This window comes from Paenibacillus sp. FSL K6-1122 (assembly GCF_037977015.1).
Classification (GTDB): Bacteria; Bacillota; Bacilli; order Paenibacillales; family Paenibacillaceae; genus Paenibacillus; species Paenibacillus amylolyticus.
Genome location: NZ_CP150272.1, coordinates 5354807 through 5585492 on the forward strand (window position 1 = coordinate 5354807; position 230686 = coordinate 5585492).

Annotated in this window: 200 protein-coding genes, 9 tRNA genes, 3 rRNA genes, 1 pseudogene, 1 riboswitch and 1 other annotated feature (2 of these 215 cut by a window edge); of the genes and pseudogenes, 32 read left to right on the forward strand and 181 right to left on the reverse strand. The window is 46.1% G+C overall.

Annotation, left to right across the window (positions count from 1 at the left end):
* The 5 genes from NSQ20_RS23995 to NSQ20_RS24015 form a co-directional block, all read right to left on the reverse strand.
* Positions 1 to 22, reverse strand: the beginning of a protein-coding gene (locus NSQ20_RS23995) for a hypothetical protein (RefSeq protein WP_340031025.1). 719 nt of this gene lie to the left of the window's left edge; only the first 22 of its 741 coding nucleotides appear in the window; it begins with the start codon at positions 20 to 22; its stop codon lies off the left edge, out of view.
* Positions 23 to 791: 769 nt separating this feature from the next.
* On the reverse strand, positions 792 to 1268 hold the full coding sequence (locus NSQ20_RS24000) for an EVE domain-containing protein (RefSeq protein ID WP_340031026.1): 477 nt from the start codon (positions 1266 to 1268) through the stop codon (positions 792 to 794).
* A gap of 26 nt (positions 1269 to 1294) precedes the next feature.
* Complete coding sequence (locus NSQ20_RS24005; protein WP_340031027.1) at positions 1295 to 1831, reverse strand: DinB family protein; 537 nt, start codon at positions 1829 to 1831, stop codon at positions 1295 to 1297.
* 67 nt (positions 1832 to 1898) lie between these two features.
* Positions 1899 to 2846 carry a YafY family protein gene (locus tag NSQ20_RS24010; RefSeq protein ID WP_340031028.1) on the reverse strand — a complete coding sequence of 316 codons (948 nt, stop codon included), beginning with the start codon at positions 2844 to 2846 and terminating at the stop codon, positions 1899 to 1901.
* A gap of 216 nt (positions 2847 to 3062) precedes the next feature.
* Positions 3063 to 6593, reverse strand: a complete 3531-nt coding sequence (locus tag NSQ20_RS24015; RefSeq protein ID WP_340031029.1) for an S-layer homology domain-containing protein — start codon at positions 6591 to 6593, stop codon at positions 3063 to 3065.
* Positions 6594 to 7202: 609 nt separating this feature from the next.
* Here NSQ20_RS24015 and NSQ20_RS24020 point away from each other — a divergent pair.
* Both NSQ20_RS24020 and NSQ20_RS24025 read left to right on the forward strand, forming a co-directional pair.
* On the forward strand, positions 7203 to 8162 hold the full coding sequence (locus tag NSQ20_RS24020) for a hypothetical protein (RefSeq protein WP_340031030.1): 960 nt from the start codon (positions 7203 to 7205) through the stop codon (positions 8160 to 8162).
* A 12-nt stretch (positions 8163 to 8174) separates the two neighbouring features.
* Positions 8175 to 8519: a hypothetical protein gene (locus tag NSQ20_RS24025; protein ID WP_076319925.1), complete on the forward strand. Its 345-nt coding sequence runs from the start codon at positions 8175 to 8177 to the stop codon at positions 8517 to 8519.
* A gap of 131 nt (positions 8520 to 8650) precedes the next feature.
* Here the strand turns inward: NSQ20_RS24025 and NSQ20_RS24030 are convergent, their stop codons facing one another.
* On the reverse strand, positions 8651 to 9112 hold the full coding sequence (locus NSQ20_RS24030; protein ID WP_076319924.1) for a MarR family transcriptional regulator: 462 nt from the start codon (positions 9110 to 9112) through the stop codon (positions 8651 to 8653).
* Positions 9113 to 9247: 135 nt separating this feature from the next.
* On the opposite strand from NSQ20_RS24030, the gene NSQ20_RS24035 reads away from it, so the two are divergent.
* Positions 9248 to 10126, forward strand: a complete 879-nt coding sequence (locus NSQ20_RS24035; RefSeq protein ID WP_076252855.1) for an SDR family NAD(P)-dependent oxidoreductase — start codon at positions 9248 to 9250, stop codon at positions 10124 to 10126.
* A 70-nt stretch (positions 10127 to 10196) separates the two neighbouring features.
* Here NSQ20_RS24035 and NSQ20_RS24040 read toward each other — a convergent pair whose 3' ends face one another.
* The 9 genes from NSQ20_RS24040 to NSQ20_RS24080 form a co-directional block, all read right to left on the reverse strand.
* On the reverse strand, positions 10197 to 11024 hold the full coding sequence (locus NSQ20_RS24040) for a sugar phosphate isomerase/epimerase family protein (RefSeq protein WP_076319923.1): 828 nt from the start codon (positions 11022 to 11024) through the stop codon (positions 10197 to 10199).
* A gap of 145 nt (positions 11025 to 11169) precedes the next feature.
* Entirely contained in the window at positions 11170 to 12492 is a 1323-nt protein-coding gene (locus NSQ20_RS24045; protein ID WP_076319922.1) for an LLM class flavin-dependent oxidoreductase, read from the reverse strand.
* Positions 12474 to 13670, reverse strand: a complete 1197-nt coding sequence (locus NSQ20_RS24050; RefSeq protein WP_076319956.1) for an MFS transporter — start codon at positions 13668 to 13670, stop codon at positions 12474 to 12476. Before NSQ20_RS24050 ends, NSQ20_RS24045 begins: the two co-directional genes overlap by 19 nt.
* Positions 13671 to 13816: 146 nt before the next feature.
* The gene (locus NSQ20_RS24055) at positions 13817 to 14260 is read right to left on the reverse strand and encodes a GNAT family N-acetyltransferase (RefSeq protein ID WP_076319921.1); all 444 of its coding nucleotides are present in this window, start codon (positions 14258 to 14260) and stop codon (positions 13817 to 13819) included.
* A 246-nt stretch (positions 14261 to 14506) separates the two neighbouring features.
* Positions 14507 to 15406 (reverse strand): ROK family protein, encoded by a 900-nt coding sequence (locus NSQ20_RS24060; RefSeq protein WP_076329104.1) that lies wholly within the window; start codon positions 15404 to 15406, stop codon positions 14507 to 14509.
* A gap of 27 nt (positions 15407 to 15433) precedes the next feature.
* Entirely contained in the window at positions 15434 to 16906 is a 1473-nt protein-coding gene (locus NSQ20_RS24065; protein WP_076329105.1) for a glycoside hydrolase family 32 protein, read from the reverse strand.
* Positions 16907 to 16931: 25 nt separating this feature from the next.
* The gene (locus NSQ20_RS24070) at positions 16932 to 18539 is read right to left on the reverse strand and encodes an ABC transporter substrate-binding protein (RefSeq protein ID WP_143781475.1); all 1608 of its coding nucleotides are present in this window, start codon (positions 18537 to 18539) and stop codon (positions 16932 to 16934) included.
* Between the two features lie 55 nt (positions 18540 to 18594).
* Positions 18595 to 19476 carry a carbohydrate ABC transporter permease gene (locus NSQ20_RS24075; RefSeq protein ID WP_036617174.1) on the reverse strand — a complete coding sequence of 294 codons (882 nt, stop codon included), beginning with the start codon at positions 19474 to 19476 and terminating at the stop codon, positions 18595 to 18597.
* Between the two features lie 16 nt (positions 19477 to 19492).
* Positions 19493 to 20353, reverse strand: coding sequence for an ABC transporter permease subunit (locus tag NSQ20_RS24080; protein WP_223200008.1), 861 nt, complete (start codon positions 20351 to 20353; stop codon positions 19493 to 19495).
* 540 nt (positions 20354 to 20893) lie between these two features.
* Between NSQ20_RS24080 and NSQ20_RS24085 the strand changes: the two genes are divergently transcribed.
* Positions 20894 to 21970, forward strand: a complete 1077-nt coding sequence (locus tag NSQ20_RS24085) for a LacI family DNA-binding transcriptional regulator (RefSeq protein WP_076329107.1) — start codon at positions 20894 to 20896, stop codon at positions 21968 to 21970.
* A gap of 119 nt (positions 21971 to 22089) precedes the next feature.
* On the opposite strand, the gene NSQ20_RS24090 is transcribed toward NSQ20_RS24085, so the two are convergent.
* The 13 genes from NSQ20_RS24090 to NSQ20_RS24150 all read right to left on the reverse strand — a co-directional run bounded on the left by NSQ20_RS24090 (position 22090) and on the right by NSQ20_RS24150 (position 31899).
* A complete protein-coding gene (locus NSQ20_RS24090) occupies positions 22090 to 22908 on the reverse strand; it encodes a purine-nucleoside phosphorylase (RefSeq protein WP_036617166.1) in 819 nt (272 codons plus the stop codon).
* A gap of 165 nt (positions 22909 to 23073) precedes the next feature.
* Positions 23074 to 23244 (reverse strand): hypothetical protein, encoded by a 171-nt coding sequence (locus NSQ20_RS24095; RefSeq protein ID WP_179086556.1) that lies wholly within the window; start codon positions 23242 to 23244, stop codon positions 23074 to 23076.
* 200 nt (positions 23245 to 23444) lie between these two features.
* Complete coding sequence (locus NSQ20_RS24100) at positions 23445 to 24446, reverse strand: endo-1,4-beta-xylanase (protein WP_076329108.1); 1002 nt, start codon at positions 24444 to 24446, stop codon at positions 23445 to 23447.
* 238 nt (positions 24447 to 24684) lie between these two features.
* Positions 24685 to 25032 (reverse strand): hypothetical protein, encoded by a 348-nt coding sequence (locus tag NSQ20_RS24105; RefSeq protein ID WP_083677505.1) that lies wholly within the window; start codon positions 25030 to 25032, stop codon positions 24685 to 24687.
* Positions 25033 to 25167: 135 nt separating this feature from the next.
* Positions 25168 to 26040 (reverse strand): aminoglycoside phosphotransferase family protein, encoded by an 873-nt coding sequence (locus tag NSQ20_RS24110; RefSeq protein ID WP_076329109.1) that lies wholly within the window; start codon positions 26038 to 26040, stop codon positions 25168 to 25170.
* A gap of 33 nt (positions 26041 to 26073) precedes the next feature.
* Entirely contained in the window at positions 26074 to 26502 is a 429-nt protein-coding gene (locus tag NSQ20_RS24115) for a GNAT family N-acetyltransferase (RefSeq protein WP_179086557.1), read from the reverse strand.
* Between the two features lie 42 nt (positions 26503 to 26544).
* Positions 26545 to 27024: a DinB family protein gene (locus NSQ20_RS24120; RefSeq protein ID WP_076329111.1), complete on the reverse strand. Its 480-nt coding sequence runs from the start codon at positions 27022 to 27024 to the stop codon at positions 26545 to 26547.
* 569 nt (positions 27025 to 27593) lie between these two features.
* Positions 27594 to 28076 carry a hypothetical protein gene (locus tag NSQ20_RS24125; protein ID WP_076329113.1) on the reverse strand — a complete coding sequence of 161 codons (483 nt, stop codon included), beginning with the start codon at positions 28074 to 28076 and terminating at the stop codon, positions 27594 to 27596.
* Positions 28076 to 28597, reverse strand: coding sequence for a cysteine hydrolase family protein (locus NSQ20_RS24130; RefSeq protein WP_076329114.1), 522 nt, complete (start codon positions 28595 to 28597; stop codon positions 28076 to 28078). Before NSQ20_RS24130 ends, NSQ20_RS24125 begins: the two co-directional genes overlap by 1 nt.
* A gap of 30 nt (positions 28598 to 28627) precedes the next feature.
* Positions 28628 to 28786, reverse strand: coding sequence for a hypothetical protein (locus NSQ20_RS24135; protein ID WP_218641006.1), 159 nt, complete (start codon positions 28784 to 28786; stop codon positions 28628 to 28630).
* Between the two features lie 305 nt (positions 28787 to 29091).
* Positions 29092 to 29637 carry a GrpB family protein gene (locus NSQ20_RS24140; protein ID WP_340031033.1) on the reverse strand — a complete coding sequence of 182 codons (546 nt, stop codon included), beginning with the start codon at positions 29635 to 29637 and terminating at the stop codon, positions 29092 to 29094.
* Between the two features lie 100 nt (positions 29638 to 29737).
* On the reverse strand, positions 29738 to 30337 hold the full coding sequence (locus NSQ20_RS24145) for a hypothetical protein (protein WP_143760333.1): 600 nt from the start codon (positions 30335 to 30337) through the stop codon (positions 29738 to 29740).
* A gap of 71 nt (positions 30338 to 30408) precedes the next feature.
* A complete protein-coding gene (locus tag NSQ20_RS24150; RefSeq protein WP_076329117.1) occupies positions 30409 to 31899 on the reverse strand; it encodes a glycoside hydrolase family 43 protein in 1491 nt (496 codons plus the stop codon).
* Between the two features lie 180 nt (positions 31900 to 32079).
* On the opposite strand from NSQ20_RS24150, the gene NSQ20_RS24155 reads away from it, so the two are divergent.
* A complete protein-coding gene (locus NSQ20_RS24155) occupies positions 32080 to 32985 on the forward strand; it encodes an ArsR family transcriptional regulator (RefSeq protein ID WP_076329118.1) in 906 nt (301 codons plus the stop codon).
* A gap of 67 nt (positions 32986 to 33052) precedes the next feature.
* Here the strand turns inward: NSQ20_RS24155 and NSQ20_RS24160 are convergent, their stop codons facing one another.
* The 14 genes from NSQ20_RS24160 to NSQ20_RS24225 form a co-directional block, all read right to left on the reverse strand.
* Complete coding sequence (locus tag NSQ20_RS24160) at positions 33053 to 33580, reverse strand: DinB family protein (protein ID WP_076329119.1); 528 nt, start codon at positions 33578 to 33580, stop codon at positions 33053 to 33055.
* A gap of 27 nt (positions 33581 to 33607) precedes the next feature.
* Positions 33608 to 34066 carry an NUDIX pyrophosphatase gene (locus tag NSQ20_RS24165; RefSeq protein ID WP_076329120.1) on the reverse strand — a complete coding sequence of 153 codons (459 nt, stop codon included), beginning with the start codon at positions 34064 to 34066 and terminating at the stop codon, positions 33608 to 33610.
* Between the two features lie 17 nt (positions 34067 to 34083).
* Complete coding sequence (locus tag NSQ20_RS24170) at positions 34084 to 34233, reverse strand: hypothetical protein (RefSeq protein WP_164783341.1); 150 nt, start codon at positions 34231 to 34233, stop codon at positions 34084 to 34086.
* Positions 34234 to 34267: 34 nt separating this feature from the next.
* Positions 34268 to 35008, reverse strand: coding sequence for a metallophosphoesterase family protein (locus tag NSQ20_RS24175; protein ID WP_340031034.1), 741 nt, complete (start codon positions 35006 to 35008; stop codon positions 34268 to 34270).
* Positions 35005 to 35949: a GNAT family N-acetyltransferase gene (locus NSQ20_RS24180; RefSeq protein WP_076329121.1), complete on the reverse strand. Its 945-nt coding sequence runs from the start codon at positions 35947 to 35949 to the stop codon at positions 35005 to 35007. Before NSQ20_RS24180 ends, NSQ20_RS24175 begins: the two co-directional genes overlap by 4 nt.
* A gap of 76 nt (positions 35950 to 36025) precedes the next feature.
* Complete coding sequence (locus NSQ20_RS24185; protein ID WP_245838411.1) at positions 36026 to 36373, reverse strand: hypothetical protein; 348 nt, start codon at positions 36371 to 36373, stop codon at positions 36026 to 36028.
* Positions 36370 to 36999: a hypothetical protein gene (locus NSQ20_RS24190; protein ID WP_340031035.1), complete on the reverse strand. Its 630-nt coding sequence runs from the start codon at positions 36997 to 36999 to the stop codon at positions 36370 to 36372. Before NSQ20_RS24190 ends, NSQ20_RS24185 begins: the two co-directional genes overlap by 4 nt.
* Before the next feature lie 38 nt (positions 37000 to 37037).
* Positions 37038 to 37739 (reverse strand): DUF1361 domain-containing protein, encoded by a 702-nt coding sequence (locus NSQ20_RS24195; RefSeq protein ID WP_340031036.1) that lies wholly within the window; start codon positions 37737 to 37739, stop codon positions 37038 to 37040.
* 41 nt (positions 37740 to 37780) lie between these two features.
* Positions 37781 to 38209, reverse strand: coding sequence for a GNAT family N-acetyltransferase (locus tag NSQ20_RS24200; RefSeq protein WP_076319905.1), 429 nt, complete (start codon positions 38207 to 38209; stop codon positions 37781 to 37783).
* A gap of 16 nt (positions 38210 to 38225) precedes the next feature.
* Positions 38226 to 38675: a GNAT family N-acetyltransferase gene (locus NSQ20_RS24205; RefSeq protein WP_076319955.1), complete on the reverse strand. Its 450-nt coding sequence runs from the start codon at positions 38673 to 38675 to the stop codon at positions 38226 to 38228.
* Between the two features lie 32 nt (positions 38676 to 38707).
* Entirely contained in the window at positions 38708 to 39118 is a 411-nt protein-coding gene (locus NSQ20_RS24210) for a GNAT family N-acetyltransferase (protein WP_047843998.1), read from the reverse strand.
* A gap of 128 nt (positions 39119 to 39246) precedes the next feature.
* Positions 39247 to 40473, reverse strand: a complete 1227-nt coding sequence (locus NSQ20_RS24215; protein WP_340033055.1) for an amidohydrolase — start codon at positions 40471 to 40473, stop codon at positions 39247 to 39249.
* A gap of 218 nt (positions 40474 to 40691) precedes the next feature.
* Positions 40692 to 41246 carry a methylated-DNA--[protein]-cysteine S-methyltransferase gene (locus NSQ20_RS24220; RefSeq protein WP_340031037.1) on the reverse strand — a complete coding sequence of 185 codons (555 nt, stop codon included), beginning with the start codon at positions 41244 to 41246 and terminating at the stop codon, positions 40692 to 40694.
* Positions 41247 to 41288: 42 nt separating this feature from the next.
* A complete protein-coding gene (locus tag NSQ20_RS24225) occupies positions 41289 to 41993 on the reverse strand; it encodes a DNA alkylation repair protein (RefSeq protein WP_340031038.1) in 705 nt (234 codons plus the stop codon).
* A 190-nt stretch (positions 41994 to 42183) separates the two neighbouring features.
* Between NSQ20_RS24225 and mgtE the strand changes: the two genes are divergently transcribed.
* On the forward strand, positions 42184 to 43554 hold the full coding sequence (mgtE, locus tag NSQ20_RS24230) for a magnesium transporter (RefSeq protein ID WP_051447459.1): 1371 nt from the start codon (positions 42184 to 42186) through the stop codon (positions 43552 to 43554).
* Between the two features lie 69 nt (positions 43555 to 43623).
* Here the strand turns inward: mgtE and mmsB are convergent, their stop codons facing one another.
* From mmsB to NSQ20_RS24260, 6 genes are all read right to left on the reverse strand, one after another.
* Positions 43624 to 44787: a multiple monosaccharide ABC transporter permease gene (gene mmsB, locus NSQ20_RS24235; protein WP_036674453.1), complete on the reverse strand. Its 1164-nt coding sequence runs from the start codon at positions 44785 to 44787 to the stop codon at positions 43624 to 43626.
* Positions 44756 to 46321 (reverse strand): multiple monosaccharide ABC transporter ATP-binding protein, encoded by a 1566-nt coding sequence (mmsA, locus tag NSQ20_RS24240; RefSeq protein WP_340031039.1) that lies wholly within the window; start codon positions 46319 to 46321, stop codon positions 44756 to 44758. Before mmsA ends, mmsB begins: the two co-directional genes overlap by 32 nt.
* A 21-nt stretch (positions 46322 to 46342) precedes the next feature.
* Positions 46343 to 47428, reverse strand: a complete 1086-nt coding sequence (gene chvE / locus NSQ20_RS24245; protein ID WP_340031040.1) for a multiple monosaccharide ABC transporter substrate-binding protein — start codon at positions 47426 to 47428, stop codon at positions 46343 to 46345.
* Between the two features lie 320 nt (positions 47429 to 47748).
* Positions 47749 to 48999 (reverse strand): response regulator, encoded by a 1251-nt coding sequence (locus tag NSQ20_RS24250; RefSeq protein ID WP_340033056.1) that lies wholly within the window; start codon positions 48997 to 48999, stop codon positions 47749 to 47751.
* A 56-nt stretch (positions 49000 to 49055) separates the two neighbouring features.
* A complete protein-coding gene (locus tag NSQ20_RS24255) occupies positions 49056 to 50924 on the reverse strand; it encodes a sensor histidine kinase (RefSeq protein ID WP_340033057.1) in 1869 nt (622 codons plus the stop codon).
* Positions 50925 to 51015: 91 nt separating this feature from the next.
* Positions 51016 to 52023 (reverse strand): substrate-binding domain-containing protein, encoded by a 1008-nt coding sequence (locus NSQ20_RS24260; protein ID WP_340031041.1) that lies wholly within the window; start codon positions 52021 to 52023, stop codon positions 51016 to 51018.
* A gap of 206 nt (positions 52024 to 52229) precedes the next feature.
* Between NSQ20_RS24260 and NSQ20_RS24265 the strand changes: the two genes are divergently transcribed.
* Together NSQ20_RS24265 and NSQ20_RS24270 are read left to right on the forward strand one after the other, a co-directional pair.
* Positions 52230 to 52811, forward strand: a complete 582-nt coding sequence (locus NSQ20_RS24265; protein ID WP_340031042.1) for a LysE family transporter — start codon at positions 52230 to 52232, stop codon at positions 52809 to 52811.
* Positions 52812 to 52830: 19 nt separating this feature from the next.
* Positions 52831 to 53607 carry an AraC family transcriptional regulator gene (locus NSQ20_RS24270; protein WP_036674467.1) on the forward strand — a complete coding sequence of 259 codons (777 nt, stop codon included), beginning with the start codon at positions 52831 to 52833 and terminating at the stop codon, positions 53605 to 53607.
* A 173-nt stretch (positions 53608 to 53780) separates the two neighbouring features.
* Here the strand turns inward: NSQ20_RS24270 and NSQ20_RS24275 are convergent, their stop codons facing one another.
* On the reverse strand, positions 53781 to 54353 hold the full coding sequence (locus tag NSQ20_RS24275; RefSeq protein WP_036674473.1) for a hypothetical protein: 573 nt from the start codon (positions 54351 to 54353) through the stop codon (positions 53781 to 53783).
* Positions 54354 to 54525: 172 nt separating this feature from the next.
* Between NSQ20_RS24275 and NSQ20_RS24280 the strand changes: the two genes are divergently transcribed.
* Complete coding sequence (locus tag NSQ20_RS24280) at positions 54526 to 55191, forward strand: phosphatase PAP2 family protein (protein WP_036674475.1); 666 nt, start codon at positions 54526 to 54528, stop codon at positions 55189 to 55191.
* Positions 55192 to 55360: 169 nt separating this feature from the next.
* On the opposite strand, the gene NSQ20_RS24285 is transcribed toward NSQ20_RS24280, so the two are convergent.
* Positions 55361 to 56794 (reverse strand): glycoside hydrolase family 1 protein, encoded by a 1434-nt coding sequence (locus NSQ20_RS24285; RefSeq protein WP_036674478.1) that lies wholly within the window; start codon positions 56792 to 56794, stop codon positions 55361 to 55363.
* A 345-nt stretch (positions 56795 to 57139) separates the two neighbouring features.
* Between NSQ20_RS24285 and NSQ20_RS24290 the strand changes: the two genes are divergently transcribed.
* Both NSQ20_RS24290 and NSQ20_RS24295 read left to right on the forward strand, forming a co-directional pair.
* On the forward strand, positions 57140 to 58081 hold the full coding sequence (locus NSQ20_RS24290; RefSeq protein ID WP_036674480.1) for a YafY family protein: 942 nt from the start codon (positions 57140 to 57142) through the stop codon (positions 58079 to 58081).
* A gap of 73 nt (positions 58082 to 58154) precedes the next feature.
* The gene (locus NSQ20_RS24295) at positions 58155 to 58970 is read left to right on the forward strand and encodes a class I SAM-dependent methyltransferase (RefSeq protein WP_036674482.1); all 816 of its coding nucleotides are present in this window, start codon (positions 58155 to 58157) and stop codon (positions 58968 to 58970) included.
* A 99-nt stretch (positions 58971 to 59069) separates the two neighbouring features.
* Here NSQ20_RS24295 and NSQ20_RS24300 read toward each other — a convergent pair whose 3' ends face one another.
* The 3 genes from NSQ20_RS24300 to NSQ20_RS24310 all read right to left on the reverse strand — a co-directional run bounded on the left by NSQ20_RS24300 (position 59070) and on the right by NSQ20_RS24310 (position 62182).
* Positions 59070 to 59864, reverse strand: coding sequence for a hypothetical protein (locus NSQ20_RS24300; protein ID WP_036674600.1), 795 nt, complete (start codon positions 59862 to 59864; stop codon positions 59070 to 59072).
* 125 nt (positions 59865 to 59989) lie between these two features.
* Complete coding sequence (locus NSQ20_RS24305) at positions 59990 to 60406, reverse strand: hypothetical protein (protein ID WP_074096159.1); 417 nt, start codon at positions 60404 to 60406, stop codon at positions 59990 to 59992.
* A gap of 495 nt (positions 60407 to 60901) precedes the next feature.
* A complete protein-coding gene (locus NSQ20_RS24310) occupies positions 60902 to 62182 on the reverse strand; it encodes an XRE family transcriptional regulator (protein ID WP_338706855.1) in 1281 nt (426 codons plus the stop codon).
* 203 nt (positions 62183 to 62385) lie between these two features.
* Between NSQ20_RS24310 and fabV the strand changes: the two genes are divergently transcribed.
* A complete protein-coding gene (gene fabV / locus NSQ20_RS24315; RefSeq protein ID WP_338706856.1) occupies positions 62386 to 63579 on the forward strand; it encodes an enoyl-ACP reductase FabV in 1194 nt (397 codons plus the stop codon).
* A gap of 194 nt (positions 63580 to 63773) precedes the next feature.
* Here fabV and NSQ20_RS24320 read toward each other — a convergent pair whose 3' ends face one another.
* The 3 genes from NSQ20_RS24320 to NSQ20_RS24330 form a co-directional block, all read right to left on the reverse strand.
* Entirely contained in the window at positions 63774 to 65021 is a 1248-nt protein-coding gene (locus NSQ20_RS24320) for a crosslink repair DNA glycosylase YcaQ family protein (protein WP_339195061.1), read from the reverse strand.
* Between the two features lie 120 nt (positions 65022 to 65141).
* On the reverse strand, positions 65142 to 65369 hold the full coding sequence (locus NSQ20_RS24325; protein WP_036617079.1) for a hypothetical protein: 228 nt from the start codon (positions 65367 to 65369) through the stop codon (positions 65142 to 65144).
* Positions 65370 to 65488: 119 nt separating this feature from the next.
* Positions 65489 to 66085 carry a restriction endonuclease gene (locus NSQ20_RS24330; RefSeq protein WP_036617077.1) on the reverse strand — a complete coding sequence of 199 codons (597 nt, stop codon included), beginning with the start codon at positions 66083 to 66085 and terminating at the stop codon, positions 65489 to 65491.
* A gap of 261 nt (positions 66086 to 66346) precedes the next feature.
* Between NSQ20_RS24330 and NSQ20_RS24335 the strand changes: the two genes are divergently transcribed.
* On the forward strand, positions 66347 to 67618 hold the full coding sequence (locus NSQ20_RS24335; RefSeq protein WP_339195063.1) for a hypothetical protein: 1272 nt from the start codon (positions 66347 to 66349) through the stop codon (positions 67616 to 67618).
* An 80-nt stretch (positions 67619 to 67698) separates the two neighbouring features.
* Here the strand turns inward: NSQ20_RS24335 and msrA are convergent, their stop codons facing one another.
* The 6 genes from msrA to NSQ20_RS24365 all read right to left on the reverse strand — a co-directional run bounded on the left by msrA (position 67699) and on the right by NSQ20_RS24365 (position 73636).
* Complete coding sequence (gene msrA / locus NSQ20_RS24340; RefSeq protein WP_127551385.1) at positions 67699 to 68214, reverse strand: peptide-methionine (S)-S-oxide reductase MsrA; 516 nt, start codon at positions 68212 to 68214, stop codon at positions 67699 to 67701.
* Positions 68215 to 68392: 178 nt separating this feature from the next.
* Positions 68393 to 68650: a GlsB/YeaQ/YmgE family stress response membrane protein gene (locus NSQ20_RS24345; protein ID WP_062835823.1), complete on the reverse strand. Its 258-nt coding sequence runs from the start codon at positions 68648 to 68650 to the stop codon at positions 68393 to 68395.
* Between the two features lie 308 nt (positions 68651 to 68958).
* Positions 68959 to 70263: an AAA family ATPase gene (locus tag NSQ20_RS24350; RefSeq protein ID WP_339195067.1), complete on the reverse strand. Its 1305-nt coding sequence runs from the start codon at positions 70261 to 70263 to the stop codon at positions 68959 to 68961.
* Complete coding sequence (locus NSQ20_RS24355; RefSeq protein WP_340031044.1) at positions 70263 to 71726, reverse strand: RtcB family protein; 1464 nt, start codon at positions 71724 to 71726, stop codon at positions 70263 to 70265. The genes NSQ20_RS24350 and NSQ20_RS24355 overlap by 1 nt, the downstream gene beginning before the upstream one ends.
* 502 nt (positions 71727 to 72228) lie before the next feature.
* Positions 72229 to 73047, reverse strand: a complete 819-nt coding sequence (locus tag NSQ20_RS24360; RefSeq protein ID WP_036617064.1) for a TerC family protein — start codon at positions 73045 to 73047, stop codon at positions 72229 to 72231.
* Between the two features lie 277 nt (positions 73048 to 73324).
* Complete coding sequence (locus NSQ20_RS24365) at positions 73325 to 73636, reverse strand: DUF3817 domain-containing protein (RefSeq protein ID WP_036617062.1); 312 nt, start codon at positions 73634 to 73636, stop codon at positions 73325 to 73327.
* A 215-nt stretch (positions 73637 to 73851) separates the two neighbouring features.
* Here NSQ20_RS24365 and NSQ20_RS24370 point away from each other — a divergent pair, with 215 nt between their 5' ends.
* Entirely contained in the window at positions 73852 to 74955 is a 1104-nt protein-coding gene (locus NSQ20_RS24370) for a glycosyltransferase family 4 protein (protein WP_339195070.1), read from the forward strand.
* Positions 74956 to 74975: 20 nt separating this feature from the next.
* On the opposite strand, the gene NSQ20_RS24375 is transcribed toward NSQ20_RS24370, so the two are convergent.
* The 14 genes from NSQ20_RS24375 to NSQ20_RS24440 form a co-directional block, all read right to left on the reverse strand.
* Complete coding sequence (locus NSQ20_RS24375; protein ID WP_339195073.1) at positions 74976 to 75338, reverse strand: HIRAN domain-containing protein; 363 nt, start codon at positions 75336 to 75338, stop codon at positions 74976 to 74978.
* Positions 75339 to 75380: 42 nt separating this feature from the next.
* A complete protein-coding gene (locus tag NSQ20_RS24380) occupies positions 75381 to 76352 on the reverse strand; it encodes a transcriptional regulator (RefSeq protein ID WP_076212352.1) in 972 nt (323 codons plus the stop codon).
* 271 nt (positions 76353 to 76623) lie between these two features.
* Positions 76624 to 77145, reverse strand: coding sequence for a hypothetical protein (locus NSQ20_RS24385; RefSeq protein ID WP_339195077.1), 522 nt, complete (start codon positions 77143 to 77145; stop codon positions 76624 to 76626).
* Positions 77146 to 77308: 163 nt separating this feature from the next.
* Positions 77309 to 77938, reverse strand: a complete 630-nt coding sequence (locus tag NSQ20_RS24390) for a 50S ribosomal protein L25 (protein ID WP_036674494.1) — start codon at positions 77936 to 77938, stop codon at positions 77309 to 77311.
* Between the two features lie 280 nt (positions 77939 to 78218).
* Complete coding sequence (pulA, locus tag NSQ20_RS24395; RefSeq protein WP_340031045.1) at positions 78219 to 81095, reverse strand: type I pullulanase; 2877 nt, start codon at positions 81093 to 81095, stop codon at positions 78219 to 78221.
* A 488-nt stretch (positions 81096 to 81583) separates the two neighbouring features.
* On the reverse strand, positions 81584 to 83632 hold the full coding sequence (gene pulA, locus NSQ20_RS24400; protein WP_340031047.1) for a type I pullulanase: 2049 nt from the start codon (positions 83630 to 83632) through the stop codon (positions 81584 to 81586).
* A 171-nt stretch (positions 83633 to 83803) separates the two neighbouring features.
* A complete protein-coding gene (locus tag NSQ20_RS24405) occupies positions 83804 to 87163 on the reverse strand; it encodes a DUF5704 domain-containing protein (RefSeq protein ID WP_340031048.1) in 3360 nt (1119 codons plus the stop codon).
* A gap of 330 nt (positions 87164 to 87493) precedes the next feature.
* Complete coding sequence (locus tag NSQ20_RS24410) at positions 87494 to 88762, reverse strand: S-layer homology domain-containing protein (protein ID WP_340031049.1); 1269 nt, start codon at positions 88760 to 88762, stop codon at positions 87494 to 87496.
* Positions 88763 to 89108: 346 nt separating this feature from the next.
* On the reverse strand, positions 89109 to 90620 hold the full coding sequence (locus tag NSQ20_RS24415; RefSeq protein WP_340031050.1) for an extracellular solute-binding protein: 1512 nt from the start codon (positions 90618 to 90620) through the stop codon (positions 89109 to 89111).
* Positions 90621 to 90728: 108 nt separating this feature from the next.
* The gene (locus NSQ20_RS24420; RefSeq protein ID WP_340031051.1) at positions 90729 to 91832 is read right to left on the reverse strand and encodes a glycoside hydrolase family 88 protein; all 1104 of its coding nucleotides are present in this window, start codon (positions 91830 to 91832) and stop codon (positions 90729 to 90731) included.
* Between the two features lie 24 nt (positions 91833 to 91856).
* Positions 91857 to 93356 (reverse strand): extracellular solute-binding protein, encoded by a 1500-nt coding sequence (locus tag NSQ20_RS24425; RefSeq protein WP_340031052.1) that lies wholly within the window; start codon positions 93354 to 93356, stop codon positions 91857 to 91859.
* A 62-nt stretch (positions 93357 to 93418) separates the two neighbouring features.
* Entirely contained in the window at positions 93419 to 94291 is an 873-nt protein-coding gene (locus NSQ20_RS24430; protein WP_017686862.1) for a carbohydrate ABC transporter permease, read from the reverse strand.
* Between the two features lie 45 nt (positions 94292 to 94336).
* On the reverse strand, positions 94337 to 95290 hold the full coding sequence (locus tag NSQ20_RS24435; protein ID WP_017686861.1) for a sugar ABC transporter permease: 954 nt from the start codon (positions 95288 to 95290) through the stop codon (positions 94337 to 94339).
* Between the two features lie 282 nt (positions 95291 to 95572).
* A complete protein-coding gene (locus NSQ20_RS24440; protein WP_340031053.1) occupies positions 95573 to 97909 on the reverse strand; it encodes a helix-turn-helix domain-containing protein in 2337 nt (778 codons plus the stop codon).
* Positions 97910 to 98430: 521 nt separating this feature from the next.
* Here NSQ20_RS24440 and NSQ20_RS24445 point away from each other — a divergent pair.
* Entirely contained in the window at positions 98431 to 100434 is a 2004-nt protein-coding gene (locus NSQ20_RS24445) for a DNA mismatch repair protein MutS (protein WP_340031054.1), read from the forward strand.
* Between the two features lie 451 nt (positions 100435 to 100885).
* Here NSQ20_RS24445 and NSQ20_RS24450 read toward each other — a convergent pair whose 3' ends face one another.
* The 5 genes from NSQ20_RS24450 to gcvH form a co-directional block, all read right to left on the reverse strand.
* Positions 100886 to 102031, reverse strand: a complete 1146-nt coding sequence (locus NSQ20_RS24450; protein WP_340031055.1) for a mannitol-1-phosphate 5-dehydrogenase — start codon at positions 102029 to 102031, stop codon at positions 100886 to 100888.
* A complete protein-coding gene (locus NSQ20_RS24455; RefSeq protein WP_340031056.1) occupies positions 102028 to 102462 on the reverse strand; it encodes a PTS sugar transporter subunit IIA in 435 nt (144 codons plus the stop codon). Before NSQ20_RS24455 ends, NSQ20_RS24450 begins: the two co-directional genes overlap by 4 nt.
* A complete protein-coding gene (locus tag NSQ20_RS24460; protein WP_340031057.1) occupies positions 102459 to 104561 on the reverse strand; it encodes a BglG family transcription antiterminator in 2103 nt (700 codons plus the stop codon). The genes NSQ20_RS24455 and NSQ20_RS24460 overlap by 4 nt, the downstream gene beginning before the upstream one ends.
* Before the next feature lie 38 nt (positions 104562 to 104599).
* A complete protein-coding gene (locus NSQ20_RS24465) occupies positions 104600 to 106054 on the reverse strand; it encodes a PTS mannitol transporter subunit IICB (RefSeq protein WP_076319876.1) in 1455 nt (484 codons plus the stop codon).
* Positions 106055 to 106473: 419 nt separating this feature from the next.
* Positions 106474 to 106866 carry a glycine cleavage system protein GcvH gene (gene gcvH / locus NSQ20_RS24470; RefSeq protein ID WP_047844042.1) on the reverse strand — a complete coding sequence of 131 codons (393 nt, stop codon included), beginning with the start codon at positions 106864 to 106866 and terminating at the stop codon, positions 106474 to 106476.
* Positions 106867 to 107210: 344 nt separating this feature from the next.
* Positions 107211 to 107333, forward strand: a riboswitch (glycine riboswitch).
* Between the two features lie 320 nt (positions 107334 to 107653).
* Between gcvH and gcvT the strand changes: the two genes are divergently transcribed.
* The 3 genes from gcvT to gcvPB all read left to right on the forward strand — a co-directional run bounded on the left by gcvT (position 107654) and on the right by gcvPB (position 111719).
* A complete protein-coding gene (gene gcvT / locus NSQ20_RS24475) occupies positions 107654 to 108790 on the forward strand; it encodes a glycine cleavage system aminomethyltransferase GcvT (RefSeq protein WP_340031058.1) in 1137 nt (378 codons plus the stop codon).
* Positions 108787 to 110142: an aminomethyl-transferring glycine dehydrogenase subunit GcvPA gene (gcvPA, locus tag NSQ20_RS24480; RefSeq protein ID WP_340031059.1), complete on the forward strand. Its 1356-nt coding sequence runs from the start codon at positions 108787 to 108789 to the stop codon at positions 110140 to 110142. The genes gcvT and gcvPA overlap by 4 nt, the downstream gene beginning before the upstream one ends.
* A gap of 137 nt (positions 110143 to 110279) precedes the next feature.
* Positions 110280 to 111719: an aminomethyl-transferring glycine dehydrogenase subunit GcvPB gene (gene gcvPB, locus NSQ20_RS24485; protein ID WP_340033058.1), complete on the forward strand. Its 1440-nt coding sequence runs from the start codon at positions 110280 to 110282 to the stop codon at positions 111717 to 111719.
* A 246-nt stretch (positions 111720 to 111965) separates the two neighbouring features.
* Here gcvPB and ptsP read toward each other — a convergent pair whose 3' ends face one another.
* The 8 genes from ptsP to NSQ20_RS24525 form a co-directional block, all read right to left on the reverse strand.
* The gene (gene ptsP, locus NSQ20_RS24490; protein WP_047844045.1) at positions 111966 to 113678 is read right to left on the reverse strand and encodes a phosphoenolpyruvate--protein phosphotransferase; all 1713 of its coding nucleotides are present in this window, start codon (positions 113676 to 113678) and stop codon (positions 111966 to 111968) included.
* Positions 113671 to 113946, reverse strand: coding sequence for an HPr family phosphocarrier protein (locus NSQ20_RS24495; RefSeq protein WP_036617010.1), 276 nt, complete (start codon positions 113944 to 113946; stop codon positions 113671 to 113673). Before NSQ20_RS24495 ends, ptsP begins: the two co-directional genes overlap by 8 nt.
* A gap of 77 nt (positions 113947 to 114023) precedes the next feature.
* Entirely contained in the window at positions 114024 to 116075 is a 2052-nt protein-coding gene (ptsG, locus tag NSQ20_RS24500) for a glucose-specific PTS transporter subunit IIBC (protein ID WP_340031060.1), read from the reverse strand.
* Positions 116076 to 116362: 287 nt separating this feature from the next.
* Entirely contained in the window at positions 116363 to 117217 is an 855-nt protein-coding gene (locus NSQ20_RS24505; RefSeq protein WP_047844046.1) for a PRD domain-containing protein, read from the reverse strand.
* A 165-nt stretch (positions 117218 to 117382) separates the two neighbouring features.
* Positions 117383 to 118939 (reverse strand): flotillin family protein, encoded by a 1557-nt coding sequence (locus tag NSQ20_RS24510; protein WP_339186013.1) that lies wholly within the window; start codon positions 118937 to 118939, stop codon positions 117383 to 117385.
* A 63-nt stretch (positions 118940 to 119002) separates the two neighbouring features.
* Positions 119003 to 119539, reverse strand: coding sequence for a protease (locus tag NSQ20_RS24515; protein WP_340028570.1), 537 nt, complete (start codon positions 119537 to 119539; stop codon positions 119003 to 119005).
* A gap of 278 nt (positions 119540 to 119817) precedes the next feature.
* On the reverse strand, positions 119818 to 120981 hold the full coding sequence (locus NSQ20_RS24520; RefSeq protein WP_047844049.1) for an iron-containing alcohol dehydrogenase: 1164 nt from the start codon (positions 120979 to 120981) through the stop codon (positions 119818 to 119820).
* Between the two features lie 92 nt (positions 120982 to 121073).
* Positions 121074 to 121661 carry an MSMEG_1061 family FMN-dependent PPOX-type flavoprotein gene (locus NSQ20_RS24525; RefSeq protein ID WP_340028569.1) on the reverse strand — a complete coding sequence of 196 codons (588 nt, stop codon included), beginning with the start codon at positions 121659 to 121661 and terminating at the stop codon, positions 121074 to 121076.
* A gap of 239 nt (positions 121662 to 121900) precedes the next feature.
* On the opposite strand from NSQ20_RS24525, the gene NSQ20_RS24530 reads away from it, so the two are divergent.
* Both NSQ20_RS24530 and NSQ20_RS24535 read left to right on the forward strand, forming a co-directional pair.
* Positions 121901 to 122890: a leucine-rich repeat protein gene (locus NSQ20_RS24530; protein WP_340031061.1), complete on the forward strand. Its 990-nt coding sequence runs from the start codon at positions 121901 to 121903 to the stop codon at positions 122888 to 122890.
* Between the two features lie 486 nt (positions 122891 to 123376).
* Positions 123377 to 123931, forward strand: coding sequence for an S-layer homology domain-containing protein (locus tag NSQ20_RS24535; protein ID WP_340033059.1), 555 nt, complete (start codon positions 123377 to 123379; stop codon positions 123929 to 123931).
* A gap of 61 nt (positions 123932 to 123992) precedes the next feature.
* Here NSQ20_RS24535 and NSQ20_RS24540 read toward each other — a convergent pair whose 3' ends face one another.
* Genes NSQ20_RS24540 through NSQ20_RS24550 form a run of 3 tightly spaced genes read right to left on the reverse strand, consistent with a single transcriptional unit; the run spans position 123993 to position 127778 of the window.
* Entirely contained in the window at positions 123993 to 125591 is a 1599-nt protein-coding gene (locus NSQ20_RS24540) for a UDP-glucose--hexose-1-phosphate uridylyltransferase (protein ID WP_340031062.1), read from the reverse strand.
* Positions 125592 to 125605: 14 nt separating this feature from the next.
* The gene (galE, locus tag NSQ20_RS24545) at positions 125606 to 126595 is read right to left on the reverse strand and encodes a UDP-glucose 4-epimerase GalE (protein ID WP_017686840.1); all 990 of its coding nucleotides are present in this window, start codon (positions 126593 to 126595) and stop codon (positions 125606 to 125608) included.
* Position 126596: 1 nt separating this feature from the next.
* Entirely contained in the window at positions 126597 to 127778 is a 1182-nt protein-coding gene (locus NSQ20_RS24550) for a galactokinase (protein WP_036674508.1), read from the reverse strand.
* 153 nt (positions 127779 to 127931) lie between these two features.
* Here NSQ20_RS24550 and NSQ20_RS24555 point away from each other — a divergent pair, with 153 nt between their 5' ends.
* Positions 127932 to 128906 (forward strand): AraC family transcriptional regulator, encoded by a 975-nt coding sequence (locus tag NSQ20_RS24555; protein WP_235193973.1) that lies wholly within the window; start codon positions 127932 to 127934, stop codon positions 128904 to 128906.
* Between the two features lie 84 nt (positions 128907 to 128990).
* Here the strand turns inward: NSQ20_RS24555 and mgrA are convergent, their stop codons facing one another.
* From mgrA to NSQ20_RS24585, 6 genes are all read right to left on the reverse strand, one after another.
* Positions 128991 to 129998, reverse strand: a complete 1008-nt coding sequence (gene mgrA, locus NSQ20_RS24560; protein WP_036674510.1) for an L-glyceraldehyde 3-phosphate reductase — start codon at positions 129996 to 129998, stop codon at positions 128991 to 128993.
* Between the two features lie 78 nt (positions 129999 to 130076).
* Positions 130077 to 130817 carry an NAD-dependent protein deacylase gene (locus NSQ20_RS24565; protein WP_338706879.1) on the reverse strand — a complete coding sequence of 247 codons (741 nt, stop codon included), beginning with the start codon at positions 130815 to 130817 and terminating at the stop codon, positions 130077 to 130079.
* Positions 130818 to 130859: 42 nt separating this feature from the next.
* On the reverse strand, positions 130860 to 131627 hold the full coding sequence (locus NSQ20_RS24570) for an HAD family hydrolase (RefSeq protein ID WP_036616986.1): 768 nt from the start codon (positions 131625 to 131627) through the stop codon (positions 130860 to 130862).
* A gap of 69 nt (positions 131628 to 131696) precedes the next feature.
* The gene (locus NSQ20_RS24575; protein WP_338706881.1) at positions 131697 to 132461 is read right to left on the reverse strand and encodes an alpha/beta fold hydrolase; all 765 of its coding nucleotides are present in this window, start codon (positions 132459 to 132461) and stop codon (positions 131697 to 131699) included.
* 94 nt (positions 132462 to 132555) lie between these two features.
* Complete coding sequence (locus NSQ20_RS24580) at positions 132556 to 133221, reverse strand: bifunctional 2-keto-4-hydroxyglutarate aldolase/2-keto-3-deoxy-6-phosphogluconate aldolase (RefSeq protein ID WP_017686833.1); 666 nt, start codon at positions 133219 to 133221, stop codon at positions 132556 to 132558.
* A gap of 86 nt (positions 133222 to 133307) precedes the next feature.
* The gene (locus NSQ20_RS24585; RefSeq protein ID WP_340031063.1) at positions 133308 to 134273 is read right to left on the reverse strand and encodes a sugar kinase; all 966 of its coding nucleotides are present in this window, start codon (positions 134271 to 134273) and stop codon (positions 133308 to 133310) included.
* Between the two features lie 222 nt (positions 134274 to 134495).
* Here NSQ20_RS24585 and NSQ20_RS24590 point away from each other — a divergent pair, with 222 nt between their 5' ends.
* From NSQ20_RS24590 to ilvD, 3 genes and pseudogenes are all read left to right on the forward strand, one after another.
* The gene (locus tag NSQ20_RS24590; RefSeq protein ID WP_076319865.1) at positions 134496 to 135536 is read left to right on the forward strand and encodes a fucose 4-O-acetylase; all 1041 of its coding nucleotides are present in this window, start codon (positions 134496 to 134498) and stop codon (positions 135534 to 135536) included.
* A 123-nt stretch (positions 135537 to 135659) separates the two neighbouring features.
* A pseudogene (locus NSQ20_RS24595) lies at positions 135660 to 135902 on the forward strand (general stress protein); the annotation flags it as partial.
* Positions 135903 to 136218: 316 nt separating this feature from the next.
* A complete protein-coding gene (gene ilvD, locus NSQ20_RS24600) occupies positions 136219 to 137904 on the forward strand; it encodes a dihydroxy-acid dehydratase (protein WP_036616973.1) in 1686 nt (561 codons plus the stop codon).
* A gap of 85 nt (positions 137905 to 137989) precedes the next feature.
* On the opposite strand, the gene NSQ20_RS24605 is transcribed toward ilvD, so the two are convergent.
* On the reverse strand, positions 137990 to 139393 hold the full coding sequence (locus tag NSQ20_RS24605; RefSeq protein ID WP_074096201.1) for a polysaccharide deacetylase family protein: 1404 nt from the start codon (positions 139391 to 139393) through the stop codon (positions 137990 to 137992).
* A gap of 174 nt (positions 139394 to 139567) precedes the next feature.
* Between NSQ20_RS24605 and NSQ20_RS24610 the strand changes: the two genes are divergently transcribed.
* Positions 139568 to 140764, forward strand: coding sequence for an AI-2E family transporter (locus NSQ20_RS24610; protein ID WP_047844061.1), 1197 nt, complete (start codon positions 139568 to 139570; stop codon positions 140762 to 140764).
* Here NSQ20_RS24610 and NSQ20_RS24615 read toward each other — a convergent pair.
* The 14 genes from NSQ20_RS24615 to NSQ20_RS24680 all read right to left on the reverse strand — a co-directional run bounded on the left by NSQ20_RS24615 (position 140743) and on the right by NSQ20_RS24680 (position 156768).
* A complete protein-coding gene (locus NSQ20_RS24615; protein ID WP_340031064.1) occupies positions 140743 to 142554 on the reverse strand; it encodes a penicillin-binding protein 2 in 1812 nt (603 codons plus the stop codon). The two genes, NSQ20_RS24610 and NSQ20_RS24615, sit on opposite strands and share 22 nt — an antisense overlap.
* Before the next feature lie 122 nt (positions 142555 to 142676).
* Positions 142677 to 144959, reverse strand: coding sequence for a methyl-accepting chemotaxis protein (locus NSQ20_RS24620; protein ID WP_338706885.1), 2283 nt, complete (start codon positions 144957 to 144959; stop codon positions 142677 to 142679).
* Between the two features lie 240 nt (positions 144960 to 145199).
* Complete coding sequence (locus tag NSQ20_RS24625) at positions 145200 to 146528, reverse strand: U32 family peptidase (protein WP_100529071.1); 1329 nt, start codon at positions 146526 to 146528, stop codon at positions 145200 to 145202.
* A 17-nt stretch (positions 146529 to 146545) separates the two neighbouring features.
* The gene (locus NSQ20_RS24630) at positions 146546 to 147475 is read right to left on the reverse strand and encodes a peptidase U32 family protein (RefSeq protein ID WP_222215759.1); all 930 of its coding nucleotides are present in this window, start codon (positions 147473 to 147475) and stop codon (positions 146546 to 146548) included.
* Between the two features lie 14 nt (positions 147476 to 147489).
* On the reverse strand, positions 147490 to 148530 hold the full coding sequence (gene mltG, locus NSQ20_RS24635) for an endolytic transglycosylase MltG (protein WP_338706886.1): 1041 nt from the start codon (positions 148528 to 148530) through the stop codon (positions 147490 to 147492).
* Between the two features lie 76 nt (positions 148531 to 148606).
* Complete coding sequence (locus NSQ20_RS24640) at positions 148607 to 148921, reverse strand: DUF1292 domain-containing protein (RefSeq protein WP_047844066.1); 315 nt, start codon at positions 148919 to 148921, stop codon at positions 148607 to 148609.
* Positions 148922 to 149221: a DUF1292 domain-containing protein gene (locus tag NSQ20_RS24645; RefSeq protein ID WP_017686820.1), complete on the reverse strand. Its 300-nt coding sequence runs from the start codon at positions 149219 to 149221 to the stop codon at positions 148922 to 148924.
* 12 nt (positions 149222 to 149233) lie between these two features.
* A complete protein-coding gene (gene ruvX, locus NSQ20_RS24650) occupies positions 149234 to 149650 on the reverse strand; it encodes a Holliday junction resolvase RuvX (protein ID WP_062835871.1) in 417 nt (138 codons plus the stop codon).
* Positions 149651 to 149778: 128 nt separating this feature from the next.
* Positions 149779 to 150039, reverse strand: coding sequence for an IreB family regulatory phosphoprotein (locus tag NSQ20_RS24655; RefSeq protein ID WP_036616950.1), 261 nt, complete (start codon positions 150037 to 150039; stop codon positions 149779 to 149781).
* 242 nt (positions 150040 to 150281) lie between these two features.
* On the reverse strand, positions 150282 to 152912 hold the full coding sequence (alaS, locus tag NSQ20_RS24660; RefSeq protein ID WP_105601814.1) for an alanine--tRNA ligase: 2631 nt from the start codon (positions 152910 to 152912) through the stop codon (positions 150282 to 150284).
* A 435-nt stretch (positions 152913 to 153347) separates the two neighbouring features.
* The gene (locus tag NSQ20_RS24665) at positions 153348 to 154415 is read right to left on the reverse strand and encodes an AI-2E family transporter (protein WP_076212453.1); all 1068 of its coding nucleotides are present in this window, start codon (positions 154413 to 154415) and stop codon (positions 153348 to 153350) included.
* A 295-nt stretch (positions 154416 to 154710) separates the two neighbouring features.
* Positions 154711 to 154920 carry a hypothetical protein gene (locus NSQ20_RS24670; RefSeq protein WP_017686815.1) on the reverse strand — a complete coding sequence of 70 codons (210 nt, stop codon included), beginning with the start codon at positions 154918 to 154920 and terminating at the stop codon, positions 154711 to 154713.
* Positions 154921 to 154930: 10 nt separating this feature from the next.
* Entirely contained in the window at positions 154931 to 155452 is a 522-nt protein-coding gene (locus NSQ20_RS24675; protein ID WP_340031065.1) for a PRC-barrel domain-containing protein, read from the reverse strand.
* 164 nt (positions 155453 to 155616) lie between these two features.
* On the reverse strand, positions 155617 to 156768 hold the full coding sequence (locus NSQ20_RS24680) for a cysteine desulfurase family protein (RefSeq protein WP_127551076.1): 1152 nt from the start codon (positions 156766 to 156768) through the stop codon (positions 155617 to 155619).
* A 132-nt stretch (positions 156769 to 156900) separates the two neighbouring features.
* Between NSQ20_RS24680 and NSQ20_RS24685 the strand changes: the two genes are divergently transcribed.
* Positions 156901 to 157296 (forward strand): hypothetical protein, encoded by a 396-nt coding sequence (locus NSQ20_RS24685; RefSeq protein ID WP_127551074.1) that lies wholly within the window; start codon positions 156901 to 156903, stop codon positions 157294 to 157296.
* Positions 157297 to 157478: 182 nt separating this feature from the next.
* Here the strand turns inward: NSQ20_RS24685 and NSQ20_RS24690 are convergent, their stop codons facing one another.
* A complete protein-coding gene (locus tag NSQ20_RS24690; RefSeq protein ID WP_017686811.1) occupies positions 157479 to 157898 on the reverse strand; it encodes an Rrf2 family transcriptional regulator in 420 nt (139 codons plus the stop codon).
* A 321-nt stretch (positions 157899 to 158219) separates the two neighbouring features.
* Here NSQ20_RS24690 and mnmA point away from each other — a divergent pair, with 321 nt between their 5' ends.
* A complete protein-coding gene (gene mnmA / locus NSQ20_RS24695; RefSeq protein ID WP_036616942.1) occupies positions 158220 to 159344 on the forward strand; it encodes a tRNA 2-thiouridine(34) synthase MnmA in 1125 nt (374 codons plus the stop codon).
* A 131-nt stretch (positions 159345 to 159475) separates the two neighbouring features.
* Here the strand turns inward: mnmA and crcB are convergent, their stop codons facing one another.
* From crcB to NSQ20_RS24715, 4 genes are read right to left on the reverse strand one after another with little or no spacing between them, the layout of a single operon-like run.
* Positions 159476 to 159835 carry a fluoride efflux transporter CrcB gene (crcB, locus tag NSQ20_RS24700; protein ID WP_340018314.1) on the reverse strand — a complete coding sequence of 120 codons (360 nt, stop codon included), beginning with the start codon at positions 159833 to 159835 and terminating at the stop codon, positions 159476 to 159478.
* Complete coding sequence (locus NSQ20_RS24705) at positions 159832 to 160233, reverse strand: CrcB family protein (RefSeq protein WP_036674530.1); 402 nt, start codon at positions 160231 to 160233, stop codon at positions 159832 to 159834. Before NSQ20_RS24705 ends, crcB begins: the two co-directional genes overlap by 4 nt.
* 33 nt (positions 160234 to 160266) lie before the next feature.
* The gene (locus tag NSQ20_RS24710; RefSeq protein ID WP_036674532.1) at positions 160267 to 161574 is read right to left on the reverse strand and encodes a replication-associated recombination protein A; all 1308 of its coding nucleotides are present in this window, start codon (positions 161572 to 161574) and stop codon (positions 160267 to 160269) included.
* Positions 161575 to 161616: 42 nt separating this feature from the next.
* Positions 161617 to 162507, reverse strand: a complete 891-nt coding sequence (locus NSQ20_RS24715) for a LysR family transcriptional regulator (protein WP_036674534.1) — start codon at positions 162505 to 162507, stop codon at positions 161617 to 161619.
* 136 nt (positions 162508 to 162643) lie between these two features.
* On the opposite strand from NSQ20_RS24715, the gene NSQ20_RS24720 reads away from it, so the two are divergent.
* Together NSQ20_RS24720 and NSQ20_RS24725 are read left to right on the forward strand one after the other, a co-directional pair.
* Positions 162644 to 163387 (forward strand): SDR family NAD(P)-dependent oxidoreductase, encoded by a 744-nt coding sequence (locus tag NSQ20_RS24720; RefSeq protein WP_036674536.1) that lies wholly within the window; start codon positions 162644 to 162646, stop codon positions 163385 to 163387.
* Positions 163384 to 164286 (forward strand): EamA family transporter, encoded by a 903-nt coding sequence (locus tag NSQ20_RS24725; protein WP_051450017.1) that lies wholly within the window; start codon positions 163384 to 163386, stop codon positions 164284 to 164286. The genes NSQ20_RS24720 and NSQ20_RS24725 overlap by 4 nt, the downstream gene beginning before the upstream one ends.
* Before the next feature lie 117 nt (positions 164287 to 164403).
* On the opposite strand, the gene NSQ20_RS24730 is transcribed toward NSQ20_RS24725, so the two are convergent.
* From NSQ20_RS24730 to NSQ20_RS24805, 16 genes are all read right to left on the reverse strand, one after another.
* Positions 164404 to 167763 carry an SIR2 family protein gene (locus NSQ20_RS24730; RefSeq protein WP_036674538.1) on the reverse strand — a complete coding sequence of 1120 codons (3360 nt, stop codon included), beginning with the start codon at positions 167761 to 167763 and terminating at the stop codon, positions 164404 to 164406.
* Positions 167764 to 168010: 247 nt separating this feature from the next.
* Complete coding sequence (locus NSQ20_RS24735) at positions 168011 to 170191, reverse strand: UvrD-helicase domain-containing protein (protein WP_036616927.1); 2181 nt, start codon at positions 170189 to 170191, stop codon at positions 168011 to 168013.
* A gap of 137 nt (positions 170192 to 170328) precedes the next feature.
* A complete protein-coding gene (locus NSQ20_RS24740; protein WP_164783408.1) occupies positions 170329 to 170499 on the reverse strand; it encodes a hypothetical protein in 171 nt (56 codons plus the stop codon).
* 45 nt (positions 170500 to 170544) lie between these two features.
* Positions 170545 to 171336, reverse strand: a complete 792-nt coding sequence (locus NSQ20_RS24745; protein ID WP_162158996.1) for a DUF4097 family beta strand repeat-containing protein — start codon at positions 171334 to 171336, stop codon at positions 170545 to 170547.
* A gap of 36 nt (positions 171337 to 171372) precedes the next feature.
* Positions 171373 to 172038 carry a TetR/AcrR family transcriptional regulator gene (locus NSQ20_RS24750; protein ID WP_036616921.1) on the reverse strand — a complete coding sequence of 222 codons (666 nt, stop codon included), beginning with the start codon at positions 172036 to 172038 and terminating at the stop codon, positions 171373 to 171375.
* A gap of 146 nt (positions 172039 to 172184) precedes the next feature.
* Positions 172185 to 173984 (reverse strand): ABC transporter ATP-binding protein, encoded by a 1800-nt coding sequence (locus NSQ20_RS24755; RefSeq protein WP_036616918.1) that lies wholly within the window; start codon positions 173982 to 173984, stop codon positions 172185 to 172187.
* 73 nt (positions 173985 to 174057) lie between these two features.
* The gene (locus NSQ20_RS24760; protein ID WP_036616916.1) at positions 174058 to 175356 is read right to left on the reverse strand and encodes an NCS2 family permease; all 1299 of its coding nucleotides are present in this window, start codon (positions 175354 to 175356) and stop codon (positions 174058 to 174060) included.
* Between the two features lie 244 nt (positions 175357 to 175600).
* Positions 175601 to 176359 (reverse strand): tRNA threonylcarbamoyladenosine dehydratase, encoded by a 759-nt coding sequence (locus NSQ20_RS24765; RefSeq protein ID WP_076320351.1) that lies wholly within the window; start codon positions 176357 to 176359, stop codon positions 175601 to 175603.
* Between the two features lie 18 nt (positions 176360 to 176377).
* Positions 176378 to 178156 carry an aspartate--tRNA ligase gene (aspS, locus tag NSQ20_RS24770; protein WP_340031066.1) on the reverse strand — a complete coding sequence of 593 codons (1779 nt, stop codon included), beginning with the start codon at positions 178154 to 178156 and terminating at the stop codon, positions 176378 to 176380.
* Between the two features lie 213 nt (positions 178157 to 178369).
* A complete protein-coding gene (gene hisS, locus NSQ20_RS24775; RefSeq protein ID WP_340031067.1) occupies positions 178370 to 179623 on the reverse strand; it encodes a histidine--tRNA ligase in 1254 nt (417 codons plus the stop codon).
* Between the two features lie 821 nt (positions 179624 to 180444).
* The gene (locus tag NSQ20_RS24780) at positions 180445 to 181713 is read right to left on the reverse strand and encodes an SEC-C metal-binding domain-containing protein (RefSeq protein ID WP_340031068.1); all 1269 of its coding nucleotides are present in this window, start codon (positions 181711 to 181713) and stop codon (positions 180445 to 180447) included.
* Between the two features lie 631 nt (positions 181714 to 182344).
* Entirely contained in the window at positions 182345 to 182791 is a 447-nt protein-coding gene (locus tag NSQ20_RS24785) for a hypothetical protein (protein ID WP_036616903.1), read from the reverse strand.
* 104 nt (positions 182792 to 182895) lie between these two features.
* Complete coding sequence (locus NSQ20_RS24790; protein ID WP_036616900.1) at positions 182896 to 183402, reverse strand: type 1 glutamine amidotransferase domain-containing protein; 507 nt, start codon at positions 183400 to 183402, stop codon at positions 182896 to 182898.
* Positions 183403 to 183667: 265 nt separating this feature from the next.
* On the reverse strand, positions 183668 to 183835 hold the full coding sequence (locus NSQ20_RS24795) for a hypothetical protein (protein WP_338706895.1): 168 nt from the start codon (positions 183833 to 183835) through the stop codon (positions 183668 to 183670).
* Between the two features lie 76 nt (positions 183836 to 183911).
* Positions 183912 to 184373, reverse strand: a complete 462-nt coding sequence (dtd, locus tag NSQ20_RS24800; protein WP_100529057.1) for a D-aminoacyl-tRNA deacylase — start codon at positions 184371 to 184373, stop codon at positions 183912 to 183914.
* A 12-nt stretch (positions 184374 to 184385) separates the two neighbouring features.
* Positions 184386 to 186563, reverse strand: coding sequence for a bifunctional (p)ppGpp synthetase/guanosine-3',5'-bis(diphosphate) 3'-pyrophosphohydrolase (locus NSQ20_RS24805; RefSeq protein ID WP_036616894.1), 2178 nt, complete (start codon positions 186561 to 186563; stop codon positions 184386 to 184388).
* Positions 186564 to 186936: 373 nt separating this feature from the next.
* Here NSQ20_RS24805 and uraA point away from each other — a divergent pair, with 373 nt between their 5' ends.
* On the forward strand, positions 186937 to 188253 hold the full coding sequence (gene uraA, locus NSQ20_RS24810) for a uracil permease (RefSeq protein WP_036674549.1): 1317 nt from the start codon (positions 186937 to 186939) through the stop codon (positions 188251 to 188253).
* Between the two features lie 153 nt (positions 188254 to 188406).
* On the opposite strand, the gene NSQ20_RS24815 is transcribed toward uraA, so the two are convergent.
* The 6 genes from NSQ20_RS24815 to NSQ20_RS24840 form a co-directional block, all read right to left on the reverse strand.
* Positions 188407 to 188919: an adenine phosphoribosyltransferase gene (locus NSQ20_RS24815; protein WP_340031069.1), complete on the reverse strand. Its 513-nt coding sequence runs from the start codon at positions 188917 to 188919 to the stop codon at positions 188407 to 188409.
* Between the two features lie 37 nt (positions 188920 to 188956).
* Entirely contained in the window at positions 188957 to 191365 is a 2409-nt protein-coding gene (recJ, locus tag NSQ20_RS24820; protein WP_036616889.1) for a single-stranded-DNA-specific exonuclease RecJ, read from the reverse strand.
* 40 nt (positions 191366 to 191405) lie between these two features.
* Complete coding sequence (locus NSQ20_RS24825; protein WP_340031071.1) at positions 191406 to 192365, reverse strand: cation diffusion facilitator family transporter; 960 nt, start codon at positions 192363 to 192365, stop codon at positions 191406 to 191408.
* A 73-nt stretch (positions 192366 to 192438) separates the two neighbouring features.
* Positions 192439 to 193347, reverse strand: coding sequence for a protein translocase subunit SecF (gene secF, locus NSQ20_RS24830; protein ID WP_340031072.1), 909 nt, complete (start codon positions 193345 to 193347; stop codon positions 192439 to 192441).
* Positions 193337 to 194587 (reverse strand): protein translocase subunit SecD, encoded by a 1251-nt coding sequence (secD, locus tag NSQ20_RS24835; RefSeq protein ID WP_076252966.1) that lies wholly within the window; start codon positions 194585 to 194587, stop codon positions 193337 to 193339. The genes secF and secD overlap by 11 nt, the downstream gene beginning before the upstream one ends.
* A gap of 91 nt (positions 194588 to 194678) precedes the next feature.
* Entirely contained in the window at positions 194679 to 194918 is a 240-nt protein-coding gene (locus NSQ20_RS24840; protein ID WP_036617497.1) for a post-transcriptional regulator, read from the reverse strand.
* Between the two features lie 227 nt (positions 194919 to 195145).
* Between NSQ20_RS24840 and spoVB the strand changes: the two genes are divergently transcribed.
* On the forward strand, positions 195146 to 196780 hold the full coding sequence (gene spoVB / locus NSQ20_RS24845) for a stage V sporulation protein B (protein ID WP_340031073.1): 1635 nt from the start codon (positions 195146 to 195148) through the stop codon (positions 196778 to 196780).
* A 3-nt stretch (positions 196781 to 196783) separates the two neighbouring features.
* Here spoVB and NSQ20_RS24850 read toward each other — a convergent pair whose 3' ends face one another.
* On the reverse strand, positions 196784 to 197542 hold the full coding sequence (locus NSQ20_RS24850; RefSeq protein ID WP_340031074.1) for a DUF421 domain-containing protein: 759 nt from the start codon (positions 197540 to 197542) through the stop codon (positions 196784 to 196786).
* A 183-nt stretch (positions 197543 to 197725) separates the two neighbouring features.
* On the opposite strand from NSQ20_RS24850, the gene NSQ20_RS24855 reads away from it, so the two are divergent.
* The gene (locus NSQ20_RS24855) at positions 197726 to 198118 is read left to right on the forward strand and encodes a TIGR04086 family membrane protein (protein ID WP_340031075.1); all 393 of its coding nucleotides are present in this window, start codon (positions 197726 to 197728) and stop codon (positions 198116 to 198118) included.
* Positions 198119 to 198243: 125 nt separating this feature from the next.
* Here NSQ20_RS24855 and yajC read toward each other — a convergent pair whose 3' ends face one another.
* The 40 genes from yajC to NSQ20_RS25055 all read right to left on the reverse strand — a co-directional run.
* Positions 198244 to 198555 carry a preprotein translocase subunit YajC gene (gene yajC, locus NSQ20_RS24860; protein WP_074096232.1) on the reverse strand — a complete coding sequence of 104 codons (312 nt, stop codon included), beginning with the start codon at positions 198553 to 198555 and terminating at the stop codon, positions 198244 to 198246.
* 67 nt (positions 198556 to 198622) lie between these two features.
* A complete protein-coding gene (gene tgt, locus NSQ20_RS24865) occupies positions 198623 to 199759 on the reverse strand; it encodes a tRNA guanosine(34) transglycosylase Tgt (RefSeq protein ID WP_036616872.1) in 1137 nt (378 codons plus the stop codon).
* Positions 199760 to 199794: 35 nt separating this feature from the next.
* Positions 199795 to 200823: a tRNA preQ1(34) S-adenosylmethionine ribosyltransferase-isomerase QueA gene (queA, locus tag NSQ20_RS24870; protein ID WP_340031077.1), complete on the reverse strand. Its 1029-nt coding sequence runs from the start codon at positions 200821 to 200823 to the stop codon at positions 199795 to 199797.
* A gap of 6 nt (positions 200824 to 200829) precedes the next feature.
* Positions 200830 to 202917 carry a SpoIID/LytB domain-containing protein gene (locus NSQ20_RS24875; RefSeq protein WP_340031078.1) on the reverse strand — a complete coding sequence of 696 codons (2088 nt, stop codon included), beginning with the start codon at positions 202915 to 202917 and terminating at the stop codon, positions 200830 to 200832.
* Positions 202918 to 203022: 105 nt separating this feature from the next.
* Positions 203023 to 204033: a Holliday junction branch migration DNA helicase RuvB gene (gene ruvB / locus NSQ20_RS24880; RefSeq protein ID WP_036616868.1), complete on the reverse strand. Its 1011-nt coding sequence runs from the start codon at positions 204031 to 204033 to the stop codon at positions 203023 to 203025.
* A 55-nt stretch (positions 204034 to 204088) separates the two neighbouring features.
* On the reverse strand, positions 204089 to 204703 hold the full coding sequence (gene ruvA, locus NSQ20_RS24885) for a Holliday junction branch migration protein RuvA (protein WP_036616866.1): 615 nt from the start codon (positions 204701 to 204703) through the stop codon (positions 204089 to 204091).
* The gene (ruvC, locus tag NSQ20_RS24890) at positions 204700 to 205203 is read right to left on the reverse strand and encodes a crossover junction endodeoxyribonuclease RuvC (protein ID WP_017686765.1); all 504 of its coding nucleotides are present in this window, start codon (positions 205201 to 205203) and stop codon (positions 204700 to 204702) included. Before ruvC ends, ruvA begins: the two co-directional genes overlap by 4 nt.
* 306 nt (positions 205204 to 205509) lie before the next feature.
* The gene (locus tag NSQ20_RS24895; protein WP_340031079.1) at positions 205510 to 206202 is read right to left on the reverse strand and encodes a BofC C-terminal domain-containing protein; all 693 of its coding nucleotides are present in this window, start codon (positions 206200 to 206202) and stop codon (positions 205510 to 205512) included.
* 201 nt (positions 206203 to 206403) lie between these two features.
* Positions 206404 to 206477, reverse strand: a tRNA-Pro gene (locus NSQ20_RS24900).
* 7 nt (positions 206478 to 206484) lie between these two features.
* Positions 206485 to 206563, reverse strand: a tRNA-Leu gene (locus NSQ20_RS24905).
* A gap of 16 nt (positions 206564 to 206579) precedes the next feature.
* Positions 206580 to 206656, reverse strand: a tRNA-Arg gene (locus NSQ20_RS24910).
* A 6-nt stretch (positions 206657 to 206662) separates the two neighbouring features.
* A tRNA-Gly gene (locus NSQ20_RS24915) sits at positions 206663 to 206737 on the reverse strand.
* Between the two features lie 23 nt (positions 206738 to 206760).
* A tRNA-Asp gene (locus NSQ20_RS24920) sits at positions 206761 to 206838 on the reverse strand.
* Positions 206839 to 206865: 27 nt separating this feature from the next.
* Positions 206866 to 206939 (reverse strand) — tRNA-Met (locus NSQ20_RS24925).
* A gap of 17 nt (positions 206940 to 206956) precedes the next feature.
* A tRNA-Val gene (locus NSQ20_RS24930) sits at positions 206957 to 207032 on the reverse strand.
* Positions 207033 to 207038: 6 nt separating this feature from the next.
* Positions 207039 to 207110: transfer RNA gene (locus NSQ20_RS24935), tRNA-Glu, on the reverse strand.
* Positions 207111 to 207114: 4 nt separating this feature from the next.
* A tRNA-Asn gene (locus tag NSQ20_RS24940) sits at positions 207115 to 207190 on the reverse strand.
* Positions 207191 to 207273: 83 nt separating this feature from the next.
* Positions 207274 to 207390, reverse strand: a 5S ribosomal RNA gene (gene rrf, locus NSQ20_RS24945).
* A gap of 79 nt (positions 207391 to 207469) precedes the next feature.
* Positions 207470 to 210395: ribosomal RNA gene (locus NSQ20_RS24950) — 23S ribosomal RNA — on the reverse strand.
* Between the two features lie 309 nt (positions 210396 to 210704).
* Positions 210705 to 212257 (reverse strand): 16S ribosomal RNA (locus NSQ20_RS24955).
* The 16S, 23S and 5S rRNA genes sit together here with 9 tRNA genes alongside, the layout of an rRNA operon.
* 546 nt (positions 212258 to 212803) lie before the next feature.
* Positions 212804 to 214432 (reverse strand): LysM domain-containing protein, encoded by a 1629-nt coding sequence (locus tag NSQ20_RS24960; RefSeq protein ID WP_340031080.1) that lies wholly within the window; start codon positions 214430 to 214432, stop codon positions 212804 to 212806.
* A 195-nt stretch (positions 214433 to 214627) separates the two neighbouring features.
* A complete protein-coding gene (gene ilvE / locus NSQ20_RS24965; protein WP_017692630.1) occupies positions 214628 to 215512 on the reverse strand; it encodes a branched-chain-amino-acid transaminase in 885 nt (294 codons plus the stop codon).
* Between the two features lie 144 nt (positions 215513 to 215656).
* Positions 215657 to 216532: a prephenate dehydratase gene (gene pheA / locus NSQ20_RS24970; protein WP_340031082.1), complete on the reverse strand. Its 876-nt coding sequence runs from the start codon at positions 216530 to 216532 to the stop codon at positions 215657 to 215659.
* Complete coding sequence (gene thrB / locus NSQ20_RS24975; protein WP_340031083.1) at positions 216529 to 217497, reverse strand: homoserine kinase; 969 nt, start codon at positions 217495 to 217497, stop codon at positions 216529 to 216531. The genes pheA and thrB overlap by 4 nt, the downstream gene beginning before the upstream one ends.
* Positions 217494 to 218564, reverse strand: coding sequence for a threonine synthase (thrC, locus tag NSQ20_RS24980; protein ID WP_036673546.1), 1071 nt, complete (start codon positions 218562 to 218564; stop codon positions 217494 to 217496). The genes thrB and thrC overlap by 4 nt, the downstream gene beginning before the upstream one ends.
* Positions 218565 to 218679: 115 nt before the next feature.
* On the reverse strand, positions 218680 to 219966 hold the full coding sequence (locus tag NSQ20_RS24985) for a homoserine dehydrogenase (RefSeq protein WP_017692626.1): 1287 nt from the start codon (positions 219964 to 219966) through the stop codon (positions 218680 to 218682).
* 58 nt (positions 219967 to 220024) lie between these two features.
* Positions 220025 to 220462, reverse strand: coding sequence for an ACT domain-containing protein (locus tag NSQ20_RS24990; RefSeq protein ID WP_211084557.1), 438 nt, complete (start codon positions 220460 to 220462; stop codon positions 220025 to 220027).
* Positions 220463 to 220691: 229 nt separating this feature from the next.
* Entirely contained in the window at positions 220692 to 222002 is a 1311-nt protein-coding gene (gene obgE / locus NSQ20_RS24995) for a GTPase ObgE (RefSeq protein ID WP_036673545.1), read from the reverse strand.
* Between the two features lie 17 nt (positions 222003 to 222019).
* Entirely contained in the window at positions 222020 to 222817 is a 798-nt protein-coding gene (locus NSQ20_RS25000) for a Spo0B domain-containing protein (RefSeq protein WP_235193928.1), read from the reverse strand.
* Positions 222818 to 222907: 90 nt separating this feature from the next.
* Positions 222908 to 223219, reverse strand: a complete 312-nt coding sequence (gene rpmA / locus NSQ20_RS25005) for a 50S ribosomal protein L27 (protein WP_017692622.1) — start codon at positions 223217 to 223219, stop codon at positions 222908 to 222910.
* 23 nt (positions 223220 to 223242) lie between these two features.
* Positions 223243 to 223572: a ribosomal-processing cysteine protease Prp gene (locus tag NSQ20_RS25010; RefSeq protein WP_036605912.1), complete on the reverse strand. Its 330-nt coding sequence runs from the start codon at positions 223570 to 223572 to the stop codon at positions 223243 to 223245.
* Positions 223573 to 223586: 14 nt separating this feature from the next.
* The gene (rplU, locus tag NSQ20_RS25015) at positions 223587 to 223898 is read right to left on the reverse strand and encodes a 50S ribosomal protein L21 (RefSeq protein WP_017692620.1); all 312 of its coding nucleotides are present in this window, start codon (positions 223896 to 223898) and stop codon (positions 223587 to 223589) included.
* A 14-nt stretch (positions 223899 to 223912) separates the two neighbouring features.
* Positions 223913 to 223997 (reverse strand) — a sequence feature (ribosomal protein L21 leader region).
* A gap of 56 nt (positions 223998 to 224053) precedes the next feature.
* On the reverse strand, positions 224054 to 225304 hold the full coding sequence (locus NSQ20_RS25020; RefSeq protein ID WP_036605911.1) for an Rne/Rng family ribonuclease: 1251 nt from the start codon (positions 225302 to 225304) through the stop codon (positions 224054 to 224056).
* A 106-nt stretch (positions 225305 to 225410) separates the two neighbouring features.
* Positions 225411 to 226271 (reverse strand): M50 family metallopeptidase, encoded by an 861-nt coding sequence (locus NSQ20_RS25025; RefSeq protein WP_076329937.1) that lies wholly within the window; start codon positions 226269 to 226271, stop codon positions 225411 to 225413.
* Entirely contained in the window at positions 226264 to 227115 is an 852-nt protein-coding gene (locus NSQ20_RS25030) for a M23 family metallopeptidase (protein ID WP_076320302.1), read from the reverse strand. The genes NSQ20_RS25025 and NSQ20_RS25030 overlap by 8 nt, the downstream gene beginning before the upstream one ends.
* A 149-nt stretch (positions 227116 to 227264) precedes the next feature.
* Positions 227265 to 228059, reverse strand: coding sequence for a septum site-determining protein MinD (gene minD, locus NSQ20_RS25035; protein WP_036605908.1), 795 nt, complete (start codon positions 228057 to 228059; stop codon positions 227265 to 227267).
* A gap of 3 nt (positions 228060 to 228062) precedes the next feature.
* Positions 228063 to 228725 carry a septum site-determining protein MinC gene (minC, locus tag NSQ20_RS25040; protein WP_017692615.1) on the reverse strand — a complete coding sequence of 221 codons (663 nt, stop codon included), beginning with the start codon at positions 228723 to 228725 and terminating at the stop codon, positions 228063 to 228065.
* Between the two features lie 74 nt (positions 228726 to 228799).
* Complete coding sequence (gene mreD / locus NSQ20_RS25045; protein ID WP_036673543.1) at positions 228800 to 229333, reverse strand: rod shape-determining protein MreD; 534 nt, start codon at positions 229331 to 229333, stop codon at positions 228800 to 228802.
* Positions 229333 to 230205, reverse strand: a complete 873-nt coding sequence (gene mreC / locus NSQ20_RS25050) for a rod shape-determining protein MreC (protein ID WP_076253325.1) — start codon at positions 230203 to 230205, stop codon at positions 229333 to 229335. The genes mreD and mreC overlap by 1 nt, the downstream gene beginning before the upstream one ends.
* A 185-nt stretch (positions 230206 to 230390) precedes the next feature.
* Positions 230391 to 230686, reverse strand: the final stretch of a protein-coding gene (locus NSQ20_RS25055) for a rod shape-determining protein (protein WP_017692612.1). Its footprint extends 739 nt past the window's final position; only the last 296 of its 1035 coding nucleotides appear in the window; the start codon falls outside the window, past its right edge — the gene reads right to left on this strand; the stop codon is at positions 230391 to 230393.

Sequence of the window (230686 nt, forward strand, 5' to 3'; positions counted from 1 at the left end):
AAACCAATGTTTTTTTCTTCACAGGTAGACCCTCCTCTTATTTAGTGGGTATATATTCCTAACGCTTTATTCTGCTTTTTAGGTCCAGCCATTTACATATCCACTATCAAAATATCCTGTTGAGTTAGATCATGCTTGGTGATCCTGCAACCTACACGCATTTGGATACATGTAGAAGCCTTCAATTCAGCATCAAAAGATTGCATATAATAGTCAGACTGTAGCCCTTTCATTACACCAGACAAATTATTACAAGAGCTAGAATACATTGGAGTCGCTCTACTTGTTTTAAGCAACCGATGTGTAATAATAATTAAAGATCTTCCTGTCGGGATATAGAATAATACGATCGCAAATACGAATAAGACAAAATACTTACTAATTACACTGCTCAATTTTACTACAAATATTATCCAAATCCATATTTTATTCAAAACTATCTACCATATCCAACCAAAAAAATGTTACATTTTGTAATGAAATATTAAATAATATGTTCTTACGTAGATAATTCCCATAAGAAGCCCGATATGGTTTTAGTTTCATCTTTAGAGTTATGGTTCTTCAATTGAAAATCGAAAAAAAGCCGCATGATTAGCGGCTCGTCGTGCACTCTTAAATTCTCCTACGCTCACTCACTATTGGTCTGTTGATGTCAAACCGACCATTTATAACATGTACACAACGGTTACTCATGGATGTCTCACACACCCGTAATGATCGTCAGAGCTTTTTATGATTATGCATAAAGCAAAAAGGTCCATAGACAATCTATGGGCCTTTTGCTTTGGTTAACATTTATGGCTTAAGCTAATATCCAGTAGTGACTGTGTCTCATCTTCCAACATGGATGAAGCTATCATCATGAAGTCTTCAGCCCCAATCTCAAAGTGACCTTTACGAAATGGAAACCCCCAATTGCGATTCTCGCGTGTAAAACTAAGCTGGTCTAACAACGTTGCGATCTTTACTTCTCGACACGGAAGATAACGAAGATCTCGGCGAAAGGGTACAAAGGATTCCGACATCTGATATTGGTATATCCTGTCGTCGGTAATTTGACCAATAGCGGTAAAAGCCTGAAGTGGCTTGCCTGTTGATATGTCTGTGCGTGGAGAATAGTATATCAGCCAATCACCCGCGGACATCTGTCGCAACAGCGCTGACTTGCCATGGCACAGCTGCGCAAACCCTCCCTCTACGGCTACATTCACATGAGAAGCAGATACAACGCCAATCCAATATCTGCTGTCCTGATTTGGTTTCATGGATCCACCCCATTCCCTTCTCTCATTTACATTTCTAGATTCGATTTTAATCGATCCAATTGTAAAAAATGATGTCTGTAGTGCATCTCTATTAACAAAAACCACTCCTGAGCATTTAGAGCGCCAAGCCTTGGATGACGTATTTTGTTGTTTACGGACGCTTGGTGTAAAACAGATGCCGTGCTTCTCATCCGGTCCACGACCATGTGAAGCCCATCAATCAAGGACTCCATGCTCTCGGGTGGTTGCGGGGTGTACTGCGGGGAAGCAGGAACCTTAATTGGAACGGGAGGGAATTGTCCTAATTCAAACACTTGCCTACCCAGTTCTGTTTTTTCCTCCCCCGAGTTTAATGTTGAATCCCCGCTGCTCAAACACTGCTCAATATTATGCAAATGCATGAAAAGCGCTGATTGAATCAAATGTACATACATCTGTCCAATGGACCATTCCTCTTCACTTTGTTTTTTAAGTAAGCTCCCCATATCCAATTTGTTCAGTTCTGCCAAATATCGTTCTACTGCCGTTTCAAATGATGTCAATACTTCCGTTGTACTTCTCATCCTTCAACCCACTCCTCTTGATCTGTGATATATCAAAGTATAAAAAAACACTACTGACAGGTGTATGTCAGTAGTGTTTTAAGATGTTTTTGGCTACTTCCTTCATTCGGAAGCGTAAAGACTCTGGCTCCAAGACCTCGATATCTCCACCCCAACCAAGTAAATAATGCAATATTTCCTCCGGATAGCGAACACGAAAATGAAAAACAACACCCTCCTCTTGCTCCTCAAATGCATCCATATAAAAATGCAGAGCCTCCATAACTTTGTCAGTGATTTCAAGTTTAGCCCTGATTAATACTTGTTCGTTACGGTCGTCAGGAGGTCGATAACTGTTAAGATCAAAATCCGGTGGCAAAAGGAATTGATCCTCCATCACGGAAAGTTCAGTCATGCGTGACAAACGAAAATGACGGATGTCTTGTCGCATATCACAACGTGCAATTAACATCCAATTCTCCTGAACCAGTGAGAGTCCGTAGGGTGAAACCTCACGCATATTATACCGATTGCCATCCGTTCCTGGCATTTTTTTCAGATACATAAAGCTGATTTTACGTTGATCCAGAATGGCATTACGTATCTGGTTAAGGTATGTTTTCACCCGTGCTCGGGTTAAAGGTTCAACCGTATGAAGCAGTCGCATCGTTTCCCGTACACGTGTGGATTCATTACGAACGGATTCTGGTAAGATTGCTTCAATTTTTCGTTGAGCCGACTTAGCCTCCATCGCGTATTCTGTATCCATTCTCTGTTCGATAAAATCAGCTCCCATGAGCAGGGATACGGCTTCCTCTGCGGTGAAGCTTACCGGGGGCAGAAAATATCCTTCCATGAGGGAATACCCATGACCCGGAGCACCCATAATCGGAACACCAGCCTCACTTAATGCCTGAATATCTCGATATATCGTACGTACACTTGTCTCAAATTGAGCAGCTAAATCTTCTGCTCTTAACATCTTTCTTCGCTGCAATTCAAGCGTAATCGCAAGCTGCCGCTCCGTTTTGTTCATTTTCTAGCCCCCACCGTTTCATCATCCAAACCTAACTCATTCTATCACAGTAACTTGCCCTTTCGTCTCGTGAATTACAGCAATGGACCTTCTTACATGCCACCCCCGAAGAGATGAGCAACTCTTAATCCCAAAAAAACTGATACCCCAAAAGGATATCAGTTTTTCATCTACTTTATATCTGCTTTATATACGGTTAATTCTCTTCGTTACCTCTTACACGTACATGGCCAGCAACAAATTATAGATCATCGTCGCAGCTTCAGCTCGATTCGTTTCACTTCCTGCACGTACCGTATGGTCTGTATATCCGCTCACAATCTTGGCCTGCACCGCTGCATCCAGTGCTTCTTGTGCCCAAGATGGCGTCTGTGATGCATCGGTGAAGTTTGGTTTAACGGATGTATTACCAGACATTCCGGCTTGTGCATCTGAACTTACTTTCAGCGCATTCGCCATCATGACAGCCATCTCGGCACGGGTAATGGTCCGATCAGGCTTAAATGTGTTATCACCATAGCCTTTCACGATTCCGGCTTGCACGGCTGCGGCAATATCACCTTTTGCCCAGTCTGGCAGACTACCTTGATCTGCAAATGTCAGATCCGAATTCACGGACTTCAATGCCAGCGCCTTACTGAGCAACGTAACAAACTCTGCCCGTGTGATCTTCTTCGAGGGTTGGAACGTACCATCTGTGTAACCTTGAATCACGTTCATGCCCAACAAACGATCTGCGTAGTCGGAAGCCCAGTGTCCATTCAGGTCAGACAGATTCACCGGTGTGTAACTGGACACAACGAATGTACCCAGATGATTAACATTGGCCGTTATGCTTCCTGCTGCATTCATCTTGCCACCGATAAATACCCAGCTCTGACGAGCTTCATTATAATAGTAGATCGCAGGCTGGGTGCCGTTAGGCAGATCTGCCGAATCTACATTCAGGCTCAATGCCGCCTGATCATTCAACGTTCTTCCGCCACTGCGGCTGATCTGAACAGCTTGTCCAAGTAAATTCAGGGAAGCTTTATTCTGCAACTTGTCCTTGGCAACCACAGACACTTTCAGTGCATCCTTGGAACCGATAGCCCCCGATGGAACATTGAATTGCACGATGTCTTTCAAACCCGTTTGGACCGGCTGATTCGCTTCCACCTCTACCTTCACTTCAGTGGATGAATCTGACCCCGTTTCCGGGTTGGTTGGAACGGTAGGCGTTGTTGGCACACTTGGTGTACTTCCTCCAGAATTCCCACCAGAGTTGCCTCCATTACCTCCACCTGAACCCCCGCCACCATTGCCTGAGCGGGCTTGTACAGTCACGGTACGGATAACTTCCTGTGCCGCATTACCAGCGATATCCTTCACGTTATACCGAAGGGTGTAGATTCCTGCTGCTTGTGTGTTCACCGTGCCATCCACCTGCACGGAACCACGGATGCCGACATTATCAGAAGCCTGTGCTCCAGGCTCGTTGTACGTATCTCCCACGATCAGCGTCATCTGGCTGCTACCTTGCAGGGTGATGACGGGAATCTCCCGGTCTATTTTAATGACCAGAGGTAAAGTATACGTTTGTTCCAGATCGTCTGTTGCTCGGAATAAAAGGTTGTGTTCTCCAGGCTCCGTTACCTCCAAAGGTGTATTCTCTGTATAAAGTTCATAAGTCTGCCCTCCATCACGGGACAACTCGATGATCGCGGAAGTAGAAGGTGCGTATACTGCGCTGGTTACACTAACCGTTACGGAATGGTTCGTCCATGTATCCGTGTGATACGGCTGGCCGTCAGCGGTAGTCATGTTGCTTTTTAATACCAGTGCCTGATTATTCTTGCCTTCCACAATGACAGTGAACGTTTTGGGTTGTGACTCCGTGCCACGTTGCACGGTTGCCGTCAGTTCCAATCGCTCATTATTGTCCGGTTGCGTTAGCAGCTTGCCCTCGTTATTCATTAGTTCCGGGTTGGAGCTGGACCAGCTAATCGTTGCACCATGCTTCCCTTCAACAGGAAGGGTAAGATCGGAATGGACCGCGTTCAGATCGCCCAGATCGATTGCTTGAAGCGTATCGGTTACCGCCTGTGCATCACTGTAAGGTGTGGCACTCATGAAGATTGGGTTGGAGTAGAACCACAGATCGCGATAGTTGCTATCGTTAATTTGATTAAAACGGGTCGTTGCATCAGCTGTCGTATTTTTTGGATCAAGTTGTGGTTCACCGTCTACAGTCTCACCTGTCACGTTCATGCCCAGATTCGTACCGCGCAGGCGGAAATACTTGTCCTGGTCTGTGGCTTTGATCTTGTACGTGATGACATTATAACCTTCGGCATCTGTCGTCCAATCGTTGGATGTGAAGGTAGCCAGTACTTTGGTAGAATCGTTGGTGTCTTTGGTATATGCGACTGTACCCTTCTGGGCCTTGGCTGTCACATCCCCAGCGATGAGATCAACGTGATCCACCACGGGTACTTGTCCAGCGGACGTACCACTGTTGATTGGATTTTCATAGTTGTTGCTCGTCGTTGGACTCTTGAAGCGAATCTTCAGCTCTACTTCATCGCCTTGAGTCACATTAAGGTCTCCGCCCATCTCAACCTGAGCACCCGCCCCGGAAGCTGTAAAGTCCAGTGCGTTGATCAGATCGCCGAATACGGAAAATGATTTCCCCGAACGCAGTCCATCCAGAACAGCCTGCATACCTGTACCCTCAACCCAGGAATACGTCTTGGCATATTCGCCCGGAAAATAACCACTGGAATTCGTGCCAATCGTCTTGAAGTGGTAATCCGAATTGCCATAGTTCCAGAAGTGACGTCCTTCTCCAAGCATTGCATCCCATAGTCCGCCAACCTTGGCGACCATATAGTCTACACCGCCGTATGTGCGGTATTTGTATCCATCATCTGCGGTCGGATTAGCTACATTGTAGCTTGTGTTGTACCCTCCACGATCCGGTTCCATCTGGTTACCCAGCATGCCTTCGATACCAAATACCACTTGTGGAGCCAGATCGTTGAACTCACGGAAGTCCGCGACGGTATATTTGTTTTTGCCGCGTGAAGGGTGGTTGATCATCGCATAACTTGTCGTTGGATAGTTCGTTGCGAGCCAATTGATGGCGGCTAAGGCATCCTGATGAGTCGTGTAAGCACGCCCTCCGTTCTGATCCCATTTTGTTACGTCAGCCGCATTAAACAGGTTCGCTGCGCGATTCGTGAAACGGTATTCGAATTCCTTGGCAGCGTTCAGCGCTTCGGTTGAGTTTGGCTCATCCGTAAGAATCCCCACCCCAACGTGTTCATGTGTCGGCATGTCCCATTCGAAACCGGAAAAGATCGTTTTACCTGCGTATTTGCCTGCATCCTGAAGTGCCTTGATCTGTGGTACTTGATACTCATTCATTCCTTGGGACATCGGTATTGGTCCACCCGAAATGTCGTTCCCGTTGTGATCTCGCTTGGATAACCGCAAATGATCCGTAAGTGCGATCCAGTCCAGACCATATTTGGTTAAACCCGCATCGAGCACGTTCTCCAGTGAAACCTGTGCATCATCGGACTCAAACGTATGTACATGCAAATCTCCCGTTTGCCAAGAACCTGTTGCCGAGCTGTTGATCGATGTGTTGTCCCCAGCATCTGCATACGTTATCGCAGCAGGGAAAGCCCCCATGACCATCCCTGTAGCCAAGGGTATAAGTGTAAGCATAGCGAGCACTTTCTTGCCTTTATTAATAAACAAAATCATCCCACCACCCGTTCTGAGTTGTTGTGTCGGGAGTAAATATAAGAGACTTTTGGGGGCAGGGTCAACGGCCTGGAAGCATGTATTTAAAATTTTACATATACCTGCATTCTTTCATATTCCGTTAAAGGTTACTCAAGCTTTTTCTAACAGAGTCATGCTCTGTACTGCTCCAAATTAGGATATTGAATCTAGGGATAATGCTGCAAATAGGAGGTGATACAAAATTCAGAGATTGTTCACGATTCAGGAAAGTTCCCCCACTGCTGTGGATCATTAGGAGGAGAATTGGTGTAGGCGAAATGATGAAGCGGAGTACATAGTGGATTTTGTAAAAAGATCAGGGTTACGTATACGCTGAGTATAGAAAAAAAGTACCCACGAATCATAGGCATAATATGCCCTGAAGCCGCAGGTACTTTGGGTTGAGCGGGATTTTGTATCAGCCTTCACATCTTTACTTTTGTGAAATGGGGGCGAGTTGTTTGTGAAATCCGACCTATCTCCACTTTATATTCATACTGGAAAAATACGACACATAAACCGATAATGTTGGAGATGGCTAACAACGCAAGGATCATTATTCATTGAGGGAGTTGTACACTTTTGAAAAGATTCTATCTAGGTTTTGGATTAACAATCACCATTATCATTGGACTATTATCAATCTCTACTCCAACAGAAGCAGCATCGAAGAAAGTAACCTTAAAATTATCAGATGGAGGGACGTACTATGGTGAAGTTTCAAACGGGAAACCTCATGGTAAAGGAACCGCGAGATGGGGAAAAACCGAAGTTTACTCTGGAGATTGGGTGAGTGGTACACGGCAAGGAAAAGGCAAGTATACATATACATTAGTTGAAGGTGGAGGTGTCCCCTTTGAGGATTACAATGAATCTAATATGGGCCATGGAACAGGTGAATTCACTACAAAAACCTACACCGGATCATGGATTAATGATACATATCATGGTAAAGGAAAAGAAATTACGCAATGGTTAGAAGTACAGTATCTTACTTCTGATGGCAAGGTTTACCCTGTAAATGACCGTTACAACAACACCATTAACGATGGAACATTCAATCAGGGCAAGATGTCTCAGGGATATTACGCAATCCACTCTTCAGATACTGTCTCACTAGGATATACTGATCATACAACTACGATTACTCTCAAAAATGATTATTTCAACGAAAAGTTAACCGGAGATAAGGACTTTTTTGACACGATTATCAATTATAAAAAGAAACACGGTTCTTCTGAAAAATATATTGGGATTAAACCATCCGAATTCTCCAAAGGTACATTAACTAGTGGCAAATTCACGGGGGTTACGCATCTAATCGATTATAGTGATTCAGTTAGTTATTCTAAACAAGTCATAATGAACGATAACGTATTAAAGGAGCATCACATCACATCTACAGCCTTTCATAAAGATCGGAAGAATACCATTAATGAATTCCTGCAAGCTATTAAGCCCTATTCAGTCAAAATCAATACCATCTCTGACGAGATTATGTCATTAAAAGACATTAACTATGAGGGAATGATTCCTAGGTAGGGGGGTCACAAAATGAGAAAAAAGCGATGGATTGTGAGCATAGTCATTTTGATTATCATACTTTTCATGAGCGAATTGATGATATTGTCCTCAGGAAAGGTTGGAGTTCTCAACATAACGCAGAGAGTTATTTCAGGTGCACCTCATGTTATCGTTCAAGGGCAAACACTGTCTTACCAAGGTAAGGTTCATTGGGAGGATATCCAAAGTAGTATCGAAGAATATTCCGTAAGCGATGAAGGAACGGTCTTGTATAAAGCACTAGGCACCCCCGTCCCCCCACCTTGGATATATGTGAGAAAAGAAAACCATCAGGGTTTCCGATATAAAATCCCGCAGCTTCCCTGGAAACTATAAAATGATCCGGGAACTTCACGAGCGGACATCACCAGATGTCCGCTTTTGCTATGAATTTTATAGTCTCACTCGCTGAAGGGTGACATGTCCTATGGTTCAGGTATCAAATACAATCCACACTATTGTTCCTCTCACTTTTCTTCCAATCCGTTAAACTGCCTGAGCATGGCGGTGAAACGTTCCAGTTCCTTATCATCCCATCTGGATATACGGTCATAAAAAACGGACTCCTTCTCCTTGAGCGCACCAACCGTCGATTGTTGACCAAGTTCCGTAAGAGATAGTAATACCCCGCGGCGATCCTTGGGGTCTTGCTCTTTGCTAACATATCCCGACTTTTCGAGTTGTTTGATTAATCGGCTGACCGAGCTGCGGTCCATTGCATTCGCTTCTGCCAAAGCCGCGGCACTTGTTGGGCCATAGGAGTAGAGCCACCGTACCAGTTGAAAAGCGGCAGGTTGCAGGTTCGCATCAAAACGCTCGGCAGATCGAACGTTAAGCGCATGCGATGCACTGATCAGTGCATGAATCTGCTCACCCAGCGCTAGCTCGAGGGTTGCTCTATCTTTGGTTTTGACTGGATTTTCACTCATTATTGTAAACTCCCTCTCCCTGAAACATGAAAGTAGACTCCTGAAATATAGTTGACAAATATCAATTAATATTTATAGTTGATTTATGTCCATTATATAATTCCGAATCTATTCGTGTCAAAAGGAGATCTTCTCATGAAAACTAAACATCCCATTATTGTAATTACCGGAGCAACAAGCGGTTTAGGGCAGCTTGCAGCCATGGAACTCGCCAAACGCGGGGCATATCTTATACTCACAACCCGAAGTAAGGAACGTGCAGAGACTACCAGGTACAAAATCAAGGAAATCATGCCTTCTGCCAAAATCGAATTTTTCTATGGAGACTTGTCCTTACTGAGTGATGTAAAACGTGTTGGGCTGGAGATTGCAGCCGCTTATCCGCGTATAGACGTACTTTTGAATAATGCCGGACTTCATGCTTTTGAACAGCGAGTCACGTCCGAAGGATATGCCGAGATGATAGCCGTCAACTATTTGGCGCCTTGGCTATTAACGCACACCTTGCAATCTTCCCTGATTCAATCCGGCCATGCCCGAGTCGTCAATGTTGCATCTGAAGCTTCGCGGAATCATGGCACACTGGTGTTGCCAGATGACTTAACGGATATCACTCCTTTTACTGCACGCGGTTCCTCTCCAATCTATGGCAAAACCAAACTGCTCAATATTATGTTTACTGGGGAACTAGCCAGACAATGGCGTGGAACCGGAATTCGCGTAAATGCCTTGAATCCTGGCTTTAATGTTACGGGTCTAGGACGAGAACTATGGTTTGCAAGTGTGCTTGAACGCATGTTAACCTTTTTGCACATCGGCGACCCGCGCCGGGGTGCGGATATCATTACTCGGTTGGCTGTGGATTCGAAGTATGGCGAGGTATCAGGAGGATATTTCAATGTGGGAACTGGAGCATCTATTGTTCCTATACATCCTGGCGGAGATGAGGCCATGCAAAACAGACTGTGGATCGTTACGAAACAACTGATGAAAGATCACGGCGTGCTGGATTAATCAAAAAAGAACAGGGGTGTTCCATAAGCCATTAACATAGCTAGGAACAACCCTTCCTTTTTTCAGTAACTTAGATTGCCGCAAATACCTTGTCAAAACCTGCTTTCGTCTTAGCGAACAGTTCACTCGTACTTAGGGTCGGCGCCGGTGCCAGTACTTCCTGAGCCACCACACCATTGTAACCAATCGCCTGCAGGTTTCTCAGAAAACCACTCAGATCAATGACCCCTTCGCCGGGGTACAAACGCTCATAATCCAGCAATTCTTCAACGGGCATATCATAGGCATCATTAATGTGAACATGAACAATCTGCTCTTTCTTCAGCTTCAGCAGATCTTCCATCGGTAAACCATTCGTATGCCAGTGATAGGAATCTACCAATAAACCTACGTTAGGCGCATGGATCGTCTCAATCCAGTCCAGCGTATCTTCCACACGCCAGATAAACGGATTCTTCCATTGCGTCCGCAAGTGATGGCATCCCACAAACTCCAGACCCAACTTAATTCCGTAAGCGTCCAAGATATCTGCGCAGAGTCTCAAACGTTTCGTAGCCGCTGCCATAAATTGCGCTGCCGGTTGATCCGTTGAGGGTAAAATATACGTGCAACAGCTGTAACAGTCCAGCGAAGCAGAAGCTTCTGCCATAGCGACCAACGATTGCAATCCCTCACGGAATTGCTCATCTGTCGTCCGCCACTCTACCGTCAGACCCGATGAACCGATGATCACCTGATTGCTTTCCAGCAGATGTTGCGCCTGTTCCTTGCCATACGTTTCAATCAATGAGAGCGGATTCAAATCTACAGATCCGAATCCGTGCTTGGCCGCTTCTGTGATATATTGTTCATCAGACTCGATATTGCCCAGTCCCGCATTCGTTAACCCTCTAATCATCCCAATCTCCTCCTGTGACTCGTCTGGAATTGCAGCTTGTGTATCATTTTCTTTATCATTTTATAATAGCAGTACTCTCCGAAAAAGAAACCATCAAAAAGAGCCGCAACAACGTTATATTAACGTCATTACCGCTCTAACATCTCTATCTCACACTCTCCAACGTATACCGATTACGCGGAATCTCAAGACCCAGATTCTCCCGAAGCGTCTCATGTTCATACTCCGTACGGAACAGCCCTCGTTCTTGCAGAACCGGAACAACTAGCTCCACGAAATCTTCCAATCCATTGGGCACCACGGTACGAACATTGAATCCGTCTGCCGCTTCACCTTCAAACCATTCCTGAATCTGATCTGCGATCTGATCCGGTGTACCAATGAACGATGTACGTGGGGTAGATGCCAGCAATGCCACTTGGCGCAGGGTCAGCCCTTGTTCTCGCGCCTTCTGCTTGATCTTGTCTGTTGTACTACGGAAGCTATTGCTGCCAATCTCCCCAATCTCGGGGAAAGGTTCGTCCAGCGCGTGCTGGGAGAAGTCATAATGATCGAAGTACCTCCCCAGATAGTTCAACGCCTGATCAATACTCACCAGTTCGGCAATTTCCTGATACTTCTGCTCCGCCTCTTCCTCCGTCCTGCCCACAATGGGGCCGATGCCCGGGAAGATCAGGATATCCTCTGCCTTGCGTCCATAAGCCACCGCTCTTGCTTTCACATCGTAGTAGAACTCCTTTGCTTCCTCCAGTGTCTCATGTCCCGTGTAGACGGCATCTGCCGATCGGGCGGCCAGATCTTTACCAGATTCAGATGAGCCCGCTTGGAAAATGACCGGATGACCCTGCTTCGAACGCCCCACATTAAGCGGACCCTGTACCGAGAAGTGCGCTCCCTTGTGATTCAGCGTATGTAACTTGGCAGGATCGAAGAATACGCCCTGCTCTTTGTCTCCGACAAAGGCATCGTCCTCCCAGGAATCCCAAAGTCCTTTGACCACATTCAGATGTTCTTCCGCAATCTCGTAGCGCAGCGCATGGTTGGGATGTTCACCTTTGCCAAAGTTAAGGGCCGATCCTTCCAGAGGTGAAGTAACCACATTCCATCCGGCTCTCCCACCGCTTAATTGATCCAACGAGGCAAATTGCCGCGCAACCGTGAAGGGTTCACTATAGGAAGTAGATAATGTAGCAACCAGCCCGATGTGGGAAGTTACCCCGGCGAGTGCGGACAGAAGCGTCAAAGGTTCGAAGCGATTGAGAAAATGAGGATTGGACTTCTCGTTGATGAAGAGGCCATCTGCAATAAAGAGCAGATCAAACTTCCCTTTTTCCGCGATACGCACCTGCTTCTTGTAGAATTCCAGGCTAAAGCTCGCGTTAATGGGAATATCCGGGTGACGCCAAAAGGAAATGCTGTTACCCACTCCGTTCAGATTAGCTCCCAACTTCAATTGTCGTTGCGACATATATATTCCTCCCTATGTTGTGGTGATGACACTGCCCAAGCCGCTCCAAGCAATACAATGCCTGTGAAGAGAAAAATAAACGGAATGCCGAACCATCCACCGAGAAAACCACCGATTAACGGTCCAAGTACAATACCGAACTGACTCGCCGTCTGACTCAGACTGACAGCCCTCCCACGAAAATCGTGATCAGCATACTTGATGATCAGCGCATTAAGCGCGGGATAGACTGCGGCAAAGAACAAACCATAAACAAATCGCAGGCTGCCAAAATAAATCAGATTATTTGCTGTCATTTGCAGCAGACTGCCAATTCCGCCGCCAATCAGACCAATAAACAGGGTTTTCTCGTATCCGATCCTTCCACCAATCTTCCCCCATCGCGGCCCCATAATGACCGTTGCCACACCAATCGCCGAGAAAACAATCCCTGCACTAAGTGTTGCACTGCCAACATCTCCACCAATCTGGACCACATAGAGCGTCAGCACCGGTTCGATGATGAGCACGGAGGTCGAGACTAGGAGAATCAAACTGTAGATTCGAATCAAACCCGGCGTGGAAGCCGCTCTTTTCAAATCCCCTATGATCCTTGTTGGTACTATCGTACGAGCTTGTCGTGACTCCTTAACACCGAGGACCATCAGTGCCGCGAGTAACGTAATGACAGCGGATGCAATGAAACATCCCCGCAGTCCGATCCAGTGACTCAACACACCACCGGCAAGAGGACCAAGAATCCCACCCGCAGCGCTGGCCGTGGAGATCACGCCAAGTGCATAACCCACCTGTTTCTCCGGAGTATTGGTGCCAATCAGTGTAATCGAGGCGGGATGAAAACCAGCCATGAGTCCCTGAAAGACCCTCACCGCGATAAACGTATACGGATCATACACAAAGAAGTTAGCCAGATGTGCAATGCCTAGCCCCACTCCGGAACGGACTAGCATCAGTTTGCTACCATATTTATCAGCCAGTGATCCCCAGAAGGGTGCGCATAATCCGCTGATCAGAAAGCTGATCGAGATCGAAATACCGGACCAAGCTTCCAGACCGCTCTGTATACCAAGATCATTTTGCAGGAATATAGGAAAGAACGGAACGGACAGCGAGTACGCCATATGATTAAAAAACAGGCCGAACCACAGAATATACAGATTTCTCTTCCATTGTGGCATCTTGGCATTCTCCATACTATATAATTCCTATATAAAAAGTAGGTTATTATCCATATTAGGGTACGACCAATGGAAAGTATAATAGAAAAGTTCAATAGACCCATTCAAGAATTAAATGAATGGGTCTACTACGTATGGTAATCGTACTATTCCTTCAATTGGACCGACATAAACACATCAACCTCGTCTTCACTATCCAACACAAATCCAAATCGTTCATACAATCGCCGAGCAGGGCTTCCCTGCAAAACATTTAACATAACACGTTTCCCCTGAACTTCATCCTGTTCCAGCAGCATGTTCAGTACATGAGTCCCTATTCTCTGGCCTTGATAATCGGGATGTATGTAGAAATGTTCCAATAGATATACCTCAGACTTGGGCTTCAACGCTACACAACCTACCATTGAACCCTCCACTTCAATAATCTGTGTCTGGGCAGGATTGAATGTATTCCGGAAACGTTCACGCACCTTCACATCATCGTACCTTCCCAGTCTCGTTAGATCATCGTATAATACCAAGGCTCGCAAATCAGCGAGTTGCTCTTGGTCTGCCTGTACAGCTTGACGCATTGTTATTGGGTTCATTTGTTGAATTCCTTTCCAGTGGAGACACGTTAATTTTTGAATGTCATATCGCACTATAGAACACTAAAAATCATACCTTTGGCAGCTCACTTGAGCAATATCGGATTTTAGAATGCACTATATTTTTCAAACCTATTGAACTCCTCAAAAAAAAATAAAAAAGCCCAAAAAGGATGGTGCAGTCTTGCTTATACCAATAAGCGAACCCGCAGCCATCCCTTCTGGGATGTAGATTATTTTAGAAAACTATGAAACATGTGAAGCTTGTGCTGCATGTTGTAATGCTTCCAGACCCAATGCTAGCGCACCACATAGGCCTGCATGCTGGCCCAATCCGGGCTGCACAATATATTGGTCGATATGTTGCGTGATTGGGGCTGCATTTACATAACCATTGAGATTCCGCACTACCTGCTCCCGGATCATAGGAAACAGATGATCTTGCTGCATCACACCACCGCCCAAGATGATCTTCTGCGGTGAATGAAGCAAGATGGCCGTTGTAATCGACTCCGCAATGTAAAAGGACTCAATCTCCCACGCCGGATGATCCGCCGGCAGTTCACTGCCAGGGATCTGCCAGCGAGCTTCAATGGCTGGACCTGCTGCCATCCCCTCCAGACAATCGCCATGATACGGGCATAATCCGGCAAAGTGGTCGTCTGGATGGCGTCTTGTGCGAATATGTCCACCCTCGGGATGTAATAATCCGTGTACTCGTTTGCCCCCTGCCACAAGTCCGACACCAACTCCTGTGCCAATCGTGTAATATACACAGTTATCCAGCCCTTGCGCCGCACCCCACGTCACTTCACCGAGCGCGGCAGCATTCACATCCGTATCCCATCCAAAAGGAACCGAAAATTCATGCTTCAAGGTTCCAATCACATTACAGTTTCCCCACCTAGGCTTAGGTGTGGTCGTAATATAACCATAGGTGGGACTATCCGGTTGCAGATCAATCGGACCAAAGGAGCCGACCCCTATGGCTTCCACATCTTTATCCCTGAAATAGTCGATCACCTTGGCAAGAGTGGTCTCCGGGTGTTCTGTTGGAAAGCTGACCCGATCTTCAATCTGTCCATGCTCATTACCTACACCACATACAAACTTTGTTCCGCCCGCTTCTATAGCTCCAATACGCATCGTTTGGGCTCCTTTCCTTCATTACAATTAACCTTTAGCCTTGGTTGATGATATCTCATAGATATGAAGTGAAGAGAAGACCAGATCTGTATTTTCTGCATGAGCAGAGATGCCTTGGCAATCCGCATCCGGATAGATCAGATCCGTGATAACCGCCTGACCATCATTTGCAAATACCTCCACAGATGAATGATCTACAAAGATACGCAAACTTTGATTTCCATCCACTTCTTTTAACTCAGCTGTATGACGGCTCAGGAAAAGTTCATGAAAATTGCCGATGCCCGATCGACTACGATCAACGTACACTTCACTTCGGATCGAGTCTACACCAACGACCGTTTCGTGATCTGCGCCGCTTCTTAGTGCAAAATGGAACGTCTGATCCTGAGCCCACTCTGCATGGATCTCATAGTTCACGAGTTGCAATGCGTTCAACTGCTCACTCACTTGCTGAATCGAAGCATCCTGTAGGGACAATACTGGCGTACGGGCTTGCTCAAGTTCACGTGCAGGACGTTGAATCAATATAACTTCTCCCGCTCTTGTCTCCAGTGTCAACTCCCGGGCAATGGTCATTGCTCCACGGTAATCATTGGTTGGCGTCTGGTTGGCATACATCCAGTTGCTCATCCAGCCGATAATGAGGCGTCTTCCATCTTCCTCAGGAACGTCAGACCAACTAACTCCTGCGTAGTTATCCCGACCATAATCAATCCAGCGAATCGTCTGGGATGCCTCGTCTGGGACAAATGTAGTTCCATCAAAATCTCCGGTAAAATATTGTGTTCTGGAGCCTTCAATAAAAGCAGGATCTGCACCGATGCTAACGAGCATCACCCATTTCTCCTGCCCTGAATCTCCATCTACTGCAAGCGGGAACAGGTCGGGGCATTCCCACACGCCATCGTGTGAACCAATACCGGCTCCAAATTCACTTCCTAGCGTCCAATCCTTCAGATTGGGAGAACGATACAGACATACCGTTTGACCACAAGCGATAATCATAACCCACTCCTTGGTCTGCTCATGCCAGAACACTTTGGGATCACGGAAATCAACAAAGGACTCATGCTTTAATACCGGATTACCCTCGTACTTAGTCCAGGTTCTGCCGTTGTCTTTGCTATACGCCAGACTCTGGGTTTGTATGGCATCTTGGTTTTTAACTTCAAGATGATGGGTGAAAATAGCAACCAATCCTGGCTCACCCTCAAAGAATCCGGTCGTATTATTCCAATCCACTACGGCACTTCCCGAGAATATAGTGCCATTCTCATCGGGGAGTAAAGCTATTGGTAGTTCCTCCCAGGAGATCAGGTCCCTGCTCACTGCATGGCCCCAATGCATGGGGCCCCATGTAGTTCCATGTGGGTGATGCTGATAGAACAAGTGATACTCCCCATTGAAAAACACCATGCCGTTCGGGTCGTTCATCCACTTCTCTTTTGGTGAAAAATGGTATTCATTTCTGTAATCTTGTTTAAGAATTGTCGACATTATGGTTTCTCCTCCGTACTTTTCTTTATTTGTTATTACGGTCATATCCCGCTTGTTTAATCTGTAGCCATTCTTGCAATCCAAGGCGATCCAACTCTTTCAAGTAAGCATCCCATTCCTGATCTATTTTCCCGTTCTGATACCATTCTGTACGCAGACGTAACACGTAGGCGAAGAGATCGGTCTCAATCGTGGACAATCGATCCAGTTCATCAATGGAGAAGAACACACTTGGATATACGTTCTCCGCTTTCATATGCGGAACCATAACCTTGTCGAGAAGTTCCATGCGCCAAGCCGCATCTTCCGGTTTGGTTGTGTATTTGTCATAATAACTGTCGAGAATGGCCAATGGTCCTGCGATACTGGTTTTTTGTCTGAGTTCCACAGGTGCAGATCCTTCCAGTGGAAGATGTTTCAGCATCCCTTTGGCTTCATCGAATTCAAAAATATTTTGCTGACTCTCGTCTCCATAGGTACCCCAGTTGTTCTGCACAGATTGGAGCGGATCGTACAGTTGGTCTACCCACTTCGCTGTAGATTCCAGGTTTTTATTGCTGCTGGTAATGACCATGCGACCACGATCAAGCCCAATCCCGTTTGTTCTTGTGACATTGACCTCTCCGTTAGGCCCGGCAACAGGAGGCAGAACATCATACGTATCATTCATGCCTGTAATGTTAGCCTTATCCCATGTGAAGTACATGCCGTACTTATTATCCTTGCCTTTCGCAAGATACGTGTTCCAATCCTGCTGGTACGATTCGACATCCACGAGGCCTTCCTTAACCAGCTCATGAATGTATTTAACCGCTTCCTTGTAGCCTTCATCAGCTGCCGTGAAGACCACTTTCCCATCATTGGTTACCACGGTATGATCCCAGTTCTCTCCGAGTCCAAATGCCGCAAAGAGAAATGTCAGATCTTCTCCGCCCGGTTTGTTAATGAAAGATAACGGAATTTCGTCGGCCTTACCGTTGCCGTTTGGATCTTGAGTTTTGAACGCGATCAATACTTCTTTCAGTTCTTCGGTTGTCGTTGGCATCTTCAGTCCAAGCTTGTTCAGCCATTCCACATTAATCCAGGGCAAGTTATCCACTGCCTGAATCCGTTGTTTGCCACTTCCGAGTTCTTCAATCCATGGGAATGAGTAAATATGTCCGTCTGGAGCCGTGATCATGCTCTTGTATTCGGGAGCTTCCTCCAGCACCTTTTTCAGATTGGGCATGTGTTGTTCAATCATGTCCTCAAGTGGAATGATCGCCCCGTCCTTCGCCAGTTTCAGGAGATCATAATCCCCGTAACCTGCATCAAAAATGGCATCCGGCAAATCACCGCTGGCAACCGCCAGATTTCTTTTTTCTGCAAACACATCACTCGTATAGTTCTTCCAGTTGATATGCACATTGGTTTTCTCTTCGAGACGCTTGTTAATCAGCTTGTCGTTTGGATCAGCGGGAGCCAGCGGAGAGCTCTGTGTTATAAAATTCAATGTCACCTTGCCATCAGGGGATTGCGCCTCACTTGCCGCGCCGCCTCCACCTCCGCCACAGGCGGTTAAAAAGAGCATTGCAGATAACATGGAAATGGACGCCGTTGTAACGGCTTTTCTGGACTTGTTTACTTTTTTCATAATAATGACCTCCATGAGTTGGATTGGATCAACTTACTGTATCGCAGGCTGTTCACTATTTGAGGGAACCGACCATGACACCTTTTTCGAAATACTTCTGGAAAAACGGGTACATGATGATGAGTGGCAGACTCGAAATGACAATCGCTGAGTATTTAATCATCTCGGAGAGCCGTTTCAGTTCTGCCATCGCGAGCTGATCACTGATCATGCCCGGTGCAGCCTGATTCTGAATCAGAATGGAACGCAGAACGAGCTGTAACGGATGCAGGTTCGGATTATCGAGATAGATCATTGCATCAAAATAGGAATTCCATTGCCCAACGAACGCATAAAGTGCGAGTACAAAAATGATCGGTTTCGACAACGGAATGACGATCTGGAAGAAAATCTTCATCTCAGAGGCGCCATCCACGTTAGCAGCTTCTTTCAGTTCTCGAGGGACTCCTTTGAAAAAGGTTCTGGAGAGAATGATGTTCCAGACGTTAACGGCTCCAGGGATAATGATCGCCCACACCGTATCAAGCATGCCGAGATTACGTATGAGTAGATAAGTAGGGATTAATCCCCCGCCGAAGAACATCGTAATGATAAAGATAATCATGAAAAATCCACGTCCCGCGAGCCTATCATCCGACAATGCATAACCTGCAAATATGGATACGGTCACGGTGATCAATGCAAAGGAAACCGAGTACAATACCGCATTTGCAAACCCCCGGATCATGGCTGGATTGGACAAAATCATCTGATATCCGTCCAGACTCCAGTCCGATACATTAAAGGACAGTCCACGATTCAGTAACACCGTGGGGTCCATGAATGAGGCGATAACAATATAAATCAGGGGAACAACCACAACCAGTACAGCACAGGTGAGAAAGATGGCATTGAGTGTGAGGATCAACCGATCCATTCCCGTGTGTTTAACAACCATGGATAATACTCCTTTCCTAATAGAGGCCTTCGCCTTCATTCAATTTCTTCACAATCAGGTTCACCGTCACCAGCAAAATCACATTGATAACCGAGTTGAACAATCCAACTGCCGCAGAATAAGCGTAATCTCCAGACTGTAGTCCCACCTTGTAGACATACGTGGCAATAATCTCGGAGGAAGGCAGGTTCATGGACGTCTGCATCAGATAGGCCTTCTCAAATCCAATGGACATAATCCCGCCAGCTGCAAGGATAAAGACGATGGCCATAATCGGACGAATCGTTGGAAGGTCAATGTGGCGAATACGCTGAAGGAGATTCGCTCCATCCAGATTAGCCGCATTGTGAAGCTCCGGATCAACATTGGCCAAAGCCGCGACGTATATGATGGAAGCCCAGCCCGCTCCGGTCCAGATATCGGACAAAATGTAGATCCAGCGGAAATATTCCGGTTCAGACATGAACATGATCGGCTGACCTGTAATCCATGTGGCTAATTGATTAATTGGCCCTGTCGGTGAGAGGAAGATGAACAGCATACCCACAACAACAACAACCGAGATGAAATTGGGTGCGTACAGAAACAATTGAATATTTTTCTTGATGCCAGCTTTGCGTACCTGATTCAGCATGAGTGCCAGTAAAATAGGCACCGGGAAACTGAATATCAATCCCAAAAAGCTGAGTTTAAGCGTATTCATTAAAATGATATCGAAATTGGGTGAAGCTATAAATTTCTCAAAATGCTTCAGTCCTACCCAATCACTACCCATGATGCCTTTGATCGGACTGAAATCCTTAAACGCAATGATGGCTCCGTACATCGGAATGTACTTGAAGATAAGAGTCAAAATTAAGGCTGGTGCAAGCAACATATATAAAAAGTAATTTTTTTTGAGCTGCTGTAACCTATGACCGCTAGTCGTCCTCACTTTCAGTACCCTTCCTTCGCCCTTTTTGCTGTCGGCTATGTTATCCAACACGATACCCCCGTTCATTCTAGAAGTTGACAATTGTTTTCAGTAAGGGCTTTCAATATTTACAATTGCCTATTTGATAATTTACAATTTATCAGGTTTCAACGGATTTAGTCAATACGTTTTGTAAAAAAATATTTGTGCATTTGATCATTTCACCTTTGCATTAATGTAACTAAAGAGGATTAAATTTGCATATATACAGCGCTGAATCGTTAATATCCGCATAGATATTTCTATATCATGACTGTAATAGATTATCATTGTTACACTAATTAACAAAACTTCTGGAACAATTATGAAAATAGAATTCGACTATCTAAATGTAAATGTAATTGTGCATTTGTAAAACAGAGATTGCTATTTGTCCCGTTCTATTATACATTTGACTTAGAGAAGAATATGGATGACTATTGAGGATTAGAGGTGAAGCATTAGATGGCAAAGGAAAAAGTCACGATACAAGACATCGCTGATGCTTTGGGGATCTCCAGGAATACGGCTTCCAAAGCATTAAATGATAGCGGAAACATCCCGGATGAGACCCGAAATCGTGTAATTAAAAAAGCAATTGAACTTAAATATAAACAGTTTGCCTATATGGACAATGAGCATGTTCTAACCAAGGCTCCGGGCAATATCGCCCTGTTAACTGAAAACCTGCCTAATACATCTCACTTTGGTTCGTTGTTAATCAGTGGTCTGGAGAAAAGAATCAGTGCGGAGGGATACAATCTCTCGATTCATATCGTGCGTGAAGACGATCAAGATACACTTACACTTCCCAACAATTTTGATATAGCCAAAGTGGACGGCATCATTTGCATTGAATTATTTGATCTGGAATATACACAATTGATTACCGATCTGGGCATCCCCACCATCTTTATCGATTGCGCTTCCAACATATGTTATCCCGAATTCCAAGCAGATCTGCTACTCATGGAGAATGAACATAGCATCTACCAGTTAACCACAAAATTAATTGAGAGCGGCTACACAAGTGTCGGATTCGTCGGGGATTACAATCACTGCAAGAGCTTTAATGAACGATGGGTTGGATATCAGCGTGCTATGCTGGAGGCGGGGTTGCAGGTCGATCTGTCCCATTGCATCGTAGATAATGATCGCCTGTGTTTCTCCAAGCCAGGATGGTTGAACCAGCGAGTGGCAGAGCTGGCCTCCCTACCTTCCGCTTACGTATGCGCTAATGACTTTATAGCAGTTGATCTGATTAGAGCGTTAAAAGACAGAAATGTCGCTGTGCCACAGGATATTGCGATATGCGGATTCGATAATGCACCCCAATCTCGAATTATTGAGCCTGCATTAACGACGGTTCATATTTATAGCAATGAGATGGGCATTAAGACTGCGGAGATGCTGTTATCCCGGATTAATAGCCCGACACAGCCGTATCAGGTCTCCCACATTGTGACCAAACCCATCATCAGGGAGTCCACACCAGCAATCATGGCCGATCATTCTCAGATGGTTCATAGTTCTGCAAAATAAAAAAAAACGTATGTCTCACGAGTAACAGCTCGTGAAGCATACGTTTTTTTGTGGTTTCGATTTGGTTGGATGAAAACTCTATCCTATCCATCGCGGCCTAAATAAAAATCATCTCGCGATTAGATCTCTTTCAAGATGCCTTTTACAAGTCCGATAAAGGTTGTTTTCACTTGCGCAGCCACTTCAATAACTTCATCATGACTTAACGGCTGATCCAAAATACCACATGCCATGTTGGTCAGACAGGAAATGCCCAGTACCTTCATACCGCCATGAATGGCAACAATGGCTTCAGGTACCGTGGACATCCCCACTGCATCCGCACCCATCGTACGAATCATGCGAATCTCCGCTGGTGTCTCATATGCCGGGCCACTCCACCATGCATAGACACCTTGCTGCAAGCCAACATTCTGCTCTTCTGCAACCTTAAGGGCAATACTGCGCAGTTCACGATTGTATACCTGTGATACGTCTGGGAAACGAACACCCAGTTCGGCGTTATTCGGCCCCATCAACGGGTTATTGCCTACAAGGTTAATATGATCTGTAATGAGCATCAGTTGACCCGGCTCAAAGCTTGTGTTGATGGCTCCGCAGGCATTGGTGATAAGCAATTGCTCGACACCCAGCGCCTTCATGATCCGAACGGGGAAAGTCACTTCGTCCAATGTAAAACCTTCATAATAATGAAGGCGGCCTTTCATCGCTACAACCGTTTTGCCCATCAGTTCACCAATAACCAATTCATTGGCATGACCGATAGCCTCCGATTGAGCGAAATACGGAATATCTGTATACGGAATAACGGTCGCATTTTCAATCTCGTCCGCGAGCGCTCCCAGTCCCGAACCCAGAATCATGCCTACGGCAGGTTTGGTATGGATTCGGTTTAATATGTAATCTCTTGCTTCCTGAATATGTGCGGATTGATGCATAATGATATCCTCCTGATGATCTGAATTGAGTTAACAAAAACTGAGTTAATGAGGTGTTACTCATCAAGTGTAATGAACAATGGTCATGATGTAAATGGAAGCTGTTCTATATACAATAAAAAAAACGACCCTATGCTCCAGAATCGTTTAAAACATGGACATACCCTATTCCAATGTATATTTGTTTCTACTTTTCATGTAATCGATTGTCATGATCAGTAACAGCATCAATGTTGCAAACATCAGCGGTTTGGCAAAAGTACCTTCTTCAAAGATATAATAACTAAATGCAAAATTTCCGGCAAAAGTAATTAAATAGTTTCGGATGTAATCCATCTTCTCATCTCTTTTCAGGAAAGAATTTGGTTCGCCATTTCTTCAACCCTATCACAAAATTCCATTTAGTACCATATTTTTTTATCATCCACACAAATCAACGCCTCAATCACGCACGAGATAGCCGCACTGTATAATCTATATTGACTACAGCAAAAAATCGGCCACATCGTGACCGATTCTCTCCACTTCCCTGATGTTCAGGACATAGGGTTAATGATACGCCAAAATGATTCCTTAGGTTGCAACTGCTGATCAAAAACAAAGGGCCAATTTTTGCGTCCGCGTACCGGGAAATGGTCTAACCATGTATAATTGTCCGCTACTCCCCAGAACGTCACAGAGGTAATGGATGATTTATACTCACGGAACAAATTAAAGATTTCTTCATATCGACGCTCCTGTAGCTCACCCATCTCTGAAGTTGGCGCGGTGAGGTCCGTTCGACGATCCTCATGACGAAACACGGACATATCCAGCTCCGTAACATGCAACTGCACATCCAGTGAAGCATAACGCTCAATAGCCATTCGGATCTCCTCAATTGAAGGACCATGAATATTCCAATGCCCCTGCAACCCAATCCCGTGTACAGGCGCTCCCTTGTCCAGCAAAGACCGAACCAGATTGTAGATCTTCTCCCGCTTGACCGGATCCGTCTCATTGTAGTCATTATAGAAAAGAAGAGCATTTGGATCAGCTTCATGAGCCATACTGAACGCTTGCAGCAAATAATCTTCCCCCACCAGCTCTAACCACTTCGTGTCCCGCATGAACAGGTCGGTCTTATCTTCAACAGCTTCATTGACGACATCCCACGCATATATTTGCCCCTTATACCGACCTACTACCGTATCAATATGTTGCTTCAAGCGAGATAATAACAGCTCTCTGGAAGCGGGAGCACCTGAGGTATCCTCAAAGACCCATTTCGATGTTTGATTATGCCAGACCAAAGTATGTCCGCGAACCCCAATCCCTTGGGCAACAGCAAAATCAACAATTTTATCCGCCGCCTCAAATGAATAACGATCCTCTTCCGGGTGAATTTCTTCGAATTTCATCTGATTTTCAGCCGTGATACTATTGAAGTGTTTGGCAATGAAATCTCCTTCGGACTGCAACATTCTGGTATGTACAGCAGCACCTATTTTAAACGTATTAGCGTACGCAGCATGTAGTGATGGAATTTCAGTTGGCATTTACAATTCCTCCCTGCCATTTTTTATCCATCATATCGTTTGTTGAATACGCTTACAATGAACAAATTATACTTCTTCCCCCTCATATTTAACTATTTATGATCCCGGGCCCTGTTTACACAACAAAAACACCTCCACGTATGTTCCACTGCTCATCGCAACAGATCATTTCTTAGAAGGTGTTTGTGATCGGGCTGTTCAATTAAATTCAACTCATATACAAAGAGGATATGAAGCCTTACAGCTTGTCCACCTGTAACAAGGTCACCTGTTTCACTGTGCATGCCGGGTTAATTTGTTCCTCGGACAGAATGTTCAGCTTGATCAGGCTTTTCAGCTTATGGCTGTCTACCTTGGACAACAATCGCCAGATGTCCGGGTCTGGAAGAGAAGCATACAGCTTCTGATCATCGTATTCCTTCCGGTTTTGAAGCACTGTTTTCACGGTGTAACCACCAACCTGCGTCTCATAGACCCCTTGTTCTGTACAATACGCGACAATCTCATCTCGTAGTACACACAACTGCTGCTCAATATCTTTTTGCTGCTGTTTCAGTTCAAAGTAAGTTTGCACTTTCTGCTCCATATCAATCACGCTCCTCTACTATCATAGGTATGCGAGGATCGCTAGTTTAGGACTGACTGTTTATTTTATTTAAAAAAAGTGGTCTTTCTATTACTTAATCGTATACTGTCGTCATTGTGTATCCCCGTATTACGATTACAGCAGATGTTCATTCAAATACGGATTATGGACAGCCATGTTGTGAACCCTTTCCATTACATCTGGCCCCATGGGGACATCCCCAACGCGCTTTAACAGAATCCAGCGAAGACAAGCTACAGCTTCAAAAACCTGCTCCTCTTCCAGCGTGTACGTATAACTTGCAGAACGTGCAAATTGAGCGCGATACATCTCGCCATAACTTTCCCCATTATAGACGGTGATCAGAAACACAGACCATGCCATATCGTACCTTGGATCACCATATTGCCCATTAGTCCAATCGATGATGGTGTAATGGTCATCCATCTCAAGAATGTTTCCCAGATTATAATCGCCATGAATCAAGCGATCCTGTCTGATCTGGACCTGCTGGATCAAGTTTGCCAGAAGATCATTTATATCGTCATGTAATTCAATTTGAGGAAAAAAGTATTGAACAAAATCGTACCTGAATATGTATTCTTCATCTTCTCCAGTACCTACTTCATTCACCGGATAACGATGGACCTCCATTAATCGCTCAGCCAAATGTGTCAGTTTGGTTTGTGTCAATTGGGTAACCGGCTTTCCGTCATAGCTTGTTAATAGCACTTGATTCTCTTGCTCGTCTAATCCCCAACCGTAGGGTTTGGAAACACGAATTCCACTTTGATAAAGCTTGGACAATAGTCGATATTGTTTGGCGATATCCGGTTTAGAATCCTTGTCCCAGACTTTCAAGACGTACCGCTGATCTCCCATTTCGATTTTCATCACAGTTGCTTCTAGTCCAGGTGACAAGGGAATGCTCTGATACTCCTGTTTAATCACCTGCTGAATACGTTCATCTAGTTCTACCCAATTCACCTGGCTAAGTTGAATCGTCATCGGTCTCCTCCTTCCATGATACACAAGATTAGATTATAATCGTTTATCAAATACCTTCTGCCATTTCTTCTCTTCATATCCGATAGCTATATAAAACCGATGTGCAGATTCCCTTTTTCCGTTACAACGTACCCGAATGTTATCAAAGCCGTTAACCCGAGCCCACTCCTCGCATTCGCTCATGATTATCTTACCAATCCCCATCCCTTGATGAATCCCATCCACAACTAGTCCACCAATCTCGGCAAAAGATGGACTCTCAATGGAATGTCTTCCCTGTACATGGCCCCAGCCTACGACCCTCGAATCAATCTCAGCCACACATACATAATGGTCTGGTAAGGAAGAGAGAAGAGTTAGTCTCTCCTTGATTTCTTCAGTTGTGCTGACATAACCCAGTTGATGGGATAATTGACTCATCACTTCGCCATCCTGAATCGTAGCTCTCCTGCAATGAATCATCACTTCTCCTCCGTTCATTCATGTCATGCCGCTCTCTCCCTGTTAGTCAGGTATAATCAGGCCTTTGCCAATGACATTGGCGGATACTGGCTGTTTGCCCAATTCTCTGGCCCATACCGACAGCTGTCCCATATGGTGAATCTCATGGGCGATCACATGTCGCATAACTTCTCCCCATGAATATGTACTGGTCTTGCCAGCTGAGCGATAATCAATAAAAGCTCTTTTTTCCATACTCGAATCCCATGCTGTAACCAATGCCTCCACATTAGGACGTAACTTGCGATCGAGTCGCCTTACCGCCTCAAGATTCTGGTAGTTCGCAAAATCTTCTGCATCATCCGGTTTGCCCTGAAGCAACTGAAGCCAGCTCCACTCTACATCAATGATATGAAATAATGTTTGTAATATGTTGCCTACTCCGCCCGTGCGAGGCCGAAGCAATTCTTCAAGCGGTACATCTTCACACCACACATACCATTGCTCACGCACCATCCAGTTATAACGAAAGAATGTTTCCATTGGTATATTCCCCTTTATCGGCTATATTTTTCAGAGAGATTTGATCAATTCTGTATTGGCAAAGGTATCCTCCGAATGTTTACACTTACCACTCCGATGACAGAACAACCTTCCAATCGCTGTTATCCCCAGAGTTTTTTGATTCATTTTATAATGGGAAACTCCGGGGATAAGCCTATGCTTCCGATGCAGCTTTCTTTCAGAAAGCTTTTAGGCGAACACTTCGCTTCTTCAGGTTTTTTCTGTCCTCTCCGTTTCGTGTAAATATTCTGTTGAATTTATTTAGTTAATTTCTTTTTTATATACAAGATTACATGAATACCTGCATAAATAAACAGGACATTGAACAAATATAGAAGTACATTTAAATAGATGCCAGATATAAACCAGATTGTTCCCTCAGAATTAGCATAATGATAATCCGTAAAGAATCGGAGCGGGAAACCATACTCTGTTCGGAACGGTCCATCTTCAGTATGTAAAGTTCCGGGTATACATAGGATTGCTAATACAGCAAGCCAGGCTGATAGATTCATTATTCTTTTGTTAATCGTCAATACATCTCCCCCTTATTCAACACTAACGGTATCTTCACCAAAATACGTGCCTTTCAACTTTTGATCCATAAAGTCTCTTAAGTCCTTTTGATCAAGTATATATTTCGAATCTCTATTAAATCTGCTTTTTGTGGATACAACAATCTGTTTCCGATTGTATTGAATCGTAACTTTAGCGTTATGCTTTAATTTCAAAGCAATTCCCGCACTAATACTTCCTATGACATCATCTACTGGTATTTTGGCTGATTCCGGGGCTGCATTCAGCCAGCCGACTATACGGCTAATGTCTTCTTTACTTAACGTAACATTGTCAATGCTAACGTGTGCTCTACCATCGCCTGTCCTGGTGTACACGACTATGCTCATCTCTGTGTTTATCACTTGATTTCTTGAAATCGGCTTATTTGGATCAGGGTTACTCGTGATTAGAAAATACAGAAACATGATTGCCGCACCTATGAAAAACCAGAATCGCCTACGTTTTCCTAGCATTACAGCGCATTCTCCATATCCACCACGTTGGCAAACAGTCTCAGTACCGTATTGTGATGTGCAATGATCTGCTCTGCTTGAAGCGTCTTTGAATTCCATGTGCTGTGCGCATCTTGAACCAGATTGACCGTGTATCCCAGACTGTACGCTCTGCGGCATGTCGTGTCTACACATACCTCGGTCTGAATTCCCGTAAGGACTAACTCCTTCACGCCATTATCTTGCAATTTCAGATGCAGATCGGTTTTGTGAAACGAATCCGGTGTCTCTTTTTCGATAACAAGGTCACCAGCTATAGGTGCAATGGACGGATGGATATCCCACCCCGGTGTTCCTCGTTCCAGTGGACTGCCTGCCCCTTCGCTGTGCTGGATATATATGATGGAATGCCCTGCTTCACGGGCCCTGGCAATTAACACCTGGATCTTCTGAAGCAATCGTTCCCCCTGATATACGGGATCTGCTTCATCAAACATCGCTACCTGTACGTCAATGATTAGAAGTGCACAATGCGTTGTCATCTTGCTTTCCTCCTGACAAATCAATTTAATTCAACTCTTTTTTCTTCGTACCTTTAACAAAACTTCCAATCCCATATCAATCAGTACAAATAGAATAGCAGCAAGAACGCCGAATAAGGTCAGAACTAACGTCTCTTTGAAATCCAAGATTGCTTCTCCTGCGCCCATGACCACATAATAAATATACATGCCTAAAACTCCAGCACATGCATAGCCTAATATCCTCGTACTTAGATACAACACATGATTAGGGAATTGTATTCGGCTGAGCAGATAGTCTAACAATATCGATAAAGGTAGCCCGATCAACAGGATCAAGGGAGTCGCGTATATCGGATAAATAAGAATGTATAAATCAAAACTGTAGGTTTCATTCATCGATATGAGACTTGCAGCCAAAGTAAAACAAATGATGGTTAGAACGGTTGTCATCAGCTTTCTTCCCATGTTCATCTCATCACTCCAATACAGTTATCTCTATTCATTGGATGTGCTCATGCGTCAGATTTTGCCGGCTGCCATTCGATTTCTTGAGACCAACGATGTGCTCTCTGTAATATGCTCCACACCATTGGTCCTTTTCCTTCAACATATTTGGGACGCTCATCTTTATACAATGACATGAGTCTGTGCTTTTCTTCTGCATAGTTCAAACAATCTTCTGGATGCTCCCTTAAATAGTCTCTGAACAGCAAGGTCATCCGCTCGGAGAAACTGCCTACTTGTCTAACGTGAATATGTATCCTTCTGTTTCCGGGTTCTTCACGAAAGTAACGTTTAGTCTTATCTGGATTTTCTGCTCTAAATACAAAACCTACTGTTTCGATCTCACGTTTGTAGTCCAACAAATTTTCATACTGGGAAACAGATATTTGTATATCTATGATGGGTTTGGCATCTATACCAACAATTGAAGTGGACCCAACATGGTCAATCCGCACAGCCTTTTCTCCTAACGCTTCTCTTAATTTCGAACCCGTTTCGAGAAACAAATCACCCCATTTCGGATCATACTTTGCAATTCTCCATTGATCCTCCATACAACTCCTCCTTGGTTATCCAATCAAGCTATATAATTAAATAACACGTTCTTTTGACCTTTTGTTACATTCAGACTATTTTAAAGACTCAATAGAGAGATCATCCGAAGTCATCATTATTTATTCCGAGTTCTATTTGTTTTCTGGATTCAATAATGTATTCGTATACATCATCAATTTCTGCTATTCCTTTTATATTCTCCTTTAGCAGTTCAATAATTAAATGATTATCACTCTCTCGCATCTTTATATCTTCCATATAATTATCGTTATAGTCATTCGTAAAATCTAATTTATTCTTATAAAACCGAAATCTTTCCAACACATAAATTTCTTTAAGATTAATAAATAATGCTATAAAATCCTTAAGGTTTCTGGCCACTAACGTTACTTGATTCCCAAATGCCGTAGGTTGAATAAAGATAATAGGCGCTTCTTCCAAATCACTAATGGATCTGTTGAACGTGAAAAAAGCAAAATGGTCACCATCTGCCCCTGTTCTTCCAAATATGATGGCATCATCTGGCGTACAATAGTATCTATCATCATCATTGTTAAAACTAATATAAAAACCCATATAATCGTCGATGGTTCCAACATGTTGTTCACGTAATTTCTTATCTATTCGAACGATGTCTACTAAGGATTCTGGCATTTTATAATGTACTTGCAAGTTTAAATCACTCTCTTCTATTGGCATTTATTAATATATCTATATTTTGACACAAATTAAAAAAAAGAGAAGGACCCTTAGGCCCTTCCCTTAACTTCTTAATGATAATCACACTTGAAATTTGTAAACTCAGCTGAAGTATCTTGCCCACTCGCGTATAACCCAATGAGTACGCCTGTAAAACCTCCTGCCACCTCCGAGGATAGGTATCTCGTCTGTGCCGTGCCTAGCAGAATCTCTTCACCATCTGTTTGAAACAGGAAACTGTAGCGTTCTTGGTTTGAGCGGATCACCAGCGTTGCATGCTGTTTATTTCCCAGATCCACTTCATGTTCTCTCGATTTGATATCACCGATATTTAGACGCTCGATCACCTTATAACCGTCCTGCTCCTGACGAATAGCCACTTCATAATGATGATTCTCATCCATGTAGATCGTGATCCCGGCTTCTCCACTCGTCAGACTAACATCGACAGAAATCGTAGCATTAAAGTCTTTTTGACGTAACCCAATGAACGTTGGGGATGCCGGAACGTCCAGCGTTACATCGGTTCCTGTTAGCGTAAGCTTATCTGATTCGAGCTGATAATACTCTGTATTTGGATGACGAAGATAACACCAGTCGAGGTTCCAGTCTGTATTTTCAAACGTGTAATTCTTCTTATCCTGCTGGATCACCGTTTCAGGAATACGATTGGTCTCAAAACTCGTCAGTGTTGTGCCTTCATGCCCGGCTGTAAACCATCCGTCTTCACCAAACGTAATTGGAGTAAGAAATACTTCTCGGCCCAGATGATGGTATGTAGCCCATCTGCCGATCTGTCGGAATCCCAAGTGGAAAAGCCACCAGTTCCCCAGATCATCCTGAACCAGATCACCATGCCCCACACCCTGGAGCTCATACCCGCCCAGATTACGGTTGGTTAGAACCGGATTGTGCGCATAGGCTTCGAACGGTCCCGAAGAAGAAGTGCTCCGAGCATACGTAACCATGTGACCATACTCCGTGCCGCCTTCGGCTGCAAGCAGGTAATAATAACCGTTCATTTTATAGAGATGCGGGCTTTCCAGATATCGTCCACCTGTTCCGTTCCATATCGAACGACTCGGGGTCAGTTTGCGGCCAGTTTCAATCTCAAGCTCACACTGGACAATTCCGCCAACGCCTTCATCATCCACGCCATTACTCATAAATAAGGTTTTTCCATCTTCAAAATACAAATCGGGATCAATCCCACCTTGATCCACATAAATAGGCTCAGACCATTCTCCGTAAATATCGTCCGTCCAGACATAGAAATTCTGATGTGTCGTATCATTCGTTGTGACCATATAAAAACGCCCGTCATTATGCCTGATGGTTGGGGCAAATACACCCCCGGAGCTGTTCACCGTCTCGAGCTGAATCTGGCTTTTACGAGTCAGGCAGTGACCAATCTGCTTCCAATTGAGCAGATCCTTGCTTTCAAAGAGCGGTACGCCCGGAAAATATTGAAAAGAACTGCACACCATATAGTATGTATCGTGCACCTTAATCACACTAGGGTCTGGATAAAAACCTTTTACAACAGGGTTATTGTATTTCATTACTCCACTCCATCTCTTATTATAAAATTCACAAATATAAGAATTCAACTTTGTAACAACTACAAAAATTAAACACCATCGGGTGTAAACTTGCAATGAATCTGAATTGCATCTTGGAGTTAATTTTATTAAATTAATATATATATGATTTTAGAAGATTGAGGATAGGGAGTTGTACAGATGATCAAAGCAAATCGGGAGCCCCAGTTCCTTCCTTTATATGAGGCGCTAGCAAGTGAAGTCAGATGGAGAATCATGGACATGATTGCAGATCGCGAAATGAACGTGAAGGATATTGCCGCAGCATTAGAGCTTAGCCCCTCCATTGTCACGATGCATATTCGCAAACTGGAGGATGCGGTTCTAATTGGGAGCAGGCGAGTTCGGATCAACGGAGGGACGCACAAATTATGTTACCTCAAGCAAAATCAGATTGAGATCGAGCTGCCATCCCCAAGCCAAACTTCACGAACCAGAGAACAGACGATAGCCGTTGGACACTATACTGCTTTTGATATTCACCCTACCTGTGGTCTAGGAACACTCGAGAAAGAAATCGGCGTATGGGACGATCCACGTTACTTCCTTGATCCTGAGCGGGTACACGCCGCTATCCTGTGGTTTGGGAAAGGTTATGTAGAATATAAAACACCTAACTTTGTACTTCCCGACCAGACAACCGATGCTATTGAAATATCGATGGAACTGGCGTCTGAAGCTCCGGGTTTACGGGATCATTGGCCTTCCGATATTCGTTTCACCTTCAATGGCATTTCTCTTGGAACGTGGACAAGCCCTGCCGACTTTGGCAGAGCAGCACGCGGCAAATATACGCCGGAATGGTGGCATCGTAATGTGAATCAGTATGGATTATTAAAGACCATTCGTATTGATGGTTCCGGTACCTATATGGATGGTGAGTGGATGTCAGACATTACTCTCAAAGATGTCAAACTAGGCGAACCATTCTGGACGCTACGTTTCACGGTTGACGAAGAAAGCCCCAACGTAGGGGGATTAACGATCTATGGTGCCGGTTTTGGTAACCATGATCAGGATATTGTTATACGTGTACTTCAGATCTGAAGTAACCGCTGAGGGGAGGTGGTGATATCATCAGATCTGACATTTAGAAAAATAACCTGTCTATCTGTTAGCAATCATTCTGTGTTTGAAACCACTTTCTTAGCTGATTAATATGAGCTTGATGATAACGGTTATGGTCAGCCATATGCCATAATCCCCAACGTACCGTAGCTTGCTTTTCGTTCTGATGTCCAAAAGTAACTACTCGATCTAGGTCAGCATCTGCTACTTGTGTGCATGTTTCTTTCAGAAGGGTTAATACACCCTCATATTGAGAGATAAGTGTGTCACGTGACACATCTTGAACCAGCGGAAGTCTATTATTTTCATCAGTCATGGGACCATATTGCTCTATTAATGACTGCGGAAGGACAACTCCCTTTATTCTATAAACCCAATTCATATCAACAAACGTAATATGTCGTATTAATTGAGCAGTACTATTAAACTGGTTCTTTTCCCCTTTGTAATCTACCTCTTCTTGCGACATCCCCTCAGTAATCGATTTAAGTCGCTCACTATTCTCTCTTACTGCAGAAAATAACATTCCAACAATAGGTTCCATAATGGCTTCACCTTGTAGATCGTAAATCATAGCATCCTTCCTCGCTTGAATACATGTCTATTTCGATGACTCTCTGATCAGTCTTTGATTCAATTCCCAGATTGCTACTCTATTACTATCCCATTTAAGTATTTCACGAGCTTCTTCATAAGCCACCCATTTATATTCTGAGTGCTCATTGGATGAAGACAGATCCATTTCATCTAGTTCTACTCCAAAGCAATACTCAGGAATAACAAATGTATCAGGTCCCCACATAAAATAACCAACCACATCTACCACGGAGTGAGTCGATCTTGAATTAAGACTCCTGTATTTACTATTTAAAGGGATTCCCGCCTCTTCAAATGCTTCTCTCATAGCTGCTTCTAATGGTTTTTCTTCATCTTCCCCTCCCCCAGCTATGCCCTGCCAGTAACCTTCTCTTGATCTTCGAAAGATAGCGTATGCATAATCATTTGAATCTTTCAACCTGATATAAGGAAAAACTAATATTTGAAATGGTGCTCGAGACACAAGTACATCCCTCCTCTTTACCCTCGTTCTTTCAACAGTTCCTTAATCTCCCTTAACTCTGATAATATTTCTTTGGTGTGCTGGCTATTTTTTGAGTTATCTATTCCAACTTTCACAACATAAATACCGAGGAACAGATACACCACCAACATAATGATCATTCCCATGTATATCTCTCCTTTCCAAAGTAGCAGCACATTGCTACGAACGTTCACTATCCTCTCTCTCCAACTGATTGCCATGGAATGCCTTCAAAATGAAAGCCCGATCCGGAACGTTCAACCGTTCATACGATTGCAGATACTCCCTGTTGTCATATGGTACTCCAATGAATTTCACGTCCACTTTGCCCTCTTGGAGATCCACAATGCCATATCTAGCTATGGCAAGATCGTTACAGCCTAGAGCGCCCGGATTCATATATACTCTTTGATCTGTCTTATAATAATGAAGAATATGATAATGACCAAAACAAACCAAATCATGGGCCGTCCCCTGATACTTCGCGTCCAATTTGGTCCCGGATGGTTCTTTATCGATGACATCCAACTTGTCGTTGTTCATATGATAGTGAGTCAAAAGGAACCGATGTCCTTCTACCTCTTTTTCAACGAATTTCGGTAGAGCTTGAATTTTCTTGATCGATTCTGCACTCAAATGCCGACCAATCCATTCGTGATGCTCGGCCATGCCTTTGTGCCCTTCTAATGGACCCTTATTTTGAAGCAAACTCAATACGGCCTCTTCGTTATTCCCCGAAATCGCTATCATATTTTCGCGGCTGTACAACATCTCGATCACTTCATTGGAGTACGGGCCAATACCGATCATATCCCCCAAACAAAATGTATGCTCAATGTCTCCTCTGGAATCGATATCAACCAATACCGCTTGAAGCGCAGGAAAATTCCCATGAATATCGGTTAAGATGGCAACCTTCATTGTGATTCATCCTCAGGAATATACATCGTCTGAATCTCCTGCACACCCGGAATAAAGCCCAGATTCAGATACACGGACTCCGCATCATTTCCTTGCATCACATACAATCGTAGCACAGGATACTGACCCTTAAGCGCATTCAAAGCTCTCTGTAACATCAGTGTAGCAAGCCCTCTTCCTCTATATGCCGGCCGAACCCCTATGCTATATACAGCAGCCTGATTATCCTGCAGACAAAGACGACAGTTGGCAATAAGCTGTCCCGTTTCCTTATCATATACAAGCGTGGAGGCTTGAGTCAGAATTTCATTGGTATAATTAGGATCATCACTTGGAATAAAATCTGCAAGCGTGGTATGTTTTCTTCGTGTAGCTTCAAGACTTCCTGCAAAACTTTCCAGGTCACACTGAGCAATTTCATCTTCATTCACATATTTTCTGGTGCCGGTTTCACTTTCAATAATCTCTGGACTCTTCACGGTTACCCTGCTGTCCCATTCGACTTCAAAATGATCTGTAGGCCGCTGCATCCAGCGACATCTGAACTCCACTGGCCAGAATCCAGCTCTTGCGTATAGATCAACTTGGTCTGGAAGAATCTCAAAGGTCAGAATGCGTTTGGTGCGATCGGACCACTGCATTAATTTATCCTTCAGAAGTTTCAATACCTCAAAGCACTGCTGGAATGGCGGGATAAAAAACAAATGATACATCCGGTTAGGCTCCATTCTCACGCCACCTATTTTGTTTTCCCCCTTGTAAATCCAGTACGCACTGATCTTGGAAGAACTGAACTCTTCTTCCCTGAAAAATCCGACATAACGCATATCATAATAAACCGTGCAATATAATCCCCATTCGGCAAAATCAGCTTTGCGAATCGAATATTCATCCGACAGATCATATTGAAGAATATCTGTAGACCACTCAGTTAAACCCATACGTAATTCCTCCTCAGTTTTAATTACATGTACAGCAATTAATGAACCTTTCTATACGCCACCCCGTGAACATGAATTAACACATGCTCTGTCTCCATACGTTCGAAGAAATCCAACATGTCCTTAAACGGATTCTCGAAATACGAAGACTACCAAGGAAAACCTCTATTGTCTGCCCTGTTTTTGTATTCTTGAACATACAGTGCTCACCGTGAACATCAAAATACCAGTTTCCCGTTAATTCTTCTTCTCCATGGATTACATCCGCATTGGACAGCAAATGGTACGCACCTTCGAGAATTTCCGCCCGATCAGGCTGATCGGTTTCCAATATCAATTGGTCGATTAATTGCCCCGCGATTCTCTGGTACATATCCATCACAGCCAATAATTCTTCCGTAATTTCCTGTGTTATTGATTTCATACCTTCATATCCTTATCCGGGTATCCAATTTCTGCAATTTCACCTTCGATATCACTTAATTTCAGTTCATCATTTAATTGCTGTAGTAAGACCTCATCGATCGGCTTCATATCAAATACCTGTTCAACCAGTTTGATATCCAACGTTATCTCGTAGTAATCCTGTGCCCAAGCATGATAATATTTCGCGCCGCCTACCAAAATCTCTAACAGTTCGTATTCATGATCCCCAAGCTCCGTGCCCGCAGACCACCCTTCCTGATCCGCCACACTCCAGATACAGAACGTCGTCTGATCCATTACAAATGCCGGCTCTACCACAAAAGTATTAAATGCTTCTGGAACGCTTTTTACCACCTCACTGCTATCAACCTTATGCTGAAGTGTATACTCTTTATCAAAGCCTTTAATAATCAGCCCATTCGGACTGAATATTGCAAAATAATGATCTCCTTGCCCATCTCTCATGGATGCCATTTGCTCATTCGTGTCCCACTGGGAATTATACGAGTAATACCTGTACTCCCATTCCGGCATCAAAATGGCATCCAGCATAGCTGCTGCCTTTAGAATCTGTTTGCATTCACTAATGTGAGGAATTTTATCGATAAAGTTAAGATTACCCATCGTGTGATATTGCCCCTTTTACCCTTTCAAAGGAATAATTAGTTGCCCGACCTTGCGGTTAGCAAAGATACGATAACGTAGCCAAAAAGTTGAACCGTAAATACAATGGCGACAAACTCAACCATTATGCTATTAGCTGCATTAAAATCATTCACAAGATCCACAAAGATCTTCCCAGGTCGGGATAATACATCCCACGAATTCCACCGATTAAATCTACCAATGTAAACCCCTATACTGCTCAATAGCAAAATAACACCGACAACCATCATGCTAATGTACTTATTTATTAATTTGTTTAACATGCCATGGATTTGAATGATTGAACAAGTTGAGAGCAGCAATCCGATGATCGCTACGGCAAACGTCAGGGTGAGTCCATACCAAAAATCAATATTAACCCAAAATCTAACCTCCCCTTGAGCATCAAAATATCTGAATGAATGCAGAATCTCCGTAAAAAGGTAGGCCGCATTGGGCAGAAAAAAGAGCCATACTCCACACATCAGCCCCATACATATCATGCTCGTTGTGGTTAATTTCTTATTGAATATGTATCTAATGCAGGATGAGATGATAAATGGTACCCATGCCAGGAACATATCCCAACTTAAAAATCGATACATATTTGTATCTGATTGGGCACGTAAATACATCACAACACCTAGACAACATAAAGTAGCCACGAGCAAGGTAACGATGAGTCGGAGATCTTGAACTGGATGTTTGTTATCTTTCATTTCTTTGCTTCTACTTCCTTTTCCTTGATGAATGTTATAAGTTATAAATACTTTTTAAATGCCTTGCTGGATTCTCCGTTGTACCCCAATTTCGTATAAAAGTGATGTGCTTCGTTTCTGGATGATCCGCTGGTTAGAAACACCTTCATACAATTTTTCTGCACACATACATGCTCTATATGTTTCATCAATTCAGACCCATATCCCTTGCTCTGCACATGTTCCGTAATGATAACCCGTTCAACTACGCCGAATGGTCTATTTTCCACCAAAGCATCCAGACAAATATGTAAATGAGCCGTGCCAATTACCTGATCACCCATTTCATACACAAACAAGAAACTGTTTGGATTATTCCGAACCTCTTCAATCCGTTCTGCCAGTACCTTCGTGTTTAAGTTGTTTGGCAATAATTCTGTATACAGCCTTTCAATAACCGCTGCATCTCTAGCTTCTGCCTCTCTTATCATCAAGCTTCCCCCCCTGTTACCTCACTTGATAACTTAAAATGATATCACCGTTGTCCTCGAATTCACCCGTGTCCTGAAATCCGCAACGTTTGTACAGCGCATTTGCCGCAATGTTATGTGGAACATGGGATACCCTGATCTGCTGGCAGTCACTTCTCTCTTGCAACATACAAACCACTTCTTGAATGGCAAGTTTACCGTAACCCTTCCCCTGGTACTTCTCGTCAATCATGAAGCGCAGAATCCAGTAATATCCGTCATTGTAGATCTCGTTATCAAATAAAATAAAACCGACCATCTGATCCTCTGCCAAAATGCCGTACGGTTTGGACGTAATTTCCTTCGTTGCATGAATCAATGAATCCGCATTGCTTGCGACCAAATCCAGCTGATCTTCCCGTGGTTTAAGGTGGATGCACTCAAGTTCATTTTCTTTGGTTATAGGTCGTAACGTCACTTGCTCCATACCCACAATCCTCTCTCCTTGCAGCTTATTTACTAGATTTTCTTGATCAATATAATCTCCAGAGGTTGTGTATCCAGCAATAGAGCCCCTGCATCAACATACCCCAGCTTTCGATAGAAATGTTGGGCATGTTCGTCTGATTGTGTTGAAGTCATCACCGTATCGAAGCCTTGTTGCTTCATTAAATTTTCCCAGTGATGCACGACTTTTTTGCCATATCCGCCGTTTCGATAGGGTTCATCAATCCAGATCATATTCATGAAGGGAAGGTTATCCCAAAAGTAACCGTACCTCATCCATCCAACTCTTGATCCCTCGTCCTCGTCCCATAGGATGAATATTTCTTTCTCACTAATCTTCGTTTTCACAAGTGGCTGATGGATATGCCGATCTCTTTCAATGATGTAGTCGTAGTCAGCTTCCGTTGCATACTCAATCTTCATTTGTAATACTCCCTTCATTAACTACGTCCATCATAACCCAAAATGTGGTATATGCGAACAGTTCTTTCCTCTTTTTCTCCCATGCCAAAAAACCACGGTTTCCCGTGGCTGCACTCGCTCTATTTTCCTCAATCCGCTGTTGATCCGCTGACCAATTGCCCCTTGTACCATACGGCCTGCCGCGCAGATCGCCGCGCAACGGCTTCCGCCGAACAACTCGCATGCACCAATACAAAACTCGCGGTGTCGCCTACCTTCGGCCATACCTGTTCCCCTTGTGAATCCAGCGGTGTCATACCCCCTGTTACGAATGCCAAAGATTGAGATAAGGACAGTTCGTCACTATATCCGTACAGTTCTGCGAACCGTCCCGCTTTCTCAAGCATATCCCCATTGCCAAAAGGAGACCAATGATCCGTCAAGCTGTCTGTGGCCAGCTTCACGTTCACACCCATACGGCGGAGCATGGGAAGAGGCATCATCGTTCTGCCAATGGGCACCGTGGAAGCAATGCTCATCCCAAGCGAGGCCATTCGCTGCGCCATGTCTTCTGCTTCTTGGTGCTCTGCGCGGGCGAACCAGAACGCATGACTTACCGTAACTTTACCCTGAAGCCCTGCTGCTTCGGTCAGATTTGCGAGTTCCAACAGCGTTTGTTTGCCAGCCTGCCCGCCATCATGCAGATGAATATCGATGCCCGCCTGGTGCTGAACAGCCAGTTCAACCATAGCGTTCAGTGATTTCTCGATCTGTTCGTCCACCGTATAAGGATCAAGTCCGCCCACATGCGTTGCACCTTCCTTCATCGCTTGGCCCATAAGCTCCACTGAATGGGAGCGAAGCAGTCCATGCTGCGGGAAAGCCACGATCTCCGAAGAGATTTTGCCCGAAAATGATTCCAGAGCCTGCCGCGTCGCTTCCAGTCTTTTCAAGCCACTGACAGGTTCAATATTGCAATGACTACGTACATGAGTGGAACCGTACCCCTGAATCAAGGTCAGAATACTCTCCGCTTGACGCTGGGCATCTGGTAACAACTTGGGCAACAGAACCTTTTCTTCTTCAATACGATCGAAAATACTGGAGATACGTTTAACGGCTGTCCACGGCCCATCGTAGTAGGTTTTATCCAGATGAATATGTGCCTCCTCGAACGAAGGCAACAGCAGAAGTCCCTTGCCATCTACTTGTGGTAGATCGCTAGACAGCCGGTTGTTTCCTTCCACAATCTCCGCGATCACTCCATCTTTAATCCGCAGATGAGCGGGGCTTGTCCGTGTCCCCGTCACCTGTTCTCCCTCCCGAACATAACCCCGCTCCACAGTCACGTTTGTTAACCGATAAGCCTGCTTCATCATGTCATCCCTCTTTTCTTACCCGGCATTACGTCCCCCGGATACAGATTGATCTATGATCCATGGTACCATACGGTTTCACAGGGCAAAAATACGTAAAACGTTGGTGTTCCATATGCGGAACGTTTGTATTACTCTACTTAATACATGTAAAAAAACAGGCACAATACGTGCCTGCCCCGTCCACTCACCTTAATCTTCTTGATTACGCGAGTCTATTAAAAATGAAACCGCGCATGTCCTCCATCGGTCACGCCTTCAATCTGTTCGATATCCAGCAGTCTGCGCTTCATCTCCAGACCTCCACGAAACCCGGTCAGCTTGCGATTAGCCCCTATAATGCGGTGGCATGGTAGCAGAACCGGAATTGGATTGGCTCCATTTGCAGCACCAACTGCTCGCACAGCCGAAGGTCTTCCAATCGCAGCAGCTATATCACCATAGGTCCGAATTTCACCGTAAGGCACACGCCCTAGCTCTCTCCATACCTCCTGCTGGAAGTTCGTTCCGATCAAGTCCAGTGGGATCGCATCTGTATAAGCCATCGATTCTCCTGCAAAATAGGACTGCAACCAGTCCATCATACCTGTTTGTTTCAGAGCATCCTCATTCTCTTCCAGTTCCACGCCGGGTGCAACTTTCTGTATCCAGCCGTTCCAGTCCTCCAGTGTTTCGTTGGGCATGACCACTCGGCACAATCCCTCTTCCGTAGCGAGCAGCACCCATGGACGACCGTCCAACTGCATCGTGGTGTACATCAACTTTTTTCTCATTCGTTTACCGCCCTCTCCCTGGTGGAATGCTTAATGCTAGAACTAGGAGGTAATCTGCTTCTTCACCTTACGTTTCATACTGCGGATCATCTGCTTGCTCTCTGGATCCACGCGATAAGATTCCGTGATTTTCTGAAGTGCCTTATTATACGTAAAATCGTCCAGGGTATTATGGTGCAGATAACGCATAGTCACCTCAGGTTGTTTCACATAAGCCATTGAGATGGCCCAAGCAACTGCCATTTTCACATAATACGCCTCGTGCCTAATCTGATCCAATGCAGATAGAACCTGATCGATATATCTCTCATTCAGATAAAAATTCAACAGCATTACCACACCAAACCGGATTTCATATTCCTGATCAGATCTCAGATACGGCTGCAAGAACGCCCACATGGGCTCCGAATGAACCTTCGTATATTTCAGTCCAGCACAGAAGCTGTCACACACCGACCAGTTGTCAATCTTCGGTACAAATGTTTCAATAGCCTTTAACAGTTCGTCCAGATCAGCCTGTACATGTCCAATGACCATTGCTTGCAACATCACTTCTTCAAAATATTCATCCTCTGCCGTTTCCAGATACGTGCGCCAGTCCCCGGCGGCAAGTTGCTTGGCAATTTTTCGTAAGGCTGGCAACCTTACACCTAGTACATTCGTGATGTTGGGAATAAGTGCAGCCGAGAATTTCTGATACTCCGGCTCAACCATGCTGAGCAATTGTGTTCTGATATCTACTTCCACTAGCGCATGTCCTCCTCGTCTGTTGCTGTACAACAAGTATATCCTTGAAGTGGCTGTTTGTAAGCCCATATCGAATGTTTGAGCAAGATTACAATATCATTTTGGGACTCTCATTTTTTCTCCATTTGTTTAATTCCCAACCCATTTCGTTTAAAAATATGAAGCTGACCGAATAGAAAGGAGTATCGATATGAACGGACCTCATACCAAGAAAGATTTCTCCGTGGAGGAGATCACCGAACAACTCGTGCAACATGTACAATCCCGGAACCTTCCCGATTTCTATAAATTGGTGAAAGAACTGCATCCCTACGACCTCTCACTTGTATATAAAAAGTTCCCTGAAGAAGAAACCAATCGGTTTTTGCTTCTATTCAAACCCGATGCTCTGGCGGATCTCGCCGAGACCTTAAAGCTGCACGAACAGATTCAACTGTTTGAACGACTTGGGCCGGAACGAACACTTGAAGTCATGCAGCAGATGGACAAAAGTGATCTGATCCGGTTCATGCACGATTTGCCTGCCAAACGCAGAGAAGAATTGCTTTCCAACATGAACCTAGATCACTCTGCCATTATCCGATCCGTGCTTAATTACCCGCCGGAAACGGCAGGACGCATCATGACAGATCAATATCGGACCCTGCTCGCTCATGAGACAGCCAAGGAAGCCTTACGACAATCGCAAGGTACCATGCATATCTCAGCCTCCAGTTATCTCTATGTAACCGATAATGAAGGCAAACTGGTCGGTGTCGTGAGTTATCGATCCCTTGCCTTGGCTGACGATAAGACCCAGGTTGAAGAACTGATGACCCGGCGGGTGATCCATGCAACGGTAGATATGGACCAGGAAGAAGCAGCACAGCTTCTACAGCGTTATGAGTTTATTGCACTTCCGGTGGTGGATGAAAATCACAGGTTATGCGGTATCATTCAGATGGATGATGTCATCGATATTATTATGGATGAAGCAAGTGAAGATTTGGCCAAGATGGGGGGCGGTAGCAAGGATATCGACTTTGATACCAAACCACTCGTGGCCGTCAGACGCAGGCTTCCCTGGCTCATCTTGCTTCTATTGATTGGTCTAATCTCGGGAAGTATTGTGGATTTCTTCGAGGATACACTCAATCAGGTTGTAGCACTGGCATTTTTCATGCCGATGATCGCAGGTATGACCGGTAACACAGGAACGCAGTCTCTGGCTGTAGTGGTACGCGGACTGATCGGACGCAAGCTCGACAAAGCCACCGTACTCGCACTGATTGGTCGGGAGATCAAGGTAGGCATAATGATCGGCTTGGTATGTGGATTACTGATTACCGTCATCGCTTATTTCTGGCAAGGGGACTGGCTACTGGGTGCCATTATTGGGGTATCTCTGTTCCTCACTCTTGTCATTGGCACACTAACCGGTACCTGTATTCCGCTTCTGCTTAGTCGTTTCAAAGTCGACCCGGCTGTTGCCTCTGGCCCATTAATCACCACATTGAATGATATCTTGTCCCTGTTTATCTATTTTGGAATCGCCACACGTTTCCTCGATGCCTTGATGTAAATAAGTTGGGCATACAGCAAAACAGACCTGATCCTGAGATCAAGGTCTGTTTTTTCATTTTACCAAGTGTTACGCTGATCTTTTATTTTTATTATAGATATCAAACGCTACAGCGAGCAGTAGTACCAATCCCTTAATTCCCTGCTGCCAGTCAATACCGAGACCAATCAGGGACATCCCGTTATTCAGCACACCCATAACCAAACCACCGATGATGGCACCAAATACCGTACCTATGCCCCCTGAAGCGGAAGCACCACCGATGAAACAGGCCGCAATGGCATCCAGCTCGAAGTTGGTACCCGCTCTTGGCGTAGCTGCATTCAGACGTGCGGCGAAGATCAACCCGGATACCGCGGCAAGTGTACCCATGTTCACGAAAACCCAGAAGGTTACCTTTTTTGTTTTGACCCCAGACAGACCTGCGGCCTTCTCATTACCTCCAAGCGCATACACATGCCGTCCCATGACAGTACGATTCATAACGAAGGAGTACACAACGATCAGGACAAACAGCAGGACCAGGATATTCGGAATACCTGCATAACTTGCGAGTACAAATGTAAACAGATTTGTCACAACAGCCACCACAATCAACTTGAGCAAAAACAGTCCCTGTGACACGACTTCAAATCCATATTTTCGCTGGGAACGGCGTTCCCGTAGTTCATTGACAATGTACCAGACGGTGAGCACAAGACCCACAATAATAGATACCAGACCAAAACCTGAGAATTGAATGTCCGCCAGGAAGCCAGAGCTTATTTTCTGGAATCCACCCGGGAAAGGAGAGATCGATTGCCCCTCCAGCACGATCATCGTTAAGCCGCGGAATAGCAGCATCCCTGCCAGCGTCACGATAAATGCCGGAATCCGCACATAGGCGATCCAGAAGCCCTGCCATGCACCGATCAAAGCGCCAACCAGCAAGGAAGCGATGACCGCAAGCCAAGCCGGAAGCTGCCAATCAACCATCATAATCGCGGCAACGGCACCAACAAAGGCTGCAATGGAACCAACAGACAGGTCAATATGCCCGGTAATGATGACCAGCACCATTCCGATTGCCAGCACCAAAATGTAACTGTTCTGCAAAATCAAATTGGTAATATTAATCGGCTTGAGCAACAGCCCGCCTGTCAGTACCTCGAACAAGAGCATAATCACTACCAAGGCAATAATCATGCCGTATTGACGGATATTATTTTTGAACAGTTTTGTTATCATTTCCATGCTTGCCGCCTCCAGACTTGGTCATATATCTCATCAACGTTTCCTGCGATGCTTGCTCCCGGCTGACTTCACCGGTGATTCGTCCGGCATTCATCACATAGATCCGGTCACACAGGCCAAGAACCTCCGGAAGCTCGGATGAGATTACCAGTACGCCCTTGCCTTCAGCAGCAAGCCGATGAATGATCGTATAGATTTCGAATTTCGCTCCCACATCAATACCGCGGGTAGGTTCATCCAGAATAAGAATATCTGGTCCGGCAAAAATCCATTTGCTGAGCACCACTTTTTGCTGGTTACCTCCACTTAGATTACCGGTCTTCTGCAAAATACTTGGTGCTTTGATGTTCATGCTTTTCTTCATCTTTTCCGCCACGAGTACTTCTTCACGCTCGTTCACTACTGCGTTTCCCGTCAGCTTGCTCAAACCCGTTAAGGAAATATTGCGCTTGATGTCATCCATCAGAATGAGTCCGTATTCCTTTCGGTCTTCTGTCACATAAGCAAACCCATTCTGAATAGCCTCTGTGACGGTATTGTTGTGGATCGGTTTACCATTCTTAATGAGTTGACCCGAAATATTCCGGCCATAAGATTTGCCAAAGATACTCATGGCAAGCTCGGTACGCCCAGCGCCCATCAGCCCGGCAATACCTACAATCTCACCACGTCTGATATTCATATGGATCTGATCCAGTACTTTCCGCTCGGCATGATGTTCGTGATATACCGTCCAGTCCTTTACCTCAAGGATAACTTCACCAATGGTCGCATGACGTTCCGGATAACGGCTGGTGAGATCACGTCCTACCATTCCGCTAATAATCCGGTCCTCGGTCACTTTTTCCTTCTTCATATCCAACGTCTCAATTGTCTTGCCATCCCGTAAAATAGTCACCGAATCGGATACCTTGGATACCTCATTCAGCTTGTGTGAGATCAGGATGCAGGCGATGCCCTGTTTCTTGAATTCCAGCATCAATTGCAGCAGATTTTCACTGTCGTCCTCGTTCAGCGCAGCGGTTGGCTCATCCAGAATAAGCAGCCGCACCTTTTTGGAGAGCGCTTTCGCAATTTCGACCAGTTGCTGCTTGCCTACCCCGATGCTGGATACCAGCGTGTTTGGATTTTCGCTCAGTCCCACCTTCGAGAGCAGTTCTCGTGTACCTACAAAAGTTTCCTTCCAGTTGACAATTCCTCTACTGGCACGCTCATTGCCCAGATATATATTTTCCGCGATTGAAAGGTAGGGAATCAGGGCCAACTCCTGATGGATAATGACGATCCCCAGATCCTCGCTCTGCTTAATATCCTTGAACTCACAATTTTTGCCCTGAAATAAAATGTCACCTTCATACGTGCCATGTGGATATACACCACTCAGTACCTTCATCAACGTAGATTTACCTGCGCCATTTTCACCACATATGGAATGAATTTCGCCTTCACGGACTTTCAGATTGACATTTTCCAGCGCTTTGACGCCAGGAAAGGTTTTGGTGATGTTTTTCATTTCCAGAATGATTCCGGCCATGGGATGTGCTCCTTTCATTTATTATTTCAGTCCGATTTCTTCCTTCGTGTAATACTGTGTACCAACGATATCCTGCTCCACATTTGTACGGTCCACCGAGATGGGATCCAAGAGATACGCTGGAACAACCTCAATTCCGTTGTTATATGATGTTTTGTCATTAACTTCCGCCTGTTTTCCTTGCAAAATACTATTGGCCATCTCTACCGTCTTCTCCGCTAGCTTCCGTGTATCCTTGAATACCGTCTGCGTCTGTTCCCCGGCCACAATGGACTTAATTGAGGCAAGCTCAGCATCCTGTCCTGTAATAACGGGCAGCGGTTTGTTCGAAGTACCGTAACCAATCCCTTTCAAGGATGAGATGATACCAATACTGATTCCATCATAAGGAGATAATACTGCATCCAGATTATCACCCGAGTAATAGGCACTCAGCAGGTTATCCATCCGTGACTGGGCCAATGCACCGTCCCAGCGCAAGGTTGCAATCTGGGCCATCGTCATCTGCTTGCTGCGTACCACCAGTTTGCCGGAATCGATGTACGGCTTCAGCACAGACATCGCACCGTCGAAGAAGAAATAGGCGTTATTATCATCAGGAGAGCCACCAAACAGCTCAATGTTAAACGGTCCTTTTCCATCCTTGAGTCCAAGCTTTTGTTCGATGTAGGAGGCTTGAAGCACACCCACCTTAAAATTGTCGAACGTGGCGTAATAGGTTAAGTATGGCGTATTGCGAATGAGCCGATCATACGAGATCACTTGTATCCCTTCGTCATGCGCTTTCTTGATCACATCCGTTAATGTGTTGCCATCCACGGACGCGATGACCATCACATCCACACCTTTGGTGATCATGTTTTCAATCTGTGAAATCTGATTTTCAACCACGTCCTCAGCATACTGAAGATCGGTTTTGTACCCCTGCTCCTGAAACAGACGGACCATGTTCTCCCCGTCTCCCACCCATCGTTCTGATGATTTGGTTGGCATCGATATACCGACATATCCCTTTTCTTTGCTGCCTGGCCCACTCTCTGCCAGATTGCAGGCCGAGAGCATCAAGGTCATCACCAGAAGCCAGATGAGCATTGCTCCTTTTTTCATATGAAGTTCCCCTTTCCTCACATCATACGGTTCTGATTGAGTTATAAGATAACGCTTACAATGCATGTGGTACATTCTGTTGCTTGGTGTTCCTATCTGAGACCAATAGTAGCATTGGAGATACTGCAAGGTCTTTGCACGTTTTGAACCTTTTTTATAAAAATTTAACTTTTGATGGAAACGCTTAAAGTACAAGTGTGATCCATGAGATACCATTCCAGAGTCAAAAAAAAAAGGACATGCTCCACTTCGCTTCACACGAAGTAGAACACATCCATCTCATTTATCACATGTCTAAGTGAATAACTGTAATACGATATTTAATTCGCAGAAGGATGATAGGCTGTCCCCCCGTTCTTTCGATATTGCACTGGTGAAATGCCCATTGTTTTCTTAAATGCAGTGCTGAAATAATGTTGGGTATCATAACCTACACGATCAGCTATGGTGTGGATCGGCAGTGTTGTTGAATCTAATAACTGTATAGCCTTGCGAATGCGAGCATGCGTGACAAGCGTGACAAAGGAATCATTCAGCTCTTTCTTCAGCACACGACTAAGATATACGGCAGATACTTGTAGACGGGAAGCAAGCGATTCCAGGGTCAGTTCCCGCTCGGCATATTCTTCGTGAATAAGTTGTCTTGCCCGGCGAACCAGAGGCGACAACTGTACTTCCCCGAATACCCGTTCACGGCAATGACGGTACGTATCCGGCGTTTCTTCCAGTGTCCCTGCATGTGTCTCCACATGAGCATGAATGGCAATATTCAGGCAAGAACTGATCTGTTGTTCCAGAAGGGACTCTATTTCTTCAGGGGCTTCCTGCCACAGACACATGCCGATCAACCCGCTTACGTCCCGAAACAGGACATGTGGCACGTCCCCCAGCAGTTCACTAATTATATTTTCCACTGCAAACAGAAACAACTGACGATCATTCTCTCTCAGTATCGTCTGACGAGCTTCAGCGGCAGGCCAGCGTACGACCCCGATCTGCACAGGTGGGACGGGGGGCAGCCGCAAAAACACAAGCTGCTCCGTCAGATTCCTCCCTTCAGCCTGCCCCTCCAGCCACTCCAGCATAAATCGCTGGCGAAGCAACGGGATATTACGTTCAATCTGATGAGCTGCCTGTTGTACATATGCCGTCCTCTGGTGCTCTTCAGTAAGTCGCTGATGCAATCGCTCAAGTGCAGCATATAATTGTTCTGCTTGCACAGGTTTTAGAATGTAATCCTCTACGCCAAGACGAACCGCCTCCTGCGCATATGCAAATTCATCATGTCCCGAGATGATCAGGTAACGACAGCCTGGACACTTCTGCTGAAGGGCACGGATTAGTTCGATTCCGTTCAGAAATGGCATATTCATATCAACGAGAACAATATCCACACCCAAATCAGCCGCCCGTTCCAGCGCTTCCTCGCCATCTTCCGCTTCACCAACAACCTCCATCCCGAGAGTTGTCCAGTCAATGGCATCCCGAATTCCCTCACGAATGATCGGTTCATCATCAGCGATGAGCACGCGGTATTTCTTCGCCACATGGCTATCCGGCATAATCTCCATTACTGTAGTCAATGCGGATGTCTCATCTGTTTCAGTGGAAGTTGTCACGGCCGATTTCATGAATTTTCCCATTCACTCTCCTGCCTCTCTTCGTTATTGATTTGCTTGGTTGGTGGGAGCTCTCGCATCAACGGATGAATGATGGTCACACTCGTTCCTTCACCTTCCTGGCTCTCCAGCACAATACCGTATTCATCGCCAAAGGACAGCCGGAGACGGGCCTGCACATTCAACATTCCATAACTTTTGCCTGTCATCCCAGGCGAAGACGCTTCCAAACTTGCTAACGGAGCTTCGAGCAACTGCTGCATCTCGGCAAGCCGTTCGTTGGACATTCCTGCTCCATTATCATGAATGGTCAGCAGCAGTCTGTTATGTTCCAATCTGGCTTCCACCCGAATGTGTCCCGGCCCACGCCTGCCCTTGATTCCATGATAGATTGCATTCTCTATCAGGGGCTGAAGCAGCAGCTTTAACACAAAAAGGTCCCGCAGTTCCTCTGGAATATTCAATGTATACTGAAGACGATCGCGGTATCGTGTCTGCTGAATTTGCATATAGCTGGTCATATGCTCAATCTCGGAGTGCAGTGGAATGTAATCCTGTCCTTTACTAAGCCCTATGCGAAATAATCGAGATAACGCGCCAACCATGCCGGATACATCTTCCGCACCCTCTTTGCGTGCCATCCAATGAATCGTATCCAAGGTATTGTACAAAAAGTGTGGTTTGATATGCTCCTGCAAACTTCGCATTTCAGCGTCGCGCTTCTGCCGCTCCCGCAATTCATTTAGTGATATCAGTTGTCGAATCTGTGCCAGCATTCGGTTATAACTGTTGCCAAGCATGCCAATCTCATCAGCGCGATCGCTCCAGCGGCCTGGTCTGAGATTGCCAGTCTCCGCCCTGCGCATATAGGACATGAGCCGGAAAATGGGCTGAGCAATGGAACGGGAGAACCATAAAGAGGCGCTCAGGCCAAACAAACACACCACAAATACAAAGCTAACCACGTAAAACTGGATTTGGCGTACTTCGGATATCGAGTCTCTTGTGGGAAATACCCCTACCGTTCTCCAACCCGTAAAGGTAGACGACTGATACATGAATAATAACGTTCCACCTTCTGTTTCGGCGGTAAATGTTCCACTCTCACCAGAGGGGAACCAGTCTGTGGGAATGTGTTCTATTAGCGGGTGCTCCGGCTTGTATACACTTTGACCTTCTGCATCCGTCACCATCACATAACCGGATTTCCCCAAGGTTACATTACGGGCAGCCTGAGAGACGGACCTTAGTTTAAGATCAATCATAATCACGCCTCGCACACGTCCTGACGCTTCATCCGTTATGGAACGTGCAACCGATACAATCTCATCATCCTTGTAGCGTACATGTGTCGTGAGATTACGCTCTTTCGGCTGACCCAATACCATGAAGATGCCCGGATTGGCCGAAGCTTTTTGGTACCAATGTTCCTGGATCAGGCTCTGTTCCACTCGGGGATACATCTCGTTGCTAATATAGTCACCACTTGCATTGACAAGAACAATCCCGGCGATTTCAGGATACAATGTTGTGAACCCCTGCAAGGTCTGTTTGATGCCATATAACCGATTTTGCTCCGTTTCGGCATTGGTGTCCATGTTCATCGGTTCGATACCTGCATCATCATTCAGTGGCATTTTGTCGTTCATAAAAGCATCAATATCCGGGTCAAATGCAATCAGATAGGTCATGTTTTGCAAATTCTCCATTTTGCTGTTCAGAGCTTCATTCACTTTGCCAATCAGTTGCATGGTATGCCCTTCAACCTGTCGTTCAACAACCCGCTCCACCGTCCAGTTCACAAGCAACCCAAGCCCTACGGAAGGCACAATGGCGAATAACAGAAAAAGCAGCATCAGCTGGTACCGAAGGGGCATATTACGCAAGCGTAAACGCCGAATCCCGTTCCTGAAAGTGGAGAGAATTGCTCTCCTACTCCAAGGCCTTGGACTCTTGAAATACTCCTTGTTATTTGGCATAGTAATCATCCACATCCGAGCGTGTCACCACAGAGATCCCTGTGTCCACCATCACGGGAAGCGGTGCATTTTCACCGGATGAGGATGGGGCAGGAACCGTTAACTGGTGATGCAGATGGAACAGATATTGGAGTGACCAATATCCCATATTCCAGGTTCCCTGTGCAATTGTAGCTGAGATCGTACCGTTCTTGATCATATCCAATGTAGTTTTATTTGTATCAAACGAAATAATCTGCAATGGATGTCTGTCCCCGGCAGTTTGAACGGCCTCCCCCGCTCCTGCCCCTCCGGTAGCTTCAGTCACAAAAATACCCGCCAGCTGGGGATGTTCCTTCATCATTCTGATTGTTTCGTCTCTGGATACCATCGCATCACCGTGTCCGTCTGCAACTTCAACAATCTGCATGGAAGGGTATCTCTCCTTGATCGTATCGCGGAAACCCTTCGTGCGCTCTTCATGATTTTGTTGTCCGGGCAAGGTTAATACCGCGACCTCTCCCTCACGACCCAGCAGTTCAGCCATTTTATCGGCAGCCATTACACCCGACTTGTAATTATCTGTCCCAAGAAAAGAATAGGCCTGGCTATCAGGTGCATCCGCGTCAAATAATACAACAGGGATATCTGCGTCGATTGCCTTGTTAATCGCTGGAACTAACGATTGAGGATCGATTGCAGATATAGCAATGCCTGCGGGCTTGCGAGCGATAGCCTGCTCGATTACCATGGTCTGCTCCTTCGCATCATACCGGGTAGCCCCGCGATATTCTACGGTCACGCCAAGTGCATCCGCGGCATCCTCGAAACCTTTGAGCGGGCTCTTCCAATACTCCAGCCCGGACTGGAATGTAATCATGATATACGTCTCTCCGATATCACCGCGCAACCCCCGGTCCTCCCAAGAACTGTTTACCTGACTGGTGTATTCAAACCTCAATACATACAACGCAAATGCTGAGATTAGCAAAATGTAAACAAGTAGCATTTTTTTCATTCCGTTCACTTCCTCAAGTCGTCTGATCACCTTGTACATCGTCTAAATTGTAAACGCAATCATTCAAAAAGAAAACTCCCTCGTATCTTTTAAAAGCAAGCTCCTGTTGCTAACGATGCACCCGCTGCAATAATGTACTATATGGTTTCTCCCTCTGGACGTATGATCATGGAACTAAACTACAACCAGAGGAGAGCATCATCCTTATGAATCTTGCATCTTTTTTAATCTACTGCATCGTCGTAACATTTACCCCCGGCCCCAGCAATATCGTAATTCTTTCTTCCGTACAACAGGTTGGGGCGCGTCAAACGATGCACTATGTCTGGGGAGCTACGTTGGCATTTGGTCTGCTGCTTACCGCTTCAGCTTTTCTTAATCAGCTTCTTGCGGGAGTGTTACCCGGAATTCTGAAGGTGATGCAGATTGTCGGCGGCCTGTACATGGTGTATCTGGCGTACCAGATCTACAAGATGGGTACGACCGAGGATGCACCGAAACAAGTTGCCGGATTTTGGAACGGTTTCATCATGCAATTTGTGAATCCAAAGGTCGTCTTGTTTACTTTCACTGTCATTCCAAGTTATGTATTGCCCTTTTATCAAAGTTCATTCTCATCGTTTCTGTTCGTGGTGTTAATTACCTTCATTGGATTTCTGGCCTATTCCAGTTGGGTTGTTTTTGGCACGGTTTTCAGAACGTTGCTGAATCGCCACCAAAAATTACTGAGTATTCTCATGGCCCTTTTTTTGTTATACTCAGCCATTATAGTATCCGGATTAATCTAAAGCTTGGGAGGTGTGCTGCATGGAACGGTTTAACTATAAAAAGTCGCAAGACGTGCTGGCACTATCCGCCAGCTTTACTGATTTTGCATACAAAAAACATTGCCATGAAGAGTATGCGGTCGGCGTAACCCTGCGTGGCATTCAACAATACAACCTGGACGGACAATATCAGGCATCTCACCAAAATGGTGTCATGTTGTTTAACCGTGAACAGTCTCATGATGGAAGCTCCTATGATAAGGCTGGCATTGACTATGTGATGCTGTATTTGAAGCCTGAATTGGTAGAGGAGATTATAGGCAAAAAGGAATTGCGTTTTGGAAGTCCCATCGTCTATGATCCCGAGCTTGCACGTAAGATCCTGATGCTGAACGATGCCGTTCAACTCAGACAGGACGAAGCCGAGTGCAGCGAACGGGTCTTCGATCTCGTTCACCTGCTGGCTCAGAAGGAAATGGACACCAAGCTCTGGTTGCCTCAGGACAACCTGGTCCGCAAAGCCAAGGAAATCATGTTTTGCAGCACCGAAGATGTGCTCAAGCTGGACAACCTGAGCTCCGAATTTGGCATGTCCAAGTTTCAATTTATCCGTGAATTCAAAGCACAAGCAGGCATATCCCCCTACCAGTTTTTCTTAAACTGCAAAGTGGAGCGTGCCCGTCAATCCATCGAAAAGCAGAAGGACGTATATACTGCTGTTGCCGATTGTGGATTCGTTGATCTGACCCATCTGAACCGTCATTTCAAACGGGTATTTGGTGTCACAGCTTATGAATACATGTTGCAGCTGAACTAGCTGCATCGGATCGATAATCTCGACTCCAAATGGGTGAAATTTTGACGCCACTCCTGAAAATCCCCGTATGGAACGCGGATGTACCTCGACGTTCTTACGGGGATTGACTTGTTTTTCAATCATACAAACCTTTTGTTATACAATCCAACTTTCAATTTTCATCAGACCTGCAATCAGATTCTTTTCTTTCGTTTCCATATCCACACGATTGCCAACGCTGCCAATAAAATGACTCCACCATATAATATGAGTTGGATATATTCACTTCTCCCATCGGTGGTTTCTCCAAAATCTTCTTTACTTACAAGCTTTCCCGCACCCAGCAATTTCAGATCGTCTCCAGCCTGTTCAATTGGAACATTGCCACTGCACAGATTCGTATGAAGCTTATGATCCACTTCATATTGATAAGCATAGATCAGGTAGGATTGATTCTTTTCAAATTGAATGCCACAGGATTCAGATCCACCGTCACTCGCGAGGATTTTCATCTTTTTGGCATTAACCCCCTTCCATGCAGTATCTACATCAAAGGTATACTCTCTTAATAAGCCATCATGCTTCGACTGTTGAGAACGTCCCTTCTCCACCACTTCTCCTGTAAATACAGTTGTGTTTGTCTTCAATCTCTCCTGAACATCACTCTCGACACAACTGCAAGCATACACTCTCTCTCCTGGAAATAGAGCTAACCCAGACGTAACCAACAGTAAGATCAACATGCACATCACCAAACGTCGTTTCATTCCGACCGCTCCCCTCCTACATTCTCTGCTTGAATAAGCGTTGTTAAGGTTACATATTTTTATTGCTGCTATATTTATTGTAAAATTATAGCACAATACAAATATCGTTATGTCCGACATACACAAGGACACAACATACGAAATCAACCATCACGGAGGAACTCAACATTTGATGCACAACTGGAAAAAGAATATCTCCTTCCCGCTGCTCGTTGCAGCGTTATGCATGATCGCCTTTATAAGCATCGCCTTGTCCATCAGCGACAACCAAATTCATCGATTTGATGACACGCTGATCGGCTGGATTCAGGGGTTGGAATCCCCTGGTATGACACAATTCATGCACCTTTTCACCTGGATCGGCAGCGAAATGCCAGTGGTCTTCATTACCATCATCGCCATGATTGTGTTGTACGTTTGCCTGCGACACAAACGCGAACTGCTCTTCCTGGCTTGTGTGCTTGCAGGTTCAACCCTGTTAAATGCATTGCTCAAGCTGGTATTCCAGCGTGCCAGACCTACCATTAACCGGATTATCGAAGTGAGCGGCTATAGCTTCCCCAGTGGGCATTCTATGGCAGCATTTAGCCTGTACGGTGGACTGGCCTTTCTAATCTGGAAACATGTACCCACCGTCACAGGACGTGTGCTGATGATTGTTGCCAGCGCCGTATTTATACTTACCATTGGGATAAGTCGTATCTACTTGGGGGTGCATTATCCAAGTGATATCGTAGGCGGATACTTCTTGAGTGGTTGCTGGCTCTCCACATGTATATGGTTTTATCGGCGGCACTTGGAGCGCATGTCCCAACTGCAAAGCAGAAGGCTGGCATAGGCGGCCCGCTATTGAACTACACAAAGAAATACCCGGCTTTCCTTAACTGAAGGATAAGGATCGCCGGGTATTTTTATATTCATATATTGTAGTCCTGAACACGTTCAGGACCACATGGACCGCTTGTCCCATTTAAGGGAACAGACGGGTCTGGTTTTTTTTAGCCAATTTATAACTCTTCACCATTGGATTCAATGACTTTTTTGTACCAGTGGAAACTCTTCTTCGGTGTTCTGCTCAAGTCTCCGTTACCGTCGTTGTCTTTATTGACATGAATGAAGCCATAACGCTTCTTCATCTCTCCAGTGGATGCACTAACCAGGTCGATACATCCCCACATGGTGTAGGCAATCAGATCTACGCCGTCAGCTACCGCTTCTTTCATCTGTTCAATGTGACCTTTCAAATAATCAATGCGATAGTCATCTTGAATGGAGCCGTCTTCCTCTACCACATCGACAGCACCCAGACCGTTTTCAACCACCATCAGTGGAATCTGATAACGATCATACAGATGATTCAGCGTGTAACGCAGTCCTTTTGGATCGATCTGCCAACCCCAGTCGGAAGCTTCGAGATATGGATTTTTGATACCGCCCAGCAGATTACCTTCTGCTCTCTCAAGGGACTCATCCGCACTTTCAACCAAAGACATATAATAACTGAAGGAGTAGAAGTCTACGCAGCCTTCACGCAAGGTCTGCTCGTCTCCCGGTTGCATCTCGATCTGGATACCTTCTTCGGCGAAGAAACGTTTGGCGAATCCAGGATACGCGCCACGAACCTGTACATCACCGCAGATCATATTGGAGATTTGGTCTTTCTTCTGTGCAAGCAACATGTCGTCCGGGTTACATGTGTTTGGATAGGTGGTCATGAAAGCGACCATACAGCCGATCTGGAAATCAGGGTTAATCTCATGTCCCAGCTTCACCGCTTTGGCACTCGCAACGAATTGGTGATGTAATGCCTGGAAACGAGTCTGAGGATCATCCACTCCGTCGACCAGTGTTTCTTTACCTTCAAACAGAATACCTGCAGCCATATAAGCACCCATCGGCATCGTCAGACAGTTAATTTCGTTGAACGTCAGCCAGTATTTGACCTGATCCTTGTAACGGTTGAACAGGGTTGTACAATAACGGATATAACAATCGATAACTTCACGGGAAGCCCAGCCGTTATACTTTTGTGTCAGACCGAATGGCGTTTCATAATGGGAGATCGTTACGAGCGGCTCAATATTGTATTTTTTCAACTCGGCAAAAACATTATCGTAGAACTGCAATCCCTCTTCGTTTGGCTCCAGATCATAACCGTTCGGATAGATCCGGGACCAGTTGATGGACATGCGGAACATTTTGAAGCCCATCTCTGCCATCATGGCAATATCTTCTTTGTAATGTCCGTAAAAATCAACCGCTTCATGGCTCGGATAATACGTGCCCTCTTCCAATACAGGCGTAATCCGGCGTGGGGTCGTGTGGGTTCCCCCTGTCATCATGTCAGACGTGCTCGGCCCTTTGCCACCTTGATTCCATCCACCCTCGAATTGATTGGCAGCCGTTGCGCCACCCCAGTAAAATCCTTCTTTCATTGTCATGACCAGTTCCTCCTTAATAATTAACTCATTTCGGTATAAAGTGCTTGATATTATGCGAGTAGCCGTTCCGGTCACGAATCGTTCTTCTGATCGCTGTTATCCTCGGATTTCTTTTATTCCCATTTCTAAATGGAAAAATCCCATGATAGCGTTTGCTTCCGAAGTAGCTTTCTTACAGAAAGCTTTTAGCGAACACTTCGTTTTTTCAGAATCGATATCGTCCCCTTCACTACTCCCCAATAAATGAAGAACAAATTATAAATCTGAGTCAAAATGTCTTGGTAAGACTTTTACACCAGTGTACCACCCATACCCTGACACCTGTTGTCATGGTATAATCAGAGCATGGAAAATAACCGACTATTTCGAATGTTGCTTTTGTTATTGGAGAAAAAGAAAGCCACTGCACCCGAACTCGCCCGTATGTTCGAGATTTCTGTACGTACGGTGTACCGCGATATCGATCGGTTAAGTGCTGCGGGCATTCCCGTCTATACAACGACCGGCAAGCATGGCGGTATTCATCTGATGGACAACTATGTCATGGACAAGTCCCTGTTGTCGGAAGAAGACCAGAATGAAATTTTGATGGGACTATACAGCATCAGTGCGATCCCCCATCTTAACAGTGCCCATATGCTACAACGGCTAACCGCCCTTTTTGATCACAAGCTGGATTGGATCGAATTCAATTTCTCACCATGGGGCAGCATCCCTCTGCAGGAGAGAGAGCTGTTCAATCAGGTGAAACAAGCTATATTAACGAATCAACTGATTACGTTTCATTATGTTAATTCGGATGGTGAGAAGAGCATTCCGACCGTGGAGCCACAGAAGCTTATTTTCAAAAACAGTACATGGTACTTCAAAGGCTACATTCATGATGATCCTGATCGGAAAGAATTCGAGACATTTAAGATGAAACGGATCACCCAGTTGACTTTTCTGGCGAGAAAACACGATCACTCTGTTACTGCCGGATCAAACGACCCTGAATCAGAAGCAGCTCCTGTCCTGACTCCTCTTACACTCTCGTTCTCCAGCAATATTGCATACCGAGTGTATGATTTTTTCGAACCCTCCCTCATTAAAAAAGAGCCTGATGGCAGGCTCCGTGTGTCTCTCGAACTGAATGTAGGGGAATGGCTCTACTCCTTCCTGCTGTCGTTTGGTTCCGAGCTGACCGTAATCGAGCCTGTTCATGTTGGACAGGAATTGCTCAGACGTCATATCAAAGCCGTTGAACATTTGCAGAACGTCATGAACAAACTTCCCAACAATGAATGATATAATATAGGCCTATACAACTTTTGATCACAGCTGACTCTCCGTCATCCATCTGACCGAAGGAGGTTTATCCATGCAAGACATTAGACGCAACAATGTGGAACGTTTCAAAGGTTTTGGTACGTTATACGATCAGAATCGACCAGCTGCTCCCACTGAAGTGGTGGATATTCTAACGACATATCTTGGCAGCACTCCACGTATGGTCGCAGATATTGGTTGTGGCACCGGCTTATCCTCGTGGATCTGGCTTAATGAAGCTGAACGTATCATCGGCTTTGAACCCAGCGATGACATGAGGTCTGTAGCTGAATCCAAGTGGGAATCTGCCGGGAAGCCGGATAACCTGCGGTTTGTGTCCGGCTTGTCTCACGACCTCGGACTACCAGATGGCAGTGTGGATGTGCTGACCTGCTCGCAATCGTTTCACTGGATGGAGCCGCAACCCACACTACGCGAGTTTGCACGTGTACTTCGTACAGGGGGCATATTTGCAGCCTACGATTGCGACTGGCCGCCAATGTTAGACTGGCAGTTAGAACAAGCTTATCTGCAGCTGAATAAGGAAGCAGATCAACGAGCAGCCAGTCTGGCTCCCCAGGATAGTCAGGCACACAAATGGAGCAAGGATGGGCATTTGCAGCAGATTCAGCAGTCCGGGCTGTTCCGATATGTTCGGGAAATCGTATTTCATCACCACGAGACATTCACTGCCGATCGATATGTCAATCTCGCCCTGAGCCAAGGCGGCCTGCAAACGGCGTTGAAGCTGGGAGCGGATGATCTATTAACAGCTGCTGACGAGTTCAGAGCGCTGGCTAATCGTGTATTTGATGGAGAATCCAGAAAAGTACTTTTTTCTTATCGCATGCGCCTTGGTATTGTTTGAAAACCGTCCGTTGCTTGTATCTCTCATACATACCAAAATGAAAAAGGAGGTCCTACACGTCATAAACATGATCTGTAGGACCTCCTTTTGTCTACATCCTCAGGAAGAGAATAAGTCACTTAATTGTCGCTCCTGTACATTCAATGCCAACACCAATTTTGTTGGGTCTTGTCTTGAATAGATGATATTAATGATATGACCTTGCTGCACCTGGGGCAGCGCAGATGACAAAATTTCTTTTTGCGTTGTCACATTGAAGGTTTCACCGTTCGTCTTTGTTATACTGAGTTTGAGCTGAAGCTTGATCTTGTTACTGCCTCCACTCCCAAGTGGAGTGACATCAAGGATCTTGGCCATTGCTTTTTCCCCTGTTCTTGCAATATCCATCATTTCAGGTGATACACCTTGCTGTACCATCTTTTCATCCAGCAATTGCTGCATATCTTCCTGTGACAGTTGCCCTTTCAGATCAAGCCCTACCTTGCGCTCATCCTTTACGGAAACCACTAATGGAATGAAACTGCCCGGCTGAAACTGTGCCATGGAAGTCAGCGGAATGACGGTTTTCATCTCGGTATCATATTTCTCTCGCCCTTTAAGCGAAACTGTCAGACCCAATCGAACCTCCGGTTGTTCATTAATATACGTACCCGTCTGTTGTATAGTCTTAATGACCCCAACTGCTGGTAAACCTGTCTTCACTCGACCTACGCCAAAAATATTGCTCAAAATCGCAGGAACAAAGATCAGTGCAAACCCGGCAAAGATCGCCGGAGTGTACCACCATGCCTGCATAATCATAAACGGATCATTCCACAGCTGCTGTGCCAGAAATGGGGAGAACCCCACTCCGAACACAGTTAATACGCCAATGAATCTCAGGAAACCTACCATATGATCTACCCTCTCTTAATCCTTCTCTTACTATCTCTATCCATACCTTTAGTTTCATGTATCTATTAATCGTTGTTATACGTATTATACACATGGGATATCACTGTCTTATAAGCAAAGACCTTCTAAATGGACACTAGTCCCATATAGATCAGTTCGGACGGATTCGCTGGATTCTGACCCAATCCCACCCGATCTCCAACTCGTGGAATCTGCATTTTGGACACCAGTGTCTCCAAGGTTCGCTGATACTGGTTACCGTTGGTCTCTGTCACATCCAATACAAGCACAACAATCGGATCAAAATTGATCAGTTTGCCTGTATCGGTGATCGTCACCACCGTTGCTGTTGCCGTTAATGGAAGCGAACCACTCGCGGCCAATTGTGCCTGCTTTGCCGAATCCAGACTTTGGTTGATGGCCTCCCGATGTTCCTTTGATACAAAACCTTTCATCATCATGCCAGTGAGTCCTTTATTCATCATTTTATCCGCTTTAGCAATCGCATCTTCCTGTTTGTTCTTTTTACCGAACCATCCCATATCAAACACCTCATTTGTTTTATTTGTTTTTAGAAGTTGTTCAAAAAGTCCACTTTTGATTACGAATCATGCCTAGCGGCATCATCAGCATCGAATATGAAATTCAGCCGAATAAGCATATGCTTACGAAGTATGTTTCCTTCGGAAACATTGTAGTTGCTCACGTAGGTCTCCTACGCTCCGCTACTCCATTTCTAGCTTCATTCCATCTTCTCGGTACTGAAAACCAGACTTTTTGAACACGTATTTATAATTAAATTATAAACACCGCGGCTTGTCCTTGAATACCCTTCTGGCGGCATACAAAAAAAACGAAAAATCCGGCAAATGAATTACGGGATAATCGTTTCTTTGGTAAAGAATTATGCTAATTCCGCAAAAAAAGATCTGCTAATCCGATCTTCATTTCACAATTGGCGGCCATATTTTGTGCCAAGTGCTTTGGCAATGCACAAAATCATGTCATAATCAGGCTCTTCCAAGCCGATTTCCGCTCTATTTTTTGCGTAACAGATAGACCAGTTTCCGATAATACATCGCGGCTTCTTTGTATTTACGCTGATCCTCAGATACTACGGCCATCCCTTCATATAACGGTTCAAGCCGCATGACATGCTGCGCGGATTCAAAATAAGGCAGACACGCAAGTGCCCGCTCCATGAAAACTTCGCGATCTCCATGCGCAAGAGCCAGATGGCTCTGGTAGAAGGTTGCGCTCATCTGCTGGTCCTGTGTTGTTGCACATTTCAAAAGTTGATCTACACTCTGCGCGAGCACGCCCCAGTTCTTCCGTGCCAGAGCCACTTCGCATCGATACACACTGACGAGCGGCTGCATGGCCTGCTGTGTTTCTTCCGTTTCCTGCTGCAATAGCGATTCAAATCGTTCAATCTCCGTCTGTGCCTGATCCAGTTCACCTGTCATTGTTAACATGACAATGCGATTGTTGGCAATCGCCGTTACCAGATCTCCCTGGTTGCCCGCATACACGAGGTTTGCCTCCGCCATGGTTAATGCCGAGAGTGCCTCCTGAACCAGCCCCATTGCGAAGCAATACCCACTATATGCTACATATAATCCAGACAACCGATGAAACATCCGCTGATCATAGACATGACGCATCGTAAGCTCGAATACCTGTTTTGCCTCTTCATACTGTTTGACCTGGATGTAGGCTTCCATCTTGATATTTTGCACAGACAACCAGAATTCACTGCCAGGAAGCGCCAGCTCACTGAGCCTAGTTGCATGAGTTAGTACATCCACAAAAGCCATTTTGGAGCGATAATATTGTATTTTATAGAACAAGAGCGCCTTAACTAACGGACGCGGCAGATCAATATCGTCTGGACGACCGTATTTCTCCAGGTAAAAATTGAGGTAGGACGTATGTATATACTCATGAGCCGTTGCATCATTTAATTGCTGATAATAGACCGCCTTCATCAAGGCCGTTGTCAGCTCAACGGTCAGCGTGTCATCCCGATCTGCCAGTGCATGCACCGTATCTTCGGATATCGCCGACGCTGGAACAGACATTTGTTCGAAAATAACCTCTGCCCGTTCGAGTGTTTCCTCGTCCTGAGCCGCAGCCTGTAGAATATAGGAAGGGGATACCCCAAGACGCCCGGCGATGGCTTCTGCCAAGTCCTCAGGTAGCGGATAACGATCCGCCAGGATATTGGCAAAGTGGGCCTGCGTGACCAGACCTTCCACAAGGTCTTTACGGGAGATTTGTTTTCTTTTGCTTAGCAGTTCAATGCGTTCCTTCAGCATGGTATCCCTGTCCTTTCTATCCTAACAAGCGAGTACATTCTATTCACATCATCGCAAAATTAGTGATATAACGCCACCCTTCAAGTGAAATCAAACGAAACGGTTTCCGTTTCCGAGGTAATTGTTTTACAATAAGAAAGTATGTGTAAGAGCATTTTATCGAAATGCTGAAACATGAGCTGAATATGAAAGGATGCAAATAAATGATTATTAAACCAAGAACACGTGGTTTTATTTGTACCACTTCCCATCCTGTAGGTTGCGCTGCGCAAGTGCAGGAACAGATTGATTATGTAAAATCCCAGCCTAAGCTGAAAGGACCGCGTAATGTACTCGTGATCGGTGCTTCCACCGGATACGGTCTGGCGTCACGTGTAGTTTCTGCTTTTGGAGCTGGAGCGAATACAGTCGGCATTTATCGTCCAAGCAGTTCCACAGAGAAACGTACAGCTTCTGCAGGATGGTACAACTCCGCTGCATTCGAAAAAGCCGCGGAGGAAGCAGGCCTGAAATCGTACAGCGTTACAGGTGATGCATTTGCAAACGAAACACGAGACAAAGCCGTTGAACTGATTCGCAGTGAACTCGGTCAAGTCGATCTGGTCGTATACAGCGTAGCATCGGCACGCCGTACCGATCCGAACACGGGTGAAGTATTTAACTCTGTGCTGAAGCCAATCGGACAATCCTACACGAACAAAACGGTGAACTTCCACACAGGCGAAATTAGCTCCGTTACCCTTGAACCGGCAAACGAAGAGGAAATTCGTCAGACGGTAACTGTTATGGGCGGAGATGATTGGGAACTATGGATGGATGCCCTGCAACAAGGCGGCGTGCTTGCCGACGATGCAACAACGATCGCTTTCTCCTACATCGGTCCTGAACTTACCCATGCCATTTATCGTGATGGTTCCATCGGTCAGGCCAAGAATCATCTGGAAGCAACTGCACACAAGCTGAATGATCGTTTGAGTGCCAAAGGTGGACGTGCGTACTTAACTGTAGCCAAGGCGCTGGTGACTCAATCCAGTTCTGCGATTCCAGTCGTGCCGCTGTACATCTCAGCATTGTACAAAGTCATGAAAGAAAAAGGCTTGCATGAAGGATGTATCGAGCAATTGCAACGTCTGTTCGCTGATCGCTTGTATGCGGGAGGAGAAGTTCCAACCGATGCCGAAGGTCGCATTCGTATTGACGATTGGGAGATGAGAGCTGACGTTCAGGAAGAAGTGGCGAAGCTCTGGAATGAGTTGACCACAGAGAACATCTACGATCTGTCCGATCTGGAAGGTTACCGTCGCGAATTCTTCCAGCTGTTTGGTTTTGAAACCGATGGTGTGGATTATGAAGCAGATGTTGATCCCAACGTTGAAATGCCTCATCTGGTGAACTAAATAAGTTTTGGCGTGGACGTGAACCTAGGTTTTTGTTTTCGTTAGCACTTCTGATGTAATGCTAGAGATATGATATTAAAATCAAATGAAGAAGGAGGGGCCCTCTGGCTCCTCCTTTTTTTGTCCTTTTTAGATCCTCCCCCCTTTAACAATTCCAATTTCCGTATCCGTACACTCCTTTGTATATCCCCTAATCAAATCGATTTAAGCTGCTTTTTCAGCTCTTTTGATACCGTCTTCTCGATAGTAATGGAACGTGCTCCATGCATGGACGCAAAGAATTGAAGCCCCTCCCGAAAATTCGTAATCCATTCCTCCACAGGTGGAGCAGTCTCTTCCATCGATAACAAACGAACGGTAAGTACTCCAGTTTTGCGATCAAGTCGTGGGTCCATACGTCCAATCAACCGATCACCGTGAAGAATAGGCATGGCATAATAACCGTAGGTTCTTTTCACCTCTGGCGTATAAATCTCCCATTTATAATGAAAATCAAATAAATCAACAATACGTTCTCTTCTCCATAACAGGTTGTCCAGCGGCGGCAGGAAACGTACCGGGCCAGACGGATCATAGTGTGGCTCTTCGCTTTCCATGTGCAGCAGCAAATCCTCATCTTCAGCACGAATATAATAAGGCGTGGCCACGTCCTCCACCTTAAGCGGGATCATTCGCCCATCTGACACACGTGCAGCAATATCGGCGCGTCGTTCAGCCGCTGTAGATTTCAGCCAACCCAGACGGGGATCACGGGCATCTACAACACGATACGCATGAATGTATTTATCCAGCAGAGCCTGTCTCTGGGCCAACACATCGATGTCTTCTTTCATCGTAAGTCCCTGTTGCTGCAACTCAGATTCGGTAATATGAAAATAACGTTCATTCCCCTGCCTCGCCACCACACGAATCACAGCGGAGTCCAACAGTAGATTCAGAGCAAGTGTGGTATCCTTTGTCTTTGGCACATCTGCACTGTCCCAATAACCACTTACCCGTTCAACAGCACGGAAGGCTCTGGAAGGTAAAGGACCCTCTTCCTTCAAACGCTGTAACACATGCTGCACTGTTTTCTCTAGACCTTGTAAGGACGGAGCCAGACGCTCCCTTAATCGGGCACGCACAGGTTCAAAGAGAGCATAATCCTCGATTGGAATGACACAGGCAGCATTTGCAAAATATTCAAACACCTTGTGATCACTCAGCAACGTATTTAAGCTGTCAGCATTATAACCAGGGTCACGAGCCCCCAGCACCAAATGCTGGTTTCCGGTTACAGCAGCCACAGGATCGATCTGTACGCAACCAAGGGAACGAATCAAACTCAAAACTTGGTCAGGTCCCGAAGGTAAGGAAACTGCGGGCCAACGTCCCAGTAAGGCTTGCGTTTGCAGCAAAAAACGCCGAACGATTTTTTTATTCAAGTGCAGCGCTGTTGTCATATGTATAGGTTCTTCCCTTCATTAAATATACAAGGATTTATAGTCCAATTTATCAAGATACCTTGATTTTAACAGTCCACATGATTACTTTCCAACCAAAGAAAGAATTCAATGTCTTACTTATCCAGCAATCCGTTCCTTATGGACAAAATAAAAAGAAGCACCACCATCTTGGATGATCTGCTTCTTGTGTTTGACCTTTTGCAATTTTTCCTGCTTCGTAGGCATGAGCCGTACATGCTGGGATAACGCACCATAATCTCCGTTAACTCTTCGGCTCTGTTCCGAGCACCATTGACCTGACCGCTCTGCTTTGCGTAATGCTTTTTGTGTTTGTGTACGTGCCATAATGGATCACACACTCCTTTGGTTGATATACACTCAATATATCATGTGCAGCTACGCAAGTGAAGGTGCTTCCTACTGGAATGAGATGTACATCATTAAAAAGGCTTCCACCCAAGTACTTAGCGGGATTGCCGCTTTCGCCGAGACTGCCACGTCTCGATTGGTTCATGATCATCTTCTTCGATCAGTTCCAATGCTTCTTCCACTCTTCTGGCTTTGAATAACAGAATTAATTCCATCAGGTCTTCCCTGTCCAGCAGCTTCACTCCATTAACCGCTGCAAGCGTCCGACAGGCTTCGGTGTAACGGGCGGACGTTAATACAATCGACCGGTCGGCTTCATAATAACGCATCGATGTATATATCTCCTGCACAGCACTCAACCCTACGGGATGGTTCGCACCATATCGCTTCGCTTGTATCACACTTCGTCTGCCGAGTCTATCAACAAACACCAGATCTGCCCCAAAATCCCGGCTACTCGTTGTCTTATGCACCTCATCGTACCCGAGCTCTTCGAATAAATGATAGAGATATAATTCAAATTCCGAACCATCCTCCATCTTGTCGATGTCCTTTATTGTGATCTTACGAGGATTGGCTTCACTTCGGATCCGCTGCCCGCGCCCGATAACACGCCGAATAATCCAGGCCAGCAGCAACAATATGATGATACATCCAATGACCCATAGGGTCACATTTTCGCTCCAGTTCATAGCTATTCTCCTTGTTTCATTTCCTATGTTCTATCCAACGTCTTACGCAGATACGGCTGTCACCGCACTAAATATATCAGACTTCCACCTTCATCGAAAGAAGATGAATTCCCTGTAACCGTTACACTTCTCCAAACATAGTCATTTCGACAAACCAATGATAAAAGGTTACAGTGCGTTCGGTTGAATTCAGCTTGACTTTAATGGTAAAATTCAACAATCGGTTCTATTTTGAACCGAAGAAGAAAGGTGGTTTATCACTTGCATACATTGACCAAACACAAGTCCAAAACATGGGCTGCCCTCATTCTCAGCGGCATGCTCCTCTTCACCATGAATACAACAGGTTACGCCGCTGCTTCAACCGAATCCATGCCCAAACCGGCGTGGACGTCATCGTCCCTGATGTTATCTGAGGCTAATACAGAGAAAGATGTCCTGATCAAGGGAATTCATGCCGTGCCATCCAAAAATCTTGTATATGTACATGCCTCCCAACCCGTGACCAAAACAAGTAGCAAAACAACACTCGACTGGCAACTGGACTCTCTCCAAGCATTCGATGTTACAACTGGACAATTGAAGTGGAATACGATATTCCATGAGAAAAGTGGTCCTTATACCACCTACTCCGATTCGGTATATGCCAGCAACGGTACAGCTTATGTGTATATGGAATATTCAGACAAAACCAAAAAATTGTACTCATTCAATACATCCGGTAAAACCAACTGGGTCAAAACGGTGAATTCACCTGCAAGCATATCCCTATTGGATAACGATACGCTGATGGTTGCTTCAAGTCAGGGCGTGCAATCGAATGGTTCGGTTCGCTCCGCCATCTCGTTATATGACAAAAAGGGCAAGCTGATTACTGAAAAGACCATCAACGGTAACGTGCTTAAAGCTGATCATGGTCGAATTGTAGTGGATGCCAGTAAACAAACGAAGGTAGGAAACTTCTGGCAGCAAGCAGCTAATCCCAAAGTAGAGATCTATGATCGTACGTTGAATCGTCTGTCCTTCTACCAATTCCCTGCCAATGCAAATACATTAGGAGATGGCGGCGGTGAATCGCTGGCCATTCTCGACGATGGTTCCATCATTATGCGCGCCAATTTTGAGAACACCGGTAACAGACTGATGGGCTTTGGCATCGATGGCAAGCTTGCTTGGGGACGTGCCATTGCTGGTGATGCCTACATTCAGACGGCTGGCAACGGTTATACAGTCTTTACAGGGCAGAAGCTGGAACTGTACACGATGAAAGGCAAAGTGACTGAGCGTACATTCAAGGACGCACAGCCTGCACTTATGCGTGTTGACCAGACACAGGATGGTCAGTATCAGCTTGATTTTGCCAAAACAGGATACATTCTTGATCCACAGACGCTGGAAGACGTGCATATCTACACAACCAGTGCCTCGGTTCCTTCATTAGAAGGTGTTTCAACTTATGTGGATGATGTCATCTATTCCATGAACGATGAGACATTGTCCAAATATGTACTGAAGTCCAATTCTGCAAAATAAATACTCGATTTAATAATAAGCCGGGAGAGTTCCATAAGGAGCTCTCCCGGCTTATTACATTGGCAAATTAGAATATCATCCTATTTCCAATTCTCGTCTATAAATTCGTCCCGTCCGGATAACGCACGGTCTTCCTTATAATGTTTTTCGTTTTTCTTGTGATAATCCTGATGATAGTCTTCAGCCGGATAGAATACAGCTGCATCCCGAATTTCCGTAACAATGGGTTGATTGAATCGTCCGCTGGCAGCAAGTTCCTGTTTGGACTGTTCAGCAAGCTCACGTTGACGTTCATTATGCACAAAAATCGCCGTACGGTACTGTGTCCCCCGATCCTGGAACTGACCTCCGTCATCCGTCGGATCAATCTGAGGCCAGTACAGCTCCAGCAGTCGTTCATAAGGGAATACATCTGGATCAAATGTAATTTCAACCACTTCGACATGACCGGTCTCCCCGGTTTTGACCTGCTCATATGTTGGATTCTCGACGTGACCGCCAGCATAACCCGATATAATGCCATGAATGCCCGGTTGTTCTTCAAACGGTGTAACCATACACCAGAAACATCCGCCGGCGAATGTAGCTTTTTCCATTCTGTTCATCCCCTCTTATCGAAACTATCTATAGAATACTGATGCTAAGTTACGCATACATTCTTATATTTTAAAACAACAAGAGGTTGATTGAAAGCCATGGTTATGGCTCTCAATCAACCTCTTCATTGGTAAAACATTTAGCTGACAACTAATTCAAGAAATTATCTTGATTAAGTTACCCGCGACTACGTCCCATCGAACGGAAGATCAAGCTTACGATGGCTACAAGAACGATCGCACCGATCAATGCAGGTACAATGTGGAATCCGCCCATCTCAGGACCCATATCGCCCAAGATTACTCCACCTAACCATCCACCGATAAAACCAGCAATGATGTTACCAATAACACCACCTGGAATGTCACGACCAACGATCAAACCTGCCAACCATCCAATGATACCACCGATAATTAATGACCATAACCAACCCATATCATTCACCTCTAATTAAAGTTTTTGTTGTTGTCTGTCTACTATTAACCGCTACAGAAGCATTTAAACAATTGGCATAAAAATTTTTGCATATTACCTTTTGTCCCCATGCATCTTCCTCTGCAAAACAAGCCTTAGTCAGGTATGGAACAGTTCGCGTTACTTTCCGGCATCTCACCAGCTCAGGGCTGCGTTATGTACCTCCCGAAAGTCATTGTATGTTAGAGCAGACAAGGTTAGTATCACCAATTGAGGTAGGATTATTTATAAAATTGCGTCATATTATAGGATGGATGGGTTAGGTCTGATCAATAAAAGCCTGCACGGCCCTTACCTGGCTGCGCCAGCCAAGTATGTTTATGGCTCTTGTCCAGCTCGCCACGCATCGACTGAATGACTTTCACAATGTCTGTCTGTCCATTCTGATGCCATTCCAGCGCAGCGCTCACATACAACTCACCTAGCTGTGCAAGAGAAAACGTTTCGGTCAGACGAGCTGCTTCTACCGTGCCTTCTTCACCCGCAAATACGGTAAAGCCTCGTTGGCGCAAATATTGCAGGCGCAGCGCTTCATCTGGCAACGGAATTTCATAAGCCCGGTCAAACCGTCCAGCACGGTTCATGAGGCCAGGATCTATTTTCTCCGGATAATTCGTTGTCCCGATCAGGAAAATGCCTTCTTTTGACGTAGCTCCATCCAGTGTATTCAGGAAAAAGGAACGGACTTCATCCGGCATCGAATCGATGTCCTCAATGATCAGTACCATCGGTGCCAACCGCTTGGCAGCCTCGAACACTTCACGCACCGACTCACTGTTGGTATACTCCGTAATCTGCCAATACGCAGCCGGGCCCGGGATACTTCCAGCAATGGATTTTACCAACGTGGTCTTGCCGTTTCCCGGATGCCCATACAATAGAATGCCCCGTTTGTACGGGATATCATAATCTCTGTAAAAAGAACGATCCGCTTCGAAGAACTGATCCAGCGAGCGGAAAATATCCTGCTTGATCTGTGCCGAGAGAACAACATCCTCTCTTCCCACGGAGCGAGTGATGGATTCGACGTGACGATCGCTGCCATTACGGGCATCGGTGTAGACCGTTACTTTTTTCATATTTTGCTGACGTTCCCGTTCCCGGACACTTCCCAGAAATTGCTTCATCTCCTCATCACCGATGGCAAAGACAAAGTCTTCACTGTAGATCCCGTTCTCTCTGAAAAATGGAACCCGCACAAGTGCTACGCCCCATTTCGGATAAGCAAATACGTTGTTGCGAATGGAGTAATGCACACCATAAGTAGGCACATCTCCATCATCGTCGTAATGCAAGGTCTGAAGCTCCAGATCTTCGAATATACGGGCGACCAATTCCACTTCGTCACTGCCATTTTGCAGGTCTTCCCGGAGTAACTCCCAGTATTCATTGTTCGGGTCGGAACTGGCATACAGCTTGTACTCAACTCCATAGCGCTGATGAAGTGCCTCACTGATTCCACGAATCAGCCTTGAATAGATGGCGTACCCCTCCACTCGAATTCGGGTATCATGTTGTTCGTCATAAGTATAGATCGCCTGGGTTGGATCTGTTTGTTTTTCGTTTATTGTCATTATTTCGCTCCCTTTACCGCTACAAGCGGTTTGCATTTGGCTACAACTTGAGCCAGGCCTGCGCCGGTAACACTGTCTATAATTTCATCTACATTTTTATAAGCCTGAGGTGATTCATCAATAATGGATTCAAGTGAGCGTTGATTTACCACGATCTCATCTTCTGTACCCACACCCAGTGCCGTAGCAAAATCCTCCACGCTAATCAATCGTTTTGTTGCCGTCCGTGAACGGATTCGACCCGCACCGTGACATATTGAATAATAATTATCAGCACCCTGCGGCTGACCTACCATGATATATGAAGCAGTTCCCATGGAACCCGGAATAAGCGCCGGATGCCCTGTTGCCAGATAAGGCTTTGGATTGTCCGGATGACCTGCCGGCAACGCACGTGTCGCCCCTTTGCGATGTACAAAAACGGAACCTTGGTCTGCGTGAGATTCCTCCCAGGCATAGTTGTGCATCAGATCGTATAACGTACGAAATTCATATTTGGAGCCAAACACATCCCGGAATGCTTCGCGAATAGCATACGCAATCAGATGACGATTGACAACAGCGTAATTCAATGCAGAATACATCATGTTCACATAATGACGACCTTCCGCATGCTCCAGTGGAGCAAATACCAGTCTGGGATCGGATGTACCCAGGTTAAGCCGCTGCATGACTTTGGCAATCGCTGACGAACTCGTCTGACTTACATAACCACCCCACGCACGAGAGCCGGAATGAATCATGACCACGACCTGTCCATCATACAATCCCCAAGCTTCGGCGATTTCACGATTCTCTTCAGCGATCTCAATCGCCTGGATCTCGGCAAAATGATTCCCCCCACCCAGTGTTCCGAGCTGACGATGCGAACGATGCCATGTCATATCAGGAACGTGGTTTAACACATCCTCATCGTAACTGAACTTGCTGCTTTCCACATGTGTCATCGCGGTTGATTTTTTCGGTGTATAGCTGTCTGGAATATACTTTTTGGGTAAACCATGCAGGCCTTTACGAACAATATGCTCCAGTCTGATATCCGAGTAATGACCTCGCTGGTTCGCCTCCATCGGCAATACTTTCTCAATGGCCTTGACGAGTTTGCGGCGGAGCTTGATGTCTTTCAATTCGTCCTTGTGTAAGTTTGTCATATGCACTCGCATGCCACAGCCGATGTCACTGCCCACGATGGAGGGAGAAACATATCCGCTCTGCGCATCCCACACGGCTGTCGTTCCAATGCACGTACCTACACCGACGTGTACGTCTGGCGTATAACTCATATAAGAAATTCCCGGAATCTGCAGATTATTGTTTGCCATCTCAAACACCTTGTAATCAAGCGAGGAGAAGAGTTGTTGCGCCGCATATACGATTAAATCACCTGCAGGCAATTTTACTTCATGCCGGTAGGCACCTGTTAATTCGTTTGGATTAGTAAATAAATTAAATTCTGTATTCATAAAAGTGTATTATTCCTTCCTGTACGTTCAGCAAATTCGGTTTGCTGATTCATCTGTAAAATAAAACCAAAAAAAGCCATAGGCTAGTCGCCCATGACTTCTACTGAATGACAATAACGGAGAACAGAACAGCATAAACATGCTGTGTGTCTGTCATCCATCGCTATAATATAAGCGAAGAACGCATATCGATTATAAAACCTGCTAAACGATATGCCTATCCCCTATGTCGACCGTATGAGGCCAATGAAACGATGAGCCGGATATGCTATTGTGTCTACGTTGCGCCCTGTTTGAATCAAATCATAACCAAGCATCATGTCTCTCGGCCTCCCTTCGTTAATGTTAGTCTTATATTAAGGGGACTAGAATTCATGTGTCAACCCTTTTCTTGGAAATTGGTCCATGGTGTAGATTGCATATGTAAACAAAAACAGGAGATTGTCCTAGGACAATCTCCTGTTTTCCAAATAATAATGATGTTGTTAGCGTAACATGATTATTACAGTCCTGCTTGTTTTTCTAACTCTTCAACCGGATTTTCGTCTTCTTTTTCAGGAACTTTGGAAGACAGGAACCAACCACATACCGCAATGGTGATCAGTACAATATAGAATCCGAATTTCCAAATTTTATTTTCCGGGAAATGCTCATCCAGAACACCCAATGAAGGGTGTGCGAGTGTAATAACCGCCAGCTTAACCCCTACCCAACCTACGATGACAAAGGCCGCAACTTCAAGTCCTGGACGGGAATGAAGCAATTTCACAAAGTATGAGGCTGCAAAACGCATGATCACAAGCCCGATGAATCCACCGAGGAAGATAACGATAAACTGTCCACCGTCGAGTCCGCCAATTGGAGGCAATCCACTTGGTGGCAACGCCACAGCCAAAGCAACAGCAGCCAGAATGGAATCAACTGCAAATGCGATATCCGCTACTTCGACCTTGAAAACGGTCATCCAGAAACCGGATTGTTTTTTCGGTTTCTTCGGCGTTGAATCAGCTGCTTCATCTGTCTTATTGCGACTACCCAGTATCTTTTTAACGATATGGTTAATCGAAATATACAGGAGATACAGGGCACCGATCGCTTGCACCTGCCATACATCGACGAGGAAAGAGATCAGGAACAATGAACCTAAACGGAAAACAAATGCACCCATCAGACCGTAGAACAACGCTTTTTTGCGCTTATCTTCAGGCAAGTGTTTAACCATGATTGCGAGTACCAATGCATTATCTGCTGCGAGTAATCCTTCAAGGACCACTAAGACAGCAAGCACCCACCCATATTCTAATAATAATGAAACATCCAAAATTGACTCCTCCTTAATATTCTTATGATGTACAAAAAAAAGGACCTTTACCATCACTGGTAAGGTCCTTTTATATCCACAAAAAGAGACCTTTACCGAGCATGAAAACTTGGTAAAGGTCTCGCTAACAACAAAATTGCTGCCAATAAAGCCGGGGATATGATCCCGAATTGACGACTTTACTGTAAAAGCTACTCCCCTTTAACAGGAATATGTAGTTTTAGTTGGAACGGGTTGATTAACCTGTACTCATCATATTTCATAACGTTAAATAAAGTCAAGCTTTATTTAGTTGACGATACAGCTTACGGAATACGACAACATCGTAGATCATATTCCCCAGTGGAATGAAAGAAACAAAGAACAGAGCAATTGGACGGCGCAGACGCCATTTCTGTGAGGTGTACATAGTCACCATAAATAACAAATACATTAAAAACAAAAAACCGTACAGATTCCCAAACCATGTGACAGCCTGCGGCATAACCCCAGCATCTCTCAACGGAAAAGCAACAAACAGTAACAACACGTACGAAATGCCCTGCAACCACAACATCAGCCGGAAGCGCCCCAGCGTAGAATGTAACATTATTTTCCTCCTGCTTTTATACATGTAACGAATTCAATTGTTCCCGTACAGTATATCACAAAAGCTGAATATCTCGCTTGATGCCATGTAGCAGATTATTCCTGCACGCTTATATGGTTGGCTCACCTACCATTTCGCAGGAGCCAAATGCTTTAACTTCTCATAAGATATATGACGAAGATTGTTACAGATGTCGGACAAGGAGGAGCCGGATCATGAAAATAGCTATGGTTGCACCCGAGAAATTGCCTTTGCCCGGTAATGGTTCCGTGGAAATCTGTATCCTGGGCATCGCTCGTGAACTAGCCCATCGCCATCAGGTGACCATTATAAGTCGTCAAATGCAAGGTCTCGCCGCCACAGAACAGATCGATGGGATCACCATTCAACGTGTCCCTGCGTCGAGTCCTGTCATGTACACCAAAGCAGTCATACGTTTGTTATCCCAACAACCCTATGATGTAATTCAAGTGGATAACAGGCCACGAAGTATGGCTACCATCAAACGAGCCTTTCCACGCACTCCCGTTGTACTCTATCTTCACTCATTAACGTTTGCTCAGCCCGGGCCTTCCAAACTCACATTAATGAAAAAAGCTGATTGGATTGCCGTCAACAGTCATTCCCTACGACAAAGGTTAGGCCGCAGATTTCCGTTGGTAAAACACCGGATGAGTGTTGTTCCATTGGGTGCAGATCTAAGCCGCTTCAGACCTGTTGAATCCAGCGAAGAACAGATTCATCTGCGTACACAATTTGGAGTAACTAAACCATTCTCTATTCTGTATGTCGGCAGGCTGATCCCTGGAAAAGGTGTAGACGTATTAATTCGTGCGACTGCCCTCCTTCAGCAACAGGTATCTGTTCAACTGGTTGTTGCAGGCAAAGGACCTCCGTATTACATGCGTAAACTTCGCGAACTTGCCCAAAAACATAAGGTCCATGTTTCCTTCCGTGGTCAGATAAACCATGAGCATATCGATCAGTTGTATCGGGCAGTCGATTGTCTGGTCTGTCCGTCTCAAGAACATGAAGCTTTTGGCCTGGTTAATGTTGAGGCGATGGCTTCAGGATTACCCGTCATTGCTTCGGATAACGGAGGTATTCGCGAGATTATTGAATCAGGTATCAATGGATACCTTGTCACTGCTTATAAGCGCCCTCAACGTTTCACCTCTTACCTGTACAAACTTGCAAGCAATCCCACTTTTGCCGAGAAGTTAGGAAAGGCTGGCCGAGACAGCGCAAGGGCATATTTCAGTTGGGCAAGAACAGCCATGCATCTGGAAGCGACCTATACCAGGCTCATCCGTAAATGAGCCTTCTTTTGTTACGATGATCAAGCTTTTTCACGAAATTGCCATCCCTTAATCAAAGAATCCATCTGCGGAACAGGAATGTGACTCATCTCAATTAACTCCATAATCACCATATCTCTCATCATGAATCGTACTTTGGCACACGTTAGTTGATGAAACACATCGTAGAATGCCGTCCCGGCCCAACATCCATGAGGTACGACCAGCGGATCATTAACGATATAACCTACGGCTCCAATCGGGGGAATAACAACCTTAATTGCTTGATGATCCAAACGATTATCTGGATCTTTGACGAGATACACGGTATCCCCCACATGTAGAGCCTGTACTCCATCGTAGTGGTCCATCCCATACATAGCTGCGAATAATTTGGTGCTCATATTACCTGCTCCTTTTCCTGTACTTCTCCATGATTAAAATTTTTACAAAGATACATCGGTTTCATAATGTTCCAACCACTCGACAAGTTGCCTGCGTATCTCTCTACGGAACTCACGAGGTTCAAGTACCTCTGCCTCGGGTCCAAATTGATACAACCATTTCAAAAATTCTCTGCTGCTATTCAGTGTCACTTCAAATAACAATCCCCCATCGGACATATTCGTCATTCGCGGGCGAACAAACATTTCTTCTTCTTTTATGTAGGGGGCCACTTTCTCAGAGAATCTTACCTTGAAATGGATATTTTCGTCGCCACGGTCAATAGACCATGTGTTCTTCATGTACTGCGTTATGTTGAAATCACCCTTGTCGAAACCGGCATTTGTTCGTGTCACATCCAAAAAACGGCTGATCCGAAACAATCGAACTTTCTGCAGCAAATGGCAGTATCCAATCAAATAAAAACGTTGATCACGTGGAATGAGATAATAGGGATCGATATCCCGGACTGTGATCTCATTTCTTGTCAGCGTATGATATTGAGTACGAATGGTTTGCTGGCTTAGAATAGATTCGATAATGGGAATCAGCAAATTAGGGTCTTTTCCTTCCTCGCGATAAGCTGGCGTGCCCATCCGAATAATTCCCGCAATATTCTCTACAATGTCACTGTTTCTTGATTTTAATTTGGTATGAGCCGACATAACCTTGTCAAACGCTGAATCAAACTCAGCAGGTAACTTGGAGGTATCAACTACGGACGGGAGCAAGGAGAAAACCATTGCTTCCTGTTCAGTAAAATCTAATGGATACATCGCAAACTCACCAATAAATCGGTAACCTTTGCCGTATCCTTCATTCATAATTGGGGCGACCCTATCCAAAATCCGGAGATCACGATAAATCGTGCGTACAGTCGTACCGCATTTCAGCGCCAATTCCTTGGCCGAAATTCCAGGATTTGCTTGTATAGCCTGAAGTATACGCAGCAGACGAATTAATTTCTCTGTCATGTAGTTTCTCCCCTTCGATATTTTATCGGCAAGGAAAACTAGTTCCTTTAGTACAGAACTAAATCTTTAGTCCCAATATTATTTTCGCAATTTCACCATTTTTGTATAGTCCAATTGCACTCTTACCCCCTTTTAATATACATTCTCTTACTCGCTTGCGTAAAACATTAACCCAAAAGACCTTAAACCTAAGCCTGAAAGCCTATACAATTTTCTAAAAATAATACAAAAAAGCCCTGATCTCCACAAAGAGACAAGGCTTTTCTCGGAATTACTGGTTATGCAACTGTAATAATTGATTCATCACATTTGCCATATGCTCACAGAGTTCAGCAATGTCCCCCATCTGGTCTTCATTCACACTGCGGTCAAAACAAACGTGAGCCATGACGTTATAAATGATTGGCTGTTCATCAAAGATATACTGGATAGTCTGGCATATCCTCTGCTCAGGCCAGCTCTCCTGTAATATCGAACGAATGGCTGGGCACTGCCTCTCAGGCTCTTTCATAACCATGCCAAACCGGATTTCCAAACGACAACCTGGATGAGCGCCAGGCGTCTCCAGGATCTCCGCTGCGAGCTCATTTAGGGAACTACTTAACACAACCTCGCCTGTTACTTCCGGACGATCCCTGAGACAAAATTGTAATGTGAACTCTCTGGACATCACTGCCATCTCCAGCCGATCTTTACGCCCCGTAATCTGAATACGTTCGTCCAGGTTATCCATATCATAGAGATAATTCTCAAACCCGACTTTCAGATTGTCATACACTGTTGGATCAAACATTGAATTAAACCTACTTTCTTACCCTTTAACATGTATTGTAGTACATTCTCATTTTTCATGCGAACGATGTGCCTATTGAACTCTCTTGCTCAGCAAAAAAAGCCCAGTCACTAGGACTGGGCTCTGGTTAAGCATGAGATCTGGCAAGATCCCGTAGCTTGGTTTATTCTTCTGTAGCTTTTTCTTCAGCTGCCGGTTCAGCTTCCTCAGCAGATGCTGTTGGCTCTTCCTCAGCGGCTTGTGGCGGCATGACGGACGCAATGATGGATTCAGGTGATGTTACGAGTGTCAAACCTTTATCGAGTTTGATATCCGCAGCAGTCAAACGATCACCAATGTCCAATCCACTGACATCCACCTCAATGGACGTTGGCAGATCCGCAGGCAATCCTTCTACTTCCAGCTGTGTCTCCTGTGTCTGGAATACACCGCCAGCTTTCGAGCCGGCCGCTGTACCCTGGAAGTCGATCGATACACTTACGCTAATCGGCTTGTTCTTGGAAATTTGCAAAAAGTCTACGTGCAACAAACGTCCGTTACGCTCTTGCTGATCCTTGATCAGCACCGGAAGCGTTTTACCGCCCTCCACATTCAGGTTGAACATTTCGGAGCGGCCTGTGCGTGCCACTTTCAGCATTTCTTTTTCATCTACATGTATTGAAGCACCTTCAAGTCCCGGGCCGTAAACGACTGCGGGAACTCGTCCGCCTTGTCTTAACAGGCGCAGTGCTGCACCTTTCTTTTCCGTTCTTGGCGTTGCTGTAAGTTGAGCCATTTTTCCGTTGGATTTCATGATTGAACATCCTCCTTCAAGGGATCACTACATTATATTTGTTGGAAAGCACTGAGGCTTATCTCATAGACCATAATGGTCTTTTTTCCTTTGGCCGAATCGTGGGCCATATCTATATTTACCCCAATGATAGAGGATCTCAAACACGAAACAGGACAATTAATTATTTTTTGGCAAGTTATAAGGCATATAATCAGACCAAAAAAGCAGTCGGAATCTCTTCCAACTGCTGATTTATCAAGGTTTTGACGAACTACATTTAAAGTTATACATAAAGAAACTATGCGCTATTACGATCCTCTGTTTTTTCGCTTTCACGAATGATCTGCATCTCGTCTGATCCGCTACGGACAATAATGTGTACATCCCCGTCTTCAGGTACAATGTCCACGTAACGGTCCCCGCACGTATCTTTAGCTTCCCATTCGTTCAATCGAATGATCAATCCCAGGTGATGCAGACCCGGAGCAACGCGGAAGCGGGCTTCGGCGGCATTACCGACTTGTTCCAGCCGTACTGCTCCGTCCTCCATACCTGTGCCCCATACCCAGACATCCCAACCTTCATAATGCTGGTCTTCCCGTTCGTATCGAAGCGTGACGGTTCGCGAAATCTGTTTATGAATCGTTACGCCAAGCGTTGCCCGGATTCCTCCAGCCTCAGCAATAATATGGGTTAATCCAGGTGTCATCGCACGTACGATCCCTGCTGCACTCACCGCTGCAAGTTCTGGATGAGAAGAGCTCCAGCGTATATTCGAATCCTGAAGCGGCTGACCAAATTGATCCAGAACCAAGGCACGGAAGCGACTGATTCGAGTCATGTACATGACAGGTTCACCCACAATTTCAATTCGTTCAGCATGACGATAATCCACTTGTAACATACAACTTGCCGTTATGTCCCCACAGTGCACTGTAATCGAAGCTTCTCCTCGTTCCAGTGCATGGATTGTTCCATCAGGCTGGATCTGAATAATATCCGGATCAGAAGAAGTCCAGGTAACTGGCGCTTTTTCCACCACATTGCCAATACTGTCCCGTACGATCGCTCGCAGTTGAGTAGTCTCCTTCGGACTATATACGTGGCGAGGAAAACTAATCTCCACTGTTGATGGTTCAGCGCCTCCAGCATGCTCTGTGTCATACAGTACCATTAAGGACCATCGTTCTACCTGAACAGTACCACGAACAGTCTTGATCACGTCTGTGCCTGCCTGATGATCATTGACTACAACATGCCAGTCCCCTTCCCCCAGGTCAACATGCTGCTCATGTTCTGTTCCGTTATAGATGACCATAATCTGATTCCAGGTGTCCTGATTCGCACCATTCTGAAGTATAAAGGCAACTACATTGCCATCCGCACGAATCACACGTAGGTGATTTCGTACCTGTTCAGCATCAATCATACGAAAAGCGGGATGTGTTCGCCGCAAATGAATAAGACCACGATAGTAGTCGAACACTGGTCTAAACCGTGATTTGTTGGCCCATGTGATGGCGTTCACCGCATCCCCGCTCCGATAACTGTTATGATCACCGGCTTTGGATCTGAGCATCTCATCCCCTGAATGCAGAAACGGAATTCCCTGAGATGTAAGCAGAATACCGGAAGACAGTAAAGAGCGACGAACCATCTCATGATTCAAAACATCATCTGCATCCACATACCGATAAGGATCTGCTGCTTTTACCGCGGACTCAGCACTCCCTCCACCCACGGGCTGTCCGTCCTTCCATACGGGAAACCCTAATTCCTGTCTAAGGTTCATCGTTGTCGCAATTTTATCCCACAGATTGAGATTGTCATGGGCAGTTACATAATTGACAACCTCCACAGGTGAAGATGTGAAATCATCCAGTGCTCCTGCTAATCCCCTAATAAGCTCATATTCCTGCCCTCCGGCACCCGTAACAAACCCTCTGCCACTGCCATCACTATCGCCCTTGATTGCACTGCGAAAATGATCATTAAATACTGCAAACCCCTGACCTCGCTGGGTTCCTTTTAATGTTTTGCGGTCCAAAGGTGAATCTCCACCCATCCAGGGTTCCCCATAGATCAGAAACGCCGGATCGATCTGCTCCTTCAATTCGCGTGTCAATTCATTCATCGTTTCCGTATCAATCAGGGCCATGAGGTCAAATCGAAATCCGTCCACATGATATTCTTCTGCCCAATATCGGAGAGAATCCAAAATATATTTTCGCACCATTGGACGTTCTGTCGCCAATTCATTGCCTACACCAGAACCATTACTGAGGGTGCCATCCTCCCGATAACGGTAATAATAGCCTGGTACAATCCGTTCAAAAGGTCCCTCTTCCACGCTATACGTGTGATTATAGACAACATCAAGTACAACGCGAATTCCTTGTCTGTGCAGCGATTGAACGAGTGATTTGAGCTCCCGAATTCGAACTGCAGGATCACGAGGATCTGTCGCATACGAACCTTCGGGAACGTTATAATGCTGGGGATCATACCCCCAGTTGTATGGTGCTCTGACATTTGAACCCACATCTGCCGTAGCAAGTTCATTCACCGTCTGATAATCCGCCACAGGCAGAAGATGTACATGAGTAACTCCCAGTTCGGCAAGATGGTCTACGCCAATACTATTGCCTGCTCTATCCGTCAGACCGGATGCCGTGAATGCCAGATATTTTCCCTTATACGGAATGTCTGCATGTGGGTCTGAGGAGAAATCACGGACATGCAACTCATATAACACGGCATCGACAGGACGTAGAAAAGCAGGTTTGACATCCAGGTCCCAATCGACTGGATTCGTGGTCTCCGGGTCTATAATAGCCGTTCGTTGCCCATTAGCCGTTACCGCTCTGGCGTAAGGATCAACAACCACTTCAACCCGCTGATTATCATGGATAATTCGGTACATATAATAATGTCCTGCCCAATCGCCGCTGAGCTTCAGACTCCATATTCCGTCCGCATCACGTGTCAAGAAATGTTCCTGCCCATTTTCATGATCTTGTACTTTACCACTATCGTTGTAATGCCCTTCATCGTCAAAAATCAATATATAAACCTGCTGTGCCGTAGGTGCCCACAATTTAAAAGTACTTGCTGCACGAGTATATGTTAAGCCAAGATCGTTGCCTTCGTAACAAAAAGAAGTCCATTCCGGCATCGTTCCCACCGCCTTTATATCCATTGATTTCGTGTTGTCCCGATGTTACGGAGCGGGACGTTGTTTGTCAACCCGGGGTTGTCTGTACTCATCATATCGGTCCAATTTGCATATTCAATTAGCAATCGCTTTCAAAATATAGGATATGAAAACAAGCGCCATAGATTGACAGCATTTGTACCTGTCCCGACAAAAAAAATTTGGAATATACAAGAATAAATTACAGGATGTCATTTGGTTGAGATTAAAAATGTACTAACCGGTGCACAGCATAAAGAAGGTCCAGACATGACAATGTATAGCCCTGCGACCAAGGCAATGGTCTCTGACGCATCAACAAATCCCCCTTTCTTAGAAGAAAGGGGGATTTGTTTTATCTCAATTTATTTGATTAAATTTGATTGATTGGATATCTTGAACGTGTCCTTGTTAGCGATTTAACTAATGGTCTGTTGGCATCCTTCAACTCTTGGCAAGCTTTGCGTCCATCAGGAATTGGAATACATCACCGTTAGGGATATCGCATTCACATGTACCTGTCCGTCTTGTATGGTACGTATCGTATCAATGCCTGCCTGTCCTTTTTCTACAATCACATTCCATGTCCCTGTGGGGACAGAGATGTCACGGTTTTCTTTTGCCGCGTTATAGATGACAACAATACGTTCCCGAGAATCGCTGGCTGCTGTACCGTTCAGTTCATAGGCTAACAGCCCATTGCCTTTTTCGATTAGACGAACATGCTTCTCGATCTCTTCCCGTGTACGAAGCCGAAAGGCTGGATGTTCTCGCCGAAGACGGATCAGCCCACGATAATAATCAAATACCGGCTTGAACAGCTTCTTTTGCTCCCAATGGATGGCATTGACTACGTCTCCACTCTGGTGGCTGTTGGCGTCCCCATATTTGCTGCGAAGCAGCTCATCTCCAGCCGCGATCAGGGGAATACCCTGGGAGGTTAGAACGATACCATTGGCAAGCAGACAACGCCTAACGGTCTCATTCTCCAGAATGTGTTCCGGATCGATCTGCAGGTACGGCTTAGCCTTCTCTACGGCCTCTTCCACACTCTGGCATCCACGAATACTTCCATCCTCGTCATAGGTGAGGAAATTCAAGGTATCGTGAAGTCCTTGTGTACGTGCGACTTTGTCCCACAGGTTGAGATTATCATGCACGGTTACATAGTTAATCGTCTCGGATGGACCATCCGTAAAATCCTGAATGGCTCCCCGGACGCCAGTCCACAATTCGTCTTCTTTCCCGTCCACGCCCGTCGCAAATCCCGTACCCATGCCATCGCTGTCTCCCTTGATTACTCCGCGGAAATTATCGTTAAACACAGCAAAACCAGCTCCGCGCTGCGTTCCTTTTAGGGTCATATCATCTCCAAGCGGCGAATCCAGTGCGCCCCATGGTTCACCATATAACAAAATGGATGGTGACACTTCGGTGTGCAGCTCCGCTGCAAGCTGTTTCATCGTAGTTGTGTCGATCAGACCCATCAGATCAAATCGAAAACCATCCACATGGTACTCCTCTGCCCAGTAACGGACCGAGTCGATGATAAACTTACGAACCATGGTGCGTTCAGTAGCTACCTCATTGCCCGTACCTGAGCCATTGCTATAGGTTCCATCGGCGTTTTGACGATAGTAGTACCCTGGTACAAGTTTTTCAAAAGAGCTACCTGCTGTATTAAAGGTATGATTATATACCACATCCATAATGACACCTATTCCCTTGTTATGAAGGGCCAGCACCATGGATTTGAACTCACGAATTCGTGTCTCCGGATCATCTGCACGTGATGCATAGGAACCTTCCGGGACATTGTAATGAAGCGGATCATATCCCCAGTTATAGTTGGAGTCATCAGACGTATCACCATCCACCCTGGATTCATCCACCGTCGCAAAATCAAATACTGGGAGCAGATGCACATGGGTAATCCCGAGTTCAACCAAATGATCGATCCCCAGTGTGTTGCCCTCCGAATCACGCAGACCCGTCTCGGTAAAAGCCATGTATTTGCCTTTATTCGTTATACCAGATGATGGGTGAATGGAAAAATCACGTACATGCAGTTCGTACAGGACTGCATCTACAGAACTGGTCAATTCCGGGCGAATATCCTCACTCCATCCCTTCGGATGTGTCTGCTCCAGTCTCACAATTACACCCATTTCTCCATTCATGGTCACTGCTTGTGCGTAGGGATCTACAGCAGTAGTTGAATGTCCATCTTCGAAAGTAGGCTTGTACATGTAACGGTAGCTACTTAAATCACCCTCCAGTTCCAGAACCCAGATGCCTTGTTCTTTCTTTTGCATAGGTAGCGCCTGCTGTTTCCGTTGATTGGGCTCTTCCTCCGGGCTCCCCCCTGTCAAAGGTGGGTACAGAAGTAGTTCCATCTGAACAGCTAACGGTGACCAGACTTTGAAGTGACAGGTTTGTGCTTCTAATGTGACACCTAAATCTCTTCCTTTGTATGTATCTTCTGAAATCAATAGTTCCTGCTTATCCTCTTCAATCATATGTGTTGTTCCCCTCTCGTTGAGAAAATTGATGAACATGGATGGTACGAGTGCTCCTTACCCTTTATACCCGTTCTGCTGCCCAACCATAATCCGAATTACACAAAAGAAGACAAACGTCATGTAGATTCACATGACGCCTGCCTTCTTTATGGGTAAAACGATATCTCCCTAATGCGGTACCTGGGATTGGAAATCATTCCGGCTGGATTGATCGGCGTGGTACAAAACCACGTCCCCATCTTGCATCGGCCAGCTTTTTCCCTGACCATCTACCGGGCTGTTATCAAAACCTTCCATTTGCCATTGATTCATCAACGGTGCATGAATATATTGCAGATGCGGTGCACTCGTATTGCCACTGCGCAATGTTTCGATATTGAAGTTAACCACAATGTAACCGTCCCTCAGAAATACCATTGCCTTCTCATCCAACTGGTTTTGTCTGGAAAGCGACTCGAGATCGGTTCCTTTGGGTACAGCATATACATCTGCTGGCAAGCTATATTCCCCATACCAGCGCTGAATCGCTGCATTCGCCCGATCCACATTAACACTGGAGGGAATATCTGCTTTTGGGCCAATGAGTGTACGGATCTGTGAAGGAAGAATCATCCAGTCATAACGACCTACCCACGTTTTATGATGAGAGGTCTGATCCACAAAACGAACCATATGTTCCGCCATTGTACCCTGATTGCGTTCCTCCGCCGACAGTTCATAGGTATACTGATAACGCGCTGTATCACCTAACTCCGTACCGGGGACATTCCGCAACCGTGAGTTCAGGACAACAAAGCGTTTTTCTAAATCTTGTGCCGATCCGATACGAATGAGTCGTTCCTGTCCTCGATGGTAGTATAAATCCACTTCTTGCCGGGTGGTGCCATCTTTACTCACAAAAGAGAACGTCGGCGTAATTCGGATACCATCCTGTTTCCCAAACATATTACCCTTGGTTTTCAGATCAAACTTGAAATGGTAACCCGTCTTCACTGCAGCATTTCGGAACCCTTGTACCGGATGACTGCCAGGACGAATAGGCAGGACATAGGGAGCCAAATTACCTCGGGGATCTCCGTCTATACTGTTTCCTCCGGTCCAGTAGCTTACACCTGTTGGTTCGGGGCTGCCTATCCGCTTACGGAACACATTCTCCCAGTTGTAGTCTGAAATATCGGTGATGTGAAAATCATATAATCGTCCGATAACGTCTACAGCAACGGTATCTGCTGCGACATGATGAGTCAGATTCGTATTGGCATCCTGTTGTTCTGTGTAGTTTGCAGGTGCATTTTCGGCGATATTTCGAAACTCGATCTGGTAATTCCCTTCATCTACCCATACAGGAAGATAAAAAGGAGTGTCCAACTGATTTACCGGAATATCCACCCATGTCATGGCCGGAATAAACTGACTTCTGGCACCGTTATAGACATCAAATGGGAAACGAACCTGTTTGATCCGGAAATATTTCGCATAATCATGGTTTCCATAACCAGGGTAACTCGCTACATCCAGATGCTGCCCTGAAGTTGGGATGCGTACAATAAACGGACGCTCTAAAATAAGTGCAGCTCTTGTCGGATCAGGCGTGGTCTTCTGGTTATGCAGCTGATCATCTGACACCCAGGCATAGTTCACAACTGGAGTATGTACTGTCACCGAGTTGATGCCCAGAATGGGGAACTTCTGATCCTGACCTCCGTTAACATTGCTAGGGAGCAGTCCATACGTTATCTCACCCGTGGTTGGCTGGTTAGCTTTGTTCATCAATGTGTTCTTGATCGTCAGACGGTTCTGGTACAGAACATCGTCTCCGATCATACCAGGCTGCGGGATCATCCCAGGTCTTGGAGCTGTTTTTTCCACGGGAGCAGGGTCCATAATCGTCGCTCCATTAAAGGTTACCTTGTCGTTATTAACGGTGTTCTCTCTAACCTCCGCTTCAGCTTTGGATTGAAACAATGATGTTTCATCTGGCGTAGGCGGTTCATCCGAACCACCAGGAACCCCTTTGATGCCGAGATCAATTTCTCGACATGGCGCAGGTTTCACATGATTGGTAACCGCAGTATCCATAGCCGATTGCAAAGTCGGTGGTGTATATGCATTGGGCATAAGGGTCACGGTGTCACCATAACCGCCTAACGCATAGTTAGATACCTTTGCCTCATTTAACTTGTATACCTCCAGGTTATCAATCTGCCAATAGCTATATGTCCGTGTTACTTGCATGGTTTTATCCCCAGGCACATCACGTTCTCTGGGCTGAGGAGGTGTCCCTGGATCCCCCTCACCACTAGACGCTCTTCCCGGGATCGTCCAGGTTTTATGATAAACCCTTTTCACCTTAACGGTGTAAGTCACCGTTCCTGTCATGTTAATCCAACGGTGCTGAAACAGATATCCCTTGGCTAAAACATTGGCATAGAGATCTTCCGAAGTTGGAATACCACGGGTAACATCGAACTTCTCAGATCCACGCTCGTCTGCCTTCAACACACCTCGAACAGACGGGTCCATAACCGATGCTTCAATAACCGTACCTCTACTCGGTGGACTGATGGTCACGGGGCAAGTGTTCGCAGGGTCACCCCCCGGATCGCCATCATTACCACCTTCTCCATTATCCGTGCAGTCCTTCACCTCAAGCACCTGAGTCCCTTGTTCATCCAGTTGCTGAGGAGAATCAAGAAAATGAGCTTTGATGGTAGTGCTACCCACGATCCCTTTTGTCGTGATTTTGCCATCAGCACCGATCGTTGCCACAGCCGGATTCGAGCTTTGCCACGTCAATTTAGGGTGAGCCGTCAGTTTATGAACAGAGCGATCCGGTTTGGTTAGAACGGCTTCTGCCTGTAGTGGTGTTGTATTGGCTTTACAAGCGTTCGGCAAATTCACCACGAGTCCTGGCTCAGACGTAACGGTTATGGTGGCTGTATCCGAGATCAGATATGTACCATTGTTCCAGATCGCACGCACAGTGACCGTGCCTGGACTTTCGGCTGTTAACATCCCTGTTTTGAGCTCTATACTCGCAATCGTCTCGTCAGAAGAAAACCATTTGATCTCCGTTTCCCTGCGGGATACGTCTATGCCTCCATTAAAATCTGTTTCGCCATAATGTCTTGTGCTAACTTCGGCTTTCATCTGCTTTGTTTGTCCAATAGTCAAAACCGAATCCGGTGTTACATCGATTTCTTTTTCTTCAACCAGATCGCCTTCCCAGATGATATCCATTGGTGTATGGTAGGCTACTATTTGCTTGAGACAACCTTGATTTGTTCTACCACCATTTTCATAATCATTCCACTCAGTTACTTGATGTGAGCCTCCTGTTTTGGTAATGATCTTTACGACAGTACTACCTTCTCTTATAACTGTAGTACCAACCCCAGTATAGAATAACTGCTTCACGCTTGTTTGATAATCTACACTCTTAATACGAACATTTTCTACCATTCGCTGTGTAATTTTTTGAGATTGAAACTCTGGCCAATATTCAGCGGGCCACCTGGAAAAATCCACTTCGTTAGGTATTTCTTTCTCAGCTGGGTACGGTCTAGAACATGAATTACTATTAAGGTTATCCGAGAAAGTTGGTCCGTTAGTGTGATCTGCCCTGAAGCTACCATTATCAAGCTGATACCAATAAACACCCGGATTCGCTACCCTTTCTAACGACTGTATTGTATTTGATATTTCTTGTTTCTTGGGTCCATACGAATCCGAGCTTGCAGCTTCTATAGGCGATGATAAATTCAAACATAGTATATTAAAAAGAAAAATTAAGATAACAATTAAGGATTTTTTCTCACCATGGACCCACAATAATACTTCACCACCATTTAATACTACTTACATATTTTGAATTTGTAGAACATTTTTACTTTTTTCGTTAAAGATATACGCCCCCCTTTTTCCATCCAAAACGGATGTGACCCAAAATCTTTTCTTCACATCTTTTTTTATCAAATCTCTCGAACTTTCCGGAATAGTAACTAAGCCGTTCTTAGAGGTGTGCTTAAGATCCAATCGATTAAACTGTAAAAAACCATTGTATAAGCCTCCATTGAAGGTGATTAAGTTGGATTTATCAATTTTGGATGTAAAAGATATATCTGCAAAAGCCATATAATTACCTTTGAAAAGATGAGTTTCTGGACCAATAAATAATGGTGCATAGATACCTTTTGCTTTACCTTGGGTAACATCCACGACGATATATCTATGGAGTGTAACTACACCGGATTTATTAGATAAATTAATTTCTTCTTTAGATATATCACTTACTTTAACCGAATTCTTCGTATACCTATAATTACTAATGGTCGTTAAATTCGTACCCGTCGTGCCGACCTCTCTCATCTCATTCAGATCACTGTACTTCCCCGCATCCGTGCCCTCCACATCCATATAACGCAGTAAAATGGCCGATACTTCTGCACGAGTGGTGGAATCCGCGGGTTTTAATGTGCCATCCTGGAATCCACCGACAATGCCTGTCCCACGGACAAGGGCAAGATACGGAATCTGCTCAGCACGAATGGTGCCACGGTTCACTTCCGGTGTGGGAAGCAGCGTATTTTTTGTATCGTTAAAAGCATCTTGGAAGCTGGCTCCGGACTTGATCAGTCCATTGGCAATCCATTTCATCATCTCGTAACGCGTTAGCTCCGCATTCGGATTGAACCCTTTGGCATAATCGCCAGCGTTAATGAATCCTTGTCCAACAAGTTGGCTAACCGCCGCTTCAGACCAATGTCCCTTGAGATCAGCAAAGGGATTCTGCCCCTCTACCTTCTCCAGTCCAGTCGCACGGGCAAGTATGGTCGCATATTCCCCACGCGTGATTTTGCCATTAGGACGAAACGTTCCGTCCTGGTAACCTGAGATCAGATTTTTTTCATAAGCTTTGGCAATTGTCGCTTGAGCCCAGTGGCCCTTGATATCTTTGAACTTGCTAAGAGCAGTATCACTTGTTCCCGATGCGGCATTCGCTTTTGACGTCAAATGTACGGGTCCAACGGACAATAGTGTTCCTGCCAATACAGCTGTCGCTAACAACCCGACAATCCAACCGTTCCGTTTTTTCTTCTTCTCGTGTCCATTAATCTGCTTCTTCAATCTACTCACGCTCCTATGTACCTTAGTATGGGGATGCTTTACTTGGTCAGCCTAGTCACTTCTCTTCATAACCAAAACCTAAATTTGCCATAATAATCAATATTCTACCATGTTGTACTAGGCTATTGGTATTATTTTTCGTCCATCCCCATCACGTTAAGGCGTGCGCCCCTCCTTCCATAGACCCACTTCATTCGCCTAAAACACAAAAAAAGGCCATGAATCCGCAGATTCATAGCCTTATGCTTTAAGGGTGTGGTCTTTCTTATGATATTGGAAAATGAATTCACTCATAGAATAAACCATATCATTCCATTTGATCAACCTTTTTTTATTTCACCCAGCTTTATTTTCCGTTCAATTCCTTATAGGAAGCTTCCAATTCCGTAATCAATTGATCACCACCAGCTTTTCTCCAGCTTGCGATTTCCTGCTCCCAGCCTGCATCATCGATTTTACCCATAATGTACTTTGTCTGTGCATCCCAGATCATCTGATCCAGCTCCTGACCACGCTCAGTATAGATTGCCGAAGACAAGGTGAGTGCCGGATTGGCGATGGCGTATTGCTCATTCTCACGCGCCATCTTTGTACCTTTCATACCAATCGGAACATCAACCAGTTCAGGCACGTTATAACCTTCAATACTTAACAGATTATCCCGGTATGGCTTCACTTCACGCTGATAAGCGTCAAAATCCTTAAGTTCGGTTTTCCCATCCGCAGTCTTGGTGTAGTGCACATCGAGCAATCCACGGAGCTGCAACGCACTTAATTCCTCATCCATCAACTGATCCAGGAACGTGAGAACCTGCTTCAATTGCTCCTCATCCGTTACGGATGCCTTCGGGATGACTAGCATTCCATAGTTTCCTGGCTCACCGGCGATTCGAATACCGTCGGTTCCCTGGAACGGAGCTACATCAATTTCTCCATCCGGAGCGTTAGGTGTAAGCCGCTGCTGAGAGGACTTTCCGTTCTGGGCCACACCGTTAAGCTTCATGCCAACTAAGCCGGAATCCATTTTTTTGTCCGCATCAGAAGGGTCCAAGGCAGGGAAATCACTATTAATCAGTCCCTCGCTGAACAGTCGCTTGAAGAGCTTCATTGTATCCACATATTCGGTGGTCAAGAACTCCGGGGTCAGTTTCCCGGCATCATCCACACCCCATTTGTTGACGCCCCCAATACTTACAGCAATCCGCGTCAGTGGGGAAGAGACACCCTCATTATACTTTTTGAAAAGCAGTGCACCGTACGTATCTTCCTTACCATTCCCGTCAGGGTCATCCTTACGAATAGAGCGCATCACTTCATACCAGTCATCCAGCGTTTTGGGTATATCCAGCTTTAATGTATCAAACCAGTCCTTGCGATATACGATCGCAGTCCGTCCAATATCCCGGAAGTTCGGAATACCGTAGACCTTGCCTTCAATTTTGATATTGTTAAAATAAGCTTCGGATTGGGCAGACAGGTTCTTATAATCCTTCAAGTAAGGCCCCAGTTCCCAGAACAGTCCCGTTTTGGCGGCATTAAATGTGGTCGGTACATAATTCACACGCATAATGGTCGGCATCTCGCCTGAAGCAACCATAACATTCACCTTATCATCAAAAGCAGACTGCGGAATCCACTGTACATTAACATCCGTATTTGTATATTCCTCAATCTTCTTTTCAATCCCGTTCTCCTTGGCCGGTATATCTCCTACCTGCATTAAAGAGATGGAAATGGGAAGTTTACCTTCCCCTGCAGCAGGTGCTTTTTCTCCCCCGCAACCTGCAAGCAATCCAGCGGACATTGCACCAATTACAACGATTCCGCCTAAACGGGACATTGGACCTCTTGGACTCATGAACCATCTCTCCTTTTTGATAGCCAAATTGTTCAGCAATCTTGCCTCACTTTACTCAAACCAACCATGTATGCGCTATCATAAGTGTTCTAAAAAGAAGAACCAGCATTACGCCAGTTCAATCTCCACTCCCGCCAAAATGAACGGAGCGACCGACTTCGGATCATTAATCCGAATGGACTCGGTCACATAATACTCATAGGACCCGTCACGATACGGGCTTCCTCCAAGACCGGCTCCGCCATTACACTGCGTCAAGGACAGCACGCCTTCACGGTCCGTTTGCAGCAGATACTGCACCAGACCCTGATACCCTTTTTCCGCAACCGCTTTGAACTTGCCACTTAGATATCCTTTACGCACACCTTTGGCCAATGCATAGACAAACATTGAGGTCCCGGAAGCCTCCAGATAGTTCCGCTCACGTCCCGGTTGATCCAACAAATGTGGCCATAGTCCGGTCTGCTGATCCTGCACATGCACTAGTGCGTTTGCTACCCGTTCGAAGATACCCACAATCTGCCCGCGCTGCGGATGATCTACCGGCAGATAATCCAAGGTATCCACAACCGCCATCACATACCAGCCCATCGCCCGACTCCAGACATGTGGTGAACATCCCGTCTCACCCGAACTCCAGCGTTGCTCTTTGCTCTCATCCCAGGCATGGTACAAGAGACCGCTACGCGGATCACGTGTACGTTGCTCCACCAGCAAGAGCTGCAGAGCCGCCTTGTCAAACCACTTCTCTTCACCCGTCACTGCGCCATACTGAGTCAGATACGGAGTAGCCATGTACAATCCATCCAGCCACATCTGGAAAGGGTAAATCTTTTTATGCCAGAATCCACCTTCACTCGTATGTGGCTGTCCCTTAAGCTGAGTCATAAGCAACTCCGCAGCTTTGCGATACTTCTCTTCTCCCGTTTTCTCGTGCAACAGGAACAGTGATTTTCCCTGATTGATCTGATCCAGATTATATTCCTCGATCGTATAGGAGCGAATGGAGCCATCTTCCTGAACAAAATGATCCATCAACTCACGGATGTAGTCAAAATACTTTTGCTCCCCCGTGTGCGTATACAGCTCCTCCAGCGCTTTCAGTAAGCAGCCGTTCTCATAATGCCAAGTGGCGTACAGCTCATGGTTGCGATAACTTTCCATGAATTGCTGTGCCATACGCACCGATGTGAGTTGCAGTGTTTCCTTCATGATCAAGCCTCCGCTTCCGGCTCCTTATTGAGCCTGTTTTTTGTAATCTTCGGCATATTCCTCACGAATCTTGTTTCCACCCGCATTGCCCCAATTCTCGATTTCCTTTTCCCAGCCACTTTGATCGATCTTGCCCATAATGTATTTGGTTTGCGCATCGGCAATCACCTGATCCAGATCCGCCCCGCGGTCACCATACGTTGGAGAATATAACGTCAGCGCAGGGTTTGGCACAGCGTGCTCCGCAAGTTCCTTGGCAAGTGCCGTACCTTTTTCACCCAGTTCGGTGTCCTTCAATTTTGGTACGTTATATCCTTCCACATAAGGAAGGTTGTCACGGTAAGGCTTCACTTCACGTTGGAATGCATCGAAGTCACTCATCTCCACCTGATCTTCGCCCACTTTGGTGTAATGTTTGTCTTTCATACCACGCATCAACAGGGTCGCCATCTCAGGGTCCATCAGTTTATCCAGGAAGGAGAGCAGGTTTTTGAGTTCTTCTTCCGATTTCACCGTTGATTTAGGGAATGCCAGAATCCCGGAGTTACCCGTCTGTCCTGCAACACGATCTCCGTTCGCTCCAAGCAAACCAGCGATGTCTACTACACCATCCGGATTGTTTTTGGACAAACGCTCTTGCTGACTTTTTCCGTTCTGCGCAACACCAACACGGATACCCACAACACCGGAATCATACTTTTTCTCCGCTTCCGTAGAGTCGAATACGGCGAAATCTTGGTTCAGCAGTTTCTCATCGTACAAACGTTTCAGCAGATCCAGCACCTGCATATATTCCGGTGTCATGAATTCCGGCGTGAAGCTGCCATCATCCTCGACTTTCCACTTGTTAGGTGCACCAAAACTTACGCCAAGGCGCGTTGTGAAGGAATATTGATCCTCATTATATTTTTTAAAAAGCATTAGTCCAAACGTATTATCCTGACCATCTCCATCCGGATCGGAGGTTGCCAGTGTTTTAATCGTTTCATACCATTCATCCGGTGTGGCCGGCACCTTGAGATTCAGCTTCTCGAACCAATCCTTGCGATAGATCACTGTAGCCCGCGCAATATCGGAGAATACAGGAACCCCGTAGATTTTTCCCTCTACCTTGATGTTGTCAAAAAAACGCTCGTTCTGTGCCGACAGATTTTTGTAGTCTTTCAGCAAAGGCCCCACTTCCCAGAACACGTCATTACGCATCGCGCTGGTCACCGTTGGGTTATATTGTACTTTCACAATTTTTGGCATATCGCTTGAAGCGATCATTACGTTAATTTTGTCATTATAGGCCGAAGCCGGAATCCACTGGATATCCAGTTTCGTATTGGTATACGCTTCAATCTTTTGCTGAACTTCATTGCCTTTGCTTGGCACATCACCCACCTGTGCAATGGCTATGGACACATTTTGTACGCCGCCCTCGGCAGCCTGACCCTCGTCTGATCCGCATCCTGCCAGCAAACCTGTCACCAGTGCCAGTGTGCTCAAGACAGCTACGGCTTTCTTTTTTGTTGCTTTCATAACATGAAAACCTCCCTTTTTTTATGCAGTCATAGTGAACTGACTTTGAACCATGTGCCGACTCAACCTTTCACCGAACCCAGCATCACTCCTTTTGCAAAGTGCTTTTGCAGGAATGGATATACCAGCATAATCGGGATTGTGGAGAACACGATAACGGCCATGCGAATGGTAAGCGGCTGGATCTCGGTCTCTTCGATACTTGTGTCTCCGATTCGGCTCTGTGCCAGAATGACAATCTCACGTAGCCAGACTTGGACAGGCCACTTCTCACTATCGTTGATATAGATAACAGCGCTGAAGAAACTGTTCCAGTGGGCCACCGCGTAAAAGAGTGAAAATGTCGCCATGGCTGGCATGGACAACGGCAGTACAATCCGGAACAATACGCTGACATCGTTACATCCATCAATTTTGGCTGCATCCTCCAGCTCGTCGGGAATGGCCTGGAAGAAGTTTTTGAGTACGATCAAGTTAAATGCACTAATAGCAGTAGGCAGCATCAGTGACCATAACGTATCCGTCAGGTGCAAGGATTTCACGACAAAGTATGTTGGAATCATTCCGCCACTGAAGAGCATCGTGAACAATACACCCAGCAAAATGGGCTGGCGTCCACGCAAATATCTTCTAGAGAGCGGATACGCCATAAGTGATGTAAACAGCAGGTTAATGAAGGTACCGATCACGGTAATATAGACCGATACACCCAGACTCCGAATCAAAGTATCTGTAGAGAAAATGTAACGGTACGCAGCCAGAGAGAACTCTTTTGGAAAAAGAATGAATCCTCCCTTAGCCACTTCATGCGGACTGGTAAACGAGACGGCCAAAATATACATGAACGGGATGACCGTCACGATACCAATCAACAGCAGCAAGCCGTGATTGAGAAAATCAAAGATCCGGTTGCCCCACGTTTTATCCTGTTGCATCTTAATGTTCACTCCTGTCTGGTGAAGAACGTCTGCTCCGAAGGGTTAGTAGACGCCTTCCTCCCCGAATTTTTTGGCCAGCGTATTGGCACCAAGAACAAGCGCCAGCCCGACAACCGATTTGAACAACCCGACAGCAGCACTATAACTGTACTGTGCCTGGGTAAGACCCTTCGTGTACACGTAGGTATCAAATACTTCGCCCACATCCCGGTTTGTCGGAGTTAGCATCAGGAAGATCTGTTCAAAGCCTGTATCCAGGAAATTTCCCAGACGCAGAATGAGCAAAATGACGATTGTACTGCGAATGGCCGGCAACGTAATGTGCCAGGTTTGGCGCCACCGATTGGCACCATCAATCCGTGCAGCTTCATAGAGCTGTGTATCAACACCGGAAAGCGCCGCCAGGAAGATAATTGTGCCCCAACCAACTTCTTTCCAGATGGATTGTCCAACAATCATCGTTCGGAACCATCCCGGTTCAAGCAAGAAAGCCACCTTTTGCCCAGTCAGGTTATAGAGCAATTCGTTAATGGCGCCGCCCTCGGTTGTGAACAACATGTAGAACACACCGACAACAACAACCCAGGAAACAAAGTGTGGAACATAGACTAGCGTTTGTACAAATCGTTTGAAGCGTTCACGGCGAACTTCATTCATCATGAGTGCCAGTACAATCGGCAGTGGGAAAAAGAACACAATGTTATAAATGGCAAGTAAAAACGTATTCCGAAATAATGTCCAGAACTGCGGTTCTCCGAAGAAACGCTGGAAATGTTTGAACCCTACCCAGTCACTTCCCAAGATGCCCTTGTAAGGCGTGTAATCCTGAAAAGCCATCGTGATGCCATACATGGGTATGTATTTGAAAATAACAAAGTAAAGCACACCCGGTATTAACATGATATACAGCCACCGGTTTTTGATAATGTCCCTCCACAGCAGGTTTTTGTCACTGCGGGTAGCGGGCCGTGTTCGAGCCGCCGTTTCGGCTTTCATATTGTCTTCCTCCCCACATTGGAAACGATTACAAAATATCACTTCCTGAATTCATGTCTTCATTGTGGAGGATAAACGAATGACTGGCTATCGTCTCGTTTTAGCCTTTTGTTTTTCCTTATGTAGCAAGGGTTTAGCTCATTTATATCACAGAGTTCAAAGGCGCAATGAACTGCTTTCAACCTCTATATTCCTGTCTTAACTTCATGGAGAAAAGTGGTCTTCTTCCTTCATCCAAACATAAAAAAGCCTGCCTGCCATGGCGGGCAGAGCAGGTTTGTTTTATCGCTGCTGCTCCCGGTACTTGCCGGGGGTTGTTCCTGTGATTTTGCGAAACGTACGGATAAATGCGGTTGGATTGGTATAGTTTAATTTCTCGGCAATCTCCGATATTTTAAGATTTGTTGTTTGCAGCCATGTCTTTGCTTTTTCCATACGATACTCTGCGAGATATTCCGTAAAATTGACTCCCGCTTCCTTCTTGAATACCCGACTTAGGTAAACAGGGTGAAAATTAAGCTCAGCGGCACAGGCTTCCAGCGACAATTCACGATCATAACGTTCCTCGATCAAACGAATCATACGTCTCGCAATATTCATGTATTGGGATTCTTCCTGCTCTCGCCAGAAACGGATGACGGGCAGGAAGAGCCGCTTACGGAACCAATTGGTCATTTCGTCCAATGTGGACAACTTCAGCAAATGTGACATGGATGCTTTTTCACCCAGTACTTCAGCTACATCCCCGCCCTGCTCCTGCACAAGCTGATATACACGAGACAATAACTGAACCATAATGACGGGGTATTCACTGAAATGAAGCTTTTTGTCTGCAAGCAGTCCCAAATATTGCTTAAAGTAGGCATCCGTCTTCTCCTCATCTCCTTGCTTGAGCGCAGACGCAAGCTGATCCTCGATCATACGTAACTGGGTATACAACGCGGCTTCCATCTGACCACGTGGCTGTATATCCTCGTAATGCAAAATAATACGGCTGCCCAGACTGACCCGGCCTTGCAGAGCCTCTCGGCTCTCCTGAACCGCTCTTGGCGTATCGCCAATACAAGAGTAGTAACGACTGATGCCGATACTTACGGGCAGATTAAGATAAGTTACGACACGTTCACGAATCCAGTCTGCCTGGGTATGCATCCATTCCTTCAGCTGCACCTCATCCGTCAGTTCGGAGGCAAGTACGGTGACCTGAGCATCATCCAGCATGACTGGGGTGAACCGAACTGCCGAAGGGAGGAGCTCACCTACCATATTGTTGACAGCAAACAGGAGCAGATCGCGATCCTGTTCCTCATATCGGGTCCCTTCCAAGGTATCAATCTGGAGCATGAGTACACCAAGACTCGCCCACCCTTTCGGAAAATCATACAATTCTCCCTGATATCTGAAATCCTCTTCCGAGATTTTGCCTGTGAGCAGTTTGGTCATAAAAAACTCCTGGAGATGCACATGCTGCCCCTTCATCTGCTCACGCATCGTTTTCTCCGAACTGAACAAGGTTGACAATTGCTCCTCAATATAGATAAATTCATCTTGACGGCGTCCTGACGGGGCAACTGGGGAATCCAAACCCTTCGTAAATTGCAGCAGTCTGGAGATTGGTGAGTACATCCGCCGACTGCCGTATATGGCGAACAATCCCGTTACACACAACATGACCAGTGTAGCGATACCGGTAACCAATGCAATTTTCTGTGACTGGGCCGTGATCTGTCCAAGAGATACAACGGACACGTATAACCAGCCATTGAGCGGAGATTGCCTATAGCTAACCGCCACTTGATTACCTTCAACCTCCGCACTGAAGAAACCCTCTGGCTGGCCCGTCGTTTGCACCATTTCCTGAATTTCCTTATTCAGCGCGTCATATTTCCCGCCTTGCTGCATATCGTTCAGAAAATACTTCTGCTCCCGATCCAGAACGTACATATCTCCAGAATTCGTATTCCGGCTCAAGTAGGTACTCAGTTCCGTATCGGCGATATCAATCACAAGAAATCCCTTTGGTTTCACATTGGTTGGTATCATCGGGATTTTGAATACCATACTGACCACATTATCCGATGATATAAGAGCAGGTGCCTGTTCGGGTGTTAGTTCACCCATACCTGCTGACACAGGTACACTTTCTTTGGCTGAACTGGCATTCTGAGTGACCCAGAACAGGCTGTTGGTATAACTTAGGTAGGAGCCAATTCGGTCTCGAATGCTGAAATCATCCAATTTGCCAAAAGAACGCATCGAAACAACCCAATCTTCATCCAGATTAACCAGATAGGCTTGGTCAATGTTCGTAACCGCTTGCAAGTTGTTAAAACCGGAGGTCAGATCACGAATCTCCTGAAACTCGCTACTGTCTAGTGGTTTCTTCATCGCTTGTAGTACCAAGGGCGAATTAACATACTGGATGGATGATAATTGCAGACTACGCAGAACTTGTTCTACCCTCATTTGGGTCTGATGTAATATCTGAAGATTGCTCTCACGCACTTTCTGTTCAATGTCACGTGAGGCAATCGTGTACGAGACCGAACCAATAACAATGACCGGAAGGGCTCCGAGGATCAACGTAAAACATAGCAAACGCAGTAAATACTTCGGCAAGAAGAGCATCCTCCTTTATACGTGTGTTTATTAAAATAAATCGCTTTCATTGGATTATTTTACTATTGTTATTTTAAAACCCATTCTTATTCAAGTCCACTCATTTATTCTAAAGGTTGACTTCAAACCAATTTCCAGTTTATATTGGTTGCATATTCCTCAATCAAAGGAGAGATTTTTAATGTCGGTGAATGTTCTTAACTAACCAAGTTTAATATTCAGGAGTTTGGCCTTTCATTGCGCTTGTGCCCATATGGCATACGTGTATTTCATGATGCGCCAGATCCCTGTACTTAGTTAAGAACAGCGGATATCATAAATCGCCTCCGGGATTGTAATTGTCCGGGTCTATTTCCGCGCTGAGTTCAGCGCGGATTTTTTAATATAGACCTGTAGTGGACTTTGCTTTCCCATACGTTTAGGGCGGAGAATGACGTTTGTTCATTCTCCGCCCTTTTTGCGTTTTCCAGGAATATGTATCAACGCGTCAACTGAAATTCCAATTCAAGGAGAGATTACGCATGAATGAGAACACATTAAACAGTTTGGGCTATCCACAAATTCAAAAAAACGTTGCAGACTGCGCCCTGTCTTATCTGGGCAAACGTTATGCGAGAGAACTAAAACCGATGGTAGATGCTCACCTGATCGAGATTCGCCTGGAAGAAACAGCAGAAGCGGCTGCGTTGATTCGCTTCGGGGCCAGTATCCCCCTCCCTTCACTCGACGGAATGGAAACCATTATGGATCTGCTTGGCACCGGTTATCTATTCAGTGAACGTGACTTCAGTCATCTCGCTCAGTTCCTGCGGAGCTGTGCACAACTCATGAAATACATGGAGGGCAAATCCGGGGCCGCTCCCACCGTCAGTCGTTATGCAGCGTCCATGATCATGATCGAACCTTTGCTGAGTGAGATTGAGCGCTGCATCCATAGTGGAAACATTCAGGATCAGGCGAGCAAGGAACTGATTCGTATTCGTAAAAAAATAACGGTGAATGCGGAACGCATGAAACGAAAACTTGATTCTCTGGTGAGTAAACATCGCTCCATTATGCAGGAACATGTCATCAGCCAACGGGGAGGAAGAACGGTGCTGCCCATTAAGAAAGAGTTTCGCAAACAGGTGAAAGGCAGTGTGCTGGATGAATCGGGGAGCGGGCAAACCGTGTATATTGAACCCGTTGAATTAGTAAGTCTGCAGATGGAATTGGCTGCTCTACAAGCCGAGGAGTCCCGAGAGGAGATGAGAATTCTCGGTGATTTAACCTCTCTGACCGAATCGTATAACCGTGAAATCGCCCTCAACACCGAAACGGTAGGTGTATTGGACTTCCTGTTTGCCAAAGCCAAATATGCGGCCACCATGGATGGGCGTACCGTTCGAGTCAATACTCAGGGCCACATTAGCCTTCAACGTGCACGTCATCCGTTCATGGGTTCTTCCATGGTTCCCCTTGATTTTGCAATCGGCAGAACATACTCGTCGCTCATTATTACTGGCCCGAATACCGGTGGTAAAACGGTCGCACTCAAAACACTTGGTTTGTTAACCCTGATGATGCAATCCGGTTTGCTTATTCCGGTAGAGGAAGGTGGCGAGATGGCCGTTTATAACGAGGTAGCGGTTGATATTGGTGACGGACAGAGTATGGAACAAGCGCTCAGTACATTCTCTGCACATATTCGCAATATGATTGGCATACTGGAACAGGCCAATACGTCGACTCTGGTGCTCATTGATGAGATGGCTTCCGGCACAGATCCCGGTGAAGGTGTTGGACTTTCTATCGCCATGCTGGAGGAACTTCACAGCCGCGGAGCAACCGTTGTGGCGACAACACATTTTGGTGAGATCAAGCATTTTGCAGCTGCCACCCCAGGATTTGAAAATGCCCGCATGGAATTTGACACCGTTTCTCTCCAGCCACTGTATCGATTGCGTATCGGAGAAGCTGGTGAGAGCTATGCTTACTCCATCGCATTAAAGCTGGGCATGCCACAGCGAATTATAGAGCGATCCAAGTCCCTGTCCGATCAAAATATTTCGAGAGATCGTACATTAGGGTTCACGTCACCTCCTTTGGAAACACCGATCCTGACGCCTGATCGTTCCGTTGCAGAAGCAGACGGCCCAGCAGAGTTATCCAAGCTGAATCAGCCGAAGCAGTCAAAGGATTCAATCGGTCTCAACAAAAAAACAACACCCAGAGAGTCAGATACCCCTGCTCCTGCCAAAAATTTTCGTAAAGGGGATCGGGTATATGCAGCCTATCTTAATCAGTCGGGCATCGTCTGTGATGTAGAGGATAGCCGTGGAAATATCGGGGTCATGTTACGTGGACGCAAAATAAAAATCCATAAGAAACGCCTGACCCTGCATATATCTGCCGATGAGCTTTATCCGGGTGACGATTATGACTTGGACATTGTGCTGGAAACAAAGGAAAATCGAAAGAAACGTAAGTTGATGGGACGCAAACATGTGAAAGGCCTACAGATCGAATTACCGCCTGAAGAATAGCCGATGGGAGAAACAGATGTGGTGAACTGGAAGTCATATATACAGAGTGAAATCCATAATCACCGGCACATTTCTGTTATACTGGTACCAGTATGTTTAACTTCAGCTCGTAGCTATTGCACAGGGAGGGAAGAACTGAATGTCTGCAGTACAAGACGATCAAGAGCACATCCATATCGATGTTCTTGTCTGCCCATTATGCGGGGAAGCTAATCGCTGTTCCTATGCCGCAGGACATCCTCATTCGGAATGCTGGTGTAACCGGGCTACTTTCCCCGAGGGTGTGTTTGACCGCATTCCGCCAGAGCAGCGCCGAAAATCCTGCATATGTCAACGCTGTTTGGACGACTATGCCGATAAACGCCAACCAAAAGAAGAGCCACACAGTTAATAACTGTATGGCTCTTCTTCATTATGCCTCATCAATACTGTTAGCTTGCTACCACTGTTCTTACATTTGGTTATACTGGGCAACAGCCTGTTCAAGCACCGGATGATGCTCATTCATGGACGTATAATGGTGGAGCGCAGCTGTAATCCCCTTCTGGCGGATCATGTTCTGCAGTTCAACTGCTTCCGGATCATCGGAGACATCGAACTTGCAGGCTGCTGCCATACCCATAGCCAGATAAGTCGTATCAGTTCCATCCGCATATGCCTGAAGGGCCGGGCGAACCAGACGATCATTTGGGGACAACTTACGCAGCGGGGAACGACCAACACGAGTAACCTCATCGGTAAGATACGGGTTGACAAACCGTCCCAATATTTTGACAATATACTGCTCATGTTCTTCCGGGTTGAATGCAAAACGTTTCACTAGAACTTTTCCCGTTTCCTGCAAAGCACCGTATACAATCGATTTCACCTTTTCATCAGCAATAGCCTTCTGAATCGTGTCATAACCGTGCACATTACCGATGTACGCAGCAACGCAGTGTCCTGTATTAACAGTGAACAGTTTACGTTCGATATACGGCTCCAGATCATCGACATATACGATGCCCTCAACCGGTTTGAATGCAGGAGCCATCTGGGAACTATCCACCACCCACTCGTAAAAAGGCTCCACCTGTACATGCAACGGATCTTCATGATGCTGAATAGGTACAATCCGGTCTACGGCTGAATCTGGAAAATAAACGTACTGATCCGCAAGGGAACGTACCTCTTCATTGAGCAGAGCATATACATGCTCTTTCAATTGTGTACTGGCTCCAATGGCGTTCTCGCAAGCGATAATGTGAAGCGGGTTTTGTACCGGACCCGAATTCAGTCTTTTCTCAAGCCCCTTCGCAATACCTGGTGCAATATGTTTCAGCACGCCTACGCCCACCGCGGTTGTAATCAGATCAGCTTCCACCACGTTTTGGGCAACCGTCTCCAGCTGGGTTCCATCGATTGCATTTACACCTGTAACGGTCTCCTGATCCTTGCTCTCGTTGGCCAGTTCCACCGTATACTGCCCCCGTTGCTGGAGAGCCGTTACCAAGGTCTGATTCACGTCGGAGAAAATAACCTCATACCCTGCACGGGAGAGGATCAAGCCGATAAACCCGCGTCCAATGTTACCTGCGCCAAAGTGTAGGGCCTTCATAGCTCCATTTCACTTTCCAGAATAGCGATTACTTCTTCGGCTGTTTTCGCCAGACGCAGGGCCTCCATATTCTCATCCTCAGCACAGATCACCGCGATGCTAGTCAAGATCTCCATATGTTCCCCGCCTTGAGCCGCGATACCAATGACCATATAGGCTTTTTCTTCGCCAAAATCAACACCTTGAGGATACTGAATGACAGAGATACCTGTCGATAAAATGAAAGCTTTGGATTCCTTTGTACCGTGCGGAATAGCCAAGCCGTTCCCTACATAGGTCGAGACAATCTCTTCACGCTCAATCATCTTTTCAATGTAATCAGCGGTAATATGTCCCGCATCCTTCAAAATCTTCCCTGCCATACGAATCGCTTCGTATTTGTCCTGAGCCGTCGCATTCATGATGACTTTATCTGTTGTTAACATACTCATAATGGTTGACCTCCAATTTCGGTTTTACTGCGATAAAATCCAACAAGTTCCTGGGACAGGTAATGAATGAGTTCATCCCTGATTCCTTTTTCCAGCAATGTAATCATTTCTTCCTGTAATAACAGGGCGCTGATCTCACTGAGAACCTCCAGGCTTTCCTTGGATAATTCTCTGGGACCAAGCATCAAGAGGACATGGGTAACTCCTGCCGGATCATCCGGCGTACAGAGGAGTGGCTCAGTGAGCTGAAACAAGCTAATGGACGGCCTGTAAATTCCCTCACTGCGTGTATGAAACAGCGCAAGTCTTGTACCGGGAATCTTCTGACTCCCCACTGCCTCACGTGCCTCCAACCGTTTCGCGACCTCCTCCGGTTCCTTCAGCACACCAGATCCATGGAGTACGTTGCACATCGCATACACCGTTTTATAGAATCCGATATCTTGGTTATCCAGCGGATACACCTGAAACTTGCCAATAATTCGGACGATTTCAACTAAAATAGCTTCCATTCCGTCAGGGTCCGAGTAACGACTTGTCGTCTGAACCTCGGCTTCACGGGGCTTATTATGCTGTCGTTGTAATGTTGTTGTTCGGATAAAATGACGCAGACGCTCGCTCTCTTCTGCCGTAAGCAGTGGACTCACTTTGTAATACTGATTTTCATCCATCGGCAGATCAACAGTGGATAACACCAAATCATATTGATCTGTAGGTATCCGGGCAGCTTCATACCAGGACACGCTGTCCATGATCCGAATCTCAGGGATCTCCTTTGATAGTCGGCTGGAAAGCATGCGTGATGATCCAATTCCGCTTGTACACACGATGATTGCCCTGATCTCACGTTTCAGTGCACGTAACCTCTCGATGGAAGCCCCAAAATGCATGACCAGGAAACCAATTTCTTCATCCGGAACTTCTGTGCCTGGCCAAGCTTGATGCACGGATTGTTTGACCTCTTCGAAGAGGGAATCATAATCCTTGCGAATCTGCTGCAGTAGCGGGTTACGAATCATCTGTTGTCCTTCAATTCGCTCCATGACAGGTTGCATATGACCAAGCAGACCTTCACGAAGCAAACGATCCTCATGAAAGGCGTAATGCGTTCTCGCCTGCATCTGATCAATCAGTGAATGTACCCTGTCCAGTAAAATCAAATCGTCTATTGGCAACAGCCGCGAAGAATGAATCCGCTGCTCTGTCTCAACTAATAGTCTGTGAAAATAAGCTTGCTCATCTTGGGAGAATGTCAGCCCCAGCTGGGTCGATAACATACCACACAAGCGGGAAGCCATATAAGGTGGAACCTTCATCTCATCCTGCTCTGCGACTTCATCTCCATTGTTCTCCAGGGGAGGTATACGGCCAATGCCAGAGCCTTTACGAATACGTACAACCGCTACGGATAATTGAATCAGCAACTTCATGTATTGGCGTTCCGGGATGTTCTCCAGCCATTCGATGTCTGGTTGCCATAATGCATTTTCGACCGTAAGCACATCACCGTGTCCAATCATATCCAACAATTTTTGGTTTACGATGGAGCCTCCCTGTTCTGGCTGTCTTCCGAACAGGTCGGACTCATCCAGAAATTCCAGAGCAAGTGCAGCTATGGCTGTGCGATGAATCGTCTCACTTCCGTTAATCTTGACGCCATATCCTCGTCTGCGAACCAGCTTTAGTCCCGCCTGACGAATTCGTGACTCCAGATCGTCCAGATCAGTGGTTACGGTGGATACGGTCACTTTCAGATCCGAAGCCAAGGCGAGTAACTTTACAGGCTCCGGTTCATCCAGCAGGATGCAAAGCATGAAGAGCTTACGCTCTTCTGGCGTAAACTCTACATATTCTTTACCCTCTAGTTGCTGGCGCAATACAGCCAGATCATCGGAACCGGCATCGATTCGGATACCGGTTCCTGATTTTTTTTCCAGCTTCATACCCAAAGGTTCAAGCCATTGTTCAATCATTTGCAGCTCCCGGTGAACCGTTCGGGTACTGACCTTTACTTCAACGGCGATTTCGCCGGCTGTTACTTCATGTGGATGCTCTAGCAAGAACTCCACGATTTCACGTTGTCTTTTGGTAATACTCATATCTCAGCCTCCGGCTCAGGGAAAACAAATGCGTGCAATTACTTTAGACGTTCAACGAGCGCATCGTATTCCGGGCTTTTTAGGAAGTTGTCGATGGATATATGTTCTGCATTCGGTGCAACGGAGCGGGCACGATCGGTCAATACTTGTTGTGTGATCACCACGTCTGCATCCGGCGGGATATCACTGATAGCCGTATTGGTCACCGTAACGTCAATCCCCTCTGCCTTCATCTTCTTGCGTAGAATGGAAGCACCCATGGCACTTGACCCCATGCCTGCATCACAGGAGAAGACAATTTTCTTCACGTCTGTTTTGACGGTAGAAGAAGCCATATCTGCGGCTCTGTCTGCTTCACGTTGATTAGCCGTAATACCAGCGTTTGGCAGGGTTCCTTGACTCTTCATGTCTTTCATCCGACTGGATGCGGACTCCAGATCTTCGTCCTTTTGTTTACCCGTTTTCAGCAACACTGCTGCAACCAGGAAAGAAACGACGGCTGCTACAAGCACCCCTGCGAACATCGGCAGGTATCCACCTTTTGGTGTTAAGAAGAAATACGCGATAATACTACCCGGTGATGGTGCTGAAACAAGTCCTGCTCCGGTGAGCATGAATGTTAATGTACCTGCGACGCCACCCGCAATTGCAGCAAGAATCAGAATCGGTCTCATCAGAATGTAAGGGAAGTAGATCTCATGAATTCCCCCGAAGAAATGAATGATTACGGCACCCGGTGCAGAAGATTTGGCCATTCCGCGTCCGAAGAAACAGTAAGCAAGTAAGATACCAAGTCCCGGACCCGGGTTTGATTCAAGCATGTATAATACGGATTTCCCTAATTCTCTCGCTTGATCTGTTGCAATTGGTGTAAGAATCCCGTGGTTGATTGCATTGTTCAGGAACAATACTTTACCTGGTTCAATGATTAGGTTGACCAGCGGCAGCAAACCAAGATTCATTAAGCCCTGTACACCGGCAGATAATACTTTGCTAATCGCTTCTACAGCAGGCCCGATGCCCAGTAGCGCAAAAATCCCCAAGATCCCGCCAATAATACCGGCTGAGAAGTTGTTAACAAGCATTTCAAATCCGGCTTTAACTTTACCTTCAATGGATTTATCAAACTTTTTAATGATCCATGCTGCCAGTGGTCCGGCAATCATGGCACCGAGGAACATCGGGATATCACTACCCACGATGACCCCGATGGTCATAATGGCACCGACGACACCACCACGCTGACCATGCACCATCGTACCTCCGGTGTAACCAATTAACAGTGGCAGCAAATATTTGATCATCGGATCAACTAGCTGTGCAAGCGTCTCGTTAGGGAACCAGCCTGTTGGAATGAACAGAGCCGTAATTAATCCCCAGGCGATGAACGCTCCCATATTTGGCATGACCATACCACTCAGGAATCGGCCAAAACGCTGAACACCAACCCGTAGCCCACCTTTGGAATTGGACGATTGGTCCAAATTACTCATTGTATTATCCTCCTTGGATCAAGTGATTATGATTTATGAAAGGGGTATCATTTCTCCCCTGCTGTAATCCTAAGCGAGAATGCTCTCCTGTTCAATGAAATGAAAGCGTACTTTCGTCATGAACAATGATGACAACATTAGGTTATGTAATCGTTTTAATGGATGCATAATGGCTGAACCCATTGATACACAAGGCTTTTCTTGCCTATGACTTTTATCATTTCCAGAATAATTTTCCTACCTATAGCTTGGTCCAATCTGGTGATGTACATAAACAATCTGCTCAAATCCGCATTGGAAACCATTCTTGGAAAGCACAAAAAACCTGTGCAAGCATCCGGCTCACACAGGTCGAAACAATATGAAGCTCATATCATTTAATTATAAAATATATGTTAATAAGTACAAGTTCGTTGATACTATTCTTCCGTATGTTTCCGATACGCGTCTGCATTCATCAATGTAGACAATGCTGCTGTCAGATCTCCCTCAACACGGATCTCAATCATCCAGCCTTCCTCGTAAGGAGAGCTGTTCACAAGTTCAGGGGAGTCCTGCAACGAATCATTCACTGCAATAATTGAACCTGTGACGGGAGAGAACAAGTCCGAAACCGTTTTGACCGATTCGATCGTTCCAATGCTGTCCTCTGCTTTTACATTGGTTTCAAGGTCAGGCAATTCCACAAACACAATGTCACCCAGCTGATGCTGCGCGAACTCGGTAATGCCAATACGTACAGTATCCTCCCCTACGGTTTGCACCCATTCGTGCTCTTCACTGTACAGGAAATCACTTTTCAATTCGCTCATCGATATCCGCCTCGCTTTTCATTAAATGAGTGCATGCGTTCTTTGACCTTAACCTTTTTCCCAGAACATAGCGTATGACATTTTTGAATCAAATGTCAAGATACCTCACAATTTATTTGCTGAACACCTCTAAATCCTGTAACCGGATTACACTCTTTCTTCATATACTGGTGAATATTAGAATAGTAAGCGCACTCTTTATAAATACACGAACAATAACATGAAAAATAAATTAAATATTCGGTTTTAAATCATTATCTATGATATCGTTCTTGACATCGGTAGTGGATTCACGTTTTAATGAGAGGAGTAAATGTGTTTATTGGACTATGTTATACCCGCGGATGAATGTAAAGGGAGAGATTACCCGTGACACCCGATTCGGGATGTACATGAGGTAACGCCGAAGGAGTAAACCACCGATAAGCGGGGGTGAATCTCTCAGGCAAAAGGACTTTTACGGGACGCAACTCTGGAGAGCATCTATTCGCCCTGTGCGGGCGTTATGATCACCCAAGGGGAAACCTGCTGCACAACGTAGCGGGGTAACTCTCAGGTACAAGGGACAGAGCCTTAGAATAAGCGTGCTACTTGGCATGCCGATTCTTTGGCCTGTCCTTTTCCTTTTTCCCAAAAAACGAAAAACAGGATGTAGAACGGCGCTGCCATAGCTGCCCTTACCATACTTATGTGATGAAAATATCTAGCTGAAAATTTAAAAATACCCTGGTTCATTGATCCACGATTGTATATCCGGCCGGCTGACGGCCTATGACGAGGTGATTTGATGTCCGATTTGCTTAGAACACCACTCTTCCCACTGTATCAGCAATACGAAGGCGTACGGTGCATTGATTTTGGAGGCTGGGAGCTTCCGGTACAATTTAGCGGAATCCAGAAAGAACATGAAGCGGTACGCGAGCGCGCGGGACTGTTTGATGTATCCCATATGGGCGAATTCACGGTACAAGGTGAGCAGGCTGAAGCGTTTTTGCAACAAATGATGACCAATGATGTGACCACGCTGGTTCCTGATCAAGCCCAGTACACCCTGATGTGTTATCCAGATGGCGGTGTGGTGGATGATCTGCTCGTGTATAAGCTGGAAGATCAGCATTATATGCTCGTTGTTAACGCCTCCAACATCGACAAGGATTGGGCGTGGTTGCAAGAGCACTTGATCCCCGGCGTAAGCATGACCAACGATTCGGAGCAGACGGCGCTACTCGCCTTGCAAGGTCCACTGGCTGTAGACATTATTAGAAAAGTTACAGATACGGATGTATCCACGATTGAACCGTTTCGTTTTGTGCAGGATGCCGAAGTCTGTGGAGTAAAATTGCTGTTGTCCCGTACTGGTTATACCGGTGAAGATGGTTTTGAGCTATATGTTCCTGCAGATCAGGCCGCTGTGGTCTGGAATGGGTTAATGCAAGCCGGTGAAGGTCACGGACTTGTACCGACAGGCCTCGGTGCTCGGGATACACTGCGCTTTGAAGCAAAACTCCCTCTGTATGGACAGGAATTGTCGGCAACCATCTCTCCGCTCGAAGCTGGCGTAGGTATGTTTGTGAAGCTGAATGCCGGACCTTTTATCGGACACGAAGCCTTGTTACAGCAAAAAACTGACGGGCCCGCCCGCAAACTGGTCGGCATCGAAGTGTTGGAGCGCGGTATTCCCCGCCCCCACTATCCAATTTACGCCGAAGGCGTACAGATTGGTGAAGTGACAACAGGCACACAATCACCTACATTGAAGCGTAATCTTGGGCTTGCCCTCATCGACAGCAAATACGCTGCGCTGGGAACCCCGCTTGAGATTGAGATCCGCGGCAAGAAACTAAAAGCCGAGGTCGTGAAGACCCCTTTTCATAAACGGACACGTATGTCGAAGACACCTACTCAAGGAGCTGATCAAGCATGAGCAAGCACCGTTACATTCCCATGACCGAGCAAGATCAGAGCACGATGCTCGCAACCATCGGTGTGGATACGCTGGAGGATCTTTTTCAGGACATTCCGCAGGAGATTCGTTATCAGGGCGAGCTGCCCGTATCCTCCAAACTTGATGAATATGCGCTGACACGTCATATGTCCAAACAAGCTGGCGCCAACGCCAATTTCGAAACACACGCCAGCTTCCTCGGCGCAGGCATATACGATCATCATGTTCCTTCCGTCATCAATCATGTCATTTCCCGTTCCGAGTTCTACACTGCCTACACACCTTATCAGCCTGAGATCAGCCAAGGTGAACTACAGGCCATTTTCGAATTTCAATCGTACATCTGTGAATTAACCGGTATGGCTGTAGCGAATGCCAGTATGTATGATGGCGCAACTGCCTTTGCCGAAGCAGGAAACCTGGCCGCAGCGGCAACTCGTCGCAAACAGCTCATCGTATCCCGTACCGTTCATCCGGAAGCCCGTCAGGTATTGCAGGCGTATGCGCACGGACTCCGTCTGGAGATTGTCGAGATTGGTTATAAAGATGGCGTCACTGATTGGGATGCCCTGCAAGCCGCCATATCGGACGATACCGCTGCTGTCATGATCCAGAGTCCGAACTTCTTTGGTGCTGTGGAAAATGTAAAGCAGGCTGCCGACCTCGTGCATGCGCACAAGGGTCTGCTCGTCGTAAGTGCTAACCCGCTATCGCTGGGTCTGCTGGAAGCCCCAGGCAAGCTGGGTGCCGACATCGTTGTTGGCGATGCGCAGCCCCTCGGTATCGCCGCTTCACTCGGCGGCCCTACATGCGGATATTTCGCCGTGTCCCAGCCTCATATGCGCCGAATTCCTGGCCGAATTGTAGGCCAGACCACGGATCGCAACGGCAAACGTGGTTTTGTACTCACACTGCAAGCACGTGAACAGCATATCCGCCGCGAAAAGGCGACGTCCAACATTTGTTCCAACCAAGCTTTGCTTGCGCTCAGCGCATCTGTATATATGTCCATCATGGGTAAACAGGGCATGATCGATGTCGCGGATCTGAATTTGCAAAAGAGTCATTACACCCTCAATACATTAACTGCGATTCCTGGAGTTAGCCTTACTTTTAATGCACCAACATTTAATGAATTTGTGATTAAGCTTCCTGAAGGAACCGATGTGGATGCACTTCAACTGAAACTGCTGGATGCAGGCTTTATTGGTGGCTATGAACTTGGACGTGATTATCCTGAGCTTGCCGGAAATATGCTGATTGCTGTTACCGAACGACGCAGTAAGGAAGAGATTGACGAATTCGCACGAGCATTGGAGGGATCGCTGTGACTCAGGAAACGACGACAACAACGACAACATCGGTACAAGGACAATCGGAAACAGGTTCCTCTGTCTCTACTTCGGTTCAACCTGAGACGAATACAACATTTAGTGCACAGACCTTATCTCCTGCTTCGGAACAATCATTGATTTTTGAACTCAGCAGCCCTGGACGTGTCGCTTATTCCTTGCCAGAATGTGACGTTCCTCGCCAGTCTGCCGATACCTTGATTCCCCGGGAAATGCTCCGTTCGGAAGCAGCAGCACTGCCGGAAGTGTTTGAGGTAGATGTTATTCGACACTATACCGCGCTATCCCGTCGCAACTTCGGCGTAGATAACGGATTCTATCCACTGGGCTCTTGTACGATGAAATACAATCCAAAGATCAATGAGGATGTTGCTCGTTATAATGGATTCGCCAAAATCCATCCGTACCAGCATGAATCCAGCATTCAAGGTGCACTAGAACTGTTATATACGTTGCAAAACGACCTTGCAGGTCTGACAGGTATGGACGCTGTGACCTTACAACCAGCCGCTGGTGCCCATGGAGAATGGACTGGACTTATGATGATTCGTGCCTACCACGAAGGTCGTGGCGAACAACGTACCAAAGTCATCGTGCCTGATTCCTCTCATGGTACCAACCCGGCAAGTGCAACCGTTGCAGGATTTGAGACTGTGACAATTCCATCCCGTGCAGACGGACTGGTCGATCTGGACGCGCTCCGTGCGGCCGTTGGTTCCGATACGGCAGCATTGATGCTGACCAACCCGAATACACTTGGTTTGTTCGAGAAAGACATTCAGGAGATTGCATCCATCGTACACCAAGCTGGTGGCTTGTTGTATTACGACGGAGCCAACTCCAATGCCATTATGGGCATTACACGTCCGGGTGATATGGGCTTTGACGTGGTGCATCTGAACTTGCACAAAACGATGAGTACACCTCATGGCGGTGGTGGACCAGGTGCCGGACCAGTTGGTGTGAAGAATCGCCTGATTCCATTCCTGCCTAAACCAATGGTGATCAAGAATGATGATGGTATGTATGCATTCGATCGTGAAGGCGATCAATCCATTGGCCGGGTGAAAGCCTACTACGGTAACTTCGGTATATTGGTACGTGCCTATGCCTACATTCGTACCTATGGACCGGAAGGATTGCGCCGTGTATCTGAATGTGCGGTACTCAATGCTAACTATATGATGGCCCGTCTCGCACCTTACTACGAGATTCCGTATCCGGGTGTATGCAAACATGAATTTGTCATGTCTGGTCGGGGGTTGAAGCAATATGGTGTACGCACACTTGACGTTGCCAAACGATTGCTTGATTTTGGATATCACCCACCTACGGTGTACTTCCCGCTCAACGTGGAGGAATGCATCATGATCGAACCGACAGAAACCGAAAGCAAAGAAACGCTGGATGGGTTCATTGATACGATGATACGGATTGCCAAAGAAGCGGAAGAGACACCTGAATTGGTCCTGAACGCACCTTACGGAACACCGGTTACTCGACTCGATGAGACCACCGCTGCCCGCAAACCTGTACTGAACTGCGCCTGCAGTTAATCAAATCATTGTTATCACGAAAGCTCTTGCTGATAGTCCAATCAGCAAGAGCTTTTTGTGTTGCCTTCCCCTTTAAAGATGCCACTCTTACAGCTCGCCATCATCCTGTTAGAGTATTTCTCAACGTTTATAACAAAAAAAGCCGATATCCACAATGAATCGCGGATACCGGCAAAATCGCTGCATCAATGCAGCTCATTATCGGAAAAAGAAAAAACCTCAAATCCGGAGGAAACCCCGGCAAAATTACGCTTGAATGCTTTGAACCAATTCAACAACTTGTTCAGCCGTTTGCATATCCAGAGCTTTAGCAGCCAGTTCCTGCATATCCGCACGGGACAGCTTGGTGATCTGACTACGAGCTGGCAGAATGGATGTTGCGCTCATGCTGAACTCATCCAATCCAAGACCAAGCAACAATGGAATTGCCGTTTCGTCTCCTGCCATCTCACCACACATGCCAACCCATTTGCCTTCACGATGCGCTGCATCGATAACCATTTTAACCAAACGCAAAATGGCTGGGTTGTAAGGTTGATACAGATAAGCTACTCGTTCGTTCATACGGTCAGCAGCCATCGTGTATTGAATCAGATCGTTCGTTCCGATACTGAAGAAATCCACTTCTTTGGCAAACTGATCCGCCAGAACTGCAGTCGAAGGAATTTCGACCATGATTCCGAGTTGAATACTGTCAGAAACAGCAATACCTTCAGCAACCAGCTTCTCTTTCTCTTCGAGCAAGACAGCTTTTGCTTCACGGAATTCACCGAGTGTTGCGATCATTGGGAACATGACACGCAGGTTTCCATGTACGCTTGCACGCAGCAACGCACGCAATTGTGTACGGAAGATATCCAGACGGTCCAGACACAGACGAACTGCGCGGAAGCCGAGGAATGGATTCATTTCTTTTGGCAGATCCAGGTATGGAAGCTCTTTGTCTCCACCGATGTCGAGTGTACGAACAACAACAGGTTTACCTTCCATTTTTTCCAGTACCGCTTTGTAAGCATTATACTGAATGTCTTCGGAAGGGAGCTTGTCTCTGCCCATGTAAAGGAACTCGGTACGGTACAGGCCTACAGCCTCGCCGCCGTTCTCCAGAACACCTGTTACATCATTCGGTGTACCGATGTTGGCTGCAAGTTCAACATGAACGTTGTCCACCGTTACCGTTGGTTCATCACGAAGTTTTCTCCACTCTGCACGTTGTGCATCATACTGTTCCTGTTTGGCACGGTATTCAGCAATAACTTCATCAGTAGGGTTAACCAGTACGTGACCATCCAGACCGTCAACAATAATCATATCGCCTTGTTTCGCTTGAGCCAAGATGTCCTTGGTTCCAACAACAGCCGGAATTTCAAGAGAGCGAGCCATAATTGCCGAGTGAGAAGTACGTCCACCAATGTTGGTTGCAAAACCTTTAACAAATTGGCGATTCAATTGAGCAGTGTCGGAAGGTGTTAGATCCTCCGCAAGCACGATCACTTCTTCATTGATCTCAGCCGGACTCATGAAGTCAATACCAAGCAAGTGATTTAGCACACGTTTGGTAACGTCACGCATATCTGCTGCACGTTCCTGCAGGTATGCACTCTTCATGTTCTCAAACATGGAGATAAATTGCGATGCCGTTTCGTTCAAAGCAAATTCTGCATTGATCATGTCATCTGCAATTCTAGCTTTAACCGGATCAATCAATTCCGGGTCATTCAGAATGAGCAAATGCGAAGCAAAAATCTCAGCTTTTTTCTCGCCAAGCTCTTGTAAAGTACGCTCTTTGATCGCCTCAAGCTCAGCCTGGGATTTACCCAGAGCTGAGTCGAGTTTCGCGATCTCTGCGTCAACGTCGTTGATTTGGCGTTTTTCTACAGAGTAGTCAGGATGCTCCAAGATAAACGCCTTGGCGATAGCAATACCCGCCGAAGCCGCGATCCCGGAGACATTAAGCATTAATTTCGCCCAACCCTTCGTTAACCATAACGTCAGTCAAAGCTTGAAGAGCTTCAGCTTCGCCTTCGCCTTCAACGATGATGCTGATAGTGTCGCCTTGTTCCAATCCGAGGGAAAGAACACCCAGGATGGATTTCAAAGTTACTTTTTTACCGTTAGCTTCTGCAAAGGATTCTGCACCTTTGAATTTGTTTGCTGTATTAACCAGGGCTGTCGCCGGACGTGCGTGGATACCATCTTCGTCTGTAATTCTGAATGTTTGTTGCATTACAATCATCTCACTTTCAGTAGTTTGGTTTAGGCATTGCATATATTTACACTTGCTTGCCATCATCGTAACACTTCTTATTTTATCTCAATGATTGGCTGTTCGCCAACTTTCAGCACTCCACTCTTCTTCAGAGTTACCGTGGAGCCCTCTGGCAGGTTGGTGAAAATAACTGGAGAAATGATCGAAGGAGCGTTTGCTTTGACATACTCCAGATCCACTTCCATAATCGGCTGACCTGCCGATACCAGATCACCTTCCTGTACCAGTACGTTAAAGCCTTGACCTTTCAGCTTCACCGTATTAACGCCTATATGAACAAGCACTTCCTTGCCACCATCGGACATGATGCCCACGGCATGTTTGCTTGGAAATACATTAAACACTTTACCATACACAGGAGAAGTTATCGTACCATCATGTGGCAAAATTGCGAACCCATCACCTGTCATTTTCTCAGCAAAGACCGGATCAGGTACGTTTGTAATGTCCAGCAATTCACCATTGACTGGCATGACGATATCCTCAGCAACAATGCGCTCGCCCTGCTCACCTTGTGCCTTCTCCTCTTCAGGAGTTGGTTTGGCAGCTGCTGGCGTTGGTGCTGGAGTTCGTCCTGCAATAATATCCTGCATCTGAGATTTGATCGTGTCGGAACGTGTTCCGAAGATGGCTTGAACATTATTACCCACTTCAAGTACACCAGATGCACCCAATTGTTTCAAACGATCTTTTTTCACATTGGATTTCTCATTAACTTCGATCCGCAAACGAGTAATACAAGCGTCCAGATGTTTGATATTTTCCTTGCCACCGAAAGCTTCGAGAATGTTATGTGGCAGGTCATCCGTTGAACCAGAGCCTCCGCCAGATTCGGTTTCAGGCGTTGCATCTTCACGTCCTGGTGTTTTGAGATTGAATTTGCGAATGATAAACCGGAAACCGAAGTAATAGATCACCGCAAGAATCAATCCGACAATAATAACATCCCACCAAGGTGTACGGTTCGGAATAATCCCGAAGATCAGGAAGTCAATGAACCCACCGGAGAAGGTCATACCGATCTTTACACCCAGAATTTGCATGGTCATGAAAGACAAACCTGCAAAGATACAGTGTACTGCAAACAGGATTGGTGCTACAAACAGGAACGAGAATTCAAGTGGTTCTGTGATACCTGTCAGGAACGAGGTCAGCGCAGCTGAACCCATGATACCTGCAACATACTTTTTATGTTCCGGTCTTGCTTCATGGTACATCGCAAGTGCCGCTGCTGGCAAACCGAACATCATGAACGGGAATTTACCAACTTGGAATGTTCCCGCTGTGAGGTTCACACCATCACGCAATTGATTGAAGAAGATTTGCTGGTCACCACGGATGACATCTCCAGCTTTGTTCACATACTCACCAAACTCAAACCAGAATGGGGAGTAGAAAATGTGGTGAAGACCAAACGGAATTAATGACCGTTCTACAACTCCGAAGATGAATGCCGACAATGTCGGGCTTGTATCTACCATGAAGTGAGATACAGTATTCAATCCATTTTGAATCGGCGGCCAGATAATCACCAGAAGCAACCCGATTACAAGGGATACTACCGATGTGATAATCGGAACGAAACGTTTACCTGCAAAGAAACCGAGGTAAGACGGCAGTTCGATTTTGAAAAACCGATTGTAACATAGCGCGGCGGCAATACCTATGATAATACCTCCGAACACGCCTGTACTTAATGTTGGGATACCCAAGATGCTGGCATAACCCGGTACTTCACCGATCATGGCCGGAGTAACCCCTACTGCGGTACCCAGTGTGACGTTCATGACCAGATAACCGATGATCGCTGCCAGACCTGCAACCCCTTCGCCACCGGCCAATCCGACGGCTACACCGACGGCGAAGAGCAATGCCAGATTATCAAATACGATCTGACCTGCGTTCATCATAATTGTTGCGATCGAGTTCACCCAAGGGGTGTCGAGCGCCGTTACATATTGCAAGAAATCTGGATTAACCAACATGTTACCAATTCCGAGCAGCAAACCTGCCGCAGGTAGAATGGCTACAGGCAACATGAGAGCTTTACCTACTCTTTGCAATACACCAAAAAGCTTTTTGAACATCGCGTCGTTTCTCCCTTTCGTCTAATTTATATGTTGTGATGCAAGCAAGGGAACACAAAAAAAGGCATGAATTAATAAAGTAAACTGTGCCAACCTTGGGGTATAGCATACCCTGTACAAGGAAAGAACAATCACACTTTAATTAACTCATGCCTGATCGAGTCAGTAACACGTCGCTTATGTTTATTCAGTTGCTTGATTACGGAAACCATTGTAGCACCAGTTCTAATCTATTGCAAGCCTTTACACCAAAAAAATAAATTCCGCATTCCATCACTGGAATGATCTCACTTATTCTCTTCTTCCTTCCGCTGATTCAGCCTTTGCAGATGAATGGTCAGATAACCTACTTCAGCAGGATAAACCGGCAGTTTCAGTCTTTTTTCCATTACTTTGGTCAGTTTCCATGCAAGCGAGTACATTTCGGGATACTCCAACTTAAGCAGGGAATCCAACTTATGAAGCTCTTCCACTTTGTCTCCACGGCGAACACGCTCAAGGGCGAACCGAAGATGAGTCAGCAAACGAGAGTAATCCAGCGATTCCGTTTCAAACGAATAATCGAGTTGATCAGACACCAGGTTCACCAAATCAGTGATCAATTGTGAATGCTCACGTACCTGGGATATATTTTGATTGGTCATTGCGCTATAGATATGGAGGGCAACAAAACCAATCTCGTCCATCCCCAGATCTACACCCATTTTCTCTTTGATCAGACGAACAGCGTATTCTCCCATTCGATATTCTTCAGGATAAATCTCGCGGGTTTCATATAAAAATGGATTTTGTATGATAATGCCCTGCTCCTTGCGTTTTAACGCGAAAGAAATGTGATCGGTTAATGCAATATGGATATGTTCATTCAGAGGAACGTCCGTACGCTCTGCAATATACGTAATAACTTCGTTAATAATCTCGATCAGTGCTTCATCCACCTGTGGAAGAAGCTGTTTGTACTGCTCTTGCTCCTGCTGGTTTTTCAAAATGAACATTTTCTCCACAGCCATCAATGGAATGTGATCACTCGGTTTTCGGTTAAAGCCAATGCCTTTACCAATAACAACGACTTCCCCGTGTTCTGGATGCTGTGCAATGATTACATTATTATTTAGCGCTTTATCTACATGCAAGCTGCTCATTGTTTGCACCTCTTTTTCACACCATCTTAGGTGTGATTAAGTCACACCCTGTTACGAACGAAAAGACACCCGGAGCGGGCAAACCGCGCCGGACGTCTCGCTTAAAAAGTAACAAAAATTCGCCTTAAGGTCAATAGAGCAACCATGCAAGATTCGAAGTGCTTCTTACTCGTCAACTCCAGCTCTTTCCACAATCTTGTCGATTATAGAAGGAGTTGTAACAGCCTCGCTCTGTTGAATGGCAACTGGCGCAGATGTTTTAGACTTCGTAAGGCCTTTAATCAGCTGCTCTACATCGATGCCGGATACACTTTTGAGCATCTCTGGAGCGGTCGCCATAAGTTCAGTAACATAGTTACTCACTCGTGCCGCACCTTCACCTTTACCTGTATCTACCACCGTCAGTTTATCAATGGATGCAATTGGCTCTGCAATTTTGCCAGCCAGTTCAGGCAGCATTTTGACAATGATATCGAGTACAGCTGCTTCGCCAAACTTCTGGAACGCTTCGGCCAGTTTTTCTTTTGCTTCTGCTTCTGCAAGACCACGCAAACGAATAACTTCTGCATCTGCTGTACCTTTGGCAAGTTCCGCATCCGCCATGGCCTGACCTTCAAGTCGCTTCTGCTCAGCTGTTGCTTTGGCATGTGTTTCAATGGAATACTGTACTGCATCAGCTTCACGCATTCTTTTGGCTTTATCCGCTTCGGCAGCCTGCTCTACCGCATAACGATCCGCTTCTGCCTTTTTCTTCACTTCGGCATCGTATTGTTTCTCACGTACGACGATTTCTTTTTCCTGGAGGTCAATCTCACGTTCTTTACGAACGAGTTCAACCTTCATTTCTTCCTCCACCACGGTCTGTCTCGCGCGCGCTTCATGGATATGGTAAGCCTGGTCGGCTTCCGCTTTGGCTGTATCCTGATCCCGCTTAAACGTGGCTACTTTCAGTTCCTTCTCTTTGGCTGCCTCAGCGATATTGGTATCACGCAGCAACTCTGCTTTTTGACCCTGCTCTTCTGCATTGGCCTTCTGAATACGTGCATCACGCATCGCTTCCGCTTCAGCTATCTCCGCATCACGCTTCACAGCAGCAATTCTCGGTTTACCAAGAGCATCCAAGTAGCCCTGTTTATCACGAACATCCTTGATGGTAAATGAAACAATTTGAAGGCCCATTTTCTTCAGATCTCTAGCTGCTACACCTTGAACCTCTTGCGCAAACCTATCCCGGTTCCGATATACTTCTTCCACCGTCATTGTACCGAGGATGGCCCGCAAATGCCCCTCCAGTACCTCCTGTGCTTCGCTTCTCAGCGCTTCTACAGGTTTACCGATGAATTGCTCAGCTGCCGTAGCAACGTCTTCTACAGCGCCTCCAACCTTGATAATAGCTACACCGTCAGCAATAACCGGAACCCCTTGCTCCGTGTACACTTCAGGTGTGGAGACATCCAGCTTGTGGGACAATAAGGAGATAAATTCGGATTGCTGGAATATCGGCAGGATAAATGCACCGCCACCACGAACAATCTTAATTTTTCGGCCAGAATCATCATCGGAGATATTTTTGCTACCCAGGAATGATCCCGTAACGATCATCGCCTCATCCGGTCCAACCGTTTTGTATCTCGCCCAGAAAGCCAAACCTAAAATTAGAATGACACCGACTACAACTATAGGAATCAGCAATACATCCCAATTCAAATTCAAATTATCCATTCCACATCTCTCCCCTTATTCATTCATGATGAGTGCTTAAACTACTTAGGTGATAAGAATACTTTATAAATCTTTAAGTACATTTTCATCCCATTCCGACACACGCAGTACACCATCTACAACATCCACTACGACAACACGTGCTCCCGCCGCAATGGGGAGGTGTTCAAAACTGGATGCCGTTTGAATCGTACTACCGGATGCAAAGCGAATCATGACTTCGCCAAAACCTTTTTCCGGCACCGGAATGGTAATTTCGCCAATTTTCCCAGATAACTCTTTCATCGAAAATGCAATCGAGACATCGCTGTTACGCATCGGTTTGATATATGCGAAGAATACCAACATGGCTGCAGCAACACCTATAAGCAGGGATAGTATTAGACCCGACATCGCACTTAATGAACTATAACGTGTCAGCATAATGCCTGCCCCACCGAAGGTTGTAATGGAACCAGCTAACACAACGGGTTTGAAAAAATCAAGACCTGGCATTTCGAAGGCTCCGTCAATCAAGCCGTCAATCAAGTCACCCAGCACAAGGCTGACAACAGCAAATATGGCTCCTCCGATCAGACACCCCCAATAAATTGTCTCCATCCCCTGTTCCTCCTCTCTCTGCCGCAAATTCATCCTAACTAGGCATTCCACATGTAAATAAATACGTAGCAAGGGGGGAAATGTTTCAAAATCTTTCCTCAAATGTATTCTGAACCCGATAATGGGTATTATCACGACATTCTGTTCTTCTTGCTTCATGTTCCTCCATCATTCACGTGTACAGCCCGAATACATGAAAAAACCGCAAGCCCCCATGAAGGAGACTTGCGGTTATTGGACAACTTGATGTGTCCTTTCACTTTGCAGTGATTATAGAATTACAGAGAAGCCTTGTAGATGGATACAACATCTTCCCGTTGCAGTTTCTTGAAATTACCGAATGGGCCAAACAGCATCGCTTTGTCTGCCATTACGTCGATCTGGCTATCATCGATATCGTAATCAGCCAAACGGTTAGGGGCACCAATGGATGTCCAGAATTTGCTGAGCGCATCGATACCTTCTTCAGCAATCTGTCTGTCCGACTTGCCTTCAGGGTTCACCTCGAATACATTAATTGCCAGACGTTTGAATCGATCCACATTCACGTCCAGGTTATGTTTCATCCAGTGTGGGAACAAGATTGCAAGTCCACCGCCGTGTGGGATATCATACACTGCGGAAACCGCATGTTCAATATTATGTGTTGCCCAATCTCCTGCGAGACCCATATTCAGCACGCCATTCAGTGCCATTGTTCCGCAATACAGAATTGTTTCGCGCAGTTCATAGTTCTCCAGGTCTTCAACCAGACGTGGCGCTGCTTCCATGACAGTACGCAGAATCGTCTCACAGAAACCGAGTTGAACCGGTGTATTGGCATCCAGATGGAAGTAATGCTCCAATACGTGGGACATCATATCCACCATGCCGTATACCGTTTGGTCCAGTGGAACAGTGTATGTATTCACTGGATCCAGGATAGAGAATGCAGGGAATGAGTATGCGCTACCCCAGCCCAATTTTTCTTGTGTATCCTGATTCGTAATAACCGAACCGGAGTTCATCTCCGAACCAGTTGCCGCCATGGTCAATACGGTACCGAGTGGAAGAGCGTCCTGTGCAACGGCTTTTCGCTGAGCAAAATCCCACATATCGCCATCATATTTGGCACCTACAGCAATAGCTTTGGAGCAGTCCAGTACACTGCCGCCACCTACAGCGAGGATCAGGTCGATGTTATTTGTTTTACAGAGGTCTACCCCTTTATGCACCGTAGAAAGACGTGGGTTAGGTTCCACACCTGCCAGTTCAGTCACTTCTGCTCCAGCTTCCTTAAGCAAACCGATCACTTGATCGTACAGACCACTGCGTTTGATACTGCCGCCACCATATACAAGCAGAACCCGTTTACCGTATTTCGGCACTTCTGTCTTTAATGCTTCCAGTTGTCCTTTGCCGAAAATCAGCCGGGTTGGATTATAGAATTGGAAAGATCTCATATCTATTGTCGCCTCCAATGGAGTTTAGTATTTTTGTGCAACTCCAATTATAGTACCCTGTTTATAGAAAAACAAATCGATAGTCACTCACTTTATAACAACCCGTTAATCTCCAAATGAGCTCGAAACATCTCGCTAGATGAAGGCAAATTTTCAGCATCCACCCATGTTTCTGTGGCCCATAATCCAGCCTGTTTGAATGCCCGCGGACAATGGATAAAACACTCTTCCACATCTACAATGACAGCCGCACCTATGGTCTTACCACTCCAGCCCATACTGGCGATGAATTCCTCATCCTTGGTAATGGATGCTGTGCCATTAATACGCAGCACTTCATTCATACCCGGAATCAAAAATAGCATACCAATACCAGGGTTCGACAACATGTTCAACAACGAGTCTATCCGCCGATTGCCTGGGCGTTCGGGATAGACGAGCCGGTATGTATCGTACACTTTCACAAATCCCGCTCCATCACCCCGAGGTGACACATCACTTTTTCCATCACGATCGGAGGTGGAGAGGAAAAATAATGGTGACATGGATATAAAGTTCTGAACATGTGAATCCACAAATGGAATTGCCTTGTTACGCACATGTTCATGCGGTTCACCCACCATGCTTTGCAGTTCCTCAGCATCTTTAATCAACGGAATATTCAATGCCTGCTTTTCCAATTATTCGTCCCCGTTTCTTCATTGAGTTATGTTTTCAATGGCTTTCCACCATTATACATGCGGGAACTGACATCTTCCATTTCTGAGAACGAATATGAAATGCGTAATTCATAATACCGCGTCCCCATGTGCCCTGGGGTCACCAATTGGAGATTCAGTATTGTTAATCTCATCTAACAGTTGTACTGTAACCAAAAGAACTTCAAAATTCTTAAAATAAATATAAGGAGGTTATTGGATTGAAAAAAGCAAGCATCTTCCTCTTTGCTCTGCTAATGTTCCTCGTACCCTGGGGACAGATGGTTATGTATGCTGAGCCGAATAAAGAAAAAGATTTCATAACGAGCGCTAATGCTCATGGAATCACAATAAACGACTATGTGGGCACTTCGAAAGATGTCATTATTCCCGAAACCATTGGCGGTCAACCAGTTACTTCTATTGGTGAAAAAGCATTTTACAGCGATCATTTGACTTCTGTAGTTATTCCGCATACCGTCTCCACGATTGGAGAAAGGGCATTTGAAATCAATCAACTAACTTCTATCGTCATTCCAGAGACTGTCACGACTATTGGAGACTTGGCATTTGGATACAACCGACTGACCTCTGTCGTCATTCCGGATAGTGTATCCACAATTGGGAACTCCACTTTCACTAACAACCAACTGGCCTCTGTCGTTATTCCCGAGACTGTTATGTCGATCGGAAATAGTGCATTTACAAACAATAAACTAACTACTGTCGTTATCCCAGAGAATGTCTCAACTATTGGATACTGGGCATTTGCATCTAACCAGCTGACTTCCATTGTTATTCCAAATCGTGTCTCTTCCATTGGACATGCTACATTTATGGACAATCAACTGACTTCTGTCGTCATTCCGGATAGTGTCTCCTCTATCGGGGCGATGGCATTTGCGGACAATCGGTTGGCGACTGTCTTCATTCCAGCTAGTGTCTTGTCAATTGGTTTCTTAGCGTTTGATGGTAACTCATCCCTTATTATTACGGGTTTTGATCCTTCAGAGGCTCAAAACTTCGCTAACTTTTATAGCATTCCCTTCCAAAAATTGAATATGGTTGTCTCCTTCGACTCCAATGGAGGGACCCCGGTTGCCGTCACTCAAGCCACTTATGGGCAAACCATTGTACCTCCCACTCAGCCTACCAAGGACGAGTTTTTGTTTGAAGGCTGGTACATGGATTCGGTATACTCCCTTCCCTGAGATTTTGCCAGAGATACCGTGACTGGGGACATCACGCTGTACGCCAAGTGGACGAGTTCAGTGACAACTGCGTCCAAATATACGAATAAGGAAGATCCCATTTCCACTTTGACCGTCTCTTTTGATTCTCAAGGCGGAAGCCCCGTTTCCTCTACTATTACTAGGAATAATCAAGCAATAGCACCTCCCACTCAGCCCAGCAAGAGCGGGTTTTCATTTGATGGATGGTACATAGATTCGGCATTATCTCTTCCCTGGAATTTTGACCGAGATACCGTAAGTCGGGACATAACACTATATGCCAAATGGGTAAAGACTGATAGCTCTGAAAACCATGGTGGCAGTCCTTCTTTCTGGACCAGTAGCTCTATCACTGCCGCATCATCCCAGGAACCTGATACAGGTACGGAACTTAAAACCGAACCTAAACTTAAAGTTGAACCTGAACCTAAACCTAAAGAACCAACAACACCTTTGACTCCAGTTGTGTTCAGTGATATTTCAACCCACTGGGCACGCTTGATGATTGAAAGTATCGCTGCACGTGGTCTGATAAAGGGATATCCCGATGCCACATTCAGGCCTAACCAGCCAATCTTGCGTAAACACATGGCTCGTATAATCAACGGAGCGTTTGAGCTACCGATAATCCGAAAGGCTCCTCCCTTTGAAGATGTAGAGCCCGCACATCCCTACTTTGAAGCTATATCTCGACTACAAGAAGTCGGCCTTATTGATGGATTCCATATTTCGAACGGCTTAAATGATTTCTTCCATCCGGATGCGGTACTTACACGGGCTGAGGCAGCAAAAATTTTGGTACTCGCGCTGGACCTGCCGCTGATCCAAACGAGTTCTTTTGAGGATGTGCCCTCCTCCCACTGGGCTCATGACTACATAGCCACACTGGCCGAGACTCGAATGGTTGTAGGATATCACGGACAGTTCAGGCCGGATGACTCCCTAACCCGAGCCGAGCTGGCTGCCCTGATCTATCGTTCTATTCCAACAGAACAAACGACTGGCTCACAACTCCGTTAAAAATCATATTCAAAAAAACACCAGCCCTTGATTATGGGCTGGTGTTCATCGTTATACATGTCTATTCAGTGTATCCCATGCTGCTTACAAAACGACGGAAAGCCTGGCGTCCTGCTTCATCATATTTGTAGACCCCTGCATGTTCCAGAATCTCGGCAAATTTCAAGCCAACTTCCTGCTGTACAATGGCAACGGCTTGTTCTTTGTCCAGGTTAGGACCAAACCGTTCAATCAATTCTTCCGCCCAGCCCAGGTGTTTGTTCAACACATGATCAGAAGCTTTGGCAGATTCAGCAAGTTTAGCATCTCCAGCGAGGATATCCGCGATACTGTCCAGTTCTTCTTTCAAACGACCTGGCAGGATGGCGAGCCCCATCACTTCGATCAGACCAATGTTTTCTTTCTTCAGATGGTGCATTTCACGGTGCGGATGGAAAATGCCTTCTGGATGCACATCATTTGTGCGGTTGTTACGCAAGACGAGATCCATCTCATACCCACCGTCTGCACTACGACGAACGATTGGTGTTACCGTATTGTGTGGTACTTGTTCCCCGTCTACTTCACTGAATGCTTCGATATCCACAGCAGAATCACTGTAGACCTTCCACGCTTCATATACGGCGTTACCCGCTTCAAGCAGCTCTGCAGGATCGTGTGAAGCCAGACGCATTACGGACATTGGCCATTTCACAAGACTCAACGTAAGTCCAGGTGCATCCGCATGGCGGAAGACCGCCTCTGGCTGTGCATTTTGAATCGCGAATGTATGACGTCCACCCTGGAAATGGTCATGTGTCAGAATCGACCCACCTACGATCGGCAAATCTGCATTAGATCCGATAAAGTAATGCGGGTACTCCCCAACAAAGGCAAGCAGTCTGCGCAGTGTATCCTTCGTCAGCTTCATCGGCACATGATCATGATGGAAAATGATGCAGTGCTCGTTGTAGTACACATACGGCGAGTATTGGAACAACCAAGGTTCGCTGTTAAGTTCCAGCGGAATGACTCTCAGATTCTGGCGGGCCGGGTGATTCACCCGACCAGCGTAACCTACATTTTCACGACACAGCTGGCATTTGGGATATACCGGCGGCGGAAGCAATTTCGCCATGGCAATTTCCTTTGGACTTTTCTCCGGTTTTGACAGGTTGATAGTAATCTCCATGTCTCCATAGACCGTGTCCTGTGTCCAGTAGACGTTCTTCGAGATCCGATCCATCCGAATGTAGTTGGAGTTAATCGACAAGTCATAGAATTGAGATGTGGCCGCCTCAATGCCTTCCGTCTGCTCCGTGTGGCGGAATGCGCGTACCACCTCGGATGGGCGTGCCATCAGATGACCCATGATTTTGGCATCCAGCAAGTCACGGAACGTATCGCTATTTTCAGGAATAAGTCCAATGGAAAATCCATAATCGATCAACGTATCCAGCATAGCCTGTGGGCCATCGGGCACATTCGTGTCCAACTCGCCGGCATAAGGCTCTGAGAATCCGAATTGTTCCAGCAAGAGGTTGCGGCTATAATCCCAATCCGCTTCCTCGATTAATTGTTTCTGCAAGGCAAATGCAACCAGACGTTCAATGGCATGCAGTGCTTCCTGCTGCTCCGGTGTCGGCTCTGTGGCACCTGCTGCAATATGAGTCTGTGACATAAGGTGTTCGCCTCCTAGTTTTTTCCGTAGCCGTCAGGACGTGATTGGTGCCAGCTCCAAGCGCTTTGAATAACATCTTCCAGATTGGTCCATTTTGGATTCCAGCCCAGGACAGATCTTGCTTTTGCAGATGAAGCTACCAGCACAGCCGGGTCACCTGCACGACGTGGTTCCTGTACAACCGGAATATCAAGGCCAGTCACTTTTTTGGCTGTTTCGATCACTTGTTTTACCGAGAATCCTGTGCCGTTACCCAGGTTGAACACATTACTGTTCTCACCTTTGCGAAGATAATCTACTGCACGCAGATGTGCATCAGCCAAGTCGCTCACGTGGATATAGTCACGGATACATGTCCCATCTTCTGTTGCATAGTCGTCACCAAACACGGCGATGTGCGGGCGTTGTTTCAATGCTGTTTGCAATACAAGTGGAATCAAGTGACTCTCTGGTTGGTGATCTTCACCAATTTTTCCGCTGTCATGAGCACCGGCTGCATTGAAGTAACGTAGGGAAACGTATTTGATATCCTGAACTTTATCAAACCATGACATCATGCGCTCCATCATCAGCTTTGTTTCGCCGTATACGTTGGTTGGTTCTGTACGATCGCTCTCTTCGATTGGCACTTTCTCAGGCTCACCGTAGGTAGCTGCTGTAGAGGAGAAGACGATGCGGCGTACGTTCGCTGCATTCATCGCTTCCAACAGACAGAGTGTACCAAACACGTTGTTGTCATAATATTTAACCGGGTCTTTCATACTCTCGCCTACGAGTGAGTTGGCTGCAAAGTGAATGACTGCATCGATTGAATTCTCAGCAAACAGCTTCGCCAGAATTTCTTTGTCACGCAGATCCCCTTCATACAACTTACCGCCGAGCAACGCCTCACGATGCCCTGTCTGCAAGTTATCCAGTACAACAACCTCTTCCCCACGTTCCAACAATGCTGCTACCGTATGAGAACCAATATACCCTGCTCCACCTGTCACCAAAATTGCCATTTTACTTCGCCTCCTTCAATTCTTTAACACCATCACCTACACCGCATACATAGAAATCACCTTTGAGACGGGTACGCGCTTCATATGCAGCGCCCACTTCACTTACAAAACGCTCGACATCATTCTCATGCACAAGTGATACGGTACAACCGCCAAATCCTGCGCCAGTCATCCGAGCACCAAGCGTGCCTGGAATCCGCTGAGCTTCTTCAACCATAACGTCCAGCTCATCACAGCTTACTTCGTACAAGTCACGAAGCGATTCATGAGAAGCGTTCATCAGCTTGCCGAAGGTTTCCAGATCGTTACCCTGCAATGCTTCGACTGATGCGAGCACACGAGCGTTCTCTTCCACAACATGTTGTGCACGCTGTCTTACTTTCTCATCCTTGATCTGATCCTGGAGTGTTACGAACTGCTCTGGCGTCAATTGAGCCAGGTAATTCAGTGCAGGCAGCTGTTCCTTTAAGATGGCAAGTGCCTGCTCGCATTGGGAGCGACGTTCATTGTAGGCCGAATCCACCAGACCGCGGCGTTTGTTTGTGTTACCGATGACCAATTTGTAGGAGCCTGTACGGAAAGGAACCTTTTCGTATTCCAGTGTGTCACACATCAGCAGGATCGCATGATCCTGAGCACCGTTTGCGACAGCGAACTGATCCATGATTCCACAGTTGACGCCTACGAACTCATTTTCCGCTTTCTGGGACAAAAGTGCCAGTTGAACCGTATCAATATCCGATACACCCTCCAGAGACTGAATCGCAAATCCGGTGAGTACCTCCAGAGATGCAGATGATGAAAGTCCTGCCCCGTTCGGAATCTCCCCGTGGTACAGGAAGTCATACCCTTTTGTTACATTCACGCCCTTGCCTTGCAGTTCAACCATGACACCAACAGGATAGTCGGTCCATTCTCCGGATTTTTCCTTACCGATGGAGGAAGTGTCTAGTCCCCCTTCATAAGACATGTTCGTGGAAGCCAGTTGCAACTTGTTGTCCTCGCGCTCACGAATGATCAATGTTGTTCCGAATTCAAGTGCTGCCGGAAGCACGTATCCACCGTTATAGTCAATGTGCTCACCGATCAGATTCACACGCCCAGGGGCATGAAATACACGGATGTCCGCTCCACTCTCTCCGTACTTCTCAATAAACTTTTGTTTCAATTCAGTTACGTTCACTGCTGGTGCACCTCGCCTCGTTGTTGTGGTTTTCTTAATGTTATTATATAAGAAAGCGGTGCCTCTTGTAATGCAACCATGTGTGTTTCATATGGATAAATGTGACCTTAAGGCGTATAATGATCGGAGCATCCCGGAAAGAAGGAAACGACCATGTCAGATCAATCCAACCCCAAGAAAGAATCCCTTGCATCTTCTAACGAAAAAATACAGGAATCACCTTCCGGTAAAAGCGGAGCACTCAGTTATTCGGTTGCCTCCAATCCGGTCTATTATGAACAAGGCGCACTGCATGTCCTGTTTGCCGGGGCAAGCCAGACCCTTCCGGGTCACGCCCTCGGTCCTAAATTGTTTGATTATTATCTGCTGCATTATGTAGAAAAAGGAGCGGGTACGTTCCGTACCGAATTGCACACCTACGAGTTATCCGCAGGTGATTGTTTCCTCATTCATCCCGGGCAGCTGGTAAGCTACCAGTCACATGCCCGCAACCCATGGCAATATCGCTGGATTGCCTTCACAGGCAGCCAGGCTGGCCAACATGCCGAGGAGGCAGGATTCCGCCCCGAGAAGTCCGTTTTTCATGCCGGACCCTCTTGTGGAATATCCAATTGGCTATCCGTGATGCAGGATGCTTTTGCCGAGCGCAAAGAAAGCTCTCATTTCACATCACTGGGTACGTTATATATGATTCTAGCCGAAGCACAGAATCACCTTTCGCAGGGCCAAACCTTAATTCCAGGTGAATCCTCCATCCGACGTACGGTGAAACAGATGATTCAATATATGTCTACCCAGTATGCCTATCCTGTCTCCATTGAACAAATGTCTGCGAGTCTCGGGTACAACCGCGCGTATTTATCCCGTATTTTCAAACAGGAAACTGGACTTTCCCCAGTCACGTATCTGCTAAAACTGCGGATCGACAAGTCGCGCCAACTCCTGAGAGAACGCCCGGATCTGTCCATCGAACAGGTATCTGCATCAGTGGGACTGCCAGACGCGCTGTATTTCTCCAAACAGTTCAAACGATTTCACGGTGAAGCGCCTAGCTTGTATCGAGAGAAAATACTGTCCCGTCCACTACATCAGGGGTTACAGAAGAATGCTCAACAAAACAAACGATGAGCAACATAACGGACGGAGGAACCACATACGACAAAAAAAGGTGCATTCCGCCATTATGGCTAAGATGCACCTTTTGCACTTTATTTATTTGTCATCAGGCTCCGGAGACAGGATGGATTCAATCCGTTCCAATTCCTCTGTAGAGAAATCTAGCTGACTGAGCGCAGCCACATTCTCTTCAATCTGGGAAGGACGACTTGCGCCAATCAGCGCGGAAGTTACCCTGCCATTACGCAGCACCCATGAGAGTGAAAATTGGGCCAAACTCTGACCACGGGCTGCTGCAATCTGGTTTAGCGCACGCACTTTGCGGAGCGTCTCTGGAGAGATGTTGTTCTCATTCAGGAATACCGACGGTCCTTTGGCACGTGAGTCTTCCGGGATACCATTCAAGTATTTGTTCGTGAGCACGCCTTGTGCCAATGGACAGAATGCAATACTGCCTGTTCCATACTCATCCAGCACGTCCTGCAAACCATCTTCAATCCAGCGGTCCAGCAGCGAGTATTTCGGTTGATGAATTAACAGTGGCGTACCCAGACTTTTCAGAATTTCGGCAGCCTGTCTAGTCTGCTCTGCGGGATAGTTGGAGATCCCTACATACAGGGCTTTGCCCGAGCGAACAATATGATCCAGTGCCATCATCGTTTCTTCCAAAGGCGTTTCGGGATCATAACGATGTGAGTAGAAAATATCCACATAATCCAGGCCCATACGCTTCAAGCTCTGATTCAGACTGGATACCAGATTTTTGCGTGAACCCCACTCGCCATAAGGCCCCGGCCACATATAATAACCCGCTTTGGTGGAGATCACCAGTTCATCCCGATAAGGTTTCAGATCCTGGGCCAGTACCTGTCCAAATAACTGCTCTGCCGAACCTGCCGGTGGGCCATAATTGTTGGCAAGATCAAAATGTGTAATACCCAGATCAAATGATCGGGTAATCATATTACGGCCATTCTCAGCATTATTGATACCGCCAAAATTATGCCACAGCCCCAGTGAAATCGCTGGCAGTTTCAAACCTGAACGTCCAACGCGGTTATATTTCATCGTTTCATAGCGAGTATCGCTTGCTACGTAGACCATTATGAATCCCTTCTTTCCCCAGGTTCCGCCTCTTGTATCCGGTCTATGCCGGAGAATGCGGTTATTCAGTCCATACGTTCAACCAAGAAGCTGGTCCACAATATTCATTACCTCACCAATCGGCTCTGTAATCAGCAAATCAGCCCTGCTGTCGTAAGCGGTAGGTGTAGCGTTGAGCAGAACGGTATGTTTTCCCTGAAAATACGTAATTAACTGGGCCGCCGGATATACCGTCAGTGACGTGCCTCCCACGAGTAACAGATCTGCAGAAGACAGTGCATCAATGGAACGATACAATGTCGTCTGATCCAGCTCCTCTTCGTACAGCACCACATCCGGTTTGATCACACCACCACATGTGGTACAGCGAGGCACGGTATCTTTGGACTGTATAATATCATTTAGCGTATAAAACTGCTTGCAATCCATGCAGGCATTACGATGAATTGAACCGTGAAGTTCAAAAACATTGCTGCTACCTGCCTTCTGATGTAGTCCGTCGATATTTTGCGTGATCACTGCCTGAAGTTTTTCCGCCTGCTCCAGACGGGCCAATAGTCGATGACACCCATTCGGTTCAGCATCTGGATGAAGCATTTTGCCACGATAAAAATCATAAAAAATATCGGCATGTTGATCAAAAAAATGTCGGCTTAACAACTCTTCCGGTGGATAAGGCGAATGCTGCTCCGTCTGATACAGACCCGCAGCGGAGCGGAAGTCGGGAATCCCGCTTTCCGTTGAAGTCCCTGCCCCTCCGAAAAAAACAATCCGGGAGCTTTCCTGAATCCAGGCAGCCAGTTGTTCTGTTGCGTTCATCCTCTCTCCTCCTTTTATATCGTTCAATCAGGTCAGGGTGACTTATAAAATAACGCTTATCTCATTATAATGACGAATAATGGCATGGGCATCAACCAGGTGAGATCCTTGATCTAACTGTGAACAGTAACCGAGGGTATAGGATACCTCTGCGTGCCGCCCCATCTGCATATCCCCATTGCTGTCTCCAACTACAACGGCCTCCGCAGGATCGATATGTAATTCACGGCAAGCCAAGAGTGCTGCTTCTCTATCCGGTTTGCCCTGGGTCACCCGATCACAGCCCACAATGGAGGTGAAAAAGGAACGAATCCCCATCCAATCCAGATGTGTTTCTGCTGCCGCTGTACTATCTGAAGTGACGACCGCCAGTGGTATGTCTGCTGCCCTGCATTTCTGCAAGAAATCCAGCAATCCTGACATTGGTTCAGCGGATTTGCGCTCTCTTACCGATCTCATGGCTACACTTGAAAATTGGCGTATCGTTGTGATCGCTTCATTCCATGGTATGCCTGCTGCATATAGCTGCCCGGCAAGCAATCCCGTGCACTCATCCACAGTCGCAATGGCAAGTGGGCCTTGCGGATCATATCCAACAATATGACCTTGCGGATTATGGGTAGTGCCCAGAACATGCTCCCGTTCAACTGTAAATGAAGCTCCGAGTTCATTCATACGTGATTGCAACTGATCCAGTAATGCCTCTGCCCACGGCCCCCATAGCTGGAGGAATTCCAGCAGTGTTCCATCTTTATCGAACAGGATACCTTTACATGGGATCTGCACTCCATTCACTTGAAGCATGGTCATCCATATCACCTCCATTAAGTTATGCTATAAATGCATTCAACCCTTAATGCAGAATAATTAAATCAAAACCTACTTGATGGTACTTAACCAAGCCAGCACCGTCTTGACCGTCTGATTCAGCTGTTCTTCTCCACTCACTTCCGGATCGCCATCTCCTTTTTGATGACCATAATCACCAAACTGGGCGTGGTTACCACCTTCAATGGTGTAATATACCGTGTCTTCTGGAAGATACATCCGTCCACTCTGATACTTCGTAGCATTCACGACTTCATCTTTAGTACCTAGAATAGATAAAGCAGGTATTCCAAGTGACTTTACGCTCCCTTTTTCATCCGGGTAAGATGCCAAGAAGAAAATCCCGTGAAGTGCATCTGGATGTGCGGCTACATAACGTGCAGCCATGGACCCGCCGAGAGAGTGTCCACCCATAACAAATTGTTCGTCTGGATATGCGGCCAGAATCTCATCTGCCAAGTTTGGCTTAAGCACTGCCAGGTTAACTGGCATCTTGGCAATAATCGTGTGATGACCCGCAGCAGCCAGCTCATGCGCAAGTGGTGCATAACTTTCCGGTTTTACCAGTCCACCAGGATAGAAAAGTACACTTTTCCCAGACGGTTTGTCTGGCACAAAATCAATCCAGTTCTCTTGTTCACTCACTGTCACCGGATTGGCTGTTTCCATGGCCGCTTGGGCTGTTTCCTGTGGACCGTATGGTGTGAATAATTTCCACGCAACAAATCCACATCCAATGACAATGAGCGCCAGAAGTACGAGCAGGAATTTCCCGATGCCCCTCTTCTTGCGCCCTATATTATACCGATTTCTCAACGTTAATCACCTTTCTTCACTTCCGCAGGTGCCGCGGCTCACAGAATTGGGAGCCTTTGTTTATCAGGCTCCCCTTCTACGAATTGAAAAAATATTATTCAGCCTTGGCCTTGCGGTAAGCATCCATATATTGTTCCGCTTTGCGACGGACATGACTCAGGTCACCCGTCTTCACAGCTTCCGATGTCAAGTCGGAGCCGATCCCTACAGCGACTGCTCCACCCTTGATCCAATCCCCCAGATTAGACAAGGATACCCCGCCAGTTGGCATAAAATTCGCCTGCGGCATAGGGCCCTTCATCGTTTTGATAATCGAAGGATCATACAGGTTACCCGGGAACAACTTCACAATGTCCACGCCGAGTTCCAATGCGCGTTGAACGTCAGCAATCGTCATCACACCAGGCAGAATCGGAATTCGATACAGGTTGCAGATCTGAACGGTATCCGGGTTCAGGGAAGGTCCGACTACAAACTCGGCACCCGACATGATGGCCGCTCTTGCCGTTTGCGGTTCAAGCACCGTTCCCGCACCAATAATCGCGAATTTCTCTGGATCTTGTGTGTTCCAATGGTATACACGGCTTAATTTTTCAATGGCTTTGAGTGCACTGGGTACTGTCATCGTAATCTCGATAACTTTAATGCCACCCGCAATCGCTTGCTCGGCCATGGCAATGACTTGATCAGCAGAATCTGCACGCAGAACTGCCACAACCCCATTGTCCGTAATCTTTTGCAACAGCTGAAGCTTCTTCATTTCATTCTCTCCCTTGTCAATGTGGTGGTTGTGTATACAAGCCTTACATTTAAGAACGAAGATGAGCCATATATGATTTAGAGCGACTAACGCTCAACATGGGCAACGTTGTTCAGCTTGGCCTCGACCTGCCCCCACGTCGGGAGCGCCTCCCAATCGCCAACAGCCTGTATAACCATGGAACCGGTCAAATTGCCGAGACGGGTTGCTTCCTGCGGGGAGTATCCTTTTAATATACCCGATAAAAATCCCGCGCAGAATCCATCTCCTGCTCCTACCGTATCCAGAACATTATCCGCCTTAAAGTACGGAACTTCAGTTAGGGTACCATTCACCAATACGTAGGTCAAATCAGGGCCACCCTTCACGATGCACACAGCATTCATGGCAGATAAACGCTCAAGTACTTTTTGATCATTTTCTTCGTTATATAGAAGTTTCATCTCGTCCAGACCCGGTAAAAAGTAGTCCGCCAGTTCAGCTAAACGCAGTATAACCGGACGGGCCTCATCCGCAGACCATAGTTTGAGACGCAGATTTGGATCAAAGCTTACTTTCACACCTGCCTGTTTGGCAATATGTATGGCAGCCTCTACCGTAGCAAGTCCGGACGGGCTTATTGCTGCCGTTATACCCGTAACGTGCAATATCTTCGCCCCGGCAATATAATCAGGATCCAGATCATCAGGTGTGATCGCACTTGCAGCAGATAGCTTCCTATAATAATGCACCGAGGCTTTCCCGGAAGCGTTCTCACGAATCATCAAACCAGTTGGCTCGTGATCACTCAACCTTACCCGGGATACATCTACGCCTTCACCGCGAATGGCTTTCAGAATCATACTGCCGATCGGATCATTGCCCAAGCGTCCAAACCAACCACTGGTATGCCCCAGGCGGGATACGCCAATAGCCAGATTGCTCTCAGCACCCCCGAAAGACTTGTCCAGTGTGGCTGCATATTCCAGCCCTCTTGTATCCTTGGCAGTCAGCAAACCCATACTCTCCCCAAACGTAATAATTTCCGGGCTTGGATAGGGACTCGTTGACATGATTTCTTCCCTCCTTATAGTTACATTCCCTCATCTTCTTTTTCTATTGTCATCCTCTATGCAACCGTTGTCAATCCCGGAGCGTTCATTTTGTTGTCACAGCTTTGAGAAAAGATAACGCTTACTAATGTGAATTAAATCACAATAGATAATGAACATCCATATTACCCTTATTACAGATGCAAATGACCTTGCAAACAGGGTCTATAAGGGGGCTACACCATGAAAAATCAGACACTGATCCGGGATGATCAGGAATCTTTCTTTTACAATCTGCGCTTTATGCTTATCGTCTGTGTCCTAGCTGGTAATGCACTTGAACCACTCATTACACGTTTTGCAGGAGCGGAAGCTCTGTTCCTGTGGATATATACGTTTCACATGCCACTCTTTGTATGGGTAACCGGGTATTTTGCGACACACTCACTCCAAGGTGCATCTGGACGAAACGTTCTGAAGCAGATTGCACTACAGTATGTACTGTTTCAGTCCTTATACGCATTGATGGACTTTACCGTATTCCACACACCCCATATGCGGCTATCCTTCTTTGCACCTTACTTGCTGTTATGGTTTCTCGCGAGTCATTTCTGTTGGCGACTGTTGCTTCGTCTGACGATTTCCTGGAAACCGATATATCGGCTGATTGGATCAATTGCGCTCGGTGTAATTGCCGGGTATTTGCCCATCGACGGGTTCTGGCTCAGCTTCAGCCGTACGTTTGTATTTCTGCCGTTTTTTGTCATCGGTTATGACTATGGAGCAACCATCCGTTCACGTTTATTATCCGGTTGGGGGCGAAAAACCGCAGCCATCCTCTCTGCTGCACTGTTGGTATGGATCGGGTATGGTGGTTTGAACATTTCATCCGGATGGTTACTAGGCAGCATGACGTACGCCGAACTGGGTCACCACGAATGGTATGCCGGTATCTTCCGACTCGGAGTCTACCTATTGGAAATCGCATCGGCAGCACTGTTCTTGGCTTGGGTACCTTCCTTGACTTCCAGACTGACGGACCTTGGACGACGCACACTCTATGTGTTCCTGCTGCATGGGTTTCTCGTTCGTCTCGCGATCTGGTCCGGAGTCTACAGTTATATGGGAAGCTCGGCATATATTCCAGTCATACTGGTCATTGCCGTACTCTTTGCAGTCACACTGGCTCTGCCGGCTGTACGCCACACGTTCAAACCCTTAATTGAACCGGATATATCCCGCTTTTCTTTCAATCGTCATGAGGTGTTTAAACGGTCGGCCTAATGCTCTGACGGATCTCTTCACCATCGATTCTATCCTAGTGAATTGTTTCAGGCTGGAAATAAGGTGGTAAATTAGGGATACGCGCTACAAAAAACAACTTATCGTTGTAAGGAGTGATTTGTAATGGCACGTCAACCGACGTCAGAACACAAGATGAGCCGTGAGGAAGCTGGCAGATTAGGTGGCAAAGCGACTTCCAAGAACCATGACCGAAGCTTCTACCAGATGATTGGAAAAAAAGGTGGAGAAGCGACTTCAGATGCCCATGACACTGACTTTTACAAGCAGATTGGTCGCAAGGGCGGCGAAGCAACCTCCGAAACTCATAATAAGGAATTCTATCGTGAGATTGGACGCAAAGGCGGAAGCAACTAATTAATTCCGCTCGCCACATCGAAACATGATCATAGCTTTCCCGTAAATCAAGAAGTCTAATTCCATGAAAATGGTTTGAGGCTTCTTTCTATTGATTGTAGAAATATGACGACGGTTGTGATAGACTCAATAGAAAAACCGGGTGTTCACGGGTTTAAAGCAGCAAAGAATTTCACAAACTACGGGGAGCTCGACACCGGCATGCCGGTCCTTTTTTTAGAGTACGGATGAAATTAAACGACAGATGCACTGCCATTTACTTTTCCATTCATGTTGCTCAATATTATATATTTGGGGGGAATACACCATGTCAGCCAAGAAGATGCGTTCCGATATGATCAAAAAAGGTTTTGACCGTGCACCACACCGGAGTTTGCTCCGCGCAGCGGGCGTTAAAGAAGAGGATTTCGGCAAGCCGTTTATTGCCGTATGTAACTCATACATCGATATCGTGCCCGGCCACGTCCACCTTCAGGAATTCGGTAAAATTGTAAAGGATGCTATTCGTGAAGCCGGTGGCGTTCCATTCGAATTCAACACCATCGGAGTAGATGATGGTATTGCCATGGGACACATTGGTATGCGTTACTCGCTGCCAAGCCGTGACATTATCGCGGATTCCGTGGAAACCGTTGTATCTGCACACTGGTTCGACGGCATGGTATGTATCCCGAACTGTGACAAAATTACACCAGGCATGATGATGGGTGCGCTTCGCGTAAACATCCCTACCCTGTTCGTAAGTGGTGGACCAATGAAAGCTGGTCGTGACAGCAATGGTAAAGCTCTTTCCCTGACTTCCGTATTTGAAGGTGTAGGTGCTTACCAAGCAGGTAAAATCGATGATAAGAGCTTGCTTGAACTTGAACAGTTCGGCTGTCCAACATGTGGATCATGTTCCGGTATGTTTACGGCAAACTCCATGAACTGTCTGGCTGAAGCGATGGGACTGGCTATGCCAGGTAACGGAACCATCCTTGCCGTTGCTCCTGAGCGTCGTGAGTTTGTTAAACAATCCGCTACCCAATTGATGGAACTCATCAAAATGGACTTGAAACCACGTGATATCGTAACTGTAGAAGCGATCGATAATGCGTTTGCACTGGATATGGCGATGGGTGGATCTACGAATACAGTACTGCACACGCTGGCACTGGCTCATGAAGCAGGTATCGAGTATCCAATCGAACGTATTAATGAAGTAGCGAACCGCGTTCCGCATCTAGCGAAACTTGCACCTGCTTCCGATCTTCACATCGAAGACGTTCACAATGCAGGCGGCGTAAGCGCAGTGCTGAACGAATTGCTCAAGAAACCAGGCGCAATTCATGGAGACTGCATTACGGTAACAGGTAAAACGATCCGTGAGAACGTTGAAGGAAAAGAAATTCAGGATACAAATGTCATTCATCACCTGGATAACCCGCATTCCGAAAAAGGCGGCCTGGCTGTATTGTTTGGTAACCTTGCACCACAAGGCGCTATCATCAAAGTTGGTGCAGTTGATGCTTCGGTTGGCGGATACCACAAAGGTCCTGCCATCTGCTTTGACTCCCAGGAGCAAGCGCTTGAAGGTATTGCTAACGGCAAAGTAAAAGAAGGACATGTTGTTGTTATCCGTTATGAAGGACCAAAAGGTGGACCAGGTATGCCTGAGATGCTGGCTCCTACTTCCCAGATCGTAGGTATGGGATTGGGTGCCAAAGTTGGTCTGATCACCGATGGACGCTTCTCTGGCGCATCCCGCGGAATCAGTATCGGACATATCTCTCCGGAAGCAGCTGAGGGTGGTCCAATCGCCTTTGTTGAAGAAGGAGACATCATCGAGCTGGATCTGAACAACCGTATCATCGAATTGCACATCAGTGACGAAGAGTTTGAACGTCGTCGCGCAGGTTGGAAAGGCTTTGAACCGAAAGTAAAAACCGGTTACCTGGCTCGTTATTCCAAACTGGTTACCAATGCAAGCAACGGTGGCGTACTGAGTATCTAATTCACTAACAAATAAAGGGTTGCTCTTCTGCCAAATCTGGCGAAGGGCAACCCTTTTCTTTTGCTGGTTGGTGTGATCAGTCCGTTTAGTTCCGCTCTGGCAGTATATCTTGTTCAATTAACAACGATTCATCTCTGGATTCTTCTACCGTTGCTGCTACCTGCATCGTATGTTGACCGTAACGTTCCAATAATAGATCCAGCGGCATGGCAATCATCTTGGGTACCAGTTGTTCAGTACGCTGTTTCAAACGTTTGGTTCCTGCCGGGTGGATTACACTTAACAGCAGCTTCAAGTATACTTTGGATGCAGCACTGAACGGTCCAGGAGGCAATTCTTGTATGGTAAATCCGAATTTTTCTGGGCCTCTGTTAATCATACTCACACCGTATATGGCCTTGGCAGAGCGTAACTCAGGTTCGAGTGCCACCATGCGTGCCAAATCCGGCAATTGCTGTTCCATGGTCCGAATCATGCGAATAGCCAAATGCATACTGGAACGTGACGTCACTCCAAGTTCAAACAACTTCTGATTGTCAAAATGTAGTTCTATCACCGGATCTCCATTTTGAATGACATGGCCATCATTCATCTCCACCCGTGCTCCGTGATATACACGTGATCTGAAGTGCAGCATGGGGTCCTCTGGCGAAGCCGTCCGTAGATGGTATACCCAGTGGAACAACTTCTCCCAGCCCAACCATAAGGCAACAACGATTCGTTTCCATAGCTTCAATGGTGTCTGTAATTGCGTTTTGTTCTGAGATTCGCTCACTATGATACCTCCCATCAACGTATCAACGCGTACGCTTTGCAGGCCTAGCCGTTCAGCTTCCTGTAATACGACTTCCAGCGCCTGAAGCATCTGCTCCGGCGCGTGTGCATCAGCACCAAGGGTCGTTCCTCGATCATGCAGCAGCATGACCTCTCCGCCTCTCAGTTCCTTCAGCATCCGTTCAGTCAATCTCTGGGCACCTACTCGGCTTCTCCAATCTTCAAACATGGAAGACCACAGTACAATCTTTCGTTCTTTTTTGCTGAAAAAATCAAACAAATTCATAATCCCCCACGGTGGACGATAATAACAAGTCTTCACGCCGGTTACTTCATGAATAATCTGACCTGTTCGCTGAATCTGATCTCGAACGGTACGTGGCCGCATGAGCCAGTTCGTCTTGTGAATATAATTATGAATGCCAATAAGATGACCTTCCTCATGTATGCGCTGTATGAGTTCAGGATGACTCGCTGCATGTTCTCCAACGACAAAAAATGTGGCTTTTGCTTGATGCTGACGAAGCAGATCGAGCAGTCTTGGCGTATAATGTGGATCTGGTCCATCGTCAAACGTTAACGCAAATTGTGTATCACTTCTTCCCCGTCGAAATACACGAAAACCAAAAAGCCTGCTGATCAAACTTGGAATAAAGGCGTAAAAAGATGAAAGATACAATAACCACAGTAGAATACTCTGAAGTATCGTTGTCATGTTGCAAGCTCCCCACTTCTCCTGCTGAATTACGGTGCACTATGGCACTATCTAAAATAAACCGCCTTTAATTTTATCATAGTTCAGACTTTTCTTGAATCCTGTTTTCCCAAAAAGATAGCTATCGTGTACAATAAATACAATCTAATTATTGCCATCAAAGGAGCCATGTCCATGCTACCGCTTTACAAAAAATACGGGCGAACTGTCTTTGACATCGCATTGCTCGTATTAACCGTGTATGTGATCATGTACGGTTTCAGTCAATTATACCATGTGGCTGCACCGGTCTTTCTATCATTCATTGTGTATTGGATGATTGAACCGCTGGCCAAATTTTTACATCGCAAAGGATTGCCCAAGACACTTGGAGCCGCCATCTCCGTCTTGTTGTTTCTTGCATTAATTGTCGCTGCCTTTTTTGGGGTAGGCTTGATTATCATTTCACAAATTTCCAATCTTCAAGATAATTTCCCCGTATACATTGAAATGATACAACGTGAATTCACCAATCTTGTTTTATTCATTCAGGACAAGTCAGACGCTCTCCCTGATGGAGTTATGGAAAAAGCGAATGATTATTTTGCAACACTGACCGGGTTCCTGTCCAAATGGGTAACTAGCGGAGCGCAATTCGTAGTAGGTTTCCTCAGTTCATTCTCTTCGTTTATTACGAACTTCGGAATTGCGATTATTCTGGCATTTTTCCTCAGTATCGAGATTGAATCCTGGCGCAAGTTCGCCCGTGCGAAAACGCCCAAAACATTAAAGTTAGCTATTGAATTCATGCGTAATCACGTGTTCAAAACAATCCGCTCGTATCTGAAGGCACAGATGATCATGATGCTCATTACGTTTGTATTGATTTATGCAGGTTTGTTGATTTTGGGAACCTCTAACGCCTTTACCATTGCAGCAGTCTGTGCGGTTTTTGATCTGGTACCCTTGCTTGGCGTTCCTGTTGTATTTATTCCATGGATCGTCTACTTATTCATTATTGGCAATAGTAGCCTGGCGATTGGCCTGATTGTGATTCTGGCAGTAACGATGCTGACACGGCAGTTGCTGGAACCGAAAATATCGGGTAACTCGATTGGTGTATCTTCGGCGTACTTGATGCTTTCGTTTATGCTGATCTCCCTTTCGATCTTTGGCCTGGCTGGCGTAGTGTTATCTCCAGTGCTCCTGATCCTTCTGAAAGAACTGTTACAACAAGGATACCTGCAAAAGTGGATTCACCTGCCAAAAGATGAATTTGAGTCCTCTCCATTAGTCATGGACCCACCCGTTAGTAAGGCCTCAGCGAATTCTGCCGAGTCTACTGTACACCGTCCCATTCCTGCGAAGGATCATGAGGACTCCGCCAAATAGTCCATCACCTTCCTGAAGAGAGCCGTCGCCTGATGTTGGCTGTCAGGAGAGACATTTTGAACAAGAACAGCTACAGCATATTGGGGTTGTTCTACCGGTCCATAACCAATGAACCATTGATTGTTGCGCTTCTCTCCATGTTTCTGTACCTGAGCTGTACCTGACTTCCCTGCAACATGCCACCGCGCACGCTGCAGGGATTTTCCTGTTCCCTCACGGACTACCTTATTCATCCAGGATAACAGTTTATGCGCTGTTACGGGAGCAATCTGTCCTGATGCTGAAGGTGAATCATGCAAGGGCATCTCCAGCATGGTGCCACCATCCGCATATCGGATGCGCTTAACGAGACGTGGGGCACTAACCTTTCCATCATGTAACAGTGTAACGATCAGATTGGCAGCTTGCAGCGGTGTGACCAAGACATCGCGCTGACCAATTGCTGTCTGTATTTTCGCACCTTCATCAGCAGAAGAAACAGCCTCTGTTCTCACACGCCCGTGATCCTCATGATCAAAGTGTCGTAACACAGGCATTCCTGCCATCTGCTTCCCTTCCCAGCCAATCGGACGCGCGAGTCCCAGACGATCAGCCGTGTTCTCCAGTTGTTCCATACTCAGCCTGCGCGCCGTTTCTGCGAATACGATGTTGCAAGACTCAGCGAATCCTTGCTCCAGATTCAGGTCTCCATGACCATGCTCCTTCCAGCAAGACAACCCATATCTTCCGTACTCACCACCACAATGGAATTCTTCTCCGTTAGAAACCGCATGATACTCCAAAGCAGCAACCGCAGTGACAATTTTGAAAATGGAACCCGGTACGGCTCCCTGTACTGCACGATTCCCCCAGGCCGATTCTTTAGGGTCCACATGTTGTGGCTGATAGAAAGGACGGGAGATCATGGCGCGAACATCTGCGTTAGCGGCATCTAACACAACAATGGCCCCTTCTTGTAATCCAGATTCTTGCGTCAACCCCTCCAACCCACGCTGTAACTCAGCATCCACTGTGGTTTCTACACGTAAAGGATAATGGCTATTGGCCGGTGCAATGACGTGCGGCTGAATATCAGGGATATTCTCCCCACCACCCGAAACCATGCGTGATACAAGCGTAGGACCAATTCCCCTTAACAGGGGTTCAAGTGTCCTCTCCAGTCCAGCTGCTCCTGCTTTCATGGCAAATGGCTGTTTCACTTCATCCTGATGCCCAGTCAGAATTTTGGAGGACTCAGGCTGTTCAGCCAGATAACCCATCCACTGCATTCCTGTATGCCCCTGAAGGTACCTTGTCATCATCGGATAGATGCCCGCTCCTTGCAGGTGCAAACTACGTAGGCGCTCCACCTGAGCAGCGGTCAAATGAACAGGCTGATGTGTACCTGCTGTCCAGAAATGAGGTATACTTTCCTGATTCCATTCCTTCTTCAATTGATCCGGATCGGTATGTAATATAGCTGCCAACTGTACCATCTCGGAGCCTTCTAATGCCCCTTGCTTGCGTAATTTCTCTAACGGACTTGCCTGTGGAAAAAGAACCAGTCCCCATTGCAGCTTACCGGTCAACGCCTCACCCTTGTAATCCGTAAATTGTCCCCGCCCCGGGTCAAGCATCACCCCGCGTTCACGCTGCAATACAGACATTTCACGTACCGTTCGGTGAAATCCAGGCATCGTCTGATTCACCTGAACGATCTGAACCCATCCCAATCGTAATATAAGCAATCCAAAGACAAGAGTTAGAAGAATACAAGTTATATAGATTCGCCGTTTCGCAAGGAGATGCATCCCAATCTCACCTTTTGTCGTTTTGACATATTATTGCTGATATGGCTTGGAATTATCCGGTAAACAAAAAGAAAACCTGTCCCATGTGCGGGACAGGTTCTCCTCATTTCAACCTTGGCTTGTTAAACCGTAAAGCGTGACAAGGTTTCTTTCAGTTCAGTAGACACATTCTCCAGTTTGCCAGACAGATTGACCAGCTGGTTACTGATATTTTGCTGTTCACTGCTCAAGGAAGCTACTTCTTGGGACGTTGCAGAAGATTCTTCAGCTACAGCGCTGACATTGCTCATGGCTTCAGACAACGTACCTTGAGATTTGTTCAAATCTCCAATAGAACCTGTCACCATACCCAGACGTTCCACAAAGGCACCCATCTGTTCCTGCACGGAAGCAAAGATGACGTTGGTGTCTTTAACCGCATCCATCTGTTCTTTGAATAAAGGATAAGCTGCCGACAAAGCATCCACGGTCTCATTCATTTCGGTCATGATTTTGTCTGTAATCTCTCCAACCATCTCAATGGATTGTCTGGATTGAGCCGCGAGCTGACGAACCTCATCAGCCACCACCATGAATCCGCGTCCGGCTGCACCGGCACGTGCTGCTTCAATGGTTGCATTCAGGGAAAGGATATTTGTCTGTTTCGTTATGTTTTGCAGCACTTCAAGCACTTTCAGAACAGAAGACGTACTCTCTTTCAGTGAATCAACCTTATTCACCAGTGCACCAATCATTTCTTCTGTCTTCTGCGTTTTGGTCATCAACTGATTCAGATGTTGTGTTCCTGTCTGACTGGACTTCTCTACATGACGAGCAGAATCACCCATCTGTTCATTAGCAGCGATTACACTCTGCATCTGACGAGAGATATTGTCAGTTAATTCATTGCCACGTTCCGCTTCGGTTGCCAAACTGCCCGCACCGCCTGCGATCTCTTCTGTAGCTACGGCAATCTCCGAAGCAGACACAGCCGTTTTCTTGGATGCACTGCTCAGCTCAGAGGCCGTATCCAATACTTCCTGCGCAGAACGATTGGTTTGTTCAACCAGCTTAGTGATCTGCTCCATCATCAGATTGAAGGCGGTCGAGAGCTGACCAATTTCATCCTGGGAGCTATATGGTGTACGAACTTTAAGATTACCTTTTGCACCTTCCTGCATCAGGTCTTTCAATTTGCCAAGTGGACGAGCGATCATACGCACCATCCAGATCCCGATCAATACTGCAATCCCCGCATCAATCAGCGCCATCCACAGGGTCAGAGTCAGAATGCCTTTTGCGTCCTGAACCAAAACAGAGGTAGGTATCATACCAACCAGTTTCCAATTGGATGTATCCATCGTACTGTATACAGCCAGCATTTCCGTAGATTTGCCATCTACCGTATACTCCGTATTCGTACTACCTGCTGGTTCGGTCAACTCTTTGACAAATGCAAGCTCTGTTTCTTGTCCTGTACGATCCGAGATGGAGGATGCAACCACTTTATTATCCGGAGCAATTAGTTGAAGAATAGCTCCTGGCCCAAGATCAAGCGATTTCAATTGTTCCTCCAAAACTTCCAGTTTCAGTTCAATAACCAGAACATACGACTGAGTAGTCCCCTGCAAGTTTTTCATGGAACGTGCAATTTTAAACGTTGGCGTTGAGCCATCTTCTTTGACCTCTGTTGGAAGCCAGCGATAACCGCCCGCCTCAATTAACTCACTGTACCATGCTTCCTGGCGAATGCTGCCCATGGATGAACTGTTGCTGCCGGTACCCATAATGGACTTTGTATCGTCCGTAGGTACCAAATAAATCGCTTCCATAGATTTATTTGTAAATGCAACATTGGACAGTTGCTTGTTGATTGAACTTGAGTTCACGAATGTATCATACGCAGTCAAATTCGTATCTGACATTTTTTGTAGCAAGGACTGCATTTCCGGATCAAAGAAAATCTGTGTGGATGTATCGACAAATCTCTCCAGAATAATGTCCATTTTTTGTTTGGTCTGATCAATGGTCTCCTGATTGGCACGCGAGGCATTTTTCTCTATCGTACCTTTGGCCTTCGAATAGGATAATAGACCTAAACTTACTACAAAAATCATAATACCGGCAAAAAAGATCAAGAACAGTTTAACCCCTACGGATTTAACCGGATTTGCCTTCTTAATCTGTTGGAAAGAAGACCCTCCAAGGTTTTTCCAATCCCGGTTTTTAAATTGTTTCTTCACCCAATCAGTCTTGATCCAGCCCAGCTTGAGCTTGCTGCGGTCAATCTTAAACAATCTTTTGCCATTACCTGTCGTTTTGCTTTTAACTACTTTTTCTTTCTTCACTTTCTGAACCTTCTCAGGATTAACCTGCTCGGCTTTTGTCACTTGCTCCCCACTGTCTTCCTGCTTCTTTTGAACCAATCCCATTCACCTGCCAGTAATTTACTTGTTAGATTTTTCTTTCTCTCCCCTATAAATATGTAGTATTCGACAGCTTTCTTCGTTCCCCTTTCACTTCCCAGAAATATTTTACAACTTTATTCCTATTTTTCTATAAAAAAAAGACCCCCATCTGCCGATAAACGGAGGTCCCCATGTAAATTTCATAACACTATTTTGTTAAATCATAATACAATATTGACACATTGTAGGTATTTGAGCCTACTTCTTTTTTCTCATCATATCGAAGTACGAAACCGGTTGATCTACCTTCATTTTAATCAGTTGCAACGGGTGACGAGCAGCATCTAGAACATTTCCTTCTTCATCCTGTATTTCACCGACGACCTGTTTGAAAAAGTGACCTCCCGGGCCGAAAAATTCAATTTCCTGTCCTGGTTTGAAATGATTGCGCTGTTGAATGGTTGCCATTCCTGTTTCAGCATCATACCCCATGACCAATCCAGCGAAATCAAAAGGTACAGCCTTTTCTTCCGGTTCATAGATATGATCTTCATGGTCTGGTGTATCATAGAAAAATCCGGTATTCAGCGGGCGATTCGCCGCTTTGTTCATTTCTTCAACCCATTCAGGTTTCAGAACATAATTTTCCGGGTCTGCCATATAGGCGTCAATGGCTTGACGGTATACGTTAACCACGGTTGCCACGTAGTGGATCGATTTCATACGTCCTTCGATCTTGAAACTGTCCACACCCACATCAATCAACTCGGGAATATGGCCAATCATGCACAGATCCTTAGATCCCATGGAGAATGAATTATCCTGTTCCTCGAACAGGGGAAGCTGGTTCTCACCTAGTTTGAATGGCGCAGGGGCCTTCATCTGCATGTCCTCTTCGCTGACCCACACCGTATCTTCTCTCGCATCCTCGAACAAATCATACTTCCAGCGGCAAGACTGGCAACAGCCGCCCCGGTTGGAGTCCCGATCCGTAAAGTGATTGGAGAGCACACAACGTCCGGAATACGAGGAACACATCGCCCCGTGAATAAAGGCTTCAATTTCGATATCCACATTGGCCTTGATCTCTTCAATCTCTTCAAAGCTGGTCTCACGTCCGAGAACAACACGTGGAAGTCCTTCATCTTTCCAGAACTTCACCGCTTGCCAGTTGAGTGTGGATTGTTGAGTACTTAGATGTACCTCAAGGCCTGGCACAGCACGAAGCGCTACTTCAATAATAGCTGGATCAGCTACTATGATTGCAGAGATTCCCGCATTATAGAGATTTTGCAGGTACGTTTCGATACCTTCAACATCCTCATTATGTGCATAGATGTTTGTCGCTACGAACACTTTGGCTCCATACTTTTTGGCAAACTCCACACCTTCACGCATCTCTTCAAAGCTGAAGTTATCCGCGTTGGAACGCAGTCCATAGGCTTGTCCACCGATATATACGGCATCTGCACCGTAATGGATCGCAAATTTTAGTTTTTCCAGATTACCCGCCGGAGCTAGCAGCTCCGGTTTGTCCAGACGGTTACGTTTCCCCGAGAACTTCCGCTGTACCGCCACTGTTTCCATTCTGTTCACCTCGTCTATTAATACACTTGTTCTTTATAGAAAAATCCAAAAGACAATTCACGTTCAGGGTCCTGTAACTTGCGCACCTCAGCGAGCCACTCTTCAGAGAACGCATATGCATCAGCATCGGCTATATAACTGTCAATCGCTGTCCGATATGCACGTACAACAGCTTCATTGTAGGTGAGTGATTTTAACATACCTTCAATTTTGAAACTGTGCACACCCGCCTCCATCAACAGATGAAGATCTTCGAGGATACATATATCCTCTGAGCTCATAATGTGTGTACCGTTAATGTCCTCGTAGATCGGGAATTTCTCATCCCGACGTTCAGCCTCGATCAGGAACAATCCCCGTTCTTTGCCCAGATGTCCCTCAACCGGCCGCCCTTGATGAGCCATGTAACTTTGTACCAGACTGCGCTTGGAATGATAAATATTCGTCATACCATGCACCTGAACCTGAGCTTCCACTTTCAGAAAAGGGACCATTTCCGTCAACTCGTCCATATTCAACTCACGGGCAAGCACAACACGACTAGCTCCCTTGGTTCCCCAATAGTTGGCCGTCGCATAGTTCGTTGAAGTCATCTCCGCATTCCAGTGCAACTTCACATGTGGCGCGTATTCCTTCATGGTAGCCAGCACGGATGGATCATTAAACTCCACACCATCAATACCGATTCTGCCAAGTGCTTGAACATATTCAGGCAATTCTTTCAACAGTTCGTTGGACATCAGATTAGTCATGGATACATACACACGCGCCTGATGTTTGGCTGCAATGGCAACCACCTCTGCTGTCTCTTCCACGCTAAAGCTGCCTGGAAGACGCATGCCGAATCGATCATCTCCAATGACCAGAGCATCTGCTCCAGCCTGGAGAAGCACTTCTGCCTCTTTCACATTCGCTGCTGTAACGAGCAGTTCATGTTTCTTACTCATATAATCCCCTCCGCTTATTGCGCAGCCTTACTTTTGGCTATATTTTGCTGGTGTTCCTTATACGTTTTGGCAAATAGATGTCCAGACGAGCCATCCTTTTTTGTCACATAGAACAGATACTCCGAAGCTTCCGGATTTAGCGCTGCCTCAATGGACGGAAGACTTGGACTGGCAATTGGACCTGGTGGCAAGCCTTTGTTCAGATACGTATTATAGGGACTTTTCACCTTTAGATCCTTGAAAAACAATCGTTCCTTCGGTCTGTCGAGCAGATATTGCACGGTAGCATCAATCTCCAGCTTCATATCCTGATTGATCCGATTGTAGATTACACCTGCAACCAGAGCACGTTCCTCGTCCACTACAACTTCTTTCTCCACGAGTGACGCGATCGTCAGCAGTTCATGCAGGGAAAGGTTCTTTTCCTGAAGCTTGGCTTCCAAATCAGGAATGGAATTAATCTTGGTCTGGAATTCTTCCAGCATCCGTTGCATCACATCATGCGTGGAACTTCCCTTTTTCATCTCATACGTCTCCGGGAATAGATACCCTTCCAATACGTAGCGAAGTTCTTCATCCACTGGAATATCTTTGATGATATCTACATCAAAGGCCGATGGATCATTGGCCAGCTTGATGAATTCATCCCGATCTACAACATGCTCATAAGAAAGCTTACCCGCCATTTGCAGAACGTTATAACCCTCCGGAATCGTAAATTTCACCATTTCTTCCGGTACAACTTCGCCACTACTCAGCTTGCTAACAATCTCATCATATGTCACGCCAGGATTCATTGAATATGTACCCGCCATGAAATTAGAACCTAGTTTCTTCCACTTTAAATACCCTTTAAAGGTTAGCCCACTTCGAATGAGGCCTTCTTCTTGAAGCTGATCCGCGATTTTCGAAGTTCCCGATCCGCTCTTAATCTCGAATACGACCGGTTCTGTAGAAGCTTCCACAGGACGCATCATACTCCACACGTAACCGCCTGCGCCTCCGACAAGAACTACAATGATAAGCAGTATGACTACAATTGCTTTCCCTTTCAAAAAAGAAACAACTCCTTTACACAACCAAAAAGAGCGGACTTCTCCGCCCTCCCGGTTTCTTCAATTTGAAGCTGATTTAATCTTCGTCAATGGGGAGTGTACACTCATCATACAGTTCCGAGATGTTCTCCCACTCATCGTCATCGTCGATCGTAACTAACTCTGGCATGATCTGGTCTTCACTTCCAGGTGATACCCGCAGAAGTTCAACCTCGTCATAAGGTCGCAACGAACTGCGGAGCACCGCGTACTGTTGACCGTTCACTTCGAACTCAGCCAACAAGTCATACGGTTGTGATTTACCGTTCTCTTCCTCGAGCTCAACATGAGCACCGAATGCTAGACGCAGTGAATCTGTCCATTTCAGGTCTTTGCGGCTATATTCCGTCATTTAGTTCGCTTCCTCTTCATCTTCAGCAAGAAATGTATTAAACGTCTCCTCGACGATATCCCATTCGGCATCATCTTGGATGACGAAAAGTTTAATATCGTCGCCCTCTTCTTCATAACGGAATGCATATACATCCGTTTCGCCATCTTCAGGTTCAACCGGAGCAACCATCATGTACTTGGCCTCCGAACCATCTACTTCAAACTTCATGATGACTTCGAATTCCTCTTCATTACCCTCGTCATCCGCAATGTAAATAATTTCCGCTTCTTCTTCCATACCCAGTTGATCTTCAGCCATTGTTGATCCCCCTCACCTTCTACTATTGGCATCCAAATAATTCTGCAAAATCAAGCTTGCGGCCATTTTGTCCACAACCTGCTTGCGTTTTTTCCGACTGACATCCGCTTCAATCAGCGTACGTTCTGCTGCCATGGTTGTCAGCCGTTCATCCCAAAGGTGAACAGGTAAATTCAGTTCATCCCGCAGGCGTTCGGCAAAAGCAATGCAGATCTCACCGCGCGGTCCTACGGTGCCGTTCATGTTTTTGGGAAGTCCGACTACGATCTCACTAATCTCATGCTCACGCACAAGTTCGGCAATCCGAGCGAACTCGCCTTCATCACGGCGGCGTTCTAGCACTTCCAATCCCTGGGCAGTCCAACCGAAGGCGTCACTCGCGGCAACTCCGATTCTTCGGTCCCCATAGTCCAAACCTAATATTTTCATCCATGCTCTCCCATCCTGGGGCCTGCTCAGGTCGATTACAAATAATCGCCTTCTCAAGCTTCAGGCTGTCTTCTGTCGGTTCATTTCCCGCTGCCTGCAAGGCTGCAACACAGCGGAAGCGGCGTACATTACCGGTGATTGGCCAGATAGGAACGTACAAGCTCTTCAATCAGCTCATCGCGCTCCTTTTTACGGACCAGACTACGTGCGTTGTTGTGACGAGGAATGTATGCCGGGTCTCCGGAAATCAGATACCCAACAATCTGGTTGATCGGATTATACTCCTTATCGACCAATGCATCATATACCGTGAGAAGAATCTCTTTGGATGATGCTTCCTGTTCGTCACCTTTCACATTAAATTTAACCGTCTTATCCATGGAGTCCATTGATGACACCTCGCTCCTGCATGAACATGGGGACCATGTCCTGCCGAATTGATTTCTGTTTATATAATAACATATTCTGACTGCCACAAGTAAACAAAGGATAAGGCAATTGTGTTTTTTGCTTGTCCTTTACTGGCTTCAGCATATTGCATCATTCGATTCCACACGCTCTCGGGTACAAAAAATAAACGAACAGAACCATTTCGATTTATTTTTTGACGATTGAAAGCCACTCAATGGATTTATGCATTATGCCCGCTAACCAGCGAAACTGCCAGTTTCAGCGCTTCATCCAGCTTGGTCGCATCCTTACCTCCGGCTTGCGCCATATCTGGACGTCCACCGCCACCGCCGCCGCAAACTGCTGCGACTTCTTTGACGATTTTGCCTGCGTGTAATCCTTGTTTCACTTGTTCAGCAGGTACTGCTACAACAAAATTCACTTTGCCGTCCGCTGGAGCACCCAATACGAGTACCGCGTTAGGCAATTTTACTTTCAACTCATCTGCCACTGTACGCAGCGCATCCATGTTCGGAGCATCTACGCGTGCTGCCAGCAATTGTGTATTTCCTGCTTGTACCACTTGATCCGTCAATTGACCAGCTTCCATGGCACTCAGCTTGCTTTGAAGGGATTCAGTCTCTCTGGCTGCTTCTTTCAATTGTTGGTTCAGACCTTCAATCCGTTTAGGTACATCAGCCACATTTGCTTTGAGCAGTGCTGCTGATTGTTTAAGCAGTTCCAACTGGCTTTCCACATACAGATATGCGCCGCGGCCAGTTACAGCTTCGATCCGGCGTACGCCGGAGCCAATTCCGCTCTCGCTCACCAGTTTGAAGATTCCAATCTCTGAAGTATTATTTACGTGACAGCCGCCACAAAGTTCCAAACTGTAGTCTCCGACTTGAACAACACGTACAATATCTCCATATTTTTCACCAAACAGGGCCATCGCACCCATTTCTTTGGCTTCATCAATAGCTTTCAGCTCGATGTTCACGTTCAGACGATTCCAGATCTGTTCGTTCACTTGACGCTCAATTTCTGTCAACTCTTCCGGCGTAATGCTGCCGAAGTGAGAGAAGTCAAACCGCAGACGTTGTGGCTCTACGAGCGATCCTGCCTGGTTTACGTGTGTGCCGAGCACATCTTTGAGTGCCTTGTGCAGCAAGTGGGTAGCCGTATGGTTTTTGATAATGTCGCCACGTTTCGCTGAGTCTACTTCGGCGTTGATCACATCACCTACACGCAGTTCACCAGACTCCACAGTCACCAGATGTACATGTTGTCCGAGTGGAGCTTTGAACAAACCTTGTACTTTTGCTGTTACACCAGCACCTCGCAGCAAGCCCTGATCACTCACTTGACCGCCACTTTCCGCGTAGAACGGAGTCTTGTCCAGAACAACCTGACACGTCTGTCCTTCGCCTACAGATTCAACAAGGGCGTCACCAGCTACGATGGCTACCACTTTTGCTTCCGTCAACAGGTCAGTATAACCAACAAACTCGCTTTTAACCTCCAGATCAGCAAGTGGTCCGCCTTGGACTTTCATGCTCTCGTTCTCTTGACGCCCAGCACGTCCAAGCTCACGTTGTTTCTGCATGGAAGCATCAAAACCTTCACGGTCCACAGTCAGACCATGCTCTGCAGCATAATCTTCTGTCAGGTCAAACGGGAAACCGTACGTATCATACAGTTTGAAAGCTTCAGGTCCGCTAATAACGGTGCGTCCTTCGGATTTGGCTGTGCCGCTGATATCAGCCAGAATAGCCAGACCATCTGTGAGTGTTTCGTGGAAACGCTCTTCCTCGGTTTTGATTACTTTGGCGATGAACTCCTGTTTGTCTACTACCTCAGGGTAGTACATGCCCATCACTTCACCAACGGTTGTTGTCAATTCATACAGGAATGGACGGTCAAGCCCAAGCACTTTTCCATAACGAACTGCACGGCGAAGCAAGCGACGGATGACATATCCACGTCCTTCATTACTTGGCAGAACGCCATCACCTACTGCAAAAGCAACCGTACGGATATGATCGGCAATGACTTTCAATGCAACATCAATCTCTACGCTGTCGTTATATTTCACACCTGCAAGAGCAGCTGTTCTTTGAATCATCGGTTGGAACAGGTCTGTGTCAAAGTTGGAATCCACATTTTGCAGAATGGAAGCAAAACGCTCCAAACCTGCACCTGTATCAATGTTTTTGTTAGGAAGCGGTGTGTAGCTACCATCTTTGTTATGGTTGAACTGGGAGAATACCAGATTCCATACTTCCAGATAACGTTCGTTTTCCCCACCTGGATACATTTCAGGATCACTCATGTCGTTTCCATAAGCTTCGCCGCGGTCATAGAAGATCTCGGTACAAGGACCACATGGGCCTTCGCCGATATCCCAGAAGTTTTCATCCAATTTAATGATACGCTCAGCAGGCAGTCCTACTTTTTCGTTCCATAGTTTGAAAGCTTCTTCATCTTCCGGATATACCGTTACGGAAAGACGTTCCGGATCGAATCCGATCCACTCTTTGCTGGTCAAGAATTCCCAAGCCCATGTTACGGTCTCTTCCTTGAAGTAATCTCCAATAGAGAAGTTGCCGAGCATTTCGAAGAACGTATGGTGACGACGCGTTTTACCAACATTCTCGATATCATTGGTACGGATACATTTTTGGGAGTTCGCAAGACGCGGGTTCTCCGGCTTCTCACGTCCGTCAAAATATGGTTTGAGCGGTGCCATACCTGCATTGATCCACAAAAGAGAAGGATCGTTGTGAGGCACGAGCGATGCGCTCGGCTCGATTTTGTGACCTTTACTTGCAAAAAACTCTATCCATTTGGACCGGATTTCACTGGCTTTCATACTGGATGCCCCCATTAAATTATAATAGTCCGTTGCGTATTCGCTCCGGTTGGTCAACATTGTTTTTGTAAAAATAAACACAAAAAACGCCCCTGAATAATCAGGGACGATGTTATCGCGGTACCACCCTGGTTATTGCTGTTCATCCCTTGCTGCCCGGACAAACAAACAATCTCCTCGTTCATGCGAAATAACGGTCGCTCCCGGCAGGGTTGTCCTGCACTCCGAAATTAGCTTTCCGCCGCTTCATCTTTCAAGACTCTTCCAGCCATCAGTTCAGGCTCACCCTGATCCGATGAAGTCTATTCTCTGAGGAAAGGAACCCTCGGCGTACTTTATTTCATCATCGATTTCATGTTCTCAACATACACACTCATTATATCGGTAGCACAAGCGGGTGTCAACGCGGCCTCGTTGATGTTTTAACCCTGCTATTTAGTCGGTCCTTCGTTTGATGTAATAGGCGAAAAAGTGTTGCACAATCACCTTCAGCACGGCAAAAACGGGTACTGCCAAAATTAAACCTACAATGCCTGCCAGTTCACCTCCGACGAGCAGTGCAAATATAATCGACAGAGGATGCAGATGCAACGTACGTCCCACCACCTGAGGAGAAATAACATTACTCTCCAACACTTGGCACAGTGTGTTCACAATGACAACAAGTAGTACCATTTTAAACGATACGGTTGATGCCATGACCACAGCAGGAGCAGCTCCAAGGAAAGGCCCCAAGTAGGGCACAATGTTAAACACAGCTACAATGCTTGCAAGTAGCAGGGCATACGGCATATCAATGACGATATAACCAATGTAGGCAAAGATACCAACAATGACACAGACAATAAACTGTCCCCGAATGTAGTTCCCCAGTGCAGTATCGATCTCTTTCATCACCGAGACAATCGCTTTCCGACGTGAACGCGGAAGATACGCCACAATAGTGCGCTCAAACACCTCAAAGTCTTTTAACATATAAAAGATCAGAAATGGCACGATAAACACATTGAATAACACATTAATGGTCGCCCCGATATTGTCCATAAGCACAGTAATTCCCTGAGTTAGTCGATCCTCCATCTGAAAAAACCAACTGTTCATGCCTGTTCGCACACTTGGCGGCATTAATTTGTGATCCATATTGTTCATCAGGCTCTGGGCACGCATGGACAGTTCCGGCATATGCTCGTTGAGTTCTCCCAGCTGTTCAATCAATACCGGAATGACATTCATCAGAATGACACCGAGGCAGGTCAGGAAAAAGGCATATATGAGTAGAACCGCAATTGTACGCGGCACCTTGCGCCCTCCCAGCATGCTGACAATCGGATTAAGTACATAGGATATGATAAGGGCTACGATAAAGGGTGCCAGCACTGTTTTCAGGAACGCATATATGTGAAGCAGTAAAGGCCGCAGCAGCCAAATAAAATATAAAATGATCAATCCGAGCAGCAGCCAGATCGCGTAACGGAACAGCTTGTTTTTGGTTAATTGCTCCACTTGCATCTCTCCTTTTGGACTGGCTCTGAGAGTCAGTATATGTAGGAAAGGTAATATTTATTAACACAGCGCAAAAGTGGAAAGGAGTAATCCGAACATTTTTTCTTAAACTCAAAAAAACGCCTCCTTCATTAGAGAAGGAAGCGCATTTTGCAGTACGGGTTAGCATATAATCAACCATGCACCAGCCCAACCATTATGTAACCGCATCTATATACATCTGCCAACAATTAACGACAGCCTCCCATGACAGACATTGTCATGAAACCGCATATAGAGGAAGTTATTCTGCTTATTAAGAAGAAGCGTGAAGATGAGGGAAGTCTTGTGGCAGCTCGTCCCCGAAAAACAGATCATCCAGGGAACTCAGCGTACCGTCTTCTTCCACCTGATATACAGACATTTTCTCACCGTTCACCGTTAATTCGATAAAGCATCCCCAGCAATAAAACTGGTGGGAACCAATTTTCCCGATATCTTTGGAACTACAGTTTGGACATTTCATATTCATTCACCTATCCATTAACAGAATGAATGGCATTTTCCAAGCGTTGTTCACTCAGAGACGGCACCATAATGGCACTTTCCCCGATGGACATATCGCTTGTACATGGCAGCCATTTGCGGCCCTCGATCAGATCGGACATAAAACCGTCCGTAATTTCAATCCCTATTATTGTATTTCCCAACTCTTGGTCAAAATAAACATCGGAGACACGCCCGAGCAGCAAACCTTCTTCGGTGAGCACGGACATCTCCTTCAATTTAGACCGACCGAGGAGGTACGTGTATTTTATGTCGTCGGCTCCCGTCTTGCGGACAGCCTGTTGATTACGGATCATGACGGCATCTTCGCCGTAGGCAACGATATCTTGCCACTGCACGATTTTGACATGATTGGTAAACAGACCTTTGTTCTCAAGCTCAATGCCTTCGATCTCCCAATCATCATTCACAATGAAATCCTGGATTTTACCGACCTGCTTCCCGTCCTCAACATCAAAAACGGCAAGTCCGATCATTTCCTGAAGCTTCATCGCTGGGTCCCCCTCATCTTCTTATCATTAAATAGGCGCGGCGCTATTGCTAGGTATGCCCAAAGTTGATGAGTGGCAATCAGACGCCGTTCATCAAAACCGCTTCTATCCAACCGATGAAATGGAACTTCTTCCCTCCTTCTGTTCCATGTGTAAAGTTCCCCTTAGGGTCTATTACGCAGTCGTCCAAGAATGGTTCCAATTTTTTCGGCGGTTATCATGATTTCTTCCGTAGTATTACCCAATCCCCAGCTAAATCGAATCGCAGAGTGTAAAAATGTTTCAGGCAATTTCATCGCTTTGAGCACATGAGAGACTTCAAGTGAACCGGAAGTGCAGGCAGAACCGCTTGCAACAGCAATCCCTTCCATATCCAGATTCATTAACATCGTCTCTGTGGACACTTCCGGAAAGCTGATATTCAGGATGTTTGGCAGCGTATGCTCCAGGTGTCCATTCACGTGAAAGTGCTCCGTCCCCACATGAATTTCAAGCTGTTCTAACAAAAGTTTACGCAATTCCAAATCATGCTGACGATGCGCCTCCGTCTGTGCTGATGCAATCTTGAGAGCCTCTGCAAATCCGGTAATACCTGCGATATTTTCCGTACCAGCGCGACGCTGACGCTCTTGCAACCCACCGTGAGCTCTTGCTTCCAGCACAATTCCTCGCCGTACATAGAGTGCACCCACGCCCTGAGGTCCGTTGATTTTATGCGCAGAGAAGCTGATCAGATCCACAGGCAGTTCCTTACAGGAAATATTCTGGCTACCCAGAGCCTGAACTGCATCGGTATGGAAAAGGATATTATGCTGACGGGCAAGCTCACCCACCTCACGGATCGGCTGAATCGTGCCTACTTCATTGTTGGCATACATCATGGTAATCAGCACCGTATCCGGCCGAATGGCCTCTTGCAACTCATCCAGATTTATTCGTCCATGACGATCCACAGATAGATAGGTTACTTCATAACCTTGCCGCTCCAATTCCTGACACGTATGCAAGACAGCATGGTGCTCAATTGCGGTCGTAATGACGTGTTTCCCCTTATCCTGCCTGGATGCCACTGCTCCAAAGATTGCCAGATTGTCGCTCTCCGTGCCACCTCCGGTGAATACCAATTCGTCCGGGAAACAGCCCAAAGACGCCGCAATGACATCCCTTGCTCCGCTGACAGTCCGTTTGGCCTCACGCCCAAAGGCATGGATACTTGATGCATTGCCAAATTGTCCTGTCATGACGTTCATCATCGCTTCTGCGACTTGTGGATGCATAGGTGTCGATGCGGCGTGATCCAAATAAATTCGTTTCATTTATCTTCACCCCGTTATATGTTAAATTTCTATCTCATGGCAAACTATTAAAATTGGAAATTGAAACGGATGCTCTATTGTCACATCTTCGTGTATAATGTTATATATCCATTTCAAAAAGGAGAGAGAGACATGAGTGATCCCATTCTCGGGCAGATTCTGAATCAGCTTCAACAAATGGACAAACGATTCGACAGTATTGATGGACATCTTGGAAAAATAAACCACCGACTCGATGTTATGGAAGAGAGGCTCGGTGCCGTAGAGAACAGACTAGACACTGTCGATGACAGACTGAATACCATGGATGGCAGATTGGACACCATAGAGGAACAAACTAAAAACATTCCGCTTCTTCAACAAGCTGTTCTGGAAACACTAACCGTTACGAAACGTCTTGACGCTTCCCACTCCGCCTCTGAACGCAAAGTAACTACCGAATTGAATACCCATCAGCACAGCATTGATATTTTGAATCGCCGTCAGTTACGCATGGAAGCTGATATAGAAACCTTAAAAGGTCGCTGATTTACAAGTGATCCAGTTAAGTTCACACTTGACCATCTTGTAAATCCCACGGCTGAATACATAGCCCTACTCAATTAAAATAATCCGTAGAAATTGAAGAACAGAACAAAGTACCCATTGGCATGTCTAAAGCCCCCAAGTTGGGGGCTTTATTGTGTCTTCTGTGATGCGAATTAGTGACCTTAAATGTAGAACATGTAGCTGTCTTTTTTGTCCTGATCCTGGAAGGTAATCAGGTCTTTCAGTGTTGTGGAATCCAATACTTCCGCAATCCCGTCACGAATACGCAACCACAGATCACGTTTCGCCGGATCATCTTCCTCCGTGAAGTCTACTGGAGAGATTGGCCCTTCCAGTACACGGATTACATCGCCTGCAGTCACGGTTGCAGGATCACCCGCAAGGATATAACCGCCGTAAGCACCTCTAATGCTTTTCACCAGTCCTGCATTACGCAGTGGAGCAATCAGTTGCTCCAAGTAATGCTCCGAGAGCTGGTTGCGCTCAGCAATGCTTTTAAGTGATGTAGGGCCTTCGCCTATTCTGGCAGCAAGCTCCATCATGATTGTGAGGCCGTAACGGCCTTTTGTCGATATTTTCAAAGGAGTCACCTCTTTCAATTTTCAGAAACGATTGGAAACTTTATATTTAATCCTATGGTCCATGACCGTCTGTTTCACGATCTGTCCACAGCGGAGATGCATTGAGATTAGCATAAACCTTCTAATCCTCCGTATTCCGATCATAACCCTCAGCTAATGTTAACATATCTGCATGCTTTATGGAAAAGAAAGATTGACGATATTCCAAAATGTGCGTCTGTGGTGGACACTATCCAAAATTGGCCGGGTGTATCGTATCTTGAGTCCGGTTATGCTAGAATAAGAAACGAAACACATTTATATATAGAAATGGTGATAACGATGTCCAAAACAATTGAAAATACACGGGTCGTCGTTGGCATGTCCGGAGGTGTCGATTCTTCCGTTACCGCACTGCTGCTGAAAGAGCAAGGGTACGATGTCATCGGCATTTTCATGAAAAACTGGGATGACACCGACGAGTTCGGCCACTGTACCGCTGAAGAAGATTCAGAGGATGTACGCCGCGTATGTGAACAGATCGGCATTCCTTACTACACTGTCAACTTCGAGAAAGAATATTTTGATAAAGTATTTACCTATTTCCTTGATGAATATAAGTCGGGCCGCACGCCAAATCCGGATGTCATGTGTAATCGTGAGATCAAATTTGGTGAATTCCTGAACAAAGCTCTGGATCTCGGCGCAGATTATGTAGCTACAGGACACTATGCTCGTCTGATTGAAGAAGATGGCACACTCAAGTTGCTTCGTGGTGTGGACAACAATAAGGATCAAACGTATTTCCTTAACGCACTCAATCAGAACCAGCTGTCCAAAGCCATGTTCCCGATTGGTCATCTGCCCAAACCCGAAGTACGCAAAATCGCAGAAGCGGCTGGTTTGTATACTGCCAAGAAAAAAGACAGCACAGGTGTCTGCTTCATCGGTGAGCGTAATTTCAAAGAGTTCCTGAGTAACTATCTGCCTGCCAAAGGCGGAGACATGGTTGATATCGCAACCGGTGAAGTCAAAGGTCGTCATGACGGTCTGATGTACTACACACTTGGACAGCGCCAAGGTCTTGGCATTGGCGGTTCCGGCAATGGTGAACCTTGGTTCGTTGCAGACAAGAATCTGGAGAAGAATCAACTGCTTGTTGTTCAGGGCGATGCCCATGCAAGCCTGTACTCCACAGGTCTAACCGCAACGGGTGTGAACTGGATTGCTGGTGCAGAGCACATGCCTAATGTGCCATACCGTTGTACTGCCAAATTCCGCTATCGTCAGCCGGATCAAGGTGTAACATTGACCTGGCAAGAAGATGGAAGTGTCGATGTCCAATTTGACCAGCAGCAAAAAGCCATTACACCAGGACAAGCCGTTGTTTTCTACGACGGAGAGGTCTGCCTGGGTGGGGGTACGATCGATCAGGTGCAAAAAGTACCTGTACCCGCAATGCAATAATAGAGCTTGTCCATTAAAATGCGGATTATACACAATACCGTGTATCCCTATTAAAAAAGCCGTCTTTCATGTATACCATGAAGGATGGCTTTTTTCCTGCTTATTTTTGCAAAAAAATTAAAAATAGTTCGTTATGCAGTCAACCAGACCCCTGCCCAGGCGGCAAACACCCCAACTAGAACCGAACTGACAACGTAGAGCGCCGCGCTTGCGTATCGTTGTCGACCCATAAGCCCTAACGTCTCATAACCAAAGGTAGAGAACGTCGTGTACGCACCGCAAAATCCGGTTCCCCACATCAACCAGATTCCATCTGAGATCATTGCAGATTCATGCCACCCATATAACAACCCAAGCAACAATGAACCACTGATGTTGATGATCCATGTTCCCCATGGAAAGGCCATTCCCAGCAAGCCAGAGACCCATTTTCCCAGACTGTAACGCAGTACCGCACCCAGCACACCTGCAAAACCAATCCACAGGATCATGAGGCATCACCCTCTTGTCTTTGTGCTCCCAACATACGATGTCCAAGGCTCATTCCCAGCGCACAAAGCAACAATCCTGCCAACAGACTCACGATCATATAAATAGCGGCACTGATCCATTCGCCCCCTTCGGATAAACGAACAATATCCAGTGTAAACGTGGAGAATGTCGTAAATGCGCCTGTAAAACCTGTACCAATCGCCAGTCGAAGTTGTGGTGTTATTTTGCCTGGAACAGCTATGGTAAAGAACCAACCCAAAAAAAGGCTGCCCATCGCATTGATTAACAGCACTGCCCATGGAAATCCCCCATGGACAGTTGGTATCGCTAACTGTATAGCATATCGGGTTAATGTGCCGAGAAATCCACCCGCCCCTATATACAAAAGCTCTTTCATGTTGTATGCATCTCCCGAGTGATCTGACTGATCTTATAGATCTCTGCGCCGCTGTTGGTTCAGCCTGATCTTCGATTCGTTACCCTGCTCCGTTGCCTCATAGAATACTCTCCGTGAGAGCTGCTTTGGCAAATATTCTTGTTTCACGTAATGCCCCGGATAGTTGTGTGGATATTGATAACCCTCATGTCCAAGCTTCACGGCACCCGAGTAATGCGTATCTCGCAAGTGAAGCGGAACTTCTGCCGATTTTACCTCATCAATCGCGTTCATGGCTTTGGAAATGGCGGTGTACACCGCATTGGATTTTGGACTTTCTACTGCAAACAAAATCGCTTGTGCAATGTTCAGCTTGGCTTCAGGCCAGCCGTTATTTCGGTACGCATCAAGTGCTCCAATGGCCTGGGTCATAGCTTGCGGGTTTGCAAGTCCAATATCTTCACTACTTGCTGCAATCAGGCGCCGAATGAAGGTCATCGGGTCCATGCCGAGCTTCTCCACCGCGTATAGAAACCAGAACAACGCCGCATCACTGGAACCCCGAATACTCTTGTGAAATGCAGACAACACATCATACTGTGTCGATTCATCCGCCTTCACAATGGGACGCCGAATAGACTCTTCAGCTACGCCAAGCGTAATATGAATGGATCCATCCTTCTCCGGTGGCGTCGTCAACGCAGCCAGTTCAAGCGCATTAAGCGCACGCCGAATATCTCCGTTGGCCATCGTAGCAATATGTTCAAGCGCCTCATCGTCCGCCTGCAGTTCCATGAACCCCAGACCTTTGTCCGCATCACTCAATGCTCTGTGCATTGCAATTAGGGAATGATCCTTATTTAGCGATTCTAGCTGGAACAGAGTAGAACGGCTCATCAAGGCTCCATTGACATAATGAAAGGGATTCTCTGTTGTTGCGCCGATAAAAATAATCGTGCCCTTCTCTACCGCTGGCAATAACGCATCCTGACGTGAACTGTTAAACCGATGTACCTCGTCGAGGAACAGAATGGTTTTGGTTCCATACAGCTGTTTGTTCGTTTGCGCCTGTTCGATGACTTCACGCACATCCTTAACGGAAGCTTCCACTGCATTCAGACGTACGAACTGTCCTTTCGTTTGCTGGGAAATAATATGTGCCAAGGTTGTCTTGCCACATCCCGGAGGGCCGTATAACAAGATGGACGAAATCTGATCAGCCTCGATGGCGCGCCGGAGTAATTTCCCCGGTCCAATAATATGTTCCTGTCCAATATATTCATCCAGATGCTCTGGCCGCAAGCGGTCCGCGAGCAGTCTAGCTTGTGGTTTTGAGTCCTGTTGAAACGAAAATAAATCCATTGCTCATCACTTCCTTAACGGATTGCCTTGCCTTGAATACAATTACACTTCTGATGGTTCTCCACTCTCTATCATATCATACTCTCGCGGTAACATAGCCATAAATGCATGAAGTGCACTGCTGACAAAGGCATCCTTGCGAGTAATAAAATGAGTCATCATGCGATTCATACCTACGGGGAGTGTATGCGTGCGCAATAATCCATTTTCGATCTGATGCCTAATCACAATCTCTGGTAATAAGGAAATTCCCATACCGGACGTAACTCCACTAATAATCGCTTCAAGGGTTCCGAATTCCATAATTACTGGGCGGGTAACACCACCCACCTCTAACCATTCCTCCAAAACCTGACGATAGGAACACCCCATGCTGTAGACAAGAATAGGTTTACTCTTAAGATCTTCATCCGTAGGACCCATACCAGAATAGACAACAAATAGTTCCTCATCAAATACGGGAATAGAAACGATATCAGGATGATCACAGGGACAGCCTATAAACGCTCCCTCCAATTCATACCCAATAACCTGATCCATAAGCATCTGCGAATTGCCAGTAACCAGTGACAAGGAGACATCTGGATACTGTTTATAATATCTGACGAAAAGTTCAGGTAGTCGCACGGCCGCTGCGGTTTGTGTAGACCCTATTCGCATTGGACCCGATGGTGTGCTCGTCGCCCGAAGTGCCTTGGAAGCATCATTCAGCAAACCAATAATTTTATCTGCATAGGTCAGCAACATTTCTCCGGCTGGAGATAACGTCATGCCTCGGTTATGACGAATAAACAACGTTGTACCCACTTCTGCTTCCAGATGCCGGATTCGTGCCGTTACGTTGGATTGAACATACCCCAGTTTAGAAGCAGCTTTGGTCAGATTCCCTTCCTGTGCAACACACTGAAATATTCTAAGATCCCCGCTCTCCATGGTCCCCCCACTCTGACATCATTCAAAATGATATCCGCTTCATTACCAATCATTATACTTCATGTGTAAACCGGACTACAATTCATGTAGATCCCAAACCAGTCATCTGACTGGATGATGATAAGGAGTGTTCAGCATGACATACTGGAAAAATAGAGTTGCTCTGATCACAGGTGGTGGAACAGGTATAGGACGTGCTGTAAGTGAGTTGCTCGCTGAACGCGGAGCCTTGGTCGCTGTCAACTATTCCCGCTCACAAGATGCAGCAAACGAGACTGTTCAACACATTTTGGATACGGGAGGCCATGCATTCGCCGTTCAAGCTAATGTTGCCAATGATTTTGATGTCCGGCGAATGGTCACTACAATAACTGAAACCTATGGCCCGATTACTGCACTCGTAAATAACGCCGGAATCACACACCATATCCCCATGCACGATCTGGAGTCTGTTACAGATGACGTCTGGAATGAGCTGGTTGATGTGAATGTGAAAGGCATGTTTCATTGCGCTCGTGCAGTGACAGAAGGCATGAGACAGGCTGGCGGTGGTTCTATCGTAAATCTGGGCAGCATCGCAGGCAGTACGGGCTCGGGCTCCTGCCTCCCTTACGCCGTCTCCAAAGCGGCAGTTCATGGGCTGACCTTATCACTTGCGCACGCACTCTCACCACACATTCGGGTGAATGCTATCGTCCCTGGCGCAGTTGCTACAAGGTGGTGGGCTGGAAACGAGGAGCGAATGTATCGTCTTGGTGGAGAAGTGTTATTACAGCATATTGCCTCACCTGAAGATATCGCACACATGATCTGTGCTGCGCTGGAACAGCAATCCATGACCGGGCAACTAATTACTGTAGATAGCGGACAGACGTTATGAGCTCCAGTCATGATAAAGATACCCGGATCATAAAACCATTGAAATATACACTATTGATCATTTTGACAACGTTAATCATGGGCACTTCTTTTCCAGTTGGCAAGATCGGCATGTTATATGCCCCACCTCTCCTGCTCATGGGCATACGTTATATACTGGCAGGTGGCTTGATGGCCTTGTTCCTTCGTAAACGTCCTTTGCCTACTGGATGGCAGTCTTGGTTGAAAATAATCCTCATTGGCCTGTTCCAATCCGCCGGAGTGATGGGCTGCGCCTACTACAGCATGAACTGGATTACATCCGGTGAATCCGCCATTATTACGTTTACCAATCCGCTACTGGTCATTATCCTCAGTGCTCTTTTATATAGAGTGACCTACCGTTTCAGTCAGTGGATCGGTGTTATACTCGGTTTCATCGGGATTATGTTAACTTTTGGATGGCAGATGAGCTTTAGTCCTGGAACCTGGATTGGATTTGGTGGTGCGATCTCCTTTGCCGTGTCCACATTGCTCATCAAACGCTGGGGCAATGGCTATGATACTTTTGTATTAACAGCCTATCAGATGCTTGCTGGAGGTGCTGCGTTGCTTCTGCTGAGCGTATGGACTGAACAGCCTCACTTTATGGTCAATACCACCTCGGTTATGGCGCTGCTCTGGTTAACGCTTGTTTGCTCCATCATTCAGTTCTCACTCTGGTTTTATCTGCTTCAGAATAGTGACCCAGCCCAAACCAGTTCGTATCTGTTTCTGGCACCGTTCTTTGGTGTATTATCGAGTTGGATTTTACTAGGAGAACACGTTCAGTGGTTTGCATTGGCAGGCGGTTTATTCATTGGTGTTGGCATATTCCTAGTGAACCGTCGCTCGTCCAGAATGAGAAATAGGGTGCCCTAACTAAACTCTCCCTGTCTTTCTTCCTTGGGAGATTAAATCGATAATGCCTCACCTATGTTTGGTGAGGCACGTTTTTCTTACTTGTGCAAGAGGCAGAGTTGGCATAAGAAATTGCAATTATTCATTTAGCCACGATGGTATCCCCATACCCGAAATATCTACAATGTCAAATCTTTCTTTAAATGACATACCATTTGGATCAGAGACCAAGTTAGCTCTAGTCAACAAACCAATAACTAGATGCCCCTCTGGATCATCATTAATCGCCAACTGACTCCACCAATGGAGTATTCCAGTAAAATCATCAATTTTCTCAATTAAATTCTTACACTCTTCACTATTCGTTTCCATGATATTTAATAAAAGCTTATTGATAATAGCGAAAGGTTCATTATTTTTCAAAGCTGGAGCTAGTAAAACCTCGTGACTCGGTACGTTATTTCCAGTTACTTCCCCTCTTCTAACCATAAAAGATAGGTTTGATCCTGAAATTTCCGATCCACAATTAAAAGCTAACATAAAGGCATTTTTACTTAATTCATACTGTTTAGTAGTATAGGCTTCGAAACCTATAGAGTTGATCTCACCAAGAATACTCGCGAAGTAATCTTGACTCATAGTTCCAATTAATTGCTTAATATCCAAAAATACTTCAAGTGCTTCTTTTAATTTCCCCAAACCTCTCAGGCAATCACTTTTATTAATTTTAAATGAATATTCAAATGATTCCTCATGTAATTCTGTATCACTGTAATAAGTACTCTCTATTAAATCATGTGTCATGAGAGACTCTTCATATCTCTCTAAATTGCATAATCCTATTGCTCTAGATAATAAAGATTTTTTTGCTATAATTCTCAAATCGTACTCTGTTTCGTCCTTTAATTTGATATAAAGAGAATTTAATTCTTTAACTGATTTTGATTCATCTCCTAGTCTCCCCAGAGTCAATGCTTTTTTGTAAAAACTGCTTTGAATTATTTCATTTAATATTTTATCTTTACCAAAGTTTTTGAATTTCATAATGATTTCTTTATAAATATTAAGCGCATTCGAATCATCCTCCAAATTTGTAAAATTTAGAGCTTTATTAGATAATGCAAATGCAACATATCTCTTAACCTTTATTTCTTTAATTTTTTGGACTTTTTCGATAAAAGTGTCAATAACCGTATTAGAGGATTCATACTTCTCTGCCTTCGCTAACGCAAATACTTTACCTAAATAAGACTGTGCGAACAAATCTACATTCGAATTATTAAGTTTTTCAACCGTAGAAATAATCTCATCGTATACAGTCACAGCTTCATTAAAATGTCCCATTGCAACATATGTATCAGCTTTCTTAAGCTGTACAGTATCTGATATTTGATCTGACTGGCTATAATATTTGTGAATTTTTTCATACATTTTAATCGCTTCACTATGATTACCAATATTATGTAAATATCGTCCTTTATTCATCATTGCATTTGCCGCAAGTTCTTTCAAAGACGACTCATCATCATCAGTGTATCTTTTCGTAATTTCATCAAACGTATCTAATGCCTCATTATGTCGCTGAAGTTTGGTCAAAGTTTCTCCTTTATTCTTTAAGGATTTAGCCACTGTCTCTTTTATATTGAGTTCTTCACTTTCACCAAATAAAATTAGCATTTCATTATAAACTTCTAATTCTCTATCTAATAGATTTTTAGAATTTAGGATTATTGATTTTATATATAGAGATAGACATATAAAGTGTTGAATTTTCGGATGACTATCATTACAAAATTCAAGTTTAAATGTATCTAGAACTTCTAAAGATTCAAATATGTCGGTATTTTCTTTAAACATAGTTGTAGCTTTCTTTAGATAGGATGTTGCTACTATATTCCTAACATTTTGTGTCTTAATATCTGAATATTCTTCAATAATTAAATTATAAGCTTTGATTTCATCTTGAAATTTTTCCATGCCTTCATAGATAAGACCTTTACGAAATATTGCTCGAACCACGTAATAGACAAATTGTTCCTCAATGAAATTTAACATTAATTCATCATATACCACTAAAGCTTCATCATAAGATAATTTTTTTTGCAAAATATCTCCTTTACCTAATAATGCTTTGCAAATGATTTTTTTTATAACGCTCAAATCATTATCTTTCTTACTTCTTGTAATAACTTCCATTGATATTTTTTTTATTAAATCGTACCCTTCGTAATTTTCATATAATTTATCAGAAGCAGATAAGATAACATTCAGCAATTCCACATGCTCTTGAAAATCAAACATTGAGTAACTATAATTCATTTGTACTTTATTAATTAATTCTTCGTATTGTGATTTCTTAAGTAACTCTTTAAGTTCTTCTAAAAATAAATTTGTGGTATATTCCTTACTTGCCTTAGCTCTTTCTAGTCTCTCAATAACTTCTTTGAAAAAATACTTACCGTCCTCATTCTCACTCAAATTATCGCTGTCAACCGAACTATTTAAGGACTTCACATAAAACCCTATAGGATCACGTGTGATTTCTGGAGATTCAATGTTAAATTTATTGATGAATTGTTCAAATACTTCTTTAGCATCAAGAAAACCATTATTTTCAACAGAATCTTTTACTCCAAGTAAAATTTGATCGAGATTTTCTTGTGGAAGTTGTTCAATATTTGAATCAGGTACAACAAACTTTACATCACTATTAAACCGAAGCCATTTTGGTAAAGAGTATATGTCATTTTCAGTATAACAAAACCAATACAAGTTAAAAGGTAACGGACTTTCAAGTCTTCTCTTCAATGCTTGCATAAAGACATCATTTTCCCATCCGCTGTACCCAATAACTATTGGAACACGTCTATAGAGCAATGAATCAATGAAAAATGCCATAGTTCGGTTAGTATTTAATTGGCGTTCTGCTCTTTCAATGATTTCTCCACTTAGATTGCAACAATCATAAAACCAATAAGTCCCATGAATATGTACAATTTGAATTTCATTGTTCTCAGGATCTATTTTTTCTACAGTGTGCGGATGATCCGAAACAATGTGTTGTATTCCAAACATACTTAAAGACCTTGATAAAAAATCATCAAAGTTAGTAGTAATAACTAAATTACTTACTACTTTTTGAGACAATAAATGTGCTAATTTTATATTCGCGAGATTAATAGGACGATTATGAAGAATATTTTTTATATAGTTTTGTCTCTGAAATCGATTAGGATAGGCTAATTCAAACCAATCAGAATATGCATCTTGAACAGAAGAACTGTCTGGTGTAAGTTCTCTATTATATTTCAATGCATGTTCTTTACAATGAGTTATAATGTCTCTTGCTAAAGGTGCACTAGGAGAAGAGATCCCTGCTCCTACAAGAAAAAAGTAAGGAGATTTTTTCTTTAAGTGTAGCATTTCATCACAAACTTGTTTAATTTCAAGTATTCCATCATCTAGCATTATTTTTTTTGTTTTATCTGTTTGTTCCATATTATCTACAACTCCCAAGTAATTTTTCATAACAAAATTTTACCATCTAGACTATAATTATTCCATGTGATTTTTCAATATTAACTGTGAATTACATAATTAACTGATTTTTCGTATTCATCCATCCCTCTTACATACATGTTATTTTTCAAAACCATTAAACTTTTTCGCACAAAAGCAAAAAAGGCATGCGCTTATGGGACTTTCCCATGAACGTCATGCCTTTTGTTGTATAAGTAAACTCTATCTAACCAAGCTCTGGCCAACCCTGAATGGTTACGGGTTCGCCATCGGGATTATGTGTTGCAGCCGCATAGATCGGCAGTACACCGTCATGGAACAACCACAACTCGTGCAAGGCCCGTGTACAACCAACGTACAACAGCTTTGCATCACCTGCATTTGGCAAATAATGCTTCTGGTCTACGTCTGCCACAATAACGGCATCAAACTCCAACCCTTTGGACAAGTAGACCGGTAAAACGGAGTGTCCACCCGTGTACTGCTTTTTGCCACCATCGATCAGGTTTAGATCCCAGCCTGCGTCCTGAAGTTCACGATGAAGTTCCTCTGCTTCATGCAGTGTACGGGTCAGGATGGAGACCGTTCGGTAGTCTTTGACCGTTAACAGCTTCAAAGCCTGTTCCAGACTAGCCGTCCGCCCTTCCCCTCCATAAGCCAAAGTCCGAACCGGATCACCACTACGGAAAACAGGAATCGCCGTAATTCCGCTCTTGACGCCACGTTCCAGAATCGTGTTTGCATAGTCGATAATTTCCATCGTTGAACGATAACTTCGGGTCAATGCAAAGTATGCATTCTGTTCCTCAGGAAATAGAGAACTCATCTCTTCCCACGCATGAACACCACGGTACTCATGAATCCCTTGGGACAAGTCACCCAGTATGGTGAAGGAATGCCCTTTGACGAACTGATCCAATAACGCCACATGAAATGGTGAAAAGTCCTGCGCTTCATCGATCACGACATGATCAAACCGCTCCGAACCCTCGATATCATGGACCAATGTATGAATGTATACCAATGCAGGCAGATCCTCTTCACGGACGATATCCTGTTTCAGATCTGCTGCCGTTTGTTTCATTACGCCTTTGGGGATAAGCCCGCTGAGCGAAGCTGGCACAGAACCACCCTTTGCAGCTTTGAACAACTGTTTATATAACGTAAGCGGCTCGTATTGAGGCCATTTTTTGGCATAAGCTTTCTCACGAGTAGACGCTTTTTTCTTGCGTTCTTTGCGCACAGCTTCTGGCATCGGTTTCTTAAGTTCCATCTCAATCCAGCGGTGAACCCGCGCCATGACCCGTTCTTTGCGTTTGGCTAGTGGATAATGCTTATATTCCTCACCGAACCAGTTCTCGATCTCCGTCTTGCTGAGCACCTTACCATCCCATGGACTGAAGTCCATATCCGGTACGGAATCCGCTTCCATGCCCGAGAGCCACTCTCGAATAAGCTCCATGAAACGGATGGATCCTTTGTAACGTCCAGGTACATCATCATTTAATTCAGGCCGCGCATCTGGAGTTTCGAACCAGGTGTTCAATGTATCCGACGTATTCGCCAAAGGCATTTCCAGCCCCAGCAGGTTCATCGCCCAATCCGGGAATGTCCGCTGTTGAATGTCCCCTACTCCAAGTTCCGGAAGCACATCCGAGATGTAATCCAGAAACATGTGGTTGGGCGCAAAAATAACCATTTTCTCTGCAGATACCTGCTCCTTGTACTGATATAGCAAAAAGGCAAGCCGATGCAGGGCAACCGTCGTTTTCCCGGATCCAGCTACACCCTGAATGATCAATGCAGTGTTTCTCGCCGCACGAATAATCAGATCCTGCTCCGCTTGAATCGTAGATACGATATCACGCAGTTTGTTATCCTTGTTCTCTCCCAGACGATAAACGAGGAATTCATCAGATACCGCTGGCTGGTCGCTGTCACGGTTATATGTATCCGCCACACGTTCCAATATCCGCTGCCGAATGACAACGTTTCGTTTCAGATATACGAGACCTTCAATAAGCCCTTCCGGGGCTTCATACGTAGCGGAGGCTTCCCCTCCCGTAAATGAGTAAAACAGGCTTGCGACAGGAGCACGCCAGTCGATGACGAGCGGATGCTCTCCCACCTCTTCGCGGTCTACGCCAATTTTGCCAATATACAGCGGTTTCCGTGCACCACTGCCCTGTTCTTCGAAATCCAAGCGTCCGAAATAGGGTTGCTGCGCGCTCTTGGACAAGGCGGTGCGGCGCTCTTCGCGTCCAGCTTCCAGCACTTGTTCTGTGAAGTCGTGGCCGGTGTATACCGGAATGTTCTGCAGTCGTTCCAGCTGACTATCCACTTCCTCCATCGTTCGCTCTAACCTGTACTCTTCTTCTTGATAGGCACTTTGAAAGCTGTCTGACATGTTTCAGTTACCTCCTAAGAATATGTTTTGCTCTGCATCGCCTAGATCTGGCAATACAAAAGGATACTTACTATATCACATAGGGCAATTGAAAGCCACATCCGTTTTTGTAGGCTTACTTTTATAATATATGAGGCTCATCTGAATTGATAATTAATGATGGCACTGACAAGCGCACAACAACCAAACAGAATAAACCACCAGGCCCACTTGTTTCTGGCCAGCCTGCGCCTGCTGTTTAATGCGCCGTAAATCCCGATTAGCAGTACGATGGTGGAAAAACTAATCCCTACAATCCAACCAGCCATTATACCTACCGCCCCCCTTTGTTTTCAGTACACACGAACAGTCTCTCATTTCCTGGATTTTAGATGAAAAGCTCCTCCTCGAATATCCACTTGGAATTCACTTTTTCCACTTTTGTGTATTAGACAGTTGCTGTCCCCATGAAGGGGAGTTAAATCAAATTCGCTTTTTAACGCTCCTGATCTTCTTTTAAGTAAAATTCGGAAACCTTCGTTATCTGGAATGGAAACCACTACTTTTGATCCTGTGGATACGGAATGCAAGCTCTCCGGCATCTTGAGACAATCCATATTCAATCCTCTGCCTGTAGTTGTATACTGCAAGTGACGGAATTCCCCTGATATGTCGATCTTGGCTGAACTGGATTGAAGATTGAATTTATCTGCACTAAGGTGCTGCCCTTTCACTATCGATGCCAATGCGCACAGTTCAAGCTCATCCATCCTCCCTGATAGGTCTACACTACCTGAGGTGATCTTACATTGACAGCGAGTGGCCAGAAGCCGATTCAACCGGAGTTGTCCTCCTGTGGAGTTTAGTAAAATACGATCAAAAATACGATCAGGAAGCTGAATCTCCAATGCTGTTCTAGCAATATTTATTCCAACGAGGCCTCTCCTTTTTCTCCCGTCCACAATGCTTAAGGCATCCCCTCGTATGTTAACTTGCATCAGCCTTCGCTTGGAAAACCACGCATCCGCAAATTGTATGACGTGGATAAGTTCATCCACACTCGGAAGAACTCTGATATCTCCTGACAACCAATTTAACTGTATATCATGAATGGGTTGATCAATGTCTATGCTCATGCATATGGAAAGCTCACTACTTTTCAACATCTTTTCCCTCTCCATTTCAAACAACCAGGTATATGTTTATTCCGCCTCCGCATAACCTCCTGTGCTGGCATGGCGATTCGTAATTCGCTGAATGAGCTGTTCGCTAACGATATCTGCTCCCAAGAGCTTCATCATGTGTTGCAAAAACTTAAGCCTTTCCAATGTCTGCTCCTGATCTCTGCCAAATAGAAGAGGGTTGATCCAGATGTTGACGAGCAGCATGAAGATTTCAGCACACTCCAGCGGATATTCGACTGAAATGGACCCATCTTCCTTGCCTTGTTCCATAATATTGGAAATAATTCGTGCATCCTTCAGAACACCTTTTCTGATCCCTCCAAGAACAAACTGCGGATTCTTGATCTGAGTGCTTAGAACTTGATCAATTGAGTTAGACTGGATTCCAGGATCAACGATAATATTTTCCAAAATACTGATGAGCTTCTGTCTGGCATTCGGAGCATGCGTGTTCTGGATGAGTTCCATAAACATGTCTTCTGCCCGCCCGAGCTCCTTCTCCATCACTGCACTAAGGATATCCTCCTTGGACTTGAAATGATGATATATTGCACCTTTGGACATACCTAATTCATCTATAATGTCTTGAATACTGGTCTTTTCATATCCCTTTTCAGTAAACATTTGAGTTGAGACTGCCAGAATCAGGTCCAGTGTCTGCTCAGGGTATTTATTTCTGGCCATAAGTTCCTCCTTATACATACCAACGGTCGGTATCTATAATATAGAGTATGTTGGTCTTACTGTCAATATGAGGAATTTTAGAAAAAGAAAAAGGATCTCCGTTGAAATACCTCATGGGTATTACGGAGACCCTGCATTAATGAGAATTACTCTTCGTTTTGTACTGTAGTTGCATTGCCTTCCTGTGCCACAAACTGTTTCTGCGCTAACTCACGGTATACCGGATGATTGCTAATTAATTCCGTATGAGTTCCTGTTCCGGTAACATGCCCATGCTCCAATACAACAATCTGATCGGAATCCACCACTGTGGACAATCGGTGCGCGATCACGATCGTAGTTCTTCCTTCCATCAGATTGGACAATGCTTGCTGTACTTCATACTCCGAGGTGCTGTCCAGACTGGATGTCGCTTCATCCAACATAAGAATATCCGGACTGCGCAGTAAGGCACGAGCAATAGCAATCCGCTGACGTTGGCCCCCGGATAACTTGATTCCTCTCTCGCCCACTTCCGTGTCATAGCCCTGTGGTAGCTTGTCGATAAAGTCGGCAGAATAGGCCATCTCAGCAGCTCGCCGGATCTCATCCATCGTGGCCTCACGACCTAATCCGTACGTGATGTTGTCTTTGATCGTACCCGCCATAAGTGGACTTTCCTGAGATACATACCCAATCTTGCTGCGCCAGGAGGCCAAAGAATAATCTGTTATGGCTTGTCCCCCATATGAAATATGGCCTGAATCGGGCATATAAAACTGCTCCATCAAAGAGAACAGTGTTGATTTGCCGCTACCGCTTGGACCGACAATGGCTGTCACTTTTTGTGTAGGTACCGTCAAATTGATTCCGTGCAACACTTCCTCACCTGTAACATAGGAAAAATGTACATCATGGAATGCAATCGTCTCATTTCCTTTTGGCGCTACCTTGGTGCTGTCATGTGGCTCTTCCTCATCAGCAAGGATCGCTTGTATGCGCTCCGTTGCACCTACGACTTTTTGCAAACGGGAGTATAACGTCGTGAATTGTCCCATTGGCATAATGACCTGGAACAACAGCAATATGAACGCAACCAGTTCACCAGGCGACAACAGTCCAGACGCTACGCGCATTCCCCCCACACCCAGAATAACGACCAGTACGGCAGTCATGACAAATGTAAACAAAGGACCGATCAGAGCAAGAATGCGTGCTTCCTGCAAGCCAAAAGCAAACATTTTACGAATCCGGGAATCTCCTGCTTCCACTTCCTGTTTCTCCGTTCCGTAAGCTTTCACCAAGCGGATCTCGCCAATAACCTGACTGAGCACGGACGTAAGACCTGCCATCTCATCCTGCTGCTTCTTGGAGATCTTGTACATTTTCTTCCCGACCGGCAACAGAATCAACAGCGTAAGCGGCACCAGACTCAGAATAATGAGCGACATCACCCAATCCAAGTAAAATAGTAATGCCACGCCACCCACAACAGCGACGATGTTGGATACAAAGGAAACCAGATAATCCGTGATCAACGTCATGATCTGGCTTGTATCATTCGTAATCCGGCTCATCGTATCGCCTGTCCGATTGCGATCAAAATACGGCATTCGTAGCGACAATACCTTGTTCCACAGCTTGGTACGAAGCGTTGCGACCACTCGTTGTCCGGCGTAATTTAACATATAAATGCTAATACCCGAGGCAATCGCCTGAATCACAAATGCCCCAAGCAATAACAAAATAACAGATTTGTTCAATGCCGAAGTGGTTAATCCATCAATCAGACCTTTGGTCATCAATGGCACGATCAGTCCGGCTGTAGTTTGAATCAGGGTTAAGATGAGGGCCAGAATCAAGATCAGTTTTGGCGGGTTCGTGGAGGCGATAAGCTTGACGAAATCCTTAAATCCCTTTTTTCCTACCTTCGGTTCATTCTGCCCTGCTTGTTGCTGCTCTTCCATTCCCGTTCCTCCCGTTCTCCATCTGCTCACCAGAGATCATACGTATGAACTTACATGACGTTGCCTTTTGTTATTACAAAACTCCATGCAACACAAAGTTGGCTAAAAAGAGGATGGAAATGCCATACATGACCACAGGCACCTGTTTACCTTGACCTGCTGCCAGCTTCGCTAATGGATAGGCAATAAATCCAAACGCCATACCGTCCACGATGCTATATGTAAATGGAATCATGACCATGATCAGAAATGCTGGAAATGCCTCTGTGAAGTCACCAAAATCCATATCTTTCACACCTTGTACCATCAGGCCACCAATAATGATCAAAATGGGCGCAATCGCACTGTCTGGAATATAACCGAGTAGCGGGATGAAGAAAAAAGTAGCTCCGAATAACACGGCTGTAACGAGCGGAGTCAAACCTGTGCGACCACCTGCTGCAATTCCGGCTGTAGTCTCGGCTGCGGCAACTGGAGGACTGCTTCCGAATACGCCTGCCAGTACGGTACTAATGGATAGTGCGCGTAGACTTCCTTTGAACCGCTCTGGACGACCAATCATCTGTGTCTGAGCGGTAATTAATCCGATATTTTCGAACACCACAATTAGCAGTAGCAAAAATACCGCGATCCAGAATGCAACATCAGCCAGTTTCATCAAAGATAATTCGCCAAATAAGCCGCCGTATTGACGCAGCGCATCCATCGCTGATACGGACTCACCCGGGTTCACTGCACCAAGTACATAGGCAAGACCTGTCCCGACCAGAATACTGATCAGAAGTCCACCCTGCACGTTACGTATAAATAAAATCAAGGCAAGCACCAGCGTAACGCAGGCTGTAATGACATTGGGATCATTGAAATGCCCAATCGCAACAAACGTAGTCTGATGTGCGATAACGATTCCACTTTTTTGCAAACCGATAAATGTCAGAAACAAACCAATCCCGACCGTAATGCCATGCTGCAGATTTTTCGGGATTGCTTCGCTGATCATTTTGTATAGTGACGTAAACGCAACAATGGCAAACAGTATACCTGTAACGGTTACAACAGCCAGCGCTTCTTGCCAGCTTAATTTCATGGAATGTACAAGTGTATACGTGAAAAATGCATTAATCCCCATTCCGGGTACCACGATAATCGGTGATTTTCCGCCAAATGCCATGAGCAAACATCCTGCAATGGACGTCAGCAGTGTTCCAACCATAGCTGCCTGCAAAGGCATCCCGGCATCGGAAAGAATTGTAGCATTGACCATAACGATATAGACCACGGCAAAATAGGAAATGGCTCCCGCCACAACTTCCTTCTTCCACTGGTCTCCTGGCTCCATGCCAAGACGTCTGGTCATCCATCCGTGTTTCATTTCGTTCTATTCCCCTCTCTGTAGCCGCAAATTCATTATGTATGTATCATCATTTCGCGCAGCAGTGAATATCATACACGGTTTTGACTTTGAAGTACATGACGTAACTCTGACATTTATCTAGGAATACAGTTCGGCTATCATAGACGATTGACGTCCCATCCGCTCCTCTCTTGCGAAGTATGATCACAAAAAAAAGCGCAGATGCCTTATCAGCATCCACGCTTCTTCAGTTGGCAGCAAGTTACTGCTGCTTGTTCTCTGCAATTTCTAACAAATCCTTGATCGCAACACTGACCATAATCAGTCCGGCTACCGGAGGCACAAATGAGTTACTCGCAGGTGGCTGTTTAGCCTTACGAATTTCCGGAGCATTCTCGGGAACGATTTTCTGTGTTACGTCCTCGCGCGGTTTCATCGGCTTTTCAGTCGAGAAGACCACTTTCACACCTTTTTTGATGCCGTCTTTACGAAGTGTCGTCCGCACAACACGGGCAATCGGGTCCATGGTCGTTTTCGAAATATCCGCAACCTGGAATTTCGTAGGATCCATTTTATTCGCCGCACCCATGCTGGAAATCATCGGAATTTTACGTTTGAGGCACTCTTTAATGAGATGGATTTTATAGATAATCGTGTCGGATGCATCCAGCACATAATCCAGTTCATATTTGAACAATTCCTCATACGTTTCTTCCGTGTAAAACATATTCAGGGCAATCGCATCACATTCCGGATTGATCAGTTTCACACGTTCCACCATCAGGTCCGCTTTTTTCTGCCCTACTGTCGTGGTCAGCGCATGAATCTGGCGGTTAATGTTGGTGATGTCCACGACGTCTTTATCAATCAGGATGATGCGCCCAACGCCGCTACGGGCAAGAGCTTCTACAGCAATACCACCTACGCCGCCAATACCAAGCACAGCGACTGTACTATTCTTCAACGTATCCAGACCTTCCGGTCCGATCGCAAGTTCTGTTCTTGAAAATTGATGGAGCATTGAGAATCGATGCCTCCTTTATTTCTTTTCCGCTACCGGTTTACGGGCTACGCGGATATGCAGTTGTTCCAATTGTGAGTCATCCACTTCGGATGGTGCATTCATGAGCAGATCCGTTGCACTTGCCGTTTTCGGGAAGGCAATCGTTTCACGCAGATTCGTGCGGCCCGCCAGCAACATCACGAGGCGGTCCAAACCAAAGGCAATACCACCATGCGGTGGAGTTCCATATTCGAATGCTTCCAACAGGTAGCCGAATTTCTCATTCGCTACTTCTGTAGAGAGTCCAAGGGCAGCAAACATTTTCTCCTGAACATCACGTTTGTAGATACGCATTGAACCGCCACCTACTTCATAACCATTGAGAACAAGGTCATAGGCTTGAGCGCGGATTGCACCCGGATCAGTGTCGAACAGATGTACATCTTCGTCTTTTGGACGTGTGAACGGATGGTGTTCTGCCACATAACGTTTCGCATCTTCATCATATCCGAGGAGTGGGAAGTCCACAACCCAAGCAAATTTAAATTTGCTGTCATCAATCAGACCCAGTTGACGGCCGATTTTCAGACGCAATGCGCCCAGAACGTCAGCAACCACTTTTTTAGTGTCTGCGGAGAAGAGCAACAAGTCACCATCTTCAGCACCAGTACGTTCTTTGACAGCTTCGATTTCTTCAGGCGTGAAGAACTTCACGATTGGCCCTTTGAACTCCCCGTCTTTTACTTGAATCCAAGCCAGACCTTTCGCACCGTAACGTGCAGCAAATGGTCCGAGATCATCGATCTCTTTACGACTCCATGTGCCACAGCCTTTAGCGTTCAGCACTTTCACTTCTCCACCTTTTTCGATGACAGAAGCAAATACTTTTACACCACTGTTCCCTACGATATCGTTCATTTCAACCAGTTCCATACCAAAGCGCAGATCTGGTTTGTCTGAACCGTATTTGCCCATTGCATCTGCATACGTAATACGTTGGAAAGGTAGTTCCAGCTCAATACCTTTGGTTTCACGCAGCAATTTGGCCATCAGTTCTTCCATCATTGGCAGCAGGTCATCCTGTTGCAAGAAAGAAGTCTCGATGTCGACTTGAGTGAATTCTGGTTGACGGTCTGCACGCAGATCCTCATCCCGGAAACAACGAGCGATCTGATAATAACGCTCAACGCCACCCACCATCAGCAATTGTTTGTAGATTTGTGGTGATTGTGGCAAGGCGAAGAATTCACCTTCATGCACACGGCTCGGTACGAGATAATCACGCGCACCTTCCGGGGAGCTCTTAGTCAGGATTGGTGTTTCCACCTCAACGAACTCTTCTCCATCCAGGTAGTCACGGAACACTTTGGATGCTTTGGAACGCAGTTTCAATGTTTCGAACATTTCCGGACGACGCAGGTCCAGGTAACGATATTTCAAACGAAGGGATTCATCAACTTCAACACCATCTTCAATGAAGAATGGAGGTGTTTTGGCTGCGTTCAGCACTTCGATTTCTGTAATTTGAACTTCAATTTCGCCAGTAGGCAGGTTTTTATTAACTGTTTCAGCATCACGTTTAACAACTTTACCCGTTACAGCGATAACATACTCGCTACGTACGCGATCTGCGATTTGCAGAGCTTCACCGGAGTAAGCCGGGTTAAAGACAACTTGTACAATCCCGCTGCGATCACGCAGGTCGATGAAGAGTACGCCCCCCAAGTCGCGGCGGGTCTGAACCCAACCGTTCAATGTTACTGTTTCACCGATGTGTGCGGGTGTTAATGCGCCGCAATGATGACTTCTTTTCATAACCAAACTCCTCATTATGTGAATTTCCGTTCTGTGTGGGCAGTTAGTACCTGCTCTTCAACAGTCCGGTTACGTGTAGACCATGTATTCGAAAAGGCATGTTACCTCTGGCTCGCCAACTTCCGCTTAATTGGAATCGTCGGTGAACCTCAGTACTTTTGCCGGATCAATTGTTTTACTCGAAAGTTTTGATCTTAATGTAACACTTCGTGCTTATTTACCTTCGCGAATTGTCGCTACCAGGTCATCAAGTTTCACGGTTTGTTGCTCACCCGTATCCATTGATTTGAGGGCGATCTCACCACGCTCCAGCTCGTCATCACCAAGGATGGCAGTGTAGCGGGATTTGAAACGGTCAGCTGATTTCATCTGTGCTTTCATCTTGCGACCCAGATAATCACGTTCCCCAGACAGTCCAGACTGACGAAGTTTGAACAACAGACGGTTCACTTCACGATCAGCTGCCTCTCCCAGAGCAACAAAGTACACATCCAGTGGAGCCAGCGTAGTGACCTCAATATTTTGGTGCTCCAGAATCAGTTGAATACGCTCCAGACCAATACCGAAGCCGATACCCGGCTGATCAGGTCCACCGATATCTCCAACGAGACCATTGTATCGACCACCGCCGCCAACGGTATCAATTGCTCCAATACCTTGGGCTTTTAATTCAAAAGCAGTCAGTGTGTAATAATCCAAGCCCCGTACCAGACGATTGTTCACAGCATAATCCACACCGAAATCATCCAGGTATGCCTGCAGCTTGGCAAAGTGATTCAAAGACTCTTCATCCAGGCTATCCAGTATGGACGGTGCCCCAACGAATTTGTCCTGATCGACTTTACAGTCGAGTACACGCAGCGGATTACGCTCCATGCGGGACTGACAGTCCTTACACAGGCTGTCTTTCATCGGTCTGAGGAACCCAAGTAACGTCTCGCGGTATTCTGCACGGCTGGTTGAGTTACCAACGGAGTTGATCTCCACTTTGACATCCTTCAAGCCGAGCTCGACGCACAACTGGTAACCTAGTGCGATTACTTCGGCATCAATCGCCGGGTCCAGCGCACCGATGGCTTCTACACCAAACTGGTGGAACTGACGCTGACGGCCTGCCTGGGGACGCTCGTACCGGAACATCGGACCGATGTAATAGAGCTTGCTCACATCCGGTTCGCCGTAGATTTTATTCTCCACATACGCACGGACAACACCTGCTGTTCCCTCTGGACGAAGAGTCATGCTGCGATTGCCTTTGTCATCAAAGGTATACATTTCTTTCTCAACGATATCGGTAGTCTCTCCTACACCGCGTACAAATAAAGAAGTCTGTTCGAAGATCGGTGTACGAATCTCACGGTAATTAAACCGTCGACACAGATCTCGTGCTTTTCCTTCTACGTACTGCCATTTCTCGACAACTCCAGGCAGTAAGTCCTGCGTTCCAGTCGGTTTTTGAAAAGCCATCTTGATCCCTCCAGCATTGATTTTTTTCTCTAAAAGTTAAAAATTCTACACGTGATCACTGCACGGGCAGAACAACCTTACAATCGCTGTTATCCCCAGATTTTTTGAATTAATTTTACAATGTGGAAATCCGGTGATAGCATATGCTTCCGATGTAGCTTTCTTTCAGAAAGCTTTTAGGCGAACGCTTCGCTTTTACAGGTTTTTTCTGCCCTCTCCGTTTTCGTGTATTTCTTTTAAATCAACTTATATAACAAAAAAATCCCTCGCCCTGTCGCTGTGTATACAGCAAACAAAGGGACGAGAGATTGTGTAATATACATTCACCCGTGGTACCACCCACATTCCGGAAACCTGACACTTTAGCCGTTCAGGTGATCTCTGATGATTCAAGATTGCATTCAGCACCCTGATCAAGCAGATATTCCGCTCTACGTGTAACGCACGTCCTGCGCAGGCCGGCTACTGGTCAACAGATCATCTCTGCTGTGTTCGCCGTCTGTTCTCGGGGAAGTCATTCGTCCGCTCATCAAGAGAATCCTTACAGCCTTGGGATTCCTCTCTGGTCATGTGGGCACGGAGTACTTGGTCCCGTCATCAAATCAGTAATATAGTTCAAAAATCGACTTGTATTGACTATAGTCAACGTATTATTTTCTGATTGTAATGAACCGCAGTGCTAAAGTCAAGGGTTAACACGAAAAGATAGCTCTAAAAAATTTTACTCACACGCTGCACCGGATGGGGGAGTGACAGAAATCACGGATAATAGAAGCTGGATTCATCATATGAATTCCAACTTCTATTCGCTTCTTATTCCTCTATTGTTGCAGCATCCACTTCAACAGATCCGGCGCGCTCGCCCATAAACGGGAATGCATAATGACATATTCAATCGCTTCGTCGGAGTCGCCCATGCCGACAAAATCAGGGAGGTTATGCGGCAACCGCTTTAAACCCAACAGGTAATCAGGCACATGTTTGTTCACACCCCGCGCCACACGGTACAGCATTTTGAGCTGGGAGGTGATTCCGTTTTTCTTATACTCCAGAATGATCTTGTCATAGGCAAAGGCCGTTGCGGCGTCACCTCTTCCATACTCCTCCAGCAATTGCTCTGCCTGATCCAATTGGTTACTGTACAAATACACAGCAGCGAGCAGGTAACGTGCTCCGGTATTGTCTTCCGTATTAAGCTCTAGCATATGCTCCAGAATCTGTGCTGCTTCTTTGGTATCTCCGCCAAACCAGCAGGATTCCGCATAACTTTTGCATATCCGGATATAGGGACGAGTCTCGTGAAGCCCCCAGAAGTCACCTTTGTTCTCCTCAAAGAACAGTTCGCCCAGTTCACGTTTGCCAGCAGCGATTCCTTCCTTGAGGTAAGATCGCGCATCATTCTCATTGTCCGATTCCTCAGCTAGAATAAGATACGCATCAGAGCTGTCAGGATACATCTCAATCGCTGTTTCCGCCAGATGTACTCTCCGTTTGGAAGAGCTCGCTTCCCTCGCCTTAGACAGCAGAGCCTGTGCTTTGTCTTTCGATGTGCCTGGACCGTTCAGCATCAATAGCTCGTCCGTTTCACCGCCCATGCCATATTCTTCGATGTAACTATTCATCTCCTTAACCTTCCGGGAGATCGTGCCTGTCGTTACCTCATATTTATCAGCCAGCTCAGCCTTTGAGACATTGAAGCCGTATTCCTCGGACAGCAAATACTCAATTGCAGCAGAGAACGAGCCTGTCTTCTTCACAGTAGGGCGGTTCTGACGGGAGTAGCCGTTCCATAACACCAGAGCTTCCAAAATTACCTCTGGCTCGTATTGGTTCCTCATGTTCTCAATAGTCTGCAGGGCCAGCTGTTCGTGAGCCGGATGCTCCCATTTCAAATCGCTTGCCACCATCTTTTTCAGCTTGGTCAAGGTCAGTTTGCTCTCAGGCTGCATGGAGGCTTCCCGAACCGGTTGCTCCTTTGATATTATCCCCAGTATGGATTCTACTGCAGAGGACTCCTTGTTCAGACAACATTTCTTATATTTTTTCCCACTACCGCATGGGCATAAATCATTTCTTCCAACCTTACTCAAAACTAATTCCCCCTTAAATCTGTCTCTAGCCATTCGCATGAGAACTCTGTTGCTTTAGCATTGTAGGTGTCATTTCTCAAACGAGGCATTCTATATAACTTTCAAATTCCATCGATCAAGCAGAAACGGCTGCCCCTTACTTATATAAAAAAGGCGGGGCCGTTTCAGCGAGTATATGTTCATCTGGAATATGACGGATCACTCTGGCGATGAGTTCCTCATACTCTCTGTCATAGAATTGGATTCGCCTGAACCCAATCACTGGAGCTAGATTTACCGTCCAATGTAGCCCAACTATGAAAACAATTCGCTGTAGAATATATAAACCCATCTCTCTATTCTAGCAAAAATTGAATAAAGGGGTAAGCTCTACCCAAAACATACACATTCTCAGCTCAAAAAAAATAGCCTGCACACGGTGTGCAGGCTCAAAGGATATATAAAAAAAGGGGGTCATGTGTGTTATTATAAGCCCACTATGTTAAAGGCTTATGTATCTAATATTACAGTAATATTACAAAAATGATAGCGCTTTATAAATTAGTTTTTTAATATCCTCCTGATTAAAAAGCCCTTGCACATCACTCGACTGTGTGGTCGAGCAGTGCAAGGGCCAAGAAGTATCTACACGTTAATTCAAATCTTCCACATAGGCATGGTTGGAACGAAGCTTATGAACAATCTCGTCATAATCCTCATCCCTTACTTTGGCAGACAGAACATAATGCAGATCATCATAATCGGCCGAAGACACATCTGCAGCATTCAGCAGGTCTCCATCCTCATTCACTCTGTCACGAGTATCCCGTTCTGCATCACGGTCCACATTGGCTACTACAGGGATCACATTTTCGCTGGCTGGAACACCAGGGGCTGCACCTACACCCATTGCTCCGTTGGTGCCTACGCCACCTGCTGTATTATAAGGCACCAGTGGCACCATAACACGCGTGTCTCTACCTACCGCACTGTCCAGTTGACCTACTTCCAAATGCTCTGTACGGAACGTCTGAAGTGAAGTTCTTGCTCCCTCTGCCTCGTCCTCGGTTCGAAAATACGCCTGAATATGTTTTGTCATGTCAAACCCTCCTTTTTCGGAATGAAATGCAACGTGAAGTTTCGTAACCTCACGATGTAACGTAGTTAAGATACATCAATGTATGTCAGTTGTACTGGATGAAGTTATATAACTTTTAGCAGTTCACGTACAAACGCTGGCTCATCTTCAGGTGTTCGGGATGTAATATAGTTTCCATCCACAACGGCCTCATGGTCCTTGAACTCTGCTCCTGCGTTTACCATATCATCCTTAAGTGGTGGATAGGATGTAATGGTACGGCCTTTCAACAGACCGGCACTAGCCAAAATTTGCGGACCATGACAGATCGCAGCAATTGGTTTCTTCGCACTGTTGATCTCAGTGACAAACTTCAAAATGTGCGCATCACTTCGCAAATTCTCAGGGGATGATCCACCAGGAATCACGACTGCATCATAATCTGAAGCGGATGCATCACCAATCGCCTTATCTGTGGTATAGGAGGCCTTTCCTCCTTTACCTTTAAGGGTCTCACCGGCTTTTAATCCGATAATCTCCACTTCATGTCCAGCTTTTTTCACTTCGTCATACGGGACCTGCATCTCCGAATCTTCAAAGTCATTCGCCAATAAAAAAGCAACTTTACTCATAACGTATGTTCTCCTTTCCGTGTTCGAACTTTCTTTATAAAATCGGGTCTTGCAGTACATTGGCACTTCGTTGTGCCTCGTTTTGTTATTACCCTCACCAGAGCAATTTATAACAATTCAATGTAATTTCATTTTGTAACGAAGTCTTCAAACGAATAGTTAAATGATCAACTCACGACAAAAAGTCCTGATTCGGGAAGGAATCAGGACTTTTTCAAAATCTGTATAATCCAAATATCGGATGTTTATATCCCTGTGTAAACATTCAAGATCGCGGAAGATGACTCTGCTTCCCTTTATCCGAATCCTGAAGTGCCCAGATCGTTGCAACATACTCAGCAGCCGAACGGGCAAGGTGCAATGATTCATACAGGTTGCCAGGGAGTAACAAAGGTTCTGTACGGGCACGTGTTTCTTTCGCAGATTGGCGCATAATTGGATGGATACTCCTTTGATCATGAAATAGTCATCAACGAATTATCCCTTATTATGGCCTGAACCCCATGGAATTATGCACTTGGTTCCTGACGAACCGGACTTTCAAGCATCAAAGTCACGGGTCCCCAGTTGGTAAATGTTACATCCATCATCGCTCCGAAACGCCCGGTTTCAACCTGAATACCTTTATCACGTAGCAGTTGATTAAACGTTTCATATAACAGTTCTGCCGCTTCAGGTCGGGCCGCAGCCGCAAAGCTCGGGCGCTTTCCTTTGCGACAATCTCCGTACAGGGTGAACTGGGAAACAGACAATACAGCACCGCCAACATCAAGCAGACTGAGATTCATCTTCTCCTGATCATCCTCAAATATCCGCAACCCACTAACTTTGTCAGCCAGATACTGGGCATCCTTCTCGGTATCCTCATGGGTAATGCCCACGAGCAGCATTAATCCGGATTCGATCTTACCTGTCAGCTCGTCTCCCACGGTCACCTGAGCCTCTTTACAGCGTTGTACAAGCACCCTCATCTTACAGGCTCCTTACTGCATAATCCGATGCACCGAATAGACATCTTTCACACGTTTGATCCGTTCTACAACGGATTGCAGATGATCCGTATTACGAATCAGAATTGTGACGTGCACCAATGCTAATTTATTTTTATCTGTCCGTCCTGTAACGGCAGATATATTGGTTTTACTTTCAGATACAGCCTGAAGCACCTCATTGAGCAAGCCATTCCGATCATGGCCTGTAATCTCAATATCCACACTGTAACTTGCTTCGATATTCTCTTCCCACTCGACCTCAATAACACGTGCTGCTTCTTCTCCGTCTGCACTTGTCGGAATATTCGGACAGTCGCTACGGTGTACGGAAACGCCGCGTCCGCGTGTAACATATCCGATAATGTCATCCCCAGGTACAGGATTACAGCATCGTGCGAATCGAACAAGCAGATTATCGATGCCTTTGACACGAATACCGTTGGTTGGTCGATTTCTGCGCTCAGGCGCAGGTTTCAGCTCGCGCATCTCGGAATTTAATTCCAGCAAACTGGACTCTTCCTGCTCTTTACGCAGTTTTTCGGTTGCTTTGGTTACAATCTGTGCAGCAGTAATCCCACCGAATCCAACAGCCGCAAGCATGTCATCAATATCGTTAAACGCATATTTTTTGGCAGCTTCCATCAACTTGTCATCCGTCATCCACGCAGAAGGATCAAGCCCCATGCGCTTCAGTTCACGCTCACAGCTTTCCCGACCTTTTTCAACGTTTTCTTCACGGCGTTCCTTCTTGAACCATTGCTTGATCTTCGCTCGTGCATGAGAAGATTTCGCAATTTTCATCCAGTCCTGGCTCGGTCCGTAAGAATGTTTGGACGTCAAAATTTCGATGATATCACCTGTCTTCAGATGATAATCGAGCGGAACAATCCGACCGTTTACTTTGGCACCAATGGTCCGATTACCAACCTCCGTATGGATTCGATAAGCAAAATCCAAAGGAACAGAGCCGATTGGCAATTCGATGACTTCTCCTTTTGGCGTAAATACAAATACCAGATCCGAGAAGAAATCCATTTTGAGTGACTCTACGAATTCTGATGCATCCTGTGCTTCGTTTTGAAGTTCAAGAATTTCACGGAAGAACGTAATCTTGTCTTCAAAATGATTTCCGTTCGCAGCGCCTTCTTTGTAGGCCCAGTGGGCAGCAATACCAAATTCAGCAGTCCGGTGCATATCCCATGTCCGGATCTGTACTTCCGTTGGTTCGCCATTGGGACCAACTACCGTTGTATGCAGTGATTGATACATGTTCGCCTTTGGCATCGCAATGTAGTCTTTAAAGCGTCCAGGCATCGGTTTCCATAGCGTGTGTATAATTCCCAAGGTAGCATAACAATCCTTGATATTATCCACAATAATACGAATGGCAAGCAGATCATAAATTTCGTTAAACTGCTTGTTCTTGGTGGTCATTTTCTTGAACACGCTGTAGATATGTTTCGGGCGGCCTGAAAGGTCTGCCTGAATTCCCATCTCATCGAGCTTGTTCGTAATTCCATCCATAACCGTATCAATATATTGCTCCCGTTCTGCACGTTTTTTGTGCATCAGGTTTGCAATTCGGTAATACTGCTGCGGATTCAAATAACGGAGGGCGATGTCCTCCATTTCCCATTTGATTGCAGAGATACCCAAACGGTTTGCAATCGGGCAGAAAATTTCCAGCGTCTCATATGAAATCCGGCGCTGGCTTTCTTCCGACTGAAACTTGAGTGTCCGCATATTATGCAGACGGTCAGCCAATTTAATCACGATGACACGGATGTCCTGCGCCATGGCGATGAACATTTTGCGGTAGTTCTCGTTCTGCTGTTCTTCCTTGGAGCGAAACTGAATACGTTCCAGCTTCGTCAAGCCGTCAACAAGCATGGCACACGTATTGCCGAAATGATTGCGGATCTCTTCAAGTGAGACCGTAGTATCCTCTACTACATCATGAAGAAGCGCTGCTATTATGGAGATGGTGTCCATCTGCATGTTCACAACAATGTCGGCAACCGCAAGCGGATGCAGAATATACGGTTCTCCCGATTTTCGCGTCTGTCCATGGTGGGCCTGATCAGCAAATTCGTAAGCTTCTCGTATGCGCACCAGATCGGGTTCTTTGATATATGCCCCGGCCTTCTCGAGTAATTGCTCTATGCCCATTCTGATCTGTTCCGTGTCCTTTCTATACCAAATGGAACCCGTGACAGTGCTGCAACACAGGTTCCCCGTAAAAGTAATTTCCTATAATTATGACGCTTCGCCCGTTTCCCGTCAACTGCTGACGAATAAGAGCGCTTATCCAATTTTTATATTGGTGATCTGAATTACTTCTATCCCGTTTCCCTATGACTCACAGGGGATTGGATGTATTTCTTATTTCTTATGTATTATTGCCGTTATTTACTGAAATAGAAGGAAAATTCATGAAAATATAAATTCCATCGCTTTGCTACGTCAAAAATGTTATTGATTAATTAAGAGAAACTCTGTAATCTATTGAAAGTTTGTGTTTCGGAAAAGGAGATGAAATTCATTGCAACGCGAAATTCAGGTTAATCAAAAGATGCCACTTGGCTCAGGTTCACTGCTTAGCCTTCAGCATTTGTTCGCCATGTTTGGCAGTACAGTACTTGTACCCAACCTGTTCGGTGTTGATCCAAGTATGATCCTGCTGATGAACGGGATTGGAACACTGTTGTACATACTGATGTGTAAAGGAAAGATTCCAGCATATCTCGGATCAAGCTTTGCCTTTATTGCACCTGTCACAATGGTATTAAAACAACATCCTGAGAATGGCTACTCCATGGCACTTGGAGCTTTTATCATAACAGGACTTGTTTTCTGTTTCGTGGCCCTCATTATTAAATTTGCGGGTACCGGATGGATCAATGTTGTCTTCCCACCAGCGGTTATGGGTGCCATCGTTGCTCTGATCGGACTGGAGCTTGTACCCGTGGCTGCCGGAATGGCAGGTCTGATTAATCCCGATATCCTTAAATATCCCAACTGGGCACCTCAAGCCAAACCAATCATTTTATCCATGGCCACGCTTGGTATCACTGTCATTGGGGCCGTAACGTTCCGTGGATTCCCCAAAATCATTCATATTCTAATCGGTATTGTAGTCGGTTATATCCTTGGCTATTCTATGGGTCTGGTTGATAAACAGGCTATTGGAAACGCTGATTTCATCTCACTACCAACCGTAACAACGCCTACATTTGACTGGTCCGTTATTTTCACCATTTTACCTGTAGCGCTTGTGGTTATCGTTGAACATATTGGACATTTGCTTGTAACGAGCAGCATTGTAGGCAAAGATCTTTCGAAAGACCCTGGGCTTCATCGTTCCCTGCTTGGTAATGGGGTCTCCACCATTCTGTCCGGGTTTGTAGGATCTACTCCCAATACAACCTATGGTGAGAACATCGGTGTAATGGCCCTGACTCGCGTATACTCCACATATGTCATTGGTGGCGCAGCAGTCATTGCAATCGTACTCTCCTTCTCAGGAACATTCTCGGCGCTTGTAGCCAATATTCCTGTGCCAGTTATGGGTGGCGTATCCCTGCTTCTGTTCGGGGTTATTGCAGCATCTGGTCTGCGTATTTTGGTTGAACAGAAAGTCGATTTTGCCAAACCGACCAATCTGCTGCTTACTACACTTGTATTGGTCATCGGACTGAGTGGTACAGAAGTTACCTTCTATGGCGTTCATCTGAAAGGGATGGCATTGGCAACCATCGTCGGAATCCTGATGAGCTTGTTGTTCAAACTGTTTGAAGTGCTGGGTTGGTTGAATGACGATTCACGTAAACAGCCTATCACTGAAAAAACGCCCGATTAACTTCCATCGTATACACATCAAAAAGCCTGTTCTCCCTAACCTTACGGTTGGAAGAACAGGCTTTTTGATAATCATTAATGCTGTATATTATTTCCCGGGAAACGGAAAAAACAATTCATGTTTCATCACAGCGGTACATGTGGAGATTTCAGCTTAATAATTCATCAATGTGAATACATCGATTTCTGGCAATTTGGCACGACCATTCAGATCAGACAGCTCAATCAGGAAGGCAGCTCCGACAACGTTCCCACCCAATTGTTCAATCAAGTTGATGGAAGTTGCAATCGTTCCACCCGTTGCGAGCAAATCATCTGCGATCAGGACATTTTGACCTTTTTCAATCGCATCTGTGTGCATCGCGAGTGTATCCTTGCCATACTCGAGATCATAACCAACTTCAATCGTCTCTCCAGGCAGTTTTCCACTTTTGCGAATCGGAGCAAAACCGACACCAAGAGCGTATGCCAGAGGGGCGCCCACAACGAAACCACGTGCTTCAGGTCCAGCAATAACGTCAATTTTGAGATCAGAAACCATCACTTTCAGTTCATTGATCGCATTGCGGTACATTTCTCCATCCTTCAACAATGTTGTAATGTCCTTAAAGCTGATTCCCGGTTGTGGAAAGTCAGGGATGACACGAATATAATCTTTAAAATCCAAAATAATCTCCTCCTAAAATAAATACACAAACTTCCATCTAAGATACGCCCTTCATCCGGGATATCATCCATTGTGTCAGTTGCGGTGTGGCTGCATCCAGCATCACCTGTTCTATCTCGGCCATATTTTCGAGCGCCTGATAGTGACGTGAAGCGGTTAGTTCACGCTTAGGCGGGTTATCCACAAACGCAATTTTGCCGTTATCACGGGTAATGAAGGATAACTCTTCGAATACATCCAACATCATCGTAATCATGCGCGGCGAACAACCACACTGACGACTGAGCACAGGAGTAATCTCTTGTTCCTCCACGGGTTCAGCTTTCCATTTCAACACCTGCATATAAATACGCTTAAAGAGTTCTCTGGAAGGCATCTGAAGGCGATCTCGGCGGTTGCCTGATCCGTGCAGAAGGATGATATTCTCAGCTCCACTGAACAAAGCCAGCATGGCATTAAGTTGTTCCGGGGTTTCCGGCGTATCAAACACAAATAACGTCCGGACTTGTTCCTGTCCATAATGCTGTGCAGCAGCATTACACGGAAATAACCCGACCTTTCTATCATATACCCAAAGGCAAGGTTCATACAATGAATTTCCCTCGGAAACATCTGTTTCTTTCCGAACAATAGCACCAACAGAACCAGATTTATATCGCAGATGCACCTCAAGTGAGCTCAAGAAATGTTTCATCGCATTTAATGGCTCGGCATTACCGCGCAAATCAAACACTTGGACCTGAGGAACATGAATGTCCTGAAGCATCAATTGAGGTTTTCTCATCCCATTCCATTCATTGATGGACAGTTCTCCCATCACATCAATAACGGAACCTGGGAGAAGAAACTCTGCTAACGCTCCCTTGCCAAAAGCGACAGTTTCCAGTTGCTGACCATCCTGTTCCAGAACCAGTTTCAGATGGCGTTTCTCTCGTCCCATCGTTCTGGTTTCCTTCACAGTCACACTTCTCAATACAAACCGTGGCGAAGGATTGCTCATTCCAAAAGGCTGCAATCTGTCGATCTCCTGGATCACTTTCAGCGGAACATCACTGATTCTGCATTCATCATCCGCAAGACGTTGAGGTACAAAGTCCTCTTCAGTTAATACAGATGCAGCAAACTCATTCAAACCAGCCTCAAGTTCTTCCAACTGTTCCCGATGCAAGGTCATACCTGCTGCAGCAGGGTGTCCCCCGTAATGGTCCATAGTGTGTTTATTGACTGTGAGTGCCTGATAGATATCCAAGCCCTCAATGGAGCGCGCAGAGCCCTTGCAGACACCGCTCTCTGGATCGATCCCAAGGATAAGTGTAGGTCGGTAATATCGCTCCAGCAATTTGGAAGCCACAATACCAACCACTCCAACGTTCCAGCCCTCACCAGCCAATACGATTACATCTGGAACGGATCCTGAACGAAGCTGTATCTTTTGTTCCAACTGTGCAGTTGCTTCTTGTAATATGCCCTCTACGACTTGCTGCCGCTCCCGATTCAATAGATCAAGCTGGCCCGCAAGCGTATGAGCTTCGTCCAGATTCTCGGTGGTGAGAAGCGATACCGCTCTCCCGGCATGATCCAAACGTCCACTGGCATTAATACGAGGTGCCATGGCAAAGGCAATATTAATTGAAGTCACCTGACTCTGATCCACCCCACTGATTTCCAGCAATGCACTTACACCGGGAAGACGTGAACCACGCATCGATTCTATTCCATAACTAACGATAACCCGGTTCTCCCCTTCCAAAGGCATCAGATCGGCAACGGTGCCGATGGCGGCAATCTCCATCCATTCACCGGGCACTTCCCCGATTAATGCCTGAGCGAGCTTCAAGGCTACTCCCGCTCCTGCCAAACCTTTAAAAGGATACGGGCATCCTGGAAGTTTCGGATTAATAAGTGTAAAGGCTTCGGGCAAAATTTCAGGCGGCTCGTGGTGATCTGTCACAATGACTTCGATGCCCAGCGTGGCCGCATAGGCAATCTGTTCAACAGCACTGATTCCGGTGTCCACGGTAATAATCAATGAAACGCCTTGTTGATGGGCCCAATCCAATGCATGGTTGTGCAATCCATACCCTTCATTCGAGCGATGAGGGATATATATATCGTACGAAGCCCCAAGATGACGCATCAAATGGATCATGAGCGATGTGCTGGATACGCCATCAGCGTCATAATCCCCGTAGATCAAAATATGTTCTTCCCGCTCCAATGCCAGCTTGATACGTGGCACAGCTTCATTCATGCCGAGGAGCAGATAGGGATCATGCATCTGATTCAGGTCAGGATGCAAAAAACGTTCGGCCTCCTTCTCATTGTGCACTCCTCGACTCACAAGCAAACGTCCAACAAGGGGTGAAACGGAAAGCGCCTGCGAGAGTCCCGCAGCCGCCTCCAAATCGATATTCGGTGTATTCCACCGGTATTGCGAATAAAGCAATGATAACGCTCCTTTCCTGATCTACTGGACCCGCGCTTCACTACTGAATTAATGTCGCTTCGTGATCGGGCAGTTCATGATTGGATTTATAGGGATAACCTGGATCATAAGGTATCGCTTGAATCTGTACTTCTTTCACATGACTGAAACGGGTTAACAGTAGAGTCTTGGCCCGATTAGCAATCTCCTGTGCTTCCAGTATTGAGATTCTCGGATTCACACTAATGACCAGCTCAATCGTAACATCATGTTCCTGTTCACGTGCAACCAAATGCTCAATGGTAATGATGCCATATACCCGCTGTACGGTCTCCCTGAAATCTGAGGCTTCTTCCTGCTCCAGTTCCTGAACAAGTGAACCATAGACTGTGTCCACAATCATTCGGTAACCCTTGTGAAGCACAAAACAGGAAGCAATCAACGCAGCTGTGGGGTCCAGGTAGAGCAGCATGCTCAAACCCGTCTCTTCACCAGCCATCGATCCTATAATGCCGATTAACACGGTGAGCGAACAATAGAGTGCACGGCGATGTTGCTGTGCATAGGCCAGCGCCTGAGACTGGTTTCGTTTACGGAAATATCTGTACTGAAATTGAAAAATCGCTTCTTTCACAGCCAAAGCTGCAACAGCCACCAAAAGTACCGACTTGCCGGGTGCTTCCGGTTCACTTCCGGAGAGACTACCCAATGCGGAGATGGCAAGCTGTAATCCACCCATGAGAATCAGCACAGATAACAATACTGAGATTCCGGGTCTAGCAACACGTGAATGTTCTTTAAACCGTCCCCTGCGAGCCTTGCTCTTATCGCGTACAGACTTGGAGGGAAAGAGACCAGCCAGGGCAGAACCAGCTTCAGAAGCAGAATACAAGCCGTCAGCGAGCAATGATTTGCTGTTTGCCATATAACCGACTCCCGCTTTGATCACCGCAAGTCCCATATTACCGGCAATACCGCTCCATGTGGCAGCCTGAGCAGATGGGATATGTTCTCTGGTCATGAATATTCCCCCTTAATTCTGTACATAAAGTTGCAAAACCGCGCCTGGCAGACGCGGCTTCACAATAAGATGTTTAGTTAGATTCTTTAGCTACTGTTTTTGGCTTATCCACTTGTTTACCTTTGAGCATCAGCCATAGTGGAGCGGCGATATAGATTGAAGAATATGCACCGAACAGTGTTCCGATAACCATCGCAAGCGAGAACATGCGAATGGATTCTCCACCAAATATGAACAAACAGATTGAAGCTGCAAACACGGTGAATGTTGTATTCAGGGAACGTGTCATCGTTTGAGCCAAACTGCGATTGACTACCTCGCGTAGGTCGGCTTTGGTTGTCTTTTTGGCAAAACGCAGATTCTCACGAATCCGGTCAAAGATAACGATCGTATCGTTGATCGAGAACCCGACAATGGTCAATACTGCGGTAATAAAGGTCAGATCGACTTCCAACCGGAAGATAGAGAACACACTTATTACAACAAATGCATCATGGAAGAGTGCGATAACCGCAGCCAAACCAAAGCGCCACTCAAACCGGATCGCAACATAGATCATGATCCCGATACTTGCAATGAGTACCGCGTAGATCGCGTTGCGCTCCAATTCTTTGGCCATCTCTGGATCAACGGTATTTACTTCATAGGAAGCCGATGCATCCAGTTTGGTAAATTCCTGTTTAAATTTGCTCTCTTGGGTCTCATCCAGTTCATTGGAGAAACGAACATTTACACGGTCAGCCCCCGGCGTAATGGTAACATCACCCTCATCAACACCGATGTCCTTAACGATAGGTTTAATCTGCTCCGCTGTGATTGCTTTGGATACCGAGATATCCACATTCGATCCAGCACGGAAATCAACGGCATAATTCAAACCCAAAGCCAGAATGCTGATGATCCCCGTAATCGTCAGAATAATCGAGAAGATATAGGCAATCTTACTACCTTTAACATAATCATAATTCCAATTAAAGCGCACGAATTTCACTCTCCTTCACTCCGAAGTACTTAGGCTTCTTCAACACGTTAGCCCGTACGAGCAGGGTCAACAGGAAGCGGGAGAAGAAAATATTCGTGATGATACTGGTGACAATATCAAAGATCAGCACGAGTGCAAAACCTTTAACCGCACCTGTACCCAGGAAGAACATAACAGCGGCCGCAATAATGGTAGTGACATTGGAGTCAATGATTGTACGGAAGGAATGTTTGCTCCCCGCTTTAACCGATGACAAAATCGACTTACCACTTCGCATCTCTTCCTTAATCCGTTCGTACGTGATGATATTGGCATCGACCGCCATCCCTATACCCAGGATAAACGCCGCAATACCTGGAAGGGTAAGTACGAATTCTCCCATATAGAAGATTGCAAGTACCAGCCACGTATGTGTGATCAAGGCAAAACTCGCAATAATACCAGGAATGCGATAAAGCCCAATCATGAACACTAGAATAATAACGGAACCAATCAATCCCGCTTTAATGGTCTGATCCAAAGAAAGCTTACCAAGTGTTGCACCAACACTTTGTGAATACTTCTCTGTAAGTTTTAGTGGCAATGCACCCAGGTTAATGGTGTCACGAAGCTGGTTTGCTTCGTCACGTGTGTAAGCACCCGAAATCTGAGCGGAACCATCTGTCAACTGTTGTCTAACGGTTGGAGCAGATAACAGCTCATCGTCCAAATAAATCGCGAGAGGTTGTCCGATCAAACGTTTGGTAATCTCGGAAAATTTGGCTTTGTCTTTCACTTGAATGTCAATCATCGGCTCATTCAATTGAGTGAACACAACTTTGGCTGCATTCTCAACAAATTCATTTCCGCGAAGCTCAATTTTGGTGTATTCGCCTTCCTTGTCGTTCTCAGCTTTACTACGGAAGGTCAAAACAGCCGGTTCTTTCATTTTGGCTCTAACTTCAGCCTCATCCGTAACCCCTGCCAACTTCAATCGAATCCGGTTGCTTCCTTCAGTGGTTACCTCCGGTTCGCTTGTTCCGAGCGCATTGGCGCGGCTTTCAAGACTTTTGGCCGTTTGCACCAAAGATGCTTTGGTGACTTGTTGACCTGCTTCGAGCGGCTCTGCTTCATATAAGATCTCGTAGCCTCCCTTTAAATCAAGGCCCAAGCGTATATTTTTGAGCAGTTCCGGGCTTGTTCCCACCATTACCCCTGTGGTGACAAGCACGACCAGAATGAAACTGATAATTCTTTTCATGCCGTTCCTAGATCCCCTTTCGTTCTCAATATTCCTATTATAGCGATGCCGTAAAAAGCAGTCAATTTTCAACAAAAAAGATCCCTTTCGTCTAGAAAGAGGACCCCCGGTATGCAGACACGGTCATAAAGTTCATAAAGCTTGTTGCTTTCAGTGACAAAATGTCGTTCACCAGCTGGTGAAGCGGTGGAATGCCCTGTTTTTCATATTTATGACTGACGCAATTCCAGACATCTTTGCTGGTGACATATTCGTAACCGACAAGCCTTAATTCTTCCGCTTTGCTACGGCAGAGCATCTCTATTGACTGTTCCAACTCCACATCATTCATTTCTTCCAACGGGGAGCCTCCCTTCGTACATCCAAGCCTTTATGCGGCATCAATATTACATGATTCGACTTCGCCTGATCATATTCCTTCTTGCTGAATATGGTTCTTTTTGTTAATCGTGTCCAAGTTGTCATGAGAAGATAAAGGACTGGCATAGGATGAAGAACAACGGCTTTGTCCCGTTTATGTTGATAGCCTGTACTTTCAACCGGGAAAGAGGGGTAGTCTTGAAGAAACAGACATTTATTCAGGGGGCCATGATCCTGCTCGCGGCAGGCATAATTAATCGAATACTTGGTTTCATCCCGCGCATTGCGCTGCCACGAGTCATTGGTGCAGAAGGTGTTGGCATCTACCAATTGAGCTATCCCTTTTTTATCGTACTGGTGACATTAATTACGGGTGGTATTCCGCTCGCCGTAGCCAAGCTCGTAGCCGAAGCTGATACCGGTGCCAATCGTTATTCCCCCCAGCGAATCCTGCAAGTAAGCTTAAGCTTTACGTTGACCTTGGGTGTAGTATTCATGTTTTTATGCATCCTATTTGCACCCTGGGTTACCAAGTACGTGCTCACAGATGAGCGGGTATACCATACGTTTGTTAGTATGAGCCCCATGATTGCCATTATCGCCGTATCTGCTGTCTACAGAGGGTATTTCCAAGGTAAGCAAAACATGATGCCTACTGCCATTTCATCCATTGTTGAAACCATCATTCGTATCGTCTGTGTCATTTGGTTTGCCTGGCTTCTCCTCCCCCACGGTATTGCCCAAGCTGCTGCTGGTGCCATGCTGGGAGCGCTCGTTGGAGAATTCGGCGGTATGCTTGTACTCTTGTGGAAGTATAACAGGCAGAAGAAAGAGTTACCGCTCGCTATGCAACAGAACATGTCCAATCTCACAACCAAACCTTCAGCCAAACCTTTAAACCCAATACCTTCAGTTCTGAAAGAGGCGGGTACTCCACAGCCCGGATTAATCCGGCGTTTGCTTGCAATCTCTATTCCTGTTACAGCAGGCCGATTGGTTGGCTCCTTATCCTATTTGGCCGAAACCATCGTTACTGCCCAGAGTCTGGCTCTGGCAGGCATATCCAAAGGGCTCGCTACAGCACAATATGGTGCATTACAAGGTATGATTATTCCTTTGCTGCTGCTGCCGGGGGCACTAACCTCATCGCTCGCGACATCACTTGTGCCTTCACTGTCCGAAGCTTCTGCTCAGGGAGATCGCGCACTGATTCACAAAAGAATGCATCAGGCATTACGCTTGGCACTTGTGACAGGTGCTCCGTTTTCCGTGTTTATGTATGTGCTTGCCGAACCGATGTGTCTTGTTCTGTATAATGATGCATCGATCGGAAGCATGCTGAAGCTAATGGCTCCTTTTGCTTTGTTCATTTATATTCAAGCTCCTCTTCAAGCTGCATTACAAGCTCTTGACCGTCCGGGTAAAGCATTGCTAAATACGTTTATAGGTGCAGTTATCAAAATCACGTTGATTTTAACGCTTGCTTCCCGGCCTGAATATGGCATCTTCGGTGCAGTCATCGCCATCTGTGTGAATTCTACGGTAGTTACCCTGTTACATGCCCAAAGCGTACGCAGTCTGCTACAGTTCCGCTTCAAAATGATGGATTGGGTCAAGACGGGTGCAGGAATGTTTATTATGGGAGCAGCAACCCTACTCGTATACGAAGAGACTGCCATGATATTGCCTTTTTGGGTGAGGATGCTTCTCGCTCCTTTTGTCGGGCTTATCGTGTATTTCATCGTCATGGGCTGGACCAAAATGATTGACTTTCATGATCTGTCCCGTGCTCCTTTGATTGGTTCATGGTTCAAGCGCCGCTCAGGCAAATGATTTTCATTTTTTATCATCTTTTGGACTGACATATATCTTCCCATTGTGGTCAATGGAGCATATAAATACATCTTTGAAATCCATAATTCCGTTCTGTTGAATTTGATTTTTCAGCCAAAATCTCGTTTTCTGGATGATCTCCAGATTCTGATCCTGGACCTTTCCGTCCATAATTAAGGGGAGTGGCAGACCTTCATATTTGATATTTGGAAATCCGTCAATCTGATTTTTCTCTGTTTTGGATTTACCGGAAGAAGCCCCTTCTGAATCAGAGCCGGAAGAACTGCTGCCGTTAGAAGCATTCTCATCCTTGGGAAAAACGGTCAGCTTGCCTGTGGTCTCCAAAATAGCGAAATCAACCTCACCGATACTGTCTACATTCTGTTCACGGAGTTGTTGTAATAGATCATCCAGATTATATCGTTGCTTCCGCATCTCATCCCGGTGAAGAACGCCTTTGGAGATCAAAACAGTAGGTTTGCCATCAATTATCAGGCGAAGACGCCGACTTTTAAGACCTATAAACGCCATTCCGATCTGTACAATAATCAAGGTAAGCATGGGGGCAATCCCGTGAGAGAGCGGTTTATCAATATCTTCAATGACAAAAGCAGCCATTTCAGCAAGCATGATGGACACGACAAGATCAAACATGGATAGCTTACCAATCTCACGTTTACCCATAACCCTCATTGCACAGTACACCAGAAAGTACATGAGAATGGTTCGAAAGATATGTGATCCGACATCTGGGAAGTTCACAACAGGGGTCCTCCTTCGAAACTGAGTTTTTAACAGTTAGCTGGGTAGTGCAATCCCTATTTTGACCTGAACCTTACATGCTCATGCAGAAATAATCCGTTCATTTAATGGAAAACAGTTCATAAGTCCGAAGGCTTGACCATACACTGTATTAACTTATAACTTGTACAAGGGGGTTGCTTCATGCAATTGATCCGCCGCTTGGTTTCGTTTCGAGTGTCCAATCCGATTCTGTCAGGCCTCTGTCAGGCTTTTGTATGGATGTTTATCGGGGCATTTATTCTCTCCTTGTTTCTCTGGATGAGCGGAATGCGGGAACAGGACCTCTCGTTGTATACCTATGTTGTTCATGGCTTGTCATTATTGGTTGGTGGTTTTGTCGCAGGCAAACGTTCTGGTGAAAAAGGATGGTACTACGGAGGGATTACCGGAATCGTATATGGATTCCTTGTGCTGTTGATCGGATTTCTCGCGCTGGATGCTTCGTTTAATTGGAAGGATAGTTTACAACTGCTTAGCGCGTTCTTCATTTCAGCTCTCGGTGGTATGTTCGGTGTTAATACGCATCGCTCCTAGCTGACTCGTAAAGAGCATCGACCTTCCCTCATAAATCAAAAAAGAGAACCGGGTCTCCAGGGAGATCCGGTTCTCTACTAGGGAATACGCCACAAACGCACCCTCGTTATTCTATGTTACAGTAACTATTCAACAGCCGTATCACGAGCTACAGCCGTGCTGATTGCATTACGGTCAAATGTAAGCTTAGTTACATCGTTTACACGCAATACAACCACATCGTCCGTAATCTCAGCGATCGTACCGTGAAGGCCACCAATCGTTACAATTTTATCGCCCTTTTTCAATTGGCTCAGCATCGAATTCCGTTGCTTTTGCTTTTTGTTCTGTGGACGAATCATCAAGAAGTAGAAAATCGCAACCATGAGTACCAAAGGTACAATCAAAGATACGATTCCACCGCCTTGCGCTCCTGCTAGAGTCATTCCCTGAAACATTCAAACTCCCCCTTATCGACTATACATACAGATATTGCTTGTTACGCCAGTTCCCTCAAAACCTCAATCAGAAACCTTTGTCATTGTCATGAAGACCATATTGATCGAAAAATTCATCCCGGAAATCAAGCAAACGATCTTCCATAATGGCTTTACGTACATTACGCATCAAATTCTGCAAGAAATGAAGATTATGGATCGTTGTCAAACGCAGGCCAAATGTTTCATCTGCTTTGATCAAATGACGCAGATAAGCTCTGGAATAGTTGCGACAAGTGTAGCAATCACATTCAGGGTCAAGTGGCCCAAAATCAGTTGCAAACTTGGCATTACGAACTACCAGACGTCCTTGGCTGGTCATCGTTGTTCCGTTACGGGCAATCCGAGTTGGCAGAACACAGTCGAACATGTCCACTCCACGAATTGATCCCTCAATCAACGCATCGGGCGAACCTACCCCCATCAAATAACGTGGTTTATTGGACGGCAACAAAGGTAACGTATAATCCAATACACCATACATCAAATGTTTCGGTTCTCCAACACTCAGTCCACCAATAGCATACCCCGGGAAATCCATGGAAGTCAAATCTGCGGCGCTCTGACGGCGAAGATCTTCATGCATGCCTCCCTGTACGATGGCAAACAGACCTTGGTCATGCGGACGAGCGTGACTTTCGAGACAACGTTCTGCCCAGCGGCTTGTTCTTTCGAGTGATTTTTTTACATATTCATATTCAGCCGGATACGGTGGGCATTCGTCAAACGCCATCATAATATCGGAGCCAAGTGCATTCTGGATTTCCATCGCCACTTCAGGAGAAAGGAACTTCTTGTCTCCATTCAGATGAGAACGGAAGTTAACGCCTTCTTCCGTAATCTTGCGCATCTCGCTGAGAGAAAACACTTGGAATCCGCCGCTGTCCGTCAGAATTGGACGATCCCAGTTCATGAATTTGTGCAACCCGCCAGCTTCACGGATGATTTCATGTCCTGGTCTCAGAAACAGGTGATAGGTATTACTCAAAATAATCTGAGCATCCATTTCTTTCAACTCTTCAGGGCTCATTGTTTTGACAGTCGCCTGTGTACCTACAGGCATAAAGGTTGGTGTCTCAATAATACCGTGAGGTGTATGTACACGTCCCAGACGTGCACCGGATTGTTTGCAAGTTTTGATATGTTCATACGTAATTGCTGCCATTGGTTTTAATCATCCTCTAAAAGTTAATCGTTATACTAATATATCAACATGGCATCGCCGAAGCTGAAGAACCGGTATTTCTCTTGGATGGCTTCCTCATATGCCTGCATAATATGTTCCCTGCCTGCTAGTGCACTAACCAACATAACCAACGTGGATTTCGGGAGATGAAAATTCGTAAGCATCCCATCGATCACTTTGAAGGAATAGCCCGGATAGATGAAAATGCCGGTCCATCCGCTGCTCGCTTGCAGTATTCCATTTTCAAATTTGCTGCCTACCGTTTCCAAAGTCCGACAGCTCGTTGTCCCAACCGCAAAAACACGGTGTCCATTCGTTTTAGTCTGGTTAATCAGATCTGCCGTTTCTTGTGACAAGGAGTAATACTCCTCATGCATAACATGATCTTCAACAACGTCAACCGACATTGGTCTGAATGTTCCCAGTCCCACATGAAGCGTGATGAAGGCCACATTAACACCTTTGGCACGAATCTGATCCAACAATTCATCCGTAAAGTGCAGTCCCGCTGTAGGTGCAGCCGCCGATCCTTCATGCTTGGCGTACACGGTCTGATACCGTTCGCGGTCATCCAATGTCTCCTTGATATAAGGTGGCAACGGCATCTCACCCAGACGGTCCAAAATCTCTTGGAAGATTCCATCATACGTAAACGTAAGTGTACGTGCCCCCATCTCGCCCTCTTCTTCAATGATTGCCTTCAATTCATCACTAAATACGATGACTGAACCGGCTTTCAGCTTTTTACCCGGCTTAACCAGTGCTTCCCACTTATCGCCTTCCACATTTTTGAGCAATAACACTTCCGCTTTTGCTCCGGTATCTTCTTTTGTACCGAACAGACGGGCTGGTAGAACGCGTGTATCATTCAGAATCAATGTATCACCGGGATTCAGAAAATCGATAATATCAGGAAACGTTTGATGATTAATCTCACCACTAACTTTGTTCAAGGTAAGCAAACGGGATGCCGTGCGATCAAGTAACGGCGTCTGTGCTATCAATTGCTCTGGTAATTCAAAATCATATAAGTTCACATTCATTTAGTTTCATTCCTTAACAATAGTCGCATTTTGATAATAGTGTTTCAATATTGCCTGGTAATCATACCCTTCATCTGCCATGCCTTTGGCTCCCCATTGGGACAAGCCCAATCCGTGGCCATTGCCCTGACCGATGAACATGAAGGTCTGACCCTGCGTCACCGCTCTCGCTTGACCATCACCACTCATAACTACAAGTGCATTATCGGATGATGTTCCTGCGCCAGAAGAAGACAATACAAAGGCACCATTTGAGCCGGTTTTACTGGCTGTTTTGCCGTCAGCGCCTAATACAGTATAACTTCCGGTCCCTGCAATATCAAATAAAGTGCTCGGTAATCCACCGAGCGCAGAGCGGTATGTATCGGCATATTTCACCGTCATAGCCTGTCCGTTGGCAGTGACTTCAAGTGCTCTTCCGGAAGGTCCACGCTTGGTCACTTCCAAGGTTGAGATTGAAGCAGGAACAGACGCTGTTGTTTTACCCTGAAGGGATTTAACCAACTGGGCAGACGTGAAAGGTCCTCTCACCCAAGCATAATCGTTGGATTGAGCCACTTTTGCCAACACAACAGCTTCGTTGCCTGGATTCATTTTGGCTACAGGTTCAACGGTGGATTGAATTAACGGCACGGCACGCACATTGGTGTTCTGAGCCGTTACCGTCACTTTTGCCAGTCCTGCATTGGTCTTGGTCGTTAATTCTTTGATGTTGTCCTCACGAATGTACCCATTAACGCCTGTACCCAGCAGCACATGGTACCACGTATGTAATCCTGCCTGGGCTGATGTATCCCCTGAGCTAACCACATTGGTGAACACACCTGCTCCGCCGTTCCATACCTCAGAAGGATGAGCCGTCTGGCCGCCAGCATTAGAGGAGAATACAGCTTCGATGATTTTCCCACCGCTCTTGACCACTTCTCCAGCAGTTGCATCCACTGCACTGGTTACTTTATCGTTCTCCGAACCAATCCCGTTGTAGGCTTGGCTGAGCGTTGTATCCACGACATTCGCAATTTTGAAACGTTCACCCTGTTGAAGCGCGTAGGATCGAGCAGCTACGGCTTGAACTTTCAGAGCTTCAGCAGGCCAGGAGGAATACACCTCTGCCCCTACGACAGAGTACAGGTATTGCTCCAGTGGAACGACGTTGACCAACGCCAGATCACCACTTACGATGCTGATTTCCATATCTCCACGATACGTTCGCTGGGAACGTTCCACTACTTTGATACCATTGCCATTCCCTTGTACCAATGCTTTGGATTCAGTACCTGCAATGGTGTAATGCGGAGCTGTTTTGAGTGCATCCGTACTTAATCCTGCATCCTGGCGGATGATGAGCCCTGCATTAGTGTTGACAGGTGAAAGGCTTACCCCCGGAGCTTTGGCTTCCACACTGTTCTTCAATGCGGTTAATTCCGCATCCGTTGAAGCTTCACCCACCCATACCGCGTATGCTTGGCTTCCACCACTCAGTTGAAGGACTGGATAGACACTACTAACTCCTGTTGATAAAAGGGTGGCTTGTACTGCCTCTGCTTCCTGAATCGAACCATAGGTTCCAGCAGACAGGCGTTTACTTCCCGTTACAGTTGGCTTTTGACCAGCCAATTGAGCTGTTGCTACCTTTTGTACTCGTGTAACAGCTTGTCCTGCCAGTGCCTCCGTTGCATAGTTGCCTGTGTAGAGCTGGTAAATGGCATTTCCATTCACAGACGTTGTGAACAGCAACGGTTTATCTGCGGTTGCCTGCAACAATTTTGCTGCTGCAGATGCTGCCTTAAAGTCCGCTGTTTCCAACACCTTTACTCGGAATCCATCTGCACTGAAACGAACTTGTCCTGCCGGAAGGTTTACATTTGCGCCGCTCTCCGATTGGATGCTCCATTGTCCGGCCGACTCAAGCGTAATGAGTGGTGTAGTTGATTTATACGTACTGCCCAGATTTGCAAACATGGCAACCCGGATCGTCTGTCCATCATTTGCTGCTGCATACGCAGGCACTTGCAAACAACCCACTGTCAAAAGAGCTGCCGCCAGTACCTTCAATCGACGACTCCACTTCTTCGTTCGTATTGCTTTTCCCACAATCAGACTCCTCTCCATGCATTTCTTTCACTTTATATCGGGTTAACACGTGATTATTTCAATGTTTATGGTGAACGTTCAAATGAGCATGTTCAACAGATTTGATTATTTCCCGTCTCTTGGTGGAACAGGAAGACCCAAATGATGATAGGCGAGATCTGTTACGATCCTGCCCCTTGGTGTACGCTGAATCATACCAATCTGAAGCAGATACGGTTCATAAACATCCTCGATCGTCTGACTTTCTTCACCGATTGTAGCAGCAATTGTATCCAATCCTACGGGACCTCCCCGGAAGCTGTTGATCATCGATTTGAGCATCTTATGGTCAATGTCATCCAAGCCACGTGGATCGATCTGGAGACGTTGCAGCGCTTCTTCCGCCAGTGTCTGCGTTATAATCCCATCACCACGTACCTGTGCAAAGTCGCGTACTCGTTTTAACAAACGGTTCGCGATCCTCGGTGTCCCACGTGAGCGCAATGCAATCTCTTGCGCAGCATCTCCCACAATCTCCACACCCAAAATTTCGGTAGAGCGTGAGACGATATAAGCCAGCTCATCAACCGTGTAGAATTCCAATCGACTGATAACACCAAATCGATCTCGAAGTGGAGCAGACAGCAAGCCAGCACGCGTTGTAGCCCCAATCAGAGTGAATGGTGGCAGATCCAGCCGAACGGAACGTGCACTTGGACCTTTACCAATCATAATATCCAATGCCGAATCTTCCATAGCAGGGTACATGACTTCTTCAACCGTACGATGCAAACGATGAATCTCATCAATAAACAAGACATCGCCTTCCTGCAGATTGGTTAACAATGCTGCAAGATCACCCGGGCGTTCAATGGCCGGGCCTGACGTAGTTCGTAAATTAACGCCCAATTCGTTGGCAATAATATTGGCAAGTGTTGTTTTACCAAGTCCAGGTGGTCCATATAACAAAACGTGATCCAATGCCTCATTACGAAATTTGGCAGCTTCAATATATATCTTTAAATTTTCCTTCACCTGATTCTGCCCGATATATTCATTCAGATACCGGGGACGAAGACTCAACTCAACATTTTGGTCCTCCATCATCAAGTTCGCGGAAATAATCCGGTCATCCATGTTCATCCCTACCTTTTTTTGCAGGCTACAGCTATATTATAATATGCAATTTGTATTATCCCGTAAACAGCATTTGCAGCGCCTTTTTCATCAACACATCAACGGAATCTGCTGTAGTAACATCCTTTTTCAATTTGAGCCATACTTTATCAAGCTCACTGTCAGTATACCCAAGTGCCTTGAGACCTTCACGTGCCTCATCCCAGGCTGAACCACTTCCCGACTCTTCCGATGGAGGAGCGAACAACCCTGTTGCATAAGCTGCCGCGCCAAAACTATCCAGCTTATCCTTGAGATCCAGAATCATGCGTTGTGCAGTCTTCTTGCCGATGCCTGGCAATTTGGTCAAGAACGTAAGATTCTCCTGATAAATCGCCGTAACCACATGTTCTGGTGTACCTCCAGCGAGTATGCCCAGAGCTACTTTTGGACCAATACCGGATACTTCAATCAGTTTACGGAACAAACGCTGCTCATCCCGTGTAACAAATCCAAACAGCAACATCGCATCCTCACGCACATGATGGTGAGTGTACACGGTAATTTCGCCTTCTTGCTTCGCAAACGCAAATGGATTTGGACAGAATACGCGATACCCTACACCATGAACATCCAGCACAATATAATCATTCTCTACATGAATGAACTGTCCTCTTAGAAAATCAATCATTTTCGCAATACCTCATTCAACTTGGAATTTAATGTATAAGAGTGTGCGTGGCACACCGCTACAGCCAATGCATCCGCTACGTCATCCGGCTTAGGAACGACCTGAAGACGCAAGAACATTTTGACCATCTCCTGTACTTGCTTCTTCTCCGCTTTACCGTACCCCACAACAGCCTGCTTGATCTGCATTGGCGTATACTCTGCAATAGGCAAACCCTTCTGTGCCGCAGCGAGTACCATGACGCCTCTCGCCTGACTGACAGACATCGCTGTTGTAACGTTCCGATTGAAAAAAAGTTTCTCCAGCGCTACTGCGTCCGGTTTGTATTTATCAATCAATTGCACCATACCTTCATATACGTGAAGCAACCGTTCCTCTTCAGGGGTATGAGCTTCCGTCTGAATACATCCATATTGTACGGGTACCACCTTACTGCCGATTTTATCCACAAAACCAAAACCAACAATCGCAATCCCCGGGTCAATTCCCAAAAAACGCAAAACCATCTCTCCCTCACAAAAGCGAACATATGTATCGTTCATTTCATTATAACAAAAGATAGACCCTGCGGCAGGAAAAACTTTGTCTAACTGATTACTCGTCTTTATTCGCGAATTTTTTACATGTTTATTCGTATTTTCAACTATTTTAGTTTAAACGACAAAAAGGACATCTCTTCGATGTCCTTCATCACATTCCACGTATTTTAGATTCTATCGCTTGGTTACGTAAACCACCAATGTTATTGCTTGCCACCATCGTTTCAGTACTTCACAATTTTAATACTGTAGGTGAGGACGTTTGGATTACCCGCCATTACGGATTAAATGATGGTCTTCATCCACGGCATAGTCACTGAACGTAGAGATCACGCTATCATACTCATCCTTGTCTTGAATCCGAATACCCTGCTGCAATTGCTCTAGTACGCCTTCAGGCAAAGAACTTTCCAACGTTCCAACATCCAATTGAAAGAACGTACGAATAACCTTCTCTTCTGCAGGCTTACCCTCGTACAAATTAAGGTTCCCTACAGCATCTATGCTGATATAAGCCTGTTGTTTACAAAGCGGTGAAAGGTCATCTACACGTTGCTTCAGATACAACTCATCTGATGTTCCAACGGTAGCATCCCATTCCGGATGTTGAGCCAGCAGCATCTTCAACTGTGGTCTAGCCATCTTGCCTAACTGCTCTGTTTCCACTCCGCAGATGTACTTTGTCTCCAAAACCACACTTGTTAAATGATCCGGATCAGAATCAAGTTGCTCTACTAACGCCTGAATCTCCTGTTCTGATCTTGTTTCCTGCGTAACAGGGCCCATCACACTGGTTGCCTCACTAAAATTAGTTGTCAGCAAACGCTCTATCGCCGATGAGATAGACAACCCGCTGTAAGCCAATATCGTAACTGCAAGCAGAGCCGCCGTCATCCATACTGTTCGTTTCCACCTTCGCCAGCGTCTCTTGAATTGTTTTCTGAAGTTAAACGTGTTCACATGAACCCCTTCTATCACTTTTTAAACCTATTGTGACCTAAAGATTGAGGCTTTATGCACAATTAACTTGTAGTCTGAAGAAGGAACACACATGTGTTAGCTTAGAGAATTTGTCATAGTTAATATCGAACCTGCATTTATAGAATTTTATATAGATAAATATAAAAAAACACTATCTATAATAGATAGTGTTTTTAGAGATCGGGATGACACGATTTGAACATGCGACCCCCTGGTCCCAAACCAGGTGCTCTACCAAGCTGAGCTACATCCCGTTATATATACCGGCGAGAGGACTCGAACCTCCACGGTTTCCCACTCGATTTTGAGTCGAGCGCGTCTGCCATTCCGCCACGCCGGCAAATTTGAAGTTATAATGGCGCGCCCTGAGAGATTCGAACTCCCGGCCTTTTGATTCGTAGTCAAACGCTCTATCCAGCTGAGCTAAGGGCGCAAAAATTGGAGCGGAAGACGGGAATCGAACCCGCGACCCTCGCCTTGGCAAGGCGATGCTCTACCGCTGAGCCACTTCCGCACACGGTATTATTAATATAAAAATGGCGGAACCGACGGGATTCGAACCCGCGATCTCCTGCGTGACAGGCAGGCATGTTAGGCCAACTACACCACGGTTCCAGATCACTTTCTCAAAGGAAAGTATAATTGCGGGGGCAGGATTTGAACCTGCGGCCTTCGGGTTATGAGCCCGACGAGCTACCGGGCTGCTCCACCCCGCGTCGTTATAAAGTTTATATGGTGGAGGCTGAGGGGATCGAACCCCCGACCCTCTGCTTGTAAGGCAGATGCTCTCCCAGCTGAGCTAAGCCTCCATAATATGACCCGTAGGGGATTCGAACCCCTGTTACCTCCGTGAAAGGGAGGTGTCTTAACCCCTTGACCAACGGGCCTTAATGGCTCCCCGAACAGGGCTCGAACCTGTGACAACTCGATTAACAGTCGAGTGCTCTACCAACTGAGCTATCAGGGAATATATGCATTTGCAGTGCAAATGCAATTCATCGTACAACATCAACATGCAGAGCCTGTTTTCTATGTATGATGAAAGAGTTCGCTTGGCGGCGTCCTACTCTCCCAGGACCCTGCGGTCCAAGTACCATCGGCGCTAGAGGGCTTAACGGTCGTGTTCGGGATGGGTACGTGTGGAACCCCTCCGCCATCGCCACCAAACGCATAGCTTAGCTTACATTTCAGAGATTGTTCTCTGAAAACTAGATTCGAAACGAAACATGCGAATTACAACTTGCTATTGGATAAGCCCTCGACCGATTAGTACTGGTCAGCTCCATGCATTGCTGCACTTCCACCCCCAGCCTATCTACCTCGTCGTCTTCAAGGGGTCTTACATACTGGGAAATCTCATCTTGAGGGGGGCTTCACGCTTAGATGCTTTCAGCGTTTATCCCGTCCGTACATAGCTACCCAGCGGTGCTCCTGGCGGAACAACTGGTACACCAGCGGTACGTCCATCCCGGTCCTCTCGTACTAAGGACAGCTCCTCTCAAATTTCCTACGCCCACGACAGATAGGGACCGAACTGTCTCACGACGTTCTGAACCCAGCTCGCGTACCGCTTTAATGGGCGAACAGCCCAACCCTTGGGACCTACTTCAGCCCCAGGATGCGATGAGCCGACATCGAGGTGCCAAACCTCCCCGTCGATGTGGACTCTTGGGGGAGATAAGCCTGTTATCCCCAGGGTAGCTTTTATCCGTTGAGCGATGGCCCTTCCATGCGGTACCACCGGATCACTAAGCCCGACTTTCGTCCCTGCTCGACTTGTAGGTCTCGCAGTCAAGCTCCCTTATGCCTTTGCACTCTTCGAATGATTTCCAACCATTCTGAGGGAACCTTTGGGCGCCTCCGTTACTCTTTAGGAGGCGACCGCCCCAGTCAAACTGCCCACCTGACACTGTCCCCGCACCGGATTACGGTACCAGGTTAGAACCTAGATACGATCAGGGTGGTATCCCAACGTTGCCTCCATGCAAGCTGGCGCTCACACTTCAAAGGCTCCCACCTATCCTGTACAGATCGTACCCAAATTCAATATCAAGCTGCAGTAAAGCTCCATGGGGTCTTTCCGTCTTGTCGCGGGTAACCTGCATCTTCACAGGTATTAAAATTTCACCGGATCTCTCGTTGAGACAGCGCCCAAGTCGTTACGCCATTCGTGCGGGTCAGAATTTACCTGACAAGGAATTTCGCTACCTTAGGACCGTTATAGTTACGGCCGCCGTTTACTGGGGCTTCGGTTCACAGCTTCGGATTGCTCCTAACCACTCCCCTTAACCTTCCAGCACCGGGCAGGCGTCAGCCCGTATACTTCGCCTTACGGCTTCGCACAGACCTGTGTTTTTGCTAAACAGTCGCTTGGGCCTTTTCACTGCGGCCCCCTCGTGCTATTCACACTACCGGGGCACCCCTTCTCCCGAAGTTACGGGGTCATTTTGCCGAGTTCCTTAACGAGAGTTCTTCCGCGCGCCTTAGAATACTCTTCTCGCCTACCTGTGTCGGTTTGCGGTACGGGCACCATCACCTGGCTAGAGGCTTTTCTTGGCAGTGTGAGATCATGACCTTCGCTACTATAATTTTCGCTCCCCATCACAGCTCAGCCTTACAATGTGCGGATTTGCCTACACATCAGCCTTACTGCTTAGACGGACATCCATCAGTCCGCGTCACTACCCTACTGCGTCCCCCCATTGCTCATAACGGCTTACGGTGGTACAGGAATTTCGACCTGTTGTCCTTCGACTACGCCTTTCGGCCTCGCCTTAGGTCCCGACTTACCCTGAGCGGACGAGCCTTCCTCAGGAACCCTTAGGCTTTCGGCGGATCAGATTCTCACTGATCTTTTCGTTACTCATACCGGCATTCTCACTTGTATAATGTCCAGCGCTCCTTACGGTACACCTTCAACCCTTATACAACGCTCCCCTACCCCTGATGCAAAGCATCAAGCCATAGCTTCGGTGGTGTGTTTAGCCCCGTTACATTTTCGGCGCAGAGTCACTCGACCAGTGAGCTATTACGCACTCTTTCAATGATGGCTGCTTCTAAGCCAACATCCTGGTTGTCTGTGCAACTCCACATCCTTTCCCACTTAACACACACTTGGGGACCTTAGCTGATGGTCTGGGCTGTTTCCCTTTTGACAATGGATCTTAGCACTCACTGTCTGACTCCCGGAAGTAAGTCTATGGCATTCGGAGTTTGACTGAGCTTGGTAACCCTTGCGGGCCCCGCACCCAATCAGTGCTCTACCTCCACGACTCTGTTTTCCGAGGCTAGCCCTAAAGCTATTTCGGGGAGAACCAGCTATCTCCGAGTTCGATTGGAATTTCTCCGCTACCCCCACCTCATCCCCGCATTTTTCAACATGCGTGGGTTCGGGCCTCCAGTGCGTGTTACCGCACCTTCACCCTGGACAGGGGTAGATCACCCGGTTTCGGGTCTACGTCCACGTACTAAGTCGCCCTATTCAGACTCGCTTTCGCTGCGGCTCCGGCTCTTCACCTTAACCTTGCACGGGAACGTAACTCGCCGGTTCATTCTACAAAAGGCACGCCATCACCCCTAAAACGGGCTCTGACTTTTTGTAAGCACACGGTTTCAGGTTCTATTTCACTCCCCTTCCGGGGTGCTTTTCACCTTTCCCTCACGGTACTGCTTCACTATCGGTCGCTAGGAAGTATTTAGCCTTGGCAGATGGTCCTGCCGGATTCATACGGGGTTTCACGTGCCCCGCACTACTCGGGATCCGTCTCGGAGGGAACCAACTTTCAACTACAGGGCTTTTACCTTCTTTGGCGGGCCTTTCCAGACCTCTTCGCTTAACCGGTTCCTTTGTAACTCCATGTGAGACGTCCCACAACCCCAAAGAGCAAGCTCTTTGGTTTGGGCTTCTCCGCGTTCGCTCGCCGCTACTGACGGAATCACTATTGTTTTCTCTTCCTCAGGGTACTTAGATGTTTCAGTTCCCCTGGTATGCCTCTGCATAACCTATGTATTCAGTTATGAGTAACTGGAAATTACCCCAGCTGGGTTTCCCCATTCGGACACCCCCGGATCAAAGCTTGCTTACAGCTCCCCGAGGCAGTTTCGTTGTTCGCCACGTCCTTCATCGGCTCCTAGCGCCTAGGCATCCTCCGTGTGCTCTTAGTAGCTTAACCATTTTGTTCCGGTTTCGGTCGCTCGCTTCCCTTGTTTTGCTTGCGCAAAGCCAAAAGTCGCTCTCACCCGATACCATCACAAAAGCAATTTAACTACCTTTATACACTTGACTTGTTTGCACAAGTTCAGCTTAAAGGAATGTTCTAATTCGCGTTTGTTTCGTTTCGATATCTAGTTTTCAAAGAACAAGCTCCATGCAAAAGCAAGCTGTTTGAGAGTTTGAGCTCTCAAAACCGAACAACGAGTGAGTGTTTTGCAGCTAAGCTGCGTATTTGAATGTTTCCGTTGCAGGAAACGATTCTCCATAGAAAGGAGGTGATCCAGCCGCACCTTCCGATACGGCTACCTTGTTACGACTTCACCCCAATCATCTATCCCACCTTCGGCGGCTGGCTCCTTGCGGTTACCCCACCGACTTCGGGTGTTATAAACTCTCGTGGTGTGACGGGCGGTGTGTACAAGACCCGGGAACGTATTCACCGCGGCATGCTGATCCGCGATTACTAGCAATTCCGACTTCATGCAGGCGAGTTGCAGCCTGCAATCCGAACTGAGACCGGCTTTGTTGGGATTGGCTCCATCTCGCGATTTCGCAGCCCGTTGTACCGGCCATTGTAGTACGTGTGTAGCCCAGGTCATAAGGGGCATGATGATTTGACGTCATCCCCACCTTCCTCCGGTTTGTCACCGGCAGTCTATCTAGAGTGCCCACCCGAAGTGCTGGCAACTAAATATAAGGGTTGCGCTCGTTGCGGGACTTAACCCAACATCTCACGACACGAGCTGACGACAACCATGCACCACCTGTCTTGAATGTTCCGAAGAAAAGGTACATCTCTGCACCGGTCATTCAGATGTCAAGACCTGGTAAGGTTCTTCGCGTTGCTTCGAATTAAACCACATACTCCACTGCTTGTGCGGGTCCCCGTCAATTCCTTTGAGTTTCAGTCTTGCGACCGTACTCCCCAGGCGGAGTGCTTAATGTGTTAACTTCGGCACCAAGGGTATCGAAACCCCTAACACCTAGCACTCATCGTTTACGGCGTGGACTACCAGGGTATCTAATCCTGTTTGCTCCCCACGCTTTCGCGCCTCAGCGTCAGTTACAGCCCAGAGAGTCGCCTTCGCCACTGGTGTTCCTCCACATATCTACGCATTTCACCGCTACACGTGGAATTCCACTCTCCTCTTCTGCACTCAAGTCACCCAGTTTCCAGTGCGATCCGGGGTTGAGCCCCGGGATTAAACACCAGACTTAAATGACCGCCTGCGCGCGCTTTACGCCCAATAATTCCGGACAACGCTTGCCCCCTACGTATTACCGCGGCTGCTGGCACGTAGTTAGCCGGGGCTTTCTTCTCAGGTACCGTCACCTTGAGAGCAGTTACTCTCCCAAGCGTTCTTCCCTGGCAACAGAGCTTTACGATCCGAAAACCTTCATCACTCACGCGGCATTGCTCCGTCAGGCTTTCGCCCATTGCGGAAGATTCCCTACTGCTGCCTCCCGTAGGAGTCTGGGCCGTGTCTCAGTCCCAGTGTGGCCGATCACCCTCTCAGGTCGGCTACGCATCGTCGCCTTGGTGAGCCGTTACCTCACCAACTAGCTAATGCGCCGCAGGCCCATCCCCAAGTGACAGATTGCTCCGTCTTTCCAGTTTCCTTCAGGCGAAGAAAACAATTATTCGGTATTAGCTACCGTTTCCGGTAGTTGTCCCAAACTTGAGGGCAGGTTGCCTACGTGTTACTCACCCGTCCGCCGCTAACCATCCGAGAAGCAAGCTTCTCTTCAAGTCCGCTCGACTTGCATGTATTAGGCATGCCGCCAGCGTTCGTCCTGAGCCAGGATCAAACTCTCCAATAAAGTATTGAAAAGAGCGATAAGCTCATTTTGAATCTGACGAGATTAAAAATCTCATTTGTGCTCCAGCCGATTCAAGCCAAGGCTTGTCTCAAACTTTCGCGTTCATTCTGCAAGCAGAATGTTTACTCACTCGTTGTTCAGTTTTCAAAGATCAAACTTGTTTCATTACCTCTTATGTTTCCCGTGTCAGCCGTGTGTTTCAGCGGCGACTTAAATAATATATCATACGGCTGAATGTAATGCAACAGTTTTTTTTCATTTCTTTTCTTTAGTAGTTTTACATTAGCTAGAGCTATCATATCCGTACCCTATCTTGTCCTATCATATTAGGTCATGCTCATAAGGTACAAATATTTTAACACATTCATGAAAGGGTTTACAATAGCTTCTTAATAAAATGCTTTCTATTATTTCCTGAGCAACTATCTCCGTTATTGCGCAACTCAATGTTCACTCAAGTAAGCGGGAAGCCAGCTCTCTATTACAGAGCTGGCTTCCCGCTTATATAACAGGTCCCTCACTTATTCATCAATCACAATCCTCAGGTTAGTTTTGTATCCATGGATTACGACGCTTTTTATCGGATTTCCGTTGGTTGGAAGTAGCTGCACCCTCTCTGGATGTTTTCCCGGACACGGATACCTTGGATTTATTCTTCAGAGGAGCCTTGCTTGTTCTGCGTTTTGCAGCGGCCGGCTTATTCCCTGCTTGCTTAGACTTCCCTTCCGAATCTGATCCAACCTCTTCAATTGCTACCTGACTTAAGTTAGCGTCTTCACGCCCCCCTTTTTTGCCACCCTTCCCTTGCCCCTGAGGAGGATACATTTCACCAAATGCTCCAAGCGGGGACGGGGGAACCATGTTCTGAGTAGGGTACGGATTCTGATAAGCATACTCAATAGGCTGGTTTGGCATCGTTGATGTGGACATTTCAGGCGGCATACCGTACGAAGGACCATACATATTCCAAGCCGGATCCTGATAACCATGAGAAGGATAAGTATACTGAGGCATATGTGTATGTGAGCCACATCCGCATGGAGGGTACGGAAGCATTGAGTATGGAGATATGAAAGGCGGCTGATGATTCATATGACTAGGTGCTGCATATGTTGGGAATGGACTATTCACTTCGCCAGCTGGCGCAATCGGAAATGAGTTGTTTTGCATTTCTGCGGACAGATTCGGCATAACGTTATTGTGGTTATAACCCTGCTCCGCGCCAGTCCACGGACTGTTAGGCAGATCACTGCCACTATAAGGACTAACTTCCGGAATCCCTGGAAACGCCGCATTGTTACTCGCTCCTGCCGTGTACATGTCTTGCTGAGCACCATACACCTCTTGTACAGAAACCGGGATTTGAACATAAGGGTGCTCGGCTGGCGCATGATGCAACTTATTACCACAACCACAAGGTTTTTTCGTTGCTGGTGCAACCTCAGTTGGAGACTTTGTATTAGGCATTACAGGCAAAGGCATAATTTCAGGCGAAAGATTAGGCATTGTGTATTTCTTGGATTCTGCTACCGGTTTTACATAAACTTCGGGTTTAACCTCTTCTTTTTTGTGCGTTTCCTTTTCGGGTTTCACTTCAGGAAGCTCCGGTAACTGCGGCAGTACCTCCAGTTCAGGCTTCACATTCGGCTTCTCCGTATTGGCTGGTGGTGGAGCAGGCACCGGGACAGGAACAGGAACCTCTGCTACCGGAGCAGGGGGAGTTGGCGCTACTGGAGCCGGTGGTTCCGGTTCTTTGACTCCCGTGTATTCCTTACCCTCAGGTGACAACTTTTCATGAGCAGCAATATTACTGGCACCCGAATTAGATGTGGTGTTTCCTTGTGCGTGCATAGATGGAATATAAACTGTCTCCCCCACCAGCAGAGCGTTCGGATTTTTCAACTGTGGATTGGCATTGACCATGTCTTTTAAAGGAACTCCCCAGGCTTGTGCCAACTTCCATAACGAATCTCCTTGTTGCACCTTGTGACTGTGGAGCACACCCTCCGGTTTCGGTGTTACTGGCTCTGCAGGGATTTTGACCTTCATGCCAATATCCAGCTTGTCGGGATTTGTGATTTGCGGATTAGCCGCGATCAATTTGTCCAGCGCTACATTGTATTTTTGGGACAGCAGATATAATGTGTCGCCTTTTTTCACCATGTGTATTTTCACAGGGAACTAACCTCCTAGACGTCATACTTGGGCAGTACATTCGCCCATACCGTTACTACATCCTATGCAGAAACCGGGCTAATGACATCAACTAAACAAAAAAAATCCTCCTGTCTCTAAAATCCCCATACGCCAGGTATGCAAAATTTTATCGGACAAGGAGGATTCCTGTTCCCTATGTTATGCAGTTCTAACTTAAGATTCCCACACTTTATATCCATCTTTGTCAACAATCTGACGGAATGCTTCCAGCAGTCTCAGCGTTACCGGACCTGCTACTCCCGTGCCAATTGTTCTTCCATCGACTTCATATGCAGCGATAACTTCTGCAGCTGTCCCGGTGAAAAAGACTTCGTCTGCGATATACACATCATGCAGAGTGAATGGCACTTCTTTTAATTCAAGCTCCAGTTCGCCACATAGATCGATAATCGCTTGACGTGTAATCCCTTCAAGCGCTCCGAGATAACAAGGCGGCGTGTACACTACACCATTTTTGATGATGAAGATGTTATCACTTGAACCCTCAGTAACGTAACCTTGGGAATTCAGCATAATTGCTTCACCAGCACCTGAATAGTTAGACTGGATTTTAACCAGAATGTTATTCAGATAGTTCAATGATTTAATTTTTGGATTCAATGCGTCTGGGATGTTCCGGCGTTGGGATACCGACACGGCTTTCAATCCAGTAAGATACGCTTCCTCCGGATAGATCGCTAATTGCTCCACTATGATGATTACGGATGCCTTAGGGCAACGTAACGGGTCCAACCCCAGATTACCAGGGCCACGCGATACAATAAGACGAATATAACCATTACGCATATCATTGCGGCGCACCGTTTCAGCCATGACTTCCAGCATCTCATCAATGGACAGCGGAATGTTCAAACTAATGGATTTTGCCGAATCATACAAACGATCCAAGTGGGCCTTACATCTGAAAATATTTCCGTTATAGATCCGAATACCTTCGAAAATCCCGTCTCCATACAAAAATCCATGATCATACACCGAAACAGTTGCGTTCTCCTTGGTCACATACTGACCATCCAAATAGATCCATTGTTCTGCCACTGATGACTGCACCTCCATAAAATATCCATTCCCTTTACTCCGTAACGTTATTAACCCGTCCATTGTACACCAAATGACAAGCTATTACTCGCTCATTCTACCCCGACTTATGACAACCTTCTAACATTCCCAAACACCATCAGGTCAATATCTCGAAGGATATGTATAACAAGGATAGCTACCCAGAACGCGCACCTGACAATTCAATGCTTCAATCTCCGCCATGGCTGCGGTAAGCAATACCGAATCGACCGTTTCCACAACATCAATGTAAAAATAGTAACTGCCCAATCGTTTCTTCGTTGGACGAGATTCGAGACGGGTCAAGTTCAGCTTCCGCCATGCAAAAGCCGACAATACCTGATGCAATGCACCCGGTGCATCTTCTGGCAACGTCACCAGCAAGCTGGTTTTTATATGATCCGGTTCACGTGGAATGTTCACAGGTTCATGGCCAATGAGTACAAAACGGGTGTAGTTGTTGTCATGATCTGTAACCCGTTCAGCCATAATGTCCAGACCATGCTTCTGAGCAGCAAGTTTGGTACCAATCGCTACCCAGCCCTTACCTGGATTTTTTTTCACAATTTCTACAGCTTCGGCTGTACTGTTCACACCTTCAAGCTCCGCCCCAGGCGAATGCAGCCGAATAAAATTCTGACACTGCGGAATAGCCACAGGGTGAGACATAATCTTGGTGATTCTACCAAAGTCATAATCGCCACTCTCTGTCTTAAATTCCGAACCATGTCCAATCACATTCTGGATGGATGGGTATACCCACTCCGCCTGCATTGGAATATCCACTTCATTTACAAGCCAGTCCATATGAAGACTAACGGAACCCTCAATGGTATTTTCAATCGGAATGACACTGTATTGTGCATTCCCGCTATCCGTTGCTCTAAACACATCCGAAATGAGCTTGGAGTGAAGCAAATCTAATGGTTCCCCGTTGAAAAGGAAATCAATTGCCTCATGAGAGACTGAGCCTTCAGGTAATACTGCAATTCGTTTCATGCATTAACTTCCCCTTTGATTCTGTCCAGAAAAGGACGTTCGTCTTGATCAGGCAGCACGGTTACACCGTCCAAATCCGGATCGAGCCACAGTGCAGAAGCAGATATGCCCTCCCGCTCCATGGTGTCCAGCAAATATTGTTCCAGTCCCGCTTTCCGGGTGTCATGACGATCTACCAAAGTCAATACGGTCGGGCCAGCTCCGCTCAGGGCAGCTCCCAACGCTCCATGATCAACAGCATGTTCCAATATCTCAGCCATGCCTGGCACCAATGATGCCCGATATGGTTGGTGAATTCGATCTGACATCGCCTTCTGAATCATATCCAGTCGTCCACTCGCCAAAGCGGCAACGAGCAGTGAAGATCTGCTAATGTTATGCACCACATCAGACATGCCAAATTGCTCTGGAATTACATTCCTTGCTTTTGAAGTAGACAGCTGGAATTCAGGTACAATAACCAAAGCCTGCATATCCTGGTGTGGTTCAATACGTATATGATCTACCTGTTGACCATTCCATGCAGCCGTAATAATACCGCCATACAGAGATGCTCCCACATTATCAGGATGCTTCTCGAGGGATGTGGCCATATCCAGAAGCTTGGCATCAGATAAAGGAGCGCCAATTAATGCATTCGCTGCTGCCAATGCACCAACGATGGCTGATGCACTGCTCCCGAGTCCCCGCGTAAGCGGAATATCGGAATACATGGAAATCTCCAATTCAGGGATGGATACCCCAGCCTCATTGAATACCATCTGTGCAACTTCGTAAATCAAATTCGATTTGTCTGTTGGCAGGCCTGTCAAATGATTGCCGTGAAGATGAAATGACGTCTGCTCGGCAGGTTTCATTTCCAACCAGGCATACAAAGACAATGCCATGCCCAGGGTATCAAACCCTGGACCGAGATTGGCTGTACTTGCAGGTATTTTTACGGTTACCTTTTCACGCAAACTCATACAGATTGCTGCTCCAGTTGTGCAATGGCCGCCATTACCGCTTCTTCCGTATCTTCAACAACAAGTGGCTCGGTCGCTACTGTTTTGATCGCAATATTAGGATCTTTCAGGCCATTGCCTGTCAGTACACAAACTACAGTCTCTCCGCCTTTAAAGTACCCTTCACTCTTCAGTTTGTATACACCGGCAAGGGAAGCCGCAGAAGCAGGTTCAGCAAAAATTCCTTCCCGAGAAGCAAGTGTACGATACGCTGTCAGGATTTGTTCATCCGTTACATAGTTGATCTGTCCACCAGATTCCTCAGCTGCAGCTACTGCCGTTTTCCAGCTCGCAGGATTACCGATTCGAATTGCTGTTGCTACCGTTTCAGGTTCAAGGATCGGCTCACCTTTGACAATGGCCATCGCACCTTCAGCTTCGAAACCAACCATACGTGGAAGCGTGCTGGACTTGCCTGCCTCTTTATATTCTTTGAAACCTTTCCAATAAGCCGAGATATTTCCCGCATTACCGACTGGAATAGCCAGAACGTCAGGCGCTTCGCCAAGTTGTTCAATTACTTCAAACGCCGCTGTCTTCTGTCCTTCAATCCGGAACGGATTCACAGAGTTTACAAGCGTGATCGGATGTTTGGCTGTGATCTCACGCACAATCTCCAGTGCACGGTCAAAGTTACCATTGATCGCAATCACCTTAGCTCCATAGATCATGGCTTGGGCCAGTTTACCCAGTGCAATGTTGTTATTCGGGATCAGTACGATACAATTGAGGCCACCACGTGCGGCATAGGCCGCTGCAGCTGCTGACGTATTACCTGTGGATGCACACATGATCGTACGGCTGCCCTCTTCCATCGCTTTGGCAACAGCCATAACCATACCGCGGTCTTTGAAAGATCCCGTAGGGTTCAAACCTTCATACTTGAAATAAACATTCAAACCGAGTTCCTCAGACAGATTCTCTGCATGAATCAACGGTGTATTTCCTTCCTGAAGCGTAAGCAGGGGTGTATTTTCATTAACTGGAAGGTGCTCTCTGTACGTTTGCAAAAGTCCTTGATATCTCATTGTGGGTAAACTCCTTTATGTTTTAATAATCTGAAATGATGACCTGTTGAACCGGATATGATTAACTTGTACGTTATAACTGAAATAATTGAGATGCCGTATGGGATAAGGACAATTATCCTTCGACCCGGTAGACACTCTTAATGCGGCGAATGACGCTGAGTGATTCAAAATGTTTTAACACTTTATCCATGCTTGCCTTACTTGCATTATGTGTAACGATAATGATCTCGGCATCCGGGTTGTGCTCATTCGGCTGTTGAACAACCGACGCCAGACTGACATCATATTCTGCAAAAATTTGTGTGATTTGTGCCAATACACCGGCTTTGTCGTCTACATGTAGTAAAATAAAGTTTTTCGACACGATCTGCTCGTCGCTTTGTAGTCGCTTAATCTTATAAGGCACAATTGCTTTGAGACCGTTCACGCCAAGTTTAAGGTTTTTGGTAACCGCCACAATGTCAGCTACAACCGAAGTTGCCGTTGGGAGTTCTCCCGCACCCGCACCGTAGAACATCGTCTCCCCTACAGCTTCACCGTGTACATATACTGCGTTGAACACACCGTTGACTGAAGCAATAGGGTGATTCTGTCTAACCATTGTCGGCTGAACGCTGATCGTGATCTCATCGCCAATACGGTCCGCAATACCAAGTAACTTCATCTCATAGCCCAATCTTTTGGCATACATAATGTCTTCTCGAGTTACGGAGGATATTCCTTTAACGGTTACATCCTTCAACTCCACATTGGTGCGGAAACCGAGTGTACTCAATATCGCCATTTTGCGAGCTGCGTCAAGTCCCTCCACATCGGAAGTTGGATCGGATTCGGCGTATCCCAGAGCCTGTGCTTCAGCCAGTACTTCTTCATAGGATGCACCTTCCTGACTCATTTTGGTCAGAATAAAGTTCGTTGTTCCGTTCACAATCCCCATAATGCGGGTAATCCGATCAGAAGAGAAACCTTCAATCAGCGTACGAATGATCGGAATCCCTCCAGCAACACTCGCCTCATAGAACACGTCACATTGTTTTTCCTGTGCCTTCGCCAAAATCTCTGTACCATGCAGTGCCATGAGATCTTTGTTTGCTGTTACGATATGTTTCCCACGTTCCAACGCTTCAAGAATATACTCCTTCGTCTGATCAATGCCGCCCATGACTTCAACGATGACATCAATATCCGGATGACGAATGACTTCCCAAGGATCTTCCGTAAGCTTGGCACGGTCTACAGCAATAACACGTTCTTTCTCTGTATTTTTCACTGCGATCTTCTCGATGACAATCGGCGATCCAACCTGGCTACTCAGATCCTCCTGATTCCCTTCCACAATGCGAACAACTCCCGTTCCGACAGTTCCCAGACCCAACAATCCGACTTTTACCGGTTTCACTAACGATCTACCCCCTATTGTCTATTCTTGTCCGTCAGTCCTGTATGTTAAAGCCTAATTACCCTTGGCCTACAATACGTGTACGTCTTACGCCAGGCATATCTTGCATTCGATCCAGCATTTCACCGATTTCGCCATGAAGATGTGTTGTTTCCACCGAAATGACAACATTGGCTCTTCCCTGAAGCGGGATACTCTGATTAATTGTGAGTACATTAGCTCCATAACCAGCTACATGTCCAAGCACACGAGACAAGATACCCGACTGATGCTCCAGATCAATGGAGATCGTTACAATTCTCTCGCGCTCAAGCTGGTTGATCAGATGTATTCCATCCTTGTACTTGTAAAAGGCACTCCGGCTTAATCCGACCTTTTCAACTGCCTCATGCACTGTTTTAACATCACCAGAAGCCAGTAGTTCTTTTACCTGCATGGTCTTCACCACTGCCTCTGGTAAAATATCTTCCCGTACTAAGTAATAGCGTTCGTTCACAGAACGTCCTCTCCTCAAAGACTCATGTATTCATATAGTGGACATTATATAGGATCTATGACAAAAGGGCAATACATGACACGCCTATTTTTTGAAATACGTTCCTCACAGTATACAAGTTTATCCCTCTCCCATGTCAGGAAAAAACAAAAAAAACGCAGAGTTGCGGGTCAACTTCCCACTTCTCTGCGTTCCTATATCAATCTGTCTCTCCACGGAAGACGGCTACTTAGTAGTAACTGCTACCTTCCACGAATTCGAATTCAAAGTCTCCAATACGAACGATGGTGCCTTCTACAGCTCCGCGCTTACGCAACTCAGCATCCACACCCATATAACGCAGTGTACGTGCGAGTTTCAGTATAGCCTCGTGCGAGTTCAGTTGCATCCGTTTCATCATGCGGTCAATCTTGGCACTTTCGACAACGAACATTTCATTCTCACGCACAATTTTGAAACCATCGTCTTCTTTTTTGTCCAGACTGTATACTTTACGTTCAGATACATCTGCTACCTCTTCAACCACTCGCTCGTCTGGAGCCTGATCCAGCAGATCAGCTGCACGATACAGAAGTTCTTGAATCCCTTTACGAGTCAAGGATGAAATTGGCATCACTTCAATATCAGGTTGCACTTCACGAACTTGCTGTAAAAATTGCTCCAGGTTCGCTTCAGAGTCTGGCATATCCATCTTGTTAGCTGCTACAACTTGCGTTCTCTCGGCGAGAAGCGGATTGTACAACTTCAATTCGTCATTGATTTTCTGCCAGTCTTCAAAAGGATCGCGTCCTTCCGAACCCGACATATCTACGACATGAACAATAATACGAGTACGCTCGACATGACGCAGGAACTCATGTCCCAGTCCGACTCCTTCATGCGCACCTTCAATCAGTCCAGGCAGATCAGCCATGACAAAGCTTCGGCCTTCTCCTACACCGACTACACCCAGATTCGGTGTAATGGTTGTGAAATGGTATGCACCGATCTTTGGCTTGGCTGACGAAACGACAGAAAGCAATGTGGATTTCCCGACACTCGGGAAACCAACCAGACCAACATCTGCCATAACTTTCAGTTCGAGTACGATGTAACGCTCTTGTCCTTCTTCACCGTTCTCAGCAAGTTCAGGTGCAGGATTGTTCGGTGTAGCAAATCGGATGTTACCTCGTCCGCCCCGACCACCACGAGCAATAACAACCTGTTGACCGTGACGTGTCATATCCGCCAGTACTTCTCCACTGTCTTCATCCAAGATGATAGTTCCTGGTGGAATGCGCACAATCATGTTCTCCGCGTTTGCACCATGCTGACTTTTGTTACGTCCCTTCTCACCACGTGGGGCCTTAAAGTGACGCTGGTAACGAAAATCCATCAACGTACGCAAACCTTCATCCACGCGGAAAATGATGTCAGCTCCTCTGCCTCCATCGCCCCCGGCAGGTCCGCCGTTTGGTACATACTTCTCACGACGGAACGAAATAATTCCGTCCCCTCCGTCTCCGGCTTTTACATAAATCTTCGCTTTATCTACAAACATTGGTTAACCCCTTCTTCCTATATTCCACACGGCATTCTGAATTGTATAAACGTATCCTCAGACGGAAACTGCTCCGTTCTGACTTTTTTTCCTTTGAGTACGGCAGTAAGCTGCCGCAGTGTTTCCGGATCGGGTGTTTGATCCCCATCCAGTCGGACAACCACATCTCCATGATCCTGTCCGAAGTTTAAGGTCAGTTTGCGAACCTCTCCCCAAGAAGACCGGCCGCCGCCATATTGATAGGCCCTGATTGCATCCGCAATCGCCCCGGTAAGTGACTCGCCATCCTCGGGAGAGACCAGAGCACTAAGCTGCAACTCATCTTCTATTTCCACATGCAAGTCCAGCGCAATTCCACTGGCGCGAAAAGACTGAAGATAAAATACGAGGGAAGGAATGCCTAATCTGGAGATTCGGCTTTCTTCTGTAACCCGCTCTTTTATTCTTTCCACACATTGCAAGGATTTATCAAGTTTGCCCAGCCGAAGATATCCATATAACACCTGAAGGTCGTTCATCCAGTCGTGTCGATGATGATTTAATGAAGCAATTGCTGTCTTTTCCATGGATTGTATGATGGCTCTGCGTTCCGCCTCCGCCTGTTTCTTCATCGCATTCACAGAAATGAGCAATACTGCGACGGACCACAATGCGCACACGACGCTTGAGATCATCGCCGGATACAACATAACGAAAACCAAAGGAATCAGAAGTGAACATGCCGCAATCCACGGCACTCTTTTCCAAGATTTCATGGCTTCTCCCCGTTCTACAAAACTCGGTTGGTCTACACCCACCGTAACCAAGTATAACATGTCTTTTCTGCCAGTTCATTATCGAATAACCGTTGAATACAAAAAACCTTCGGCAAAAATGCCGAAGGCTCCTTAGGCGGAATGCCGATATTACGCTTCTACTGCTGCTGCTACAGGAGCAACATTAACAGGGTAGATGCTTACTTTTTTGCGATCGCGTCCCCAACGTTCGAATTTTACAACGCCGTCGATTTTCGCGAACAAAGTGTCATCTTTACCGATGCCAACGTTAGTTCCTGGGTGAATTTTCGTTCCGCGTTGGCGAACGAGAATGCTACCACCAGTTACAGTTTGACCATCAGCACGTTTAACACCCAGACGTTGAGCATTACTGTCACGTCCGTTCTTCGTGGAACCTACACCTTTTTTCGATGCGAATAACTGAAGATTTAATTTCAACATGATTGGTTGTCCTCCTTCTTTGCTTATTTGAATTGCTGTATTTTAATATACTTCCCGTATGACTCTGCAATATTAGAGAGCATAACCACCATGGATTCGAGTAACAATTGTACCTGGGACCAGGTTTCCCCTCTCTCTAACAAAGGTAAAGAACCGCTTAAAAAGCCATTCTTCATCTTGGCATCCATTTCGACACCGGTCAATGTTTCAATCGAGTTCACCGTACCCACTGTAACAGCGGATACCCCGGCACATACGATGTCTTCTCCCCGCTTGGCAAAATTAGCATGCCCTTCAATGGAAAAACGTTCGATGTTCCCGTCCTCATCACGAAAGATTTGAACGATAATCACTTATCGCACCTTCTTTACGCTTTGATTGTTTCGATAGTTACTTTAGTGTACGGTTGACGGTGACCTTGCTTCACATGGTAGTTCTTTTTAGGTTTGTATTTGTATACGATAACCTTTTGTCCTTTGCCATGTTTCTCCACTTTAGCCGTTACAGTAGCTCCGGAAATCAATGGTGTACCTGCTGTCAAACCTTGATCGTTAGATACAGCCAGGACACGGTCGAACGTTACGCTTTCGCCATCGTTCGCAGTCAATTTCTCGATGAACAGAACATCGCCCTCTTGGACTTTGTACTGTTTGCCGCCTGTTTCAATAATTGCGTACATTTGCCTTGCACCTCCTCATGTCTCAGACTCGCCCGTTCTCAGGTGACAGTGTCCTTGCGGAACTGTTCTTATACCCGGCCAGTGCGGTTACAGCATGTGCAAGACCATTAGGCTAAACACATACTTGAAGATTATATCACGCAATATATCAAAAATCAATGCAAAGGTGAAATATATCTTTTTCCCGTTCCATGGCAGGAAGAACACGGCTCCACATAGGGCAACGTACTTTCTTCCCGCACTTTCTTACGGGTAAGTTCGAGCAAACCCAGTTTGGTCCAACCCATTACAAATGCTTTGGTCCGATCCTTCTTGAGCTCACCCTCCAAGGTTGCTGCGACTTCATGCCGATTCGAAGCTTCCTCCATATCAATGAAGTCGACAATAATCATGCCACCGATATCCCGCAGGCGCATTAGACGGGCAATCTCCACTGCTGCCTGTATGTTGGTCTCTGTCACGGTCTCTTCCAGACTGTCACCGCCAGCTCCCGTATATTTACCCGTGTTCACATCCACTACAGTCAGAGCTTCGGTATGATCAATAACAATGTATCCGCCTCCGGGCAACCACACTTTCCGAGCAAAATCCTTATTCAACTGTTCCTGCACACCATAGGCAGCAAAGATGGATTCTGTTCCCCTATACACCTGTACTTTGGGTTGATGACCAGGACTAATCTCTTCGAGCAATGCTTTTACCTCACGGGCTTGTCCTTCACTATCAGTGATGACTTCGTCACTCCCTGGCGTATACACATCTCTGATGATTCGCTGTACCATGCTATGATCCCTATGCAAGAGGCTTGGTGAAGGCAAACTGTCCGCTTTTTCACGAATCAGATACCACTGCGCGCGTAATGTTTCCAAGTCCGACTTAATGGCTTCATGCTGCTCTTCTCCAGATACGGTCCGAATAATAAGTCCTTCTTCATCCCGCCTCAGTTGCTCCCCAAGTGCCTTAAGACGGGAACGATCCCCTTCACGGGCAATTTTCTTGGATACCGCTACATAGTCAGCAACAGGCATGTAGACAAGCCAACGGCCCGGGAGTGAATAATGAGTCGTCACCCGGGCTCCCTTGCCTCCTACCGGTTCTTTCAGAACCTGAACAATGACTTCCTGACCCGGACGAAGCAACTCCGAGATGGAAGGCTTCACCTTGGGCTGTTTCTCCAGATGGGGATGCAACACATCGTCCACATAGAGAAACGCATTCTTTTTCTGACCAATATCCACAAAAGCAGCTTGCATACCTGGTAACACATTCACGACCCGTCCCTTGAAAAAGGAACCCAGCAGTCCACGATCACGTGTACGCTCTGCCGTAAATTCCACAGCTTTGCCTTCTTCCAGAAGCGCCATTTGCATGAGGTTATGTTCATTATGTACTATCATTTGTTTCATGGCTTCACCTCTAGAAGACAATTCAAATCATCCACATCCATTTCAGTATCTTTTCAATTCTCATTGTACATATATTAACCCATTTCAGAACAGGTCCACCAGAACACTACAATTTATTACCATTTTGTTGAAAATAGGAACCGATAATCCGTTGCTCAGGCAATACGGCCATAATTCGACCCTGTCTGTTCATCACGTATACCATATGGTATCTTTCTCTCTTTAATAGACGCAAAATAGTGTCCAAAGGTTTCGCCGGGAATGAGATTATTGGCTGCGCCAAACTGCCAGTAGCCGCGTGACGAGCAAACGCACCCTCTCGATTCATCAGAAAACGAATAAAGCGATAGGGCACATTTCGGTAATCCGTTACGTTGGAATAGAACAAAAAAAGGCCGATTAACAGAATGTTGAGCGGTAGGCCGTAGTCTCCAGTAAACCATCGGCTGATAGCATATAAAATAACCCCTACGCTACACAGAATGCTAATTCTGTAAGTCCACATTAATGTTGTGTAGTAGGGTGCCCACAGACTGACAAGTGCCTGAACAATTTTACCTCCGTCCAGAGGAAGTACAGGCAGCAGATTAAAGAGAGCAATGAGCAGGTTCCCCTGAATGATATAGTTGAGAAATACCGGATCGCCCAGATTGCCATACTGTAACAGCATAACCACGCCAACCATCAGGATGTTTTGTAATGGACCAGCGAGAGCAATCATGATTTCCCGGTAGGCCGTGATCGTACCTCCATCTTCAATAACCGCTACTCCTCCAAAAGGAAGCATCTGGATCGACAAGACACGATAGCCCAGAAGTGCCGCTGCCGCAGCATGTCCACATTCATGAATGAATACGATAGCAAACAACGTAATAAGTTCAATAAAATGTCCAGTCAGAAGGGAGGCCATCATGATAATTACAAAAAACGGATGAAACGTAATACGGACTCCCCACACCCTAATCAAGGGCAACAACTTCCGCCGGGTCTACGTACTCCTCCCCCTCTTTGACTGCAAAATAGAGCGTGGCCGGTTGTTCACCACCCGTAGCCTTGAGACTCCCCACTGGATTCCCCGCTTCCACCCAATCATTCACGCTCACTTCACTTTCGTTCAGCCGACCGTATATTGCCGTGACATTGCCTGTATGTTGGATGACAACTGTGAATCCACTTGCTGCATCTCCGATAACCTCCATGACACGCCCAGCATCAGAACTTGCGACCTGTATAAGTTCTGCACCTGCGGCATCCGGAACGATCTCAATTCCCTTCATGCTCAGCGCAAATGGCTGAACCACCGTGCCTGAGATCGGTTTGCCCAGCAACTGCCTTACTTTCAATCCGTTCACAGCATCCGTCGTATGTCCGAGGACCGGAAGAAACGAAGGCGTTCCTCCAAAATGCCGTTCATACCAAGCCGCTGCTGAGGCAAAATCCATATCCCGATGGAGTGCATCCGCAATTACTGTTTTGGGTGATGTCGTCCACGATGTATCCAACTGAAATAGACCCCATACTCCGCCAAATATCAAAGCGCTAATAACCGTCCGTTTGAGAAGTGACTTGAACAGGTTAAATCTCGAATGCCCCCCTGGAACGAAATGACCATTCTCTTTTTTCCACAACCATTCCGGATCTCTTTCCTGTGTCCCCTCACTAGGCGGCGTAAATGGTTTTGGGTGTATGATCTCATTCTTGTCCAACAGTGAACCTAATTTCTGCTCCTGTAAGACCTCCACAGTGGCACCATCCATCAGTCGCCGGATACGTTCTTCTCGTCTCTGCTTGATTCTGAGTTTCGTGTTCATGGAATGTCCTCCCGCCGAGGCTTGTTTACTACATCCTATGAAGAGGTGGTTGATAATATGAACAAGCCTGCCCGCAGGTAACAAAAAAAGCCGGGCTATAAGCCACGGCTGTCATGTAATCAGATAATGAATAAGTCCATTTAAATGAGTTAACCCATTCCCAAGAACTTTTTGAAACGAGTAAAAGCGCCCTTTTTCTGCTCCAGCTGCATCAATGGGACCGTATCTCCCAGAATGCGTCGTGCAATGTTGCGATACGCAATTGCCGCAAGTGAATCCGGATTCATGACCGTAGGTTCTCCTGAATTGGCCGCTTTGATGACCAGTTCATCATCAGGCACGATGCCAATCAGGTCAATATTAAGTACTTGTAAAATACCATCGATATCTAACATGTCACCCGATTTAACCATATTATTACGAATTCGATTCACCACCAGCTTTGGTGATTGAATGTGCGAACTCTCCAGCAGGCCGATGACACGATCCGCATCACGTACTGCAGCATTTTCCGGTGTAGTGACCACGATGGCCTGATCTGCTCCTGCTACCGCATTTTTGAAACCCTGCTCTATGCCGGCTGGGCAATCAATAATGACGTATTCAAAATCTTTTTTCAATTCAAGGATAATATCCCTGACCTGTTCTGGCGACACTGAGTTTTTGTCTCTCGTCTGCGCCGCAGGCAACATGTATAATTCTTCGAAACGCTTGTCTTTGACCAAAGCCTGATTTAGACGGCAGCGGCCGTCCGCAACGTCGCACAGATCGTAAATAATACGGTTTTCGAGTCCCATCACGACATCCAAATTACGAAGGCCGATATCGGTATCTACCAGACAAACCTTTTTGCCGAGCAGCGCCAGCGCTGTCCCGATGTTTGCCGAGGTGGTTGTTTTACCCACGCCGCCTTTACCCGAAGTGATCACGATCGCCTCTCCCATGAGCTACACTCCTTTAAACACATTAAAATCTCGGCGTAACCGAACGATATTGCTCATTTTGTCTATCTGCATCTGATTGTCCTGTAAGTAAGCAAATTCCATTCCGGTCTCTCGGCTCTCCCATTCATCGGGAGGACGACTGATGATATCCGCAATCCGTAGCTGCGTCGGTGCAAATACCGAAGCGGCAATGATCGCTTCCTCGTCCCCGCCAATTCCGGCATGAGCCATACCTCTGAGTGAACCCAACACATATATATCTCCGGTACACGTCACTGTGCCCCCCGGATTGATATCCCCAAGAAACAGGAGATTTCCTTCATGATGAAGCACCTGACCTGAACGCACCATACCACACATGGTTACAATCGGCGGTGGTCCTTTAACCTCCGGTTGGAGTGCAGGTGAGTCGATGGATCGAATAAGCAAATTCCCTTTTTGCTTCAATATATCGAGGATTGCTTCTTTCTGGTCCTCTGTCACTTCGCGGGCACCCAACTTGATATCCACATGAACAATCGGTCCGGTCAAAATATTTTGATGGCTGTGTTCCAGCTTATAGCGGAGCTCATAGAGCAATTCCTCGAATTCACATTGATCGTCCAACAGGAAAACCAGGCCGTCTCGGATGCCTTTAATCGTTACGTGATTCGATTTTACCGTCATAAGCCTGTCCCTCCCATCTCATTACATTTCGTGCCCGGGGCCCCAAGTTCCTGCTTTGCGCTCCATAAATGTATTTAGGAAGCTTCTTCTGTCTTGCTCCGTCTCTTGCCGATCCGCTCCAGTTGTTTCCGAAGCGGGACATAAATGATCAAGGCAAACACAAAATGAATGAACAAATTAGGAATCATGTATTCAATCAACGCCCAATCAAAGGTCACGTGGTTAAGTTGGAAGAGCTTGTACAGGAAAAATAGCATGGTGTCATTAAGCAGACTTCCCAAAATGACAACCGATACCATAACCGGCAGTGGTGCACGTGGTGCTTGAAAAATGAGTCCCATCATATATGCCGATAATCCCATCGAGAATCCATAAGGTCCAATCATCTCGCCGTAGAATACAACGTCATGCAATAGTCCAAAAAATATACCGAGTACTAGTGCCGTGTGACGATGATGATATACAGCGATAAACAAAATTACGATATAGACCAGATTGGCAGAAATACGCATCTGCCAGCCAGAAGGGATGAGCAGTGGCAAAATTGTGCCTTCCGCAATGAACAAAAGGAATAGTAACAGGAACAGAACTTGCTTGCGTGTTACCATTATTCTTTTACCTCAGGCGGGATAATGACAATCAGCTCTTTCCAATCAAGGAAGCTTGCGTATGGTTTGATAATCGCAGTTCGCGTTAAACCGTACTCCCCAACTTCAACCTTTTCCACTTCACCAATCCGCATGTACTTCGGAAAATTGTTAATAATTCCGGAGGAGATAATCTCATCATCCTCTTTGATATTAGAATCCTCCGAGATTTTGGTCATCTTGAGCATGCCCGTCTTCGGATCGTAGCTCTCAATCATACCAAACACTTTCTCTTTACCTACCGCCGTTGCTGCAATGGCATTGGATGTCGGATCATTGGCGTCCATGGACGTTAACAGATTAACCGTTGATGTATATGAGCTGACATGACTGATCACGCCGACCAGCCCTTCCTGGGAGGTAACGGCCATCCCCGGCTTGATTCCCGCATTTTCACCGATATCAATGTTAATGGTTCTGCTATTTGGATCCGAATTGGCACTGATAACCTGAGCAATTCGTGAACCGTAATTATAGCGATTCTTCTGTTCTTCTGTGAAATTGAGCGCTTTCTGAAGTTGCTCATTCACTTGCTCCATATCATTGTACTTCAGCCGATCTCGGGTATAGTGACCCATCGCGATGCGGAGCTCTTCATTCTCTTCATATACCGTACGCATGTTCGCTACATCTTTGAAAAAGCCCGCTACATAGGAAGCGGGCTTGTAAAATACGTATTGTACAAATCCAACTGAATCCTTCAGGAATTTCTCCGGCCAGGATAGAGTGGTTCGCGGACTGAGCGTAAAGCCCATTAACGCGATAAATGTAACAAGGCCCACCAGCAAAACAAAAAGTCTTTTGTTGCCTAGCAGTTTAAACAGTTCGAACACCCTCTAACATCCATATTCTCTTCCGAGCCATGCCCGGCGGGGAGACTGTCAGACCTGTAGTCCCTGCGAGAATATCAGCCGATCCTCCCCTGTTAAGCGGGTAATAGCTCATCCCCGGGGTTAACCGGGTCCTCTATAAAGATATCTTGCCACTTGGTCGCTATGCCAAGTTAGGCAAATACCAATTAACGTTTGGAACGAACTGCCGAACTGCTTCTGCTTTTGAACAAATGAATATTCTCTAGCGCTTTACCTGTTCCGATTGCTACACAATCCAGCGGGTTCTCAGCCACAATGACAGGCATTCCTGTCTCACCAGCGAGAAGCTTGTCCAGGTTGCGAAGCAACGCCCCACCACCTGTAAGAACGATACCCCGATCCATGATATCGGCTGCAAGTTCAGGCGGGCATTTTTCCAGTGTTACTTTTACCGCTTCAACAATTGCATTCACCGTATCAGCCAGCGCTTCACTGATCTCGT

What these genes read in the sequence shown, in the direction of transcription:
- NSQ20_RS24160 (WP_076329119.1), bottom strand. Translation starts at nt 33,580, where the DNA reads ATGATTTACGATCTACAAGGTGAAGCCATTATGGAACCTATTGTTGGA.
- mmsB (WP_036674453.1), bottom strand. Translation starts at nt 44,787, where the DNA reads ATGGAAATGATAACAAAACTGTTCAAAAATAATATCCGTCAATACGGC.
- NSQ20_RS24445 (WP_340031054.1), top strand. Translation starts at nt 98,431, where the DNA reads ATGAATGAGAACACATTAAACAGTTTGGGCTATCCACAAATTCAAAAA.
- tgt (WP_036616872.1), bottom strand. Translation starts at nt 199,759, where the DNA reads ATGGCAGCAATTACGTATGAACATATCAAAACTTGCAAACAATCCGGT.
- NSQ20_RS24355 (WP_340031044.1), bottom strand. Translation starts at nt 71,726, where the DNA reads ATGAATACAGAATTTAATTTATTTACTAATCCAAACGAATTAACAGGT.
- rpmA (WP_017692622.1), bottom strand. Translation starts at nt 223,219, where the DNA reads ATGTTGAAATTAAATCTTCAGTTATTCGCATCGAAAAAAGGTGTAGGT.
- minD (WP_036605908.1), bottom strand. Translation starts at nt 228,059, where the DNA reads ATGGGAGAGGCGATCGTGATCACTTCGGGTAAAGGCGGCGTGGGTAAA.
- mmsA (WP_340031039.1), bottom strand. Translation starts at nt 46,321, where the DNA reads ATGGCCGGAATCATTCTGGAAATGAAAAACATCACCAAAACCTTTCCT.
- NSQ20_RS24190 (WP_340031035.1), bottom strand. Translation starts at nt 36,999, where the DNA reads ATGGGTAATCTTAACTTTATCGATAAAATTCCTCACATTAGTGAATGC.
- NSQ20_RS24450 (WP_340031055.1), bottom strand. Translation starts at nt 102,031, where the DNA reads ATGAAGGCCCTACACTTTGGCGCAGGTAACATTGGACGCGGGTTTATC.
- NSQ20_RS24320 (WP_339195061.1), bottom strand. Translation starts at nt 65,021, where the DNA reads ATGACAACAGCGCTGCACTTGAATAAAAAAATCGTTCGGCGTTTTTTG.
- NSQ20_RS24105 (WP_083677505.1), bottom strand. Translation starts at nt 25,032, where the DNA reads ATGGAGCAGAAAGTGCAAACTTACTTTGAACTGAAACAGCAGCAAAAA.
- fabV (WP_338706856.1), top strand. Translation starts at nt 62,386, where the DNA reads ATGATTATTAAACCAAGAACACGTGGTTTTATTTGTACCACTTCCCAT.
- NSQ20_RS24455 (WP_340031056.1), bottom strand. Translation starts at nt 102,462, where the DNA reads ATGAGTATGTTAACAACAGATAAAGTCATCATGAATGCGACGGCTCAG.
- NSQ20_RS24000 (WP_340031026.1), bottom strand. Translation starts at nt 1,268, where the DNA reads ATGAAACCAAATCAGGACAGCAGATATTGGATTGGCGTTGTATCTGCT.
- NSQ20_RS24120 (WP_076329111.1), bottom strand. Translation starts at nt 27,024, where the DNA reads ATGGAAACATTCTTTCGTTATAACTGGATGGTGCGTGAGCAATGGTAT.
- NSQ20_RS24495 (WP_036617010.1), bottom strand. Translation starts at nt 113,946, where the DNA reads ATGCAACAAACATTCAGAATTACAGACGAAGATGGTATCCACGCACGT.
- NSQ20_RS24250 (WP_340033056.1), bottom strand. Translation starts at nt 48,999, where the DNA reads ATGGAGATTATGCCGGATAGCCATGTGGCGAAGAAATACCGCGTGCTC.
- NSQ20_RS24070 (WP_143781475.1), bottom strand. Translation starts at nt 18,539, where the DNA reads ATGAAAAAAGTAAACAAGTCCAGAAAAGCCGTTACAACGGCGTCCATT.
- NSQ20_RS24155 (WP_076329118.1), top strand. Translation starts at nt 32,080, where the DNA reads ATGATCAAAGCAAATCGGGAGCCCCAGTTCCTTCCTTTATATGAGGCG.
- NSQ20_RS24750 (WP_036616921.1), bottom strand. Translation starts at nt 172,038, where the DNA reads ATGGCCAGAAATAAATACCCTGAGCAGACACTGGACCTGATTCTGGCA.
- NSQ20_RS24075 (WP_036617174.1), bottom strand. Translation starts at nt 19,476, where the DNA reads ATGGTTGTTAAACACACGGGAATGGATCGGTTGATCCTCACACTCAAT.
- dtd (WP_100529057.1), bottom strand. Translation starts at nt 184,373, where the DNA reads ATGAGGGTGCTTGTACAACGCTGTAAAGAGGCTCAGGTGACCGTGGGA.
- NSQ20_RS24460 (WP_340031057.1), bottom strand. Translation starts at nt 104,561, where the DNA reads ATGAGTATTACCAAAAGACAACGTGAAATCGTGGAGTTCTTGCTAGAG.
- NSQ20_RS24330 (WP_036617077.1), bottom strand. Translation starts at nt 66,085, where the DNA reads ATGAACTGGAGCGAAAATGTGACCCTATGGGTCATTGGATGTATCATC.
- NSQ20_RS24430 (WP_017686862.1), bottom strand. Translation starts at nt 94,291, where the DNA reads ATGCAACAGGATAAAACGTGGGGCAACCGGATCTTTGATTTTCTCAAT.
- hisS (WP_340031067.1), bottom strand. Translation starts at nt 179,623, where the DNA reads ATGGCTTTTCAAAAACCGACTGGAACGCAGGACTTACTGCCTGGAGTT.
- NSQ20_RS24255 (WP_340033057.1), bottom strand. Translation starts at nt 50,924, where the DNA reads ATGCCCCTTCGGTACCAGCTGATGCTGCTTTTTCTGTTATTCGCCATT.
- aspS (WP_340031066.1), bottom strand. Translation starts at nt 178,156, where the DNA reads ATGAAAAGAAGTCATCATTGCGGCGCATTAACACCCGCACACATCGGT.
- NSQ20_RS24035 (WP_076252855.1), top strand. Translation starts at nt 9,248, where the DNA reads ATGAAAACTAAACATCCCATTATTGTAATTACCGGAGCAACAAGCGGT.
- NSQ20_RS24170 (WP_164783341.1), bottom strand. Translation starts at nt 34,233, where the DNA reads ATGGGAATGATCATTATGTTGGTGGTGTATCTGTTCCTCGGTATTTAT.
- NSQ20_RS24855 (WP_340031075.1), top strand. Translation starts at nt 197,726, where the DNA reads ATGCAATTGATCCGCCGCTTGGTTTCGTTTCGAGTGTCCAATCCGATT.
- pheA (WP_340031082.1), bottom strand. Translation starts at nt 216,532, where the DNA reads ATGAAACGAATTGCAGTATTACCTGAAGGCTCAGTCTCTCATGAGGCA.
- NSQ20_RS24785 (WP_036616903.1), bottom strand. Translation starts at nt 182,791, where the DNA reads ATGACAAAACATATTCAGGCGTATTTTCGAACCGAGGACGAGGCAGAG.
- NSQ20_RS24765 (WP_076320351.1), bottom strand. Translation starts at nt 176,359, where the DNA reads ATGCTCCATCAATTTTCAAGAACAGAACTTGCGATCGGACCGGAAGGT.
- NSQ20_RS24215 (WP_340033055.1), bottom strand. Translation starts at nt 40,473, where the DNA reads ATGAAGCAGGCTTATCGGTTAACAAACGTGACTGTGGAGCGGGGTTAT.
- queA (WP_340031077.1), bottom strand. Translation starts at nt 200,823, where the DNA reads ATGAATGTGAACTTATATGATTTTGAATTACCAGAGCAATTGATAGCA.
- NSQ20_RS24605 (WP_074096201.1), bottom strand. Translation starts at nt 139,393, where the DNA reads ATGACAACGATACTTCAGAGTATTCTACTGTGGTTATTGTATCTTTCA.
- NSQ20_RS24050 (WP_076319956.1), bottom strand. Translation starts at nt 13,670, where the DNA reads ATGCCACAATGGAAGAGAAATCTGTATATTCTGTGGTTCGGCCTGTTT.
- NSQ20_RS24135 (WP_218641006.1), bottom strand. Translation starts at nt 28,786, where the DNA reads ATGTATATTTATTATGTGGTCATGGGCGCAGGAGAAGCAATCTTGGAT.
- gcvH (WP_047844042.1), bottom strand. Translation starts at nt 106,866, where the DNA reads ATGAGCGAATTGAAAAGTGATTTCCTGTACAGTGAAGAGCACGAATGG.
- ruvB (WP_036616868.1), bottom strand. Translation starts at nt 204,033, where the DNA reads ATGGATGACCGGATTATTTCCGCGAACTTGATGATGGAGGACCAAAAT.
- NSQ20_RS24380 (WP_076212352.1), bottom strand. Translation starts at nt 76,352, where the DNA reads ATGACAGAGAAATTAATTCGTCTGCTGCGTATACTTCAGGCTATACAA.
- galE (WP_017686840.1), bottom strand. Translation starts at nt 126,595, where the DNA reads ATGGCAATTTTGGTGACAGGTGGAGCAGGGTATATTGGTTCTCATACG.
- NSQ20_RS24420 (WP_340031051.1), bottom strand. Translation starts at nt 91,832, where the DNA reads ATGAAGGAAACACTGCAACTCACATCGGTGCGTATGGCACAGCAATTC.
- ruvA (WP_036616866.1), bottom strand. Translation starts at nt 204,703, where the DNA reads ATGATTGATTTTCTAAGAGGACAGTTCATTCATGTAGAGAATGATTAT.
- NSQ20_RS24515 (WP_340028570.1), bottom strand. Translation starts at nt 119,539, where the DNA reads ATGGAGACAATTTATTGGGGGTGTCTGATCGGAGGAGCCATATTTGCT.
- mnmA (WP_036616942.1), top strand. Translation starts at nt 158,220, where the DNA reads ATGTCCAAAACAATTGAAAATACACGGGTCGTCGTTGGCATGTCCGGA.
- NSQ20_RS24715 (WP_036674534.1), bottom strand. Translation starts at nt 162,507, where the DNA reads ATGGAGAGCGGGGATCTTAGAATATTTCAGTGTGTTGCACAGGAAGGG.
- NSQ20_RS24565 (WP_338706879.1), bottom strand. Translation starts at nt 130,817, where the DNA reads ATGAACGCAACAGAACAACTGGCTGCCTGGATTCAGGAAAGCTCCCGG.
- NSQ20_RS24010 (WP_340031028.1), bottom strand. Translation starts at nt 2,846, where the DNA reads ATGAACAAAACGGAGCGGCAGCTTGCGATTACGCTTGAATTGCAGCGA.
- mgtE (WP_051447459.1), top strand. Translation starts at nt 42,184, where the DNA reads ATGAACGGACCTCATACCAAGAAAGATTTCTCCGTGGAGGAGATCACC.
- yajC (WP_074096232.1), bottom strand. Translation starts at nt 198,555, where the DNA reads ATGTTTCAGGGAATGACTCTAGCAGGAGCGCAAGGCGGTGGAATCGTA.
- NSQ20_RS24610 (WP_047844061.1), top strand. Translation starts at nt 139,568, where the DNA reads ATGCTACCGCTTTACAAAAAATACGGGCGAACTGTCTTTGACATCGCA.
- NSQ20_RS24260 (WP_340031041.1), bottom strand. Translation starts at nt 52,023, where the DNA reads ATGAAAAAAATGCTACTTGTTTACATTTTGCTAATCTCAGCATTTGCG.
- NSQ20_RS24675 (WP_340031065.1), bottom strand. Translation starts at nt 155,452, where the DNA reads ATGAAGCTTCAGGAAATGATCGGACTTGCCGTTTTTGATGTTGAGGAC.
- NSQ20_RS24520 (WP_047844049.1), bottom strand. Translation starts at nt 120,981, where the DNA reads ATGAGATCTTTCCAATTCTATAATCCAACCCGGCTGATTTTCGGCAAA.
- NSQ20_RS24175 (WP_340031034.1), bottom strand. Translation starts at nt 35,008, where the DNA reads ATGAAGGTTGCCATCTTAACCGATATTCATGGGAATTTTCCTGCGCTT.
- NSQ20_RS24625 (WP_100529071.1), bottom strand. Translation starts at nt 146,528, where the DNA reads ATGGAAACAGTGGCGGTACAGCGGAAGTTCTCGGGGAAACGTAACCGT.
- msrA (WP_127551385.1), bottom strand. Translation starts at nt 68,214, where the DNA reads ATGGAAAAAGCTACATTCGCCGGCGGATGTTTCTGGTGTATGGTTACA.
- NSQ20_RS24795 (WP_338706895.1), bottom strand. Translation starts at nt 183,835, where the DNA reads ATGCGCCAATCTGCGAAAGAAACACGTGCCCGTACAGAACCTTTGTTA.
- NSQ20_RS24280 (WP_036674475.1), top strand. Translation starts at nt 54,526, where the DNA reads ATGCACAACTGGAAAAAGAATATCTCCTTCCCGCTGCTCGTTGCAGCG.
- NSQ20_RS24025 (WP_076319925.1), top strand. Translation starts at nt 8,175, where the DNA reads ATGAGAAAAAAGCGATGGATTGTGAGCATAGTCATTTTGATTATCATA.
- NSQ20_RS24540 (WP_340031062.1), bottom strand. Translation starts at nt 125,591, where the DNA reads ATGTCACAGACTCATATTGCAGCAGGTGCCACAGAGCCGACACCGGAG.
- NSQ20_RS24730 (WP_036674538.1), bottom strand. Translation starts at nt 167,763, where the DNA reads ATGGAACAAACAGATAAAACAAAAAAAATAATGCTAGATGATGGAATA.
- gcvPA (WP_340031059.1), top strand. Translation starts at nt 108,787, where the DNA reads ATGAGCAAGCACCGTTACATTCCCATGACCGAGCAAGATCAGAGCACG.
- NSQ20_RS24555 (WP_235193973.1), top strand. Translation starts at nt 127,932, where the DNA reads ATGTCAGATCAATCCAACCCCAAGAAAGAATCCCTTGCATCTTCTAAC.
- ptsP (WP_047844045.1), bottom strand. Translation starts at nt 113,678, where the DNA reads ATGCTTAATGTCTCCGGGATCGCGGCTTCGGCGGGTATTGCTATCGCC.
- NSQ20_RS24740 (WP_164783408.1), bottom strand. Translation starts at nt 170,499, where the DNA reads ATGGCTGGTTGGATTGTAGGGATTAGTTTTTCCACCATCGTACTGCTA.
- NSQ20_RS24590 (WP_076319865.1), top strand. Translation starts at nt 134,496, where the DNA reads ATGAAAAATCAGACACTGATCCGGGATGATCAGGAATCTTTCTTTTAC.
- NSQ20_RS24365 (WP_036617062.1), bottom strand. Translation starts at nt 73,636, where the DNA reads ATGTTACATTCTACGCTGGGGCGCTTCCGGCTGATGTTGTGGTTGCAG.
- NSQ20_RS24825 (WP_340031071.1), bottom strand. Translation starts at nt 192,365, where the DNA reads ATGACCAGAGAACATATCCCATCTGCTCAGGCTGCCACATGGAGCGGT.
- NSQ20_RS24725 (WP_051450017.1), top strand. Translation starts at nt 163,384, where the DNA reads ATGAGCTCCAGTCATGATAAAGATACCCGGATCATAAAACCATTGAAA.
- NSQ20_RS24710 (WP_036674532.1), bottom strand. Translation starts at nt 161,574, where the DNA reads ATGGATTTATTTTCGTTTCAACAGGACTCAAAACCACAAGCTAGACTG.
- NSQ20_RS24630 (WP_222215759.1), bottom strand. Translation starts at nt 147,475, where the DNA reads ATGAGTAAGAAACATGAACTGCTCGTTACAGCAGCGAATGTGAAAGAG.
- NSQ20_RS24290 (WP_036674480.1), top strand. Translation starts at nt 57,140, where the DNA reads ATGGAAAATAACCGACTATTTCGAATGTTGCTTTTGTTATTGGAGAAA.
- thrC (WP_036673546.1), bottom strand. Translation starts at nt 218,564, where the DNA reads ATGAGATATCAAGGACTTTTGCAAACGTACAGAGAGCACCTTCCAGTT.
- NSQ20_RS24645 (WP_017686820.1), bottom strand. Translation starts at nt 149,221, where the DNA reads ATGGCTGAAGATCAACTGGGTATGGAAGAAGAAGCGGAAATTATTTAC.
- NSQ20_RS24790 (WP_036616900.1), bottom strand. Translation starts at nt 183,402, where the DNA reads ATGAGTAAAGTTGCTTTTTTATTGGCGAATGACTTTGAAGATTCGGAG.
- NSQ20_RS24005 (WP_340031027.1), bottom strand. Translation starts at nt 1,831, where the DNA reads ATGAGAAGTACAACGGAAGTATTGACATCATTTGAAACGGCAGTAGAA.
- NSQ20_RS25020 (WP_036605911.1), bottom strand. Translation starts at nt 225,304, where the DNA reads ATGAAACAAATGATAGTACATAATGAACATAACCTCATGCAAATGGCG.
- NSQ20_RS24140 (WP_340031033.1), bottom strand. Translation starts at nt 29,637, where the DNA reads ATGGAGGATCAATGGAGAATTGCAAAGTATGATCCGAAATGGGGTGAT.
- NSQ20_RS24705 (WP_036674530.1), bottom strand. Translation starts at nt 160,233, where the DNA reads ATGAAAGAGCTTTTGTATATAGGGGCGGGTGGATTTCTCGGCACATTA.
- NSQ20_RS24100 (WP_076329108.1), bottom strand. Translation starts at nt 24,446, where the DNA reads ATGCCAACTGAAATTCCATCACTACATGCTGCGTACGCTAATACGTTT.
- NSQ20_RS24180 (WP_076329121.1), bottom strand. Translation starts at nt 35,949, where the DNA reads ATGGGTTTAACTGAGTGGTCTACAGATATTCTTCAATATGATCTGTCG.
- NSQ20_RS24185 (WP_245838411.1), bottom strand. Translation starts at nt 36,373, where the DNA reads ATGAAATCAATAACACAGGAAATTACGGAAGAATTATTGGCTGTGATG.
- NSQ20_RS24465 (WP_076319876.1), bottom strand. Translation starts at nt 106,054, where the DNA reads ATGAGTAATTTGGACCAATCGTCCAATTCCAAAGGTGGGCTACGGGTT.
- NSQ20_RS24285 (WP_036674478.1), bottom strand. Translation starts at nt 56,794, where the DNA reads ATGACAATGAAAGAAGGATTTTACTGGGGTGGCGCAACGGCTGCCAAT.
- ruvX (WP_062835871.1), bottom strand. Translation starts at nt 149,650, where the DNA reads ATGAAAATATTAGGTTTGGACTATGGGGACCGAAGAATCGGAGTTGCC.
- NSQ20_RS24265 (WP_340031042.1), top strand. Translation starts at nt 52,230, where the DNA reads ATGAATCTTGCATCTTTTTTAATCTACTGCATCGTCGTAACATTTACC.
- NSQ20_RS24755 (WP_036616918.1), bottom strand. Translation starts at nt 173,984, where the DNA reads ATGGAAGAGCAGCAACAAGCAGGGCAGAATGAACCGAAGGTAGGAAAA.
- NSQ20_RS24375 (WP_339195073.1), bottom strand. Translation starts at nt 75,338, where the DNA reads ATGAGCACCAAATTATTCGCAGCTATGTATGGGATGGACCACTACGAT.
- NSQ20_RS24055 (WP_076319921.1), bottom strand. Translation starts at nt 14,260, where the DNA reads ATGAACCCAATAACAATGCGTCAAGCTGTACAGGCAGACCAAGAGCAA.
- NSQ20_RS24275 (WP_036674473.1), bottom strand. Translation starts at nt 54,353, where the DNA reads ATGAAACGACGTTTGGTGATGTGCATGTTGATCTTACTGTTGGTTACG.
- NSQ20_RS24195 (WP_340031036.1), bottom strand. Translation starts at nt 37,739, where the DNA reads ATGAAAGATAACAAACATCCAGTTCAAGATCTCCGACTCATCGTTACC.
- NSQ20_RS24310 (WP_338706855.1), bottom strand. Translation starts at nt 62,182, where the DNA reads ATGCTGAAGGAACGCATTGAACTGCTAAGCAAAAGAAAACAAATCTCC.
- NSQ20_RS24760 (WP_036616916.1), bottom strand. Translation starts at nt 175,356, where the DNA reads ATGAAACACGGATGGATGACCAGACGTCTTGGCATGGAGCCAGGAGAC.
- NSQ20_RS24145 (WP_143760333.1), bottom strand. Translation starts at nt 30,337, where the DNA reads ATGCCAATAGAAGAGAGTGATTTAAACTTGCAAGTACATTATAAAATG.
- NSQ20_RS24110 (WP_076329109.1), bottom strand. Translation starts at nt 26,040, where the DNA reads ATGACGATTCAACTTAGCCAGGTGAATTGGGTAGAACTAGATGAACGT.
- NSQ20_RS25030 (WP_076320302.1), bottom strand. Translation starts at nt 227,115, where the DNA reads ATGAACACGAAACTCAGAATCAAGCAGAGACGAGAAGAACGTATCCGG.
- NSQ20_RS24125 (WP_076329113.1), bottom strand. Translation starts at nt 28,076, where the DNA reads ATGCTAGGAAAACGTAGGCGATTCTGGTTTTTCATAGGTGCGGCAATC.
- NSQ20_RS24080 (WP_223200008.1), bottom strand. Translation starts at nt 20,353, where the DNA reads ATGTTGCTTGCACCAGCCTTAATTTTGACTCTTATCTTCAAGTACATT.
- NSQ20_RS24505 (WP_047844046.1), bottom strand. Translation starts at nt 117,217, where the DNA reads ATGAGCAGCTTGCATGTAGATAAAGCGCTAAATAATAATGTAATCATT.
- NSQ20_RS24425 (WP_340031052.1), bottom strand. Translation starts at nt 93,356, where the DNA reads ATGAAAGCAACAAAAAAGAAAGCCGTAGCTGTCTTGAGCACACTGGCA.
- NSQ20_RS24090 (WP_036617166.1), bottom strand. Translation starts at nt 22,908, where the DNA reads ATGCATCAATCCGCACATATTCAGGAAGCAAGAGATTACATATTAAAC.
- NSQ20_RS24150 (WP_076329117.1), bottom strand. Translation starts at nt 31,899, where the DNA reads ATGAAATACAATAACCCTGTTGTAAAAGGTTTTTATCCAGACCCTAGT.
- NSQ20_RS24040 (WP_076319923.1), bottom strand. Translation starts at nt 11,024, where the DNA reads ATGATTAGAGGGTTAACGAATGCGGGACTGGGCAATATCGAGTCTGAT.
- NSQ20_RS24295 (WP_036674482.1), top strand. Translation starts at nt 58,155, where the DNA reads ATGCAAGACATTAGACGCAACAATGTGGAACGTTTCAAAGGTTTTGGT.
- thrB (WP_340031083.1), bottom strand. Translation starts at nt 217,497, where the DNA reads ATGAGTTTGCGTGAAAAGGTAACCGTAAAAATACCTGCAAGTACAGCC.
- NSQ20_RS24670 (WP_017686815.1), bottom strand. Translation starts at nt 154,920, where the DNA reads ATGAAATGTCCAAACTGTAGTTCCAAAGATATCGGGAAAATTGGTTCC.
- NSQ20_RS24745 (WP_162158996.1), bottom strand. Translation starts at nt 171,336, where the DNA reads ATGTTGAAAAGTAGTGAGCTTTCCATATGCATGAGCATAGACATTGAT.
- NSQ20_RS24350 (WP_339195067.1), bottom strand. Translation starts at nt 70,263, where the DNA reads ATGACAATAAACGAAAAACAAACAGATCCAACCCAGGCGATCTATACT.
- NSQ20_RS24065 (WP_076329105.1), bottom strand. Translation starts at nt 16,906, where the DNA reads ATGTCGACAATTCTTAAACAAGATTACAGAAATGAATACCATTTTTCA.
- NSQ20_RS24345 (WP_062835823.1), bottom strand. Translation starts at nt 68,650, where the DNA reads ATGGGTTGGTTATGGTCATTAATTATCGGTGGTATCATTGGATGGTTG.
- NSQ20_RS24210 (WP_047843998.1), bottom strand. Translation starts at nt 39,118, where the DNA reads ATGAAGATTGAGTATGCAACGGAAGCTGACTACGACTACATCATTGAA.
- obgE (WP_036673545.1), bottom strand. Translation starts at nt 222,002, where the DNA reads ATGTTTGTAGATAAAGCGAAGATTTATGTAAAAGCCGGAGACGGAGGG.
- NSQ20_RS24325 (WP_036617079.1), bottom strand. Translation starts at nt 65,369, where the DNA reads ATGGCACGTACACAAACACAAAAAGCATTACGCAAAGCAGAGCGGTCA.
- secD (WP_076252966.1), bottom strand. Translation starts at nt 194,587, where the DNA reads ATGAAAAGAATTATCAGTTTCATTCTGGTCGTGCTTGTCACCACAGGG.
- NSQ20_RS24640 (WP_047844066.1), bottom strand. Translation starts at nt 148,921, where the DNA reads ATGACGGAATATAGCCGCAAAGACCTGAAATGGACAGATTCACTGCGT.
- NSQ20_RS24300 (WP_036674600.1), bottom strand. Translation starts at nt 59,864, where the DNA reads ATGGTAGGTTTCCTGAGATTCATTGGCGTATTAACTGTGTTCGGAGTG.
- NSQ20_RS24680 (WP_127551076.1), bottom strand. Translation starts at nt 156,768, where the DNA reads ATGAAACGAATTTATTTGGATCACGCCGCATCGACACCTATGCATCCA.
- NSQ20_RS24415 (WP_340031050.1), bottom strand. Translation starts at nt 90,620, where the DNA reads ATGAGTCCAAGAGGTCCAATGTCCCGTTTAGGCGGAATCGTTGTAATT.
- NSQ20_RS24200 (WP_076319905.1), bottom strand. Translation starts at nt 38,209, where the DNA reads ATGATAAGAGAGGCAGAAGCTAGAGATGCAGCGGTTATTGAAAGGCTG.
- NSQ20_RS24735 (WP_036616927.1), bottom strand. Translation starts at nt 170,191, where the DNA reads ATGTCAGACAGCTTTCAAAGTGCCTATCAAGAAGAAGAGTACAGGTTA.
- NSQ20_RS24390 (WP_036674494.1), bottom strand. Translation starts at nt 77,938, where the DNA reads ATGAAATCCAACGGAAAAATGGCTCAACTTACAGCAACGCCAAGAACG.
- rplU (WP_017692620.1), bottom strand. Translation starts at nt 223,898, where the DNA reads ATGTACGCAATTATTGAAACAGGCGGCAAACAGTACAAAGTCCAAGAG.
- NSQ20_RS24805 (WP_036616894.1), bottom strand. Translation starts at nt 186,563, where the DNA reads ATGGGCATAGAGCAATTACTCGAGAAGGCCGGGGCATATATCAAAGAA.
- NSQ20_RS25000 (WP_235193928.1), bottom strand. Translation starts at nt 222,817, where the DNA reads ATGTTATACTTGGTTACGGTGGGTGTAGACCAACCGAGTTTTGTAGAA.
- NSQ20_RS24385 (WP_339195077.1), bottom strand. Translation starts at nt 77,145, where the DNA reads ATGTTTGATCCAACAGTGTATGACAATCTGAAAGTCGGGTTTGAGAAT.
- crcB (WP_340018314.1), bottom strand. Translation starts at nt 159,835, where the DNA reads ATGATCCTGTGGATTGGTTTTGCAGGTGTGCTGGGTGCGGTACTGCGT.
- NSQ20_RS24045 (WP_076319922.1), bottom strand. Translation starts at nt 12,492, where the DNA reads ATGTCGCAACGACAATTGAAGTTGGGAGCTAATCTGAACGGAGTGGGT.
- NSQ20_RS24085 (WP_076329107.1), top strand. Translation starts at nt 20,894, where the DNA reads ATGGCAAAGGAAAAAGTCACGATACAAGACATCGCTGATGCTTTGGGG.
- NSQ20_RS24220 (WP_340031037.1), bottom strand. Translation starts at nt 41,246, where the DNA reads ATGAGAAAAAAGTTGATGTACACCACGATGCAGTTGGACGGTCGTCCA.
- NSQ20_RS24270 (WP_036674467.1), top strand. Translation starts at nt 52,831, where the DNA reads ATGGAACGGTTTAACTATAAAAAGTCGCAAGACGTGCTGGCACTATCC.
- NSQ20_RS24205 (WP_076319955.1), bottom strand. Translation starts at nt 38,675, where the DNA reads ATGGAGCAAGTGACGTTACGACCTATAACCAAAGAAAATGAACTTGAG.
- alaS (WP_105601814.1), bottom strand. Translation starts at nt 152,912, where the DNA reads ATGAAAGCCAGTGAAATCCGGTCCAAATGGATAGAGTTTTTTGCAAGT.
- NSQ20_RS24030 (WP_076319924.1), bottom strand. Translation starts at nt 9,112, where the DNA reads ATGAGTGAAAATCCAGTCAAAACCAAAGATAGAGCAACCCTCGAGCTA.
- NSQ20_RS24840 (WP_036617497.1), bottom strand. Translation starts at nt 194,918, where the DNA reads ATGAATGATGTGGAGTTGGAACAGTCAATAGAGATGCTCTGCCGTAGC.
- NSQ20_RS24720 (WP_036674536.1), top strand. Translation starts at nt 162,644, where the DNA reads ATGACATACTGGAAAAATAGAGTTGCTCTGATCACAGGTGGTGGAACA.
- NSQ20_RS24685 (WP_127551074.1), top strand. Translation starts at nt 156,901, where the DNA reads ATGAGTGATCCCATTCTCGGGCAGATTCTGAATCAGCTTCAACAAATG.
- NSQ20_RS24580 (WP_017686833.1), bottom strand. Translation starts at nt 133,221, where the DNA reads ATGAAGAAGCTTCAGCTGTTGCAAAAGATTACGGACAATGGGGTTGTG.
- NSQ20_RS24585 (WP_340031063.1), bottom strand. Translation starts at nt 134,273, where the DNA reads ATGTCAACGAGTCCCTATCCAAGCCCGGAAATTATTACGTTTGGGGAG.
- NSQ20_RS24305 (WP_074096159.1), bottom strand. Translation starts at nt 60,406, where the DNA reads ATGGGATGGTTCGGTAAAAAGAACAAACAGGAAGATGCGATTGCTAAA.
- mgrA (WP_036674510.1), bottom strand. Translation starts at nt 129,998, where the DNA reads ATGGTCTACGTAGCAAGCGATACTCGCTATGAAACGATGAAATATAAC.
- ilvD (WP_036616973.1), top strand. Translation starts at nt 136,219, where the DNA reads ATGTCAGCCAAGAAGATGCGTTCCGATATGATCAAAAAAGGTTTTGAC.
- ptsG (WP_340031060.1), bottom strand. Translation starts at nt 116,075, where the DNA reads ATGTTCAAAAAGCTTTTTGGTGTATTGCAAAGAGTAGGTAAAGCTCTC.
- NSQ20_RS24095 (WP_179086556.1), bottom strand. Translation starts at nt 23,244, where the DNA reads ATGGATTACATCCGAAACTATTTAATTACTTTTGCCGGAAATTTTGCA.
- NSQ20_RS24615 (WP_340031064.1), bottom strand. Translation starts at nt 142,554, where the DNA reads ATGCATCTCCTTGCGAAACGGCGAATCTATATAACTTGTATTCTTCTA.
- NSQ20_RS24060 (WP_076329104.1), bottom strand. Translation starts at nt 15,406, where the DNA reads ATGCGTATTGGAGCTATAGAAGCGGGCGGAACAAAGTTTGTATGTGGT.
- NSQ20_RS24510 (WP_339186013.1), bottom strand. Translation starts at nt 118,939, where the DNA reads ATGGATAATTTGAATTTGAATTGGGATGTATTGCTGATTCCTATAGTT.
- NSQ20_RS24130 (WP_076329114.1), bottom strand. Translation starts at nt 28,597, where the DNA reads ATGACAACGCATTGTGCACTTCTAATCATTGACGTACAGGTAGCGATG.
- gcvT (WP_340031058.1), top strand. Translation starts at nt 107,654, where the DNA reads ATGTCCGATTTGCTTAGAACACCACTCTTCCCACTGTATCAGCAATAC.
- pulA (WP_340031045.1), bottom strand. Translation starts at nt 81,095, where the DNA reads ATGCCGGAATGGACTTCTTTTTGTTACGAAGGCAACGATCTTGGCTTA.
- minC (WP_017692615.1), bottom strand. Translation starts at nt 228,725, where the DNA reads ATGACGGTAAAATCGAATCACGTAACGATTAAAGGCATCCGAGACGGC.
- NSQ20_RS24570 (WP_036616986.1), bottom strand. Translation starts at nt 131,627, where the DNA reads ATGACCATGCTTCAAGTGAATGGAGTGCAGATCCCATGTAAAGGTATC.
- NSQ20_RS24435 (WP_017686861.1), bottom strand. Translation starts at nt 95,290, where the DNA reads ATGAAAGCCGAAACGGCGGCTCGAACACGGCCCGCTACCCGCAGTGAC.
- NSQ20_RS24370 (WP_339195070.1), top strand. Translation starts at nt 73,852, where the DNA reads ATGAAAATAGCTATGGTTGCACCCGAGAAATTGCCTTTGCCCGGTAAT.
- chvE (WP_340031040.1), bottom strand. Translation starts at nt 47,428, where the DNA reads ATGAAAAAAGGAGCAATGCTCATCTGGCTTCTGGTGATGACCTTGATG.
- pulA (WP_340031047.1), bottom strand. Translation starts at nt 83,632, where the DNA reads ATGATTGAAGAGGATAAGCAGGAACTATTGATTTCAGAAGATACATAC.
- mreD (WP_036673543.1), bottom strand. Translation starts at nt 229,333, where the DNA reads ATGGTAACACGCAAGCAAGTTCTGTTCCTGTTACTATTCCTTTTGTTC.
- NSQ20_RS24655 (WP_036616950.1), bottom strand. Translation starts at nt 150,039, where the DNA reads ATGGACTCCATGGATAAGACGGTTAAATTTAATGTGAAAGGTGACGAA.
- NSQ20_RS24115 (WP_179086557.1), bottom strand. Translation starts at nt 26,502, where the DNA reads ATGATTCATTGCAGGAGAGCTACGATTCAGGATGGCGAAGTGATGAGT.